General features: G+C 61.8%; 144 protein-coding genes, 2 pseudogenes and 1 riboswitch. Of the genes and pseudogenes, 80 read left to right on the top strand and 66 right to left on the bottom strand.

What is annotated here, in order from left to right:
* Positions 1–346 precede the first annotated feature (346 nt).
* Positions 347–1237: a DMT family transporter gene (locus tag B9Z51_RS17765; RefSeq protein WP_108376495.1), complete on the top strand. Its 891-nt coding sequence runs from the start codon at positions 347–349 to the stop codon at positions 1235–1237.
* A gap of 695 nt (positions 1238–1932) precedes the next feature.
* Here the strand turns inward: B9Z51_RS17765 and B9Z51_RS17760 are convergent.
* A complete protein-coding gene (locus B9Z51_RS17760; RefSeq protein WP_233255036.1) occupies positions 1933–2733 on the bottom strand; it encodes an IclR family transcriptional regulator in 801 nt (266 codons plus the stop codon).
* Between the two features lie 610 nt (positions 2734–3343).
* Here B9Z51_RS17760 and ltrA point away from each other — a divergent pair.
* The 10 genes from ltrA (at position 3344) to B9Z51_RS19095 (ending at position 16300) form a co-directional block, all read left to right on the top strand.
* Positions 3344–4672, top strand: a complete 1329-nt coding sequence (gene ltrA / locus B9Z51_RS17755) for a group II intron reverse transcriptase/maturase (protein WP_199227584.1) — start codon at positions 3344–3346, stop codon at positions 4670–4672.
* Positions 4673–4886: 214 nt separating this feature from the next.
* Entirely contained in the window at positions 4887–6509 is a 1623-nt protein-coding gene (locus B9Z51_RS17750; protein WP_108376509.1) for an acyl-CoA carboxylase subunit beta, read from the top strand.
* Between the two features lie 23 nt (positions 6510–6532).
* The gene (locus tag B9Z51_RS17745) at positions 6533–7699 is read left to right on the top strand and encodes an acyl-CoA dehydrogenase family protein (protein ID WP_108376493.1); all 1167 of its coding nucleotides are present in this window, start codon (positions 6533–6535) and stop codon (positions 7697–7699) included.
* 11 nt (positions 7700–7710) lie between these two features.
* A complete protein-coding gene (locus tag B9Z51_RS17740; protein WP_233255035.1) occupies positions 7711–8592 on the top strand; it encodes an enoyl-CoA hydratase/isomerase family protein in 882 nt (293 codons plus the stop codon).
* A gap of 7 nt (positions 8593–8599) precedes the next feature.
* Positions 8600–10708 (top strand): biotin carboxylase N-terminal domain-containing protein, encoded by a 2109-nt coding sequence (locus B9Z51_RS17735; RefSeq protein WP_108376491.1) that lies wholly within the window; start codon positions 8600–8602, stop codon positions 10706–10708.
* 249 nt (positions 10709–10957) lie between these two features.
* Positions 10958–12715: an acyclic terpene utilization AtuA family protein gene (locus B9Z51_RS17730; protein ID WP_108376508.1), complete on the top strand. Its 1758-nt coding sequence runs from the start codon at positions 10958–10960 to the stop codon at positions 12713–12715.
* Entirely contained in the window at positions 12712–13932 is a 1221-nt protein-coding gene (locus tag B9Z51_RS17725; protein WP_108376490.1) for a CaiB/BaiF CoA-transferase family protein, read from the top strand. The genes B9Z51_RS17730 and B9Z51_RS17725 overlap by 4 nt, the downstream gene beginning before the upstream one ends.
* A 345-nt stretch (positions 13933–14277) precedes the next feature.
* The gene (locus B9Z51_RS17720; protein ID WP_108376489.1) at positions 14278–14604 is read left to right on the top strand and encodes a helix-turn-helix domain-containing protein; all 327 of its coding nucleotides are present in this window, start codon (positions 14278–14280) and stop codon (positions 14602–14604) included.
* A complete protein-coding gene (locus B9Z51_RS17715; RefSeq protein ID WP_108376488.1) occupies positions 14601–15932 on the top strand; it encodes a type II toxin-antitoxin system HipA family toxin in 1332 nt (443 codons plus the stop codon). Before B9Z51_RS17720 ends, B9Z51_RS17715 begins: the two co-directional genes overlap by 4 nt.
* An 80-nt stretch (positions 15933–16012) precedes the next feature.
* Positions 16013–16300, top strand: coding sequence for a CoA transferase (locus B9Z51_RS19095; protein WP_146187809.1), 288 nt, complete (start codon positions 16013–16015; stop codon positions 16298–16300).
* Positions 16301–16478: 178 nt separating this feature from the next.
* On the opposite strand, the gene B9Z51_RS17705 is transcribed toward B9Z51_RS19095, so the two are convergent.
* Positions 16479–17591, bottom strand: a complete 1113-nt coding sequence (locus tag B9Z51_RS17705; RefSeq protein ID WP_108376486.1) for a type I restriction enzyme HsdR N-terminal domain-containing protein — start codon at positions 17589–17591, stop codon at positions 16479–16481.
* A 163-nt stretch (positions 17592–17754) separates the two neighbouring features.
* Between B9Z51_RS17705 and B9Z51_RS17700 the strand changes: the two genes are divergently transcribed.
* The 4 genes from B9Z51_RS17700 (at position 17755) to B9Z51_RS17685 (ending at position 20622) form a co-directional block, all read left to right on the top strand.
* A complete protein-coding gene (locus tag B9Z51_RS17700; protein WP_233255040.1) occupies positions 17755–18261 on the top strand; it encodes a DUF924 family protein in 507 nt (168 codons plus the stop codon).
* A gap of 119 nt (positions 18262–18380) precedes the next feature.
* Positions 18381–19145, top strand: coding sequence for a GIY-YIG nuclease family protein (locus B9Z51_RS17695; RefSeq protein ID WP_108376485.1), 765 nt, complete (start codon positions 18381–18383; stop codon positions 19143–19145).
* Positions 19146–19160: 15 nt separating this feature from the next.
* Complete coding sequence (locus B9Z51_RS17690; RefSeq protein WP_108376484.1) at positions 19161–19373, top strand: DUF924 family protein; 213 nt, start codon at positions 19161–19163, stop codon at positions 19371–19373.
* Positions 19374–19776: 403 nt separating this feature from the next.
* A complete protein-coding gene (locus tag B9Z51_RS17685) occupies positions 19777–20622 on the top strand; it encodes a phosphotransferase (RefSeq protein ID WP_108376483.1) in 846 nt (281 codons plus the stop codon).
* A gap of 193 nt (positions 20623–20815) precedes the next feature.
* Here B9Z51_RS17685 and B9Z51_RS17680 read toward each other — a convergent pair whose 3' ends face one another.
* Both B9Z51_RS17680 and B9Z51_RS17675 read right to left on the bottom strand, forming a co-directional pair.
* Positions 20816–21457 (bottom strand): RloB family protein, encoded by a 642-nt coding sequence (locus B9Z51_RS17680; RefSeq protein ID WP_233255033.1) that lies wholly within the window; start codon positions 21455–21457, stop codon positions 20816–20818.
* 32 nt (positions 21458–21489) lie between these two features.
* Positions 21490–22761, bottom strand: coding sequence for an ATP/GTP-binding protein (locus B9Z51_RS17675; RefSeq protein WP_108376481.1), 1272 nt, complete (start codon positions 22759–22761; stop codon positions 21490–21492).
* A 643-nt stretch (positions 22762–23404) separates the two neighbouring features.
* On the opposite strand from B9Z51_RS17675, the gene B9Z51_RS17670 reads away from it, so the two are divergent.
* Both B9Z51_RS17670 and B9Z51_RS17665 read left to right on the top strand, forming a co-directional pair.
* Positions 23405–24328 carry a 3-keto-5-aminohexanoate cleavage protein gene (locus B9Z51_RS17670; RefSeq protein WP_108376480.1) on the top strand — a complete coding sequence of 308 codons (924 nt, stop codon included), beginning with the start codon at positions 23405–23407 and terminating at the stop codon, positions 24326–24328.
* A 51-nt stretch (positions 24329–24379) separates the two neighbouring features.
* Positions 24380–25546, top strand: a complete 1167-nt coding sequence (locus tag B9Z51_RS17665; RefSeq protein ID WP_108376479.1) for an SRPBCC domain-containing protein — start codon at positions 24380–24382, stop codon at positions 25544–25546.
* 51 nt (positions 25547–25597) lie between these two features.
* Here B9Z51_RS17665 and B9Z51_RS17660 read toward each other — a convergent pair whose 3' ends face one another.
* On the bottom strand, positions 25598–26158 hold the full coding sequence (locus tag B9Z51_RS17660) for a substrate-binding domain-containing protein (protein WP_233255032.1): 561 nt from the start codon (positions 26156–26158) through the stop codon (positions 25598–25600).
* 170 nt (positions 26159–26328) lie between these two features.
* On the opposite strand from B9Z51_RS17660, the gene B9Z51_RS17655 reads away from it, so the two are divergent.
* The 3 genes from B9Z51_RS17655 (at position 26329) to B9Z51_RS18320 (ending at position 27698) form a co-directional block, all read left to right on the top strand.
* Positions 26329–26610, top strand: coding sequence for a hypothetical protein (locus B9Z51_RS17655; RefSeq protein WP_108376477.1), 282 nt, complete (start codon positions 26329–26331; stop codon positions 26608–26610).
* A gap of 19 nt (positions 26611–26629) precedes the next feature.
* Positions 26630–27328 carry a succinate dehydrogenase iron-sulfur subunit gene (locus B9Z51_RS17650; protein WP_108376476.1) on the top strand — a complete coding sequence of 233 codons (699 nt, stop codon included), beginning with the start codon at positions 26630–26632 and terminating at the stop codon, positions 27326–27328.
* Between the two features lie 145 nt (positions 27329–27473).
* Positions 27474–27698, top strand: a complete 225-nt coding sequence (locus B9Z51_RS18320; protein ID WP_146187808.1) for a hypothetical protein — start codon at positions 27474–27476, stop codon at positions 27696–27698.
* A 308-nt stretch (positions 27699–28006) separates the two neighbouring features.
* Here B9Z51_RS18320 and B9Z51_RS17645 read toward each other — a convergent pair whose 3' ends face one another.
* The 19 genes and pseudogenes from B9Z51_RS17645 to B9Z51_RS17560 all read right to left on the bottom strand — a co-directional run bounded on the left by B9Z51_RS17645 (position 28007) and on the right by B9Z51_RS17560 (position 48992).
* On the bottom strand, positions 28007–28915 hold the full coding sequence (locus tag B9Z51_RS17645; protein ID WP_108376475.1) for a LysR substrate-binding domain-containing protein: 909 nt from the start codon (positions 28913–28915) through the stop codon (positions 28007–28009).
* Between the two features lie 240 nt (positions 28916–29155).
* On the bottom strand, positions 29156–30022 hold the full coding sequence (locus B9Z51_RS17640) for a CoA ester lyase (protein ID WP_199227583.1): 867 nt from the start codon (positions 30020–30022) through the stop codon (positions 29156–29158).
* A gap of 8 nt (positions 30023–30030) precedes the next feature.
* Positions 30031–31383, bottom strand: coding sequence for an MmgE/PrpD family protein (locus tag B9Z51_RS17635; RefSeq protein WP_108376474.1), 1353 nt, complete (start codon positions 31381–31383; stop codon positions 30031–30033).
* A gap of 114 nt (positions 31384–31497) precedes the next feature.
* Positions 31498–32679: a CaiB/BaiF CoA-transferase family protein gene (locus tag B9Z51_RS17630; RefSeq protein ID WP_108376473.1), complete on the bottom strand. Its 1182-nt coding sequence runs from the start codon at positions 32677–32679 to the stop codon at positions 31498–31500.
* Positions 32680–32830: 151 nt separating this feature from the next.
* Positions 32831–33988, bottom strand: coding sequence for an acyl-CoA dehydrogenase family protein (locus B9Z51_RS17625; protein WP_199227582.1), 1158 nt, complete (start codon positions 33986–33988; stop codon positions 32831–32833).
* 45 nt (positions 33989–34033) lie between these two features.
* Positions 34034–34915, bottom strand: a complete 882-nt coding sequence (locus B9Z51_RS17620) for a MaoC family dehydratase N-terminal domain-containing protein (RefSeq protein ID WP_108376471.1) — start codon at positions 34913–34915, stop codon at positions 34034–34036.
* Between the two features lie 408 nt (positions 34916–35323).
* Complete coding sequence (locus tag B9Z51_RS17615; protein ID WP_108376470.1) at positions 35324–36841, bottom strand: class I adenylate-forming enzyme family protein; 1518 nt, start codon at positions 36839–36841, stop codon at positions 35324–35326.
* A 3-nt stretch (positions 36842–36844) separates the two neighbouring features.
* Positions 36845–37834, bottom strand: coding sequence for a tripartite tricarboxylate transporter substrate binding protein (locus B9Z51_RS17610; RefSeq protein ID WP_108376469.1), 990 nt, complete (start codon positions 37832–37834; stop codon positions 36845–36847).
* A 34-nt stretch (positions 37835–37868) separates the two neighbouring features.
* Positions 37869–38270, bottom strand: a complete 402-nt coding sequence (locus B9Z51_RS17605) for a PaaI family thioesterase (protein ID WP_108376468.1) — start codon at positions 38268–38270, stop codon at positions 37869–37871.
* A gap of 13 nt (positions 38271–38283) precedes the next feature.
* A complete protein-coding gene (locus tag B9Z51_RS17600) occupies positions 38284–39258 on the bottom strand; it encodes a nitronate monooxygenase family protein (RefSeq protein ID WP_108376467.1) in 975 nt (324 codons plus the stop codon).
* 7 nt (positions 39259–39265) lie between these two features.
* Positions 39266–40243: a tripartite tricarboxylate transporter substrate binding protein gene (locus B9Z51_RS17595; RefSeq protein ID WP_108376466.1), complete on the bottom strand. Its 978-nt coding sequence runs from the start codon at positions 40241–40243 to the stop codon at positions 39266–39268.
* A gap of 40 nt (positions 40244–40283) precedes the next feature.
* A complete protein-coding gene (locus B9Z51_RS17590) occupies positions 40284–41438 on the bottom strand; it encodes an acyl-CoA dehydrogenase family protein (RefSeq protein ID WP_108376465.1) in 1155 nt (384 codons plus the stop codon).
* Between the two features lie 24 nt (positions 41439–41462).
* A complete protein-coding gene (locus B9Z51_RS17585; protein WP_108376464.1) occupies positions 41463–42974 on the bottom strand; it encodes a class I adenylate-forming enzyme family protein in 1512 nt (503 codons plus the stop codon).
* Positions 42975–42979: 5 nt separating this feature from the next.
* Positions 42980–44164, bottom strand: coding sequence for a thiolase (locus B9Z51_RS17580; protein WP_369959557.1), 1185 nt, complete (start codon positions 44162–44164; stop codon positions 42980–42982).
* Between the two features lie 111 nt (positions 44165–44275).
* Positions 44276–44599 (bottom strand): annotated as a pseudogene (locus B9Z51_RS18950) (Zn-ribbon domain-containing OB-fold protein); the annotation flags it as partial.
* 10 nt (positions 44600–44609) lie between these two features.
* Positions 44610–45530, bottom strand: a complete 921-nt coding sequence (locus B9Z51_RS17575; protein ID WP_108376463.1) for an SDR family NAD(P)-dependent oxidoreductase — start codon at positions 45528–45530, stop codon at positions 44610–44612.
* Between the two features lie 586 nt (positions 45531–46116).
* Positions 46117–47151 (bottom strand): DctP family TRAP transporter solute-binding subunit, encoded by a 1035-nt coding sequence (locus B9Z51_RS17570; RefSeq protein ID WP_108376462.1) that lies wholly within the window; start codon positions 47149–47151, stop codon positions 46117–46119.
* 27 nt (positions 47152–47178) lie between these two features.
* Positions 47179–48477, bottom strand: a complete 1299-nt coding sequence (locus B9Z51_RS17565) for a TRAP transporter large permease (protein WP_108376461.1) — start codon at positions 48475–48477, stop codon at positions 47179–47181.
* A complete protein-coding gene (locus B9Z51_RS17560; RefSeq protein WP_108376460.1) occupies positions 48474–48992 on the bottom strand; it encodes a TRAP transporter small permease in 519 nt (172 codons plus the stop codon). The genes B9Z51_RS17565 and B9Z51_RS17560 overlap by 4 nt, the downstream gene beginning before the upstream one ends.
* Before the next feature lie 316 nt (positions 48993–49308).
* Here B9Z51_RS17560 and B9Z51_RS17555 point away from each other — a divergent pair, with 316 nt between their 5' ends.
* Both B9Z51_RS17555 and B9Z51_RS17550 read left to right on the top strand, forming a co-directional pair.
* Positions 49309–49707, top strand: a complete 399-nt coding sequence (locus B9Z51_RS17555; RefSeq protein ID WP_108376459.1) for a hypothetical protein — start codon at positions 49309–49311, stop codon at positions 49705–49707.
* Positions 49708–49809: 102 nt separating this feature from the next.
* A complete protein-coding gene (locus B9Z51_RS17550; protein ID WP_108376458.1) occupies positions 49810–50295 on the top strand; it encodes a hypothetical protein in 486 nt (161 codons plus the stop codon).
* A gap of 257 nt (positions 50296–50552) precedes the next feature.
* On the opposite strand, the gene B9Z51_RS17545 is transcribed toward B9Z51_RS17550, so the two are convergent.
* The 3 genes from B9Z51_RS17545 to B9Z51_RS17535 are packed head-to-tail and all read right to left on the bottom strand — an operon-like array spanning position 50553 to position 53255.
* Positions 50553–52091, bottom strand: a complete 1539-nt coding sequence (locus B9Z51_RS17545; RefSeq protein WP_108376457.1) for an ammonium transporter — start codon at positions 52089–52091, stop codon at positions 50553–50555.
* 23 nt (positions 52092–52114) lie between these two features.
* Positions 52115–52453, bottom strand: coding sequence for a P-II family nitrogen regulator (locus B9Z51_RS17540; RefSeq protein WP_108376456.1), 339 nt, complete (start codon positions 52451–52453; stop codon positions 52115–52117).
* 28 nt (positions 52454–52481) lie between these two features.
* Positions 52482–53255, bottom strand: coding sequence for a TorF family putative porin (locus B9Z51_RS17535; RefSeq protein ID WP_108376455.1), 774 nt, complete (start codon positions 53253–53255; stop codon positions 52482–52484).
* Between the two features lie 195 nt (positions 53256–53450).
* On the opposite strand from B9Z51_RS17535, the gene B9Z51_RS17530 reads away from it, so the two are divergent.
* Together B9Z51_RS17530 and B9Z51_RS17525 are read left to right on the top strand one after the other, a co-directional pair.
* Complete coding sequence (locus B9Z51_RS17530; RefSeq protein WP_108376505.1) at positions 53451–54983, top strand: YifB family Mg chelatase-like AAA ATPase; 1533 nt, start codon at positions 53451–53453, stop codon at positions 54981–54983.
* A 258-nt stretch (positions 54984–55241) separates the two neighbouring features.
* Entirely contained in the window at positions 55242–55592 is a 351-nt protein-coding gene (locus B9Z51_RS17525) for a hypothetical protein (protein ID WP_146187807.1), read from the top strand.
* Between the two features lie 156 nt (positions 55593–55748).
* Here the strand turns inward: B9Z51_RS17525 and B9Z51_RS17520 are convergent, their stop codons facing one another.
* Both B9Z51_RS17520 and B9Z51_RS17515 read right to left on the bottom strand, forming a co-directional pair.
* Entirely contained in the window at positions 55749–56744 is a 996-nt protein-coding gene (locus B9Z51_RS17520; protein ID WP_233255031.1) for an alpha-ketoacid dehydrogenase subunit beta, read from the bottom strand.
* Complete coding sequence (locus B9Z51_RS17515) at positions 56735–57706, bottom strand: thiamine pyrophosphate-dependent dehydrogenase E1 component subunit alpha (RefSeq protein ID WP_108376504.1); 972 nt, start codon at positions 57704–57706, stop codon at positions 56735–56737. The genes B9Z51_RS17520 and B9Z51_RS17515 overlap by 10 nt, the downstream gene beginning before the upstream one ends.
* 332 nt (positions 57707–58038) lie before the next feature.
* On the opposite strand from B9Z51_RS17515, the gene B9Z51_RS17510 reads away from it, so the two are divergent.
* The 6 genes from B9Z51_RS17510 to soxA all read left to right on the top strand — a co-directional run bounded on the left by B9Z51_RS17510 (position 58039) and on the right by soxA (position 63544).
* Complete coding sequence (locus B9Z51_RS17510; RefSeq protein WP_199227581.1) at positions 58039–58497, top strand: (2Fe-2S)-binding protein; 459 nt, start codon at positions 58039–58041, stop codon at positions 58495–58497.
* The gene (locus tag B9Z51_RS17505) at positions 58494–60656 is read left to right on the top strand and encodes a xanthine dehydrogenase family protein molybdopterin-binding subunit (RefSeq protein ID WP_108376452.1); all 2163 of its coding nucleotides are present in this window, start codon (positions 58494–58496) and stop codon (positions 60654–60656) included. The genes B9Z51_RS17510 and B9Z51_RS17505 overlap by 4 nt, the downstream gene beginning before the upstream one ends.
* Positions 60653–61069 (top strand): sulfur oxidation c-type cytochrome SoxX, encoded by a 417-nt coding sequence (gene soxX / locus B9Z51_RS17500; protein WP_108376451.1) that lies wholly within the window; start codon positions 60653–60655, stop codon positions 61067–61069. The genes B9Z51_RS17505 and soxX overlap by 4 nt, the downstream gene beginning before the upstream one ends.
* Positions 61066–61563: a thiosulfate oxidation carrier protein SoxY gene (locus tag B9Z51_RS17495; RefSeq protein WP_108376450.1), complete on the top strand. Its 498-nt coding sequence runs from the start codon at positions 61066–61068 to the stop codon at positions 61561–61563. The genes soxX and B9Z51_RS17495 overlap by 4 nt, the downstream gene beginning before the upstream one ends.
* Positions 61560–61889: a thiosulfate oxidation carrier complex protein SoxZ gene (soxZ, locus tag B9Z51_RS17490; protein WP_108376449.1), complete on the top strand. Its 330-nt coding sequence runs from the start codon at positions 61560–61562 to the stop codon at positions 61887–61889. Before B9Z51_RS17495 ends, soxZ begins: the two co-directional genes overlap by 4 nt.
* A gap of 665 nt (positions 61890–62554) precedes the next feature.
* Positions 62555–63544 carry a sulfur oxidation c-type cytochrome SoxA gene (soxA, locus tag B9Z51_RS17485; protein ID WP_233255030.1) on the top strand — a complete coding sequence of 330 codons (990 nt, stop codon included), beginning with the start codon at positions 62555–62557 and terminating at the stop codon, positions 63542–63544.
* Positions 63545–63992: 448 nt separating this feature from the next.
* Here the strand turns inward: soxA and B9Z51_RS17480 are convergent, their stop codons facing one another.
* Complete coding sequence (locus B9Z51_RS17480) at positions 63993–64535, bottom strand: hemerythrin domain-containing protein (protein ID WP_108376448.1); 543 nt, start codon at positions 64533–64535, stop codon at positions 63993–63995.
* Positions 64536–64632: 97 nt separating this feature from the next.
* Positions 64633–66492: a DNA helicase RecQ gene (gene recQ / locus B9Z51_RS17475; protein ID WP_108376447.1), complete on the bottom strand. Its 1860-nt coding sequence runs from the start codon at positions 66490–66492 to the stop codon at positions 64633–64635.
* A 267-nt stretch (positions 66493–66759) separates the two neighbouring features.
* Between recQ and queC the strand changes: the two genes are divergently transcribed.
* From queC to B9Z51_RS17440, 6 genes are all read left to right on the top strand, one after another.
* The gene (gene queC / locus B9Z51_RS17470) at positions 66760–67479 is read left to right on the top strand and encodes a 7-cyano-7-deazaguanine synthase QueC (RefSeq protein WP_108376446.1); all 720 of its coding nucleotides are present in this window, start codon (positions 66760–66762) and stop codon (positions 67477–67479) included.
* Positions 67480–67745: 266 nt separating this feature from the next.
* Positions 67746–69956, top strand: a complete 2211-nt coding sequence (katG, locus tag B9Z51_RS17465; RefSeq protein WP_108376445.1) for a catalase/peroxidase HPI — start codon at positions 67746–67748, stop codon at positions 69954–69956.
* Positions 69957–70409: 453 nt separating this feature from the next.
* Positions 70410–71456 carry a homocysteine S-methyltransferase family protein gene (locus B9Z51_RS17460; RefSeq protein ID WP_108376444.1) on the top strand — a complete coding sequence of 349 codons (1047 nt, stop codon included), beginning with the start codon at positions 70410–70412 and terminating at the stop codon, positions 71454–71456.
* Between the two features lie 198 nt (positions 71457–71654).
* On the top strand, positions 71655–72740 hold the full coding sequence (locus B9Z51_RS17455) for a CaiB/BaiF CoA-transferase family protein (protein WP_108376443.1): 1086 nt from the start codon (positions 71655–71657) through the stop codon (positions 72738–72740).
* An 11-nt stretch (positions 72741–72751) separates the two neighbouring features.
* On the top strand, positions 72752–73540 hold the full coding sequence (locus B9Z51_RS17450) for an enoyl-CoA hydratase/isomerase family protein (protein ID WP_108376442.1): 789 nt from the start codon (positions 72752–72754) through the stop codon (positions 73538–73540).
* 368 nt (positions 73541–73908) lie between these two features.
* Positions 73909–74799 (top strand): SDR family oxidoreductase, encoded by an 891-nt coding sequence (locus B9Z51_RS17440; RefSeq protein ID WP_108376440.1) that lies wholly within the window; start codon positions 73909–73911, stop codon positions 74797–74799.
* A 1023-nt stretch (positions 74800–75822) separates the two neighbouring features.
* Here B9Z51_RS17440 and B9Z51_RS17435 read toward each other — a convergent pair.
* Entirely contained in the window at positions 75823–78510 is a 2688-nt protein-coding gene (locus tag B9Z51_RS17435) for a LuxR C-terminal-related transcriptional regulator (RefSeq protein WP_108376439.1), read from the bottom strand.
* Positions 78511–78717: 207 nt separating this feature from the next.
* On the opposite strand from B9Z51_RS17435, the gene fadB reads away from it, so the two are divergent.
* The 10 genes from fadB (at position 78718) to B9Z51_RS17385 (ending at position 90350) form a co-directional block, all read left to right on the top strand.
* Positions 78718–80871 (top strand): fatty acid oxidation complex subunit alpha FadB, encoded by a 2154-nt coding sequence (gene fadB / locus B9Z51_RS17430; RefSeq protein ID WP_108376438.1) that lies wholly within the window; start codon positions 78718–78720, stop codon positions 80869–80871.
* An 18-nt stretch (positions 80872–80889) separates the two neighbouring features.
* Positions 80890–81672: an SDR family NAD(P)-dependent oxidoreductase gene (locus B9Z51_RS17425; RefSeq protein ID WP_108376437.1), complete on the top strand. Its 783-nt coding sequence runs from the start codon at positions 80890–80892 to the stop codon at positions 81670–81672.
* Positions 81673–81790: 118 nt separating this feature from the next.
* Positions 81791–82969 (top strand): acetyl-CoA C-acetyltransferase, encoded by a 1179-nt coding sequence (locus B9Z51_RS17420; protein ID WP_108376436.1) that lies wholly within the window; start codon positions 81791–81793, stop codon positions 82967–82969.
* Positions 82969–83769 carry an ABC transporter ATP-binding protein gene (locus B9Z51_RS17415; protein ID WP_108285651.1) on the top strand — a complete coding sequence of 267 codons (801 nt, stop codon included), beginning with the start codon at positions 82969–82971 and terminating at the stop codon, positions 83767–83769. The genes B9Z51_RS17420 and B9Z51_RS17415 overlap by 1 nt, the downstream gene beginning before the upstream one ends.
* Positions 83770–83851: 82 nt before the next feature.
* A complete protein-coding gene (locus tag B9Z51_RS17410; protein WP_108285652.1) occupies positions 83852–84568 on the top strand; it encodes an ABC transporter ATP-binding protein in 717 nt (238 codons plus the stop codon).
* Between the two features lie 11 nt (positions 84569–84579).
* Positions 84580–85452, top strand: a complete 873-nt coding sequence (locus B9Z51_RS17405) for a branched-chain amino acid ABC transporter permease (RefSeq protein WP_108285653.1) — start codon at positions 84580–84582, stop codon at positions 85450–85452.
* A 3-nt stretch (positions 85453–85455) separates the two neighbouring features.
* Positions 85456–86463, top strand: a complete 1008-nt coding sequence (locus B9Z51_RS17400; RefSeq protein WP_108376435.1) for a branched-chain amino acid ABC transporter permease — start codon at positions 85456–85458, stop codon at positions 86461–86463.
* A gap of 15 nt (positions 86464–86478) precedes the next feature.
* Entirely contained in the window at positions 86479–87279 is an 801-nt protein-coding gene (locus B9Z51_RS17395) for an enoyl-CoA hydratase-related protein (RefSeq protein ID WP_108376434.1), read from the top strand.
* Positions 87280–87419: 140 nt separating this feature from the next.
* A complete protein-coding gene (locus B9Z51_RS17390) occupies positions 87420–88646 on the top strand; it encodes an ABC transporter substrate-binding protein (protein WP_108376433.1) in 1227 nt (408 codons plus the stop codon).
* Positions 88647–88709: 63 nt separating this feature from the next.
* Positions 88710–90350 (top strand): 3-(methylthio)propionyl-CoA ligase, encoded by a 1641-nt coding sequence (locus tag B9Z51_RS17385; RefSeq protein ID WP_108376432.1) that lies wholly within the window; start codon positions 88710–88712, stop codon positions 90348–90350.
* Between the two features lie 143 nt (positions 90351–90493).
* On the opposite strand, the gene B9Z51_RS17380 is transcribed toward B9Z51_RS17385, so the two are convergent.
* Positions 90494–91237: a tyrosine-protein phosphatase gene (locus tag B9Z51_RS17380; RefSeq protein WP_108285658.1), complete on the bottom strand. Its 744-nt coding sequence runs from the start codon at positions 91235–91237 to the stop codon at positions 90494–90496.
* Between the two features lie 112 nt (positions 91238–91349).
* A riboswitch (S-adenosyl-L-homocysteine riboswitch) is annotated at positions 91350–91437 on the top strand.
* A gap of 55 nt (positions 91438–91492) precedes the next feature.
* On the opposite strand from B9Z51_RS17380, the gene metH reads away from it, so the two are divergent.
* The 8 genes from metH (at position 91493) to B9Z51_RS17340 (ending at position 103120) form a co-directional block, all read left to right on the top strand.
* Positions 91493–94204, top strand: coding sequence for a methionine synthase (gene metH, locus B9Z51_RS17375; protein WP_108376431.1), 2712 nt, complete (start codon positions 91493–91495; stop codon positions 94202–94204).
* Positions 94205–94368: 164 nt separating this feature from the next.
* Positions 94369–95649: an ABC transporter substrate-binding protein gene (locus tag B9Z51_RS17370; protein ID WP_108376430.1), complete on the top strand. Its 1281-nt coding sequence runs from the start codon at positions 94369–94371 to the stop codon at positions 95647–95649.
* An 80-nt stretch (positions 95650–95729) separates the two neighbouring features.
* Positions 95730–96449, top strand: a complete 720-nt coding sequence (locus tag B9Z51_RS17365) for an ABC transporter ATP-binding protein (protein WP_108376429.1) — start codon at positions 95730–95732, stop codon at positions 96447–96449.
* Positions 96446–97138, top strand: a complete 693-nt coding sequence (locus B9Z51_RS17360; protein ID WP_108376428.1) for an ABC transporter ATP-binding protein — start codon at positions 96446–96448, stop codon at positions 97136–97138. The genes B9Z51_RS17365 and B9Z51_RS17360 overlap by 4 nt, the downstream gene beginning before the upstream one ends.
* The gene (locus B9Z51_RS17355) at positions 97138–98025 is read left to right on the top strand and encodes a branched-chain amino acid ABC transporter permease (protein WP_199227580.1); all 888 of its coding nucleotides are present in this window, start codon (positions 97138–97140) and stop codon (positions 98023–98025) included. Before B9Z51_RS17360 ends, B9Z51_RS17355 begins: the two co-directional genes overlap by 1 nt.
* A gap of 34 nt (positions 98026–98059) precedes the next feature.
* Positions 98060–99601, top strand: a complete 1542-nt coding sequence (locus tag B9Z51_RS17350; protein ID WP_233255029.1) for a branched-chain amino acid ABC transporter permease — start codon at positions 98060–98062, stop codon at positions 99599–99601.
* Positions 99602–99631: 30 nt separating this feature from the next.
* Positions 99632–101965, top strand: a complete 2334-nt coding sequence (locus B9Z51_RS17345; protein WP_108376427.1) for a N,N-dimethylformamidase beta subunit family domain-containing protein — start codon at positions 99632–99634, stop codon at positions 101963–101965.
* Positions 101966–102070: 105 nt separating this feature from the next.
* On the top strand, positions 102071–103120 hold the full coding sequence (locus B9Z51_RS17340) for a LuxR C-terminal-related transcriptional regulator (protein ID WP_158272922.1): 1050 nt from the start codon (positions 102071–102073) through the stop codon (positions 103118–103120).
* 16 nt (positions 103121–103136) lie between these two features.
* Here the strand turns inward: B9Z51_RS17340 and B9Z51_RS17335 are convergent, their stop codons facing one another.
* The 7 genes from B9Z51_RS17335 to B9Z51_RS17305 are packed head-to-tail and all read right to left on the bottom strand — an operon-like array spanning position 103137 to position 108008.
* Positions 103137–104102 carry a helix-turn-helix domain-containing protein gene (locus B9Z51_RS17335; RefSeq protein ID WP_108376425.1) on the bottom strand — a complete coding sequence of 322 codons (966 nt, stop codon included), beginning with the start codon at positions 104100–104102 and terminating at the stop codon, positions 103137–103139.
* 30 nt (positions 104103–104132) lie between these two features.
* Positions 104133–104618 carry a cytochrome C gene (locus tag B9Z51_RS17330; RefSeq protein WP_108376424.1) on the bottom strand — a complete coding sequence of 162 codons (486 nt, stop codon included), beginning with the start codon at positions 104616–104618 and terminating at the stop codon, positions 104133–104135.
* 49 nt (positions 104619–104667) lie between these two features.
* Positions 104668–105105, bottom strand: a complete 438-nt coding sequence (locus B9Z51_RS17325) for a cytochrome c (protein ID WP_108376423.1) — start codon at positions 105103–105105, stop codon at positions 104668–104670.
* Positions 105105–105644, bottom strand: a complete 540-nt coding sequence (locus B9Z51_RS17320; protein ID WP_108376422.1) for a methylamine dehydrogenase light chain — start codon at positions 105642–105644, stop codon at positions 105105–105107. The genes B9Z51_RS17325 and B9Z51_RS17320 overlap by 1 nt, the downstream gene beginning before the upstream one ends.
* Before the next feature lie 27 nt (positions 105645–105671).
* Positions 105672–106250, bottom strand: a complete 579-nt coding sequence (gene mauD / locus B9Z51_RS17315) for a methylamine dehydrogenase accessory protein MauD (protein ID WP_369959530.1) — start codon at positions 106248–106250, stop codon at positions 105672–105674.
* A 23-nt stretch (positions 106251–106273) separates the two neighbouring features.
* A complete protein-coding gene (locus B9Z51_RS17310; RefSeq protein ID WP_108376420.1) occupies positions 106274–106798 on the bottom strand; it encodes a MauE/DoxX family redox-associated membrane protein in 525 nt (174 codons plus the stop codon).
* Between the two features lie 10 nt (positions 106799–106808).
* Positions 106809–108008: an amine dehydrogenase large subunit gene (locus tag B9Z51_RS17305; RefSeq protein WP_158272921.1), complete on the bottom strand. Its 1200-nt coding sequence runs from the start codon at positions 108006–108008 to the stop codon at positions 106809–106811.
* 359 nt (positions 108009–108367) lie between these two features.
* Here B9Z51_RS17305 and B9Z51_RS17300 point away from each other — a divergent pair, with 359 nt between their 5' ends.
* The 4 genes from B9Z51_RS17300 to B9Z51_RS17285 are packed head-to-tail and all read left to right on the top strand — an operon-like array spanning position 108368 to position 111021.
* Positions 108368–109438: a DUF6352 family protein gene (locus B9Z51_RS17300; RefSeq protein ID WP_108376418.1), complete on the top strand. Its 1071-nt coding sequence runs from the start codon at positions 108368–108370 to the stop codon at positions 109436–109438.
* A 22-nt stretch (positions 109439–109460) separates the two neighbouring features.
* Complete coding sequence (locus B9Z51_RS17295) at positions 109461–109685, top strand: hypothetical protein (RefSeq protein WP_146187805.1); 225 nt, start codon at positions 109461–109463, stop codon at positions 109683–109685.
* Positions 109682–110383: an aspartate/glutamate racemase family protein gene (locus B9Z51_RS17290; protein WP_108376416.1), complete on the top strand. Its 702-nt coding sequence runs from the start codon at positions 109682–109684 to the stop codon at positions 110381–110383. Before B9Z51_RS17295 ends, B9Z51_RS17290 begins: the two co-directional genes overlap by 4 nt.
* Before the next feature lie 23 nt (positions 110384–110406).
* On the top strand, positions 110407–111021 hold the full coding sequence (locus B9Z51_RS17285; protein WP_108376415.1) for a CDP-alcohol phosphatidyltransferase family protein: 615 nt from the start codon (positions 110407–110409) through the stop codon (positions 111019–111021).
* On the opposite strand, the gene B9Z51_RS17280 is transcribed toward B9Z51_RS17285, so the two are convergent.
* Entirely contained in the window at positions 111011–112240 is a 1230-nt protein-coding gene (locus B9Z51_RS17280) for a Fic family protein (RefSeq protein ID WP_108376414.1), read from the bottom strand. The two genes, B9Z51_RS17285 and B9Z51_RS17280, sit on opposite strands and share 11 nt — an antisense overlap.
* Before the next feature lie 218 nt (positions 112241–112458).
* Between B9Z51_RS17280 and B9Z51_RS17275 the strand changes: the two genes are divergently transcribed.
* Positions 112459–114729, top strand: coding sequence for an FAD-dependent oxidoreductase (locus tag B9Z51_RS17275; RefSeq protein WP_108376413.1), 2271 nt, complete (start codon positions 112459–112461; stop codon positions 114727–114729).
* 242 nt (positions 114730–114971) lie between these two features.
* Here B9Z51_RS17275 and B9Z51_RS17270 read toward each other — a convergent pair whose 3' ends face one another.
* From B9Z51_RS17270 to B9Z51_RS17255, 3 genes are all read right to left on the bottom strand, one after another.
* A complete protein-coding gene (locus B9Z51_RS17270) occupies positions 114972–115331 on the bottom strand; it encodes a thioredoxin family protein (protein WP_108376412.1) in 360 nt (119 codons plus the stop codon).
* Between the two features lie 14 nt (positions 115332–115345).
* Positions 115346–117700: a selenide, water dikinase SelD gene (gene selD, locus B9Z51_RS17265; RefSeq protein ID WP_108376411.1), complete on the bottom strand. Its 2355-nt coding sequence runs from the start codon at positions 117698–117700 to the stop codon at positions 115346–115348.
* 148 nt (positions 117701–117848) lie between these two features.
* Positions 117849–118568 carry a LysR family transcriptional regulator gene (locus B9Z51_RS17255; RefSeq protein WP_369959525.1) on the bottom strand — a complete coding sequence of 240 codons (720 nt, stop codon included), beginning with the start codon at positions 118566–118568 and terminating at the stop codon, positions 117849–117851.
* A gap of 108 nt (positions 118569–118676) precedes the next feature.
* Between B9Z51_RS17255 and B9Z51_RS17250 the strand changes: the two genes are divergently transcribed.
* Positions 118677–119567 (top strand): pirin family protein, encoded by an 891-nt coding sequence (locus B9Z51_RS17250; RefSeq protein ID WP_108376410.1) that lies wholly within the window; start codon positions 118677–118679, stop codon positions 119565–119567.
* A 90-nt stretch (positions 119568–119657) separates the two neighbouring features.
* On the opposite strand, the gene B9Z51_RS17245 is transcribed toward B9Z51_RS17250, so the two are convergent.
* The 5 genes from B9Z51_RS17245 to B9Z51_RS17225 form a co-directional block, all read right to left on the bottom strand.
* A complete protein-coding gene (locus B9Z51_RS17245) occupies positions 119658–120869 on the bottom strand; it encodes an MFS transporter (RefSeq protein WP_108376409.1) in 1212 nt (403 codons plus the stop codon).
* Positions 120870–121314: 445 nt separating this feature from the next.
* Positions 121315–122403, bottom strand: a complete 1089-nt coding sequence (gene hppD, locus B9Z51_RS17240) for a 4-hydroxyphenylpyruvate dioxygenase (RefSeq protein WP_108376499.1) — start codon at positions 122401–122403, stop codon at positions 121315–121317.
* A gap of 296 nt (positions 122404–122699) precedes the next feature.
* Complete coding sequence (locus B9Z51_RS17235) at positions 122700–123899, bottom strand: CaiB/BaiF CoA-transferase family protein (RefSeq protein WP_108376408.1); 1200 nt, start codon at positions 123897–123899, stop codon at positions 122700–122702.
* Positions 123896–124042 carry a hypothetical protein gene (locus tag B9Z51_RS17230; RefSeq protein WP_369959522.1) on the bottom strand — a complete coding sequence of 49 codons (147 nt, stop codon included), beginning with the start codon at positions 124040–124042 and terminating at the stop codon, positions 123896–123898. Before B9Z51_RS17230 ends, B9Z51_RS17235 begins: the two co-directional genes overlap by 4 nt.
* Positions 124043–124207: 165 nt before the next feature.
* On the bottom strand, positions 124208–124540 hold the full coding sequence (locus tag B9Z51_RS17225; protein WP_108376407.1) for a hypothetical protein: 333 nt from the start codon (positions 124538–124540) through the stop codon (positions 124208–124210).
* A 110-nt stretch (positions 124541–124650) separates the two neighbouring features.
* Here B9Z51_RS17225 and B9Z51_RS17220 point away from each other — a divergent pair, with 110 nt between their 5' ends.
* The 4 genes from B9Z51_RS17220 (at position 124651) to B9Z51_RS17205 (ending at position 129077) form a co-directional block, all read left to right on the top strand.
* Positions 124651–125841, top strand: a complete 1191-nt coding sequence (locus tag B9Z51_RS17220; protein WP_146187804.1) for a hypothetical protein — start codon at positions 124651–124653, stop codon at positions 125839–125841.
* On the top strand, positions 125842–126963 hold the full coding sequence (locus B9Z51_RS17215; RefSeq protein WP_108376405.1) for a hypothetical protein: 1122 nt from the start codon (positions 125842–125844) through the stop codon (positions 126961–126963).
* 99 nt (positions 126964–127062) lie between these two features.
* Positions 127063–127608, top strand: a complete 546-nt coding sequence (locus B9Z51_RS17210; RefSeq protein WP_146187803.1) for a hypothetical protein — start codon at positions 127063–127065, stop codon at positions 127606–127608.
* A 38-nt stretch (positions 127609–127646) separates the two neighbouring features.
* A complete protein-coding gene (locus B9Z51_RS17205; protein ID WP_108376403.1) occupies positions 127647–129077 on the top strand; it encodes a CsgG/HfaB family protein in 1431 nt (476 codons plus the stop codon).
* A 78-nt stretch (positions 129078–129155) separates the two neighbouring features.
* On the opposite strand, the gene B9Z51_RS17200 is transcribed toward B9Z51_RS17205, so the two are convergent.
* Positions 129156–129404 carry a DUF3297 family protein gene (locus B9Z51_RS17200; RefSeq protein ID WP_108376402.1) on the bottom strand — a complete coding sequence of 83 codons (249 nt, stop codon included), beginning with the start codon at positions 129402–129404 and terminating at the stop codon, positions 129156–129158.
* A gap of 199 nt (positions 129405–129603) precedes the next feature.
* Between B9Z51_RS17200 and B9Z51_RS17195 the strand changes: the two genes are divergently transcribed.
* The 3 genes from B9Z51_RS17195 to gap all read left to right on the top strand — a co-directional run bounded on the left by B9Z51_RS17195 (position 129604) and on the right by gap (position 135289).
* Positions 129604–130857: an Hsp70 family protein gene (locus B9Z51_RS17195; protein ID WP_108376401.1), complete on the top strand. Its 1254-nt coding sequence runs from the start codon at positions 129604–129606 to the stop codon at positions 130855–130857.
* A 1250-nt stretch (positions 130858–132107) separates the two neighbouring features.
* Complete coding sequence (tkt, locus tag B9Z51_RS17190) at positions 132108–134138, top strand: transketolase (protein ID WP_108376400.1); 2031 nt, start codon at positions 132108–132110, stop codon at positions 134136–134138.
* Between the two features lie 143 nt (positions 134139–134281).
* On the top strand, positions 134282–135289 hold the full coding sequence (gene gap, locus B9Z51_RS17185) for a type I glyceraldehyde-3-phosphate dehydrogenase (RefSeq protein ID WP_108376399.1): 1008 nt from the start codon (positions 134282–134284) through the stop codon (positions 135287–135289).
* An 87-nt stretch (positions 135290–135376) separates the two neighbouring features.
* Here the strand turns inward: gap and B9Z51_RS17180 are convergent, their stop codons facing one another.
* From B9Z51_RS17180 to B9Z51_RS17165, 3 genes are all read right to left on the bottom strand, one after another.
* Positions 135377–135622 carry a hypothetical protein gene (locus tag B9Z51_RS17180; RefSeq protein ID WP_108376398.1) on the bottom strand — a complete coding sequence of 82 codons (246 nt, stop codon included), beginning with the start codon at positions 135620–135622 and terminating at the stop codon, positions 135377–135379.
* Positions 135615–135881 carry a BrnT family toxin gene (locus B9Z51_RS17175; protein WP_255419318.1) on the bottom strand — a complete coding sequence of 89 codons (267 nt, stop codon included), beginning with the start codon at positions 135879–135881 and terminating at the stop codon, positions 135615–135617. Before B9Z51_RS17175 ends, B9Z51_RS17180 begins: the two co-directional genes overlap by 8 nt.
* A gap of 476 nt (positions 135882–136357) precedes the next feature.
* Complete coding sequence (locus tag B9Z51_RS17165; RefSeq protein ID WP_108376396.1) at positions 136358–140704, bottom strand: DEAD/DEAH box helicase; 4347 nt, start codon at positions 140702–140704, stop codon at positions 136358–136360.
* Between B9Z51_RS17165 and B9Z51_RS18730 the strand changes: the two genes are divergently transcribed.
* Complete coding sequence (locus B9Z51_RS18730) at positions 140703–140876, top strand: hypothetical protein (protein ID WP_199227579.1); 174 nt, start codon at positions 140703–140705, stop codon at positions 140874–140876. The genes B9Z51_RS17165 and B9Z51_RS18730 overlap by 2 nt on opposite strands.
* A 239-nt stretch (positions 140877–141115) precedes the next feature.
* Here B9Z51_RS18730 and brnA read toward each other — a convergent pair whose 3' ends face one another.
* Together brnA and B9Z51_RS17150 are read right to left on the bottom strand one after the other, a co-directional pair.
* A complete protein-coding gene (gene brnA, locus B9Z51_RS17155; RefSeq protein ID WP_108376395.1) occupies positions 141116–141385 on the bottom strand; it encodes a type II toxin-antitoxin system BrnA family antitoxin in 270 nt (89 codons plus the stop codon).
* Complete coding sequence (locus B9Z51_RS17150) at positions 141375–141635, bottom strand: BrnT family toxin (RefSeq protein ID WP_233255027.1); 261 nt, start codon at positions 141633–141635, stop codon at positions 141375–141377. The genes brnA and B9Z51_RS17150 overlap by 11 nt, the downstream gene beginning before the upstream one ends.
* Positions 141636–141701: 66 nt before the next feature.
* Here B9Z51_RS17150 and B9Z51_RS18995 point away from each other — a divergent pair.
* The 3 genes and pseudogenes from B9Z51_RS18995 to B9Z51_RS17135 all read left to right on the top strand — a co-directional run.
* Positions 141702–142193, top strand: a pseudogene (locus B9Z51_RS18995) (ATP-binding cassette domain-containing protein); the annotation flags it as partial.
* Positions 142194–142205: 12 nt separating this feature from the next.
* Entirely contained in the window at positions 142206–142394 is a 189-nt protein-coding gene (locus tag B9Z51_RS18940) for a hypothetical protein (protein WP_108376393.1), read from the top strand.
* Positions 142387–142995 (top strand): CDP-alcohol phosphatidyltransferase family protein, encoded by a 609-nt coding sequence (locus B9Z51_RS17135; protein ID WP_108376392.1) that lies wholly within the window; start codon positions 142387–142389, stop codon positions 142993–142995. Before B9Z51_RS18940 ends, B9Z51_RS17135 begins: the two co-directional genes overlap by 8 nt.
* 131 nt (positions 142996–143126) lie before the next feature.
* On the opposite strand, the gene B9Z51_RS17130 is transcribed toward B9Z51_RS17135, so the two are convergent.
* Together B9Z51_RS17130 and B9Z51_RS17125 are read right to left on the bottom strand one after the other, a co-directional pair.
* Positions 143127–144296, bottom strand: a complete 1170-nt coding sequence (locus tag B9Z51_RS17130; protein WP_146187802.1) for a hypothetical protein — start codon at positions 144294–144296, stop codon at positions 143127–143129.
* 146 nt (positions 144297–144442) lie between these two features.
* The gene (locus B9Z51_RS17125) at positions 144443–145045 is read right to left on the bottom strand and encodes a hypothetical protein (protein ID WP_146187801.1); all 603 of its coding nucleotides are present in this window, start codon (positions 145043–145045) and stop codon (positions 144443–144445) included.
* 358 nt (positions 145046–145403) lie between these two features.
* Between B9Z51_RS17125 and B9Z51_RS17120 the strand changes: the two genes are divergently transcribed.
* The 3 genes from B9Z51_RS17120 (at position 145404) to B9Z51_RS17105 (ending at position 147861) form a co-directional block, all read left to right on the top strand.
* On the top strand, positions 145404–146165 hold the full coding sequence (locus tag B9Z51_RS17120; RefSeq protein ID WP_199227578.1) for an N-6 DNA methylase: 762 nt from the start codon (positions 145404–145406) through the stop codon (positions 146163–146165).
* Between the two features lie 133 nt (positions 146166–146298).
* On the top strand, positions 146299–147393 hold the full coding sequence (locus B9Z51_RS17115; protein ID WP_108376389.1) for a virulence RhuM family protein: 1095 nt from the start codon (positions 146299–146301) through the stop codon (positions 147391–147393).
* Between the two features lie 270 nt (positions 147394–147663).
* The gene (locus B9Z51_RS17105) at positions 147664–147861 is read left to right on the top strand and encodes a DUF2283 domain-containing protein (RefSeq protein WP_108376388.1); all 198 of its coding nucleotides are present in this window, start codon (positions 147664–147666) and stop codon (positions 147859–147861) included.
* Here B9Z51_RS17105 and B9Z51_RS17100 read toward each other — a convergent pair.
* Positions 147849–148040 (bottom strand): hypothetical protein, encoded by a 192-nt coding sequence (locus B9Z51_RS17100; protein WP_108376387.1) that lies wholly within the window; start codon positions 148038–148040, stop codon positions 147849–147851. The two genes, B9Z51_RS17105 and B9Z51_RS17100, sit on opposite strands and share 13 nt — an antisense overlap.
* 254 nt (positions 148041–148294) lie before the next feature.
* Between B9Z51_RS17100 and B9Z51_RS17095 the strand changes: the two genes are divergently transcribed.
* Positions 148295–149140, top strand: a complete 846-nt coding sequence (locus B9Z51_RS17095) for a type I restriction enzyme endonuclease domain-containing protein (protein WP_199227577.1) — start codon at positions 148295–148297, stop codon at positions 149138–149140.
* 526 nt (positions 149141–149666) lie between these two features.
* Here the strand turns inward: B9Z51_RS17095 and B9Z51_RS17090 are convergent.
* From B9Z51_RS17090 to B9Z51_RS17080, 3 genes are all read right to left on the bottom strand, one after another.
* Complete coding sequence (locus B9Z51_RS17090) at positions 149667–150452, bottom strand: class II aldolase/adducin family protein (protein WP_108376385.1); 786 nt, start codon at positions 150450–150452, stop codon at positions 149667–149669.
* A gap of 1450 nt (positions 150453–151902) precedes the next feature.
* Complete coding sequence (locus B9Z51_RS17085) at positions 151903–152172, bottom strand: YkgJ family cysteine cluster protein (protein WP_108376384.1); 270 nt, start codon at positions 152170–152172, stop codon at positions 151903–151905.
* Entirely contained in the window at positions 152169–153380 is a 1212-nt protein-coding gene (locus B9Z51_RS17080) for a murein transglycosylase A (protein WP_108376383.1), read from the bottom strand. The genes B9Z51_RS17085 and B9Z51_RS17080 overlap by 4 nt, the downstream gene beginning before the upstream one ends.
* Here B9Z51_RS17080 and B9Z51_RS18715 point away from each other — a divergent pair.
* Both B9Z51_RS18715 and B9Z51_RS17075 read left to right on the top strand, forming a co-directional pair.
* Positions 153313–153456 carry a hypothetical protein gene (locus tag B9Z51_RS18715; protein ID WP_199227576.1) on the top strand — a complete coding sequence of 48 codons (144 nt, stop codon included), beginning with the start codon at positions 153313–153315 and terminating at the stop codon, positions 153454–153456. The genes B9Z51_RS17080 and B9Z51_RS18715 overlap by 68 nt on opposite strands.
* 411 nt (positions 153457–153867) lie before the next feature.
* Positions 153868–154215, top strand: a complete 348-nt coding sequence (locus B9Z51_RS17075) for a C40 family peptidase (RefSeq protein ID WP_233255026.1) — start codon at positions 153868–153870, stop codon at positions 154213–154215.
* A gap of 370 nt (positions 154216–154585) precedes the next feature.
* On the opposite strand, the gene B9Z51_RS17070 is transcribed toward B9Z51_RS17075, so the two are convergent.
* From B9Z51_RS17070 to B9Z51_RS17050, 5 genes are all read right to left on the bottom strand, one after another.
* Positions 154586–155221 carry a response regulator transcription factor gene (locus B9Z51_RS17070; protein ID WP_108376381.1) on the bottom strand — a complete coding sequence of 212 codons (636 nt, stop codon included), beginning with the start codon at positions 155219–155221 and terminating at the stop codon, positions 154586–154588.
* Positions 155222–155863: 642 nt separating this feature from the next.
* Complete coding sequence (locus B9Z51_RS17065) at positions 155864–170809, bottom strand: Ig-like domain-containing protein (RefSeq protein ID WP_108376380.1); 14946 nt, start codon at positions 170807–170809, stop codon at positions 155864–155866.
* Positions 170810–170837: 28 nt separating this feature from the next.
* A complete protein-coding gene (locus B9Z51_RS18490; protein WP_158272920.1) occupies positions 170838–171005 on the bottom strand; it encodes a hypothetical protein in 168 nt (55 codons plus the stop codon).
* 2085 nt (positions 171006–173090) lie between these two features.
* On the bottom strand, positions 173091–175151 hold the full coding sequence (locus B9Z51_RS17055; protein ID WP_108376496.1) for a sensor histidine kinase: 2061 nt from the start codon (positions 175149–175151) through the stop codon (positions 173091–173093).
* Between the two features lie 228 nt (positions 175152–175379).
* On the bottom strand, positions 175380–179534 hold the full coding sequence (locus tag B9Z51_RS17050; protein ID WP_233255025.1) for a YhdP family protein: 4155 nt from the start codon (positions 179532–179534) through the stop codon (positions 175380–175382).
* Between the two features lie 32 nt (positions 179535–179566).
* Between B9Z51_RS17050 and glnE the strand changes: the two genes are divergently transcribed.
* From glnE to B9Z51_RS17035, 3 genes are all read left to right on the top strand, one after another.
* Positions 179567–182305, top strand: a complete 2739-nt coding sequence (gene glnE, locus B9Z51_RS17045; RefSeq protein ID WP_108376377.1) for a bifunctional [glutamate--ammonia ligase]-adenylyl-L-tyrosine phosphorylase/[glutamate--ammonia-ligase] adenylyltransferase — start codon at positions 179567–179569, stop codon at positions 182303–182305.
* 1426 nt (positions 182306–183731) lie between these two features.
* Positions 183732–186329, top strand: coding sequence for a TonB-dependent siderophore receptor (locus tag B9Z51_RS17040; protein WP_108376376.1), 2598 nt, complete (start codon positions 183732–183734; stop codon positions 186327–186329).
* A 1533-nt stretch (positions 186330–187862) separates the two neighbouring features.
* Positions 187863–198842, top strand: a 10980-nt coding sequence (locus B9Z51_RS17035; RefSeq protein ID WP_199227575.1) for an Ig-like domain-containing protein, incomplete at its 3' end; no start/stop codon positions are given.

The raw sequence follows: 198842 nt of genomic DNA, 5'->3' as shown, positions 1-198842 counted from the left end.
GGCCTCAAAAACAGTTTTTGAGGCCTCAAAGGCAGCGGTATTTCAAAATGCGAAAAGAAAATCTAGGAAATGCTTCCTAGGGCAAGATGCTTCGCCTGAAACGATGAGTATTTCAGCAGCCTGCTAGGCAGTGTTGGAGTCAGCGACCAACGTATCTACAGCACGGCCATCTTGTCGGTCGGCACGCGCAAAGTCCGACATGGCGCACCCGAGCACCGCCGCACGAAACGCAGACCATAAGCACCACCCACAAATGTCGGGGTCTGCGACCGCCGATCTACAAAGACAGCGGTACGCATGGCTGCAGGCGACAGGGCCATACCGGCCGCCACGGCACAATGCCGGGATGAATTCACGCAAAGACCATTTGGATGGCCTGGCCATCAGTTTGCTGCTGGCCTGCTGCATGTTTTGGGGGCTGCAACAGGTGCTGGTCAAGTCCATCATGAACGAGGTAGCGCCCCTGTTTCAGGCCAGCTTGCGCTGCATGGGCGCCTGCGTGCTGCTGCTGATTTGGTGCCGCTTGCGCCGTGTGCGCCTGTTCGAGCGTGATGGCAGCCTGTGGGCCGGCCTCTTGGCAGGGAGCCTGTTTGCGGCGGAATTTGCCTGCATTTACTTGGGTCTGCGCCAAACCTCGGCTTCACGCCTGACGGTCTTTCTCTACACATCGCCGTTTTGGGTGGCGGCGCTGGTGCCCTTGTTCGTGCGCTCCGAACGCCTGCGCCCCATGCAATGGGTGGGCATGGCCTGCGCCTTTGTGGCGGTCGCCTTTGCCATGCGTGAAGGCCTGAGCACGGCAGGCCACAGCGCCACGGGAGACCTGCTGGGCCTGGCCGCAGGCGCCCTGTGGGGCCTGACCACAGTGACCATCCGCGCCAAAAATCTCACCCGCATCGCGCCCGAAAAGCTGCTTTTTTACCAAATTGCCACCACCGCCGTGGCGGTTCCCTGGATCTCACTGGCCTTGGGAGAAAGCTGGTCATTCCACTGGAGCAGCCTGGCCTGGGGCTCCATGCTGGCGCAAACCATCATCGGCGCCTTTGCCAGCTACCTGGCCTGGATGTGGATGCTGGGCCGGTACCCCGCCACCAAAATTTCGGTGTTTGTGTTCCTGACGCCCTTGTTTGCCCTGCTGTTTGGCACCTGGCTGCTGGGCGAATCGGCCACCCCCACCTTGTTGGCCGCATTGGGCCTGGTGGCGCTGGGCATTGTGCTGGTCAACCGCAAACCAGCTTGAAACGCAGACTTGAAGATATCCCTTGGGGCTGTACTTTCAGGTCCGAAGTTTGTGGGCTCGGCGCAGGTCCATGCCGGGGTCTTCGACCGCCGACCTACAAGTTCGCGCCGAAGCGTTGGGGCGTCAACATTCCCGTAGGTCGGTACTCGCAGAGTCCGACATCGTCTGGTTCGCCGATGGTGCCTGGAACGGGAATGAGCGATGGGCGTGCAAGGGTCGGGGTCTTCGACCGCCGACCTACAAGTTTGCGCCGAAGCGTCGGGGCGTCAACATTCCCGTAGGTCGGTACTCGCAGAGTCCGACATCGCTTGATTCGTCGATGGTGCCTGGAACGGGCATGAGCGATGGGCGTGCAATGGTCGGGGTCTTCGACCGCCGACCTACAAGTTCGCGCCGAAGCGTCGGGGCGTCAACATTCCCGTAGGTCGGTACTCGCAGAGTCCGACATCGCCTGGTTCGCCGATGGTGCCTGGCAAGGGCATGAGCGATGGGCGTGCAATGGTTGGAGTCTTCGACCGCCGACCTACAAGTCCGCGCCGAAGTGTTGGGGCGTCAACATTCCCGTAGGTCGGTACTCGCAGAGTCCGACATCGCCTGGTTCGCCGATGGTGACTGGCAAGGGCATGAGCGATGGGCGTGCAATGGTCGGGGTCTTCGACCGCCGACCTACAAGTCCGCGCCGAAGCGTTGGGGCGTCAACATTCGCGTAGGTCGGTACTCGCAGAGTCCGACGTTGACGGTGTGACGAGCACGGGCCAGTGCGCTTGCATCAGTGCGGCCAGCTGGGGTGCCCGGCTGAGCGGCAGCCGCACGCGCGAAGCGCCAATCGACAAGGCCGCGATCGCTGCCTGGCCCAACTGCCAGTGCAAACCGACCGCAGCGATGCCGGCCGTATTGCGGTAGGCAAAGCCGCGCTGGCGGGTGCTTTGCACCCAGCGCATGAGCTGGGCACGCGTGACGCCTTCAAGTTCATACGCGTCGCGGTGCTGCGCATGGTGCAGCTGAACCGTCGGATCGTTCAATGCCGCCAGCATGGCGATGCTGGCCACGCCCAGGCCCAGCAAGCGCGTCTCGCCCACCGTCTGCCGAAAAGCAGGCACCGCATGCTCACCCTGCTCCAGGTGCAGGCAGTGGCTGTAGTCACCCAGCCGCAGCACCAAAAATACGTTGTCACCACTCAGGCGCGCCAGGGTCTTCATGGCCGGTTGGCATTGGCGGATCAAGGCCGCCTGCCCCAGACTCGCGGCGCCCCAGGCTGTGGCTTGCACACCCAGGGTGTAGAGGCCGCGTTGTGCATCGCGCTCAACGAGCCCCGCGTGTTGCAGGCTGCCCAGCATGCGCCAGGCGGTGGTCCGGTCCAGGCCGCTGGCCTGCACCAATGCTTGCAAGGCGATGCCCTGATCGTGGTGGCGGGCCACCAAGTTCACCAAGCCCATGGCGCGTTCGATGCTTTGGGCGCCAGGGCGGGGGGACGTTGAAGTTTGAGTTTTTTGCACATTCACCTCGCAGGTCGGTCGCTTCAGGGCCGACATTAGCGGCTTCGGCCCAGGCACTTGTCGGGGCTAAAGCCGCCGACCTAGTGCGCCCGTGAAGGCGCGTACACAGCACGGTGAGAGTCCGTGTCGGGGTAAGCCAAGGCCCCGTAGCCGAAGGTAACTGCGTCGCTGCGAGGCGGGGTGGGGAGCAACCGGAGGCGAACTGGCGGTGCGCAGTAAAGCGAACTCGATTCGGCAGGGAGTGGCGGCGAGCTGGCTAGGTCTCTTGGCGAAGCCTGAAACACATCGCATGCGTTGTTTTGGTGGATAAAACGACATGCGGGCTACCCATGTGGTTGGAGGCGCAACGCTAGGAAGTGTGCGTGAGATAAGCGGGGAGAGCTGCGGCCCGAGGTGACGGGCTGCAGCAGTCAGAGCCATCGTAGTAGCGATGGGCTGCCAGAGCAGATAGGGCCAAACCACACTGGAAACGGTGTGTGCAAGCGAGAGTTTGCGATAACCGGGGTACGCCCCTTGAGCCTAAACCGAGCAGACGGCAGCCTGAGAAGTGCGGAATAGGAAAGCCGCATGAGCCAAGGGTGGCAGGAAAGTGGATACGAAAAGGACAGAGATGAACGAGAGCGAAAGTGAAACGGCGGCAGTGCCCCTTGTGGCTAAGCAAGCCGAGTCAGGCCCTGCCCAATGGGCGTGGGTGGACCGTGAAGTCTGGACGGATCGTATGTTGGCGGCGCTGGGCAACGGCGTCAAAGGAAACAAGTGGTTCAGTTTGATCGACAAGGTTTACCGCCTAAGCACCTTGCAAGCGGCTTGGCAACAAGTCAAGGCGAACAAAGGGGCATGGGGCGTAGACCGACAAAGCGTTGAAGCATTTGCGGCGCACGAAGAGCGGTACCTGAGCGAGCTGTCCAGACAACTGGAACAAGGAGAGTACAGGCCCCAGGCGGTGCGGCGGGTAGAGATACCCAAAGCGGGCGGTAAAACGCGGCCCTTGGGCATCCCGACGGTCAAGGACAGGATCGTCCAGACGGCGGTCAAGCGGGTGATTGAGCCGATCTTTGAGAACGAGTTTGAGGACACGAGCTACGGGTTTCGACCCGGCAGGGGCTGCAAAGACGCGCTGCGGCAAGTCGATGCACTTTTGAAGGAAGGCTACACCCATGTGGTGGATGCTGACCTGCAGGGGTACTTTGACAGCATCCCGCATGAGGCACTGATGGACAGGATCGGAGCGCACATCAGCGATGGAAGGCTGCTGGCTTTGATCAAAGGCTGGCTAAAGCAAGACATCGTGCAAGAAATGAGCAGATGGACGCCGACGGCGGGCACCCCGCAAGGGGCGGTCATCAGCCCGTTACTGGCCAATTTGTACCTGCATCCGCTGGACGTGAAGATGAAGGCGCAGGGCTACCGAATGGTGCGCTACGCGGATGACTTCGTGATTCTGTGCACGACGGCGCAACAAGCGCACGAGGCACTGGAGCAGGTCAAGCAGTGGGTAGGGCAAAACGAGCTGAGCTTGCACCCGGACAAGACCCATGTGGGGGACTGCACGCAAAGGGGACAGGGCTTTGAGTTCCTGGGCTACCGATTTGAGGCGGGCAGGCGCTGGGTGCGGGACAAGAGCCTCAAGAGCTTGAAAGACAAGGTGCGAGAAAAGACCAAGCGCACGAGAGGCGATAGTCTGCGCACGGTCATACAAGAGCTCGGGCCCATGCTCAAGGGGTGGTTTGGCTACTTCAAGCACGCCTACAAAAGCACGTTTCCAAAGATAGACGGATTCATACGCAGGAGACTGCGTGCAATGCTGCGCAAGCAGGAAAAGCGTCCGGGGATGGGAAGGTGCCATGACGATCACAAACGCTGGCCAAATGTGTACTTCGCTGAGTTGGGGCTGTTCACCATGACGCAGGCCCGATTGCAAGCGAGCCAATCCCGATGAGGAAACCACTGACTGGAGAGCCGTGTGCGGGAAAACTGCACGCACGGTTCGGAGGGAGGGGAGGCCTAGGCCTTCTCTACCCCTATCAAGCTGAAAGACTTTGCCCATTGACCACTTCACAGCGCGGCTCGCTAGGGAAAGCACCATGTGCACATTATGCACATCGGGTTTGCCGGGCATGGTCACGGTGCGTGGGCTGCGCTGCAATCTGTGCATGAGCACTTTTCAGACCCAGATCCATCCGGCCTCCGAAGCCTTTGTGGCGCAGCGCCAGGGCATGCTGGCCTTGATCGACGCCTGGCATGCGCTGGAGCAGCGCGCCAGCGACGCCTCGGCGAAATCAGCAGAGCGCTTTGCCAAACGCGGCGCCTTGCTGCCCCGTGAGCGGCTGGCGCAGTTGCTGGACCCCGGCGCGCCGTTCTTGCCGCTGGCCACGCTGGCCGGTTACGGCATGGACGACCCTGACCTGTCGCGCTGCGTGCCCGGCGGTTCGCAGCTGGCGGGCATTGGCCAGGTCAGCGGCGTGCGCTGCATGGTGGTGGTGACCGACTCGGGCATCGACGCCGGAGCGCTGACCGAAGCGGGCAACCAAAAGCTCATGCGCTGCCAGGAGATCGCGCTGCAAAACAAGCTGCCCTTTGTGCACTTGGTCGAGTCTGCGGGCTCCAACTTGCGCAAGTACCGGGTCGAAAAATTCATCCGTGGCGGCGGCATGTTCTACAACTTGGCGCGCCTGTCGGCGGCGGGCCTGCCCGTGCTCACCGTGGTGCACGGCTCGTCCACCGCAGGCGGGGCCTACATGCCCGGCCTGTCGGATTACGTGATCATGGTGCGCGGTCAGGCCAAAGCCTTTTTAGCAGGCCCGCCCCTGCTCAAAGCAGCCACCGGCGAGATCGCCACCGACGAGGCCCTGGGCGGCACCGACATGCACGCCACAGTGAGTGGCCTGGCCGAATACGTGGCCCAAAACGATGCGCACGCGATTGCCCTGGCCCGCGATGTGCTCGCCGCCATCGACTGGCCGCGTGCTGCCGTGGCCGCGCCCACGCAAGCCCCGCGCCCACCCCGTCTGTCGCCCGACGAACTGGCTGGCGTGATGGTGCTGGAACACCGCCAGCCGATCGACATGCGCGAAGTCATTGCCCGGCTGGTGGACGACTCGGCCTGGCTCGACTTCAAGCCCGATTACGGCAGCGCCACCGTGTGTGGCCACGCCCGCATCGACGGCTATGCGGTGGCCTTCATCACCAACAACGGCCCCATCGACCCGGCGGGCGCAACCAAGGCGGCGCAGTTCATCCACCTGTGCAACCAGTCGGGCACGCCGATTGTGTTTTTGCAAAACACCACCGGCTTCATCGTGGGCCGCGCCTCGGAAGAGGCCGGCATGATCAAACACGGGGCCAAGATGATCCAGGCGCTGAGCAACTCGCAGGTGCCGCACATCACGATCCACTGCGGCGCGTCGTTTGGCGCAGGCAACTACGGCATGTGCGGGCGAGCTTTCCACCCGCGCTTTTGTTTTTCGTGGCCCAACGCCCGCTCGGCCGTGATGGGGGGCGAGCAGGCGGCCACCACGCTCGACATCGTGGCGCGCCAGCAAGCCGAGCGCAGCCAAAAGCCGGTGGACGAGTCACGCCTTCAGTCACAAAAGACCGAGATCGTGGGCCTGTTTGAAAGCCAGGCCAGCGCCTTCTACACCAGCGGGCATATGCTGGACGACGGCATCATCGACCCGCGCCAGACCCGGGATGTGCTGTCCCTGGTGCTGGCCACACTGCGTGAAGCCGCCGCCCGCAGCCCGCACGCGATGCAGTTCGCTGTGCCCCGCTTCTGAATCTCTGAGGAAAGTCCCTGACCATGATCTACACCGCCGAACACCACGAACTGATGGCCAGCATCCGCCGCTTCATCAGCGCCGAAATCGACCCCTTTGTGGACGAATGGGAAGCTGCCGAAATCTTTCCGGCCCACGACGTTTTTCGCAAGATGGGGCAGCTGGGTTTTCTGGGCATCACCAAACCCGAGGCCTATGGCGGCATGGGGCTGGACTTCAGCTACGCACTGGCTGCCGCCGAAGCCATTGGTCACGTCAAGGCGCAAGGCGTGGGCATGGGCATTGGCGTGCAGGCCAACATGGCCACCCCGGCGCTGGCCAGTTTTGGCTCGGACGAACTCAAGCGCGAGTTCCTGGCCCCAGCGATTGCGGGCGAGGTGGTTTGCAGTATCGGCGTGAGCGAGCAAGGCGCGGGCTCGGACGTGTCGTCGCTCAAAACCCGCGCCCGGCGCGACGGCGACGACTACGTCATCAGCGGCTCCAAAATGTGGATCACCAACGGCACCCAGGCCGACTGGATCTGCCTGCTGTGCAACACCTCGGACGGCCCCTCGCACAAAAACAAGTCGCTCATCATCGTGCCGCTCAAGGACGCTGCAGGCCGCCGCGCCAAAGGCATCGAGGTGCAAAAGATCAAGAAGTTCGGCATGTGGAGCTCTGACACTGCACAGATCTTTTTTGACGAAGTGCGCGTGCCCGTGCGCCACCGCATTGGCGAAGAAGGCATGGGCTTCATCTACCAGATGAAGCAGTTCCAGGAAGAACGCCTGGACGGCGCAGCACGCCGCCTGGCCAGCATTGAGCTGATCGAGGAAACCGCCACCTACCTGCGCCAGCGCGTGGCCTTTGGCAAACCGTTGCTCGACAACCAGTTCATCCAGTACAAACTGGCCGAACTCAAGACCGAAATCGAAGCCCTGCGCGGCCTGATTTACATGGCCACGCACGCTTATGTGCAGGGGCAAGACGTGACCGAGTTGGCGTCCATGGCCAAGCTCAAGGCCGGACGCCTGGGCCGCGATGTGGCCGACTGGTGCATGCAGTTCCAAGGCGGCATGGGCTACACCTGGGACAACCGCGTCTCTCGCGCTTACCGCGACTACCGGCTCGGCTCGATTGGCGGCGGCGCCGACGAGGTGATGCTGATGGTGATTGCCCGCAAGATGGGGCTGATGGACCCGGCCGCCTGATGGAGACCGACATGAACTACGAACACTTGCGGGTACAGCACGCGCACGACATTGACTGGGTCACGTTGCACCGGCCCGAAACACGCAACGCCCTGTCGCCCGAGATGGTGGCCGAGCTGGCCCATGTGTTCATCCGGGCTGCTTTGGACAGTGCCCTGCGCGCTGTGGTGCTGCGCGGCAGCGCGGGGTTTTTCTGTGCGGGGGGCAATGTGGGCAACTTCCAGTCTCGCCTGGAGGCCACCGAGCACAGCGAAGGCGATCCGGTGGTCAACCGCAACCGGGCTTTTGGCCATGTGCTGCAGGCCCTGACGGCCTTGCCCATGCCGGTGCTGGCGGTGGTCGAAGGTGCGGCCATGGGCGGCGGCATGGGGCTGGCCTGCTGCGCCGACATCGTGCTGGCCACCCAAGACGCCCGCTTTGCCCTGAGCGAAACCGGCCTGGGCCTGATCCCGGCGCAGATCGCGCCCTTTGTGCAGGCCCGCGTGGGCCGACGTGTGGCGCTGCGCCTGGGGCTGAGCGGTGAGCGCGTGAGCGGCACGCTGGCGCAATCGCTGGGCCTGGTGGACGCGCTGGCCGCTGACAGCGACGCGCTCGACGCGCTGCAGGCGCAGTGGCTCAGCCGCATTTTGGCTTGCGGCCCGCAAGCCAACCGCTCGCTCAAGGCTTTGCTGTCGCGTGACGTGGCCGGTGACCCATCCGTTGACCATGGCCTTGGTGCCTGGCTCGACGACGCCGCGCAGCGCTTTGCCCAATGCATGCGCAGCGAAGGTGCCGAAGGCATTGCCGCTTTCCGCGAACGCCGCCCCCCAAGCTGGTCCGCCACGCTGCAAGCGGCCGATGTGGCGCGCCTGCATGGCCGCGACAGCGCCCTCACCCCCCCAAAATTGCATTGAATCCGCCATGCCTGTGAGCAAAAACATCCGCCCTTTTCACACCGTGCTGGTGGCCAACCGGGGCGAGATCGCGCTGCGCGTGCTGCGCACCGTGCGCCGCCTGGGCTACGGCTCGGTGGCCGTGTATTCCGAAGCCGACCGAAGCAGCCCCCATGTGCAGGCCGCCGACCGCGCCGTGTGCATCGGCCCAGCCGCACCCGCGCAGTCTTACCTGAACATCGAAGCCATCCTGGCCGCCGCACGACTGGCCGAGGCCGATGCGGTGCACCCGGGTTACGGCTTTTTGTCTGAGAACGACGCCTTTGCCGACGCGGTCGATGCCGCAGGCCTGGTCTTCATCGGTCCCTCGGGCGAGAACATCCGCGCCATGGGCAACAAGGCCGGGGCCAAGCGCCTGATGCAAGCCGCAGGCATGCCCTGCATCCCAGGTTACGAAGGTGAAGATCAAAACGACGAAACGTTTGTGCGCGAGGCCGAACGCATCGGCTACCCCATCATGTGCAAGGCCGCTGCAGGCGGCGGTGGGCGCGGCATGCGGCTGGTTCTGCAAGCCTGCGACTTGCCCGCCGCGCTGGCCTCGGCACGCTCGGAAGCGCGCACCGCCTTTGGCAGCGCAGAACTGATCCTGGAGCGTGCCGTGGTGGCACCGCGCCATGTCGAGATCCAGCTGCTGGCCGACAGCCATGGCCATGTGGTGCACCTGGGTGAGCGCGATTGTTCAGTGCAACGCCGCCACCAAAAGGTGATCGAAGAAGCCCCATCTCCGGCCGTGAACGCCGTGCTGCGCCAACGCATGGGCGAGGCGGCGGTGCACAGTGCGCGCACGCTGGGCTACATCGGTGCGGGCACCATGGAGTTTTTGCTGGACGCCGATGGTCAGTTTTATTTCATGGAAATGAACACCCGTTTGCAGGTCGAACACGCGGTGACCGAAGCCATCACCGGGCTGGACCTGGTGGAGTGGCAACTGCGCGTGGCCGCGGGCGAGGCGCTGCCTTTTGCGCAGGAGGACATCCAACTGGATGGCCATGCCATCGAAGTGCGGCTGACGGCCGAAGACGTGCCTGCGGGCTTTTTGCCGCAGACCGGCCCGGTGCTGCGCTGGCGGCCCCCCGTGGCGCACGACGTGCGCATTGACAGCGCGCTGGTCGAAGGCGGCGAGGTCAGCCCGCATTACGACTCGATGGTGGCCAAGCTGGTGGCGCATGGCCGCGACCGCGAAGAGGCCCGCCGCAAACTGCTGTCGGCCGTGCGCCACTGCGTGCTGCTGGGCTTGCCGAGCAACCAGGGCTTTTTGGCCGATTGCCTGAGCGATGCCGTGTTTGTTGAAGGGGTGGGCGTGCACACCGGCTTTGTGGCCGAGCGCATGGGCTTGCCCCCGTCCGCGCCGTTGCCCAGCATGCGCACCGTGGCGCTGGCCGCTCTGGCCGCGCAAGTGCACCACTTGCCTTGTGACGCGCAAGGCCATCTGCAAGCCCCCGCGCTGGCACAAGGCCAGGCCATGGGCCTGCTGCAATGGGGCGAGCAGCGCTGGCATTACCGCATACGAGCGACGAGCGTGCCCCATGGGCCTGATCAGGGCGCGGATCACAGCACGGCTTGGGAAGTGCAGTGCACAGCGCTGGGGTCGGTTGCACCGGCCTCAACTTCGGCCTCTACTTCATCTGAGACTTTTGCTGCCACTTCCCTGACACCCAACACCCACACCACGACGCTGACGCATGTGCAGTGGCTTGACGGCGTGCGCTCCGAACTGGCACTGGAGTGCCAAGGCCTGCGCGAGCAAATTTGCACGGCCCGCACCGACAGCGGCGTGCACCTTTTTCATGCAGGCCGTGCCTGGATTTTCGAATGCCCGCCCACACACCGTGCGGAAGGCCCGGAGGCCGGCAGCGGTGCCGTGCTGGCCCCGCTCACCGCCCGTGTGCTGCAGGTGATGGTCACACCCGGCCAGCGCGTGCAGGCGGGCGAGCGCCTGCTGGTGCTTGAAGCCATGAAAATGGAACACACACTGACCGCGCCTTTCACCGGCGTGGTGCGCGAGCTGCTGGCACAAGCGGGTGGGCAGGCGCTCAAGGGCGCTCTGCTGCTGCAGATCGAAGCGGAGGCGGCATGAAGGCAAACCTGTGCCGTGCGTCTTGGCGTAGGAGCCCACCCCTGTGGGCGATGGTTTTGTGGGCGTGTCCCACGCCCTATCGCCCACGGGGTGGGCTCCCACAAGGGCAGTGTGCCGACCTCCATCGCCCACGGGGTGGTCTCCTACAAGGGAAGTGCCGTGGCTGAAACTCATACGAACAGGGGGATTGGATCAACAGAGCTGCGCGTGCGCATCGGCGGGGCTTGCGGTTTTTGGGGCGACTCGGCCATGGCCACGCCGCAGCTGCTGCAGGTGCCGGGTTTGCAATATCTGGTCTACGACTACCTGGCCGAAACCACCATGGCCATTTTGGCGCGTGCGCGGGCCAAAGACCCGGCGCTTGGTTACGCCACCGACTTTGTGCAGGCCGTCATGACGCCGCATCTGCAGGCCATTCACGCGCGGGGCATCAAGGTCATTGCCAATGCGGGCGGCCTGAACCCTGAAGGCTGCCGCGATGCGCTGCTGCAGGTCGCTGAAAAGCAAGGCATCGCGCTGCGCGTGGCCGTGGTCACCGGCGACGACCTCATGCCGCAGATGGGCACGCTGCAAGCCCAAGGCCTGCGCACCACCGCCGACGCACAACTGCCCGAGCGCCCCCTGTCGGCCAACGCCTATGTGGGCGCACGCGGCATTGCCCAATCCCTGGGCGCTGGGGCCGATGTGGTCATCACCGGCCGCTGCGTGGACAGCGCCGTGGTGTTGGGCGCGCTGGTGCATGAATTTGGCTGGTCCTGGGAGGACTGGGACCGCCTGTCGGCGGGCACGCTGGCGGGGCATTTGATCGAGTGCGGTGCGCAGGCCACGGGCGGGCTGTTCACCGACTGGCAAGACGTGCCCGATTGGGCCAACATCGGCTACCCGGTGATCGACGTGGCCCCAGATGGCAGCCTGGAATTGAGCAAGCCCGAAGGCACAGGCGGTCTGATTCACCCCGGCGCGGTGGCCGAGCAAATCCTCTACGAAGTGGGCGACCCCGCGCAGTACCTGATGCCCGACGTGTGCTGCGACTGGCGGCATGTGCAGGTAGAGCGCACCGGCATAGGCACCGTAAAAGTCAGCGGCGCACGCGGCCTGCACGCCCCCACCCACTACAAAGCCAACGCCACCTGGCAAGACGGCTGGCAGCTGCAGCTGATGATGGCCATTCGCGGCATCGACGCTCCGCTGAAGGCCGAGCGCACGGCGCAGGCTTTGCTGGCGCGCTCACGCCTGTTGATGACGCAGCAGGGCTTTAGCGACTACAGCGAGACCTGCATTGAACTGCTGGGCGGCGAATCCCACTACGGCCCCCACGCACAAGCGCACACCGCCCGCGAAGTGGTGCTGCGCATCGCGGTGCGCCACGCACAGGCCAAGGCGCTGGGGGTGTTGCAACGCGAATGCGCGAGCAGCGGCACCTCGATGGGGCCGGGCACCCGCTCTTCGTTTTCGGGGCGTGCCGATATTCAGCCGGTCATCAAGCTGTGTTCCTTTCTGGTGCCCAAAAGCCAGGTGCGCTTGCAGATGCAGTTGGGTGACGGTGTGCAGGACGCGAGCGACTTGGCCGTGCCGCCGACTGCCAACGCGCATCCCGTTTACAGCCATGCGCCAGCGATTCCCGAGACGACCACTGCCAGCGATGAACCCCTGCAAGACTCCCGCCTGATCGACCTGGCCTGGGCGCGCAGTGGCGACAAGGGCGACGATGAAAACATCGGCGTGATCGCACGCCACGCCCGCGCCTGGGTCTGGCTGCGCAGCCAGTTGCAAGCCGATCAGGTGCAGGCCTATTTCAGCCACCTCGTGCAAGGGCCGGTGCTGCGTTACGAAGTGCCTGGCTTGCAGGCGCTCAACTTTGTCTTGCACCAGGCGCTGGGCGGTGGCGGCGTGTGCAGCCTGCGCTCAGACCCGCTGGGCAAGTCGTTTGCGCAGATGCTGCTGGACATGCCGCTGCGTGTGCCCGCCTCGGTGCTGACCAACCCCGCCACTGGAGACACCCCATGAGCGCCATCCTCGAAGGCATCAAGATCCTCGACCTGACACGCGTCATTGCCGGGCCCATGTGCACGCAAATCCTGGCCGACATGGGTGCCACGGTTTACAAGATCGAAAAACCTGGCGAAGGCGATGACACGCGGCGCATGGGGCCCTTTTTGCAAGACCCCGCCACCGGCCAGCCCAGCAACGACTCGGCGCTGTACCTGGCCTACAACCGGGGCAAGCACTCGGTCACGGTGGACATCGCCACCCCCGAAGGTGCGCAACTGGTACGCGATTTGGCGCTGCGCTGCGACGTGGTGGTGGAGAACTACAAAGTCGGCTCGCTGGCCAAATATGGCCTCGACGAAGCCAGCCTGCGAGCCCTGAAGCCCGCGCTGATTTACTGCTCGGTCACCGGCTTTGGGCAAACCGGCCCGTATGCGCCCAAGCCCGCTTACGACTTCATCTTGCAAGGCCTGGCTGGGCCCATGAGCACCTGCGGCCTGCCCGACGACCAGCCCGGCGGCGGCCCCATGCGCACATCCATTCCGATGACCGACATGGTGACGGGCCTGTACGCCACCATCGGCATTCTGGGCGCGCTCATGCACCGCCAAAAAACCGGCGAAGGCCAGGCCATCGACGCGGCCATGCTGGACGCGACTGTCGCCTTCAACGGCCACTTGGCCGTGGGCTACCTGATGAGCGGCAAGGCCCCACAGCGTGTGGGCAACACCAACCCGATCGCATCGCCCTCTGAAGTGTTTGACTGCGCTGACGGGCGAATCATCATCGCGGCAGGCAACAACGGCCAGTTCCAGCAACTTTGCGCCGTGCTGGGTGCACCCGACATGCCCGCAGACCCGCGCTTTGCCACCAACATGCAACGCATCGCCCACCGCAGCGAACTGCGTGACGCCTTGCAAGCCCTGGTGCGCGGCCGATCCCGGGCGCAGTTGCTGCAACAACTGAGCGACGCCACCGTCCCGGCCGGCCCGATCAATGACATGGCGCAAGTCTTTGCCGACCCGCAAACGCAGCACCGCCAAATGGTGGTGGAACTGCCCCACAGCTCAGGCCAGACCGTGCACGTGGTGCGCAGCCCACTGAACTGGTCGGCATCGCCCGTGACACACCGCGCGCCACCCAGGCTGGGCGAGCACAGTTTGCAGACGCTGCGGGACGAGTTGGGTTTGACCGATGCGCAGGTGGCGGGGCTGGTGGCGCGGGGGGTGGTTTGAGGGGGGTTGAAGGAGGGAATGGAATGTTCAACGGGTTAAGCCTGTTATTGATGTAATATTTATCATCAAAAAAGTGATGAGTTCAATTGAACAAGTAATGTTGTATTTATCATCAACTGTTCAGATGAGGCCATCCAAAATTCTGTAGCTCGTGTTGAAAATGCCTTTAACAGGTCATTTCAAGAGCTCTTCAAAGCTTTCGGTATCAACAGTGATTGACGATTCGATGCTATATTTGCTATCAAAATAGCAGAGCCGAAGGGCTATTGCTTTCGGTTTACCACTTCATTTGATGACAAATAAAGCACAATTTGCCGTCTGCTGATCCGCTCTGGAGGAGCACCCATGTCTATGCACCTGTCGAACTTGCCCGAGCTGGGATTGGAGGTAGCTCGCCTGCGACGTGATCAGGGCCTCTCCCAACGCGAGCTGGGCAAGCTCAGTGGCCTGGCCCAGTCCACGCTGGCTCGGCTGGAGACGGGCCAACTCAGCGAATTTGGCTCCCGAAAACTCCTTCGCCTGCTGGAGGTGCTGGGGATGGGCCTGAGCGTAACCCCGTTGCTTGGGCACGGGGCCAGCTTTACCCTGGACGATGCGCTGGCCGAGCGCCGTGCGCAGGTTGAATATGCAGCCCAACATCCACTGACCCAACGAGCCAGAGGTGAAAAATGAAACTGACCGTCTTTGTCCATGACACCCCCGTGGCCACGCTGGACTCGCCCGATGGCTTTCAGCACGTACTCTCCTACTACCCCACGGCCAAGCCCGAGCAATTCACCTCCTTGCTCATGCCCGTGCGCACCCAGTCCTACAACTACCCGGAGCTGCACCCGCTCTTTCGGATGAACCTGCCCGAGGGCTTCCTGCTCTCGGTGCTGCAGGAGCGCCTGGGTCCCCATGTAGGCGCTTCACCCCTGAACCTGCTGAGCGTGGTCGGACGCAATGCCATCGGGCGCGTGAAAGTCGCTCCTGAAGGCGCGGACCCCAAGTCGCCACCGGTGGCCTTCGAGGTCCGGCACATCTTGCGCGGTGACAACTCGGAGCAAGCCTTCATGAGCTTGGTGCGGGAATTCGCCGTCAGCGGGGTCAGCGGCGTGGTGCCCAAGTTCCTTGCGCCAGCGGCTGCGTGCCAGGATGCCAACAAGCTGCCAGGCAAGACCACACTGGCCACCGAAAAATTCATCGTCAAAGGCACGCCCGCTTCCCTGCCCGGGGTGGCCCTGAACGAGCATTTCTGCATGCAAGTGGCGCAGCGCGCCTTTGGCAACGCCGCAAAGACCGATGTCTCCGACGACGCACAGGCTCTGGTCGTACACCGCTTTGATTACGAGGAAGACGGCCAGACACGTTTGGGCATGGAAGATCTTTGCAGTCTGCTTTCATTGCGCCCAGAACAAAAATACGACGCCACCTGGGAGCGAGTGGCCAAGCGCATCAAGGACGTGACCCCTGTGGCGTGCCAGGCCGCTGCACTCTCGGACTTGAGCAACCTTTTGCTTCTGACCTATGCGCTGCGCAACGCGGACTGCCACACCAAGAACATTGCCTTGCTCTATTCGAACAGGCAGGATGTGCGACTGGCACCCGTCTACGACATGCTCAGCATCACCGTCTACGACGACTATTGCAACAATCCACCGGGCATGTCCATCCAGGGCCGCCAGACCTGGAACCCGGGTAAGGCACTGCCGCTGTTCTTGCAGCACCACTGTGGTATCGGCTTGTCTGCAGTCCATGCCAATGTGGAGCGCGTGTGTGAGGCCATCGTGGAAGTATCACCAGAGGTGCTGCGCGCCACACATGAGCACAAGCACTTCACCGAGGTGGGTGTGCGCATGCTGCGGGCTTGGAACGAGGGCATGAACAGCCTTCGTCTGCAAAAAGCCTGGAACCTGCCGAACCTGGACCACCTGTTAGGCGATGAGGCACTGGCCAAGGTGGCCGACCCGAAAGCACCCAGAAAGGTCATAGGCCGCAGCCCCTTGAAACTGATGAGTTGAGGTATTGGTCGACTCAAGAAGCACGGGGCAACCAGACCGCATGCGTCTGCTTCAGGGACGATGCAGGAGCGTTCATCAACATGGCGCAGGTCTTTGCCGACCCTCAAACCCATCACCGCCAAATGGTGGTGGAACTGCCTCACAGCTCAGACCAGACAGTTCGCGTGGTGCGCAGTCCTTTGAACTTTTCTGCATCGCCCGTGACGCACTGTGCGCCAACACGGTTGGGTGAACACAGTTTGCAGAAGCTGCGCGAAAAGTTGAACTTGACGGATGCGCAGGTGGCGGGGCTGGTGCGACGGGGATGGTTTGAGCGGCTAATGAGATGTGCAATGTTATCGGCTGCTACGGACGCACTGCTGACCTAGCCTTATTTGCACGTGTGGTTGCTTTGCAGCGAGAGTATTCATCAACCGGGCCGCTTCGTACTGCAGCTATCGGTCGGAATGCAGCCTGTTTAAGTCATCAGACGCGTCAACGCCCGGGTCAACCGGTATCAATGGAAGCATTGAAATCCGTGTGGAACCTACAGTTGGATTTCGCTGGTTATTCTCCGATACTTACATTAAGTTGTGAGCCAAAACGTAAACGCGCAACTTCGCATGCAATTTCAGTAATACGCTCGATTTGCGCCTTGCTGACGTTTGTGCCGATGAACCAGCCCGAAGATAATTTTGCAAAATGCGAGGCAGCAAGATCCGGTCGTCCTGGATATAGTTCATTCGGAGATTTGGCTAGATACCTTCTTTTTCGACCATGTTTGGGACGTGCTGCAAAGCGCTCCGGAAAACTCGCGTCGCGAGAAGTAAGTGCTTCAAAGACTCCTACTAGAACTTCAAGGCCGTTACGACACTGGTGGAACTTGCCATCAAGAGTGAAGCCAACTTGATGTACGTTACGAACTGCTTTGCGTTCAGACTTTTGTGGAATAGATATTTGAGTGAGGGCAGGTCGTAAAATTTGACTGGATGGCGTTCGTTCTTGCACGTCACCTCTTAGTGAAACCTGCTCGCGTAGGAATTTTGCAACTGCATCGAGGTCAGGCTTAAATCCGCACAGACTTTCAACCTTATCGGCCAAAATTTCAAGCAGAAGATCATCTTCTTCTGACACGAGCTTGGACCAAGCCTCAGGTAGACTTGCAAACATTTGCCTGTTTCTGGAGATATTTTTATAGTCCTCTCGTGCTGCGGCAATCGCTTGGCCGGAAGAGACTTGCTCATAGCTAAGATAACGTTCCAATCGCGCCACGCTCTCAGAGATTTCTCGTTCAACAATATCTAGTTTGTAGACTCGCCTCTCTGTGTAATCGCCTCGTTCCGCTGGAAGGAAAAAATTCCATTCCTGCCCGTCAGTAAGTATTGCTAGTGGCACGCCGATATGAAATGCATATTCAAAAAGCTGACGTTCGGCACCTGAGCTTTGCCCAATCTGCTTTACTTCAATAAAGGCGATCGGCTTACTGGCTGGGTGACATAAAGCAAAGTCAACTCTGCGGCCTTCTAATGAGTATTCAGGGCAAACGACATGAGTTTCATACGTGGGCCAACCAAGGGCCTGAAGCAGTCGAAGAATAATCCCTTGCGAAACGGATGCTTCGTTACCGTATCGGCCGGCCTTGATGCCTGACTGAATATCTTCTATGTGTTTTTGCAGCATTGAGAATAGTAAAAATGTTTGTTAAGAGATCTAACGTAATATATCCGGCAAAACCTCCTGCCTAAACTGGCTGATGCATATTTATTTCTCTGATTTTAATTAATTTAATTTTATATTTACTTCAGTCTAAATGATTCCCCATTCGGTCCTCCACTTCTGATTCATAGAGCTCACCCCCAAGCACCATTTCGCCAAAAACGCCGCCTTGGACGAAGCCATCCGCACCCGCTTCGGGGCCACGCTGGCGGCGGCGCCGCGGTGTGAGTTGTTTGCCTGGCACACCACGCCCGAGGGGCGATTGGCCGAGGTCTTGGTGCTCGACCAGTTCTCGCGCAACGTCTACCGCGACACCCCCCAAGCCTTTGCGCAAGACGCGCTGGCCTTGGCGCTGGCGCAAGAGCTGGTGGCCAGTGGGCAAGACCGCAGCCTGCCCTTGGCGCTGCGAAGCTTTGCTTACATGCCCTACATGCACAGCGAGTCCGCCCTGGTGCACACCCAAGCCGCCCTCCTGTTTGCGCAGCCGGGCCTAGAAGTCACCCTGCGATTCGAGCAGCGCCACCAAGCCATCATCGAGCGCTTTGGCCGCTACCCCCATCGCAACGCCATCCTCGGCCGCCAGTCCACGCCTGAGGAGCTGGCTTTTTTGAGTGAGCAGGGGTCGGTGTTTTAGCCTTGCGAAACGATGTTTGTCGAAACATCGATAGCCATTGGAGTCGTTGCGAATACGGCTTGTGTCAGGTTTAAACTAGGCAGCTGTAAAAAAATACCACTTTAAGGCTCACTCGCGTAATGCCATGCGTTTATATCCTGACCAATCCAGCAATTCCCGGACTGATAAAAATTGGCTTTACATCCGACCAAGCTCACGAAAGAGCCAAAACCCTCAGTGGAACCAGTGCGCCTGTACCCTTTGATGTTGCTTGGTCGATCGAAACTTTGACAACTGACCTTGCCAGAGAGGTCGAGCAAGAGGTTCACGCCTTTCTTTCGGCTACACGGTACAACCCTGCGCGCGAATTTTTCCAGCTTTCTGTCGCAGAAGCCATCGACCACATTGAGCGGATTGCCTACGAAAAAAGCGCCGTCTCATCCAATCTTGAATGCGTAGCTCGGTTTATTGAGGCTGAGCGAATTCAAAAAGAGGAAGAGCTTGCCAGACAAAAAGCAGAAGCGGCAAGAAAGGCGCTCCAAGAAAAAGAGGAGCAACGACGCGCAGCTGAAGCAGCTCGTTTAGCTCAAGTCCAAAAGGAGCGCGATGCACACGAGGAGGGGAAAAAGATCACTGCTGAAATGCTGGACTTGGCTAAAAAGATTGTGGATTTCATCGATATCAAAATGATCGATTACGACCGGAAATCTTTTTTTGGCAAAGAACCAAGATCGAGCTTTGAGCGAAATGTCTTTTTTTCCATAGCCGAGCTGATCAAAGCGAGTCACTACAAAATTACCGCCGAACAGCTAGCCGCAAAACCAGACGAGCCGTTGGCACTCTACCGAACGAAGCTCTCACATCACATTGCAAACCCATACAAGTTTCATGAATTACTGCGCTAAAGCAGCTTTGGCTACATGCCCAGCTTGCACAGCGAGTCCGCCCTGGTGCACAAACAAGCTGCCCTCCTGTTTGCGCAGCCGGGCCTAGAAGACACCCTGCGCTTCGAGCAGCGCCACCAAGCCATCATCAAGCGCTTTGGCCACTACCCGCACCGAAACGCCATCTTGGGCCGCGAGCCCACGCCCGAGGAGCTGGTGTTTTTGAGTGCGCCGGGGTCGGGGTTTTGAGCCTTTTCAACATATTCTGGACACTTCGTTGGGTAATTCGGCTAGCACCTTGGGTTGAAGGTCAGCGACAGGCATTTGCCGAGTCAAGACGATGAGCCTTTTTTGACCCCATCGAACAACTTCAAGTTACTTACGAGGCACATGCCTGTGCCTGTGTACTGGTTTAGAAGTCCTCAAGCAAGCCTGAAATGGCTTTTCGTGTCCTTGCTGTCTGTGCAAAAATCACGCCCTTTTTTGCGGGACACACATGCATCTGGACATCGCGCAATCGACGCCAACGGCCAACAGCATCGCCGCCTTTGTGCAGACCCGTTATGGACTTGGTGAGGTCGTTGAGAGTGAGTTTCTAAGGCGAAGCTTCAACCAGGTCTATCGACTGTAATTTGCCAACGGACGCCGCGTTGTGGCCCGTCTGTGTGCTGACCGACCGAGGGGTGGTCCCAATGCCTTGTTTGAGGCTGCGGCGCTGGAGCACTGGGCACAGCTTGGCTGCCCAGTCTCTCGCTGCGTCACAACGGTGTCCGGCGATATAGCCATACAAGTGCCGCTGCCTGAAGGCGCCCGAACACTGATGCTGTTCGAATATCTGGACGGGGAGATGACCGGCCCAGAAACCGCTGACATTCAGGCCTTTGCACAGGGATTGGCCGCCTTGCACACAAGCGGCGAAAGCTACCAAGGGCCAAAGAGCGCCTATGTACTTGACCTCAACTACCTTCTCCTTAAACCGCTGGAGGGATTGCTTCGCGCGCCTTCCATGACCGGCGAATTGCGCCCGAAATTCGAGAAACTGGGCTTGCGGCTAAACGATGAGATTCTTGCCATGGGAGAACTCAGCCATGTGCTGTGTCATGGCGACGCGCATGGTCAGAACAACTTCATAACCACCAACAGCGAAGGGGAACGCCAGGCCCTATTCTTCGATTTTGACGAAGCAGGGCCGGGCTATCTGTCGTATGAGCTTGCGGTCTACCCATGGAACCTTTACCCGCGCATGCCCGACGAGGAGGCGAGCAACAGGGTGCAAATGCGGTGGAAAAATTTCATCGCTGCTTACCGGGACAGGCGGCCGGTCGCAGATGCCGACCTTGCTGCCATCGCACGCTTCATGGCCGTGCGGCAATTCTGGTTAATGGGGGAGTACGCTGGACGTGTGCCGGTTTGGGGTTCCCAAACCATGACGACAGGCCAACTCCACCGGCAGGTCGAATTGCTGCGTCAATGGGAGCTGTTGCAATTGCCAACTTAGTGGCCCGCCCAGGTCTTTGGTGTCGACCAGCATGTCGGGTTGAACCTTGGGCTCAGCCGCGCAGCAAGGCCATCAGGTCTTGCGTTTTCCAGGGCACGTAGGCCTTGCCACGAGTAAGCCACTGTTTTACTTTTGCCTAGTCCATCCCAGGTCACTCAATGCACTCGGTCTTCCCAACTGAACTTGACCTTCATCAGGCACGCAGCGTGGTCAGTAGTTCGACCAGTTCGTGCAGGGCGGTGAAGGGTTCGGGGTCGGTGTACGCATTGAACTTCGCGGCCAGTGCCTGCGCACGTTGCATCGCCGTTTCCAGCCGCACGCGGGTTGTTGCAAACGCCCCGCCTGCGCCTTTGTCATAGGCGGGGATGTGCTGCTTCAAACGAGCCATCACCTCATCGCGGTCAATCGGCGCTTGAATATCCTCATAGTGCAGCAAAAGCCACAGCTCAAAACTGGGGACGGAGGCAATGGCTTGGAAGCGGACCGCTTGCCTGTCGTCGTTGCGCAGCTTGCCGTCCAGTGATTGCGCCAAACTCAGTGCATTGAAATAGCTGTCGTGGTCGTCACGGTCAAACACGGCATAGACCTGTTCAAAGCTCTTGGGGCGAATGCCTTTGTACAAATCGCCTTGTTCAAACAATTGCTGGGCATAACGCACCACCTGGATGGGCGCGGTGCCCAATTCCCCTGGCTGCACTTCAACGTTGGCGGAGTGCAGCTGATGTGCGACGCGGATTTCTTCCAGATACAGGGGTTCGGTCTTGCTGCCTTCAGTGACGATCAGGATGCGTGCGTAACTGGCGCGCTGTGCCTCCTTGGCCACTTTGCGGCGCAACTGCCGGTCTTTGGCTTGGTTGTCGCGCCCGATCAGTGCGGCACTCCCAGAGCCTGACTGCGCAAAATGGGCAGCGCACCATAGCGCCCTTGCAGGTAACCACGCTCCAGAGCTTCATTCTTGCGCGGGCTGAAGTCGAGCAAGGGATACAGCGATGAACTTTGATCCGGACGCTTTTCGACAAACCAGACTTGATCTCGCCTGAACAGACCATAGGCATCCAGCAGAGAAGTGTCGTGTGTGGTGAAGACCAGCTGAGCACCGCCCGTGTTGACTTCAGGCCGGTGGAACAAGCGCACCAGCGCCTGCACCAACAGTGTGTGCAAGCTGGTGTCGAGTTCATCGACCACCAACGTCAGCCCCTTGTTCAGAATGTCCAAGATGGGTCCGGTCAGGAACAACAGGTTGCGCGTACCGCTCGATTCGTCCATCAAGTCGAAAACGGCCTTGCCGTTTTCGGTGATGTGGTGGAACTTCACTTCGTCCACAGCTTGCTCTGCCGATTCTTCCTCGCGCTTGCCGGTGGCCAGATCAAAGCGGAGGCTTTGCACCATGGCCTGCTGGGTACTGACTTTGATGTCGGCAATGCTGATATCGGCGGCTTGTAGAAACTCGCAAATCGCCTTGCGCTGCGCTTCTTGCTTGAGCATTTGCAAAGAAAACTCCGCAGACAGTGGTGACTGTTCATTGATGATCACAAGCCGGTTTGCGAACCAGTCAAACACCGGGCGCAATGCCTCGCTGTTGAGTTGCACTGCCACGGAAAGGAACAAGGCATTGGATCGCGTCGCCCCCTCCCACAGGTGCTTGGCCCCCTTCATGCCGGGGCCGAACTCGTAGACATCCTTACCGCTTTGGGCGTCGAAGTGTCGCTCGAACCAGCGTTGCGGTTTGAACGCCTTGTAAACCAGCAGTTGCTCACTGACGATACGTTGGGCGTTCATGGCAAAACCATACTGGTAGCGTACGCCGTCGAGGATGAAGGTGACTTCGAACGCTGTTTGCAAACTGCCCGATGTGGTGTCGAGCTTGAAGGGCTGAAGACGGTCAAAGGTCTGGCCCGGTTGAAGAGCTGCCGACTCCAGCACCACCCCGCGCATGTACTGCAGGGCCTTGATGAGATTGGACTTACCGCTGGCGTTTGCGCCGTAAACCACCGCGCTCTTGAGCAAATGCGGGGCCGCCTTCAGCCCGGTGTCCAGGGCGTGGGTGTCCAACAAGGACTTGTCCGTGGACGCCACCAGGCTGAGCACCTGCTCGTCGCGCAGGCTCCGGAAGTTCTTGATGCGGAACTCGACCAGCATTGAATTCACCTATTGAATATTAAAATATATTCGCATTATGCACATTCATTCCAAATTACTGGTTTATTTGAATTCACATTGGGGTTTATTAGCGAATTGGCCGCTGAACGTTTCCGCCTGCAACCTGGCTTACACGTCCAACAACACATTCAGGGATGACAGCGTTTATGTTGTGCCGCAGACTTTGGGCACCCATGGATCTAGCGGAACACTGCAGCGGTGGGAAGTGGCAAGCAAGTCCTTGCACAACGTAGGCACACTCCCCTCAGCTAGCGATTGGGGTGGTACTGCTGGCAATCGTGTTTTCACAGGGCAGCTGTCCCCCAGCGCATTGATCGGTGGAACTTTTGTGGCACGGATTTCTTCAGACGGTCAAATTCAAGCAACGGGCAGCAGGCAGGCGTCTCGAACTGCACTTGCTGGACTTTTGAAGTCTGCCCTTCAGAGTCCTCATCTGATGGTTGCTCAGTCAGCTCACTGACATCGCCAGCCGCGCGATGTTGTGCAGTTCATTCAGGCGAATGACCATGCTGCACACGCGGCTTGCTGTAACCCATGCGTCTGCCCTTAGGGGTTAACGTGATGTAACGCACTGTGACTCGTCCTTACGATGGCCCGACTTCCAACCCCAGCAGTCCATCCGATGAACAAAGTCATCATCACTTGTGCAGTCACAGGCGCCATCCACACGCCGTCCATGTCGCCCTATCTGCCGGTGACGCCTGAAGAGATCATCGAAGCCTCGGTGGAAGCGGCCGAGGCGGGCGCGGCCATCATCCACCTGCATGCGCGGGACCCGGTCACGGGCAAGCCCGACCAAAGCCCCGAAGCCTTCGGCAAGTTTTTGCCACAGATCAAAAGCCGCACCAACGCGGTGCTCAACCTGACCAGCGGCGGCTCGCCGTTCATGACGATAGATGAACGGATTCATCCCTCGATGCGGTTTGCGCCGGAGGTGGCGTCGCTCAATCTGGGGTCGTTCAATTTCGCGCTGTTCCCGATGCTGGACCGCTTCACCGAGTTCAAACATGAATGGGAACGCGAGCACCTGGAAAAAAGCCGCGACCTGATCTTTCGCAACACCTTCAAGGACATCGAATACGCCTTGCGGGCCTGCGCGGAAAACGACACCCGGTTTGAACTCGAGTGCTACGACATCGGCCACCTTTACAACCTGGCGCACTTTGCCGACAAAGGGCTCATCAAGGGGCCGTTTTTCATCCAGTCGGTCTTCGGCATTTTGGGCGGCATTGGCAACCACCCCGAAGACGTGATGCACATGCGCCGCACCGCCGACCGTTTGTTCGGCGACCAATACCAGTGGTCTGTTTTCGGCGCAGGGCGTCACCAGATGCGCATCGCTGCCATGGGCGCCAGCATGGGCAGCCATGTGCGCGTGGGTCTGGAAGACAGCCTCTGGCTGGGCAAGGGCACGCTGGCCAAAAGCAATGCCGAGCAAGTGCACCAAGCGCGACAGATCGTCGAAGGCCTGGGCCTGCAAATCGCCACGCCCGACGAGGCCCGGAAAATTCTGGCGCTCAAGGGCGCGCAGCGCGTGGGTTTCTAAGCGATCAATATCCAGTCAACTAACCTTCAGATTTTCCTCAGGAGTGGTTCCATGCACGTTGGCATGATCGTCGGCATTGGCCCCGCCGCCACGGACTATTACTATCGGCAACTGATCTCGACCATGGCCCAAGCGGGTGTGGACCTGCAACTCACGATGGCCCATGCCGATACGTCCACGCTGCTGCGACATCAGGCCGAAAACAATCAAGATGCCCAAGTCGCCATCTACATGGAACTGGCCAATCGCTTGAAGCAGTGCGGTGTAGAAATGATCGCCGTGTCCTCCATCGCCGGGCATTTCTGCATTGAGGCCTTCAAGAAAATCTCTCCCATCCCGGTGATCGATTTGCTGGAAACCGTCAAGGCCGAAGTGCATCGCCAGGGCTTGAAAAAAGTAGGCTTGCTGGGCACACGCGTCGTCATGGCGTCGCAGTTTTACGGCGTGCTCGATGGCGTGCAAGTGGTACCACCCACCGCCATGCTGCAAGAAGTTCACGACGCCTATGTGTCCATGGCCAGCCAAGGCGTGGCGACTGAACAGCATCGAACGATCTTTCTGGACGCGGCCAACACCTTGATCCGCGAAGAGGGCTGTGAATCCATCCTGTTGGCGGGCACCGATTTGGCCTTGGTGTTCAACAAAAATTCCGACCCGGGTTTTCCGTTTCTGGACTGCGCCGAAGTGCATGCTGCGGCCATTGCGAAATACGCCATGATCACCCTCACCCCATTCGTCATCTCCCGCGTCTTTCGCGCACGTCGCCCGATCGTGTTTGAGGTCTACACGCAGCCGCATCACCTCGCGCAGTGGCTCAGCCCCGAGGGCTTTCACAACATCCACACCGACATGGACTTTCGCGTCGGGGGGCGTTACCACTACGGCATTCAGGGACCCGCTGGCATGGAGATGTGGGGCAAGCAGGAGTTCCTGCAGATCGATCCGAACGAGCGACTGGTGCATCTGCAAAGCTTTTCCACCCGCGAGGGCGGCCTGGGCGCGCACCCCATGGCACCCACTTGGCCCAAGTACATGCACGTCACCACCACATTTGAGGACGTCCCCGGCGAAGGCACGCGTGTCACGATCACCTGGGTGCCGCATGAGAGTGACGACATCGGTCACCAAACCTTTGACGCAGCGCGGCCAGGCATGGAGGTGGGCTTTGGCGGCACCTTTGTGAAACTGGACGCTTATCTGCAAAAGCTGCAGGCCTGAAAATCGGCAATCGACACCAAGCAGCCCGTCAGGATTTGGTGAATCTGAAAATCACGGACTGCCAAATCCATAGCGCGCAAAGACCGCCTGTGCACTTGGTGTCAGCAAGGCGTCGGCAAAGGCTTGTGCCGCAGGGGGCGCACCCCGGCGCACCGTGATGCCGTAATCCGCAAACACCTGCAAGTTGGGTGGCACAGCCACCCTCTTCAAACGCTGAACTTCGCCTTGCGCAGCCACCGCATTGGTGTAATAGGTTAGAAAGACGTCGGCTTGCCCCTGGTCCATGACCCAGGCATATGCACCACGGCCTGGGGGCGGTTTGGGTGAGGCAGGGCCGCCCGTGAGCTGCAAGGCCTTGCGATCCAACGTGGCATAGGCGCCAGCTTGCAGCGCTTCGGCCCGGCGAAACAGCGCCCAAGCATAGTCACCGGCGGGGTCTGCTTTGGGCGTGCTGGTGCCCACACGGACGTCCGGGTCGAGCAAAGCGCCCAGCAAGCGCTCGGGCGCGAGGTCGATGTTGGCTTGGGTGAACGCGCAAGGCAATAGCCCTTCTGTCTGACGCGCCACGTCGTATAAATCCCAAGTCTTGGCACTGAAAAGTGCAGCGGACAACAACGTACCTCAGATCAGATCTGCACGCTGGCGCACAGACTTGCCCGGATATCCCACGCATGCTGCTACGCAACGTTCCGCACACGGCAGTCATCACGATCATCGGATAGAACCCAAGGCTTTATCACCCTCAATGGACGTCTGGGCGGAAGAACGAAGGAGGTTTTAACGTGCAAAACCAACTGGCCAACGCACCCGCCGGCGTGACCCCTTTCGAAGATCTGGACGCGAACCAGGCCGAATCGGAGCAATTGCGCGTTCGTGTCATTGCCTTGGAAAATCTGGTCATTTCCATGCTGGCCCAATCCCCGGAGTCGCAACTGGTACGGGTCCGCGAGATGGCAACATTCATCGCCCCGCGGCCGGGCTATACGCAACACCCTTTGACTCTGCGTGCTGCGGATGAGATGCGCAGTCTCGTAGACCGTGCTGGCCAATTCAGACCTAAATAACCGAACGAAGGGGCGCTGCATGCATAGCTTTCACATCTACCGCTACGACCCAGACCAGCACGACGCGCCACGCATGCAAGTGTTCGAATTGGACGTTGACCCCGGCGACCGCATGTTGCTGGATGTGCTGATTCGACTGAAGGCCATCGATCCGAGCCTGAGTTTCCGGCGCTCCTGTCGTGAAGGCATCTGCGGCTCCGACGCGATGAACATCAATGGCAAAAACGGGCTGGCCTGTATCACCAACATGCGCGAACTGCCGACCAAGATCGTGCTCAAGCCCCTTCCCGGCCTGCCCGTCATCCGTGACCTGGTCGTCGATATGACCCAATTCTTCAAACAGTACCACGCCATCAAGCCCTATCTGATCAACGACGAGCCACCGCCGGAGCGTGAGCGACTGCAGTCGCCACAAGAGCGAGAGTCGCTCAACGGCCTGTACGAGTGCATCCTGTGTGCCTGCTGTTCGTCAGCTTGTCCAAGCTACTGGTGGAACCCTGACAAGTACGTCGGCCCTGCAGGCCTGCTGCAGGCTTACCGCTTCCTGGTGGACAGCCGCGACACCGCAACGGCTCAACGGCTAGACGACCTGCAAGACCCTTATCGCCTGTTTCGCTGCCGAGACATCTTGAACTGCGTGGATGTCTGCCCCAAGAACCTGCTGCCGGCAGCAGCCATCAGCAAGATCAAGGAAATGATGGTCCGGCGGGCGGTCTGACGTCTGCTTTGCTTTCGCCGTGCTGGTCACTCCGAACATGATGAAGACCACGTCAACGTGGCATGTCCAGCGATGCTGTCCGGCAATACGGCGAACAAGGTGCCTGCAATTGACGGAAGCTGACATTTGAACCTAGAAAACGCAGTTGACCGCTTTGAACCCGCTGAAAACCCTTGTGTATCCTGAACGCTGTGAGCACGAAGACGCTCACCTTGTGGGTGATACCGCTACGCACCCGATGGCACAGCCCTGGGGGGCACTGGCGGCGTTGCTCGTCGTTGCAGGGGGGCAGCCTGCGGCCTCCTCGCGCCTGGCCATTGCCCCCCATGGCTGCACCCTCGGGCGCGTTCAACTGCGTTTTCTAGGTTGAAGACCCAAGAATTACGGCTGCAGCCAGACGGTTGATTCGGTCGTGTGAAGTCTTCAATTGGCAAAGGTGTCGATAGGTCGTACCGTCAGGTCCGACATGGGCTTGTGCTCAGCGCTGTCATGTCGGGGCTGAAGCCACCGAACTACAGGGTGACTGCGGGCAAACATTTCAGACTTCAGTGTGTCGGAACTATTGAAGCGGGCTGCTGCTGCACATCTATAAATGGCGGCGCTTGATCGTTTGATGACGTTGCCTTTTCCAAACTTGCTCAAAAAACCGCAAGCCTCCCTATCCGCACAAGCAAGCCCTCAAGCCATCGCCTGCCGCGCATCCTCTGCCAGCAAATCAATCAAGTCCCTTGCAAACGCAGGCAGCTCGTCCAGAATGCGCACGCAAATTTGCATGGAACGGATCGCCCACGCGTCGGACAGCGGCACCAGGCGGATGGCCATGCTGCGGGCGTGGCGGCGGGCGGCCGATTCGGGCAGCACGCCCACGCCCACACCGGCTTCGATCATGCGGCAGGCCGACTCAAAGCTGCTGACCTGGATACGCACCTTGAGCGGCATGTTGAGTTGCTCGCATTCGCGGTTAAGGAAGGCGTGCAAGGCGCTCGCTTCGTGCAGGCCCACATGGTCAAACTCCAGCGCGTCAATGAGCTGCATGCTGGGCAGGTCGGCCACGGGGTGGTGCTCAGGCACCACCAGCACCAGGCTGTCAGAACGGTAGGGCAAGGTCTGCAGGCTTTCGGTGCGCACCGAGCCGGCCACGATGCCGATGTCGGTCTTACCGTCGATGACAGCGCGCACGATTTCGTTCGACAGTTTTTCTTGCAGGTCGATGTTCACATCGGGGTGCGTGGCCAGGTAGCGCTTGAGCACTTCGGGCAAGAACTCGCCCAAGGCCGTGGTGTTGGCGTACACGCGCAGGTGGCCTTTGATGCCGCTGGCGTATTCCTGCAAGTCGCCGCGCAGGTGTTCGATCTGGCCCAGCACCAGCCGCGCCCGGTGCACAAAGGCCTGGCCCGGCGGCGTGAGGGTGACGCCCTGGCTGTGCCGGTTGAGCAGCTTGGCACCGATGCTTTCTTCGAGGTTTTTGATGCGCGTGCTGGCCGCAGGCAGCGAGATGTGCGAGGCCTCGGCCCCTTTGGTGAGGCTGTTGGCTTCGGCCACCCGCACCATGAGGCGCAAATCCACCAGATCGAAATGAACAGACATGGGGGGATTGTGACAGCGGGCCGGGGGGCCAACTCCAAATGGGTGCGCGCCATGTCGGCTCAGGTTCGTGTCGGGGCTGAAGCTGCGACCTACACGGATTCCAAGGCAGCGTGGGGCGACCGCCAGACTTGGAAACTACCCCTTCGCTGCATCACCAAGACGTCGGACTCTGCGAGTACCGACCTACGAGGCAAGCTGCGTTTTGGAGCTCGGCGGGCAAAGATTCCGCTCCCCCTTTCATCAGGAACGAATCTGGAGAATCTTGCGCGCCAGCAGCAACACAGGCGGGTCGACCATCTTGCCGTCCACACTGAACGCGCCGCCATGGGCCTGCGCTTCAGCGGCCAGCACACGTTTGGCCCAGGCGCATTCGGCCTCGGTCGGGGCCAGGGCCTGGTGCACGCCTGCCACCTGCGCGGGGTGGATGCACAGCTTGGCACCAAAGCCAAAGCGGCGGCTGCGCTGCGCGTCGCGGGCCAACACATCGGCGTCGGTGGTGGCGGTGGTCACGCCGTCCACCGGGGCGGGCAAATGGGCGCGGCGCGAGGCCACCACCAGCGCCACTCGAATGGGAGCCAGTTCGGCTTCATCGGGTCCGCAGCTGAGCCCCAAATCGGCCTGCAAATCAATGTGCCCAAGCCCCAGGCGCAAGACGCCTTGTGCGAGTGCTATGGCGTCCATCTGCCCCACGCCTTCGGCGCTTTCAATCAAGGGCAAGACAGGCACACCGCTGGTGCTGAAGGCGTGCTCGACTTGCTGTGAGTTTTCGGCTTTGGGCAGCATGAGCGCGCCCAGGCCAGGCAAGCCGCCCAGCGCCGCCAAGTCGGATTCATGCCAGGGCGTGCCTGCCGGGTTGACGCGCACCAAGAGGCGTGCACGCTCAGCCGCATCAAAGGCCGACCAAGCGCTGAGCAGAGCGGTGCGGGCCGCGTCTTTGGCGTCGAGCGGCACCGCGTCTTCCAGGTCAATGATGACCGCGTCGGCACCGCTGGCCAGGGCCTTGGCAAAGCGCTCGGGGCGGTTGCCAGGCACAAACAAAAAGCTGCGCGCCTGCGCCAGCTTGGATGGCGGCAAAGGCTGGGCTGGCGATGCAGACTGCGAGTGCATCAACCCGCTCATGACAGCAGTGCGCCGACCTTGGGCCAAGTGGCCACTTGCCAGAGTGCGTCCACGCTTTGGCGCATGGCCTCGGGCGTGGCACCGCCGCTGAAGGCGGCCAGGCGCAGGGCCTTGTCGGTGATCTCTTGGCGCGAGAGCGTGTTGCCCGGATCGCCCTTGGGCTTGTCCACGCGGCCGTGCAGCACGCGGCCGTCGGTGGTGGTGACGGTGACTTTGCCGATCCAGCGCTTGGGGTAGGCGCTGTCCACTTCGGCGTCGAGCGCCATCGTGACCTTGTCGCGCAGCGCCTGCGTTTGTTGGCTCAAAAAGTCACGGTCAAATTCGGTCAGGCCCGCGTGGCCGTGTTGCGCCACCAGGGCCAGCACCGTGCCCATCGAGAACTTGCTCTGGTGCACCGTGGTGGGTTGCACCACCGGGCCCAGCACGTCGATCGCGCCTTGGTGCACATGGGTCACCACTTGGGCCAGGTCATCGAGCTTCAAGCCATTCGTCTGCATGACGTGCAGCAGCGCATCGGCCGCTGGGTGGGTGTGGCGGCAGCTGGCGTGGTACTTGAACGAGGTCTCGGCCGTGGCCCAGCGCGTGCCCAAGCCGTCCACCAGGCGGCTCGGGTCGGCGTCGCTCGACATGCCCACGGCCATGCCCTGCGGGCCTTCCAAAATTTCTGCCGCGCCGGTAAAGCCGTCTTTGGCCAAGTAGGCCGACATGAGGCCAGCAGCCGCCGCGTGCGCGGTGTGCAGCTGCTTGCTGTCGGCGGCGGTGCGCAAGAACTCCCACAGGCCTGCCGACTGCGTGCCGGCCGAGCCCAGCGCGTGCTGCATTTGCTGCGCGTTCAGGCCAAGCAGGTGGCCCACGGCCGCTGCTGCGGCCAGCGTGCCTGCGGTGCCGGTGGTGTGGAACACGCGGTAGTGCGAGCGCCCCAAAAATTCACCCACACGGATGCCGACTTCGTAGCCGACCACCGATGCGGCCAGCAGTTGTTTGCCGCTCGCGCCCAGGGCTTGGGCCACCGCCACAGCGGGTGGAAACACCACCGTGGCCGGGTGGAACACCGAGCCGTTGTGCACATCGTCTTGCTCGGCCACATGCGAGGCAGCGGCGTTGGCCATGGCCGCCAAATACGGCGTGGTGCGTGCGCCGTTGATGATGACTTCAGAAGGGCCTTGGGCCGGACCCATGGCCAGCGCAAAACGGGTGATGGTCTCCACAGGTCGCGTGCCGTGACCGGCCACGGCCGAGCCGAACCAGTCGACCAGCAGGTCTTCGATCTTGCTCACCACGGGCGCAGGGATGTCCTCGAAGCGCAGGCCGGCTGCAAAGGCCGCGAGTTGGGCGGTGTTGGATGTCATGTTGTCTCCTGGTTGGGGTTCAATTCTTATGTGGGAGCGGCGCCCTCGCCGCGATGGGCCTTTGGCAGACCACGGCCCATCGCCCCGAGGGCGGGGCTCCTACAAACTCACAATTCAAATGGCCTTCGCATTGCGCAAAGCCTGCACCGCCGCCTCGTCCAGCCCCAGCTCGCGCAAGATGGCTTCGGTGTGCTCGCCCACGGCGGGCACGGGGTCCATGCGGTAGTCGTATCGGTTGTTGCGCCCGGGCGGCAGCAGGGCCGGGATCTCGCCTGCGGGCGAGCCCACCGGTTGCCAGCGCTGGCGGGCCTGCAGCTGCGGGTGCGCCCAAACGCCAGCCATGTCGTTCATGCGGGCGTTGGCGATTTGCGCTTGGTCCAGGCGCGCTTCGACCTCGGCCGTGCTCATGGTGGCGAACATGCCCAAGATCAGTTGTTGCAGCTCGGCGCGGTTGGCGTTGCGCAGGGCGTTGGTGCAAAAGCGCGCATCGCTAGCCAAAGCCGCATCGCCAAGCACCACTTCGCAAAACACTTTCCACTCGCGCTCGTTTTGCAGACCCAGCATCACAGTGCCGCCATCACCCGCCACAAACGGGCCATAGGGGTAGATGCTGGCGTGCGACGCGGCCGTGCGCGGCGGCGGCGCTGCGCCTTCAAAGGCGTAATACAGCGGGTAACCCATCCACTCGCCCAGTGCTTCGAGCATGGACACGTCGATGTGGCTGCCTTGGCCGGTCTTGCCGCGCAGCAGCAGGGCCGAGAGGATGTTGGTGTAGGCGTACATGCCCGCCGCGATGTCGGCCATCGAGTTGCCCGCCTTGGACGGGGCCTCGGGCGTGCCGGTGATCGACAACAAACCTGCCTCGCTCTGGATCAAGAGGTCGTAGGCTTTTTTGTCTCGGTAGGGACCGTCTTCGCCATAGCCCGAGATGTCGCAGACGATCAGCGTCGGGTGCGTCGCATTGAGCGCTTCAAACGACAGGCCCATGCGGGCGGCCGCGCCGGGCGCGAGGTTTTGCACCAGCACGTCGGCATCTTTGAGCAGCTCGCGCAGCACGGCCATGGCCTCGGGGTTTTTGAGGTCGAGCGTGATGCTCTCTTTAGAGCGGTTGGTCCACACAAAGTGCGAAGCCTGGCCGCGCACCCGCGTGTCATAAGCCCGCGCAAAGTCGCCTGCGCCGGGGCGCTCGACCTTGATGACGCGTGCGCCCAAGTCCGCCAATTGCCGCGTGCAAAAAGGCGCGGCGATCGCGTGTTCGAGTGAGACGACGGTGATGCCGTCCAGAGGTCTGGTCATCGTGTGCACCTTAAGAAGACGGAGCGATGGGTGGTGGTGTGCAAGTCGCTCATCGCGGCGGGGGCGCCGCTCCCACAGGGGGGCTGCACGCTCTTTGTAGGAGCCCCGCCCTCGGAGCGATGGGTGGTGGTGTGCGAAAGCACGATGAACATCAAAACGAACGGGGCAGCCCGAGGATGTGCTCGGCCACGTAGCTGAAGATCATGTTGGTCGAGACTGGCGCGACTTGGTACAAGCGCGTCTCGCGGAACTTGCGCTCAATGTCGTACTCGCAGGCAAAACCAAAACCGCCGTGCGTTTGCAGGCAAACGTTGGCCGCTTCCCAGCTGGCCTTGGCCGCGAGGTATTTGGCCATGTTGGCTTCGGCCCCGGCGTTTTGCATGGCGTCGATTTTTTCGCAGGCCTTCCAACGCATCAGGTTGGCGGCTTCCAGCTCGATGAAGGCGTCGGCAATCGGGAACTGCACGCCCTGGTTTTGGCCAATGGGGCGGCCAAACACCACGCGCTCGTTGGCGTATTTGCTGGCGCGGTCGATGAACCAATAGCCGTCGCCAATGCACTCGGCGGCGATCAAGGTACGCTCGGCGTTCAGGCCGTCGAGCAAAGTCTTGAAGCCCTTGCCCTCTTCACCCAGCAGCGCGTCTTCGGGGATTTCGAGGTTGTCAAAAAACAGCTCGTTGGTCTCGTGGTTGACCATGTTCAGGATGGGGCGCACGGTGAGGCCGTTGCCGATCGCCTGCTTCAAATCAATGAGGAAACACGACAGACCTTCGGAGCGTTTTTTCACTTGGTCGGCGGGCGTGGTGCGGGCCAACAAAATCATCAGGTCGCTGTGCTGGATGCGCGAGATCCAGACCTTTTGGCCGTTGATGACCCAGCGGCCGTCTTTCTTGACGGCGGTGGTCTTCAGCTTGGTGGTGTCGCTGCCGGTGGTGGGCTCGGTCACGCCCATGGACTGGATGCGCAACTCGCCCGTGGCGATCTTGGGCAAGAGCGTGTTTTTTTGCGCTTCGGAGCCGCTGCGCACGATGGAATTCATCACGTACATCTGGCCGTGACAAGCACCCGAGTTGCCGCCCGAACGGTTGATCTCTTCCATGATCACCGAGGCCTCGGACATGCTCAAACCCGAGCCGCCGTATTGCTGCGGGATCAGGGCGGCCATCCAGCCGGCTTTGGTCAGCGCGTCAACGAACTCTTCGGGGTAGCCGCGTTTTTCGTCGACCTTGCGGTGGTACTCGTCAGGGAACTGGGCGCAGAGATCGCGCACGGCGTCGCGGATGTCCTGGTATTGGTCGGGTGCGTGCATGGTGGTGATGGAAATGGGTTGTCAAAAATGGATGCTCGTGCAGCCTCAGGCCAGTGTGGCCTGCGCCTGCATGGTGAGCCAGCCTTCGTGGTCGCAGGCCCAAAGGTCTATGGTTTTACCGTCGGCTGACGACCGGCCGTTCAGCCGGAAAGGGTGCAGGTCAAACGTGGGGCGCACGGCGCGAAACTGAAACGAAGCGACACGCGCCCCAGGCACTTGCCTGCGCACCAGGTCCACCAGCAAGGTGGCGATCAGCGGGCCGTGCACGATCAGGCCGGGGTAGCCTTCTTCTTGCGTGACGTAGCTGCGGTCGTAATGGATGCGGTGGCCGTTGAAGGTGAGCGCCGAATAACGGAACAGCGACACCGGATCGGGCACGAACTCGCGCTGCCATGGCGCGCCGGTTTCGGCGGCAGTGGGTGGCACTTCGGGTGCGCCGGGCACAGCGGCTGCGCGGTACACGATGTCGTGCGTTTCGGTCAGGCTCAGGCCCTGCGCGTTGCTGAAAGCGTGTTCGACTTCGACAAACAGCAGGTCGCCTGTGCGGCCCGACTTGTGCTTGACGGACGCGATGCGCGAGCGCTTTTGCGCGGCGTCGCCCACGCGCAGCGGGTTGTCGGTTTGCCACTGCAAGCGGCCACCGGCCCACATGCGACGCGGCAGGGGCACGGGCGGCAAAAAGCCACCGCGCAAGGGGTGGCCATCAGGCCCGATCTGGCTTTGCCGCGCCTGCGGCAAGAAGTACAGCCAGTGCCACAAAGGCGGCACTTCGCTGCCAACGGTTTGGTGGGCGTCGTCGCGGTCGAGCAGCGCGCTTTGGCCGCGCAAGGGAGCGGCACTGATGTCGTCATCCAGCGTTTCGCTGCGGCCTTCCCAGCTGCGCAAGTGCGCGACCTGGGCGGCATCAAGGGTGGTGGGGGTGTTCATGGTTGTATCTTCTCCCAGATCAAGACCCTGGCTTGTCTGTCTTTGCGAAAGACCATCTTTGGCGAGCACGAAGGGGGCAGGGTTGTGCAGGCGCCCCGCCCTCGGGGCGATGGGTCGTGGTCTGCGCAAGCCCATCGCGGCGGGGGCGCCGCTCCTACAGAGGAATACCATGACTTGCAAGGCTGCATCTCTTTGTGGGAGCCCCGCCCTCGGGGCGATGGGTCTGGGTCTGCGTAAGCCCTTCGCGGCGGGGGCGCCGCTCCTACAGAGGAATACCATGACTTGCAAGGCTGCATCTCTTTGTGGGAGCCCCGCCCTCGGGGCGATGGGTCTGGGTCTGCGCAGGTCCATCGCGGCGGGGGCGCCGCTCCTACAGGGGGATAAAGGGACGCGGCCACGGTCAGGGTTTCACGCTTGGCTGTACTGCTCGACCAGTTCACGCTTGAGCACCTTGCCGCTCAGGGTCATGGGCATCTCGGCCACCAGCGTCACCATTGAAGGCCGTTTGTAGGGCGACAGGTGTTCATGGGCGTGGGCCTTGAGAGCGTCCAGGTCGATCTGCACACCGGGCTTGGCTTCGATGAAGGCCAGGATGTCTTCGTTGCCGTCAGCGGTTTTGCGCCCGGCCACGGCCGCACGCTGCACACCAGGCCAGGCCAAAAAGACCGCTTCGACTTCGCCGGGATACACATTGAAGCCGGAGCGGATGATCATCTCTTTCAGCCGCCCGACCACCTGCAAAGCGCCATCGGCGTCCTGTCGGCCCAGGTCGCCGCTGGCGTACCAGCCGCCGGGCTTCATGACCTGGTCGGTGATCTCGGGGTCGCGGAAATAGCCGGGCATCAGGCCCACACCGCGCATCCAGATTTCGCCCGTCTCGCCTGCAGGCAGGTCTTGTCCTTGAGGACCGAGGATGCGCAGCTCGGCCCCTTCAACCAGGTAACCGGCGCTGGTGTCGTCGCGCCATTCGCCCCGGCGGCACAGCGTGAGCGCGCCTGCGTATTCCGACAGGCCATAGCCGTGGTGCAGGGGCTGACCAAAGCGCGCCTCGATGGCTTTTTTGACGCTCAGGTCCAGCGGCGCTGCACCGGTGTAAACGTAACGCAAGTCAGGCGCTGCGGGGTGATCGATGCCCTGGCCGTCGAGCCAGGCCAGCAAGCGGGTGAACATGGCAGGCGGGCCTTGCAACTGCGTCAGCCCCTGGTGGGCCAGCGCGTCAAACACGTCGGCTGGATCGAACTGGCTGCGCATGAGCAGGCCAGCACCTGCGTGCAGCGAGGCCATGAGCACGGTGCCAAGACCAAAGATGTGCGTCATCGGCAGGTAGGCATATGAGCGGTCTGTGGGCACCAGTTGGCGCGACTGCGCAGACACCTTGCCGAACTGCAGCAGGCCCGCGTGCGTGAGCATCACGCCTTTGGGTTGGCCGGTCGTGCCCGAGGTGAAGATGATGGCGGCCACACGCTCGGCCAGGTCGCCCGTTTGCGCCGTGGCTTGCGCATCGGCCAGAGTGCGGCGCAGCGCAGGCAAAACGCTCTCGCGTGTGTCGTACTGCTGCGCATGCTGGCGCGCCGCTGGCGACACCCCCACGGTGAAATACAACACGCGGGCGTCGGCCTTGGCAGCAAAGCCCGCCAGCTCAGACGCCGTCATGCGCGCATTGACCCCGCAGGCCCAAGCGCCCACGCGGCTGCAGGCCAGCACCAAGGCCACATGCTCGGGGCAGTTTTCTGCGGCGACCAGCACGCGGTCACCCAAGCGCACACCGGCTTCGCGCAGCTCAGCTTCGAGCGCATTCACTTGGTGGGCCAACTCGGCCAGTGTCATCACCCGGTCGGGCATGAAGAGGAAGGGGTGGTCGGGGGCCTGCGCAGCGCGCTCGTCGAACAGCTGGTGGATTCGGGTGTGTGGGGATGTGTGGAACATGTTTTATTCGAACGCCATGCCTTTGGTCACTTCGGCCCACAGCGCGTGCTCGCGGCGCATGCGCTCGGCCAGGTCTGACGCCTTGGCGTTCCAGATGACGTAGCCTTGGTCGATCCAGCGCTTGCGCAGCTCGGCGTCCTGCAAGGCACGGCCCGTGGCGGCAGCGACGCGCTGGCTGACGTCAGCGTTCATGCCCAGCGGGCCGTACAGGCCATACCAGCCACCGATGTCGTAGTCGCGGATGCCCAACTCGGACATGCTGGGCAGCTGCGGGAAAGCCGGGTTGCGCTCTTTGGAAGTGACGGCCAGCGCACGCACCTTGCCGCCGTCGATGTAGGACTTGGCGCCACCCACGATGTCGAACATCATCTGGATCTGGCCGCCCATCACATCGGTCATGGCCGGGGCATTGCCCTTGTAGGGCACATGGGTCATGCTGATGCCGGCACGGCGTGCAAACAGCTCGCCGCTCAGGTGATTGGACGCGCCCATGCCGGCCGAGCCGTAGGCCAGCTGCCCTGGATTGGCCTTGGCATGCGCGACCAGCTCGGGCAAGGTCTTGAAGGGCTGGTTCTGGTTGATCACCAGCACATTGGCGTAACTCAAGATGGGCGCCAGCGGCGTCAGGTCCTTGAGCGGGTCAAAGGTCATGGCTTTCAGCACATGCGGGCTGATGGTCATGGTGGGGCTGGCCGCGAAGTAAATCTCCTGGCCATTGGGCGCAGCTTTGACCACGCTGTTGCCCGCCACCGCACCGCCTGCGCCCAAGCGGTTTTCCACAATCACCGGCTGGCCCAGCTCACGGCTGAAGACCGGGGCAAACACGCGCGCGGCCGAGTCCACCGGGCCGCCTGCGGCGTAACCCACGATGAGCTTGACCGTGGGGCCGGTGCTCTGGGTTTGTGCCCAGCTGCTGCCTGCCAGGCAGGCCAAGGCAGCGCCTGCGGCCAGTATGCAGCAGCGGCGACTGAAAGAACGATGTGTCTGTGTCATGGCTTGTCTCCTTGTGTTGTTATGAACGCTGTGTTCAGCGCGGGTCCACGTACTTGAACGCGCCCATGGCGCTGGCCACCCGTTGGCCTGCGGCGTCTTCGATGTGGGCTTCGCAAAAGCAGATGCTCTTGCCGCCACCCACGGCGCGGCCATGGGCCACCAAGCGGCCTTTGCCCGGGTGCAAAAAGTGGGTGGACATGTCGACCGTGATGACGGCCTTCTTGAAGTCGGCTTTGGACAACGCGGCACTCGACATGGCCATGTCGAGCATGGTCATGATGACGCCGCCGTGCACGTTCTCAAAGTTGTTGGTCAGCTCGGGGCGGGCGTCGAGCACCATGCGCGAGACACCGCCTTCGGCGAATTCGCGGCGCAAGTCCAGCAGCTTGGCAAACGCCACTTTGTCGTAGAGGGTAGAGGTGTCGATCTCGCTCATTCACACATCCTGTTCAGGCTGCAGCCCAACGGCTGGCCTGCTGCAATTGCTGGCGGCATTCGGCCACCATGCGTTCCAACAATTGGGCGCAGCTGGGCACATCGTCGATCAAGCCAATCACCTGACCGGCCGCCACCACGCCCCCATCCACATCACCCGATTGCAGGGCCTGGTTGCCGCGCTGACCTGCGACCAGGTGGCGGATGTCTTCAAAGCTGCAACCGCCTTCGCGGTTTTCGGTGGCGACCACCTCTTGCGAGACGGCGTTGCTCCAGGCGCGGGTGGTGTTGCGCATCGTGCGGAACATCAACTTCGTGTCGCGCTCACTCGCGCCCACCAGGGCCTGTTTGATGTTGTCGTGCACCGGCGCTTCCTGCGTGACCAGAAAGCGGGTGCCCATGTTGACGCCTTCGGCTCCCAAGGCCAAGGCAGCGGCCATGCCGCGCCCGTCGGCAATGCCGCCCGAAGCGATCACAGGCACCTTGAGCGCGCGCACCGCCAGCGGGATCAGCACCAAGCCGGGCACATCGTCTTCACCGGGATGGCCCGCGCATTCAAAGCCGTCGATGCTGACCATGTCCACACCATTGCGCTCGGCCGACAAGGCGTGGCGCACCGAGGTGCATTTGTGCACGATGGTGATGCCCGCGTCCTTCATGCGTCCGATGAAGTCCTTGGGGCTGTTGCCTGCGGTCTCGACGATCTTGACGCCGCTGTCGATGATGGCCTGCAGGTACTCGGCATAGGGTGGCGGTTTGATCGAGGGGAGGATGGTGAGGTTCACGCCGAAGGGCCGATCGGTCATGCCGCGCGTGCGTGCGATCTCGGCCGCCAGTGCTTCGGGTGTGGGCTGGGTCAATGCCGTCAGCACGCCCAGGCCCCCGGCGTTGGACACGGCCGAGACCAGCTCGGCCTTGCCCACCCATTGCATGCCGCCTTGGATGATGGGATAGCGAATGCCCAGCGCTTCGGTGACGCGGGTTTTCATGCCAGGTTCAATTCAAAGTGATCTTGGCGTCACGCACGATGCGTGCATAAACCTCGGCATCGGACTTCATCACCTTGGCAAAGCTCTCGGTGGTCTCGCCACCGGGGATCAGGCCCATGGCTTCGATTTTCTCGCGCACCTCGGGCAGCTTGAGGATGCGCTGGGTCTCTGCCGAGAACTTGTCCACCACGGCCTTGGGTGTGGCCGCTGGCAAGAACAGGCCGAACCAGCCCATGGGCTCATAAGAGTTGAGGCCCTGCTCCTTGAGCGTGGGCACATTGGGCAACCAGGACAGGCGCTCGGTGCCGGTCACGCCCAACAGCTTGAACTTGGGCAGGTGCTGTTTGGACGAGCCCGCATCCAGAAAGGCCGAGGACAGCTGACCGCCCATCATGGCGGTCACCAAGGGTGCGCCGCCCTGGTAGGGCACATGCATCAGGTCAAGACCGGTTTGCGTGTTGAGCAGCGCGCCTTGCAGGTGGGCCGAGGTGCCCGGACCATAAGAACCGATGCTGTGCTTGCCGGGTTCGGCCTTCACCATCTTGATGAACTCGGGCAAGGTGTTGATCGGCAGGTTGGGCGCAGCCGCCAGCACGCTGGGGCTGATGGCCACGCGACTGATGGGCGCGAAGTCCTTGAGGGGGTCATAGGGCAGCTTCATCAGGGGAATCTGCTGCACCAAGGCCACGATGCTGAACAGCACGGTGTAACCATCGGCAGGACCTTTGGCCACTTGGTTGGCACCGATGGTGCCGCCCGCGCCGGACTTGTTCTCCACCACCACGCTTTGCTGCCAGTTGTCCTGCATCTTCTGGGCCACCATGCGGGCCAGCGCGTCGGTGGCGCCACCGGCCGGATAAGGCACGATGAACTTGATGGGCTGGTTGGGGTAAGTGTTGGGGGTCTGCGCCAGCGCATGGCCTGCGCCCAGCAAAGCCAGGCTGCTGAGGGTGGTCAAAGCCAGTCGGCGTGTGAACTTCTGCATGGTGTGTCTCCTGTTTGTTTTTGAAATAGATGAGCGGAATTCAGGCGCGTGCTTCGCGCACCATGTTGCGACCAATGATGATCTGCTGGATCTGCGTGGTGCCCTCGTACAAGCGGAACAAGCGCACGTCGCGGTAGAAGCGCTCGATGCCGTACTCGGACAAGTAACCCGCGCCACCCAGAATTTGCACCGCACGGTCGGCCACGCGGCCGCACATCTCGGACGCGAACATCTTGCAGCACGAGGCTTCGGTCGAGACGCTGCGGCCTTCGTCGCGCTTGCGTGCGGCGTCGATCACCATGCACTCGGCGGCGTACACCTCGGCCTTGCTGTCGGCCAGCATGGCCTGCACCAGCTGGAACTCGGCGATCGACTGGCCGAACTGCTTGCGGTCGATGGCGTAGCGCAGCGCGTCGTCCAAGATGCGCTGGGCCACGCCCACGCACACGGCCGCCAAGTGGATGCGGCCTTTTTCGAGCACCTTCATCGCGGTCTTGAAGCCTTGGCCCTCTTTGTCTCCGATCAGGTTGGCGGCCGGGACACGCACGTTGTCAAACATCACGTCGCAGGTGTGGGCACCCTTTTGGCCCATCTTCTTGTCGTTCTTGCCCAGGCTGATGCCGGGCGATTGGGCGTCGACGATGAAGGCCGACACGCCGCCCGCGCCTTTGTCGGCCGGGTTGGTGCGGGCCATCAGCGTGAAGATCTTGGAATGCGGTGCGTTGGTGATGTAACGCTTGGTGCCGTTGACGATGTAGTGGTCACCGTCATTGATGGCCGTGGTGCGCAGCGAAGCCGCGTCCGAGCCCACATCGGGCTCGGTCAGCGCGAACGAAGCCGACAACTCGCCGGTGGCCAGCTTGGGCAGGTAATAGGCTTTTTGCTCTTCGGTGCCGTCCATCAGGATGCCCTGCGAACCAATGCCCACCGTGGTGCCGATCACCGAGCGGAAAGCAGGCGAGGTCTTGCACAGCTCGAACAGCAGGCGCGACTCCTCTTCCATGGTCAGCTCCAGACCACCATAGGCTTCAGGAATCGTCAGACCAAACAGGCCCATCTCGCGCATCTCCTGCACGATGTCTGCCGGGATCTCGTCGGTTTCAGCCACTTCGTTCTCGGCGGGCACCAGACGCTCGCGCACAAAACGGCGCACGGAATCGAGCAAGGCTTCAAAGGTTTCGGGATCTCGGATCATGGTGGTTCAACAGTTGAGGAAATTTCAGGGAACGGCACGTTGCAGCTGTTCGCGCAACTGGCGTTTGAGCACCTTGCCCACTTCGCTGCGCGGCAGGGCGTCGATGAACTGCACGCAGGCCAGCCGCTGGGCTTTGCCCAGACGTTCATTGGCCCAAGCGCACAGGCGGTCTTCGGTGTCGGTGTGGCCGGGTGCGGGCACCACAAAGGCCACCGGGGTTTCTCCCCAGCGCTCGGAGGGCACACCCACCACCGCCACATCGCGCACTTGCGGATGCTGACGCAGGACCTCTTCGAGGTCACTGGGGTAAACATTGAGCCCGCCGGAAATCAGCATGTCCTTGCGCCGGTCCATCAGGATCAAAAAGCCATCGGCATCAAAACGGCCCACATCGCCCGTGCGGATGAAGCGTTTGCCGCTGGCGTCGAACCATTCGGCGGCGTGGGTGGCTTCGGGCAGACCGTGGTAGCCGCTCATCATGGTGGCCGAGTGGCCGACGATCTCGCCCATTTCGGTCAGGGACAGTTCGCGTCCGTCTTCGTCGATCAGGCGGATGTCGTTGCCTGCGCTCACGCGGCCCACGGTGTGCAGCTTGTCGGGGTGCAGGTGCGCATGCAGTTCGGTGCGGCCACCGCCTTCGGTCATGCCATAAAAATCGATCACCTCGCCGGGCCAGCGGCGCAACACCTCGGCCTTGAGTTCGGCCACAAAGGGCGCACCGGCCGAGAAGCGGCGGCGCAGCAAGGACAGGTCGGTGCGTTCGAAATCCGGGTGATCCATGATGCGGCGAAACTGCACCGGCACCAGCACCGAATTCGTGGCGCGGTGCTGCACAGCCAGCGCCAGATAGCGCCCGGCGTCGAACTTGTCCATCAGCACCACGGTGCCGCCCTGGCCCATGGCCCCGAACAGGTAGGTGAGCGTGAAATTCGAATACATCGGCAGGGGCAGCAGCGTGACTGCGTCTGGCGTCGCGGTGGAGCGCTGCAGCTGGACCCAGCGCATGCCGCAGGGCTGCACGATGCCCTTGGGCAGACCGGTGGTGCCCGAGGAGTAAATGATGTTGAAAGGCTCGTGTGGCTGACGCGGCACGGGCAGTGGCTGCGGCGCGCCTTGCAACCACTGCGACCAGGCGGGCTCATCCAGCAACACACATGGCAGCGCCGTGCCATCCCAGCACGCCTGGGTCTGTGCATCGAGAAAGACCCGCACCGCACCCGCATTGGCCGAGAGCATTTGCAGCTGCTCGGGCGTGGCCGTGGGGGGCAGGGGCGCAACCGTCACACCGGCTTGCACCGCACCCAGAAAGGTGCACACATAAGCCAGCGAGGTGGCCGCGCAGATCGCCACCGCCTGGCCCGCTTGCACGCCATCGCGCTGCAAAGCACCGGCCACCTGCTGCACACGCGCATGCAGCTGGGCAAAGCTCAGCACCTGCTCGCCCAGCACCAGGGCCGGGTGCGCTGGCCGCGTTTGCGCGTAGCTGGCCAACAGCTCGGGCAAAGTGCCAAAGGGGCGGGACAAGAGCGTGTGCATGGTGTTCAAAGCACCTCTTCGAGACCGAGGATGGCGGTGGACTGGCTCGACAGCGTGCCGCCATTGCCGTGGGCCAGCGCGGTTTGCGCACCCGCCACTTGGCGATCGCCGCCTTCACCGCGCAACTGGCGCACGGCTTCGATCAGGGTGAAGATGCCGTACATGCCCGGGTGCGTGCACGACAAGCCGCCGCCGTTGGTGTTGACCGCCAAACGGCCACCGGGTGCGATCGCGCCACCTTCGACAAATGCGCCGCCTTCGCCTTTTTTGCAAAAGCCCAGGTCTTCCAGAAAGAGCAAGGTGTTGATGGTGAAGGCGTCGTACAGCTGCACCACGTTCATGTCGGCGGGCGTGAGGCCCGCCATGGCAAAAGCTTCGCGCCCCGACTGGCTGGCCGAGGTGACGGTGAGGTCGTGCATGGACGAGACCTGGCGGTTCCAGTTGGCGGTGGCATTGCCCAACACGTAAACAGGTTTCTTCGGCAGGTCACGCGCACGGTCGGCACGCACCAGCACAAAGGCGCCGCCACCGTCGGTGACCAGGCAGCAGTCACGCACCGACAAGGGGTCGGACACCATGCGGGCCTTGAGCACCTCGTCGATCGACAGCGGATCGCGCATGAAGGCTTCGGGATTGCGCTGCGCCCAGGCGCGGGCAGCCACGGCCACTTCGGCCAGCTGGCGGCGGGTGGTGCCGTATTGGTGCATGTGCCGGCGCGTGGCCAGCGCGTAGGCGCTGAGCGGCTGCATCGGGGCGTAGGGGGTTTCGTAAGGCTGCGGGTCCATCACACGGCGGGCCTGGGCGATCTCGGCGCGGCCAAAGGTGGACGTGCGCTGCGTGCTGCCGTAGCACACCAGCACCGCGTTGCACTGGCCCGACTGCAAAGCCATCATGGCGGGCAAGAGGTGCGCCACAAAGCTGGAGCCACCCAGCATGGTGCCGTTGATGTAACGCGGGTTGATGCCCAAATACTCGGTCACGGGCATGGGCCACATGGTGGACAGCACACTGGCGGTGCACAGGCCGTCGATGTCGCTCATCTTGAGTCCAGCATCGGCCACAGCCGCACGCGCAGCGCGGGCCAGCACTTCCATCTCGGTGAAGCCCGTGGCTTCACCACAACCAAAGGTGGCCACACCTGCGATGGCGGCGCTGCCGCGCAAGGCCTTGAGGCCGGTGGACGAATGCACCGCTGCCGATGCGGCCGGGCCACGGGGCACGGGCTTGGCCGACGTAGCCTCTGTGCTGACCGGGTCAAACACCACCACGCCTTGGCCTTTGTCGACCTCCACACGGGCCTGCACCCGCTGGCCCACCTGCACGGCGTCGACAGGGTCCATGTCCACGCGGGCCATCAAGCGCACGCCTTCGTCCAGGTCGATCAGGCAGACGTTGTAGTCGCCACCCGCGTCGGGCTTGCGGCGCACCGTGGTGACCGAATACACCGTGCCCAGGCCCGATGGGGGCACCAGCGCGAGTTCGTTGCTGACGCAGTGCGGGCAGACCTCACGCGGAAAGTAAATGTGCTGGCTGCAATCACCGCATTGCTGGATCAGGAAACGGCCTTCGGCCAAGGCGGCTTGGTGCTGCGCGAACACGCCTGAATTTTTGTTTTCGTTAGCCATGCTCATCGCCTCAGATCGGGTCCCAACTGAACACGTCGCCCGAACGCTCCAGGTCAAAGAAGCTCGACTTGAGCGCGGGCATGGCCTGGTCCAGCACCGACTGCGGCGTCCAGCCCTCGCTGCGGTGCACCGAGCGGATGGGGCGCGGCTGGCTCATCAAGAAAATTTCGTTGTTGCGCACGGCAAAGACCTGGCCGTTCACATGGGCCGAGGCGTCGCTGGCCAGGGCCACGGCCATGGGCGCGATCTTGGCGGGCGTCATTTGCTTGATGCGCTCGACGCGGGCCTGCTCTTCGGGCGTCTCGGTCGGGATCGAGCCGATCATGCGGCTCCAGGCAAAGGGCGAAATGCAGTTCGAGCGCACATTGAACTTTTCCATGTCCAGCGCAATCGATTTGGACAGCGCCGTCACACCCAGCTTGGCCGCTGAATAGTTGGCCTGACCAAAGTTGCCCACCAAGCCCGAGGTGGACGTCATGTGGATGTAGTTGCCGCTTGCTTGCTCCTTGAAGTGCGGGGCGGCTGCGCGGCTGACGTAAAAGGCGCCGTACAGGTGCACCTTGAGCACCGCGTCCCACTCGTCCATGCTCATCTTGTGGAAGAAGCGGTCGCGCAAAATGCCGGCGTTGTTGACCACCACGTCGATGCGGCCAAAGCTGTCGATGGCCGTTTGGATGATGCGGGCTGCGCCTGCGGCGTCGGACACGCTGTCGGTGTTGGCCGCGGCCTGACCACCCATCGCTTTGATTTCGTCCACCACTTTTTGTGCGGGGCCTGCGTCTTGGCCTTCGCCCGAGACGGACGCGCCGATGTCGTTGACCACCACTTTGGCGCCCTCACGCGCCATGGCCAGCGCGATGTCGCGGCCAATGCCGCCACCTGCGCCGGTGACCACGACGACTTTGTCTTCTACCAATCGGGCTTTGCTCATTTTTTTCTCCTTCAGGTCGTGGAGCGAACGTCTGACGGGCCAGCGTCACCCCACTGGGGGTTGATGTATCTTGATGTGCTGAATGATTTTGAACAATCTTCGTTTACCTAAGCGGGGCTTTCGCATTCCAGAAGTCAGGGATTGCCCTTGGTTCATCTGAAAACGTCGGACTCTTCGAGTGCCGACCTACGCCGTCGCTGGTTTTTGTAGGTCGGCGGTCGAAGACCCCGACGTTGCGGGTTGCATCGTTCGCGCCGATTGAGGGCGATGTGGGTGTGCGAAAACATGTGGGACTCTTCGAGTGCCGACCTACGCCGTCGCTGGTTTTTGTAGGTCGGCGGTCGAAGACCCCGACGTTGCGGGTTGCATCGTTCGCGCCGATTGGGGGCGCTGTGGGCGTGCGAATACATGTCGGACTCTTCGAGTGCCGACCTACGAAGGCGTTGGTTTTTGCAGGTCGGCGGTCGAAGACGCCGACATTGCAGGTTCACCTGCTGAGCCCGCAGCCCCCGGCATGTCGGGGGGCTGCGATACAGAGACAAGCGGCTGACTCACCAAAGCCGGGCTGGCTTGTCCGGTGTGGAGGTCACTTCTTGCGTGCGACCACTGCGGCTTCGGCTTCCTTCACCAGCGCTGCGCCCACGGTGTTTTTCCACTTGTCGTAGACGGGGCGGGTGGCTTTGACGAAGGCCTCGCGCTCGTCGGCGGTGAGCGAGGTCACCGTCACGCCCATGGCGGCGATGTCTTTGAGGACGGGCTTGTCGGCCTCAATCAAGCCTTTGCGGGCAATGGCGATTTCGGCTTTGCCGGCATCCACAGCGGCCTGGCGCACGATGGCCTGGTCAGCCGGTGTCCACGATGCCCAGATGTCCTTGTTGACCACAAAGATCAGCGGATCGGCCACATAGCCCCAGGTGGTCACGAACTTTTGGCCCACGGTGTGCATTTTCAGCACGGTGAACAAGAACAGCGGGTTTTCCTGGCCGTCCACCGCGCCGCTGGACAGGGCCGGTTGCGCATCGGCCCAGCTCATTTGGGTGGGGTTGGCACCCATGGCGCTGAACATGTCCGAGTAAATGGGCGAGCCCACGACGCGGATTTTCATGCCCTTCAAGTCAGCAGGCGACTTGATGGGGCGCTTGGAGTTGGTGAGTTCACGAAAGCCGTTTTCACCCCAGGCCAAAGGCACCACGCCCGATTTGTCGAGGGTCTGGAAAATTTTCTGGCCCACACTGCCTTGCGTCAGCGCGTCAATGGCGGCGTAGTCGGGCATCAAAAAGGGCAGCGAGAACAGGTTCAGTTCCTTGACCTGGGGTGACCAGTTGATGGTCGAGCCCACGGCCATGTCGATCACGCCTTGGCGCAGTGCGCTGAATTCGCGGGTCTGATCGCCCTGAATCAAGGACACGCCGGGGTACAGCTTGATGTTGATGCGGCCTTGGGTGCGCTCTTTGACCATGTCGGCCCACATCTTGCCCGCTTGGCCCCAGGGTGTGGGAGGGCCCAACACCAACGACATGCGGTACTCGGCCTTGTAATCGGCGGCCAAGGCCGGGGCAGTGAAGGCACCGAGGCCAGCAGCAACGGCCAGCAAGCTGAGCAAATGACGACGAAGTTTCATGGTTGTCTCCTTGTTGAAAAATGAAAATCAGTAACCCAGGTAACGTGGCAGCCACAAAGCCAGTTCGGGCCAGGCAATCACGGCCAGCATGACCAGGAACATCGAAAACAGCATCCAGCCGACCCAGCGCACGGTCTCTTCCATGCGTACCCCGGCAATGCGGCAAGACACCATCAGGTTCACGGCCAAAGGCGGCGTGAATTGGCCCAGCGCCACTTTGAGCGTGAGGATCACGCCAAACCAGACCGGGTCCCATTTGTAGAACTGCACAATGGGCCACAAGAGCGGAACAAAAATCAGGAAAATCGACACGCCGTCGAGGAACATGCCCACGGTGATCAGCATGAGGATGAGCAGACCCAGCACGCCGTACTCGCCCAAGCCCGAGTTAACGATGGCATTTGTGATCGGGTCAATCACCCCCAGCGTGGACAGCGAGAAGGCAAAAATACCCGCCAGCGACACCACCAGCAAGATCACAGCCGACAGCTCGCCCGACTCCCGCAGGATGACAAACAGGTCACGCATCTTGATGGTGCGGTAAATGACCATGCCCACGAACAGGCCGTAAAACACCGCCACCACCGCCGCCTCGGTCGGCGTGAACCAGCCTGCACGCATGCCACCCAAAATCAAGATCGGCGCAGCCAAGCCCCAAGTGGCCTCGACAAAGCTTTTCCACAACTCAGGGCGCGGCAAACTCGCTTCGTAAGCGCCCATCTTGTGTTTGCGCGCCATCCAGACGGTGGGCACGATCAGGGCAATGCCCGCCAGCACGCCGGGGATCATGCCCGCAGCAAACAGCGCAGGCACCGAGGCACCGGGCACCAGCACCGAATACACGATGAAGGCCACCGAAGGCGGAATCAAAATGTCGGTGGCCGCAGCCGCCCCGACCACGCTGGCCGAAAACGCCGCCGGGTAACCGGCACGCGACATGGCGGCGATCATCACCGCGCCCACCGCTGCCGCGTTGGCCGGGCCTGAGCCGGAAATACCGCCCAAGAACATGGCCACCACAATCGCCACCAAAGGCAGCATGCCCGGGCCACGGCCGACGATGGCCACCGCAAAGTTGACCAAGCGCAGCGCCACGCCCGAACGGTCAAAAATGGAGCCCACCAGCACAAACATGGGAATGGCCAGCAGCGGGTACTTGCCCAGACCGGCGTAAAAATTTTGCGGCACGGCCAGCAGGCCAAACCACTGCGCGTCCGAGTTCGCCAAGGCAATACAAGCCGCACCGGCCAAACCCAAAGCGGCGCCAATGGGCACGCCCATCAGCATCATGACCACGAAAGCCACAAACAGGAGGGTTGGAATCATGGCTGACGCCCCCGACGGATGAACAAGCCCAGAGCACGCCCCGCAATGGCCACCGACAAAACCGGCAGCCAGATGGTGTACCACCACTGCGGCACGCCAATGCCTGGCGAGGTTTCACCGAAACGGAAGTCGTCCCAGACCACGCGCACACTCAGCACCGCAATCAGGGCAAACAGCACAAACACCATCAAGGCGCCAAAACGGGCCAAAGCGAGCTGGCGTTTTTCAGAGCCACTGTCGGCAAAGTATTCGATGCGGATTTGCCGGTTGCGGGCCACCGAGGCCGAACCCGCCACCAAGGCCAAAACAATCATCAAAAACACAGAAAACTCTTCGGTCCAGGCAAAGGACTGGTCGGTGAAATAGCGAACGAGCACATTGGCAAAGGTGATGAGCGACAGCAACCCCATCACGATGACCGTGAGCCAGTCTTCAATTTTCAAAGGCACACGGGTGGCCTCATCAGGTTCATCAGCAGCCACCTCGGCGGGCGCTTGCTCGGGCAAATGGGTCATAGGAATACAGCTAAATTTGACAATTCACTTTACCATGGCGCCCCCGCCCACAAGCCCCCAAACAGGGTGAAAAGCGCCCCCGGGGACACAGGGATTACCCTTCAAAGAGGTCTGCGCGACTGGCCGATCAGGCTCTGAAGTTTGCAGAGTGGTCAACCCTGCACCCTGTAGGAGCCAGCCCTGCTGGCGATCAGACGCTGGTGGACCACAGGCTTTTCGCTTGCAGGGCAAGCTCCCACAAAATCCCCCCAACTTGCAACACACTGCCCAGACTTCATCGAGCCGGATCTATAAGCTGTACTCAAGGAAATTTGCCATGACTGTCACAATAAAAACTGATCGCGTCTCTTCCGAAATGCTGGAGATGGCCCTCTTGCTCAGCAAGCACAAGGGGCTGTCTACACAAGACCTGGGCCAGATCAAGGCCTTGTGTTCACCGCCGATCTATCCTCCCGAACTGGTCGCGCAGAACCGCATTCAGAAGGCCAAGATGAGCCAGAGGGTTTTTTGCTGGTTTTCTGAATGTTCGTCCATCCACCGTTTAAAAATGGGAGTTCCCGGCTTCGAGCAAGCATCCCGTTGGCGCAGCCGCCAAATTGCTGCAACTCATACTCTTTCATTCACAGCATTCGTTGACCGAGAAAAAGCGCGAAAAAAATGTCTTCTTGAAAAGGCTCCCCATCCGCGGGCTTATGTTTTTCTGCAGCCTATATAGGGCCTTCACTGGCCCCAAACGCGCACCGCAGGTTTTGTAGGGAACATGACCCCAGAATGATTGAGTCAAGTTTGGTAAATCAATTTTTGCGAGAATTTTATAATGCTTTCTAATAAATACATATCTGCAGCCAGTAAATATATATTTCTAATAACTACTTTTTTGGTCATTAAAAATGCCTGGCCTCAAGACTTAACCCATGAACTGAAAACTCTTGGAATCATGATTCCCAAAGGATTTGACTCATCGGTGCAAATTCAATATCAATGCAATAGTCATAATAAGTATATAGCTAAGAAATGTTTAATTGATTTATATGAATTTAAAGACAATGGAAAATACAAGCATGACAGTCTAAATATCAACCTCCAGAGTGGATATGAAATCTTGGATACCAACGATACAAACTGCGTTTCAACAATACAAAAAGATACCGAAATTATTGCCATTGGAAAATTAAAACAAAACAAATTTAAATTCATTGCTCATGACATTATAAAAGCCTGGGTAATCAATCCTAAATTAATGATATTCAAATCAATCGAAAGAGGCACCGTTTCGTGTGCAATTATTGATGACAGAAATTAATATTTACACAGAGAATTTAAATGGAACAATCATAAAATATTCCAGAGCTATTGCTGTAAACACTTACGATCCCGCGGTCAATATTGAGGCGTAAAGGGTCAAAAACCCAGCACCAGCAGGTCTGACTCTACAGCCCACATGAGCCTGTGCAAATGATCGAAGATATCAGGGGTTAAATACATAAAAAAGCCCGCAGGGCGCAAGCGCTGCGGGCTTTTTTGAAGACGGGTGACAGGCGTCACCCGAAACTCAAGGCATCAACCGTGGTAGGCCGACTCGCCGTGTGAGGAGATGTCCAGACCTTCGCGCTCTTCTTCTTCCGAGACGCGCAGACCGATGGTCAGGTCAACGATCTTGTAGGCAACGACCGACACCACTCCCGACCAGACGATGGTCAGCAGCACGGCTTTGGCCTGGATCCACACTTGTGCAGCGATGGAGTAAGCGTCAGCGGTCACCATGCTCACCGTGACCCAGTCGCCCACCGCGCTGGGGCCGCCCAGGCTGGGGGAGTTGAACACGCCGGTCAGCAAGGCGCCGACGATACCGCCCACACCGTGCACACCGAAGACGTCCAGAGAGTCGTCAGCGCCCAGCAGTTTCTTCAGGCCATTCACACCCCACAGGCAGGCGAAGCCGCCGATGAAGCCGATGATCACAGCGCCGCCGATGCCGACGTTGCCAGCCGCTGGCGTGACTGCCACCAGACCTGCCACCGCACCAGAAGCCGCACCCAACATCGAAGCTTTGCCACGCATCAGGGCTTCACCCATGCACCAGGCCAACACAGCCGCAGCGGTGGCCAACATGGTGTTGATGAAGGCGAGCGCCGCGAAACCGTTGGCTTCCAGAGCGGAACCTGCGTTGAAGCCGAACCAGCCCACCCACAGCAAGGCGGCACCGACCATGGTCAATGTCAGGCTGTGAGGCGCCATGGATTCCTTGCCGTAACCGACGCGTTTGCCGATCATGAAGGCACCGACCAAGCCAGCCACAGCAGCGTTGATGTGCACCACAGTACCGCCAGCGAAGTCCAGCGCGCCCCACTGCCACAGCAAACCGGCCTTGGAAGTCATTTCGTCCACGACTTCTTTGGAAGCGTAAGCGTCAGGACCCATCCAGAACCAGACCATGTGCGCGATCGGCAGGTAGCTGAAGGTGAACCACAGCACCATGAAAGCCAGCACGGCAGAGAACTTCACGCGCTCGGCAAAGGCACCGACGATCAGGGCGCAGGTGATGCCCGCAAAGGTGGCCTGGAAGGCGGCGAACACGATTTCAGGAATGTAGACGCCCTTGGAGAAGGTGGCCGCATTGGCGAAAGTGCCTGCTGCGTTGTCCCAGATGCCTTTCATGAACAGGCGGTCCATGCCACCGATGTAGGCATTGCCTTCGGTGAACGCGAAGCTGTAGCCATAGATGAACCAGAGCACCAGGATCAGCGAGAAGGTGACCATGACTTGCATGAGCACCGACAGCATGTTCTTGCTGCGCACCAGGCCGCCGTAGAACAAGGCCAGACCGGGCACGGCCATCATCAGCACGAGCAAGGTGGACAGCAGCATCCAGCCGGTGTCGCCCTTGTTGGGGACGGGCACGGGTGCGGCTTCTGCGGGTGCTGCAGCCACCACAGCAGCGGGAGCGGCAGCCACAGCTGGGGCCGTTGCGGGGGCTTTGGCTTCAGCTGGCGCCGTCACGGCAGCTGGCGCCGTCTGGGCCGAGGCCACCGAGCTGGCGCCAAACAGGCCCAAACTCAAACTCAGGCCCAAGGCCAGGGAAGCGAGTAGCTTTTTCATTTGTCGACTCTCTTTCTTGTCAATCAGAGGGCTTCGGCGCCGGTTTCACCGGTGCGGATGCGAACCACTTGTTCGAGGTCGTACACGAAGATCTTGCCGTCGCCAATCTTGCCGGTGCGGGCACCGGACTCGATGGCTTCGATCACGCGCTCGACCAGCTCGTTGGATACGGCGGCTTCGATCTTCACCTTGGGCAAAAAGTCGACCACGTATTCCGCACCACGGTACAGCTCGGTGTGGCCTTTTTGACGACCAAAGCCTTTGACTTCGGTCACGGTGATGCCCTGCACGCCGATGCCCGAAAGTGCTTCACGCACTTCGTCCAGCTTGAAGGGTTTGATGATGGCGGTCACCAGTTTCATGATGGCTCCTTGTGTGGTGTGTGGGGAATCAGAAGGTGTACTTTAGGCCAACAACCAAGCCGGTGTCGCCTGTGGCTTTGCCTGCTGGGGTGTAGTAGAAGGATTTTTTGGCATTGGAGCCAATGACTGCGCCAGTTGCGCTCAAACCATTGCCCAGATCCTTGCCCAAGGTCAGGGCGTAGTCGGTGTACGTGCCATCCGGCGTATTGGCCACTTTCTGGTAACCCACATGTGGCACCAAAGAATAGCCTTCGCCCAAGTCATAGGTTGCGCTCAGGTCGAGGTAATAGCTGCCCTTGCTGTTCAGGTTGCCGAACAAGTTGGACAGTGCATACGAGTATTTGGCGGTGTAGGCACCCAAAGTCACCGCCCCATAAATTTCGTCGGTGTTGGCGTTGCCGTACAGAGGAATGCCATCTTTGGCAACATTGGCCAGCTTGTTGCCTGTGTATTCATACCGCAGGTAACCCACGTCATAGGCCACGTCACCCACAGCGCCTTTGTAGCCACCGTAGAGGTCGATTTCCACAGAGCCATCTGTGGCCGTGGCATCCTTGATCCACTTGATCGAAGAGCCCCAGGCGCCGACATAAAAGCCGCTCTTGTCAGCGTAATCCACGCCGCCTTGCAATGCAGGCTCCAGGCGCGACTGGGAAATGCCGCGATAGCGGTATTCAGACACCACACCGGCGTTGAAAGACAAGCTGCTGGCGGGTTCTGCAGGCGCCGTTTGGGCGTGAGCCACAGGAGCCAGTGCGCTGACGGCCAAAGCGATCAGGGAAGGAACGAGGATCTTTTTCATGTGGAACTCCTGGAAAAGTTGTTGAGGACAGTCTCATTAAGCAGGGACCGTGCCAACTCTTCTTGGCCATGACTGCGGGCATTCACCCGTGCAATGGGGCGCTGTGCATGTTTGAATGGCATTCAAAACAAGTCGGTGCGGCGAGAGGGCATGCCCATGCACACGCCATGCACCAACATGGGGCAGGGAGGAAATATGAGTCTTTCTTTGGTGCACAGCCGTGCACTGGTGGGGTTGCAAGCGCCCGCCGTCACCGTGGAGGTGCATCTGGCCAACGGCCTGCCCAGCTTCACGCTGGTGGGCCTGGCCGATGTCGAGGTCAAGGAAGCCCGCGAGCGGGTGCGCTCGGCCTTGCAAAACAGCGGCCTGGAGTTTCCGCACAACAAACGCATCACCGTCAACCTGGCCCCGGCCGATCTGCCCAAAGACTCCGGACGCCTGGACTTGCCCATCGCGCTGGGCATTCTGGCGGCCAGCGGTCAAATCGACGCGGCCCGCCTGGCAGGCCATGAATTTGCGGGCGAATTGTCCTTGTCGGGCGAACTGCGCCCGGTGCGCGGCGCGCTGGCCATGAGCCTGGTGCTGCGTCAACAGAATGTGCGCACACGCTTGGTGCTGCCGCCGGGCAGCGCCGAAGAGGCCGCTTTGGTGCCCGACGCCGAAGTGTTTCGGGCCAGTCATCTGCTGGATGTGGTGCAGCAATTCCTGCCGCCTTCGAATGAAGCGCCGCCCGAGCCCGGCGAGGGCTGGGCACGCATGGCCGCCACCACGCCCAGCGCACCGCCACAGTACGCCGACTTGGCCGATGTGAAAGGACAGGCGGGCGTCAAGCGTGTGCTGGAAATCGCCGCAGCCGGAGGGCATTCACTGCTCATGGTCGGACCGCCAGGCTCGGGCAAGTCCATGCTGGCGCAACGCTTTGCGGGATTGCTGCCGCCGATGTCGGTCGAAGAAGCCCTGGAAGCAGCGGCAGTGGCCAGTCTGGGCGGGCGCTTTGAGCTGAACCGTTGGGCGCAGCGCCCCACAGGCCAGCCGCACCACTCAGCCAGCGCAGTGGCGCTGGTGGGCGGTGGATCGCCGCCCCGGCCTGGTGAAATCTCACTGGCCCACAACGGCGTTTTGTTTCTGGACGAATTGCCCGAATTCCCCCGCGCCGCCCTCGAAGCCCTGCGTGAGCCGCTGGAAACCGGCACCATCACCATCGCCCGTGCGGCCCGGCGAGCCGAGTTTCCGGCACGCTTTCAATTGATCGCCGCGATGAACCCCTGCCCTTGCGGCTACCTGGGCAGTGCTTCACGCAGTTGCCGCTGCTCACCGGATCAGATCAGCCGTTACCAGGGCAAGCTCAGCGGCCCCTTGTTGGACCGCATTGACCTGCACATCGAAGTGCCCAGCCTGCCCGCGCAAGACCTGCTGAACGCGCCGCCGGGCGAAAGTACTGAGGCCATTGCCGCCCGAAGTCTGGCCGCACGCCAGCGCGCGCTGACGCGGCAAGGCTGCGCCAACGCCGCGCTGCAAGGCCAGGCCATCGATGCGCAGGCCAAGTTGTCAGACACCGCTGCGGCACTGCTGCAAAAAGCGGCCACCAAGCTCGGCTGGAGCGGCCGCAGCACCCACCGCAGCCTGAAAGTCGCCCGCACGATCGCCGATTTGGCGGGCAGCGACACGATAGAAGCCGCCCATGTGGCCGAAGCCGTGCAGTACCGCCGGGTGCTCAAGGAGCAGTGAATCGGCTCAGTTCACCCTACGCCGTCACCACAAGCCACAAAGTCGCAGCTGAAGCCTCCGACCAACGAGAAATTTTGTAGGTCGGTGGCTTCAGCCCCGACAAGGGCCTGCGCCAAAGGCAACAAGCTTTGCATTCCAGCATCTTGCAAGGCAGTGACAACAGCTGCTTACAACTGATTCATGAAACCGACACGGACGGGTCAACTCAGCCGCATGCGGGCCGTTGAAGGTGAACACATCACTCCCGAGAGCCCGTCCATGAAAAAAATTCTCCAAGCCGCTGTCGTGACACTTTGCCTGGTGGCTGCCAGCGGCCACGCTCTGGCCGATGGCCCACGGGGCCATGGTCACCATGGTGGCGGATACCGCCATGGCTCTTCCGATTGGTTGGGACCTTTGATTGTTCTGGGCCTGGCGGGTGCGGCCATTGGTGCGGCCAGCAGCCAGCCCAGCTATGTGCAGCCTCAAGTGACTTATGTGTCGCCCCCTGTCAGCTACGTGCCTCCGTCCGCGTCCGCCAATGCCAGTTATTACTGCGGGTCGGTCGGCCAGTATTACCCCAACACCGCGCACTGCCCTGAAGGCTGGCAATTGGTTTACCCACGGTGAAACCTCGTCGAGGGCCATCTGCAGATTGATGGCCTTGTGGGCTACGGCACAGGCTCATGTCGGGGCTGAAGCCGCCGACCTGCAAATACCGCCCTCCGTAGGTCGGTACCTTCAGGTCCGACATGGTGGGTTTTGGCGCAAGGCTTTTTCGAGCGTTCAGTGGGTGGAACGCTTCATCGGCATCAGGCATTCCTGCGCCGCTGTCACGATCTGCTCGGCCGACACGCGGGCCACGGCTTCCAGAACTGGGGCGTAACCCACCGGGATGCGCGGTGCGCCCAGGCGCTTGACGCGCACGCCCAGGGTTTCGGCCACGGTGGCGGCGATTTCGGCGCCAAAGCCTGCGGCCTGAATCGCCTCGTGCACCACCAGCAGATGGCCTGTTTTGGCAGCAGACTTGAGCACCGTGTCGCGGTCCCAAGGCCACAGGGTGCGCAAATCAATCAGCTCAACCTGAACGCCCAAAGCTGCCAGTTGATCACACGCCGTTTGGCACACCTGCACCTGACGGCTCCAGCTGACCATCGTCAGGTGGTCACCCGGACGCAGCACAGCAGCTTTGCCCAAGGGCACTTGCACGCTCTCGTCTACCGCGCCTTCCAGGCCCCACAGGGTCTTGTGTTCCATATAGACCACCGGGTCACCACACTGCATGGCCGCGCGCAGCAACGAGTAGTTGTCTTGTACCGAGCCCGGACACACCACCACCAAGCCGGGCATGTGGGCAAACCAGGCTTCGAGGGACTGAGAATGTTGCGCGGCCGAGGCATCCCAGATGCCAATGGGCATGCGGGCCACCAGGGGCACGCGGCCCTGGCCGCCAAACATGTAACGGTTCTTGGCGGCCTGGTTGATGATTTCGTCCATGCCGCACAGGGCAAAGTCGACAACGCGCATCTCCACCACCGGTCGCATGCCCGCCAGCGCCATGCCCACGCCACCGCCCATGATGGCCGCTTCGCTGATCGGGGTGTCGATGATGCGGTGCGTGCCAAAGGTCTGTTGCAGGCCTTTGTATTGGCCAAAGATGCCGCCGCGGCCCACATCCTCGCCCAAGACCACCACGCGCTCGTCGGCTTCCATTTCTCGCTGCACGGCCAGCACGGCGGTCTGGCTGTATGTCATCGTGTTTGTCATCGTGTTCAAAACCATTGACCTTCTCCTGTGGTCTGGATGTCGGTGTAAGCGGCAGACACATCGGGCCAGGGCGCCTCGTCCGCTGCTTTCATGGCGGACTGAACTTCTGCCTGGGCTTGCTGGTCCATCTGGTCGCACGCCAGATCGCTGCTGCCTGCGGCCAGCAGGGCGCGGCGGGCGTTCTGGATGGGGTCGTTCTTCAGGGCTTCTTCAACTTCTCGGGGGTCGCGGTAAGCCGCCAGGTCCACCGACACATGGCCTTTGACCCGGTAGGTGAGCGCATGCAACAGTCGCGGCCCTTGGCCAGAGCGAATGGTCTGCACCAGCTCGGCGGCTTTCTCGTAAACGGCCCACACATCGTTGCCATCGACCTGGTGCGCTGCAATGCCCAGGCTTTCGCTGCGCGCCGAGGCACCCGGCCCGGCAATCATGGGGCCGCTGGCGGTGGTGGCGCTCCAGCGGTTGTCTTCACACACAAAGAGCACTGGCAAATGGTGCACCTGCGCCCAATTGAGGGCTTCGAGAAACGGCCCCCGGTTGGTGGCGCCATCGCCAAAAAAACACACGGTGATGTCGCTTCGCTTTTGCAATTTTTGGGCGTGCGCGGCGCCCACGGCAATGGGCAGGCCCGCTGCCACCACGCCGTTGGCCCCCAGCATGCCCACCGAAAAATCGGCAATGTGCATGGAGCCGCCTTTGCCCCCGTTAAACCCAGTGGCCTTGCCGTACAGCTCGCACATCATGCGGCTCAGGTCAGCCCCCTTGGCCAGGGTGTGGCCATGGCCTCGGTGGGTGGAGGTCAGGTAGTCACGCGGGGTGAGGTGGGCGCACACGCCTGCAGCCACACCCTCTTGCCCGGTGGACAGGTGCAAGGGGCCGCGCACTTTGGCGCTGCCGTCGGCGGTTTTGTTGTAGGCGCTGACGCCGCCTTGGCTCAAGACTTCGGCGGCGTTTTCAAAGGCACGGATGCGTGCCATGCACAGGTACAAATCGGCCAATGCGTCTTTTTTGGACAAAGTGGGCAATGGAGGTCTCCTGAAATGGAAATGCCCGGCAATTCAAGATACACAGGCTGCGCCCACTCTAAAGGGATTCAAGTTTTGGGCTTGCACGCAGGCGACAGCGCTTGTCGTGGGGGGTTGGTGGGGGCTACGCGCAGCGTTCGACCGTTTCAGCCGAACTGCCTCATCAGTCTCGGACGTGACTGTTCCGCAGGGCTTGGCCTTTGTCCTCGGTTGTTTCCCAGTTGCGCAATGGCGCGCATGGCGACACAGTCGCAGGCTGGGTGGATCAACTGGAGATTTCGCACATGAAACTGACCGTCAATGGGAAAAACCACACGCTCGATGCCGAGCCCGAAATGCCCTTGCTGTGGGCATTGCGCGACGAACTCGACATCAAGGGCCCCAAATTCGGTTGCGGCATCGCGCAATGCGGCGCCTGCACCGTGCTGCTCAATGGCGAGCCGGTGCGCTCATGCTCTTACCCCGTGTCGGCGGCGGTGGGGCAAAAAGTCATCACCATCGAAGGCCTGGACGACAAAGGCCGCCTGCACGCTGTGCAGCAAGCCTGGATTGACCACCAGGTGCCCCAATGCGGTTACTGCCAGGGCGGTCAGATGCTGGCCGCTGTGGCCCTGCTCAAGAAAAAGCCCAAGCCCACCGATGAAGACATCGACGCGGCCATGAGCAACATTTGCCGCTGTGGCACCTATGCCCGCATCCGCACCGCCATCCACGCCGCTGCCAAGAAAGGGACCCGCGCATGAGCACCCCGAACATGAACGCAGACCGCCGCCATTTCCTCAAAGTGTCCAGCAGCGCCTCAGCGGGCTTGTCGCTGGGCTTTTTTGTGCCCGAGCGGGCCAGCGCCGCCGATGTGCCGCAGCTGAACGTCTGGGTCGAGATCGAGCCGAACGACACCATCGTCATCCGCTACGCCCGCGCCGAAATGGGCCAAGGCAGCATGACCTCGGCGCCCATGATCATTGCTGATGAGCTGGATGCCGACTGGAAAAAAGTCCGTGTCGAGTACGCCACCGCCCACGACAACCTGCGCAGCAAACGCGCCTTTGGCGACATGGCCTCGGTGGGCAGCCGCACCATCCGCAACTCGCAAGCCTATTTGCGCCAGGCCGGTGCCACCGCACGGCACTTGCTGATCGCCGCCGCGGCCCAGCAATGGGGCGTGCCTGCCAGCGAATGCAAGGCTTCGCTGAGCAAAGTCACCCACGCCGCCAGCAAACGCAGCCTGAGCTATGGCCAACTGGCTGCAGCGGCTGCCAAGTTGGAGGCGCCTAAAGAAGTCGCGCTCAAAGACCCGAAAGACTGGACGCTGATCGGCAAGCCCATCGCCCGGGTGGACATTCCCGACATCGTGGTGGGCAAGATCAAATACGGCATTGACACCCAATTGCCCGGCATGCTGCATGCGGCGGTGGCCGCGTGCCCCGTGTTCAACGGCAAGGTCAAGAGCATGGACGCGTCCAAGGTGGAAAACCGCCGGGGCATCGTCAAGGTGCTGAACCTGGGTGAGTTCGTGGCCGTGGTGGCCGACAACTGGTGGCGCGCCAAAGAGGCCCTGCGCGAAGTGGCGGTCGAGTGGGACGTGGGTGAGCATGGCACGCTCAGCAGCGCGGCCATCATGGCCCACTTCAAGGCGGGCATGGAACAAGCCGAGCTGGCCGTGGCCCGCAACGATGGCAATGCGCCTGAGGCCTTGGGCAAGGCGGCCAAAGTGGTCGAGGCCGATTACTTCACGCCCTACCTGGCGCACGCCACCATGGAGCCCATGGTCTGCACCGCCTGGCTGCAAGGCGACAAGCTCGAAGTTTGGTCGTCCAGCCAAAACCCCGAGGCCACCCTGGCCGTGAGCGCGGCCACCGCAGGCGTGCCGCAGCCCAATGTGAAGGTCTACCCGGTGCAGCTGGGCGGCGGTCTGGGCCGCAAGAGCCCGCAAGACTTCACGCGCCAGGCGGTCATGATCGCCAAGGCCATGGCGGGCAAACCGGTCAAGATGCTCTGGACCCGCGAAGAAGAAATCCAGCACGGCCTGTACCGCCCGGCTAGCCTGATGCGTTTCAAGGGCGGTCTGGACGCCAGCGGCAAGGTCGATGCGCTGCACATCCGCGTGAGTGCCCCGTCCATTCTGGCCACCCTGCTCAAGTTGCCTTTGCCCAAGGGCATCGACGGCCAGGCGGTCGCCAGCTTCAATGACCACCCTTACGACATCCCCCACACCTTGGTCGATTACGCGCAGCGCAACACCAACGTGCCGGTGGGCTTTTGGCGCTCGGTGGGCCACTCGCAAAACCCGTACGGGCGCGAGTGCTTCATCGACGAGCTGGCGCAGGCCGCAGGCAAAGACCCGGTGGCCTTCCGCCTGGACATGCTGCCCAACAACGAAAAGTCCAAACGCGACCGCAGCATTCTGGAAGCCGTGACCAAGGCCGCAGGCTGGGGCAGCAAGCTGCCCGCAGGCGTGTTCCGGGGCGTGGCCGAAACCGAAGGCTATGGCAGCTGGACGGCCTGCGTGTGCGAGGTCTCGGTCAACGCCAAGAACGAGGTCAAGATCCACCGCGTGGTGATCGGCATCGACCCCGGCTATGCCGTCAACCCCGACAACATCGTGGCCCAGTTCCAGGGCAGCGTGGTGCACGGTCTTTCGGCCATTTTCTGGGGCGAAAACACCATCAAGGAAGGCCGTGTCGAGCAATCGAACTTCCACGACTACCGCATGATGCGTCTGAACGAAATGCCCAAGGTCGAGGTGGTGATCGCGCCCACGGGCGGCTTCTGGGGCGGTGTGGGCGAACCTGCCCAGGCCCCGCTGGCACCCGCCTTGGTCAACGCCATTTCTGCCGCTTTGGGCAAACGCATCCGCTCTTTGCCCCTGAAGAACCACGGGCTGAGCTTGGCCCGCGCATGAAAAACCTCGCAGCTGGACTGGCCCTGGGCCTGGCTGGCTGCGCGGCTTGGGCGCAGGATCAGCCATCGCAAGGCCCGGCCTCGCCCGAGCGGGGCCGGGCCTTGCTGCTGCAAAGGCAAGACACGGGCTGTGTGCTGTGCCACCAAATCCAGGGTTTGCCCGCAGGCGGTGCGCTGGGGCCGTCCTTGCACGGACTGGCTGAGCGCAGCTCGCCTGCGCAAGCCCGCGAGCGCATTGCCGATGCGCGGCGCTTCAACCCGCAAACCATCATGCCTGCCTACCTGAGCACTGAGGACCTGCACAATGTGGCAGCCCCTTACCGGGGGCAAACCGTTTTGACCCCGCAGGCGGTGGACGACATCGTCAGCTATTTGTTCGCCAAGCCCGGCGGCGCTTTGGGGGCCACGCCATGAAGCGGGTGCAAACCCCACCTCACCTCACACGCCGTCTTTGGCTGCAGCACGGTGCACGCCTGGGGCTGGCCTGGGCGGCCTTGCAGGCTTGGCCCGCACGCGCCCAAAAGATGGAGTCCGGTCGGCTGTTGAGCCTGTCAGAAATGCTCGATCCGATCACCCAAGGCGCTTCGGTACGCGAGCTGGGCGTGACCCTTACCGCCCCCATCCTGGCCGACAACGGCTCTTTGGTGCCCATGACGGTGCAGGTGCAAAGCCCCATGACCGCAGCTGACCATGTGACGCATCTGTACCTGCTGTCGCAGCGCAACCCGGTCACGCGCATGGCGTTGTTCAAGCTGGGCCCGTGGAATGGCCGCGCCGAAGTCAGCACACGCGTGCGCCTGGCGGGCAGTCAGGTGGTGGTGGCTCTGGCGCGCTTGTCCAGCGGCGAATTCCGCTACGGCCAGATGGACATCATCGTCACCGAGTCGTCTTGTGTGGACGCCTCATGAACCTCGCCCGCATGCAATGGCCCGAACGCATCACGGCCGGTGAGGTGGTCAAGGTGCGCCTCTTGGTGCAGCACCCGATGGACACCGGTTACCTGCAAGACCTGCTGGGCAAACTGGTGCCGCGCAACGTGATCCGGCAGCTGACGTGCACGCTGGGGCCGCAAGAGGTGTTCCGGGTCGAGCCTTCGTCGGGCATCGCGGCCAATCCGCTGTTTGAGTTTTTTGTGCGTGCCACCGAAACCGCCGAGATGCACGTCGAATGGCTGGACGATCGCGGCAACCGGGGCGAATTCCGGCAAACCATGACGGTGCTTGCCGCCAGGTGAGCCCGATGAAAGCGAAACAGTGGCTCGCAAGTCTGTCGTGGCATCGCCTTTCTTGTAGGTCGGCACGCGAAGAGTCCGACATCTGCCCCATGAGCATCGACGGTGAAAAAAAGCCTCACCACTCGATCCCCCCAATGTCGGGGTCTGCGACCACCGACCTACAAGGGCGCAGCGAGGCATTGGATCATCGGCATTCTCGTAGGTCGGTACTCGAAGAGTCCGACATCTGCCCCATGAGCATCGACGGTGAAAAAAAGCCTCACCACTCGATCCCCCCAATGTCGGGGTCTGCGACCACCGACCTACAAGGGCTCAGCGAGGCGTTGGATCATCGGCATTCTCGCAGGTCGGTACTCGAAGAGTCCGACATCTGCCCCATGAGCATCGACGGTGAAAAAAAGCCTCACCACTCGATCCCCCCAATGTCGGGGTCTGCGACCACCGACCTACAAGGGCGCAGCGAGGCATTGGATCATCGGCATTCCCGCAGGTCGGTACTCGAAGAGTCCGACATCTGCCCCATGAGCATCGACGGTGAAAAAAAGCCTCACCACTCGATCCCCCCAATGTCGGGGTCTGCGACCACCGACCTACAAGGGCTCAGCGAGGCATTGGATCATCGGCATTCTCGTAGGTCGGTACTCGAAGAGTCCGACATTGGCCCGATGAGCATCCAAGGCCAAAAACAGCGTTACGGCTCGATCCCCCCAATGTCGGGGTCTGCGACCACCGACCTACAAGGGCGCAGCGATGATTTGGATCACACGTATTCCCGCAGGTCGGTACTCGAAGAGTCCGACATTGGCCCGCAGCCCACAAGTGCCTCATCGGGAGCAAGGTTGAAGGTCTTGGCGTTTTCGGCTGCCGGGTGGGCCTTGGCGCTGGCGGGCATTTGGGGCTTGGTGGGCAGTTCTGTCGCGGTGGCCCAGCCGCAGCCTGTGCGCTTTTTGCCCATGGCACAACTCAAATCGGGTCTGTATTTTTCAGGCAAGGATGTGCAGGCCTTGCAAGCCGATGAGTTTGCCAACCCGGCGCAGCTGTGGCTGAGCCAAGGCGCGGCGATGTGGCGCCGTGCCAGCGTGGCTAACGGCCAATCGTGTTTCAGCTGCCATGGTGATGTGGCCCGCCTGCAAGGGGTGGCCACGCGCTACCCTGCCATCGAAACCGCCAGCGGGCGCCTCTTCAATCTGGAGGATCGCATCAACCACTGCACCACACGGCACCAGCAGACCCCGCCGTTGGCCCCGGAGTCGGATGCCTTGCTGGGCTTGACGCTGCTGGTGACACAAGCCTCCAAAGGTTTGCCGCTGCGCGTGGACATCGGCGGTGCTACCTTGCCCCATTGGCAAGCGGGTGCCGCCTTGTTCGCCCGTCGCCAGGGCCAGCTGAACCTGTCTTGCGCCCAATGCCACGACCAGAATTTTGGCCAGCGCCTGTACACCGACCCCTTGAGCCAGGGCCAGCCCAACGGCTACCCTGTGTACCGGCTGGAATGGCAAAAAACCGGCTCGCTGGAGCGGCGCTTGCGCAGCTGCTTTGCGGGCATTCGCGCAGAAATTCCGCCCTGGGGCGCCCTCGAGATGCGTCAGCTGGCGCTTTACCTCATGTGGCGCGGCGAGGGCTTGCCTATCGAAGTGCCCGCGGTGCGCAAGTGAGCACCATTTCATGCCATCCCCTCGCAGCACCTAATACCCGCTTCCGAGGGGGTTGCGTGTAGTTTGTTGGACGGTGGTCGAAGAGCCTGACGTCGGGAGGTTGACCGATCGTGTTCTTGCTGTCGTTGGCGGGGAATCGGGCAAATGTCGGGATCTGCGAGTGCCGACCAGCGAGGACCCGGTAATTTGTAGGTCGGTGGTCGAAGACCCCGACATCTGGTTGATTGCCCTGTCACGCCATTTTTTGAGCGACATGGGTTCCTCGGGCACAGCGTCGGACTCTGAGAGTGCCGACCTGCAAAACCCATGCACCGTGTACCAATCCGCCAAGTCCATTGCCCCATGCCTTGGCCCACCACGTTCATGACATGGCCAAGTTTGTAGGTCGGAGGTTTCAATCCCGTGATGGGCCTGCACCGAAGCCAAACAGCATCGGCGCTGGCGGAAATCAGTTGGGGTATTTGGCGCGCAGTTTTTTCAGTTCGGCATGCATTGCGTCGTGCTGCCCTGGCCCCATGACCTTGTCTTCGTACACATCAAATGCCTGTGCCAGTTCGGTTTGTTGCTTGACTGTCAAAAGGCGATCGGCCATCGGGAACAGGATGGTGTTTTCCTTGTCGATGTGGGCCAGCAGTAATGTTGTGTAGGCACGTGCCGCCTCGTGAAACTCCACGAGTTTGAGCTCGGGGTGCAATGCGGCTTGCATGTTGGCCAAGTGCTGGCGGCCTTGGGCATGTTCGTCCAGCATGCGCTGGATAGGGGCCTGTGTTTGCGCCGGGTCTTCGGCCTGCATGGCCGGGAACAAGACACGTTCTTCCTTGCCGTGGTGGCAGGTGTCTCCAAATGCTTTCAGAAAATCGGTCACGGTGGACAGATCCTGGATGTCCGTGATCTGCTCTGCGGTAATGCGTTCATCCATCCGGGACAGGATTTTCAGCGCCAGTGCGATGGTGTCGTGTTCCTGCCTGAGGGTGTCGATGGCGTTGTGCATGGCATTTTCCTCTGGGGCTCATCGTGCTTGGGTTCAAGCCATCCAGTCTAGGGACGTACCATGCACAAGTCTGTGCGCCAGCCAGCATAAACCGGCGCTACAACCCGGTTTCAAGTTGGCCCTTGCAAACTTTCAGGACCTGCGCACCATAGGCTTCGAGCTTCTTCACCCCCAGCCCGCTGATGCCTTGGAGGTCTGACAGGCTTTGCGGGGCGTGTTCGGCAATGGCGGCCAGCGTGGCGTCGTGGAAGATCACATACGCAGGCAGGTTGTGCTCTTTGGCCACCTCGGCGCGCCAGGCCTTGAGGTTGATGTAACGCACCATCGCGTCTTGCCCCAAATTGGCCGCTGCGGGTGGGGGGGCGCTGCGCGTTCGGCTGCGTTTGTCGCCACGCTGGCTGGTGCTTTGGCGCAACTGCACGGGCACATCGCCTTTGAGCACGCCACGCGAGGCTTCGGTCAGGTGCAAGGTGCTGAAACCCTCTTCGGTGTGCACATGCAGCGCACCAATGGCGATCAGCTGGCGCATCACGGCGCGCAGTTGCTGTTCGCTGTAATCGGCGCCCAGGCCAAAGGTGCTGATGCTTTCGTGGCCGCGCTGCGCCACCTTGTCGGTCTTTTTGCCGCGCACGATGTCCATGGTATGGCCCGCGCCAAAGCTGTGGCCGCTGCTTTGGTGTGTGCGGTAGACGGTGGACAGCAGCTTGCGGGCCGCGTCGGTGCCGTCCCACACCTGGGGTGGGTGCAGGCAGTTGTCGCAGTTGCCGCAGGGCGTGCTGGGCTCGCCAAAGTAGCCCAAAAGCCGCACGCGGCGGCAGTCGGTCGCTTCAGCCAGGGCAAGCAGCGCGTCGAGCTTGCCGCGCATGACCTGCTTGAACTCTTCACCCGCCGGACTCTCGTCGATCATGCGGCGCTGGTTCACCACGTCTTGCAGGCCATAGGCCATCCACGCGTCCGACGCCAGGCCATCGCGCCCGGCGCGGCCCGTCTCCTGGTAATAGCCTTCGATGTTTTTGGGCATGTCCAGGTGCGCCACAAAGCGCACATCGGGCTTGTCGATGCCCATGCCAAAAGCCACCGTGGCGACCATCACCACGCCTTCTTCGCGCAGGAACTCGTTCTGGTGCCGTTGGCGCACCGCGGCGTCCAGCCCCGCGTGGTAAGGCAGCGCATGGATGCCCGACTCGCACAACATGGCCGCCACCTCTTCCACCCGCTTGCGCGACTGGCAATACACCACGCCCGCTTCTTCGGGGTGCTCGCGCTCGATGAATCGCAGCAGCTGTGTGCTGGCGTCTTTTTTCTCGACGATGGTGTAGCGGATGTTGGGGCGGTCAAAGCTGCTGATGAACAGCTCGGCGCTTTCCAGCTGCAGCCGCTCGACGATGTCGGCGCGGGTCAGCGCATCGGCCGTGGCCGTGAGCGCCACACGCGGCACGCTGGGGTAGCGCTCGTGCAGCACCGAGAGCCCTCGGTACTCGGGCCGGAAATCGTGGCCCCACTGGCTCACGCAATGCGCTTCGTCAATCGCAAACAGGCTCAGCAGCCCGCGCTCGAGCAGCGAATCCATCTGGGCCAGAAAGCGGGCGTTGGTCACGCGCTCAGGGGCCGCGTACAGCAAAGTGATCTCGCCGCGCAGCAAACGGCGTTCGATGTCGCTGGCTTCTTCGCTGGTCAGGGTGGAGTTCAGAAATGCGGCACTCACGCCTGCCTCGTGCAGCGCGCCCACCTGGTCGTGCATCAGCGCGATCAGCGGCGACACCACCACCGTGATGCCGTGCCCCGCCCGCTGGCGCGCAATGGCTGGCACCTGATAGCACAGCGACTTGCCTCCGCCCGTGGGCATGAGCACCAGCGCATCGCCCCCGGCAGCCACATGGTCAATGATGGCTTGCTGCGGACCGCGAAAGGCGTCGTAGCCAAAAACTTCGCGCAGGATGGGCAGGTGGGGGGACAAAAACGGACTCTGTGACAGCAAAACAGCCGATATTGTGCGCGAAGCCACGCCAAGTCTCTTGCACGTCGGCACGCGCTGAGTCCGACAAAAGCCTGAGCAAGCAACCTAGCCGACATGGGGCATGAGCGCCCATCCCACCCAACGTCGGGGTCTGCGACCGCCGACCTACGCATGGCCTCATCGTGCGGCACGGGTCAATCACGCACATGTCGGGGTCTGCGACCGCCGACCTACGCATGGACATACCCATGCACTACCATTGCCGCCATGCACACCTGCGCCCTTGTTCTTTTCTCCGGTGGTCAAGATTCGACCACCTGCCTGGCCCATGCTTTGTCGCGTTACGAGCGCGTCGAAACCCTGGCGTTTGACTACGGTCAGCGACACAAGGTAGAGCTGGACGCCCGCCTCAACGTGCTGGCGGCGATCAAGGCTCGGTTCCCGCACTGGGCGCCCAAAATGGGCGAAGACCATTTGCTGGACGCGGGCATCCTGGGTCAGATCAGCGAGACATCATTGACCCGCGACACCGCCATCGAAATGGAAAGCTCGGGTCTGCCCAACACCTTTGTGCCGGGGCGCAACCTGCTGTTTCTCACTTTGGCGGCGGCGCTCGCTTATCGCCGGGGTTTGCAGGTCATCGTCACGGGTGTGTGCGAGACCGACTTTTCAGGCTACCCCGACTGCCGCGACGACACCATGAAAGCCATGCAGGTCGCTTTGTCGCTGGGCATGGACCGCAAGCTGCTGATCGAAACCCCGCTCATGTGGATCGACAAGGCCCAAACCTGGCAGCTGGCGCATGACTTGGGCGAAAAGGCCGATGCTTCAGGCGGTGGTCAGGCGCTGGTCGATTTGATCGTGGAGCACACCCACACCTGCTACCTGGGCGACCGCACCCACCGCCATGACTGGGGTTATGGCTGTGGCCACTGCCCTGCTTGCCAGCTGCGGGCGTCGGGCTTTGGACGCTGGAACGCTGGCTGAGCCTTGAAGAGGCAAGTGCCCCTTCAAGGCCATGCGGCTCTGAAAGATCAAATTCTGCACCCCATAGTTTTTGTAAATATAAGTAATAAAATTAATTTAATCGTAAAAGCTAATTAATATTTTTATACTGAGCACTCCTCGTTTTATCGGAGTTCCTCATGACCATCACTGCCTACCCTGATACCACCCAGCCTCTGTGGGTGGAAGTGCTTGCCGCGATGGCCCAAGCTTTCTGATCAGACTTTATTGACATACCGGATAGAAATATGACTACCCCTTCCACTGCCAAATGCCCTTTCCACGCAGCGACTGGCGCGCGTTCCACACATGGCGCGCGATCCAATGCCGATTGGTGGCCCAACCAGTTGAACCTGGCCATCTTGCACCAGCACCAGCCGGTCTCCAACCCCATGGACCCGGATTTCAATTACGCCGAGGCCTTCAAAAAGCTCGACTTTGCCGCGCTCAAACAAGACATGGTCGCGGTCATGACCGATTCGCAAGACTGGTGGCCGGCTGATTGGGGCCACTACGGCGGCTTGTTCATCCGTTTGGCCTGGCACAGCGCAGGCACCTACCGCACGGCCGATGGTCGCGGCGGCGCCAGCACCGGCAACCAGCGCTTTGCGCCGCTCAACAGCTGGCCCGACAACGGCAACCTCGACAAGGCACGTCGTTTGCTGTGGCCGCTCAAGCAAAAGTATGGCAACGCCATCTCTTGGGCTGACTTGTATGTGTTGGCGGGCAATGTGGCCATGGAAACCATGGGCTTCAAGACCTTTGGTTTCGGCGGTGGTCGCCAAGACATCTGGGCACCCGAAGAAGACGTCTCCTGGGGTGCCGAAAAACAATGGCTGGCCACCAGCGACAAGCCGGACAGCCGTTACAGCGGTGACCGCGAACTGGCCAACCCCCTGGCCGCAGTGCAGATGGGCTTGATCTATGTGAACCCGGAAGGCCCGGACGGCAAACCCGATCCGGTGGCCAGTGGCCGCGACGTGCGCGAAACCTTCGCCCGCATGGCCATGGACGACTACGAAACCGTGGCGCTGATCGCTGGCGGACACACGTTTGGCAAGGCCCACGGCGCAGGTGACCCCCAGCTGGTCGGCCCCGAACCCGAAGCCGCCCCCATGGAAGCCATGGGTTTTGGCTGGATCAACCAGCACGGCAGCGGCAAAGGCGCTGACACCACCACCAGCGGCATCGAAGGCGCCTGGAAACCCAACCCCACCACCTGGGACATGGGTTATTTCAAAGTGCTGTTCAAGTACGAGTGGGAACTGGTCAAGAGCCCCTCGGGCGCGCACCAGTGGCTGGCCAAGGACGTGGCCGATGAAGACCTGGTGGCCGATGCCCACATCCCCGGCAAGAAACACCGCCCGATGATGACCACGGCCGACCTTTCGCTGCGCATGGACCCCGCTTACGAAAAAATCTCGCGCCACTTCCAGGCTCATCCCGACGAGTTTGCTGACGCCTACGCCCGTGCGTGGTTCAAGCTGACGCACCGCGACATGGGACCCAAGTCTTTGTACCTCGGCCCTGAAGTGCCCGCAGAAGACCTGATCTGGCAAGACCCGGTGCCCGCCGTTCAGCACCCCTTGATCGACGCCCAAGACGCCGCCGCACTCCAAGCGCAGGTCTTGGCCTCGGGCTTGACGGTCAGCGAGTTGGTGTCCACCGCCTGGGCCTCGGCCAGCACCTTCCGCAGCTCGGACAAGCGCGGCGGTGCCAACGGCGCCCGCATTCGCCTGGCCCCTCAGCGCAACTGGGAAGTCAACCAGCCTGAGCAACTGGGCAAGGTCTTGGCCGTGCTGGAAGGCATTCAGCAAGCCTTCAACGCGGCGCAAACGGGCGGTAAGCAAGTTTCGATGGCCGACTTGGTCGTGCTGGCGGGCAATGCCGCTGTCGAAGCCGCAGCGCGTGCAGCCGGTCATGCCGTGAATGTGCCGTTCCACCCTGGCCGCACCGATGCCACGCCCGAGCAAACCGATGCCGAGTCATTTGCCGTGCTCGAAGCAGAGGCCGATGGCTTTCGCAACTACCGCAAACAGGCCTACAGCGTCTCGCCCGAAGCCATGTTGCTGGACAAAGCCCAGCTGCTCACCCTCAGCGCCCCTGAAATGGCGGTGCTGGTGGCCGGTCTTCGCGTGCTGGGTGCCAACCACGGCGGCAGCGCACAAGGCGTGTTCACACAGCGGCCTGGCCAGCTGACCCCTGACTTTTTCGTCAACCTGGTCGACATGTCCACCGCTTGGACACCCGTGGGCGACAACCGCTATGAAGGCCGCGACCGCCAGAGTGGCGCGGTCAAGTGGACAGCAACCCGCGTGGACTTGGTCTTTGGCTCCAACTCACAGCTGCGCGCCCTGGCCGAGGTCTATGCGCAAAACGACAACCAGACCAAGTTCGTGCGTGATTTCGTCAGCGCGTGGACCAAAGTCATGGAACTGGACCGCTTCGATCTGAAGTGAGTCTTTGTGGTGGGCGCCGCTTGTGCGCCTGCTGATGGATCCGGAACCCCGCAAATGTCGGGGTCTTCGACCACCGACCTACGAAACACCGCCATCTCGTAGGTCGGCACTCGCAGAGTCCGACATTTGCCCGAACACGCACATGCCCATGTCAGGGCGGTACGGGCAAATCACGCAAATGTCGGGGTCTTTGACCACCGACCTACAAATCACCGCCATCTCGTAGGTCGGCACTCGCAGAGTCCGACATTTGCCCGAACACGCACATGCCCATGTCAGGGCGGTACGGGCAAATCACGCAAATGTCAGGGTCTTCGACCGCCTACCTACCAATCACCGCCATCTCGTAGGTCGGCACTCGCAGAGTCCGACATGATGGGTTTTGGCGCTGGCCCGGATCAATAGAAATCCAGTCCCTGCGGGCAGCCGCAGGGACTTTTTTACAATGTGGCGATGAAACACCTGACCTACACCCGCGCCCAAGCGCTGCCCGAGATTCTGAAAACCCGCATCGCCATCCTCGACGGGGCCATGGGCACCATGATCCAGCGCTTCAAATTGTCCGAGGCCGACTACCGGGGTGAGCGTTTCAAGGACTTTCCCAAAGACGTCAAGGGCAACAACGAGCTGCTGAGCCTGACCCGCCCCGAAGTGATCCGCGACATCCACGAAGGCTACTTGGCCGCCGGGGCCGACCTGATCGAGACCAACACCTTTGGCGCGACCACGGTGGCCCAGGCCGACTACGACATGCAGCACCTGGCCCGCGAGATGAACCTGCAATCCGCCAAAATAGCCCGCGCTGCTTGCGACAAGTTCTCCACCCCCGACAAGCCCCGCTTTGTGGTCGGCGCTTTGGGCCCCACGCCCAAAACCGCCAGCATCAGCCCCGACGTGAACGACGCTGGTGCCCGCAACGTGACCTTTGAAGAGCTGCGCGCAGCCTATTACGAACAAGTCGAAGCCTTGGTCGAAGGCGGCTCCGACGTGCTGCTGGTCGAAACGATTTTTGACACGCTCAACGCCAAGGCCGCGTTGTTTGCCATTGAAGAATTCTTTGAAGCCAGCGACCAGCGCCTGCCCCTGATCATCAGCGGCACCGTGACCGATGCTTCGGGCCGCATCCTGAGTGGCCAGACTGTGACGGCGTTTTGGCACAGCGTGCGCCACGCCCAGCCCCTGGCCATTGGCCTGAACTGCGCTTTAGGTGCCACGCTGATGCGCCCCTACATTCAAGAGTTGAACAAGGTCGCGGGCGACACGTTTATCAGCTGCTACCCCAACGCCGGTTTGCCCAACCCCATGAGCGACACCGGTTTTGACGAAACGCCCGAGGTGACCAGCCGCCTGCTGCATGAATTTGCCGCCGAAGGCCTGGTCAACATCGTGGGCGGCTGCTGCGGCACCACGCCCGAGCACATCGGCGCGATCAGCCAAGCGGTTGGCCCGCTGGCACCGCGCAACGTGCACGGTGGGTTCTTCTACAAAGAAGCGGCTTGAACTGACCCTGTGGGAGCGGCGCCCTCGCCGCGAAAGACCACTGCTGGACCCAAGCCATCGCCCTGGGGCGGGCTCCCACGGCACACCATTGGCCGACCTGCTCGTGTACGACATCGTCTGAAAAGACGATGTGCAGCCGCAAGCTCTGCGGCACCATGACCCTCAGAACGCGCCCTCTGGCGCACATGAGGTGGATGCATGGCTGGACCCTTGACAGGCATGAAAGTGATCGAGATGGCCGGGCTTGGCCCTGGACCGTTTTGCGCCATGGTGCTGGCCGATCTGGGCGCCGATGTGGTGCGCGTGGCCCGACCGGGCGTAGCCCCCGACCCTATGGATGTGCTGGCCCGCAGCCGCACAGTGCTCAACCTGGACCTGCGCGACCCGCAAGCCGTGCAGGAGGTGCTGGCACTGGTGGCCCAAGCCGATGTGCTGATCGAAGGCTTTCGCCCGGGTGTGATGGAACGCCTGGGTCTGGGTCCGGACGTGTGCCTGGCCCGCCAGCCCCGGCTGGTGTACGGGCGCATGACCGGCTGGGGTCAACACGGGCCGCTTTCGCATGCCGCCGGACACGACATCAACTACATCGCCATCAGCGGCGCGCTGCACGCGATTGGCCGCGATGGCGAGGCCCCAGTGCCCCCGCTCAACTATGTGGGTGACTTTGGCGGTGGGGCCATGCTGTTGGCTGTGGGCATTTTGGCCGCGCTCCATGAAACCCAGCGCTCGGGCCAGGGGCAGGTGATCGACGCGGCCATGACCGATGGCGCAGCCTTGCTGTCGTCCATGATGTACGGCTTCAAGGCGGCAGGTCAGTGGAGCAACCACCGGGGCGACAACATGCTCGACGGTGGCGCTTTCTTCTACGACACCTATGCCTGCGCCGATGGCCGCCATGTGGCCGTGGGCGCCATCGAGCCGCAGTTTTATGCCCTGCTGCGCGAGAAGTGCGGCATCGCCAACGACCCGGTGTTCGACGCGCAGATGGACCGCCAGGCCTGGCCCGTGCTGAAGCTGCGGTTGGCCGAGGTGTTTCGCACCCGCACCCGCGACGAGTGGTGCGCTTTGCTGGAAGGCACCGACGCCTGCTTTGCCCCTGTGCTCGATTGGGACGAAGCGCCAGAACACCCCCACAACCGTGCGCGCCAAACCTTCACCCACCTGCAAGGCGTGTTGCAGCCCGCGCCCGCACCGCGCTTTGACCGCACACCGGCCGATGCGCCGCACGCCAGCGCAGTGTCCACCCCGGATGCCGTGCGTGCACGTTGGCAAGCCGCTGTTTGAAAGACCACCCCATGCAAGACATCTTGGAGAGCGAAGAAAGCGGCGGCGTGCTGCGCCTGACCATGAACCGCCCCGAGCGGCTCAACGCTTTGAACCCCGCGCTGGCCACGGCACTGCGCGAGTGCTTTCAGGGCCTGTACCGGCGCACCGACATCCGCGTGGTCATCCTGCAAGGCGCCGGACCCAGCTTTTGCGCGGGCCTGGACCTCAAAGAGCAACCCGGCAAGGACGTTGGCACCAGCGACATGCTGGCCGTGCAGTACAGCATCCGCGACATCATGCTGGCCATGCGGCGCTGCCCGCAACCCATCATCAGCATCGTGCAGGGCGCGGCCAGTGGTGGTGGTTTTGCGTTGGCGCTGGCCTCTGACATCCGGCTGGCCACGCCCGAGGCCCGCATGAACGCGTCGTTTTTGCGCATCGGCCTGACGGGCTGCGACATGGGCGTGAGCTATTTTCTGCCGCGCATGGTGGGCAGCTCGGTAGCGGCCCAGTACCTGTTGACCGGGCGTTTCATGGACGCGCAGCGTGCCCACGGGCTGGGCTTGGTGAGCATGGTGGCCCCCTTGCCCGACTTGCAGCAAGAGGCGCAGGCCCTGGCCGACGACATGCTGCGCACCACACCGCTGGGCTTGCGCTTCACCAAAGAGGCGCTGGGCCTGAGCCTGGACATGGGCAGCCTGGAAGCCGTGATGGCCATGGAAGACCGACAACAAATCCTGTGCACCCAAACCGACGATTTTCAGGAAGGCATGCAAGCCTTCTTGCAAAAACGCCCGCCGCACTACACCGGCCAATGACCCATGCCCAACATGTCGGCGCATGCCCCCCGTAGGTCGGCGGCTTCAGCCCCGACAGGTGCCCACGCCCAACCCCATGTCCCCCGTAGGTCGGCGGCTTCAGCCCCGACAGGTGCCCACGCCCAACCCCATGCCCCCCGTAGGTCGGCGGCTTCAGCCCCGACAAGAGCCCACGCCCAACCCCATGCCCCCCGTAGGTCGGCGGCTTCAGCCCCGACAAGTGCCCGCGCCCAACCCCATGTCCCCCGTAGGTCGGCGGCTTTAGCCCCGACAGGTGCCTTCGCCAAACCAGTAACGTCGGGGCTGAAGCCACCGACCTACGAATACCCAACGCCCCACCATTTCCAACGTCTTCACAAGGACCCTTCATGACACTCGATGACCTGATTTACAAACCCGGTTTGTTGGCCGGCCAGCGCGTGCTGGTCACGGGCGGCGGCACGGGCCTGGGCCGCGTGATGAGCGAGGCTTTGCTGCTGCTGGGCGCCGAGATCCACATCTGCGGGCGGCGCGGCGCGGTGGTCGAACAAACCGCCAGCGAGTTGATGGCCCAGCACGGCGGGCGCGTGGTGCCCTGGGTCTGTGATATCCGCAGCGACGAAGCCATCCAGGCCATGCTCGACGCCATCTGGCAAACGCACGGCGCGCTCGACGGGCTCATCAACAACGCGGCGGGCAATTTTGTGAGCCGCACCGAAGACCTGTCGTCCCGCGCCTTCGATGCGATTGCCAACATCGTGTTTCGCGGCAGCTTTTACATGACGCTCGAATGCGGCAAGCGCTGGCTGGCCGAGGGGCGCCGGGCATCGGTGATCTCCATCCTCACCACCTGGGTGTGGAACGGCTCGGCCTTCACCGTGCCCTCGGCCATGGCCAAGGCGGGGCTCAACGCCATGACGCAGTCGCTGGCGGTGGAGTGGGGCGGGCGCGGTATCCGCCTGAACGCCATCGCGCCGGGCCTGTTCCCGACAGAGGGCATGAGCGCCCGCCTGAACCCGGGCGGCGGCGAGCACAAAGCCGTGGGCAACCCCATGGGCCGCACGGGCCGCATGCCCGAGCTGGCCAATCTGGCGGTGTTTTTGATGGGGCCAGGCTCGGATTTCCTGAACGGCCAGACGATTGCCATCGACGGCGCGCAGTACCAGGCCACGGGCGGCAACTTTGCGCATTTGTCCAGCTGGACCGACACCGACTGGCAAAACGCCCGCGACAACATCGCGCAAAAAAACGCCTCCGACCGGAGGCAGCGCCAAGCCTAAAAGCTGTCCACGCCATAGCCCATGTCCTCCGTAGGTCGGCGGCTTCAGCCCCGACAGGTGCCCACGCCGAAGCCCATGTCCCCGTAGGTCGGCGGCTTCAGCCCCGACAGGTGCCCACGCCGAAGCCCATGTCCCCGTAGGTCGGCGGCTTCAGCCCCGACAGGTGCCCACGCCGAAGCCCATGTCCCCGTAGGTCGGCGGCTTCAGCCCCGACAGGTGCCCACGCCGAAGCCCATGTCCCCGTAGGTCGGCGGCTTCAGCCCCGACAGGTGCCCACGCCGAAGCCCATGTCCCCGTAGGTCGGCGGCTTCAGCCCCGACAGGTGCCCACGCCGAAGCCCATGTCCCCGTAGGTCGGCGGCTTCAGCCCCGACAGGTGCCCACGCCGAAGCCCATGTCCCCGTAGGTCGGCGGCTTCAGCCCCGACAGGTGCCCACGCCGAAGCCCATGTCCCCGTAGGTCGGCGGCTTCAGCCCCGACAGGTGCCCACGCCGAAGCCCATGTCCCCGTAGGTCGGCGGCTTCAGCCCCGACAGGTGCCTTCGCCGAAGCCCATGTCCCCGTAGGTCGGCGGCTTCAGCCCCGACAAGTGCCCACGCCGGAGCCCATGTCCCCGTAGGTCGGCGGCTTCAGCCCCGACAGGTGCCCACGCCGAAGCCCATGTCCCCGTAGGTCGGCGGCTTCAGCCCCGACAGGTGCCTTCGCCGAAGCCACATGTCCCCGTAGGTCGGCGGCTTCAGCCCCGACAAGTGCCCACGCCGGAGCCCATGTCCCCGTAGGTCGGCGGCTTCAGCCCCGACAGGTGCCCACGCCGAAGCCCATGTCCCCGTAGGTCGGCGGCTTCAGCCCCGACATGTGCCTGCGCCAAACCAGTAACGTCGGGGCTGAAGCCGCCGACCTACGAATACCACAAGAGCCCACGCCAAACCAGTAACGTCGGGGCTAAAGCCACCGACCTACGAACACCACAAAGGCCCACGCTCAACCCACAACGTCGGGGCTGAAGCCGCCGACCTGCGAACACCTCAAGCAATCAGCCCCAAACGCCTTGCTATCGCCACAGCCTGTGTGCGGCTGTGGGCGTCGAGTTTCATGTTGATGTTGCGCAAATGCGTGCGCACCGTGCTGTCCGAGACGAAGAGTTTTTCGGCCATGGCGCTGTTGGAGTAACCCTCGACCAACAACTGCAGCACGCGGATTTCTTTGCGCGTGAGCGGCTCGAGCGGCCCTTGTGTTGGCGCGGGCATTTTGTCCACATCGACCGGTAAGGGGCCAAAGGCTTGCACCAGGCGCTGCAAATGGTCGCCCATCAGCGGGTCACGCACTGCGCTGCTGTTGTGCTGTGCCTGGTAGCGCAGCACCAAGGCCCCCAGGGCCGGGCCTTCGTCCAGGATCTGCCGCATGAAGCCTTCCTGGCTGGACCATTGCAGCGCGCTGCCCAGAGTCGACAAGGCGGCGGGTGTATCGCCCACGCGGTGCAGCGCCAAGGCGCGCAGCAAGCGCAAGCTGAGCATCCGTCGCTGGCGTGCGGCGACCACCGCTGCGTCCAGTTCGGCATCGACCAGTCGCAGCGCGTTTTCGGCATCACCAAACGTGATGTCCCAGCGGATGCGGGCCAGCGCCATGTATTCGATGTCGTTGGCCAGCAGGCGCTGGCCTTGTTCACGTTGCCACACGGCGGGGTCGTTGGCCCTGTCCAGCTCGTCGTGCGCCGCAGTGCCGTGGCCTTGCAGCAGCAGCAGGCGGGCGCGCTCGAGCTTGGCGCTCACCACCACGCGGGGCAGCTTGCGCTGGTGCCCCAGGTATTCGAGTTCGGTGATGGCTTGCCAGGCGGCATCCACATCTCCCTGAATGAAGGCGATGCGCGAGCGCATGGCGTGGCTCAAAATCATGTGGTCGGGCAGACCCACATCGCGGGCCACAGGCAAGTACACGTTGAGCAGGTGGTCGGCTTCGTCGAGCGCGTTGGCTTCGTAGACGATGCTGGCGTACAGCACGCCCGCCCAGGCGTTGCCGTGGGTGTGCAGCAGGTTCACCGCATGCGTGGCGTCCACCGCCAGCCGAAAGCGCGCACTGGCCTGGCGCAGGCGCCCCTGTTGCAAATCGAGCAAGCCCTCGGTCGATTCGCTGTACATGCGGTTGAAGGTGCTGTTGTCGCTGTGCTGCTTTTTGGCGGCGTCCAGCAGCTGTTGCGCTTGCCGGGGTTGCCCTGCCATGGCCGTGGTGTGCGCCATGGCGTTGAGCAAGGTGGTGTCTGCAAAGTGGTTGCCGGTGGGCAGCCGCTCCAGCGCCTGGCGTCCAGCGGCCAGGGCTTCTTCGTTGCGGTCCTGCATGGCCAGCAGCAGCGGGCGCACGCACATCGCGTCGCTTTGAAAGCGCGTGTCCAGCAGGCCAGTGGCTTCTTGCTGTTCAAGCATGTCCATGGCGCTCCAGGGGCCACGCGTGAAACCGGTCGCCCACACCGCGGCCATCACCAGTCGCGGGCGCTGCCGCAGCTCGGCGGCAGGCAGGCTGCTGCACCAGCGGTACAGCATGCGCATGCGGCCTTGTTCCAGAAAGTCTTCGGCGTGCTGCTCCAGCAATTGCATGGCCAGCGGAAAGTCACCGCCCTCGATGGCGTGCTCGATCGCGGGCACCGGTCGGCCTTGTGACTCGTACCAGCCGGAGGCCGCCAAGTGCAGCCGGGCCACATCATCCGGATGTTCATGCTGCAGTTGCTGGCGCAGGTGGTCGGCAAACAGGCTGTGGTAGCGCCAGGTGGGCAGTTCGCTGGCCACCGGGGTCAAAAACAGGTGGTCGGCGTCCAGCTGCTGCAAGAGGGCCGCGCAGTCGACATGCGGGTTGAGGGCGGCGCACACCGAGGCGTCGAGCTGCCTCAAGATGCTGGTGCGCAGCAAAAATCGCCGCGTGGTGGCCGGTTGCCTGGCCAGCACGTCTTCGGCCAGGTAGTCGGCCACGGCCCGGTTCGAGCCCGAAAACCGGGTCACAAAATCTTCCGGGTTCACCGCGCCATCCAGCGCCATCGCGGCCAGCCACAAGGCGGCCACCCAGCCTTCGGTTTTTTCGTGCAAGCGAAACAGCTGGTCACTGCTGAGCTTGTGGGGGTGTGGGCGCTGCTCAAAAAAACGGGCGGTGTCTTGCAGGCTGAAGCGCAGACGCTCGGCGTCGATCTCGATCAGCTGGCCGCGCACCCGCAGGCGCGCCAGGCCAATTTGCGGCAGACTGCGCGAGCCGATCACCAGCAAGCCCTGGCGCGGCAGGTGGTGCGCAATCTCACGCACGATGCTCAGCAGCGACGCTTCGTGGATGGCCTCGAACTCGTCCAGAAACAACGCAAACGGCGTGTCGATGCGCGACAAGGCCTGCACCGTGTCGTTGCCCGGCAGGCCCAGCTGCCGCACGGCGGTGTCCAGGCAGTTCAGAAAACGCGAAACGTCGTTGTCGGCCCGGTCCAGGGTCAGCCAGGCGGTGGCCACGCCAGCATCTTCCAGACGCACGCGCGCCTGCATCATGGCGGTGGTCTTGCCAAAACCGGCCGGGGCCCGCACCAGCACCAGTTGCCCGGCGCCCCGGCAGATCGTCTCGCACAGGCCAGCGCGCGCCACCTGCGAGGCGTCATGGGCGGGGGGGTTGAACTTGCTTTCAAGACCCAACGTGATGGCGCTGGATGCTGTCAGGCTGGTCAGGGCGGCGGGTTCGCTGGGGGACGGCATGTGGCGGTGAAGTAGATGGTTTTCATTATCACCTTGGGCTTGTGGCTGACAGGTCACCGGTTTGTCATGTGGCAAGTGCCTGCGCCGGAGGCTGCAAGGTCATAACCAAGACCAGCCCTGATTTCGTCGCTTCAGACGATGCGACGCAAGGGGCAGCTTTTTAGACTGAATCGAAGGCGGTACCGTGCCGCCATCAGGAGAGTTTCAGTGTTTCAAGGCCAAAGTATCCGAGTTGTTCCGCTGGCCGAGGCCGGGGTGTTTGAGCTGCTGTTTGACCGCCAAGGCGAGTCGATCAACAAGCTCGACGACCGCACCGTGAACGAGTTGCGCCAGGCGACCCAGGCGCTGGCGGCCCAGCCGGGCCTCAAGGGCGTGCTGGTCACCAGCACCAAAGACGTGTTCATCGTGGGCGCTGACATCACCGAGTTCGGTGCCAAGTTCAGCCAGTCAGCGGCGCAGATCACCGCCGGTGTGGCCCACAGCAACGAGGTGTTTGTCGCGTTTGAAGACCTGCCCGTGCCCACCGTGGTGGCGATCAATGGCTTTGCGCTGGGCGGCGGGTTGGAGATGGCGGTGTCGGGGAGCCTGCGCGTCATGTCCACCACGGCGCAGGTGGGTGTGCCCGAGGTCAAGCTGGGCTTGTTCCCGGGCTTTGGCGGCACGGTGCGTTTGTCGCGCCTGGCGGGCGTGGCTTCGGCCATGGACTGGGTGGCCAGCGGCAAACCCCAAAAGGCCCCCGCTGCGCTGGCCGCCGGGGTGGTGGACGACACGGCCCCACCCGAACAACTGCGCGAACGCGCCCTGGACTGGCTGCGCCGCGCCATGCAAGGCGAGGTGGACTGGTCAGCGCGCCAGCAGCGCAAGCGAGAGCCCGTGGCCATGGCTGCGAGCGAGGTGCAGGCGGTGAGCGCCGCCCAGTTGGACAGCTTGGCACGCACCGGCGCGCCGCACCAACCTGCGGCCCGCATGGCGGTGGAGATGATGGCCGAGGCTGCTTTGCGTGACCGCGCAGGGGCGCTGGCGCTGGAGGCTAAAGCCTTTGGCGAGGTGGCACGCACTCAGGCGGCGGTGGCCATGGTGCAGACCTTTTTGAACGACCAGGCGGTCAAGAAAATCGCCAAGCGCCACGCCAAAGCAGGCCGTCCCGTGCAGCGTGCGGCCGTATTGGGCGCGGGCATCATGGGTGGGGGTATTGCCTACACCAGCGCGCTCAAGGGCGTGCCGGTGCGCATGAAAGACATCCAGCAAAGCGGGCTCGATCAAGGCATGAATGAAGCGGGCAAGCTGCTGCAGCGCCAGGTCAAGGCAGGCCGCATGGACGCGGCCAAGGCCGACAAGGTGCTGGCCTCGATCACCCCGCAGCTGGGCTTGGAAGGGTTTGACCAAGTTGACTGCGTCGTCGAAGCCATTGTCGAGAACCTGGCCGTCAAGAAAACCGTGCTGGCCGATCTGGAAGGGCACCTGGCCGTAGACACCGTGATCGCGTCCAACACCTCCAGCCTGCGCATCGACGACATGGCCGCGGCCCTGAAGCACCCCGGGCGATTTGTGGGCATGCACTTTTTCAACCCGGTGCATGTGATGCCGCTGGTCGAAGTGGTGCAGGGCAGCCACACGCAGCCCGAGGCCTTGTCTACCGCCGTGGGCTACGCGGCCGCCATGGGCAAGGTGCCCATCGTGGTCAAGGACTGCCCGGGCTTTTTGGTCAACCGCATCCTGACGGCCTACATGCGCGGCTTTTTGGAACTGGTGCGTGACGGCGCGGACTTTGTGAAGGTCGATCAGGTGATGGAAGCCTTTGGCTGGCCCATGGGTCCGGCCTACCTCGAAGACGTGGTGGGCATGGACACGGGCAGCCATGTGAGCGATGTGATCTCGGCCGGTTACCCCGAGCGCATGCCGCGCCTGGAACACGACGCCTTGCGCCTGATGGCCAGCCAGGGTCGCTTTGGCCAGAAAAACGGCATCGGCTTTTACCGCTACGAAGTCGACCCCACCGGCAAACCCCGCCGCAGCCCCGCACCCGACAGCCACGCGCTGCTGGCGTCCATCCAGCCGCAGGGCGTCAAAGACTTCAGCGCGCAAGACATCCAGGACCGCATGATGCTGCCGCTGCTCGTCGAAGCCGCGCACGCGCTCGAAGACGGCGTGGTCGGCAGCGCCGCCGAGCTGGACATGGCCATGCTGCTGGGCATCGGCTTTCCGGCCTACGCGGGCGGCCCACTCAAATACGCCGACTGGCTGGGCCTTCCAGAAGTGGTGGCCCGCTGCGAACGCTGGCAACACCTGGGCGCGGCTTACGCCCCCACCGCCCGCATGCGCGAGATGGCCGCCACAGGCCAGCGTTATTACCCCGTTTGAACATCAGGAGACACATCCATGAAACTCGATTCACAAGTGACAGCCGTCATCACCGGCGGAGCCTCGGGCCTGGGCGCCGCCACAGCCCGGCAACTGGCCAGCCATGGCGTCAAGGTGGCCTTGTTTGACCTGAACGAGGTGCAGGGCGAAGCCCTGGCACAAGAGTTGGGGGGTGTCTTCTGCAAAGTCGATGTGACCTCCGAAGAGCAGGTCGATGCCGGGTTTGCCAAAGCGCGTGCGGCGCTGGGCCAGGAGCGCATCCTGGTCAACTGCGCAGGCACGGGCAACGCCATCAAGACCGCCAGCCGCGACAAGGCCACGGGCGAAATCCGGTCCTTCCCCACCGCGAACTTTGACCGCATCATCCAGGTCAACCTGGTGGGCACTTTCCGCTGCATCGCCAAGTCGGCCGCAGGCATGCTGACCCTCACGCCCCAAGACGATGGCGAGCGTGGCGTGATCATCAACACCGCCTCGGTCGCGGCCCAAGACGGCCAGATGGGCCAGGCCAGCTACTCGGCCAGCAAGGCGGGCATTGTGGGCATGACGCTGCCCATTGCCCGCGACCTGATGGGCGACGGCATCCGCGTCAACACCATCTTGCCCGGCATCTTCAACACCCCGTTGCTGCAAGCCGCGCCCGACAACGTCAAGGCCGCGCTCGCCGCGACGGTGCCTTTCCCCAAACGCCTGGGCGAGCCCCACGAATACGCCCACCTTGCAGAAACCCTGATCACCAACCGCTACCTCAACGGCGAATGCATCCGCATCGACGGGGCCATCCGCATGGCACCGCGCTGAGCTGCGCACCGCGCTTTCTGTTAGCCCGTTTCGCCCAAAATCGTCTGTTCTGACGATGTGGGTGGGCGGGGGTGGACACCAGAATGACCTTCATTGGCTAACTTTCGGGGAACACAACATGTCTGAAGCATTCATCGTCGCCGCCACCCGCACCGCAGGCGGGCGTCGGGGCGGGCGCCTGTCCGGCTGGCACCCGGTGGATCTGGCGGCGCAGGTTCTGAACGACCTGGTGGACCGCACCGAGGCCGATCCGGCGCTGATCGAGGACGTGTTCATGGGTTGCGTGAGCCAGGTGGGCGAGCAATCCACCAACGTGGCGCGCAATGCGGTGCTGGCCTCGCGCCTGCCCGAGTCGGTGCCCGGCACCTCGATTGACCGGCAGTGCGGCTCGTCGCAACAGGCGGTGCACTTTGCGGCGCAGGCCGTCATGTCGGGTGCGATGGACATCGTGATCGCAGCGGGCGTCGAGTCCATGACGCGGGTGCCCATGTTCAGTCCCTCGTCGCTGGCCTCCAAGGCGGGCATGGGTTCTTACCAAAGTGATTTGGTCAACCAGCGTTACAACAACGTGGCCTTCAGCCAGTTTGTGGGCGCCGAGATGATGGCCCGCAAATACGGTCTGAGCAAAGACGAGCTGGACCGTTACGCCTTACTGAGCCACCAGCGCGCCTTGGCCGCGACCCAGGCGGGCGCATTCAAGAACGAAATTTTGCCCGTGGCGGTGCGCACCGCAGACGGCGGCGCAACGGGTGAGATGCACAGCGCTGACGAGGGCATCCGCGCCGAAGCGTCGCTGGAGAGCATCCAGAGTGTCAAGCTGCTGCAAGAAGGCGGTGTCATTACTGCCGCCAATGCCAGCCAGATTTGCGACGGCGCTACAGGCGTGATGATCGTCAACGAGCGCGGCCTGAAAGCCCTGGGCGTGCAGCCCCTGGCCCGCATCCACCACATGACCATGATCGGCCACGACCCGGTCATCATGCTCGAAGCCCCCATCCCCGCCACCGAACGGGCCCTGAAAAAAGCGGGCATGAAGATCGACGACATCGACCTCTACGAAGTCAACGAAGCCTTTGCCTCGGTGCCGCTGGCTTGGCTCAAGGCGCTGGGGGCCGACCCGGCGCGCCTGAACGTCAACGGCGGCGCGATCGCGCTGGGCCACCCGCTGGGTGCTTCGGGCACCAAGCTCATGACCACCCTCGTGCACGCGCTGGCTCAGCGGGGCAAGCGCTACGGCCTGCAAACCATGTGCGAAGGCGGCGGCATGGCCAATGTGACCATCATCGAGCGTCTGTGATGCACAGCAGCGCGCCTGAATCCGGCCAGCCCCTGCTCAGCATCTCAGGTGTCACAGTCCGCTTTGGCGGCATCGTGGCCCTGGACGGGGTGTCGTTCGACGTGAATCGGGGTGAGATTTGTGCCCTGATCGGCCCCAACGGCGCGGGCAAAAGCACCTTGTTCAATTGCCTTTCGCGCCTGTATGTGTGCGACAGCGGCACCATCGCCTGGAACGGTCAAGCGCTCAACCAGTTGCCGCGTCACCGCATGGCCGGTCTGGGCATCGGACGCACCTTCCAGAACTTGGCGCTGTTCAAAACCATGACGGTGCGTGAAAACGTGCTCGTTGGCAGCCACAGCCAGCACCATGCGGGCTTTTTGCGCAATGCGTTTCGCCTGCCCGGTGTGGCGCAAGTGGAAGCGCAAGCGGCGGCCAAGGCCGATGAGCTGATCGAATTTTTGGGCCTGCAGGCCGAGGCCCACCGTGTGGTGGGCGACTTGCCTTTTGGCACGCAAAAGCGGGTGGAGTTGGCACGTGCCCTGGCCTCGCAGCCGCAGTTGTTGCTGCTCGACGAGCCCGCTTGCGGCTTGAACCACGAAGAACTGCACAGCCTGGGCGAGATGATCCGCGACATCCGTGACCGCCTGAAGGTCACGGTGCTGCTGGTGGAGCACCACATGGGCCTGGTCATGGGCATTTCGGACCGGGTGGTGGCGCTCAACTTTGGCAAGAAGATCGCCGAGGGCACGCCTGCGCAGGTGCGCCAGCACCCCGAGGTGATCCGTGCCTACTTGGGCGAATCAGAGGAAGAACAATGAACCCCCACGTTCGTCACTGCGTGTACGCACTGCCCCCCGAGGGGGCCCTGTCCACCTTGGGACGGCCCGGCGGAGGACAGCCATGAGCACGCTGCTGGAAGTGCGCGACCTGCATGCGCGTTATGGCAACACCCAAGTGCTGCACGGGCTGAACCTGGACGTGGCCGAGGGCCAGGTCACGGCCTTGCTGGGTGCCAACGGCGCGGGCAAGACCACCACCTTGCGGGCGCTGTGCCAGTTGATGGTGCAGACCACCGGCAGCATCACCCTCGACGGCGTGGCCTTGAACAGCCGCAACACCGAACAGATTGCCCGCCTGGGTGTGGGCCATGTGCCCGATGGGCGCGGCACCTTCATGGCGCTGACCACCGAAGAAAACCTGCGCCTGGGCGCGTTCAGCCGCGCCAGCCGAGAGGGGCAAGCCGAAGACATGGACAAGGTCTACGGCTACTTTCCTCGCCTGCGTGAACGGGCCAGCCAGCAGGCGGGCACCTTGTCGGGCGGCGAGCAACAGATGCTGGCGATTGGCCGCGCTCTGATGGGTCGGCCTCGCTTGCTGTTGCTCGACGAACCCTCGTTTGGTTTGGCACCGCTCGTGGTCAAGGACATCTTTGCCATCATGCGGCGCATCAACCAAGAGCAAAAGGTGTCCATCTTGTTGGTGGAACAAAACGCCAAGCTGGCGCTGGACATTGCAGACACCGCCTACCTGTTGGAGACCGGCCGCGTGGTGCTGCACGGCCCGTCGAGTGACATGCGCAGCAACGATGCGGTGCGCCGCGCCTATCTGGGCGAATAAGGGATTGACCGATGAATGAATTGCTGCACCAAACACTCTCCGGTCTGGCCACGGGCGGTATTTATGCCAGTGTGGCGCTGGCCCTGGTGATGATTTACCAGGCGACGCACCACATCAACTTCGCGCAAGGCGAGATGGCCATGTTCTCCACCTTTCTGGCCTGGATGCTGCTGGACGCGGGGCTGCCGTATTGGGGGGCTTTTGCGCTGACGGTGGTGCTGTCTTTTGTGCTGGCCGCGGCCATCGAGTTTGCCGTGATCCGGCCCATGCACAGCGCGCCCGAGTTGTCGGTGGTGGTGGTCTTCATCGGTTTGCTGGTGATCTTCCACAGCCTGGCGGGCTGGCTGTTTGGCTACACCATCAAGACCTTCCCCAGTCCTTTTCCGGCGGGGGCTTGGTATGGCTCGCAGCTCATGTCGGCACACGAGGTGGGGGCCATTTTTGTGGCGCTGGTCATGGTGGCTCTGTTGTTCTCATTTTTCCGCTTCACGCCCCTGGGCTTGGCCATGCGGGCGGCAGCGCAAAACGCCAACTCGTCGCGCCTGGTGGGCATCTCGGTCGGGCGCATGCTGATGCTGGGCTGGGGCCTGGCCGGCGCCATTGGTGCCGTGGCCGGGATGATGGTGGCCCCGGTGGTGTTTCTGGACCCCAACATGATGACCGGCGTCTTGCTCTACGCGTTTGCGGGCGCCTTGATCGGCGGCATCGACAACCCGGTGGGCGCGGTGCTGGGCGGCTTCATTGTGGGCGTGCTGGAAAACCTGATGGGCAGCTATGTGGTGGGCACCGAGCTCAAACTGACGGTGGCGCTGGTGCTGATCGTGGGGGTGCTGATCGTGCGGCCCTCGGGCCTGCTGGGCAAAAAAATTGTGACGAGGGTCTGAACCATGAAACCGAGTGCGACCCTGAACGCCTCTTTGCCGACGGCCGTTGCCGGTTTGTCGGAGCGCACCGTCAAAGCCGGTTTGCTGGTGCTGCTGATTCTGGCCGTGGGCCTGGCCTTTGTGGCCAAGGGCTACCAGCTGTTTCAGGCCACCATGGTGGTGGCCTATGCGATCGCGCTGGTGGGCCTGAACATGCTGACCGGCTACAACGGTCAGATTTCGCTGGGTCACGGGGCCTTCTTTGCGCTGGGGGCCTATGTCACCGGCATCCTGATGGAACATGCCGATGTGCCCTACTGGGCCACGGTGCCTGCCGCAGCGGTGGTGTGCCTGTTGATCGGTTATCTGTTTGGCCGACCTGCGCTCAAGCTCGAAGGCTTGTACCTTGCGCTGGCCACTTTTGCGCTCGGTGTGGCCATGCCGCAGCTGCTCAAATACAAACACCTCGAAGCCTGGACCGGTGGCGTGCAAGGCATTGTGTTGATGAAGCCTGATGCGCCTTGGGGCCTGCCACTCACGCAAGACCAATGGCTGTACCTGTTTGCCCTGGCGGTGGCGGTGGTGATGTTCTGGATCGCGCACAACCTGCTGCAAAGCGGCACGGGCCGGGCCATGCGGGCCATCCGCGACCACGCCATGGCGGCCGAAGCCATGGGCGTTGACAACCGGCACTACAAGTCCATGACCTTTGGCGTGTCGGCTGCTTACACCGGCGTAGGCGGCGCCCTGTCGGCGATTGCGGTGCAGTTTGTCTCGCCCGACTCGTTCACGCTGTTCCTGTCGATCTCTTTGCTGGTGGGCATTGTGGTGGGCGGTGTGGGCACGCTCTGGGGTGCTTTGTATGGGGCCATCTTCATCATGTTTGTGCCCAACCTGGCCGAAAAAGTGTCCAAGGCCGCGCCTTGGGCGGTGTATGGCGTGGTGCTGATCTTGCTGATGTTTGTCATGCCCGGCGGCGTGGTGGGTCTGCTGCGCAAGCTGCAGGCCTGGCGGGCTGCCCGAAGCCACTGATTTGTTGGAGACACCATGGCCGATGACCACCCTATCCTGCTGGAGCGCCAAGGCGATGTGGCTTGGCTCAAGCTGAACATTCCGCAACGCTTGAACCCTTTGGCGCAGCCGCTGCAAGTGGCGATGCGTGAGCAATTGGCAGTCCTGCGTGAAGACCGCTCGGTGCGGGCATTGGTCATCACCGGCATGGGCAAGGCCTTTTGCGTGGGGGCCGATTTGGGCAGCATGCGCCCACCTTCTGACCAAAGCCTGGGCGAGCAAACGGCCGACGCCATGGAGGCGCTGTCCAACCGCCTGATCGAAGACATCCGCAGCCTGCCGTTTCCGGTGGTGAGCGCGGTCAACGGCCCCTGCGCAGGCGCAGGTGTGGGCGTGGCGCTGGCGGCAGACATTGTGGTCGCGGCGCAGTCGGCTTACTTTTATTTGCCCTTCATGCCGCGCTTGGGCATCGTGCCGGACCTGGGCAGCACCTGGTTTTTGCAGCGCTCGGCAGGGCGTGCCCGTGCCGTGGGCCTGAGCTTGCTGGGCGAGCGCCTGCCGGCCAAACAGGCGCTGGACTGGGGCTTGATCTGGGCTTGCGTGGAAGACGCCGAACTGGCGGAGCAGGCCCAGGCCTTGGCGCAGCGTCTGGCGCAACTGCCCGCCCATGCAGCGCATGAAATCCGGCGCACCTACGACCACGCCGAGAGTGCCAGCTTGCAAGAGCAGTTGCACTATGAGGCCTCGCGCCAGCGCGAGCTGATCGACCGGCCTGAATTTGCCGAAGGCGTGAGCGCCTTCCTCGAAAAACGCGAGCCCAAGTTCCCGCCACGCTGAAGCCTTTGCAATATCGTCAGTTCCGACGATGCCCCCAAGTGGTCAGGTTTCTACGATGCAAGTGACGCACAAAGCACGAGGCCTTCGGCGGCGGTGTTTCAGCGCCTGATTCAGTTCAATCACAACGACCAGGAGACAACATGTCCAAATCTTTTGATGCCGGTCTGCGCCGGTCCCTCAAACTCGGTGCCGGCATGTTGCTGGCCAGCGCTTTCCCTTTGGTGTCGCATGCCCAGAAAAAATACGACCCGGGTGCCAGCGACACCGAAATCAAGCTGGGCAACCTGAACCCGTATTCCGGCCCCGCTTCGGCCTACGGCACTGTTGGCAAAGCCATGCAGGCTTACTTTGACAAGGTCAATGCCACAGGGGGCATCAATGGCCGCAAGATCAACTTCATGACGCTCGACGATGCCTACAACCCGGCCAAGTCTGTGGAGCAGACCCGCAAGCTGGTCGAGCAAGACGAAGTGCTGCTCATGTTTGGTTCGCTGGGCACGGCGCAAAACATCGCGGTGCAGCGTTACCTCAACGCCAAAAAAATCCCCCAGTTGTTCATCAACACCGGGGCCACCCGTTTTGGCGACCCCAAGGCCAACCCCTGGACCATGGGCTGGCAGCCCACTTACCAGGCCGAAGGCCGCTTGTATGCCAAGCACATTTTGCAGACCAAGCCCAACGCCAAAATCGGCGTGCTCATGCAAAACGACGACTTCGGTAAGGACTACATGAAAGGCCTGCTCGATGGTCTGGGCGACAAGGCCAAGACCATGGTCACCCAGCACCTGACCTACGAGGTGAGCGATCCCACCATCGACAGCCAGATGGTGACGCTCAAGTCGGCCGGTGTGGATGTGTTTGTCAGCATCACCACCCCCAAATTTGCAGCGCAGGCCATCCGCAAATCGGCCGAAATCGGTTTCAAGCCCACCCAGTACTTGGTGAGCGTGTCGCAGTCGGCCAGTTCTGTGCTCAAGCCTGCCGGGCTTGAAAACGCCGTAGGCATCATCTCTTCAACCTACTTGCTGACCCCCTTGGATCCAGCAGCTGCTGGCAACAAAGATGTCGCTGAATACGCGGCCACGATGAAACAGTACTACCCCTCGGGCGATCCTGAAGACACACTCAATGCCAATGGCTATTCGACCGCCGCGACCATGGTGCAGGTGCTGCGCATGGCGGGCGACAACCTCACCCGTGAAAACATCATGAAGCAGGCGGCCAACCTGAACTTCACGCCACCCATGCTGTACCCCGGCATTGACATCAAGACTGCACCCGACGATTTCTTCCCCATCCAGAAGAAGGCGTTGCAGCGCTTCAACGGCAAGGTTTACGAAACCATCTTGCCGGCAACGGCCGGTTAAGGCCTCCTTGGACGGGAAGCCCTTGTGGTCTTCCCGCCTTGATCAAAACTCCAGGAGACCTTTATGTTGCAAGGCCTGATGCAAGACCGCCCGCTGCTCATTTCTTCACTGATCGAGCACGCAGCCACGTTTCACCCGGACACCGAAATCGTGTCGCGCTTGCCCGAAGGGAGTGTGCACCGCACCACCTGGAAGGGCGTCTGCACCTTGTCCCGGCAAGTGGCTCAGGCCATGCAGGTGCTGGGGGTCAAGCAGGGGGACCGTGTCGGGACCTTGGCCTGGAACTCCTACCGACACCTGGCGCTGTACTACGGCGTGTCGGGCTGCGGCGCGGTGTTGCACACGGTCAACCCGCGCTTGTTTCCTGAGCAGGTGGACTACATCGTCAACCATGCCGAAGATCAGGTGCTGTTTTTTGACCTGACCTTTGCGCCACTGGTGGCGCAGCTGGCACCCTCGCTCAAGACCGTCAAGACTTTTGTGGCCATGACCGACAAGGCGCACATGCCCGACATCGGCGTACCCAATGTGCTGTGCTTTGACGACCTGATGGCTTCGCAAAGCAGCGAGTACACCTGGCCCGAATTCGACGAACGCAGTGCGTCTTCGCTGTGCTACACCTCGGGCACCACGGGCAACCCCAAAGGCGTTTTGTATTCGCACCGCTCCACACTGCTGCACACGCTGATGGAGTTGGCCCCCGACACCTTTGGCGTCAGCTCGACGGAAACCTTGCTCTTGATCGTGCCGATGTTCCATGCCAATGCCTGGGGCATGCCGTATGCCGCGGCCATGGTAGGAGCCAAGTTGGTGCTGCCTGGCCCGCACTTGGACGGTGAGAGCGTTTACAACTTGATGAAGCAGGAGCGGGTGACGTTCTCGCAAGGCGTGCCCACGGTGTGGATGATGCTGTTCCAGTACCTGGACGCGAACCCGCACCTGGACCCCAAATCGCTGGGTGTCAAGCGCATCGGCATTGGCGGCGCAGCAGTGGCGCGTGGCATGCTCGAGCGCTTCGAAAACCAGTTCGGTGCCGAAGTGGTGCAAGGCTGGGGCATGACCGAGACCAGCCCGATTGGTGTGATCAGCAAGCTGCTGCTCAAGCACGCGAATGTCCCTGCCGAAGACCTGATCAAGACCAAGCTCAAGCAAGGCCGTGGCGTCTGGGGCGTGGACTTGAAGATCGTCGATGAAAATGGCCAAGCCCTGCCCTGGGACGGCGTGGCTTTTGGGCACCTGCATGTGCGCGGCCCGTGGATTGCCAGTGGGTATTACCGACGCGAGGGGGGTGAGGTGCTCGACGACGAGGGTTACTTCCCCACGGGTGACGTGGCCACCATCGACCCCGACGGTTACCTGCAACTGGTGGACCGCGCCAAGGACGTGATCAAGTCTGGCGGCGAATGGATTTCATCGATCGATGTGGAAAACACCACCAACTCGCACCCCGGAGTGGCCGAATCGGCGGTGATCGGGGTGGCGCATCCCAAGTGGCAAGAGCGCCCGCTCTTGCTGGTGGTGCGCCGTGCAGGTGCGCAGGTTGAGGCCAAAGAGCTGCTCGATTACCTGTCGACGCGCATTGCCAAATGGTGGCTGCCCGACGACGTCGTGTTTGTTGACGCCTTGCCGCACACGGCTACGGGCAAACTGCTCAAGACCAAGCTGCGTGAACAGTTCCGGGATCACCGCTTGCCTACGGCTTGATCTTTAGAACTGGCGATAAAGACGGGGTCTGCAAGCAAGAGGGCAAGAAGCCCTGTCTTTTTTACAGGAGGCCGCCGCTGCGGCCGAATGCGTGCGGTGGCAAGGCGACCTTTCGCGAGCAGGGGCTCGCTCCCACCAAAGAATCAATCTTCCAGCAGCATGCGCTGCAATTCGTCCACTTCCTGTGGTGACAGCCCAATCGCCCCGTGCAAATAGTCCGTCATGCCCCCGTGCTGCGCGTCCACCGCTTCAAACGCCGCCTGCAAAAACTCGGGCTGCACCTGCCAGAGCACCTTCATCACATGCGGATGGCCCTTGCCTTCCAGGCTCGGGTCGCGGCGGTAGAGTTGGTTGGTCAACAGATAGTCATGCTCAATGGTGGCACGGTCCACACCCAGCGCTGACAGCACCAGCGCCGCCGCAAAACCCGTGCGGTCTTTGCCCGCTGTGCAGTGAAACACCTGCGGTGTGGGCTGCTCCAGCAAGTGCTTCATGAACCGCCCATACGTGCCCGCGTTGTGGTTCACAAAATCCCGGTAGGTTTCGCGCATCAGCTCCACCGTTTCTTCGGTGGTGGGCACAATACCTTGCGCCACCAGCGCTTGCATGCGGGCGATCACCGTGGGCTCGATCGTCAGGGCCACGCGCTCAACGCCCGGAATGTCATAAGGCGTGACCGTGTATTCCGCCACCCCCCGAAAGTCCAGACTGTGGCTCACCCCCAAGGCCTGCAAACGCGCCACATCGGCATCGCTCAGCCCCGCCAGATGGTCCGAGCGAAACACCTGCCCACGCCGCACGCGCCGACCGTCTGCGGTCAGGTAACCGCCCAGATCGCGGAAGTTGGAAGCGCCTTGGAGGGCGAATGGGTTGGATGCGAGGGTCATGGTGTCTTCAATGTCGATGCCTCATTGTGCGGTTTTCAAACCTTCAAACCTGTCATCTTGGTGCAAATAGGGTTTCGGGGCTCCCTTTCAGGCGTCCGGTTAAAATCCACCCTTCCCCAAGGAGCGTTGCAGCCCGCCGCCTTACAGGCGCAGCAGGTCAGGCTTGGGGCTTGTCCATTGCACAACGACGCTCACCTGTAAGCCCAAGGTGAGCCTGTGTCTGTTGTCGCGCCCGAAATCGTGTCTGTTCCCCCTATGAAGTTGTCCGGTCTGGAGCCTGTCTCCATCGGCACCGGCTCCCTGTTCGTCAACGTGGGCGAGCGCACCAACGTGACCGGCTCCAAAGCCTTTGCCCGCATGATCCTGAACGGCGAGTACGAGCAGGCTTTGGCTGTGGCGCGTCAGCAGGTCGAAAACGGTGCGCAGGTGATTGACGTGAACATGGACGAAGCCATGCTCGACAGCCAGGCGGCCATGGTGCGGTTTTTGAACCTGATGGCCGGTGAGCCCGACATCGCCCGCGTGCCGGTGATGGTGGACTCGTCCAAATGGACGGTGATCGAAGCCGGTCTGCGCTGCATCCAGGGCAAGGGCATCGTCAACTCGATCAGCATGAAAGAGGGCTTGGACGAATTCAAGCGCCAAGCCAAGCTGGTCAAGCGCTATGGTGCGGCCGCCGTGGTGATGGCGTTTGACGAGAAAGGCCAGGCCGACACTTACGAACGCAAGATCGAGATTTGCGAGCGCGCTTACCGCGTGCTGGTGGACGAGGTGGACTTCCCTCCCGAAGACATCATTTTTGACCCCAACATTTTTGCGATTGCCACCGGCATCGAAGAGCACAACAACTACGCGGTGGACTTCATCAACGCCACGCGCTGGATCAAGCAGAACCTGCCGGGTGCCAAGGTCTCGGGCGGCGTGTCCAACGTCAGTTTTTCATTCCGGGGCAACGACCCGGTGCGCGAGGCCATCCACACCGTGTTCCTGTACCACGCGATCCAAGCGGGCATGGACATGGGCATCGTCAACGCGGGCATGGTCGGTGTGTACGACGATCTGGAGCCCATGCTGCGCGAGCGGGTGGAAGACGTGGTGCTCAATCGCCGCGCTGATGCGGGCGAGCGTTTGGTCGAAGTGGCCGACAGCGCCAAGGGCGCAGCCAAAGACGAAAGCACCAAGCTGGCCTGGCGCGGAACGCCTGATGCACCTGTGGGCGTGGCGCAGCGCTTGAGTCATTCACTGGTGCACGGCATCACCGACTTCATCAGCGACGACACCGAAGAGGCCTACCAAGAGATTCTGGCCAAGGGCGGTCGCCCGCTGCATGTGATCGAAGGCCCGTTGATGGACGGCATGAACGTGGTCGGTGACCTGTTTGGCCAGGGCAAGATGTTCTTGCCGCAGGTGGTGAAGAGCGCCCGCGTGATGAAGCAGGCCGTGGCGCATTTGCTGCCCTACATCGAGGCCGAAAAAGCCGAGCAACAAGCGGCTGGTGAAGATGTGAAAGCCAAAGGCAAGATGGTGATTGCCACCGTCAAGGGCGATGTGCATGACATCGGCAAAAACATCGTCACGGTGGTCTTGCAGTGCAACAACTACGAAGTGGTGAACATGGGCGTCATGGTGCCCTGCCATGAAATCCTGGCCAAAGCCAAAGAAGAAAACGCCGACATCATTGGCCTGTCGGGCCTGATCACGCCCAGCTTGGAAGAGATGCAGTACGTGGCGGCGGAGATGGAAAAAGACCCCTACTTCCGCGAGCGCCAGATGCCGTTGCTGATCGGCGGCGCCACCTGCAGCCGCGTGCACACCGCCGTCAAGATCGCGCCCAACTACAGCGGTCCGGTGGTCTATGTGCCTGACGCCTCGCGCAGCGTGGGCGTGGCGCAGGGCTTGTTGTCCGAGCAAGCGGCCAAGTTCATCGCCGACTTGAACACCGACTACGACAAGGTGCGTGAGCAGCACGCCAACAAAAAGCAAACCCCCATGTGGACGCTGGCGCAGGCCCGCGCCAACAAGACGCCCATCGATTGGTCGCAGGGCGTGCCCGCTGCGCCCAAATTCATTGGTCGGCGCGTGTTCAAAAACTACGACCTGGCCGAGATCGCGCAGTACATCGACTGGGGACCGTTCTTCCAGACCTGGGATTTGGCGGGGCCTTTCCCTGCCATCCTGGATGACGAAATCGTGGGCGAGCAGGCACGCAAGGTGTATGCCGACGGCCAGGCCATGCTGCAAAAAATCATCGACGGCCGCTGGGTCACGGCCAACGCTGTGATGGGCCTGTACCCCGCCAACAGCGTGGATGACGACGACATCGCCCTCTACACGGACGAGACTCGCCAGCAGGTCGCCATGACCTGGCGCGGCCTGCGTCAGCAGACCGAAAAACACATGATCGATGGGGTCATGCGCCCCAGCCGGTGTCTCGCCGACTTCGTCGCGCCGCAAGGCACAGCGCCAGACCATGTGGGCGTGTTCGCCGTCACCGCAGGCATTGGGGCCGACAAACGCGCAGAGGCCTTTGAAGCCGCGCACGACGACTACAGCGCCATCATGCTCAAGTCACTGGCCGACCGCCTGGCCGAAGCCTTGGCCGAGTGCCTGCACCGCAAAGTGCGCACCGACTTGTGGGGCTACGCCGCAGGCGAAGCGCTGACAAGCGAAGAACTGATCGCCGAAAAATACCAAGGCATCCGCCCCGCACCCGGCTACCCCGCCTGCCCCGACCACAGCGCCAAACAAGCCATGTTTGACCTGCTGCAATGCCAAGACATTGGCATGGGCCTGACCGAAAGTCTGGCCATGACGCCAGCGGCCAGCGTGAGCGGTTTTTACATCGCCCACCCCGAGGCGCAGTATTTCAACGTCGGCAAAGTGGGCGATGACCAGGTGCAAGACCTCGCGCAGCGCAGCGGCGTGCAAGTCAAAGACCTGCAGCGATTGCTGGCCCCCAATCTGTAAAAGCACACCCGTGCCATAGTCACTAGGGTTAGCCCTTGGTTCATTTGAACCACTGGGGCAGACCCGGGGTGGTGCATGTGTTGGATAGGCAAGTCATGTCGGCATGCCTAAAGTCCCTCTCAGTCACGCAATGTTGCGTGGCTTGTCACATTTTGAGGGACACCATGAAACCACAACGCCATCCATTGACCCGCCGCGCGCTGGGTCTGACGTGTATCGCTGCTGCAGCGTGGCTCAGCACCACCGGTGCATGGGCTCAAGCCAAACCCATTGTGATCGGCCTGCCGATTGCCCAAAGCGGACCGGCCGGTGTTGCCGATCACGCCGATTACCTGAACGGTGCCAAACTGGCCACCAAGGAAATCAACGCGGCAGGGGGTGTCAATGGTCGTCCGATTGAGCTCAAAGTGTTTGACATCGACATCATGACGCCCGAGGGTACGCAAGCGACTTTCCGCAAAATGGCCGATGCCAAGGTCCAGGCGATTGCTTCGCCCTTTGTGCTGATTCCTACCCCTGCGATGGAAGCGGTTTCGCGTTACAAGGCACCTTACCTGCATGGCAATACGCAGCAAGCTTCGCTGGACCTCGTGAAGGCCAATCCAGCCAAGTACGGTCATATTTTCCAGATCGACCCTTCCGAAACTTTCTATGGTGCTGGTCTGCCCGCTTTCCTGGAGCAGTTGCAAACCAGCGGCAGCTGGAAACCCACCAACAACAAGGTTCACATCATCCGTGAGCAGATCGCCTACACCCAGACGATCTCCAAAGCCGCAGAAGAGGCCCTCAAGTCCAGCAAGTTTGAACTCGCCAAAATCACCGATATCCAGTTCCCCGTCCAAGACTGGGGCCCTGTGTTGCAAGACATCCGCAAGACTGGCGCCGGGGTGGTCATGGTCAACCATTGGGTCGCTGCGGAGTTGGCCGCATTTGCCAAGCAGTTTGCCGCCAACCCTTTGCCGGGTGCCCTGGTGTATTTGCAATACGGTCCGTCTCAACCCGAATTTTTGAACCTCGCAGGCAAAGCCGCAGAGGGCTTCATTTGGGGCACGGTGTATGGCGCCTATGCAGACAAACAGGGGCAGGCTTTCCGCGATGCCTATCGCAAAGAGTACTTGTCCAAAGGCGGTGTGATGGGTTTGGTCTATACCGGTGGCGGCTACGACACGGTCAAGCTCCTGGCGCAAAACTGGAAGAGTGCTGACCCCGACAACTTTGAAGCGGTGAACGCGGGCTTGCGCAAATTGACCTACCGGGGTGTGAACGGTTTTTACCGATTTGACAATCCACAGCAAGCGCCCAAGCACTACCCCATGGAAGTCAAAGATCAGGAGCAAGGCATCGCGCATTTGTTCTTCCAGGTGCAAAACGGCGAACACAAGATCATTGCCCCGGGCACCTTGAAACAAGCCAGCTTCAAACCCGCCCCCTGGATGAGCAAATAAACGCCTGGCCCCGTGGAAGACACAGGGCTGGAGTGCACCATCGGTGCCCATTTTCACTGTGCTCTTCTTCGGGACACGCCATGATATTTTTTTGTGACAACATCCACATGCGCTTTGGTGCCCGCACCGTCTTGCAAGGCATCTCGCTGGGCGTGCGGCCCGGTGAGGTGCTGGGCGTTGTGGGCCCCAACGGTGCGGGCAAGACCACCTTGTTTGAAATCCTTTCCGGGCGCACCCTGCCCACACAAGGCAAGGTCACGTTTGAGGGGCGGGACGTCACCGCCTTGCCATTGCACCAGCGCGCGCGGCTGGGCTTGGCGCGCACTTACCAGTCTCCGGTGGTGCCAGAGCAGCTCAGTGTGGAGCAGGTGCTCAAAGCGGCGCGGCAGGCCTATGCGCCCTACCTGACGTCGCACCATGCGCAATGGGCCTGCGAGCAAGTGGGCCTGTCGGTGCCAATGGCGCAAAGCGCAGGCGCCCTGGAAACCCTGAACCGCCGAAAACTCTTGCTCGCTTGTCTGTTGATGCGCAGGCCCAAGGTGTTGTTGATGGACGAACCTGCTGCGGGTCTTTTGGGGGCTGAAGTGGACGAGATCGACAACATCCTGCGTTACCTGGCGCAACAGTTGGGGGTGGCCATCATGCTGGTGGAGCATCGGCTGGAGCTGCTGGCGGCGATTGCCGAACGTGTGGTGGTGCTCGATGGGGGTGAATTGATTGCTGAAGACAAACCGCATCGCGTGTTCTCGCACCCGCGTGTACGCGCCGCATATTTTGAAACCCATGCGGAGGCTTCATGAATACAACCCCGGCTGAAGTGTTGCAGGTGAGTCAGTTGTCGGCCGGATATGGCCCTTTGACGGTGCTGCACGATTTGGACTTGACGGTTTACGCGGGTGAGCGCATTGGCCTGGTGGGTCTTAACGGTCACGGCAAGTCCACCTTGTTTCGGGCCATCTCGGGCTTGACCGACTGGCAGCGTGGCTCCATCAAGTTGCGCGGCCAGGAAGTGGGCGGTATACGCACCCAAGGTCCGGGGCGCCACACACACCGCATCGTGCGATTGGGGCTGGCCCACATGCCGCAAGGAGATGCCATCTTTCCAGGGCTGACCGTGGCGCAGCATCTCGATTGCGGCGCCTATACCCGTCAGGCTTGGCGCGAGCGCGTGCAACGACGCGACGCATTGCTCGACATCTTTCCACCACTCAAGCCATTGCTGCAATCTCCGGTGGGCACGCTCTCTGGTGGCGAGCGTCGCATGGTTTCCCTGGCCCGGGGTTTGATGGCGGATGCGGTGTTGTTTCTGGTGGATGAGCCCTCTTTGGGGCTGGCGCCCAAAATCAGCCGCTCCGTGATGGACGCGCTGATGCGCATCGATCTGCGTCAAGGCGCCATGGTGATCGCAGAACAAAACATGTCACTGCTCGAAGGCCGTTGCACCCGCATTCTGGGCATGCATGCGGGTAATTTGAAGGGGAGCGCGTGATGCCTGATGTGGACTTGTCTTTTGTGTTGCTGTCGGCACTCACCTTGGCCTCGATCTATGGCTTGCTGGCGCTGGGGGTGTCGATCATCTGGTCAAGTTTGGGCATGCTCAACATGGCCCATGGTCTGACCTTTACCGTGGCAGGTTACGGCGCTGCACTGGCCGCTACCCTGATCAGCGACAGTGGACCGGTGGTTTTGGCTGCGGGCATGGTGGCGGGCATGCTCAGTGGCATGTTCATTGGTGCTGTGGCCTTCATTCCTTTGCATGACAAGCCCCATTTTGTGGTGCGCAGTTTGATCGCCACATTGGCGCTGAGCTTGTTGGGCAGTCAGGTGCTTTTGTGGGTGTTTGGACCCAACGCACGAAGCTTGCCACCCCTGTTTGGTACTGATGCGGTGGAGCTGTTTGGCATGACGTTGTTGCCCGACAAACTCGGTGCGATTGGGGTGGCATCGGGCTTGATGTTGGCCACCCTGTGGTGGATGAAACGCAGTCGCACGGGCCTTGAAATTCGCGCCATGATGCAAAACCCAGAAGGTGCGGCCTTGGTGGGCATTGGCCTGCGCAGCACGGCCATGGCGGTGATGGCCGTCACAGGTGCATTGGCGGGCTTGGCCGCAGTGCTGCTGTCGCAAACCTATTTTGTCAGCCCCTTTTCGGGGACCACGCCCCTTGTCAAAGGCTTGATCGTGGCGTTGTGCGGTGGACTGGGCAGCATCCCTGGTGCGTTGCTGGCGGCCACATTGATCGGCACGCTGGAAGCCTTTACCGGGGCCTTGCTCGGTGGCCAGTATGTGCTCATGACGCAATTCATTTTTGTGATCGCTGTCTTGATCGTGCGTCCGCGTGGCATTGCAGGACTGCTGGACCACACACGCGAATAAGCGCAACACGCGTCAAGGATCAGGAAATTTCCGTATGAACAACAGCAAATCCTCTCCGGTCATGTACCTGGTGGGCCGTCGTCGGTGGTGGCCCGTTCTAGGGGGGCATGGCGAGAAACTTTGGCATCGCGTGCGTTACCCGTTCACACGCCGCACGGTGTTGCAGGTGCAAGGGGTCTACAACCCCAAGACACTGGCGCGTGAGAAAAAAATCATCAACAAAAAGCCGATTTGGTGGGCTTTGGGTCTGGCCGCCTTGGCTGTGCTGCCACCACTGGCCAGTGTGGGCTTGGAGAGCAACAGCTTGCTGTCTGCGGCAGCCATTTTTGCGCTTTATGCGGCGATCAATCTGGTCTGGATGCTGATCATCGGGACGGCCGGCATTTTTTCATTGGCCACTTTGGCGGTGGTGGGCTCGGCTGCTTACAGTGGTGCCTGGTTATCGATCACTTATGGCTTGCCATGGTGGGGGATGATCGGTGTGGGTGGGGTTGTGGGCTTGTTGGCGGGGGTGGTCATTGCCATACCGGCCACACGGCTGGAAGGTTTTTATTACGCCTTGCTCACCCTGGGCTTGGTGGAGTTGTGCCGCGTGTCGGTGGTGCAATCCAAAGCCCTGGGTTCGGCAACCGGGGGCTTGTATGGTGCCGACAGTTATGTGCCCGACAGCTTCAGTGAAATGGGCGAACTCATGCTGGGTTACTACGCCTGCTTGGGGGTGATGTTGCTGGCGTTGGCACTGTACCGCGCTGTCAATGGTCAGCGACTGGGGCGCTTGCTGCGTGCCGCACCCGAAAAACAAGAAGCTTTTGCGCAAGCGGTGGGTATTGACTTTCGGCGCGCCCGCATCGAGGTTTTTTTGATCTCGTCTACCGCTTTGGGCCTGATCGGCGGGTTCTATGCCAGCCATTTCAAAGGCGCATCGCCTTCGCTTTTTGGCATGGACAACTTGCTGCTCTTGCTGGCCATGATCGTGATCGGTGGCCTGGGCACCGCCGAAGGGGCAGTGGTCGGCACTTTGCTGGTGGTGGGCATTGACAAACTCCTGGTCGACCTGGGGCCGATGCGACTGGTGTTGATTGGCATGCTGATGTTGGCCACGGTTTTGTTGACCCGCAATGGCTTATTTGGCATGAAAGCCCAATTTGAAGCTTGGCGAGATCGCATTCGTAGCCAGGCACGCGCCAGCCGTTCTGAACATGGAGGAGAAGTCATGCCTGAAGAAGCCGTCGATATTCATGACAAAAGCATCATTGCCCATCGCCGCTTTGACAAGCGCACGCGAGATGCCCTCAAGCAGCGGGTCACCCCGGAGGTGATCGAGGAGCACCGCGTTTGTCCGCGTGGTCAGCACAGCGACGATTTGATGCGTTTGCTCAACTATTTCAGGGTCGCTTCACTGGTTGATAAATACGCCCTGATGGCCGAGGAGCCATTCAAGTGTTATCGCGTGATTGCGCTGTCTGGTGTGCGCGGTGTGCCACCACGCAGGGTGGACGACAAAGCCTACAGCGACCTGGATTCGGCCTATCACGCAGTCTTTCTCAAGCGCTGCCAGGACTTGCTCGAATCCTGAACCTTATTCTTCATCTGGAAAGCACATTACATGGCGCAAATTCGCATTCATGGCTACACCGACAACCTGTCTGTCAAAGCAGGTCACAGCGTCACCGCGCACATCAGTGCCGAGGGCATCACACAAGTGCAAGCGCAACTTGTGCGCCTGATTCATGGCGATGAAAATCCACAAGGCCCCGGCTTCATCGAACAGGAAATGGAGGCCGATATCAACCGGACTTGGCCTGTGCAGCGTCAATATGTGCAAGCGGGCAATTTTTTGAGGGTGGATGATCCGCAAGGCCGCTTGAATGCCCCCGGTGCCATCACCTTGCATGCGTTCATTTACCCCACGGCGCCCGCACCCGGTCGCCAGGTGATTCTGGGCAACTGGGACATTGAGCGCCGATGTGGTTATGCACTGGGCCTCAATGGACAAGGGCAGCTGGAATTTTGGTTGGGCGACGGTCAGCAAGTGGATTCAGTCACGGCTGAAGTACCTGTTTTGGCGAAAATCTGGTACTTCGTTTCAGCCACCTACGACCCGGTCAGTGGCGTGGCCACTGTGCACCAGGAGGCGGTGCTCAACCGCTACAACTCTTTGTTGTCCAAGATCGTGCCCATGGACTACCACTCGCATGTGCAAACGCGTTTGCGCGTCGGTGCGGGGGTGGGCACCGGGTTCTTGATCGCGGGCGCGCATGACCGCAATCCGGCGCGAGGAAACTTTGTCGCGCAATGCTTCAACGGCAAGATTGACCGCCCGGGCGTGGTGGGGGCAGTTGCCTCAGATGACATGCTGTCCCAATTGCGCACAGGCCACCCCACGCACCACACGGCGACCTTGGCGTGGTGGGACACCAGTGTGGGTTACACCGATCATGGCATTGGCGAGACGGTTCACGACAGCGGCCCCTACCAATTGCATGCCCAGGGCATCAACTGCCCGGTGCGTGGCCAGACCGGATGGAACTGGAATGGACGCAACGACTGTTATCGACTCTCGCACCAAGAGTATGGCGGCATCGAATTCCATGAAGACGCCATGACCGATTGCCAATGGGCGCCGACATTCAGCTTCCTGGTGCCCGCGAGTTTGCGCAGCGGGGTCTATGCGATTCGATTGCGCCCGACCGACGAAGACAATCACCCCGACGCAGGCGCCATGGCCGAGGAGTATTTGCCCTTGTTTGTCCGCGCAGCCCAACCCAAAGCTGCGCTGGCCATGCTGATTCCTACTGCCAGCTATATGGCCTATGCCAATGCCCAGCTGACTTTTGAAATCCCCGTGGCACAGTCCATCACGGCTTGTGTTCCGGTGTTCCAGCCTCAGGATATTGACTACTACAAAAACGGATTGGAATTCGGTCTGTCCACCTACGACAGTCACCGCAGCGGCCATGGGGTTTGTTACACCTCGCGGCGCAGACCCATCATCAACATGCGGCCCAAGTGCCGCATGCCTGGCGTGGCTTGGCCTTGGCAGTTTCCAGCCGATTTGTCCATCATCGCCTGGCTCGAAAAAATGGGTTACGACTACGAAGTGTTGACCGATGATGATTTGCATCACGAGGGCGTTGCAGCACTCAAACCCTACAAAGCCGTGATCAACGGCACCCATGCCGAGTACTACTCGGAACCCATGCTGGATGCCACCGAGGATTACCTGGCCGAAGGGGGGCGCATTCTCTACCTCTCGGGCAATGGCTATTACTGGGTGGTGGGTTACAAACCGGACATGCCCTGGATCATGGAGGTGCGCAAACTCGAAGCGGGCTCGCGTGCATGGCAGGCGCGACCAGGTGAGCATTACCTGGCCACCACGGGTGAGCGCAGCGGCCTGTGGCGTCACCGCAACCGTGCACCGCAAAAGCTCGTGGGCACGGGCTTTGCGTCAGAAGGCATGGACGAGTCGGTGCCCTTTCGCCGCATGCCCGACAGTTATCACAAAAGCGTGTCCTGGATTTTTGAGGGGGTCACCGAGGAATTGTTTGGCGACTTCGGACTGGGTGGCCATGGCGCTGCGGGCATCGAAATCGATCGTTATGACCTGACGCTGGGCACCCCACCCCACGCGCGCATTCTGGCCACCAGCGAGGGATTTTCCGACAACTACCCCTTGGTGCAGGAAGAGATCATGTACAACCACCCCGGCATGGGGGGGACGCAAAATCCCGGCGTGCGCTGTGACATCGTGTATTTCACCACTCCCCAAAATGGCGCGGTTTTTTCTCCCAGCTCCATCGCCTGGGGCCAGGCCTTGCCGTGCCGGGACTTTGACAACCCGGTGTCGACCATCATGAAAAATGTGGTGGATGCTTTTATCCAAGAAGGCGAGCTGCCCGGGATGGCTTACAGTGCCGAAGAAAAGCTCTGGCGCTGAACACCGCTGCCGCGTTGCGCGCCTGATACGCCCGGATCAACCCTGATGGACGCCCCGAAGCAAAAGGTGTTCAATTCAATGCCGATTCAACCGAGTCGTCTTGTGATGAATACAGAAACTTTTGGCAAAACCCTGTTGGAGTTGTACCGCATTTCGCGTTTGGCCCCGATTCAGAACTTCCAGCGTCTGGCCATGGACGCGATCAGTGCGCGCTTTGATTTCGATTCTGCCTGGTGGGGCATGGCATCGCAGCCTCTGGACGGTCAGCTAGAGGTTCATGCTTCATTGCCTTATCGCTTGCCCGCTTTTTACCCGGGCTTGTGGGACGACATCAAAGAACAAGACACGATTGCCGATGCGGCCATGCTGGAGCCTGGCACCTGCGTGAATTTCGGCCGCAAGCAGCTGTACGCTTCACCCGGACTGGCTTCACTGATGGCGCGTTTTGGCATCACCAGTTGTTTGTGCACGGTGACTTTGTTGCCTGAACTCAAACTCATGGCTTTTTTGTCCTTGTACCGCATGGAAGGCAAGCCCGCTTTTACCGAACATGAGCGACGCACCATGCAAATGCTCATGCCTCACCTGACGGCAGCGCTGTCGGCCAACTGGATGCTGCACCTGGAGCGTGTGCGTGCCAGCAATGCATCAGGGCGCGCCTCGTTGGGTGTGGTTGACAAACGAGGCATGCTGTATGTGGCCGATCAGGCCCTCACCGCCGCCTTGCGTCTGGAGTGGCCACAGTGGCGGGGGCCGCTCTTGCCCGAGCCTTTGGTGAGACATTTGCTGGCAGGTACACCCTACAGAGGCCAGCGCTTGAGCGTGCGTTTGCATTCGGTGGGTGACTTGTGGCTGATTGATTTGCGCCCAGTCAGCCATGTGGGCCGATTGTCGCCACGCGAGTCAGAAATTGCGCAGCAATTTTCGGCGGGGTCCAATTACAAGGAAATTGCCCGCGATTTGGGCATTGCACCGACCACGGCGCGTCACCACCTGCGCGAAATTTACCGGAAACTCGAAGTCTCTGACAAAGCTGAGCTGGCTCACAAACTCATGGACATGGGTCACGATGTGGACATCAATGTCGAAGGCTTGAGCATGTTTGAAGAACTACCCGGAGCGCCCATGGGCTTTGGCTGCCTGCCGGTGGAATGAGCGCACGCAGCGCGGCTCAAACCCAAATGGGCGGTGCGCCCGCAGGACTGGCCTTGAGGGTTTGAGAGGGCAACTCGCCAAACATGATTTTGTAGTGTCGGGTGAAATGGCTGGCACTGGAAAAGCCCAGATCGCAGGCAATGTCAAGGATGGCGGGGGCAACATCTTGTTTGAGCACACGGCGCGCTTCATTCAGGCGCAATGCGCGCAAATAGGCTTGTGGTGTGGTGTGCAAAACCTCTTCAAAACAGTATTGCAGGCTGCGCCGACTCGCATAGGCTGCTGCACAAATGTCGGGCACGCCGATGGCATCGTGCACATGGGCCTGCATGAAGTCGATGGCGCGCTGCACCACTTTGAGCCTGGAGTCAGCCCGGCGCGGAATGCTGGACGCCTGTTGTGCGCTGTGCATGGCCAACATCACGGTCTGGCTCAGGGTGGCGTTGAGTAACTCGGACTCCTGGGCATGGCTGTCCAGGATTTCCATGCCGCTTGCAGCATTCGCTGTGACCGCCAGCAGCATGTGCCGAATGGCACTGGCTGCATCCGCAGACAGATCGAGGTTGCGCACGCGCTCTGCCTGATGCAGCCATTCGAGTTTTTGGCTGGGCAATTGCTTCAAGTTGTCGCGGTGAACCGACAGGCCGATCAGGTCCAACGCACCGGCTGACACCAGATGGTGCTCATTATCGGCACCAAACACCAAGAGCGATTCGCGTGCCAGTGGGCGACCGGCAAAGCGCGAGCCCGGCTGCACCGCCAATGGAATGGCCAACACCAGATGATCGGGCGGTGGGGTGATTTGTTGGCGCAGGTGCAGGTTGCTCGATTCGCGCAGCAAGGCCCCTTGGTCCATGACCATTTGCCAGGCTCGGCCCTCAAAACGGCCACAACTGAGCTGCTCGTAGCGCTGCTGCCAGCCGGTCAAGGCGGCGGCCTGGTCCTGGGCATCGCAGGCGTGGTGTTCGTAGATTTTTGCCATGCGGGTTGTTTGGTGTCCTGCAGGCGCGGATCAAGGCGCCAGGGCCAATGTCAAACCAAGCTGCTGTGCACGGTGCACCAGCAAGCCACGGGCGGCTGACACATCCACCAAGGGGTTCAGGCGCGCTTGATGCACCTCGGCAGCATCATAGGCGCGGTGATTGGGTGGCATGGACGCATGAGCCAAGGTGTTCAGCACCCAGTTGGTGACCTCGGCCACTTGCGCATCGTTGAGGCCTGAGCCCATGACGCCGGGCACCTGGATCAGGAATTCGCGCCCGCCGGGCACCCGCAAAAACAGCCCCAACTGCCGCATGTCGGGCACGCGTGCGCTGATCGACCCACTGCCGTCCAGACTGTGGCAGCCCGCGCAGTGCAACACATACAGCGCACGCGCACTGTGGGTGGGCGAGATGGACGGTGCATTGGCGTGCAGCACCACCTGCCGCCCCAAGGTGGTGGCGATGTTGCCATGCACCTCGTGGGCGTGGGGGACTGAACTGGCGAAAAATCCCACGCCAAGACATGCCAGGCTTGTCAGTGACCAGCCCTTTGCTCGCATGGTCTTACTTGAGCAGCTGGGTGCGCAGGGCACGCGACTGAGGCGGGCTGCCTGCACTGGCGCGGACGCTGGCGAAGTCCTGTGCGCTGTAGGCTGGGCCAGGCCGCTCTTGCAGACCTTGCAAGTGCGTGGCAATGGCGGACAGTTGCTCATCGCTCAACTGCCCGGCAAAGGCGGGCATGCTGCCCACAAAACGCTGACCATTGACCACGATCGGGCCTGACAACCCATGCATGATCACCTGCGCCAGGTAATTGCGGTCTGTGCCCAGGCGCTGCCAGTGTTCCCCTTTGAGGGCAGGCGCCAGACCCACAGTGCCGCTGCCGTCGGCCTGGTGACAAGCGGCGCAGTGTTGTGAAAACAAGGCTGCACCATCTTCTGCGTGTGCCTGAGGTATGCACAGGCTCAGCCAGCTGGCCAGCCCCCACCAGAGTGCACGCATCAGGCCACTCCCACAATGATGGAGGTGGTGCAGTGGAACATGGAGCTGGTGTTGGCCATGCACCAGTTGATGTCGTTGTGCACCCCCAGGCGATAGCCGGGGCGCTCGCGCTCGTTGTTGTTGCACAGGCATTCCCCGCACGAGCCTTTGCCGCAGCAGTCGTTATAAGACACCAGGTAGTGGCGACCGTCTTGCGGGTTCAGGCAGGTGCCGACCCATGACACTTTGGACGCTTCCGTGCCCGGCGGGCATTGCGTGAGCGAGCCGCCACAGCAGGTGCACAGGTAGCCGTCAAAGGCGCAGTACCGCCAGTATTCGCATTGCGTGGGGTCCAGCGTCTTGTCGATCTTCTTGCCAGGCTCGGCCGCTTGCGCGCCCATGAACTGGCCGCTGCGGTCAAAGGGCAGCATTGGCAAGATGGCGCCACCGACCAGTGCCGTGCCCAGACGGGTGACAAAGCTGCGTCTGCCGTGCTGGCTGGCCACGGCGCGCACGCGCCGCTCAGTCAAACGGTCCAAGGTATTCAATAACCATTGCATGGGGAGTCTCCGGAATAAGGCCTGGCCTCAGGCTGCGTGGCCTTCAAGGTATTTCTGAATCGTGGGGGTGTCCATGTCATGCGCATTGAGCAAGCTGTCGAGCTGTTCACGCGAATTGACCAGCCCCTTGGCGCGCACAACGCCCTGGCGGTCCATCAGCACCGCATAAGGCAGTCGCGAAACGCGGTAGCTCATGCCCAATTCGGTGGACAAGAGGTAGGGCATGGATTCGAGACCTTGTGCACGCATGAACTGCAGGTGCTCGCCCTCCCCATCGCTGGCCAGCACCACGCGCAAGGCACTGGCTTCGTCACGCGCCAGATTTTTCAGAATGGGGATCAGTTTCTTGCACACCGGGCAAGTGGGCGCCAAAAAAAACAGCAGAGTGGGTTTCGCTTGGGGGCCACCGATCACCACCTGTTCGGACTGCAGGCCGGTGAGGTCAAAAATCGGCGAAGGCTGGCCCACGGCGGGACCCGCGTCGGTGACCAGGGCCCCCATGGGGGCCACCCGCTCAAACAGCACCCCCACCTGGCGCGACAGCGCCCACACCAGCAGTCCCAAGGCGAGTACGGCGATCCAAAGCAGCGCGACGGAGAGGGTCATGGCATCCATGAGAGTTAGTCCTTTTAAACGAGGTTGGGGCGGCGAGTTTGCCGCAGCACTTGGTGAAACGCGGCCCAGAGCAAGGCGCCCAGCAACACCGCCCCCAGGGTCACGCCATAGTCGGCGATGTGCATTGGGCGCGGAGCGAGAACCGCGCTGGCGGGCCAGCACAACAGCGCCAATGACAGGTTGCGCAGCACCAAGGTCCATGACAGGGGCAAGGGCTCGCCGCCGCAGCCGCAGTTCAGCTGGCGGCCTGCCTTGCGGTGCCAGGCCATGGCGGCGGCGTACAGCAGCAGCAGCGCGCAACTGCCGACTGCACCCCAATCTCGCCAGGGCGAGAGCAGCAGCAAGCCCAAGCCCATTTCGGCTGTAGGCAGAGTCCAGCCCAGCACCGCAAGCCAGGCGTCGGGCACCCGATAGGCGCTCAGGTGCTGCTCAAACAAAGCACGGTCCAGGTGTTTGACCAAACCTGCATGCACCATCAGGGTGGCCAGCCAGGCCGTTGGAATCCAGACGGCCAAAGGGTCGAGCGACATCATGTTCATGCCATGGGCCTCAGTCGTGCGACTCGATGTGCAGCGCCGCTTCGCCCGCTTTGGCCACCGTGGTCAGGTGCGTGAGCTTGCCCTTGCCTTGCCAGCGCCAGACGTTCATGGCGCCCGTCATGCCGTCCAGTGCCTGCAGACGTTCGCCATTGCGAGAAAAGGTCAAAGAAGCGGTGGCCTTGCCAGGGTATTTGGCCACCCGTTGACCGCTTTGAAGATCAAACACCCACAGCTGTGCCGCAGGGCTTTTGTGCGAACCTTCGGCCCCCTTGGGGTGCATGCCTGCCACCAACCAACGGCCACCGGGGTCCACGGCAAAGTTCTGATACCCGCCGGGCCGCCAGCCCGCCTTGCGGTCTGCGGCGTTGACCAGGGCTTGCTGGCGCACCACGCGTGCCACCGGGCCACTCAGGTCGAGTTCGGTCAACTGCCCCAGGAACGAGACAAACCAGTAACGGTCGCCCACCTGTTCGGCGTGGTGAAACCAGGCGTCGGTATCGGCATCAAAAAGTTTCTCGCTGACCTGGCGATCGGTCACCTGGCCTTGCTCGCTCAAGGTGACGGTAGCGACCTTGCCGTCGCCGCAGAGCATGGCAAAACGGTTGCCGTTGGCGGCGGGCAGGGTGCCCCAGCAACCCGGGGTCTGGATTTCATTGACCACTTGGCGTGCAACCAGATCAACCACGGTGATCGAGGTGGCCGGTGTGGCGTTTTGCACCAGCACGAAGCGGCCGCTGCCCGTGGCGCGCACCAGACCACGGTAGTTCAGGGCCTGGGCACGGCGCGGCGGCAGCTGCACTTCAAATTTGGGGGCCAAGTGGCGTGTGTCGTGCACTTCCAGCACATCGGTGCGTTCACCTCGCGTGCCCCGGCTGTAATAAGTGGTGGCCACATAAAGTTCGTCGGCCTTGGCGCTGAGCGTGAAATTGCCTGCAAAGCCGGTAGAAATCATGCCCAAAAAGCGGCCTTGCGTGGCATCAAAGACACGGATGCGCCCGTCCACAATGTGACTGATGGCCACATCGGCCACATACACCCGAGTGCTGGGGGCATCGGCCAGACTGGTGACTGTCAAGGTTTCGGCGGGCAATTCGGGCGGCACTGACTGGGCAGTTGCCGCGTGTGCGCTGGCCGCAAAGATCAGACTGCCTGCAAGAGCGCTCAGCACCCCCATCGACGGGCGTGCGCGGCTGGCTCCAAAAATGGTCATCATGTGTTCTACCTCCTGAATCCCGGGGGGAAAGGCCAGTCTAAAGCGTCCGCCCAGCAGTCACTATCATGAATCGGCAAAGAAGCCGCAAGCTGCCACAGGAGGCACCGATGGTTATGGGCGCTAGGCCCGCCAGCGATGGCTCATCCGAAGGAGGCGTTCCCACTGTGCTGCAAGCCGTACAAGTGCATTTGCCGGAGTGGATGGGACCTATTGATACCCGAGTGTTTCGTGGCGCTGGCGCTCGAAAAGTTCAAAGTCCTGCGCGCCGCCCATGGGGTCTGATTCGATCTGCGCCTGATCGAGTGGGCGAAATGGCATGATCAATGGCAAAACCATCTTCAGAAAAAAGGTAAACCATGCAGCACATCTGGACGGCTTGCGGCCACCCACACCTGACCCCCAACGAGCGGGGTTGGCTGGTGCCCAGTCCGGATTACTGGCGGCTGTGGCTGCAACGCCCCGAAATGGCGCTGGTGCCCGAGTCGTGCAAGGAAGAGGTGCGACTGCACAAGGCGTTGCTGGAGACGCCCTTGATGCAGGTTGCCACCACGAGCCTGAAAGCCTTCAAGGACGAAGACGCTCGCGAGAACTATGAACTGTTCCTGCGCTTTCGCGACGATGTGCAAAGCGCGGGCTCGCTGGAGTCGGCCTACATGGGCTGGATCCAGAGCGGCAACATCCAGCTGCCCCCGCTCTTCATCGACCTGGTGGTGCAGGCCATCGTGTGCCAAGTGCTGAGCAGCGTTGACGATGCCTGGGTCTGGCGATCGGCCGAGCTGTTGTTCAGACGCCAACGCATCACCGTGCGCGATGGCCGCGTGCTGTCGGGCGACAGCGACACGCTCGACCAATTGCAAGCTACCGGTGGCCTGGGCGAGATGGGCCGCTTGCTGATGGAGGGCGGTGCACCGCTCAAGGCCGTCGATGTGAAGGTGCTGCACCAGGACAACGAAGACCGTTACCTCGCTCAGCGCGAAGGCCTGGGCCGTTATGCCTTCTTGCTCGACATGACGCACGAGATTCAGAACGAGTTGCCGCACGGGCTGATCTTGAAAATGGTCAACGCCCGTTCGGGCCTCAAAGCGCTGGCCACGGTGCTCAGCCGTTGGGTGCAGCATTTCCTGGGCGTGTCGGTCAAGATCGAGCCTGTGCAAAAAGTCGACGACCCGGCCTGGCGCTGGCATGTTGGCCTGGACGTCACGGCCACGGCCTTGCTCAATGATTTGTACCAAGGCCATGAGCTGGACGCTCAACGCCAGCAGCAACTCATCAGCCTGTTCACGCTGCGCTTTGACCACCCGCAAGACATGCGGGCCGATGTGCAGGGCAAGCCGGTTTATCTGGGCTTGGCCATGAACGATCAGGGCTTGCTCAAACTCAAGCCGCAAAACCTCTTGCTCAATTTGCCCTTGGCCCGTGAGGTCTGAACCATGAACCTAGAAAACGCAGTTGACCGCTTTGAACCCGCTGGAAACCCTGATGTATCCTGAACTTTGTAAGCACGAAGACGCTCACCTGGTGGGTGGTACCGCTACGCACCCGATGGCACAGCCCTGGGGGGCACTGGCGGCGTTGCTCGTCGTTGCAGGGGTGCAGCCTGCGGCCTCCTCGCGCCTGGCCATTGCCCCCCATGGCAGTACCCTCGGGCGCGTTCAACTGCGTTTTCTAGGATGAAAACCATTGGACTGATCGGCGGCATGAGCTGGGAATCCACCGTGCCGTATTACCGGCAGATCAACGAAACCGTGAAGGCGCAACGGGGCGGATTGCACTCGGCCAAGTTGGTGTTGGTGAGTGTGGATTTTCACGAGATTGAGGCCCTGCAACGTGCGGGTGACTGGGAAGCCGCAGGCGCCGCGATGGCCCAAGCCGCACGCGCATTGGCCGCAGCGGGGGCCGACATGGTGGTGCTGTGCACCAACACCATGCACAAGGTGGCCCAGCACATCGAAGCGGCCGTGCGCATTCCGCTGCTGCACATTGCCGACCCGACAGCTGCCGCATTGCAGCAGGCCGGGGTGCAGCGCGTGGGCTTGCTGGGCACGCGCTTCACCATGGAGCAGGACTTTTACCGTGACCGCCTGGTGCAGCAGCATGGCCTGCAAGTGATCACGCCCGATGCCCCGCAACGCGACACGGTGCACCGCATCATTTACGAAGAGCTGTGCCTGGGCGTTGTGCGCCCCGAGTCACGCGAGGCTTACCGGCAAGTGATGGCCGCGCTGGTGGTGCAGGGCGCGCAAGCCATCATCCTGGGTTGCACCGAAATTTCTTTGCTCGTGGGTGAACAAGACAGTTCGGTGCCACTGTTTGACACCACCGCCCTCCATGCGCGTGCGGCAGCGATGCAGGCGCTGGCCACTCACATCTGAGACTTTGTTTACAAAGGCCACCCATGCTTGATCGCCACGCCCAAGCGCTGATGCGCCCATCCTTGATGGTGATGGGGCGCTGGCTGGTGCGCATTGGCGTGCGCCCCGATGCACTGACTTGGCTGGGTTTTGCCGTGGGCATGGCCGCAGCCGTGGCCATTGCGCTGCAAGCGTGGTGGTGGGGTTTGGCCCTGCTGCTGGCCTCGCGCCTGCTCGACGGACTGGACGGCACCGTGGCCCGATTGACCCAGCCCAGCGACGCAGGCGGATTTCTGGACATCACGCTCGACTTCGTGTTCTACGCCGCCATTCCCCTGGCCTTTGCCGTGGCCGATCCCCGTGCCAACGCGCTGCCTGCCGCCGTGCTGCTGGCCAGCTTCATCGGCACCGGCAGCAGCTTTTTGGCCTTCGCCGTGCTGGCCGAAAAGCGCGGCCTGCCAGACACCGCCATGCCCGGCAAAAGTTTTTACTTTTTAGGGGGCCTGACCGAAGCCACCGAGACCATCGCTGTCTTTGCCGCCATGTGCGTGTGGCCTGAGCACTTTGCGCTGTTGGCTTATGGCTTTGCTGCGCTGTGTGCGTTGACAACTGCGATGCGGATTGGGTGGGGGTATGGGCGGTTGAAGTCTAGAGTTTGAGGGTCGGCTGCTCCCAGCCCGGCACGTTGACTGCGTAGCGTGTGGCCTTGCCCCGGCCCTCAACCCGCAAAAGACCAAGGGCCAGCAGGTCGGCCAGGTCGCGTGTGGCGGTGGCTTTGGAGGCGCCGGTGATCTTGGCGTATTTCTCATTGCTCATGCCCCCCAAAAATCCGCCGCCTGAGCCCACATGCCCGGCTGCCAGCAGGCGCTCAAGTATCTTGCTTTGGCGAGGGTTGATGTGGCACTGGGCTGCCTGCTGCCGGAACTGAGCCTTGACCGTCGCGTCCCGCACCACGGCTTGGCTGGCTCTGCACGCGTGGGTAAAGGCCTGCACAAACCATTGCACCCACGGCGTAGCATCCAGGGTGCTGGCCTCGGGCGCAATGCCGCGCAAGCGCTGCGCGTGGTTGAGGGCATCGTAATAGGCGGCGCGGGTTTTGAGCATTTGGTGTGCCAAGCCGTACACCCGCACCAGTGCGGGGCTGGCTTGCGGGTCTTGTGCGTGCATGTCCTGCGCCAATGCCATGTCTGCCAGGGCGCGGCCCAAGCGGCCGTTGCCATCTTCAAAGGGGTGGATGGACTCAAACCAAAGATGCACCAGCGCCGCCCGTGCAATGCCGTTGATGGCGGCGTTTGTGGGAGCCGTGTCGGCAAACCATGTCAAAAAAGTGTTCAACTCAGCAGCCACCTGCGCCGAGGGTGGCGCCTCGTAATGCACCACCTCTCGCCCCAGTGCACCGCTGACGATTTGCATGGCATCGGCTTGATCGCGCAGTCGCCCCACGGCAATGCGTCTGATGCCCGAAGTCCCCCCCGGAAACAAAGCCGATTGCCAGCGACACAGCCTGTCCACATCGAGTGCCGCGCTGTGCCTGGCCAGTGCGTCTTGCATGACCTCCACCAATCCTTCCACCGAACGGTCCGCGCCGGGCGCATCGGCCAAGGCAAGCCGGTGCGCCACCGACGACCGCAAGGACGCCAGGTTGAGTTGTTCCCCCTCAATGGCGGCGGTGGCCAGTGCCTCTTGCACCCACAACTCGCGCTGCACCGCATTCGCCTGTTCCAGCCCAATGGCCCCCAACAGGCCCAACAAGCGGCCCTGCTCCAACCGGGCTTGATCCAGTGCGCGGGCGAGCGCTGTTGCATCGAAGGTGAGCTGCGGCCAAGCACGGTGTTGCCAGATGTAGCGCGGGTGTGTGGGGGGTTTGCGGGTGTCCATGCGCCGTATTTTGAACTATGCGGCTCAAAAATTGAGGCGTATGCGTGAAAATACGGCGCAAAGGCAGGCCAAGCAGCGCCCAACACCCGCCCGCAGGCAGTAAGTTCTTGCCCCGCACCCACCGACAGCGCCATAAGCGTTTATCGTTCACTGCCTGGGGTCACTCCCTTCCCACATCATGGGCCACTTCATCGGCCATTCAGGAGTTTTTCCACTTCATGCGCGCTCGTCAAATCCTGTTGGTGCTGTTGCTGGCCTTGGCCCTGGGTGCATTTTTGGCGCTCGATGGGGGGCGCTACCTGAGTTTTGAACAGCTCAAGGCCAGTCAGACCAGCATGGCGCAACTGCACGCGCAGCAGCCATTCATGGTGCTGGCGCTGTTCTTCTTGGTGTACGTCGTGGCCACGGCCTTGTCGTTTCCGGTGGCAACCCTCGGCACCTTGGCCGGGGGAGCAGTGTTTGGTTTTTGGCCGGGTTTGTTGATCGTGTCGTTCGCGTCCACGCTGGGCGCCACCTTGGCGTTTTTGGCATCGCGCTATGTGTGGCGCGACTGGGTCCAGGCGCGCTTTGGCCAGCGCCTGACCGAACTGTACGCGGGGGTGGAAAAAAGCGGGGCCTTGTACCTGTTCAGCTTGCGCATCGTGCCGGTGCTGCCGTTTTTTCTGATCAACCTGCTGATGGGCCTGACCCGCATGAAGACCTGGACGTATTACTGGGTGAGCCAGATCGGCATGCTGGCCGGCACGGCCGTCTATGTGAATGCGGGCACGCAGTTGGGCCAGCTCGATTCGGTGCAGGGCATTGTGAGCCCGGCGCTTTGGGGCAGCTTGGCCTTGTTGGGCATCTTTCCGCTGCTGGCGCGGCGTGTGTGGCTCGCCGTTCAAAAGCGCCAGGTCTACGCCCGCTGGGCCAGCGTGCGCCCCAAGACCTTTAACCGCAACCTGATCGTCATCGGCGGCGGTGCGGCGGGGCTGGTAACGGCCTACATCGCCGCCGCCGTCAAAGCCAAGGTCACGCTGATTGAGGCGCACAAAATGGGCGGCGATTGCCTGAACTACGGCTGTGTGCCCAGCAAGGCGCTGATCAAAAGCGCCAAGGTGGCCCACCAGATGCGCCACGCTGCCCGATACGGTCTGAACGATGTCGAGCCCAAATTCAGCTTCAAGGCCGTCATGCAGCGGGTGCGCGATGTCATCCAGGCGATCGAGCCGCACGACAGCATTGAGCGCTACACCGGCCTGGGTGTGGAGGTCTTGCAAGGCTACGGCAAGTTGATCAACCCGTGGACGGTGGAGGTGACGATGAGCGATGGCACCACCGGGCCGGATGGCACGCCCAAGCTCGTGCGCTTGACCGCCCGCAGCATCGTGATCGCTGCCGGTGCGCGCCCCGTGGTGCCGGACTTGCCGGGCCTGGCCGATGCGGGCTGTTTGACCAGCGACACGCTGTGGGACGCCTTCGCGCAGCTGGACGAGATACCCCGGCGCATCGTGGTGCTGGGCGGTGGTCCGATGGGTTGCGAGTTGTCGCAAAGCCTGGCGCGTTTGGGCGCGCAAGTCACGCAGGTCGAAATGGGCGAACGCCTCATGCCGCGCGAAGACGAGGAGGTGTCGCAATGCGTGCGCGAGGCCCTGACGGCAGACGGCGTGCAAGTGCTCACCGGGCACAAGGCCCTGCGGTGTGAAATCACCCCAACCGAAACTGCAATGAGCGCAGCAATGCGGCAGTCCACAGAACGCCCCGACCTGCCCGCGATGGAGGATGGCGTCGAGAAAACCCTGGTGCTCGACCATCAGGGCCAGCAGCGCAGCATCCCCTTCGATGCCCTGATCTGCGCCGTGGGCCGCCAGGCCCGACTGCAAGGCTACGGCCTCGAAGACATCGGTGTGCCCACCCACGGCACCGTGGACACCAATGACTATTTGCAAACCCTCTACCCCAACATCTACGCCGCAGGCGATGTGGCCGGGCCCTGGCAGTTCACCCACACCGCCGCGCACCAAGCCTGGTATGCGGCCGTCAACGCGCTGTTTGGCGACTTCAAATCCTTCAAGGTCGACCACCGCGTGATCCCGAGCGCCACCTTTGTGGACCCCGAGGTGGCGCGTGTCGGCCTGAACGAGCAAGAGGCCCAAGCGCAAGGCATCGCGTATGAAGTGACGCGTTACGACATCGACGATCTGGACCGGGCCATCTGTGACGAGGGGCCATACAGCGAAGCGCGGGGCTGGGTCAAGGTGCTCACGGTGCCCGGCAAAGACCGCATTCTGGGCGTGACCATCGTGGGCAAGCATGCGGCAGACCTGCTGGCCGAATACGTGCTGGCCATGAAGCACGGCCTGGGCCTCAACAAAATTCTGGGCACCCTCCACACTTACCCCACATGGTCCGAGGCCAACAAATACGCTGCTGGTGAATGGAAGCGGGTGCATGCACCAAAGCAGTTGCTGGTTTGGGTGAAACGCTTCCATGATGGGCGACGCGGGTGAGTAGTCAAAATGGATTTTTTCTTGACATTTGAAGTGACCGAAAAATCAAGTCATCCACCGACAAAGGCGATGTGCCGCTGACCCCGTAGGTCGGCACTCGAAGAGTCCGAAGGGTGCGCGTTTGACCGATAAAGCTTGTTCATGTGCGAGGGGCTGATCACCTCGTGTCGGGGTCTTCGACCACCGACTTGCAACACTTCATGGTCATATGGCGTGCGTGGCGTTGCGCAAGATGAGCAGCTTCAGCGCAAGCCCAGCAGCGTTTTGACCGGCATCCAGGGCGCCGCATCGGCGGGTGACAGCTGCAAGTGCCCCGTCTGTGCAGATTGGACGAGGCGTTTGAGCATGTCCGGACGGGGTTCCACCGTGCCCGCAAAACAGAACAGGCCTTGGTGGTCGAGGATCACGATGGTTGGGAAGGTTTCGATGTCAATGCCAGGCAGCGCGTCTTCGTGGTCTTCGATGTCGATCCAGTGCCAGGCATGATCGGGGGTCTCTGCGGCCATTTGCTGGAACAAGGGCGCGTAGCTCCGGCAAATCACGCACCACTCGGCACACAGACACGCGATGTGCAAAGGGCCATGGGTCAAATGGTCGGTCATCCGGGGCCATCCACTCAGAGTTTCAGCGCCACCGGCTCCAGGGCCTCGCCTTGTGCCGTGATGCGGCCAATGATGGCGGTGTGCACATAGCCTGCCGCTTGCAGGGCCTGCACGCAGGCCGCAGCCCGCGCAGCAGGCACGCTGGCCAGCAGACCACCTGCGGTTTGCGGGTCAAACAGCAAGGGGTAGCGCGGGTCGTTCACCCACTCGTCGGCGTTGCGCAGCGCGCGGCGCAATCGCACATTGGCCGGTTGCAAAGAGCTGACGATGCCCGCCTTGACGCAATCGACCGCGCCGTCCAGCAGGGGCAAGGTGCTCAGTTGCAGCTCGGCGTCCACACCCGAGGGGCGTGTCATCTCGATCAGGTGGCCGAGCAATCCAAAACCGGTCAGGTCGGTGCAGGCGGTGGCGCCGTGGGCTTGCAAAATTTGCGCGCCCGTCTGGTTGGATAGCAGCATCGATTGCAGCGCTGCATCAATCCAGCGCCCCTTGGCCGCATGCCGGGCATGCGCAGCAAACAGGGTGCCGGTGCCGATGGGTTTGGTCAGCAGCAGCACGTCGCCCGCTTGCATGCCCCCCTTGCGCATCACGCCCGCCATCTTCTCGTCGATCAGGCCGTTGATGGCAAATCCCAAGGCCAGTTCCGCACCTTCGCCGGTGTGACCGCCCACCAGGGCGCAGCCTGCGGCATTGAGCACTTCGATGGCGCCGCCCATCATTTGGGTCAGCAGGTCTTCAACTTTTTTCTCCAGTCCCGGCGGAACGGTGACGACAGCCGTGGCGGTTTGGGCCTCGGCGCCCATGGCAAAAATATCGCCCAGTGCATGGTTGGCGGCCACTTTGCCAAAGACATAAGGGTCGTCGATGAACGCCCTGAAAAAGTCCACGGTCTGAACCACGGCCATGCCCGGGGGCACGCGCACCACGGCGGCATCGTCTGGCGAGTGCAAGCCGATCAGCACATCGGGGCGATCAACCGGTTGCAGATGGCCCAAGGCACGCGACAAGATGTTGGCCCCCACCTTGGCGCCGCAGCCACCGCAGCGCATGGCGATGGCCGAGATGGCTTGCAGCGATTCTTCCGCGCTCAGGGACAGGCGCGTGGTCGGGGCTTGGTTTTGGGTTTGGATGTCTTTCCACCATTGGCCCAGAGATCGGCGGGCGGTTCTGACGGGGGCGCCCGGGTGGCTGTTGGCCATCTCCGGCAAATCGCTGAAGCGGCGCATGAATTCGCGGTCAATGCGGTCTTTCCAGAGCCAGACCCAATCGCCTGCAAAACCCAAGGCGCCACGCGACGCCACGGCGTGGCGGTTGCCGGTTGAAATCAAAGCCAACCAACGGCGCTGTGGTTTGTAAGTCACCAAGGATTGCCCGCGCAAGCTGCGGCGCAAATTCTCAGCCAGAGGTTTGCCCATGCGAACGGCAAATACGCCGGCTTTTTCCAGCGGACGGTCTACAAAAGAGGCGATGTCCCCTGCCGCAAATACCCGTGGGTCGGTCAATGTTTGCAGTTGTGCATTGACCTGGAGGAACCCTTGCGCATCGACCGCCAGGCCGGTACTTTGCAGCCACGCGGGGCCACCGGCTTGGGTGACCCACATGGTTTCGTCGGCGTCGTGTGTTCGGCCGTTTTTGGTGTGCAGGCAGCCGGGCGAAACTTGCACCACCTCGGCCTGGGTGTGCACTTCGATGTTGCGATCACTCAGCACCTTGGCAAAGCATGCGCGCACCCCCGGGTTGTGCGTCGGCAAAATCGTGTCAGCGGCCGTGAGCAGCACAAACTTCAGGTCTTCAGGGTTGCGCCCCAGCGCCTTGAGTTCATTGCGCAAGCGGTATTGCATGGACAGCAGCAATTCCACCCCACCGGCACCGCCGCCCACCACCGCAATCGTCATGCGGCCTCTGTGCGATGGCCATTGCCGCGTTTTGTCGAGCAGGGCCAGCCAGCGCTGGTTGAACTGTGCGATCGGCTTGACGGGCACAGCCAGATTTTGCGCGCCTTCGACTTGCTGCATTTGTGGGGTGGAGCCGATGTTGATCGACAGCACGTCGTAGGCCACTGGCGGGCGGTTGCGGCAAATGACCTGTCGGGTTTGGCGGTCGATGCCAACCACCGCATCGTGGTACAGCCGGGCACCCGCAAAGGCGCACAAGCGGCCCAGGTCGATGTGCACTTCATCAAAGCTGTAATGGCCCGAGATGTAGCCGGGCAGCATGCCCGAGTAAGGCGTGTCGATGTCGGTGCAGATGACGGTGATGCGCACACCGGGTTCGGGTTTCATGGCGAACATGCGCAGCACGCCCACATGGCTGTGGCCGCCGCCGACCAGCACCAGGTCGCGCAGCACGGGTTGATTGGAGGATTGCATCAAGGTGTCCAGAGGTCTTGCACCCATGGGTACAAGGCAGCGCATTCGGCCTGCAGGTCAAACAAGGGTGCGCACAGTGCGCAGGCATGCTGCAAGTGTGCCACCAGCGAGAGGCCAATTTGTCGGGCGGGGCATGCCTGTGCAAAGTTCAGGCTGTGGCCTGCGCCATGTCTGCACGGGCAGCGCTCTGGGCGGCAGCTTTGGCCTCATCACGCCAGTGCTCTTCTTGTTTTGACAGCGTCCAGGTGCCCACATCGCCATGGGCCCGCAGCATGCGGATGGCCGCATGCCGGGCCAGATTCTGGGGGTGATCTGGCGCGCCATGCTCGGCCAAGTAGCTGGGGGCGGCGTACAGGCCAAACGAGAAATCAGCCAGACCCCGCGCTGCCAGCGAGGCATCGTCGGGCAAAGTGCCCATGCGCAGCACCATATCAAAGCCTTCGCCCAACAGGTCCAACCGGCGGGGTGACAAGTCCAATTCCAGATCAATGGCCGGGTACAGCGCCACAAATGCGGCCAGCGTGTCGGCCAGCAGCAGGTTGGCAAAGTCGCTGGGCATGGACACCCGCAAGCGCCCGCTGGGCGTGGCCTGGCGATGCTCACTGAGTGCCGAGACGGCCTCGGCCTCGGCGACGAACTGGCGGGCGTGCTCCAGCAGTTGCAGGGCAAACTTGGTCAGTGACTGGCGCCGGGTGGTGCGCAGCAGCAAGCGCTCACCCAAGCGCTGCTCCAGCCCAGCGAGTCGGCGCGATACCGTGGATTTGGGCAAGGCCATGCGTTCGGCCGCCCGGCTGAAGCGGCCCAACTCGGCCACACTGGCAAAGATCAGCAGGTCGTTGGGGTCAATGGGTGCGTGTGATTGTTCCATTGCAGGATTCAACTTATCCATTCAAGAAGATTCTCGAAGTGATTGTTCAGAAATACACTCTATCCATCCCCACGAACCGCGTTCCCCACCTCATTTGAAGGAGCCATCATGTCCAACACCCTTTCAGTCTCCGCCGCCACTTACGCGGTGACGATTTCGCGTACCGTGGAGCACTTGGTCACGGGCCAGGCCACCTCCGACGGCGCAGGCGTCAAGCTCAACCGGGTGCTCACGCAAAACTTGCAGCAACGGCTCGACCCGTTTTTGATGCTCGATGCCTTTGGCAGCGACAAACCCGATGACTACATTGCCGGTTTTCCCGACCACCCCCACCGGGGCTTTGAAACCGTGACCTACATGATTGCCGGGCGCATGCTGCACCGCGACAGTGCCGGACACGAAGGCTTGCTGCAAAACGGCGGCGTTCAGTGGATGACCGCTGGCAAGGGCGTGATCCACTCTGAAATCCCGCAGCAAGTAGAAGGCGTGATGGAAGGCTTTCAGCTTTGGTTGAACTTGCACAGCACGGAAAAGATGAATGCGCCCTGGTACCGCGACTTTCAGAACGAGCAACTGCCCAAGCTGCAAACACCTGCGGGTGTGGAGGTCACCGTCATCGCCGGTGCCAGCCATGGCGTGCAAGGTGCGGTGACCCGTGAGCTCACCCAACCGCTGTATCTGGATGTGCACATGCCAAAGGGCGCCCGCTTTGAGCAGACGCTGCCTGCGGACCACAACGCATTTCTGTATGTGTACCGTGGCGAAGTGCGGATCGGTGGGCAGGCTGTGCCCGTGCAGCGCATGGCCATCCTGGCGAATGCGGCGCAGGCTGATGGCGTGGTGATCGAGGCCAGCGCCGATGCCAAACTGATCCTCGTGTCAGGCAAACCGCTCAAGGAGCCGATTGTTCAGTACGGTCCGTTTGTGATGAATTCGCAGCAAGAAATTTACCAGGCCGTGAGAGATTTCCGCGAGGGGCGGCTGGGCGAGTCGGCATGAGCATCGCCCTGTGCAAAGCAGCCAAGCCTGTTGGCGGTCAGGGTGACCGCCGCCGCCCTGGGGCCGGATGCGCAAAACTCATACCACCGCTTACCGCTGGGTCCGCAAGGATCGGGCTTGCGCCAGCCACAGAGCTGCTGTGCCCAACAGGCTGGCGCTCAGCAACCACCATAAGGCGACGCCATAGCCGTTCTCCGGTGACCACAGCAAGCCCACCATCAACGGCGCAGCTGCGCGGGCCAGCGCAATGGGCAGGCCCAGCAAACCATTGAGTTGACCGACATGGGCGCGGCTGACATATTGCGCCATCGCCGTGCCTTTGACGATGGTGTTCATGCCGTTACCCAAGCCAAACAACACGACAAACACACCGGCTGCTGCGGGGTGCAGCTGCCCCAAAAGCAAGGCCAGCAAGCCCAGCGGGATCAGCATCGGAATCCAGCGGTTGGCGGCGTGCACGTCCCAATAACGCTCAAACACAAACAGCACCAGCCGCCCCACCACCTGAACCGCGCCAATGGCTGCCGGAATGGCGATGACCCATGTCGAAGTCAAGCCTGACTCCTGCAACAAGGCGATCATGTGCGCGGGCAAAGCCGAGGTGACCGCCATCATCAAGACCATGAACAAGGCCAGCAACCAAAACGGCGCCTGCCGCAAGTGCACACGCACCGACACGGCACGCGTTTGGCCGGTGGCATGCAAGTGCTGCGCTGGTGGCGCGCCTTGCAGCAGCCAGGCATGCAGCGGTGCGCAAACCAGCCATTGCAAAGCGGCCAACGCCCACAGCGCCTGCCGCCATCCCCACAGGTCCATCCACCACGAAAACAGCGGGATGAACACCGTGCTGGCCAGGCCACCTAAAAACGTGAGCGTGATGATGGCGCGCCGAAAGTCGTGTGCAAAGCGCCGGGTGACCACGGCAAAGGCGGGGGTGTAGAAGGTCGCTGCTGTGCCCAATCCCAGCCAGATCCATACGGCATAAAACTCGGCTTTGGACTGGACAAAACTGTGCGCCAGCAAGCCTGCGCCAATCCACACCGAGCCCAGCGTCATGACGCGCCGTTCATGCCCCGCATCGATCCAGCGCCCCACAAGATAAGCCATCAAGCCTTCGGCCAGCAGCGCCAGACTGAAGGCCAGCGAAGACTCGGCCCGACTCATGCCCAGCTCGGCCTCCAGCGGGGTCATCAGCAAAGAAAAGGTGTAGAACACGCTGCCCCAACTGATGAGCTGGGGCAAGGACAGCCAAAAGCTGAAGGGCCCCAAGGCCAGCGCAGTGGATCGGCGAAAAAAATGCATCAGGGCATTATCGTGAAATGACAGGACCCAAAGCGCGCTTAATGCAGCCCAATGCATGGTGTTGTCACGGGCTTCGTCGGGGTCCTGGACCGCCGACCTGTGAGGGGATGTTGGCGCTCTTGCAGGGCGGTACTCGAAGAGTCCGACGTGGCTTCATGTACCACTACTGATCCGGCCCGATGATGTTTGCATGAGCGCCTTTTTTGTAGGAGCGGCGCCCTCGCCGCGATGGAGCTTCGCAGACCATCACCCATCGCCCCGAGGGCGGGGCTCCCACACTGATTGCATATCTGATCGCTATGCCCAAGAAAAGCTTCACTTCAAACTTCACAGGGCCGCATCAATAGCGTCCAGCGCAAGCCTGCGCGGCATGCCAACCCATGTTGGGGCTAAAGCCTCTGACCTGCGATAACCCGAAGCGACCAACTTGCGCACACACCCATATTTACGGTGCAGGCTTGTCCACCTGAATCGCCCCACGCCGAATCTGGTCGCGCTCCAGGCTTTCAAACAAGGCCTTGAAGTTGCCTTCGCCAAAGCCCTCGTCGGCCTTGCGCTGGATGAACTCGAAGAACACCGGGCCGAGCATCGTCTGGCTGAAGATTTGCAGCAGCAAGCGCTTCTCGCCATTGGCCGTGGAGCCGTCCATCAAAATGCCGCGCGCCTGCAACTCGGGCACGGGTTCGCCATGGCCCTTGAGGCGCTCTTCGAGCATCTCGTAATAGATGTCGTTGGGCGCGGTCATCAGCGGGATGCCAGCCATCTGCAAGGCATCTACGCTCTTCAAAAGGTCGTCAGTCAACAGCGCGATGTGCTGGATGCCCTCGCCGTTGAACTGCATCAGGAACTCTTCGATCTGGCCGCCGGTCTTGCCCGACTCCTCATTGAGCGGGATGCGGATCAGGCCATCGGGTGCGGTCATGGCGCGGCTGGTCAGGCCGGTGTGCGTGCCCTGGATGTCGAAGTAACGGATTTCACGGAAGTTGAAAATCTTCTCGTAAAAGCCACCCCAAAAGGCCATGCGGCCTTTGTAAACGTTGTGCGTCAAGTGGTCGATGATCTTGAAGCCGTGGCCGGGTGGGTGGCGGTCGACACCGTCGATGAATTCAAAGTCGATGTCGTAGATGCTCTTGCCGTCTTCGAAGCGGTCGATCAGATACAAGGGCGCACCGCCGATGCCTTTGATGGCAGGCAGGCGCAACTCCATCGGGCCCGTGGGGATCTCCACCGGCTGCGCACCCATTTCCAGTGCGCGTTCATACGCCTTGTGTGAGTCTTTCACGCGGAACGCCAATGCGCAGGCGCAAGGGCCGTGCTCTGAGGCAAAGTAGCCAGCCAGGCTTTTGGGCTCGCGGTTGACGATGAAGTTGATGTCGCCCTGGCGGTAGAGCACCACGTCTTTGGAGCGGTGCTTGGCCACCAGCGTAAAGCCCATTTTTTCGAACAAAGGCTCCAGCACGCCCGCCACGGGCGAGGCGAACTCCACAAACTCAAAACCACACAAACCCATCGGGTTGTCAAACAAATCGGTCATGAAAATCTCCAGCAATGATCGGGACCGCACTGCTGACTGAGTGCGGCCCGAATTGAAATCGGTCAAACGAAAAAGGCTTCTTGTAGGTCGGTGGCTTCAGCCCCGACATGTTTTCGGTTAACAACCACCATGTCGGGGCTGAAGCCGCCGACCTACAAGGAAAGGTTCAGCCCCGCTGGGGCGGTGCGCAAGGCTTGCCCCGCGTGCTGCGCGCGAGGTGGATACCGAAAATCAAAACCTGGATGGACATGCGGCGATTGTGAGGCGCGTCAAGGGGTTTAGCAAGAAAACAAGTTTCAAGCTACTGCTTTCAGAGTACGCAGATCATCAATCTCTGCAAAGCTCAGGCCCAGGCCCTGCAGCAGTTCGTCGGTGTTTTCACCTTGTTGGGGCGGTTGGTGGCGCACGCCCAATCGCTGGCCACCCATGGTGAAGGGCAGCAAGGCGGCCGGTGCGTTTTGCCCGGCCTTGGCGCCATCGGTCAGGCGCACATCGGCCAGGCCCCCTGTGGCTTGCAGGTGCGGGTCGTCAAACAGCTCTTCGGGTTTGATGATGGGCGCAAAGGGCAGGCCCGCTTTTTCGAAAATCGAGGTCAGCTCGGCTGCGGTGAAGGCCTCCAAGCGGCTGCGCAGCTCGGGCATCATCACGTCGCGCTGCGAGACGCGGGCGTTGTTGCTGCCATAACGCGGATCGGCCTTGAGATCTGCAAAACCGAGCACATCGCAAAAGGTGGCCCACTGCGCGTCGCTGACTGCCGCCAAGAAAATCTGTTCACCGTTCTTGACTGTGAACACGTCGTACACCGCCCAGGCCGAAATGCGGTTGGGCATGGGCTCTGCGGCCTTGCCTGTGATGGCGTATTGCAGCATGTGCTGGCCCACCAAAAAGACGTTGTTCTCAAACAAGGCCGACTGAATCTCTTGCCCGCGCCCGGTGATGCCGCGCTGGATGAGCGCCCCCAGCACACCGATGGCGCCGAACATGCCGCCCATGATGTCATTCACGCTGGTGCCTGCACGCAGCGGGTCGCCGGGGCGCCCTGTCATGTAGGCCAGGCCCCCCATCATCTGCACCACCTCGTCGAGCGCAGTGCGGTGGTCATACGGCCCGGGCAAGAAGCCTTTGAGGCTGGCATAGATCAGCTTGGGGTTGTTGGCCGACAGACTGGCGTAGTCCAGACCGTACTTGGCCATGGAGCCGGGCTTGAAGTTCTCGGCCACCACGTCGGCCGTGGCGCACAGGCGGCGCGCCACCTCCGCGCCTTCAGGGCTTTGCAGGTTGAGCTGGATGCTCTTCTTGTTGCGGTTGAACATTGGGAAAAAGCCTGCGCCCGAGCCCAACAAATGCCGCGTGCGATCGCCCTCGATCGGCTCGACCTTGATGACCTCGGCCCCCATGTCGGCCAGCACCAAGCCACAGGTCGGGCCCATGACCATGTGGGTGAACTCGACAACGCGCAGGCCTTCGAGCGGGAGTTTCTTGTCGGAATTGTTCATGCAGTCATTTCAGGCGTTTGCAGTGTCTTGGGCAAGCCCGCCGGCGCGATCGACCCATGCAGGCATTCACCTGCGGGCCACTGCGCCACCTTGGCGCGCAAAGCCAGGAGCTTATCGAAATCGATGCGGGTTGAGGTGCCCATTTATTGATCCGGCCCGATGATGTCTGCATGAACGCTTTTTTGGGGGAGCGGCGCCCTCGCCCCGATGGAGCCTCGCAGACCACCACCCATCGCCCCGAGGGCGGGGCTCCCACACTGATGGCATCGCTGACTGCTGAGCCCAAGACAGGCCTTTCACTTCAAACTTCACTGGGCCGTGCAAGTCGCGCCGATGCGAAGTTCTTCTGCATCGAATTTTCCTGATGGGCTGGAGACATAGCCTTTGCCCGCCAGGCACCGAATGACCGAGCTGCAGCTCGGGATCACGGGTGCGTTGTTGTATTGATTCATGCGGGAAGTTTCGCGCTGGCAGGCATTGCTGGCGTTGACGAAGTCATGCACTGCTGTTCCCCCAGGGCCATCAAACCGGTCCTGTATGGAGGTGATGGGCACCGCAGCGGGAAGGGGCGGCGGGGTTTGGCAGCCGCTCAACGCAAAGACAAAGAGTGTGGACAGGATCAGGGCTTTGAAGTGAAGCATGTGAGTCTTTCTTGATGTGCTAATTTGAATACAAATTTACTCTTAAATTTTAATTTGTAATTATTGAGTGATACACTATTGTAGTTATTTGTGCATCTTATTTACATAAAATGAAGTTTTTTTCCACCATTAAAAATGCTGTCATCGGGCTGTCGCTGATGACTTGTCTAGCGGGCGCGAAGGCTCAGGAGCCAGGCCAGGAAATGCTGATCGCAGGATTTGCATTTGCTGGCGAACATGTCAATAAGGAAGCTCGTTTTCCATATATACATTATCTGGATGAGGAATTAAAAAAATCCAACAACTCCATTTCCATGGAGATTACAAAAAGACTTCAAACCGTTGAAGGAAAAAACTTCAAGATCGTGACAGGAAGAACGTTCTCAACCAAGAATTCTGATTCGCCGTTGAACGGAGTCATGGTACTGACAGGAGAAACTGTACTTGTAGAAAATTATGGCTCGTATTGGAAGGTATTCGTCAATCTGCGCGGTGATGCTTTGTTGTTTGATTACAAAGGCAAAAAAATCATCAAAACATACCCATTGAATTTGGCCATATTTGATGCGGTGGAAGGACAGCAAGAGCCGTCACAATACAAGATTTTGAATTTGATCCGGGAAAATATTTTCACGACCAAGAAAGAAGGTCTGATCTCGCAATTTGTAGACAAAATTACAAATGCAAATCCAGGTCAAAAAACAGACAAAATATTCCAGATTGGAAACATCACGGTCAAACCTGAGGCCTTGGATAAATTCCCGGCAGAAATCAGCAGCAATACTGCTGCCGTCAAAGACATTGTGGCCGATGCACTGTCCAGTGAATTGTCTGGGCAAACCAGCATTTCCTTGATGCCTGCCAAATTCAACAGCGTCGTTGGGGTGATGACCATGCAGTTGGAAGATACAGGCGAACAAATCGAATTGAAAATTGGCGATGGCGACTATATTTTCAACGTCGAAGTCAATAAATTGGCCAAGGCCAAGCAACAGCAAACCAATTCTGAAGTTTCCTATATTTATGGAGTCAATGCTTCCATTCAAGTGATTGAGCCATTCAGCAAGACTGTTTTCCTGGAATCCATTTTCAGAAACGGCGCAGTATCCATCAGCCCCATCAATAAAATAACCCAGGATGATTACCCAGCTTATTACGATGTGATTAATGGGTTGTTCAAAAAATTCTCCATGGCACTGAAAACACGAGATTACAAATGGGTCAATGTGGCCACTGGCTCAGAAAAAACAGCTGAGCAAATGAAACAAGTCAGCAACCTGTTGGATGGAAAAGGAAATTAAATGAAAAAATTCATACTTTTGATGGCAGCATTCTTGTTGTCATTCACTGTGAATGCGCAATATGTGAATTTGAAAGGTGGTGCGACCATCAAATTTCAAACCACACTCACGGGCGATGATAAAGAGCGCGCCATCACGGCGGCATCCATGAATGCGATTGAACGCTATTTTTCAGAAAAAGGCGAAGCGCAAGACCAGGTCTTTGAAAACAGTCGCGAAAAAATCGAAAAAGGCTTGGAGAAACTGGTTCAAAACACAGCCGTTTTGTCTGAACAAGTGATGCAGGATACAAAACGTTATCAAGTGACGGTTCGTGTGGAACTGAATGAAGCCAGATTGAAAAATCTGGTCAAACAAGGCACTGCGGCGACCCTGGCTGGAGACGGCGAGAAATCCAATATTGTTTATTTGTTCACGGCCCGTCAAGCCAACAGCGTCAAGCAATTTGATGACCGTGTTGTCAAGATCAATCAAGTGAGTGTTCAACGTGAAGTGAATGCAAACTCGAAAGTCAGTGGCACAGAAGGCGAAAAAATCTCGGGAAATCAAGTATCCACCAACGCAGGCAAAACAGTGAATGCCCGCATGGATGCGAGTGCCACTGTAAAAAGAGAAAGTGGCGGCAGTGTGACCAGTAAATCAGATGAAATCGGTTACCAGGTTTTGCCTATGGGGGGTTATAAACCTGCGGTAACGTCCATCTTCACACAATCTGGTTTTGCCGCTTTGGATTCTGATTTTGTATTGACAGAAGCCGATATCAAAAGCATCAATGCAGATTATGCAAGTGGTAATGATGTTTCTCCTGCGACGCTGAAAAACGTGTTTAAAACACTGAAAGCATCCAAAGAAAAAATCAAATATCTTGTGATTGCAACCATTGATGTGGGTTTGGGATCGGTGGATGGAAGCTCTGGCATGAGACGTATTGGTGTCGAGGTCTCTGGCCGCGTATTAGGTGTTGAGGGAAACATTCCACGCGAGATTGCGTCGGTGCCGCCCGTTCAACAAGCAAGTTTGGGTGTTGATGATGGCGCAGCCAGAACGGCAGCACTCAAAAAAGGTGCTGAGGTAGCTAGTCGAGAGATTATTGCCCAGCTGAACAACAATGGAATCAAGTGATTAATAAGGGAAAAAATGTTTAAAAAATTGATGGTCTTGGCATTTGCTGCCACCTTCTCTCTGGTCTCCAATGCGCAATTTGGAGGTTTGGGTGGCATGTTGGGTGGCGGTGGTGGTGGTTCTGGTCCTGCCCCTGAGAAATTGCTGGCTGAATATTTTGTCGGCACCGCAGCAGTTTTGAATGCCAATTCAAAAATCTTGACTGCATTGGGCATGAAAGAAGCTGCCGATCTGGCCGCCTCGAATGCCGCCAACATGAAAGAAGGCGCCACCACGGACGCCATCAAGCAGGCCGAAAAAGTTCAAACAGAAAGCTCCAAACTCATTCAGGAGAAATTGGCCGACAAGAACTTGAAATTGGACGATGCTGCCAAAAAACAAATGGGTGAAGGGTATGTGAGTTTGGCTGCAGGTTCTTTGGCTTACGTGGTGTTCATCAAGGATGCCAAAGACTTCAAGCCCAGCGTGACTTCACTGGGCGCGTCGGCTTTGGCCCTGGCGGCCATCGTTCCGCGTATTCCTGAAGACACCAAGAATTTGGTGGCTACTTATAAAGCTGTTGCAGCATATGCCAAGGACAACAAAATCCCGGCACCTAAAGATGATGCGACCTCACAACTGAAAGCTAGTGGTCTGGACATTTAATTAACAGGAGAGAGTGCCAGAGATGGCACTCTTTTTTTATGAAAAATTGGATTACGTGGGTCATCCTGTCTGCGGCATTGGTCGCATGTGGTGACAAAAAAGAAGAGTCCGTCAAAGTTGACAGCGATAAACCGAATCTGACCGGCACCCCGGATGTGGGGAAGGTCGAACAAGTGGAAGTCAAAACCACGGGTACGGGTCTGACGCCTTCTGCGGCCGTGAGTGAAGCGTTGAAGTCGGCCGTCATGCAAGTGAATGGCACTGCGGTGGATGCCTCGTCGGCCAGCGTGAACATTTCTGCCAAAGCCACCGCACAACTGGACGTGCAGAGCAAAAATGGCTCGGATTCTGTCAAGGCAACTGAGGTGGTGAACAGCCAGGCCTTTGCTGAATCGGTGGTGACGCAATCGAATGGCGTGGTCTCGACATTCAAGGTCGACAAATTGACGCCTCCCAAGAGCAATGGCGGCGTGTATGTGGTGGATATCACCGCAAAAATTGCCAAGTTCAAAGCACCTGCTGATGCGGGAAAAATCAAGATCGTTGTGGCGCCGATCAAATCAACGCAGCAAAGTTTCAACATTGGTGGACGCAATGTGCCAGCTCATGAAGTGCTGGAGCCGATCCGCCAGCAAATCATCGAGTCACTGACCAAAACGGGTCGGTTCACGGTGCTTGATCGTGACTTTGACAGTGACATCGAGAGCGAATTGATGATGATCGGCAGCGGTCAAACCAGTCAGAATGATTTGGCCAAATTGAACCAGGCACTGAGTGCAGACGTGATCTGGGTGGGTGCGGTCAACTCTTTGTCATATGACCGAATGGCGCGGCAGCTCAAAACCTCTGACAGGGAATTGGTTAGTTACTCAGGCAAATGGTCGATCACGCAACGGCTGGTGAACTTGACAACCCGTCAGGTGATGCTATCAGACACTTTCAAAGGTGATTTCCCGACCGTGTCGCCCACGACTTTGGGGGCTTCCATCAACGAAAAAACCTCGGTGGCCAATGTGCAGGTCGAGGTGGTCAAGAAGGCCACAGAGTCGATCATGCAAAAAACCTTTCCGATTTCGGTGGTGAGCTTGGACGGTGAAGCTGTGGTCCTGAGCCAAGGCGAGGGCGCCGTGGTGGAAGGCGGCCAGTACAAATTGGTCAAGCTGGGCAAGGAAATGAAAGACCCGCAAACCGGTCAATCACTCGGCAATATCGAGACAGAGTGCTGCGAAGTGATCGTCAACCGGGTCACTGAAAAAATGTCTTACGGACAGCTGATCAATGTGAAGGTGAAGCTCGAAGGCATTGAGCCAGGCGTCTTGCAGCTCAGGGGTAAAGTTCAGGCCAAGCCTGCAGAACCTAGTCCGCAAGCCGCCGCAACAGGTGACAAACCCAAGGCCAAGTCCAGTGCGCCCGCTGAAAAAACCAGTGCACCCGTGGCTGCTGAAAAACCAAAAGACAAAGACTGGTGATGCCACGCTGGGGCAGGGTCTTTGAGTCCTGCTCCAGCTGGATTTGAAAGTGTTCAGGCCATGCAGGGCCTGAACCCCTCAGCGGTAAAACGCCTCCACCTGCCCCTTGAGCTTGATCAGGAGCGGCTGGCCTTTGCGGTCCAGCGTCTTGCCTGCGGGCACCTTGACCCAGCCTTCGCTGATGCAGTATTCCTCCACGTCGTTGCGGTCTTTGCCGTTGAAGCGGATGCCGATGTCGTGCTCGAACACGGCGCGGTTGTGAAAAGGGCTGCGCGCGTCGATGGACAGGTGATCGGGCAGTTCGGGGCGCTGGTTGGCTTCGGTCATGGAGCGTTTTGTAGGTGGAAGACGAACGGGGTCTGATTTTCCACGATTTGACGGGCCTGCCGGCGGCCAAGCGGACTCCAAGCGTCAGAAGGGGTGGCACAATCGCCGGTCCTCAAAACGCATCGACGGCCTCAGGCTGTCGCTGCCACGCACTTCCCGGCACTTCCCGGCACATGACTGTGTTCAGCTCTTCTTGCTCATGACCCCATCGCACCCCGGCACCCTCGGCATTGACTTCGGCACCTCCAACTCGGCCATGGCCTGGGCCACGCCCCAAGGCACGGCACGCCTGATCCCGCTGGAAGGCGATGCCCTGGCCATGCCCACCGCCGTGTTCTACAACGCCGAAGACGGCAGCACCCACTTCGGACGTGACGCCATCGGCCACTACCTGGAAGGCACCGAGGGCCGCTTGATGCGCTCGCTCAAAAGCCTGTTGGGCAGCCCCTTGTTGATGGAGACCACGCTGGTCAACCACCAGCAAATTAGCTTTCAGGACATCATCGGCACATTTCTGACCACGCTGCGTGAACGCGCCACCCAATCGTTGGGCTTTGCGCCCCAGCGTGTGGTCATGGGCAGGCCCGTGCACTTTGTGGACGATGACGCCGAGCGAGACGCCCAGGCCGAAACCTCGCTGCGGCAAGCGGCACAAGCTGTGGGTTTTGAAGACGTGTCGTTTCAGCTGGAGCCGATTGCCGCCGCGCTCGACTACGAACGCCGCTTGACGCAAGACAGCACGGTGCTGGTGGTGGACTTGGGCGGCGGCACGTCCGATTTCACCGTGGTGCGCCTGGGCCCTGAGCGCATGCACCAGGCCGACCGCAGCGCCGACATCCTGGCCACCACGGGCGTGCACATCGGCGGCACTGATTACGACCAAAAACTCAGCCTGGAGCAGGTCATGCCGCTGCTGGGTTACCGGCACATCGGCCCCGAACAGCGCGAAGTGCCCAACCGGGTGTTTTTTGACCTGTCAACCTGGCACCTGATCCACTGGCAATACCAACCCAAGGCCATCGCCCATGCCAAAACCCTGCGCAGCAATTACAGCGACTTGCGCCTGCATGAACGCCTGATGCAAGTGCTGACCGAGCGCCACGGCCACCACATCGCCCACGAAGTCGAGCAAGCCAAAATCCGTTGCTCCGTGTCAGACGCGGACACAGGCATTGACCTGTCGTGCCTGCAGCGCGCCTTGCAAACCCCACTGGGCGTTGACGACATGCAAAGCCATCTGAGCCAATTGCTGGCTCGCACCGTGGCGAGTGCACGAGAGTGCGTGACGCGTGCGGGTTTGCAAGCACAGCAGATCGACGCCATCTATCTGACCGGCGGGTCTTCGGCACTGCGCACATTTCAGCGCGCACTTCAAACCGAGTTCCCGGACGTGCCCCTGGTGGAAGGCGATTTGTTCGGCGGCGTCGCCTCCGGCCTGACATACAGCCGCTGAAATCAGCATCTCCGCAGGTCCGAACTCGAAGAGTCCGACATGTGCCCGATAACCGATAACGCCAAATGCATGCACCAGCGGTCGATCACAAAAAATGTCGCAGCCTACAACCACCGACCCACAAAAACCAGCGCCCTCGTAGCTCGGCACTCGAAGAGTCCGACAGGTGCCCGATGACCGATAGCGCCAAATGCATGCACCAGCGGTCGATCACAAAAATGTCGGAGTCTGCGACCACCGACCTACAAAAAACCAGCACCCTCGTAGGTCGGCACTCGAAGAGTCCGACAGGTGCCCGATGACCGATAGCGCCAAATGCATGCACCAGCGGTCGATCACAAAAATGTCGGAGTCTGCGACCACCGACCTACAAAAAACCAGCACCCTCGTAGGTCGGCACTCAAAGAGTCCGACATGTGCCCGATAACCGATAGCGCCAAATGCATGTACCAGCGGTCGATCACAAAAATGTCGGAGTCTGCGACCACCGACCTACAAAAAACCAGCACCCTCGTAGGTCGGCATTCGAAGAGTCCGACAGGTGCCCGATGACCGACAGCGCCAAATGCATGCACCAGCGGTCGATCACAAAAATGTCGCAGTCTCCGACCACCGACCTACAAAAAACCAGCACCCTCGTAGGTCGGCACTCAAAGAGTCCGACATGTGCCCGATAACCGATAACGCCAAATGCATGCACCAGCGGTCGATCGCAAAAATGACGCAGTCTCCAATCACCGACCCACAAAAACCAGCGCCCTCGTAGCTCGGCACTCGAAGAGTCCGACAGGTGCCCGATGACCGATAGCGCCAAATGCATGCACCAGCGGTCGATCACAAAAATGTCGGAGTCTCCGACCACCGACCTACAAAAAACCAGCACCCTCGTAGGTCGGCACTCGAAGAGTCCGACATGTGCCCGATAACCGATAGCGCCAAATGCATGTACCAGCGGTCGATCACAAAAATGTCGGAGTCTCCGACCACCGACCTACAAAAAACCAGCACCCTCGTAGGTCGGCATTCGAAGAGTCCGACAGGTGCCCGATGACCGACAGCGCCAAATACATGCACCAGCGGTCGATCACAAAAATGTCGCAGTCTGCGACCACCGACCTACAAAATCCAGCGCCCTCGTAGCTCGGCACTCGAAGAGTCCGACATGTGCCCTGACAAGCTTGGTACAGGCGCCAAACGCACACCCGTTAAAATCCGGGTTTTCCAGAATAATCCCCCCGGAGCTGCCCCACATGGCCAACACACAGCAAATGGCGAACGCCATCCGCGCCCTCGCAATGGACGCCGTTCAACAAGCCAACTCCGGTCACCCCGGCGCCCCCATGGGCATGGCCGACATGGCCGTGGCGCTGTGGGGCGATCACCTGCAACACAACCCCAAAAACCCGCACTGGGCTAACCGCGACCGCTTTGTGCTGTCCAACGGCCACGGCTCCATGCTGATTTATTCGGTGCTGCACCTGACCGGCTACAACTTGCCGATCGAAGAGATCAAGAACTTCCGCACACTGCACAGCAAAACCGCTGGCCACCCTGAAGTGGGCGTGACGCCCGGCGTGGAAACCACCACCGGCCCGCTGGGCCAAGGCATCACCAACGCCGTGGGCATGGCCCTGGCCGAGAAGATGCTGGCTGCCGAGTTCAACAAAGACGGCCACAAAATCGTCAACCACCACACCTACGTCTTCCTGGGTGACGGCTGCCTGATGGAAGGCATCAGCCACGAAGCCTGCGCCTTGGCTGGCGCCTGGAAGTTGAACAAACTGATCGCCCTGTACGACGACAACGGCATCTCGATCGACGGCAAAGTCGCCCCCTGGTTCATCGACAACACGCCCCAGCGCTTTGCCGCCTGCGGCTGGAACGTGATCGACGCCGTGGACGGCCACGACGCTGCGGCTGTGTCCAAAGCCATCGCCGCTGCCCGCCACAGCGCCGACAAACCCACCCTGATCGTCTGCAAGACCGCCATCGGCAAGGGCTCGCCCAACCGTGCGGGCACCTCCAAAGCCCACGGCGAGCCGCTCGGCGCCGAAGAAATCAAACTCACCCGCGAAGCCATCGGCTGGACGGCCGAGCCCTTCAAGATCCCCAAAGAGGTGTATGCCGACTGGGACGCCAAGGCCGCAGGCAAAGCCCGCGAAGCCGAGTGGAACACCGCCTTTGCCGCTTACAAAGCCGCTTTCCCCGCCGAGGCCAAAGAGTTTGTGCGCCGCATGAAGGGCGACTTGCCCAAGAACTTCAACCAAGTGGCGTTTGACGCCGTGGTCGCCGCCCACACCAAGGGCGAGACCGTGGCCAGCCGCAAGGCCAGCCAGCTGGCACTCGAAGCCTTCACCGCGGCCCTGCCCGAAATGCTGGGCGGCTCGGCCGACCTGACCGGCTCCAACCTGACCAACACCAAGAGCACCCCCGCCTTCCGCGTGGACCTCGCCGGTGACGTGGTCAAAACCGAAGACGGCAAAATCGGCCGCCACATCAACTACGGCGTGCGCGAATTCGGCATGGCCGCCATCATGAACGGCGTCGCGTTACATGGCGGTTACATCCCCTACGGCGGCACCTTCCTCACCTTCTCTGACTACTCGCGCAACGCCATCCGCATGGCCGCGCTGATGAAGCAGCGCGTGATCCATGTGTTCACCCACGACTCCATCGGTCTGGGCGAAGACGGCCCAACCCACCAGTCGATCGAGCACGCCGCCAGCCTGCGACTGATCCCCGGCCTGGACGTGTGGCGTCCGGCAGACACGGCCGAAACCACCGTGGCCTGGGCCGTGGCCCTGCAAAACGCCAACCGCCCATCGGCCCTGCTGCTGTCGCGCCAAAACCTGGCTTACTCGCCCAAGAGCGATCTGGGCGACATCAGCCGTGGCGCGTATGTGCTGTCCGAGCCCGAACACGTCGGCATCAAGAAGACCCACGGCGTGATCATCGCCACCGGCTCTGAAGTGCAACTGGCCCTGGCCGCGCAAAAGCTGCTGGCCGAGCGCAAGATCGGTGTGCGCGTGGTCTCCATGCCCAGCACCAATGTGTTTGACCGCCAAGACAGCGAATACAAACAAAGCGTGCTGCCCGCAGGCTTGCCCCGCGTGGCGGTGGAAATGGGCTCGACCGACGGCTGGTGGAAATACGGCTGCGCGGCCGTGGTCGGCATCGACACCTACGGCGAGTCGGCCCCAGCGCCTGTGCTGTTCAAACACTTCGGCTTCACTGCCGAAAACGTGGCCGACACCGTCCACGCTGCCCTGCTCAAGGCCTGATTCAGGCCCCTACACACTGACCGGTTCAACCTCTTCAGCGCCTGTGGGCGCTGAAGTCACGTTCAGGGATCAGGCTCATGCAAGGGTCTTGTTCTCAAATCCGGTTACGTAACGGTTTCGTAACTTTCTCCTGAGGCATTCACATGACCATCAAAGTAGGCATCAACGGATTTGGCCGCATCGGCCGTCTGGCTCTTCGCGCCGCCCTCAAGCACGGCTACGACGACATCCAGATCGTCGGCATCAACGACCCCAAGCCCGCCGACTACCTGGCTTACATGCTGAAGTACGACAGCGTGCACGGCCGCTTTGATGGCACGGTGGACTTCACCGACGACGCCCTGATCGTCAACGGCAAAAAGATCAAGCTCTCGCACGAACGCGACGCGCACAACCTGCGCTGGGGCGCGATGGGCGTGCACACCGTGCTCGAATGCACCGGCCACTACTTGACCGAGCCCACCAGCCAAATGCACTTGGCAGCGGGCGCCAAAAAAGTCGTGATCTCGGCCCCCTCCAAAGACAGCATCCCCATGTTCGTCTATGGCGTGAACCACAAAAAATACGCCGGCGAAGCCATCGTGTCGAATGCCAGCTGCACCACCAACTGCCTGGCCCCCGTGGTGAAAGTGCTCCACGACAAGTGGGGCATCAAACGCGGTCTGATGACCACCGTGCACGCCGCCACCGCCAGCCAAATGACCGTAGACAGCTCCTCGCGCAAAGACTGGCGCGGCGGCCGAGGCATCCTCGAAAACATCATCCCCAGCAGCACCGGCGCGGCCAAGGCTGTGGGCGTGGTGATCCCCGAGATCAAGGGCAAGATCACCGGCATGGCCTTCCGCGTGCCCACGTCAGACGTGTCGGTCATTGACCTGACCGTGGAGCTGAACAACGATGCCAGCTACGCCGAAATTTGCGCCGAAATGAAAGCGCAAAGTGAAGGCGCCCTCAAAGGCGTGCTGGGCTACACCGACGAAAAAGTCGTCTCCACCGACTTCCGTGGTGAACCCTGCGCCAGCGTGTTCGACGCGACCGCTGGCATTGCGCTGGACAAGAGCTTCGTCAAGATCGTCGCCTGGTACGACAACGAATGGGGCTACGCCAAGCAGTGCCTGGAAATGATCCGGGTGGTGGCTAAGAAGAAGTGAGCGTTGGTTGAGTCGGTCGCAGGTGCCTGCGGCAGACTCAGCTGCCGATCCCACGCCAGGGCTCAGAGGCGCTTCGTGCAATTTAGGTCAGGAAGCCGCCAAGCGTTTGCGCGTGGTGGTCTTTGTACGAACAGACAGGACTTGCGTTTCGTGAGCGAAAGCCAGCATGCTGGCCAAAGCCTTATTGACGGCTTCAGAAGTCGGAAATGCCTTCAGAATTTCGGGCTGCAACACCACGACATTGCTGCCCTGCACGAAATGTTTGAGGTACTTGCCGCGAACCCCCTTGCCCAGTTGGTCGCGCTTCAATTCAGGAATATCCAGATCAGCCATTTTTGTAGATGTCTTTTTCATATCGGGTTGCCTTTCTTGCGCTGATGATTCGAATGGTGTTGCGACGCTCCGTGTGAACGACCACTAAAAGTCGCTCCTTATTTAAGATTCCATAAGTTCGGCTCCGGTCTTCATCCATTGAGTGATCAGAGTCCGAAAAAGTCAAGGCCAAAGCATCTCCAAAAACGCTGACAGCCTCGTCAAAAGACACGCCATGCTTGAGCAAGTTGCTTTGTGCTTTTTGATTATCCCAAGCGATTGAGCCACGACAGCGCGATGACGGGTATGACGGGTATGACGGGTATGACGGGTATGACGGGTATGACGGGTATGACGGCGGCATATTTAACATTTCCTCGGAAGTAGACAGCGACAGCCAGTGCGCAACCGACGGAGAACAAAAGGAGCAGTGAAGAGCGCTGCACTGACATCCTGGGACCGAGCTTGGCAATAAAGCCACTGGGGGTGAAGAGCGTGGCGCAGCTGACGTTTTTTGCGCATCGCCAGCGCCTGCCGCAACTGCCGCAAAGCATGGCCGAGCAGCTGGCCCGGAGCGCCCCCGCGCTGCCCGGGCCCCACGCCTCGCAGGTCGATGCCATCGAAAAAAATGGACCCGCCGCTACGAGGTGTGACAAGAAGCTTTCGTCTTTCAGGTCGGCTTCAGCCCCGACAACGGTCCCTGATGTGTAGATGTCGGCGCTGAAGCCCCGACCTGCAAAAATGGCTTGCGCCTGATCAATCCCTGAGCAATTCCGCCAATGCGGAGGCATCCAGCACGGCCGAGCCGTCCTGGTCGTTGAGCATGCTGTCGGCCAGGCTGCGTTTGTCGTGGTGCATTTGCAAGATGCGCTCCTCCACCGAACCCTGGGTGACCAGGCGGTAGACGGTGACGGGGCGTTGCTGGCCCATGCGGTGGGCACGGCCGCTGGCCTGGTCTTCGGCGGCCGGATTCCACCAGGGGTCGACGATGATGACGTAGTCGGCCACCGTCAAGTTCAGGCCAAAGCCGCCCGCCTTCAGGCTGATTAGAAACACCTCGCCCTGCCCTTGCTGAAAGGCGGCCACCCGCTTGCCTCGCTCGGCAGCCGGGGTGCTGCCGTCCAGGTATTGGTAGGCCACACCGAGGGCCTCCAGGCGCTCGGCCAAGAGCTTGAGGTAGTCGGTGAACTGGCTGAACACCAGGGCTTTGTGTTGGCCCGCCACCAGCTCTTGTACCAAGCGTTCAAATTCCTCGATCTTGGCCCCGGAGAGCCCCATCTCGGGCACCACCAGGCGCGGGTCGCAAGCGGCGCGGCGCAGCTTCATCAGTTCGGCCAACATGCGAATTTGCGGGCCTTTCTTGTCTTGGGCGGCTTTTTCAACCTCCTCGCGGGCTTGGCGGCGCATGGCTTCTTGCAAGGCGCGCTCGGCCTCGCTGGGTTGCACCAGGTGAACGATCTCGGTGCGCGGCGGCAGGTCTTGCAAGACCTGGGCCTTGGTGCGGCGCAGCAAGAAGGGCGCAATGATGCGTCGCAGGCGCTGGCGCACCGCCGGGTCTTGCTGGCGCTCAATGGGGCCGGCAAAGCGTTCTTGAAACTGGTTGGCCGAGCCCAGCAAGCCGGGGTTCAAGATGTTCATCAACGACCACAACTCGGACAGCCGGTTTTCCACCGGTGTGCCCGACAGGGCCAGGCGAAAGCCCGCCTGCAGCTGGCTGACCACTTGCGCGCGTTTGGTGGCGGCGTTCTTCAAGGCCTGGGCTTCGTCCAGCACCAGCGTCGCCCAGGCGGCCTGCGTGAAGGCTTCGCTGTCTTGCTGCACCAGGCCGTAGCTGGCCACCAGGACATGGCCGGGGCCGAGCTCAGCAAAGACCTGGCGGCGGTCTGCAGCCTCATGATAAATGTGCACCTCCAGGCTGGGTGCAAAGCGGTGGATCTCGTCGCGCCAATTGCTGCACACCGAGGTGGGTGCCAGCACCAGAGCGGCCCCTGCCTTGCTGCGTTGCAGCAGCAGGGCCAGGGTCTGCACGGTTTTGCCCAGGCCCATGTCGTCGGCCAGGCAGGCACCCAGCCCCGAGCGCGACAGGCGCGCCAGCCATTGGTAGCCCTGGCGTTGGTAGTCTCTCAACTCTGCCTGCAGGGTGCGCGGCACGGGGGCCTCCCATTGACTGGCTTTGGCCAGCTCGTCCACGCGCTCGCGCCAGGCTTTGTCGCCCTTCAGTTCCACGCCACCGAGCTGTTCGCTCAGCCAGGCCGCTGCGGCGTGCGGCAGTTGCAGGCCCGCCTTCTTGCTGTTTTGCGCCAGGCCGTCCAGGTCTTTGAGCTGCTGACGCAGGCGGTCGCTGAGCGCCAGGACCTGACCCTCGGCCAGCGTCACAAAACGGCTGCTGCTGCCGCGCATCAGGGCCAAAAGCTGCTGCAGACCCATGACCCGGCCTTCGTCCAGCTGCACCTCGCCGTCCAGCGCCAGCCAATCGCGGCCGCTGCCCACAGTGATCGACATCTGCTGGCTGTGAACTTGCTGAATGTTGACGGCGCGCCCTTTGGGCCAGTCGATGGCGGCAACGCCGGGCTGGCCCGGCAGTTGGTCCAGCGCACTCAAGGCTTCGTCGGGCGTGTCAAGCAACACCGTTTGGTCGGCGCTGTGCTCGGGGTCCAGCATGGGCAGGCTTTCGAGCACGCTGGTCAGCCAACGCCGCTCTTCGCTCAGGCTGCGCTCACACCACAGGCTCTCGCCCTCGTGTACGCACACCATGCGGGCACGCCCCATGCCGGGCACCACCAGGGGGCCATAGTCGCCAAAGGGTTGCACCACCAGGCGCAAGGTCAGGCCCTCGCCTGCAGGGGCCAGTTGTGCGCGCAAACGGCTTTCGGCGGGCACTTGGCGGCCCGTTTGGGCGTCGCCCTGCAACTCAAAGTGCGAGGCCAAGGCTTGCAGTGCGGCGTTCAACTCGGTTTGTGCCTGGGCGGGCACCCGCCAGCCGTTGGTGATGAGGTCGGCCACCTGCTGCTGCGCCGGGCTGATGTGGATGAGCTTGGCCACGCCAGGGCTCACGCGCACGATGCGCCACTGGGCCCGGTCCTCTTCAGCGGCACGGAGGTCGTCACCCCACAGCTTGAAATGATCGGGCACCTGGGGCGATGTCTTCAGGTTGATGGGCGGGTCAATCTCGAACAGATAGCTGGCGTTTGCGCCGTCGCCTTCTCGTTTGACCAGCAAGCGCGGCTGGGCAGGCACCATCTCCAGCCACTGCTGAGGCGCGTCTTCCAGCATCAGGTGGGGGTGGCCCTTCAGGGCTTGCAGTGCGCCGGTGATATTCAGCACGGGCTGGGTGCTGTTGCGTGGGCGCTGCAGGTGGCGCAGCACCGCACTGTCGCGGGCGGGTAAGCCTTGGCGCTTTTGGGCTGCCAGCCAGCCCAGGGGTTTGAGCTTGACGGCCCCACGCGCCCCAGTGCTCATCTCCAACATGTTCAGGTCGATCGGGCGACCCTGTTCATCGATGCTCAGGCTCCACGCCCATTGCAGCGCAGGCTTGTCGGCCACTGCGGCAGGGTCGCTGGAGGCGCTGAGGTTCAGAATGGCTTGCAGTGCGTCGCGCCAAGGCTCAGGCGGGGCCCCAAAAATGCGTGCGGGCCTTGCCGCCACGGGGTGAACCCATTCAGCGCTGGGCCAGCCCAGGCGCTCGCAGGCCTCTAGCGTGGGGGCCAGCAGGCTGCCTAGGCACTGGTTCTTGAGGAACGCCAGCGTGGCGGCGACCTGGTCGTCCTTGGGCGGCTCACCGGCAGGCTTGCCCAGCCAGGCCAATTGCAGCAGGTGTTCAGCCTTGATGTCTCGCTTCAAAAAGTCGGTGTAGTACGGGGGCCAAGGCGACTTGCCCAGGCGCGCATCAATCGCTTGAACCCACGCGCCAAAAATACCGTCGTTGATGTCCGGCTGGCGGCGGCCAGACGCTGCCACGCACAACTTGCGAGCCACCTCCCAATCTTTGTGGTCGTCGCTGCTCAGCCAGGCCAGCACTTCGAGCTGCTGCAGCCAAGGTGGCAGCAGCTCGGCCCATTTGACCTTGGCCGCACGCAGCGCTTTGCCATTGGCCGCAAAGGCCTGACGCGCGCCACCGTGGTCGCCCGCTTGCAGCAGTTGCAGGCCATCAATGGCACCCGCCAGCTCGGGCACATAGCACCAATCCGGGCCCAGCAGGGCGGTGACCTGCGCGCCGCGCGCGTCACCCGCCATAGAGATGCCCAAGGCCAGACGCGTGATGGGTTGCGGCACCAAGCGGCCCGATGGGATCTCGGTCTCCAGCCAAGCGATAGCCAAGGGGTAATTCGGCTCGTCCATGCGGCTCAGGGCCGTGAGCAACAGCTTTTGCAGCCACAAGGGGTCGGCCTGGCCCATCAACTCGGGCAACCAGGCATCTTTAAATATCTGGTCTGCCCATTGCGGCAGGTAGTTCGCCAGTGCGTGGGTTGCAAGCATGGCCACGGCCTCGGCCTCGCTGCGCCCTGACCAGAGGTGGGCCCGTACCACGCAATAGCCCAAAGCCACGCGCTCTGGCTGAAGCGCCCAAGTGTTGAGCCGAGTCGTGTTGAGGCGCTGCACCAAGTGGGGACACAGCGCCGTGGGCTGCAGGGTGGTGTAGATCCGCACCGCGTTCTCGCGGTAAGCCGGTGCTGCAAAGTTCAACTCTTGGCGGCCACTGTGGCCAGGGTTGACCAAGCCGCGCTCGCGCAAAACCACCAGTTGGGCACGCACGCTGGTTTCAGTCACCGAGCCCGTCCACCCCACCAAGTCGCCATGCAGTCGCAACAGCTGGGTCATCTCGGCGGCCGTGGTGCTTTGCGACAGCAGCACCATCATGTCCAACACCTGTTGCACCCGCGCCTCGTCCACAGGGCGCTTGTCCAGCGGGTTGGCATCCACCTTGGCATGCGTGTCAATGGGCGGCCATGGCTGGCCTGAGGGCGTGGTGTAACCCTGAGGGGCGGGTTTGAACTTGGCCACAGAGGGCTCCTTCATGAAGGGGTCGGCAAGCGGGTTGAGGACATACACAGAGAAATTGGCGGGTGGCCCGACCACCCACGCGGCATTTTCCCAGAGGTTCATGAACCTCTGTGCTCATCAGCCTGACCAAGCCTTATGCGGTGTGACCGCTGGTATCGTGCTTTTGTTCTACGCGGCCATCCCCCTGGCCTTTGCGGTGGCCAACCCCGCCACCAACGCACTGCCCGCCGCAGCCTTGCTGGCCAGCTTCATCGGCACCGGCAGCAGCTTTTAGGCCTTCGTCGAACTCGCCTGAAAACGCGGCCTGCTAGACACCGCCTTGCCGGGCAAAAGCTTTTACTTTTTAGGGGGCCTTGCCGAAGCCACCGAAACCATCACCGTCTTCGCCGCCATGTGCATCTGGCCTGAACACTTTGCGGTGTTGGCTTATGGGTTTGCTGGGTTGTGTGCGGTGACTACGGGGATGCGGGTGGGGTGGGGGTATCGGCGGTTGGGGTGAAGCTGACGCGAAGTTCAGCGGTGCGTTGCAACTTTGGGCGTCCGTTGAAAGGGAACATGAGACGTCGTCGCCTCAAGGCGCTCGGCCAGCCAGACCTTGATCACGGACTGCCTGGTCACCCCCAGTTTGCTGGCTTCGCGGTCCAGCGAGTCAATCATCCATGTTGGAAAATCAACATTCACCCGCTTCTGCTCCTGCAGCACGCGCCTGGATTTGGACAAGTCCAAAGAAGCCGTGATGTCGGCGCCATCATCAAACTGCTGATCAAACTTTTTAGCTTTCATAAAGTGCCACCTCTTCTGTGCGTGCGCGACGCACGGATATCAATCGGATATGGGCTCCCCGGTAGGTGATGACTGCCGACCAATGCTTCCCATCCATGACGCCAATCACCAGATAACGTGGTTCGTCATCTGTTTTTGCCGGAATTTCCAACAGCATCGGGTCATTCCACAGCACCTGAGCTTGGACGAAATCAATGCCATGCTTTGTGCGATTGGAATCACTCTTTGCGGCGTCAAACTCAAAAGACATCATGGTATAGAAAATATACCTTAATTGTCATCCAACAACAAGCCGCCTGAGCACTATGCGCTGTGCGTCTATGGCGTGAACCACAAAAAGTATGCGGGTGAGGCCATCGTGTCAAACGCCAGCTGCACCACCAACTGCCTGGCCCCCGTGGTGAAAGTGCTCAACGACAAATGGGGCATCAAGCGCGGCCTGATGACCACCGTGCACGCCGCCACCGCCAGCCAGATGACCGTGGACAGCTCCTCGCGCAAAGACTGGCGCGGTGGCCGTGGCATCCTCGAAAACATCATCCCCTGCAGCACGGGTGCGGCCAAGGCCGTGGGCTTGGTGTTTCAAGATGCCTTACTCTTCCCGCACATGACGGTGGCCGAGAACCTGCTGTTTGCCGTCCCCGTCAGTGACACCAGCGGCACTCGTAACACCACCGCGCAGCGTCAAGCCCGCGTGCAACAAGCGCTACAAGAAGCTGAGCTGACTGGCATGGGCGAGTGCGACCCGTCCACGCTCTCGGGCGGGCAACGTGCGCGTGTGGCGCTCATGCGCGCCTTGCTGGCCTAGCCGCAAGCGCTCTTGCTCGACGAGCCGTTTTCCAAACTCGACGCCGCCTTGCGCGCCCAGCTGCGCCCGTGGGTGTTTGCGCATGTGCGCGAGCGGCGCATCCCGGTGGTGCTGGTCACGCACGACGAACAAGACGTGGCCGACCCGCAGCGCGTGGTGCACTTGCGCGCCGCCACCGAAGAAAGCCCAAGCCATGTTTGACCGCCACGCCCAAACCCTCTTGCGCCCCGCGCTGAACGCTGCCGCACGCGGCTTGGTGCGCGCAGGCATCGGCGCTGACGCGCTCACCTGGCTGGGCTTTGCCATCGGCATGGCCGCCGCCGTGGCCATTGCAGTGCAAGCGTGGTGGTGGGGCTTGGCGCTGCTGCTGGCTTCGCGCTTGCTCGACGGCCTGGACGGCAGCGTGGCCCGCCTGACCCAACCCACCGACGCGGGCGGCTTCCTGGACATCGCACTCGACTTCGTGTTCTACGCCGCCATCCCCCTGGCCTTTGCGGTGGCCAACCCCGCCACCAACGCCCTGCCCGCCGCAGCCCTGCTGGCCAGCTTCATCGGCACCGGCAGCAGCTTTTTGGCGTTTGCGGTACTGGCCGAAAAACGCGGCTTGACGGACACCGCCTTGCCGGGCAAAAGCTTTTACTTCTTGGGCGGTTTGACTGAAGCCACCGAGACCATCACCGTGTTTGCCGCCATGTGCGTGTGGCCTGAACACTTTGGGGTGTTGGCTTATGGGTTTGCTGCACTGTGTGCCGTGACGACAGGGATGCGGGTTTGGTGGGGGTATCGGCAGTTACGTTGTTGACGCCGACCAAAAATAGCCATGCACCGCCCAAAAAGTTCAGCAATCGAACCCGACGCACCGCCGTCATATCGCGTGAGCTCCGTGAATGCTCAATCGACAGTTAGGCATCAGTACGCGATTTAAGAACAGCATTAGAACTCATAATCCACTACCCAATTCCAAGGTGTCCCAAAGCGCTTCTTTTGCTCTAGGAGGGCCAAGTAGAAGGGATCTTCACTGAGAGGAAATAGGTGATTGGGCTCAGGCAGTCCATCTGTGTCGAAGTTCGCGTCCAAGAGAATCACCGCGTCAAGGTCGCGTGCGGCGGCAGCAATCTCGTTCGCACGGAACGCAGGTAGCCCGCATCGTTGCCGTATAGGTCGTTCAACCGGCAAATGTTCGAAAACTCCAAGCTTATTGACTAGGTAGTCGGTTTGCCTAACGGCGGGATCGCGAAAGCGGAAAAAGTAGATAACACCCTCATGCTCGCCCTCGTTGATGTGCCGATATGTCGCCTTAAGCGAGTTGGAGAGTTCGGACCAACGATGCGACGCAAAAAATGCGGCCGTCGCTAGATCGAAAGTAATGTCAAGTCCGATAGTCTTTTTACCGTAGTGCTGCTCAATCAAAGGGTACTCGTAGCAGTCATGAAACCTGTGACGCTTCCATCGCTTGAAGTACTCTTGACTTTCTGGGTCATGGAAGTCCTCTAGGTCCGAAATAGAGAAATGGGGCCCGTAGCGTTCATGGTTTCGTTTGTGCAGCGTTCGCCAGTCCGCTATCCCATGGTAGACAAGCTCGTCGGCTTGAAATGTCTCAAAGATTGATTGGGACGGTCCCAAGTTACGCGCTGAGAGCGGTTGATCTAGGAACTGCCGCCAATAACTTGGAGTAATTATTCGCTCCATCCTCTGGGCATCGCAGATCCTAGGATTTGGTACCGACCTAGACATCCAATAATCGCGGGGCTGCCCACGAAAACTGGTGAAGCCCTGTTCTATTGCTTCGCGATGCCGCGGACTTTCTGCTATTTCGCGCAGATCTTTCAAGTCGCGAACGTTCTTATATGTGGGTGTGTCGATTGGGGGTTGGGCAGGCGTTTGCGCTCCATTCAAGAACGCAGCAAACTCGTCAAGTTCGAAGAGCCCTGACATTTTCAAGCCATAGTGGCAGTCCATAACCATTGACCGTGGCGTGTTTCCCCATCCATTCTCAATTGGCCAAACCACATAGCCAGCTTCTGCCGCTTTCGATGCGATGGTGTGTGGCACCCCACGGGCCTCCATATCGCGAACAAACTCTGCCGCCTGCTCTTCAAACATTGACGTTTCCTCATTGATAGTCGATTTGATGGGCACCAAATTGTGTAGTTCTAATGCCAAACGCACAGGTTAACTGGCAAAAATGCGGTGCATTGTTGTCAGCGTTGACCTACGGTTGCACTGAGGTGAATAAGGACGCGCCTTGGTTAAGGGTGGAACTCACCAGGTTCCAAAATGTCGTACTTCGAGTTGAGTTCCATCGCGAGTGTCATTGCGCCGTTGAGAATATTGGTGAAGTGTTGCGAGCAATGGTCTATCTCCTTCACTCGATAGAAGTAGCTGGCGCCGAAACCCCACATGACATCTGGTCGAGGAGTTTCGCGACGCCTAGATGAATATGAAGCGGGGCACAGAAAGTAGCCATGCATGTGAGGCTGTATTGCCATTCCATGCGCAATCTGGTTGCGGTATGTGCTCGCCTCGTTGTAGACCTTGATCAGATCCAGAACAATTTTCAGTTCCACCTTGTCCCGGTTCAGAAAGAATTCCTCGGCTGCGTACTTCAGTGCGAGGTGCCTACCGAACACAGACTCAATGGTTCCATACGCGCGGCATGGAGCAAACGAGACCGATTCACATAGAAGTTGGTACAACTTTATCAATGCTGACTCGGCGTGCTCCCATGCGCTTAAGGCACGACCTACAGCCTCATGAATTGGAGCTGTGGAAGCTTCGCCGTGGAAGTCGGCGGAGGGCATCACACGGGCCGGCGGCGCCCAGCGAGGAACTGGTATGAATTTGATGGGCATGTGGAGAGTTCAGTCTTGTGCGGCCTAACGTGATGTAAACAGCAAAACCCGGTTTATAGACCCGGTCCGTGCCGATACATCTTTTATTGAAATCGTTGCAAGCGGCATGCAAACTTAGCCTGCCACCTCTAGCAACCTCCGCACCATGCCAGCGCAGCAGGCCCGAAGCGCCCAACTATAACCAAATAACTAACATAAATTACCTACAAAACGCCTTTACGTGTAAACCCCCATAAGCCCCCCAAGCCCACCCAAAACACAACACAAAGCTGGGCATAATCATTCACGCCCCCGCTGGCCACCCCGCCCAAACGCCACTCCGGCAAACCCCCAAAAACAACAGTCAGCCCCCGCACAGATGACCGCCAACGCCTTCCACAACATCGCGCAAATTGAAACCAGCCTGTGGGAAGCCGCCGATCAGCTCCGTGCCAACTCCAACCTCACGGCCACCGAATATTCCATGCCGGTGTTGGGCGTGATTTTTTTGCGGCACGCCACCAACCGTTACCAAACCGCATTGCAAGCCATTGAGGCCGCGCAGGCGGCGGGCACTAGCCCCAAGCGCCCGCTGGTCAAGGGCGACTTCATCAAGCGCCGTGCTTTGATGCTGCCCGAGGCCGCTCGCTACGACACCTTGCTCAACCTGCCTTCTGGGGCCAGCTTGGGCGGCGCACTGGTGGCGGCCATGAACGCGATCGAGGCCGACTTTGCGCCGCTGCAAGGCAGCTTGCCCAAAGACTACGACCGCTTTGACAACAAGTTGCTCGAAAACCTGCTGCGCTGCTTTGACAGCCAAGCCCTGCGCCAAGCCACGGGCGATGTGTTTGGCCGCATCTACGAATATTTCTTGATGAAGTTCGCCATGCAAGGCGCGCAAGACAAGGGCGAATTTTTCACGCCGCCTTCGCTGGTGCAAACGCTGCTCAACATCATCGAGCCCAACCACGGTGTCGTGGCCGACTTGGCTTGCGGCTCAGGTTCGAAGGCGAAATTCCGGCAGCCAACACTTTCTGCGATGCCAAGCACCGGCTGCAAGACGCCCAACTGGGGGCTGATCAGAGGTTTACGGATTTGCGCGCGTTCACCACGGGGTGTGAGTGGGGTGGTTTGGCGCTAGGATAGTGAAGCAAATTACGAAGCGCACAGGTCTCTGGCCGTTGCAATGCTTGAGCCTACGCTGCTCGCCGCCTGGCGTACTGAGTTCGGATTAGCACCATCATTTTGAGCGAAGCGATTAGAGGGCCTGCGTCATGACCAAGGAAGATAAACCCATCGAGAAGCAAGCCATCACTGTCAGTGCCGGTGCGGAATCGCCCTTTTTGCTTTACGCCGGTGATGACGAGAAAGTGCATGTCCGCGTTCTCATTCACGCCGAGACGCTGTGGCTGCCGCAACGCTTGATGGCCGAACTGTTCCAGACCACCCCCGATAACGTCGGGTTGCACCTCAAGAACATCTACGCCGAAGGCGAACTGGCGGAATCGGCAACTGCCGAGGATTTCTCGGTAGTTCAAAACGAAGGTGGCCGGGCCGTCCGGCGCACGCTCAAGCACTACAGCCTGGACGCCATCATCGCAGTCGGCTACCGGGTCAGCTCCAAGCGCGCCACCCAGTTCCGCATCTGGGCCACACAGATCCTCAATGAGTACATCCGCAAGGGTTTTGTCCTGGACGACGAGCGCTTGAAGCAGGGCAAACAAGTCTTCGGCGAAGACTACTTTTTGGAGTTACTGGAGCGGGTCCGTTCCATCCGTGCCAGCGAGCGCCGCATCTACCAGCAAATCACCGACATCTTCGCTGAGTGCAGCGTGGACTACGATCCCAAGTCGGACATCACGCAGAACTTTTATGCCATGGTGCAGAACAAGTTCCATTTCGCCATTACCGGCCAGACGGCCGCCGAGATCATTCACAGCAAGGTTGACCACAATGCCCCGCACGCGGGCCTGCTGACTTGGAAAATCGCCCCGCATGGGCGAGTCCTCGCCTCTGATGTGACCATCGCCAAAAACTACCTGACTGAACCCGAGATCAAGCGCCTGGAGCGCACCATCTCCAGCTTCTTCGACTACATCGAAAACATCATCGAGAACCGGGTGCAAATGGGCATGGCCGATATGGCCACCAGCGTGGATAAGTTTCTGAGTTTCAACGAGTACAAGCTGCTGACGCATAAAGGCCGGATCAGCAAGACTCAGGCAGACCAGAAAGCTTTGGCCGAATACGCGCAATTCAATCGAACGCAAAAAATTGAATCGGACTTTGACCGGGTCTTGAAGGTCACAAAAGCACTTGGAGTTGACGTTTCTCAGGTCAAACGCAAGGGCGATAAGAGCAAAAAATAGATCGGGCTACCGGATGTGTGCACTGGCAGGTGTTTGCACCAAGTGACAGGCCAGTTGTTGTGGCGAAAACCTACTTTATTTACCGCACTGACTGCGCTGGATGCGCCACTGATTCACACCGGTGAAACACGGTTCAAAGACCCAACCCATCTGTGGGCGTACAAAAATCTCCCTGGTCGAACTGATCATTTGGTCTGCGCGGTGTTGGTCCTCGAAGACGCCGTGGTCGTTAAAACTGTCATGCACGAATTTGTATTGGAGGCTTAACCCATGAAAACCACCTACTACGACCAAGATGACATCTTGGTGATTCATCTCTCGGATAAACCCATTGCACGCGAGGTGTCGCAGGACTGGAACACGCATGTCAGCTACGCTGCTGATGGCACTGCCGTAGAAGTCGTCGTGCTGGACGCCAGAGCCAACGGCGCACTCCCGGTAGAAATCCTCCACGGTCAAGCCGTCTGATCGACCGCACCCCACTCCAACACCGCCTCGCGATCACTGCTGCGCCCCAGCGTGCCGGTGGGGCCAAAGCTCTCTTGGTTGAAGGCATAGACGTTGTCCCAGCCCAACGCCCGCTCCAGGTGCTCGGCAAACGTGGCCTGCACCAGGCGGTCTTCACTGTGGATGTCGGTGTAGGCCATGGTTTCTACTGGCTTTTTATAAAGGACAAATCTCTTGATTCGAATTTAAGAAAATCCATACAAATCAATGACTTACAAACTTCTATCAACCCGAAAGGTCTTTGCCTCATCATGATTACCCCTGTTCTGTCCTTTAGAAACCCAGCCTATCCATCCGATTATTGATCCGGCACCCCGGTCGGTGGCTTTGGCCCCGATGTTTTGCCGTCTGCGCAGGCCCCATGTCGTGTGAGGAGCCGCCGACGGGGGAAAGGTTGCGCGACTTGCGCGAGGCGCTGACCAAGCGCCGCTATGAAATTTTGTCCCGTGTGGTGTTCAGCCGCTTCAAGGCTTTGTTGGTGGAGCCTTCAGCGCTGGTCTATGCCGAGCGGCACGACAACATCGAAGCGATTTACAAAAAGCTCAGCGAGCGGCGCGACACCGCCGATGTGAGCGAGTTGCTCAAAGAGCTGCGCCGCATCGTCAACGAAGCGATTGCCACCCATGCCTCCGGGGTGGATCAGGCCAATGGACTGACGGTGGACTTGTCGCAGATCAACATGGAAAAGCTGCGCGACGAATTTGCCAGCAAGGTGCAGCGCAAGGCCACGGCCATTGAAGACATTCGCCAGATCGTGGAAGACAAGCTGGCGCAGATGCTGGCGCAAAACCCGCTGCGCATGAACTACGAGAAAAAGTACCAAGAGATCATCGCCGCCTACAACCAGGACAAAGACCGCGCCACCATCGAAGACACCTTTGCCAAACTGCTGGATGTGATGGCCGCGCTGGACGTGGAGCAGCAACGCGCTGTGCAAGAAGGCTTGAGCGAAGATCAGCTGGCGCTGTTTGATTTGGTGCAACGCGGTGACTTGAACAAGACAGAGCGCGAACGCATCAAACAAGCCAGCCGCGATTTGCTGGCGGGCGTGATGGCGGTCATTGCGCCCTTGGACCGCTGGACCGAAAAAGAGCAGACCCAAGCCGAGGTGGAAACCTTCATCCTCGACCAGGTCTACCTGTCACTGCCCGAGCCGCCTTACTCGCCACAAGACAAAGCGGGCGTAGCGCAATTGGTTTACCGGCACATTTGGCAGCAGAGCTTGCGCGAGCATTTGTAAACATTGAGTCATGGCCAATGCAGCTGAGCGAACAGCTGCTTGGGTGCAGCTGTCACTATTGATCCGGCCCTGTGAAGTATTCAATGGGCAACGATGTTGTAGGTCGGTGGCTTTAGCCCCGACACGCAGCCTGTGCCGAAGCCTCCAATGTGGGGGCTATAGCCACCGATCAACGGGGAGACCCGACCACCGACCTACAAAACAGCCTGCGCAGCCCCCGTAGGTCGGCACTCGAAGAGTCCGACAAATGGCCTAACCGGCACCACCGCTTGCCCCAGGCGACATCGGTCATCAAGCCCCCACGTCGGGGTCTTCGACCGCCGACCTACAAAATACTGCGACCTCGTAGGTCGGCACTCGAAGAGTCCGACAAATGGCCTAACCGGCACCACCGCTTGCCCCAGGCGACATCGGTCATCAAGCCCCCACGTCGGGGTCTTCGACCGCCGACCTACAAAATACTGCGACCTCGTAGGTCGGCACTCGAAGAGTCCGACGTCTGCCCGCACAGCCAACACTGACTGCCTCAAGCCGCATACCCCGGGCTTTCGCGCTCCAGTTTGCGCAGCAGCGAAGGCCACACAAATTGACCGCCCAGGCCGCCGGTCTGCACGCGTGAGGCATGCGCCACACCGTCCAAAATCTTCGGGTTAACGGCGGTCAGGTCTTGTGCACCGCTTTGTCCGGCCAGTGCATCCACCTGGATGCGGCAGGTGTTCTCGAAGGTGTACATCGACAAGAATGCATCGGCAATCGTCTTGCCCACGGTGAGCAAACCGTGGTTACGCAGCATCAGGTAATTGGCATCGCCCAGATCGGCTTGCAGCCGGGTCTTTTCATCGTCGCGAATCGCCACGCCCTCGTAGCCGTGATAGGCCAGAGAAGCCAGCACAAAAGTGCTTTGCTGGCTGATGGGCAGCACGCCGTGTTGTTGGGCGCTGACGGCCACGCCAGCGCGCGTGTGGGTGTGCAGCACGCAACCGGCGTCATGCCGCACCTCATGCACCGCGCTGTGAATGACGAAACCAGCAGGGTTCACCGGGAAGGGGCTGTCGTGCAGCTTGTTGCACTGCATGTCGACCTTGACCAGACTCGACGCCGTGATTTCGTCAAACATCAGGCCATAGGGGTTGATCAAGAACTGGTCTTGCCCGCCCGTGACCGACTCGGGCAACTTGGCGCTGATGTGGGTAAACACCAGATCACTCCAGCCATACAGCGCCACCAGCCGGTAACAAGCCGCCAAGTCCAGGCGCAATTGCCACTCATCGGGGTGAACCTGGTCTTTCAGGGAGGGAATGTCAAACGCCATGGCTGGTACTCCAGAGAAAAAATTCCAGCTTAACCAGAAGCTGTCGCCAGAAATGACGTGTTGGTGACTGTTCGGTCGTTATCGCTCATCAAGCCCCATGTCGGGGTCTTCGACCGCCGACCTACAAAAACCAGCGACCTCGTAGGTCGGCACTCGAAGAGTCCGACAAATGGCCGATCAGCCACTACCGCCAGCCCCAGGCGTCATCGGTCATCAAGCCCCCATGTCGGGGTCTTCGACCGCCGACCTACGAAATACTGCGACCTCGTAGGTCGGCACTCGAAGAGTCCGACAAATGGTCGAATCGGCACTGTCGCTTGCATCAGTCGCTATTGGTCATCAAGCCCCAACGTCGGGGTCTTCGACCGCCGACCTACGAAAACCAGCAGCCTCGTAGGTCGGCACTCGAAGAGTCCGACAAATGGCCGATCAGCCACTACCGCCTGCCCAAGGCGTCATCGCTCATCAAGCCCCCATGTCGGGGTCTTCGACCGCCGACCTACGAAAACCAGCAACCTCGTAGGTCGGCACTCGAAGAGTCCGACAAATGGCCGATCAGCCACTACCGCCTGCCCAAGGCGTCATCGCTCATCAAGCCCCATGTCGGGGTCTTCGACCACCGACCTACAAAAACCAGCAACCTCGTAGGTCGGCACTCGAAGAGTCCGACAAATGGCCGATCAGCCACTGCCGCTTGCCCCAGGCGTCATCGGTCATCAAGCCCCCATGTCGGGGTCTTCGACCGCCGACCTACGAAAACCAGCAGCCTCGTAGGTCGGCACTCGAAGAGTCCGACAAATGGCCGATCAGCCACTACCGCCTGCCCAAGGCGTCATCGCTCATCAAGCCCCCATGTCGGGGTCTTCGACCGCCGACCTACGAAAACCAGCAACCTCGTAGGTCGGCACTCGAAGAGTCCGACAAATGGCCGAACCGGCACTGCCGCCTGCCCCAGGCGTCATCGGTCATCAAGCCCCAACGTCGGGGTCTTCGACCGCCGACCTACGAAAACCAGCGACCTCGTAGGTCGGCACTCGAAGAGTCCGACAAATGGTCGAATCGGCACTGTCGCTTGCATCAGTCGCTATTGGTCATCAAGCCCCAACGTCGGGGTCTTCGACCACCGACCTACAAAAACCAGCAACCTCGTAGGTCGGCACTCGAAGAGTCCGACAAATGGCCGAACCGGCACTGCCGCTTGCATCAGTCGCTATTGGTCATCAAGCCCCAACGTCGGGGTCTTCGACCGCCGACCTACGAAATACTGCGACCTCGTAGGTCGGCACTCGAAGAGTCCGACAAATGGCCGATCAGCCACTGCCGCCTGCCCCAGGCGACATCGGTCATCAAGCCCCAACGTCGGGGTCTTCGACCGCCGACCTACGAAAACCAGCAACCTCGTAGGTCGGCACTCGAAGAGTCCGACATCAGTTTTCCAAGCGACAAGCTTTCAAGGCCGCGTCAGTTCTTCCAGCTGTGTGAGGTAGACGCGTGCGAACTGCCCGGCGTCGTCTTGCGGGCCGCACATTTCGAGCGAGGCAGCCAGTTGGCCGCAGACGGCGGGGCGGCTTGGGTGGCCGAAGATTTTGCAGCGCAGGTGTTCGTTCAGCTGCACGCATGGCACACCCGCAGGTTTGCCCTGGGGCATTCCGGGGATGGGCGAGGAGATGGACGGGGCGATGCAGCAGGCCGCGCAGCCGGGGCGACAGGACACACTCATCGCGGCCACAAGACCCACAATTGCAAAGGCTGCTTCAGGCGCCCGGCCAAGTCGCCAGCGGCCGCGCCCGACCCGGCGTAGTAGTCGGCCCGCACCGCGCCTACGATGGCCGTGCCGGTGTCTTGTGCGAGTACCAGGCGGTCCAGCGTCGTTTGCGGCCCGGGCGAGCGCAGCCACACCGGTGTGCCGTACGGGATGCTGCTGCGGTCCACGGCAATCGAGCGGCCCGCCGTCAGTGGCACACCTTGTGCGCCTTTGGGGCCGGGGGGCACGATGCTGGCGGGCAAGGCTTCTTCCTTGAAAAACACCACGCGTGGGTTTTGCCAGAGCAACTCATTGAGCCGCGATGGATTGCGCGCAATCCAGTCCTTGATGCCCGGCCAGGACGCGTCGCGGATCAGGCCCTGGTCAAGCAGCCATTTGCCAATGCTTTTGTAGGGCTGGTCGTTGGTGCCGCCAAAGGCCAAACGCACCATGCGCTGGCGGCCGTCGGGCTCGGTCACGTTCACCAGGCCCGAGCCCTGAATGTGCAGCACCATCGCATCCACCGGATCGGCCAGGTAGACCAACTCCTTGCCGCGCAAGGCGGCGCGGGCAGCGGACACGGTTTCGATCTCCTGACGCGTATACCAGGGCTTGCGGCGCGCCAGATCGGCGGGGGCGGTGTACAGCGGCACATTGAACCCGGCACGCGGCAGGCGCGAGGCATTGAGCACGGGTTCGTAATAAGCGGTCAGCAAGCCGTCGGCTCGCTGGTCATGCGACTCGACGCGGTAGGGCTGCAGTTTTTGCCGCATCCAGTTGCGCTGGGCTTGCACCGATTCACGCGCCAATTGCTGCACCTCGGGGCACAGCGCGGCCCAGGGTTTGGCCGGACGCTGGCAGCTTTGCAGCCAGGCGGGCCAGGCTTCGTGCACGGCGTCTGCCTCCAGCCCGGGCAGCTCGGACCAGCGAACGGGAATCCAGCGGCTTTGGGCTTGCGTGATCACCGGCGGCAGAGCACTGCTGTCCTGCGGCATTGGGGGGGGGGCAGGGGAATGCGGTACGGGCGCGGTGGAGCATCCAGCCAAGCTGCCTACAATCGCGGCCACCACCGCAGAGGCCCAAAAGGGGTTGAAACGGAAAAACAGGAGTTGGCGCATGGGACTGATTTTGCTGGAAGCGTTGGCGGCAGGCGTGATTTTCGTGTTGATTGTCTGGTGGACCATGTTCTCGGGTCGGCCAAAGGGCGAAATACCCCAGCCACCTGGCTCGCAAGAGGGCGAAGATCCACCCGCAAAATGAGGTGGCGCTCAGTATTTGGGCCAGCTTTTGGCAGGTCGGCACTGGCAGATTCCGACGTTTGTAAGTGAACCGATACCGACGATACAGGTGTTGGCCGTTCATCAGGCCGGTGTCGGGGTCTTCGACAGCCGACCTACGGGTTTCTCTTTGCAGGGCGGCTGTTTCAGCGCTGCTGTGCACAGCTTGATATCGTCAAAGCCCTAAAATCCGGCCATGTTTTGCCCACCTCCGAGTCAACCAGAAAGACTGACGCGGCTCATGAGCGCATGGGTCTTGTGTGCAATTTTCGGGATCACGGGCTGTTCGTCGACACGGCACAAGCCCGTGCCGACCCCAAGCGCTGCCAGCAATCCATCCCCCGTCGACTTCAGCCGTTATCAAAGCAAACGCAACGATTTGGCGATGTATGCGATGTCATTGTTGGACACGCCCTATGCCTGGGGAGGTCGCGGGCCCGCCACTGGCTTTGACTGCTCGGGCTTGGTCTCGCATGTGTACCGCGAGGCAGCGGGCATGCCCGTCAAAGGCTCCTCAGCTGATCTGGGACGCCAATCCCGACCGATTGATCGGGCGAAACTGCAGCCTGGCGATCTGGTTTTTTTCAACACCCTGGGGGCACACCATTCGCATGTCGGTGTTTACGTGGGCAACAACAAGTTTGTGCACGCCAGCAATCCACGCACCGGGGTGCGCATGGATTTGCTGAGCAACCGCTATTACGCACAGCGGTTTGAAGGCGCGCAGTCACTGCTGGACTGAGCGCACATTCGTCACTCCAATGCACTGTGCAGGACGGAGGTCGAAGACCCCGACATTTGGCTGAATCACGTTCAACGCTTGCATCGACGGTAGGGGTTCATTGCCCCATGCCGGACTCTGCGAGTGCCGACCTACAAGATGCTGCCAATCGGACACCGCCCCGTAGGTCGGTGGTCGAAGACTCCGACATTTGGCTGAATCACGTTCAACGCTTGCATCGACGGTAGGGGTTCATTGCCCCATGCCGGACTCTGCGAGTGCCGACCTACAAGATGCTGCCAAACGATCGATTTTTCCCCGTAGGTCGGTGGCTTCAGCCCCGACATGGAGGCGTGGGCAGGCGCAACGCAGGCCATGCCCCAGATGTGTTTTAGTCCAAAGCGCGCAACAGATTGGCCAGTTCCACGGCCGATTTGACTTCCATCTTGTCGAACACACGTGAACGGTGCACCTCGACGGTGCGCACGCTGATGTCGAGTTGGTCCGCGATCAGTTTGTTGGGCAGGCCTTCGACCACCAGACGCATCACATCGCGCTCGCGGTCGGTGAGTTCGCTCAGGCGAGATTGAAGCAGTCGTTGTTGCTTGCGTGCCATCAGCCGCTCTTGTGACAAAGACAGCGCCTGCTCGATGCGGTCCACCAGTGCGTTGTCAGAAAAAGGCTTTTCACAAAAATCAAACGCGCCGCGCTTGACGCTGTCCACCGCCGTGGGCACATCGGCGTGGCCCGTCAAGAAGATCACCGGCCAGGCTTGCGCGATGCCGTTGGACAGCAGGTGTTCAAACAAAGCCAGTCCGCTCATGCCGGGCATGCGCACATCGAGCAAGATGCAGCCCACTTGTTGGGGCAAGGCGGTGCCGTCACGCGCCAGCATGTCCAGAAAGGCTTCTGCGCTGTCAAAAGATTCGCTCAGCAAACGCCGCGTGCGCAGCAACCAGGCCATGCCTTCGCGCACGCTGATGTCGTCGTCAACGATATAAACCACGCTGTCTTGGGGGGAGTGCATCGGGGCATTTTAGGGGTGGCGCCTGGGCTGGTATTTGTCGGGGTCTTCGACCACCGACCTACGGGGTCGCGGGGAGCTTGTAGGTCGGCACTCGCAGAGTCCGACGTTGCTGGATGAGGCAGCGGTGCCAGAAGCAGGGCGTTGCGGTCAGCCAAGCGATGTCGGGGTCTTCGACCGCCGACCTACGGGGTTGCAGGGAGCTTGTAGGTCGGCACTCGCAGAGTCCGACGTTGCTGGATGAGGCAGCGGTGCCAGAAACAGGGCGTTGCGGTCAGCCAAGCGATGTCGTGGTCTTCGACCACCGACCTACGGGGTCGCGGGGAGCTTGTAGGTCGGCACTCGCAGAGTCCGACGTTGTTTGATGAGGCAGCGGTGCCAGAAGCAGGGCGTTGCGGTCAGCCAAGCGATGTCGTGGTCTTCGACCACCGACCTACGGGGGCGCAGGGAGCTTGTAGGTCGGTACTCGAAGAGTCCGACGTTGTTTGATGAGGCAGCGGTGCCAGAAGCAGGGCGTTGCGGTCAGCCAAGCGATGTCGGGGTCTTCGACCACCGACCTAAGGGGTAGTGGGGAGCTTGTAGGTCGGCACTCGCAGAGTCCGACGTTGCTGGATGACCGACACCGCTCTTTGTGGGCGATGGTGGTCAATGCGTCATGAGTTGCGCCTGGTCGATCAGGAGTTGGTGGCTGGTGTCCAGGTTGGGGGTGGGCAGCAGGTTGCCTGTGTACAGGGCCTCTGGGCGGTCCGCTGGGGCCAGCACATCGTGCCACTGCAAAGCGCTGCCGCTGTTGTAGGCAAATGCCGCATCGGCCACCAGCAGCTGGCTGCCGTCGAGCAGGGTGGCGCTGGTGCGGCCTGCTTCTTGCACACCTGGGGCCGGTGCCCGCAACACGCCATCGCTGTGCAACTGCAGGGACACAATGCCCACATCGAGCAGGTGGCGCACTTCGCCGCTGTCGCTCACGCCATTGTGGTTGGCGTCTTGCCAGACGGCCATCTCGGCAAAGTGGGCGTCTTGCAGGTTCAGCTGGCCATCGCCGTTGCTGTCAAACGCTGCGGCCAGGCCTTGCAAGTCGGTCGCACCTGTGCCCAGCAAGCCCGCATATTGCGAGAAAGCAAACTGGCTGTGGTCGTGCACCATGGCATCGGCGTACTTGTCCCACACCAGCACGCCGTCTTGCGGGGCGGCCCAGGCGGTTTGGTCTAGCAGGCCGTCGCCGTTGACATCCATTTGCACCTGGCTGTAGCTCAAGATGCCGTCGCGGTTCATGTCCAGCACCACGGGTGCCACGCTGTCCAGGTTGTTGACGGTAAGCCCAGTGCGCACGATCACCTGGCTGCGCATGCCTTCGTTTTGGTAGACCGTGTAGTCATGGGTGCCATCGTTGACGGTGCCCGTGTTCGTCCACAAGCCGGTGCCCAGCTGCAAGTTCAGCACGTCGGCGGCATCGCCTTCCACCACCAACTGGTGGTATCTGGTGCTGTCAGCCAAAGCGGTGCCGCTCACATTCGTCCAGGTCTTGCCGTCGGCGCTCAGGGTGCCGGTGTGGATGCTGTTGAAACCGGCCATGTCCACCACGTCCTGGGCGCTCAGGCCCAGGGTGTTGGCGGCGGTGTCGCTTGCCAGGTCAATGCGTTCGATGCTTTCGATGCGGCTCATGCCGTCGGGCGATGCGCCGTCTGCGTTGCTCACGCTTTGCAGGTTCAGCGAAGCGCCCGCGCTCAGCGCCAGCGTGTCGTAACCCGTGCCGCCGATCACGCGTGCCAGTTGGCCCACGTTGCCGCCTGCGCCCAGGGGGCTTTGCAAAGCGCTCACGTTGCTGGCATTGAGGACAAAGGTGTCGTCGCCCTTGCCGCCATACATCACGTCGGCGCCGCCGTTGCCGATCAGTCTGTCGTGGCCATCGCCTGCGACGAAGGTTTCGGACAAGGCGTTGCCCGTCAAGGTATTGGCCGCCGCATCACCCAGCAAGTCCACCTGGCTGTCCCATTGGCTGCCGCCAAAAATCACATAGGTCTTGCCCGCATCGGCGCCTGCGGCCGGGTCGGCCGTGCGTGCGCCCACCAGCAAATCATCAAAGCCATCGCCGTTGATGTCGCCCGCCATGCTCACAATGCCGGCGTTGTCACCGGCCGACTGGCCATTGATGACAAAGCCGCCGATGCCGTTGACCACATCGCTCAGCTCAATCGGCGTGTTGGTGGTTCGGCCATACACCAGATAACTGCAGCCCGCATCAACGCCCGTGGCGGGATCGGCCAGTTGCGAGCCGATGATCAGGTCGGCCAAGCCGTCGCCGTTGATGTCGCCCGCATAGCTCACGCGGGTGCGCTGGGGCACTTGGGTTTCGGTGGTCAGATAGACCCCGTCACCGGCCGACTGGCCGTTGATCACATAGCCGCCCACGCCTGCCGCAATGGCGCTGAGCTGGATGACCTGGCCGTCGGTTTTGCCATACACCACATAGGTGCTGCCCGCATTGGCCCTGGCGCCCGGGTCGGCTTGCGGGGCAAACACCACCACATCGCCCAGGCCGTCGCCGTTGACGTCGCCCGCCTGGCTCACGCTGAAACCACTGAGGTCGCTGGCGCACTGCCCCTGAATGACAAAGCCGCCCGAGCCCGCCTGCAAGGCTGAAAGGTTGACGCCGCTGGTGCTGGTTTTGCCAAACACCACATAGCTGCGCCCCGCGTCCGTTCCGGCGGCAGGATCACTGTTGTAAGTGCCCAAGACCACATCGGCCAGGCCGTCGCCGTTCACGTCGCCTGCATTGCTCACGCTGTAGCCGGTGTAATCGCCACTGCTTTGTGCGTTGATGGCAAAGCCACCCGATCCGGCCTGAACAGCCGTCAATTGCACCTTGGCCATGTCTGTACTGCCAAATACCACATAGGTCTTGCCTGAAGGAACAGATTGGCCTTTGGCTGCCCCGATCAGGAAGTCGGTCAAACCGTCGCCGTTGACATCGCCTGCGGCACTGAGTGCGCCTGCGCTGAAGAGTTGACCTGAACTGGTGAAGCCGATGATGGTGTAGCCACCACTGCCCGCATTCACGGCCGAGGCCAGTACGGTGCTGCTGGAGGTTTTGCCGTAAACGATGTACGTGCGCCCGTGGGTGCCATCTTCGTTGTGTGCACCGGCGATCAGGTCGGCCAGGCCGTCGCCGTTGACATCCCCGGCGGCAGCGACAGAAGCTGCGCTGAAGGTGGTGCCAAAGCCTTCCAGCACAAAGCCCGCAGAGGCAGCAGCCAGGCCGCTCAAGTTGATTGCGCTGGTGCCCGATTTGCCAAACACCACGAAAGCGCGGCCACTGTTGGTCACCGAGGTGTCGGCATACGGCGCGCCCACAATCAGGTCGTCATAGCCATCGCCGTTGACGTCGCCCGCATTGGCCACGCTGAAGCCACTGACGTCGCCTGCGCACTGGCCATTGATGACAAACCCGCCGAAACCCTGGGCCACGGCGGCGAGGTTGACCTTGGGCACGAAGTTTTGCGCAATCTGTTCGGTGCTGCTGGAAAAGGCGCTCGTGGGGGTCAAGCCCGCACCGGCCAGCACATCCACATACACCCCCTCGGTGCCCAGGGTCTGGTCCCAAGCGCGGAAGCTCACGGCCGAGTTGATGTTGTCCGTCACGCCCGCGTTGGGCTTGAAATAAATCCGGTTGTTGCTGCCTGCGCCCAGCAGCAAAGCCATGTGGTCGCTCACCGCGCTGACCTGTGCCCAGCTGAGGCCACCGTTGGTGCTGTAGTACAGGCTGCCCCGGCTGGTGTCCACGCCGGTGATGGCCATGCCTTGCAAGGCCGACGCCCCGTTGGCGTCACTCACCCCGCCCATGAATTGACTGACCAAATTGCCCACCTCGCCCGCAGGGTCGAGGGGCACATCACCCAGCGTGTCCAGGTTGAGGATTCGGTCGGTCAGGACCGGTGCCGCATTGGCCGGGTTGCCTACCGTGTCGGCGCCATACACCGCCATGCCTTGGCGCACGATGACCTGCGCATGCAGGGCCTCGTTTTGATAGACCAGATGGTCATGCAGGCCGTCATTGACCGTGCCCACCTTCGCCCAGCTGCCCTGCCCGGCTTGCAGGTTGAGCGCGTCTTGGGCATCGCCCTCGACCACCAGCTGGTGATAGGGCGTGACGCTGCCCAGGGCCGTGCCGCTCACGTTCGTCCAGGTCTTGCCGTCCGCACTGGCGCTGCCGGTGTGCACGCTGTTGAAGCTGGCCAGCTCGGCCAGATCGCTGGCGCTCAGGCCCAGGGTGTTGCTGGCGGCATCGCTGGCCAGATCGAAGCGTTCAATGCCTTCGATGCGGCTGGCCACATCGGGCGATGCGGCGTCGGCGTGGCTCACGGCGCCCAGGTTCAGGGCGGCGCCCTCACTGAGCTGCAGCGTGTCATAGCCCGTGCCGCCATCGACACGCGCCAGTTGCAGCACATTGCCGCCCTGGCCCATGGGGCTGTGCAAGGCCTGCACGTTGCTCGCGTTCAGCACAAAAGTATCGTTGCCTTTGCCGCCATACATCACGTCGGCGCCGCCGTTGCCGGTCAGCACATCGGCGCCGTCCCCGGCCACAAAGGTGTCTGACAGGGCGCTGCCGCTCAGGGTGTCAGCGGCCTGCTGGCCCGACACATCCAGGGTGTCCATGAAGCGGCTGCCGCCCCAGACCACATACGACTTGCCCGCCAGCGTGCCGCCTGCCGTGGTGGCGCTGGCTGCGCCCACCAGCACATCGGCAAAACCGTCACCGTTGATGTCGCCGCCCAGGCTGACGTTGCCTGCCATGTCACCGGCCGATTGGCCGTTGATGAAAAAGCCGCCCTCGCCCAGCGCCAGGCTGCTGAGCTGAACGGCGCTGGTGCTCGTCTTGCCATAGACCACATAGGCACGGCCTGCATCGGTGCCCGCTGCCGGGTCGGCGGCGCTGGCGCCCACCATCAGGTCGGCCAGGCCATCGCCGTTGACATCGCCTGCATAGCCCACAGCACCGGCTGCATCGCCCGCGCACTGGCCATTGATCACAAAGCCGCCTGAGCCCGCCGCGATGGCGCTGAGTTGCACATCCGTGACCGCGCCGGTGCGCCCAAACACCACATAGCTGCGGCCCGCGTTGGCGCCATTGCTCAAATCGGAGCCGCTGGCGCCCACGATCAGATCGGCCAGGCCGTCACCGTTGACATCGCCCGCACTGCTGACGCGCCCCGCCTGGTCGCCCGCACATTCGCCAAAGATCACAAAGCCTTGCGCGCCCAGGGCGCTGACAGACACCGCCCCCCCGCCTGTTTGGCCCAGCACCACATACGCAGCGCCTGTGCCATTGGCCAGGGTCGCACCCACAATCAGATCGGCCAGCCCGTCGCCATTGACATCGCCTGCATTGCTGACGGACGTGCCCAGCACGTCCGAGGCACTTTGGCCCTGCACAACGAAGCCGCCGCAGCCTGCAGCGACTGCGCTCAGCTCAATGTCGGTGCTGTTGTTGCTGCGGCCAAACACCACATAAGCCTTGCCTGCGTCGCTCATGCCCGCCACATCGGCGGTGAAGGTGCCCACCACAAAATCTTCCAGGCCGTCGCCGTTCACATCGCCTGCAGCGCTCACGGTTTGCAAGCCCACCGACGAGGCATCGGTCACGCCATTGATCGAAAACCCGCTGCTGGCCGCCAAAGCGTTCACATGGACCGTGGTGCCGCTGGTGCTGCCAAAAATCACATGCGCCCGACCCTGGTTGTTGCCCGACGGTGTGGCGTTGCCGTTGCTGGAGATCACCACCAGATCGGCCAGGCCATCGTGGTTCACATCGCCTGCGGCGCTGACCGAGTTGCCCACGGCATCGTTGACCGCAAAGCCCTCTATGGCAAAGCCACCCACGCCCGCGGCCACGGCGCTCAGGTCAATCTGCATGCTGCCGGCCTTGCCGTACACCACATAGGCGCGGCCCGCATCGGCTGCGCCGTTGACATCGGCGCCCACAGCCCCCACCAAGATGTCGTCAAGACCGTCGCCGTTGACGTCGCCCGCGTTGCTCAGGGCATAGCCGCTGCGGTCACTGGCGCTGTCGCCGTTGATGACAAAACCACCGCTGCCCTGGGCCACATCGCTGAGGTTGACCACCACCGGCAATTTTTGCAGCAGCACATCGGTGGCTGAAGAATAGGAACTCGTCCCTCCATTGACCGAAACATCCACATACGCGCCCTCTGTGCCCACACGCTGATCCCAGGCGCGGAAGGTGACGGCGCTGGCGATGCTGTTGGAGACCCCAGCGGCGGGCTGGAAATACAAACGGTTGTCCGCATCCGATTTCAGCAGCAAGGCATTGGCATCGCTGACGCTGCTCACGGCCGTCCAGGTGGTGCCGCCGTTGGTGCTGAAGAACAAAGTACCTTGGCTGGTGTCCACCCCGGTGATGGCCATGCCCTTGAGGGTGGTGGTGCCATCGGGCAGGCTCACGCCGCCCATCAAGCTGCTCACCAGTGTGCCCACCGCGCCCGTGGGCACAGGGGCATCGGCCGCAACCATGGCCAGGCTCAGCGAGGTGTCGGTCAACACCGGCGCGTCCTTGACGGGCGTCACCCCAATCAGCGAAGTGGCTACGGCCGAATCCAGTGTGCCGTCGTTCAGGGTGTACTGCACGGTACGGGTGGCGGTGCTGGGTTTGTCAGAGGTGTTGCTGTATTGCACCGCACGCAAGGCCGATTGCCATTGCGCCAGCGTGGCGGTGCCGCCCGCCGAACTCAGGCGCACCACGCCGGGGCTCAGGCTGGCGGTGATGTTGCCCATGGTCTGCCCATCGTTGACAAAGCCCAGCACATCTTCGGCCGCTGCAAAGCCGCCAGTGATGGCCACCTTGGCGCTGACGGCGCTGGTGTTGTCCACATCAGCCACGGTCACGGCCGTGTTGATGGCGGCCATGCCTTGGCCTTCGGTGTAGCTCAAATGCACGGGGTTGACGATGACTTCGCCTGCTGCGTTGATGACCTTGGCTTCCGGGAAATTCAGACGCACCGGCGCCACCGAGGTGCCCACGATCAGCATCGTGTAGGTGCCCGTTTGATCGGCCGTGAAATTGCCGATCGTGCTGCCCAGGTTGTAGCCCGCGCTGTCCCAGCCGCCAGCGCCGCCTTGTCGGGTGGACGACGCCGTGACCACACCCGAGATGATGGTGCCATCAGGCTTTTTGATGTCCACGCGCAAGGTGGCGGCGCCCAGACCGTCGGCCTTGATCTTGCGCAAGCCCAAGGCCACGCCATACACCACGCCGTTGTAGCCCTGAAAGTCGGCCGCCAGGATGTCGCCCTGGTCCAGACGCGTGTTGGTGGTACCGGCCATGTTGTTGTCATCACGCACCACCATGGGGGTGGTGCCGCCATAGGCGTAGTAAGGCGTGTGGTAACTGCCCAGGCCATCCGGGGTGCCATACATGTCCACAATCGGGTCCCACAGCCCCGCCACAACGGTGTTGTTGGCCACCACAACGGTGTTGTTGACCGGCGATTTGGCCGTGCCCGGTGGGCCTGCGGAAGGGATGCTCAGCACCGGCGCATCGTCCGTGCCCGTGATGAGCACGCTGATGTCCTGGCTGACCGAACCATCCTTGCTGGTCACGGTGAGTTTTTCAGTCACCGTGGCCTGCCCCGCCAGGGCCTGCGTGGCGGCCCGGCTGTTGTCCAGGGTGTAAGTCCAGGCGCCTGTGGTGGTGTCGAGCGTGAAGGTGCCATACACCCCCGCCAGCGAAGCAGGCGTTTGCAGCATGTTTTCACCCGTGTCCGGATCGGTCACGGTCAAGCTGCCACTGACGATGGCCGTGCTGGCGTCTTCGGTCACCGCCCCTGTGGCTGTGCCGGTGATGCTGGCATTGCCCAGCACCGGGCTGGTGATCGTCACCGTCAAAGGCGTGGCGGCGCTGGTGTTGCCTGCGGCATCGGTGGTGGTGACGCTGAAAGTGTTGGCGCCTGTGGGCAGTGCTGTGGCGGGCGTGATGCTCCAAGTGCCATCGGGGGCCACGGTGGCGGTGCCGATCACGGCGTTGGCTGCGTCCTTGAGGGTGATGACTTCGCCAGCGGTACCGGTGCCGCTGAGGGTGGGTGTGGTGTCCTCGGTGCTCTTGTCGCCCTGCACGCCACTGTCGCTGCTGGGGTCCAGCGTGGCGGTGGGTGCGGCTGAGGCGGTGTTGTCGATGGTGACGACAAGCGGTGTGGCCGGGCTGGTCTGAGCGCTGGCGTTGGTTGCTGTCACGCTGAGGGTGTTCGCGCCAGAGGGCAGCGCGGTGGTGGGCGTGATGCTCCAAGAGCCGTCAGTGGCCACGGTGGCGGTGCCGACCACGGCGTTGGCGGCGTCCTTGATGGTGATCACGTCCCCGGCGGTGCCGGTGCCGCTGATCGTTGGTGTGGTGTCGTTGGTGAGCTTGTCACCGAGCGTGCCGCTGTCGCTGCTGGTGTCCAGCGTGGCGGTGGGTGCGGCTGCAGCCGTGTTGTCAATCGTGATGACCAGCGGCGTGGCTGGGCTGGTCTGCGCGCTGGCATTGGTCGCTGTCACGCTGAGGGTGTTCGCGCCAGAGGGCAGCGCGGTGGTCGGCGTGATGCTCCAGGTGCCATTGGCCGCGACGGTGGCGGTGCCGATCACGGCGTTGGCTGCGTCTTTGATGGTGATCACATCGCCCGCAGTACCGGTGCCGCTGATTGTGGGTGTGGTGTCGTTGGTGAGCTTGTCACCCAACACGCCGCTGTCGCTGCTGACGTCCAGATTGGCCGGTGGTGCTGATGGTGTTGAAGGTGCGGCGGGTGTTGAGGTGTCAATGGTGATGACGAGCGGCGTTGCGGCGCTGGTGTTGCCTGCTGCGTCGGTGGTGGTGACGTTGAAGGTGTTGGCGCCGGATGGCAGCGCAGTGGTGGGCGTGATGCTCCAAGAGCCATCGACGGCCACGGTGGTTGTGCCGATGACGGCGTTGGTGGCATCTTTGATGCTGATGACTTCACCTGCAGTGCCGGTGCCGCTGATCGTGGGCGTGGTGTCGCTGGTCAGCTTGTCGCCGGGCACACCGCTGTCGCTGCTGGGGTCCAGCGTGGCTGTAGGCGCGGCAGAAGCGCTGGTGTCAATCGTGATGGCCAGCGGCGTCGCAGTGCTGTTGTTGCCCGCTGCGTCCGTTGATGTGACGCTCAATGTATTCGCGCCGGAAGGCAGTGCCGTTGCGGGCGTGATGCTCCAGCTGCCGTCGGGGGCTACGGTGGCGGTGCCGATCACGGCGTTGGCGGCGTCCTTGATCGTGATGACTTCGCCAGCGGTGCCGGTGCCGCTGATCGTTGGTGTCGTGTCGTTGGTCAGTTTGTCGCCGAGCACACCGCTGTCGCTCGATGCATCAAGGTTAGCGACAGGTGCGGCCGAAGCGGTGTTGTCGATGGTGATGACCAGCGGTGTGGCCGGGCTGGTCTGAGCGCTGGCATTGGTCGCTGTCACGCTGAGGGTGTTCGCGCCAGAGGGCAGCGCGGTGGTCGGCGTGATGCTCCAGGTGCCATTGGCCGCGACGGTGGCGGTGCCGATCACGGCGTTGGCTGCGTCTTTGATGGTGATCACATCGCCCGCAGTACCGGTGCCGCTGATTGTGGGTGTGGTGTCGTTGGTGAGCTTGTCACCCAACACGCCGCTGTCGCTGCTGACGTCCAGATTGGCCGGTGGTGCTGATGGTGTTGAAGGTGCGGCGGGTGTTGAGGTGTCAATGGTGATGACGAGCGGCGTTGCGGCGCTGGTGTTGCCTGCTGCGTCGGTGGTGGTGACGTTGAAGGTGTTGGCGCCGGATGGCAGCGCAGTGGTGGGCGTGATGCTCCAAGAGCCATCGACGGCCACGGTGGTTGTGCCGATGACGGCGTTGGTGGCATCTTTGATGCTGATGACTTCACCTGCAGTGCCGGTGCCGCTGATCGTGGGCGTGGTGTCGCTGGTCAGCTTGTCGCCGGGCACACCGCTGTCGCTGCTGGGGTCCAGCGTGGCTGTAGGCGCGGCAGAAGCGCTGGTGTCAATCGTGATGGCCAGCGGCGTCGCAGTGCTGTTGTTGCCCGCTGCGTCCGTTGATGTGACGCTCAATGTATTCGCGCCGGAAGGCAGTGCCGTTGCGGGCGTGATGCTCCAGCTGCCGTCGGGGGCTACGGTGGCGGTGCCGATCACGGCGTTGGCGGCGTCCTTGATCGTGATGACTTCGCCAGCGGTGCCGGTGCCGCTGATCGTCGGTGTGGTGTCGTTGGTGAGCTTGTCACCGAGAACGCCGCTGTCGCTGCTGGCAGCCAAATTGGCTGTGGGCGCTGATGGCGTTGAGGGCGGGATGGGAGTGCTTGTGTCGACGGTGACGACCAGCGGCGTGGCAGCGCTGGTGTTGCCTGCTGCGTCCGTCGATGTGACGCTCAAGGTGTTGGCGCCAGAAGGCAGCGCTGTGGCAGGCGTGATGCTCCACGATCCGTTGGCCGCCACGGTGGCTGTGCCGATCACGGCGCCAGAGGCGTCTTTGACGGTGATGACTTCACCCGCATTGCCCGTGCCGCTGATGGTCGGTGTCGTGTCGTTGGTCAGTTTGTCGCCGAGCACACCGCTGTCGCTCGACGCATCAAGGTTCGCGACAGGTGCGGCAGAAGCGCTGGTGTCAATCGTGATGGCCAGCGGCGTCGCAGTGCTGTTGTTGCCCGCTGCGTCCGTTGACGTGATGCTCAAAGTATTGGCGCCGGAAGGCAATGCTGTGGTGGGCGTGATGCTCCAGGTGCCGTTGGCTGCCACGGTGGCGGTGCCGATGGTGGCGCCGGAGGCGTCTTTGACGGTGATCACTTCGCCAGCGGTACCGGTGCCGCTGATCGTCGGTGTGGTGTCGTTGGTGACCTTGTCGCCTTGCACGCCACTGTCGCTGCTGGGGTCCAGCGTAGCGGTGGGTGCTGCAGAGGCCGTGTTGTCAATGGTGATGACAAGCGGTGTGGCTGGGCTGGTCTGAGCACTGGCATTGGTCGCGGTCACGCTCAGGGTGTTCGCGCCAGAGGGCAGCGCGGTGGTGGGCGTGATGCTCCAAGTGCCATCGGGCGCCACGGTGGCGGTGCCGATCACGGCGTTGGCTGCGTCTTTGATGGTGATCACATCGCCCGCAGAGCCGGTGCCACTGATCGTCGGTGTGGTGTCGTTGGTGAGCTTGTCACCGAGAACGCCGCTGTCGCTGCTGGCAGCCAAATTGGCTGTGGGCGCTGATGGCGTTGTTGGCGCTGCGGGTGTGGAGGTGTCGATGGTGATGACCAGCGGCGTGGCGGCACTGGTGTTGCCTGCTGCGTCCGTCGATGTGACGCTCAAAGTATTGGCCCCGGAAGGCAGTGCAGTTGTCGGCGTGATGCTCCAGGTGCCGTTGGCCGCCACGGTCGCTGTGCCGATCACGGCGCCGGAGGCGTCTTTGACGGTGATGACTTCGCCCGCAGTGCCCGTGCCGCTGATGGTCGGTGTCGTGTCGTTGGTCAGTTTGTCGCCGAGCACACCGCTGTCACTCGACGCATCAAGGTTCGCGACAGGTGCCCCAGAAGCGGTGTTGTCGATGGTGACGACTAAAGGCGTGGCCGGGCTGGTGTTGCCCGCTGCGTCCGTTGACGTGATGCTCAAAGTATTGGCGCCGGAAGGCAGCGCCGTAACAGGCGTGATGCTCCAGGTGCTATTAGCCGTGACGGTTGCGGTGCCGATCACGGCGCCGGAGGCATCCTTGACGGTGATGACTTCACCCGGAGTACCGGTGCCGCTGATCGTGGGTGTCGTGTCGTTGGTCAGCTTGTCGCCGAGCACGCCGCTGTCGCTCGATGCATCAAGGTTAGCGACAGGAGCCGCCGAAGCGGTGTTGTCGATGGTGACGACCAGTGGCGTGGCAGCGCTGGTGTTGCCTGCTGCGTCCGTCGATGTGACGCTCAATGTATTCGCGCCGGAAGGCAGCGCCGTAACAGGCGTGATGCTCCACGTTCCGTTGGCCGCCACGGTCGCTGTGCCGATCACGGCGCCCGAAGCGTCTTTGAGGGTGATGACTTCACCCGCAGTGCCCGTGCCGCTGAGGGTCGGTGTGGTGTCGTTGGTCAGTTTGTCGCCGAGCACACCGCTGTCGCTCGATGCATCAAGGTTCGCGACAGGTGCCGCCGAAGCGGTGGTGTCGATGGTGATGATGATCGGCGTTGTGGCGCTGGTGTTGCCTGCTGCGTCGGTGATGGTGACGCTGAAGGTGTTGACGCCTGTGGGCAGCGCTGTTGCGGGCGTGATGCTCCAGGTGCCATTGGCCGAGATGGTCGCTGTGCCGATCACGGCGCCAGCGGCGTCTTTGACGGTGATGACTTCACCCGCAGTGCCGGTGCCGCTGATCGTCGGTGTGGTGTCGTTGGTCAGCCTGTCGCCGAGTGTGCCGCTGTCACTCGAGGCATCAAGGTTCGCGACAGGCGCGGCAGAAGCCGTGTTGTCGACGGTGATGACCAGCGGCGTGGCAGCGCTGATGTTGCCTGCTGCATCGGTGGTGGTGACGTTGAAGGTGTTGGCGCCAGAAGGCAGCGGTGAGGCGGGCGTGATGCTCCAAGTGCCGTTGGCCGCCACGGTGGCGGTGCCGATCACTGCGCCCGAAGCGTCTTTGACGGTGATGACTTCACCCGCAGTGCCCGTGCCGCTGATCGTCGGCGTGGTGTCGTTGGTCAGCTTGTCGCCGAGCACACCGCTGTCGCTTGAAACATCAAGGTTAGCGACAGGCGCGGCAGAAGCCGTGTTGTCAATGGTGACGACCAGTGGCGTGGCAGCGCTGGTGTTGCCTGCTGCGTCCGTCGATGTGACGCTCAATGTATTCGCGCCGGAAGGCAGCGCCGTAACAGGCGTGATGCTCCACGTTCCGTTGGCCGCCACGGTCGCTGTGCCGATCACGGCGCCCGAAGCGTCTTTGACGGTGATGACTTCGCCCGCTGTGCCCGTGCCGCTGATCGTCGGCGTGGTGTCGTTGGTCAGCTTGTCGCCGAGCACACCGCTGTCGCTCGATGCATCAAGGTTAGCGACAGGTGCGGCAGAAGCGGTGTTGTCGATGGTGATGACCAGCGGTGTGGCAGCGCTGGTGTTGCCCGCTGCGTCCGTCGATGTGACGCTCAAGGTGTTGGCGCCCGAAGGCAGTGCTGTAACAGGCGTGATGCTCCACGTTCCGTTGGCCGCCACGGTCGCTGTACCGATCATGGCGCCGGAGCCGTCTTTGACGGTGATGACTTCGCCCGCTGTGCCCGTGCCACTGATCGTGGGTGTGGTGTCCTTGGTCAGCTTGTCGCCCAGCACGCCGCTGTCGCTCGACGCATCAAGGTTCGCGGCAGGCACTGCAGATGCGGTGTTGTCAATGGTGATGGCCAAAGTCGTGGCGGCGCTGGTCAATCCGGCGGCGTTGGTCGCCGTGACGCTCAGTGCGTTCAGTCCGGAGGGCAGGGCGTTTGCGGGCGTGATGCTCCAACTGCCGTTGGCGGCCACAGTGGCGGTGCCGATCACCAAGCCTGCTGCGTCCTTGACGGTGATCACATACCCCGCTGTGCCGGTGCCGCTGATCGTGGGGGTGCTGTCGTTGGTGAGCTTGTCGCCCAGCAGGCCGCTGTCGCTGCTGGCCGCCAGTGCGGCCAGGGGCGCGGATGGCGCCACAGCCGGAGGCTGGATGCTGAAAGACGCCACGTTGTTGCTGTCGGCGCCGTCCTTGTTGAAGTTGCCTGCGGCGTCGCTGAAGCGGTCGCTGTCCACAAACAGCATGGCGCTGCGTGCACCGGCGGTGGGTGTGAAGGTGGCGGTGTAGACCTTGCCGCTGCCGACCAGATTGCTCAGGCTGCCGCCCAGGACGGTGACATCGGTCAGCGAGAAATCGCTGCTGTTGTCCGACAGCGTGAAGCTGACGGTGACCGCCTCGCCTGCGGCCAAGACGGTTTTGGGCGTGCTGATGACGACCGTGGGGGGCAAGCTGTCAATGGTGATGGGCAAGCTGACCGGCGTGCTGGTTTGGCCGGAGGCGTTGCTGGCCGTGACGCTCAGGGTGTTCAGGCCCTCGGGCAGTGCCGCAGCGGGGGTGATGCGCCAGCTGCCGTTGGCGGCCACGGTGGCGGTGCCGATGACGGCGCCTGCGGCGTTTTTGACGGTGACCACATCGCCCGCCGTGCCGGTGCCACTCAGGGTGGGGGTGCTGTCGTTGGTGAGTTGGTCACCGACCGAACCGCTGTCGCTGCTGGTGTCCAGCTTGACCACGGGCGCCACCGGTGCGGCTGGCGCAGGCGGCTGTGGTGGTGGCGGCGGCGGGGTTACGGGCGCTGCGTTGATGCTGAACGACGCCACATTGTTGCCGTCGGCGCCGTCCTTGTTGAAGTTGCCAGCGGCATCGCTGAAGCGGGCACTGTCCACAAACACCATGGCGCTGCGTGCACCGGTGGTGGGTGTGAAGGTGGCGGTGTAGACCTTGCCGCTGCCAACCCAGTTGCTCAGGCTGCCGCCCAGGGCGGTGACATCGGCCAGCGAGAAATCGCTGCTGTTGTCCGACAGGGTGAAGCTGACGGTGACCGTCTCGCCTGCGGTCAAGACGGTTTTGGGCGTGCTGATGGCCACCGTGGGCGCTGCGCTGTCAATGGTGAGGGGCAGGCTGACCGGCGTGCTGGTTTGGCCGGAGGCATTGCTGGCCGTGACGCTCAGGGTGTTCAGGCCCTCGGGCAGTGCGGCAGCGGGTGTGATGCGCCAACTGCCGTTGGCGGCCACGGTGGCGGTGCCGATGACGGCACCTGCGGGGTTTTTGATGGTGACCACATCGCCCGCCGTGCCGGTGCCACTCAGGGTGGGGGTGCTGTCGTTGGTAAGTTGGTCGCCCAGCAGGCCGCTGTCGCTGCTGGTGTCCAGCTTGACCACGGGCGCCACCGGTGCGGCTGGCGCAGGAGGCTGTGGTGGTGGCGGTGGCGGTGTCACGGGCGCGGCGTTGATGCTGAAAGACGCCGCATTGTTGCCGTCGGCCCCGTCGAGGTTCAGCTGGCCCGAGGCGTTGGTGAAGCGGTTGCTGTCCACAAACAGCATGGCACTGCGCGCACCGGCCGTGGGCGTGAAGGTGGCGGTGTAGACCTTGCCGCTGCCGGTCAGGTTGCTCAGGCTGCCGCCCAGCGTGGTGACATCCGCTGCCGTGAAATCGTTGCTGTTTTCACTGAGCGTGAACGTGACCGTGACCGCTTCGCCCGGCGTCAACGTGTTCTTGGGGGTGCTGATCGCAATGGTGGGCGGTGTGGCGACCCCAAGCGGCGCGATGGCCATGGACACCACGTTGTCGCTCTCGCTGCCATCCTCGTTGAGCACGCCCGCTGCGTTGCTGAAGCTTTGGCTGGCCACAAACACCGCCGCGCTCAGCGCCTGGGGAGCAGGGGTGAAGGTCGCGGTGTAAACCCGAGGATCGGCGGCACTTTGCACAAACTGACTCATGCTGCCGCCCAGCACGGTGACATCTTCAGCCCCGAAATTGCTGATGGGCTCGCTCAGCGTGAAGGTCAGCAGGGCCGTTTCACTGGCGCTCAGGCGCGACTTATCAGAACTGATGGAGATGAAAGGTGAGGTCAAGCCAGGCATAAAAAATTCTCGGTCTCAGTGAGGCGGTTCAAAAAGCGGCGAAGCGCAGCTTGACGGCGTGGTTTTGGCAGATCGGCAGCTGCAAAGTCCGGCTTGCGCAATCCGCCATGACGGGGGTCCAGACGCGACAAAGCCCTCGCTGAGGGGTGAACTTTTCAGCAAGGAGCGATGTGCGGACAAGCAGGGTGAATGTCATGGATACGCCAACGATCAACCCAACCCCGTCAATTTGGAAAAATGTTTGAAATCAATCAGCAGACTTCATTTGTCGGTTGTGACGGTTATTTGTGAGGTTATTGTCAAAATTGACATTTAAAAATACCCAAAGAGGTAACTCCTCGCTGTTATTTGAAGGTTTTTGGGGAAGAAGTGAACCCGCCGCGCCCGACATGGCGGAGCGACGATGCAGCGCCCGAAATGGGGGGGTGAGCCGACAGTGCCCGACTAGGGCCTGTTCGGCATGCCAGCAGATGTCGGGGTCTTCGACCGCCGACCTACGGTGCAGGGCTGTGGTGTTCTTGTAGGTCGGCACTCGAAGAGTCCGACATGGGCGGGTGCACCGGCAGTGCCCGACATGGAGGATGAGCCGACAATGCCCGAAATGGGGGGTGAGCCGACAATGCCCGACTAGGGCATGTTCGGCATGCCAGCAGATGTCGGGGTCTTCGACCGCCGACCTACGGCGCAGGGCTGTGGTCTTTTTGTAGGTCGGCACTCGAAGAGTCCGACATGGGCGGGTGGACTGGCAGTGCCCGGCATGGAGGATGAGCCGACAGTGCCCGACATGGAGGATGAGCCAGCAATGCCCGAAATGGGCCTGTTAGGCATGCCAGCAGATGTCGGGGTCTTCGACCGCCGACCTACGGCGCAGGGCTGTGGTGTTCTTGTCCGTTGTAGGTCGGCACTCGAAGAGTCCGACATGGGTGGGTGGACCGGCAGTGCCCGACATGGAGGATGAGCCGACAGTGCCCGAAATGGGCCTGTTAGGCATGCCAGCAGATGTCGGGGTCTTCGACCGCCGACCTACGGCGCAGGGCTGTGGTGTTCTTGTAGGTCGGCACTCGAAGAGTCCGACATGGGCGGGTGGACTGGCAGTGCCCGACATGGAGGATGAGCCGACAGTGCCCGAAATGGGCCTGATCGGCATGCCAGCAGATGTCGGGGTCTTCGACCGCCGACCTACGGCGCAGGGCTGTGGTGTTCTTGTAGGTCGGCACTCGAAGAGTCCGACATGGGCGGGTGGACTGGCAGTGCCCGACATGGAGGATGAGCCGACAGTGCCCGACATGGGCCTGTTCGGCATGCCAGCAGATGTCGGGGTCTTCGACCGCCGACCTACGGCGCAGGGCTGTGGTCTTCTTGTAGGTCGGCACTCGAAGAGTCCGACATGGGTGGGTGGACCGGCAGTGCCCGACATGGAGGATGAGCCGACAGTGCCCGACATGGAGGATGAGCCAGCAATGCCCGACATGGGCCTGATCGGCATGCCAGCAGATGTCGGGGTCTTCGACCGCCGACCTACGGCGCAGGGCTGTGGTGTTCTTGTAGGTCGGCACTCGAAGAGTCCGACATGGGCGGGTGGACTGGCAGTGCCCGACATGGAGGATGAGCCGACAGTGCCCGACATGGGCCTGTTCGGCATGCCAGCAGATGTCGGGGTCTTCGACCGCCGACCTACGGCGCAGGGCTGTGGTCTTTTTGTAGGTCGGCACTCGAAGAGTCCGACATGGGTGGGTGGACCGGCAGTGCCCGACATGGAGGATGAGCCGACAGTGCCCGAAATGGGCCTGTTAGGCATGCCAGCAGATGTCGGGGTCTTCGACCGCCGACCTACGGCGCAGGGCTGTGGTGTTCTTGTAGGTCGGCACTCGAAGAGTCCGACATGGGCGGGTGGACCGGCAGTGCCCGACATGGAGGATGAGCCAGCAGTGCCCGAAATGGGCCTGATCGGCATGCCAGCAGATGTCGGGGTCTTCGACCGCCGACCTACGGCGCAGGGCTGTGGTCTTCTTGTAGGTCGGCACTCGAAGAGTCCGACATGGGTGGGTGCACCGGCAATGCCCGGCATGGAGGGTGAGCCGACAGTGCCCGACTAGGGCCTGTTAGGAATGCAAGCAAATGTCGGGGTCTTCGACCGCCGACCTACGGCGCAGGGCTGTGGTGTTCTTGTAGGTCGGCACCTTCAGGTCTGACGTTGTGGGCTCGGCACAGGCTCATGTCGGGGCTGAAGCCGACGTCCTACGAATACCCGTCCCACAAATACCCGTCCTACGCAGATCTCTCACGCTTCTGGTCCGACACGCGTAGCGGGCAGGGTGAATCTGAAGACGGTGCCTTTGGGGTCTTGGGCTTCGTAGTCGAGGTGGCCGCCGTGTTGCTCGACCACGGTGCGGCACAGGCTCAGGCCCAGGCCCATGCCTTCGGCTTTGGTGGTGAAAAACGGGGTGAACAGTTGCTCGGCCACGTCCGCTTCAATGCCGGTGCCCACGTCGGTCACGGCAAATTCGACCCAGCTGTGTTCGGCGTTCGAGGCGGCGCGTTTGGCTTGCAGCACCAGCACGCGGTCGCGGCATTCGGGGCGGTCCATGGCCTGCATGCCGTTGCGTGCCAGGTTCAAAAGCACCTGCTCGACCATGGTGCGGTCGCACCACACGCTGGGCAGCTTGGGCTCCACGCGGGTCAGCACCCGCACTTGCAGCTTGCGCGCCTGCAGGTTGACCAGCGGGGCAATGGCGTCCAGCAAGGCTTGCGGGGCCACGGCTTCGCGTGCCTGGTCGCGGCGGCGCACGAAGTCGTGCACGCTGTTGATTACCCGCCCGGCTCGGCCCGCCTGCTCGGCAATGCGGCGCAGCGCCATGTGCACGTCTTCCAGGGTTTGCGGCTGTGCACCCGGGTCGCGCAGCAGGTTGAGCGAGCCGTTGGCATAGCTGGCAATGGCCGCCAGCGGCTGGTTCAGCTCGTGGCTCAGCAGCGAAGCCATCTCGCCCACGGTGGCCAGACGGGCGGTGGCTTGCAGGCGTTCCTGGCTGGCGCGTGAAAGCTCTTCCACCCGGCGCTGCTCGCTGATGTCGATGACCGCGCCCATCCAGCCGGTCTGCTCGCCGCGCACGCTGATCAGCGGTGCCTCGATGATGAGCACCGGAAAGCGCGTGCCGTCCTGGCGCATGAACACCGACTCGAACCCCTCACGCGGTGGCGCATTGCCCGCCAGCCGGATGGCCTGGCGCTGCTGGTACTCGTCCACCATCTCGGGCGGCCAATAGGGCATGGGCGCGTTGCGGCCCAGCAAGTCTTCGGCCTCCCAGCCGACCATCTGGCAAAACGCCGGGTTCACATAGGTGATGCGCCCTTGCTGGTCACGCGCGCGCAAGCCGGTGACCAGCGAGTCCTCCATGGCCTTGCGAAAAGCCAGCGCCTCGGCCAGATCGCGCTCGGCCTTCAGGCGCCGACGCGAGTCCTTGACCAGCAAGACCATCACCGTGATCAGCGCAATCGACATGCCGGTCACCAGCGCCGTGAGCACGTTGGGAAACAGGTCGGGCTCGCCACGCCGCCCGTCCATGCGCAGCACCAGGGTGGTCCCCGGCAAGTCCACCAGCTGCTGCGTGGTGAACACGCGCAGGCCCCGGCGGTGCGCCCCCGAGATGGCCAGCCGCGTGCCATCGGGCTCGATGAACGAGAGTTCGTTGCGTCGCCCAAAGCTCGGCCCCAGCCGCTCGGCCAGCAGCTCTTGCAGGCTGTAAGTCACCACCGTGAAGCCCACCAGCTGACCGAGCTGGACTTGCGGCAGGCACAGCTCCATCACCTCCATGCCCAAGCCGTCTGACTGGGGCAGGTAATAGGTGCTCGAATACGCCGGGCCATTGAAGCGCTGCGCCCGTTGGCAAGCCTGCAGGGCATCGTTGATGACATCCTGTCGGGCGGTGCGCTCAAACGGCGGTGCGCGCAAGGGCGAGTCGGCGTGGGCCAGCAACTGCCAGCGCGGGTCACGCCACTCCACGCGCAGCCAGTCGCGGTTTTGCCGCAACAGCGCCAGTGCCTCGGGCAGCCAGGTGCTCAGCCCATAGGGCTCCGATTGCAGCGCCTGCACCGCCTGCACATGGCGCGACAGGCTGCTGCGCAAATCGCTCACGGCGTCGGCCGTGTCGCGTTCCAGCTCGGCCTGCACCTGGCTGGCCTCGTAACGCCCGGCCAGCCACACCAGCGTGACCAGCACGGCAATCACCAGGGCAATCAGCGCCGCCCACAAAGAACGGCGCCGCAAACTCCAGGGTGATGCGCTGTCCACCGCAGTCCAGGACGCCAAAGCGCTGCGAAAACGTGTGCCCAGTCCATCACGCATGGCAGCGCTCCGGTGAGGTTTGATGGGCGTGTCCAGCGACAAGGGTTGGCATGCAGGTGTGTGATCTGTAAGAGGCTGTTTTGTAGCGGGCTGTTCTGTAGGAGCTTGCCTTGCAAGCGAAACGCCTGCGGACCGCAGGCGCGCTATCGCCAGCAGGGCTGGCTCCTACAAAGATGCGCGCCCTATCGCCAGCAGGGCTGGCTCCTGCAAAGAGGTGCGCCCTGTGTTTCATGGTGCGCGCGGTGCGGGGTTCGGCACGGGCGTCACGATTCGGGTGACGCGGGGCTCGGTCCAGCTGCCGTCGATGAGGAATTCCTGCGAGTTGGCGCGGGCCAGCGGGTTTTGCAAAAACAACTGCGCCAAAAACGAGGTCAGGCCCACCACCGGGTTGACCGCAATGCCGGCCAGCAAAGACGCGGTGCCCGCATCCACCTCGGGCAGGATGAGCACATGCAGCTTCTGCGTTTCGTGGGCGATGTCCGCCAGGCCTTCGAGCTGCACCAGCGCATTGATGCCCTTGATCTGCAAATTTTGGGTGTGTGCCATGCCTTGCAGGATGCTCACATCGCCTTGCACCGAATCGAAGGCAAAACCTTCAGAAAACACGTCCCGAAAATCCAGCAGCAAGCGCCGGGGCAAGGCCTGCAAACTCAGCACGCCCAGCAGCTTGGCCGCGCCCGCATCGGCCTTGAGGAACTGGCCGCGCCCCATCTTGATGGCGAATTGCCCGCTCAGGCTGGGGTAATGCAGCGCCATCGGCGAGCCTTGCCAGCTGATCTGCCCTTCGAGCTGACCGGTGCCGCCGCGCAAAGCCTCGGGGGTGCCCAGCCGCGTGAGCAAGGCGCCCGCGTTGTTCACGTCGAGCCGGAAATTCATCTCGGTTTTGCGTGTGTTGTTGCCGTCACTGGCGGTCATCCATTTGCCGGTGCTGCGCAGCGTGGCCTCGGGCACGCTCAGGTTGAATTTGTTGAGCTGCCACTCGCGCCCCGACTTGCCCCGTGTGCGCTGGGGTTCGCTGTTCACGGCCTCAATTTCCACGCGGCCCAGTTTCTTGCCGCGCAACTCCAGTTGTTCGATCACGATGTCCAGCGCGGGCAGGTTGATGGGGGGCGCCTCCAGCAGGGTCTCGACTGCGGCCACACTCGACGGCGGCAGGTTCAGCCGGGCCAGCCGCGCATACAACTGGCCGGGTTGCTCTTCGGTGGCCTGTCGAAATGCCAGATGGCCATCGAGTTCGCGGGCATCCACGTTGGCCCGCCAGGTCAGGCCGTCGCGTGTTCCACCGGCCACCACCTGGTGCAAGGTGCGGCCATCGGCCGTGAGCGTGCCCACCTGCAGGGCCATGCGGGTGGGCACATAGCCCAGCAGCTCGGCCGGGATGCCACTTTGGGCTGTCGCTGCCCCCGGTGAAGGGGCTGCAGACGCAGGCCACAGCGCCTCCCATTCGTCCACCAACAGCTGATCCAGCGCCACCGTGGCCGACACGCCCGAATCGGGCAGCGCCGCCGCTTGGGGGTTGGTGGCTCCGAGGGTCAGGCTGCCGCGCAAGACCACGGGCGCCGCGCCGCTCAGGTCACGCAAGTAGTTGACCGAAGCGATGCGCCCCAGCTCCAGTTGAATCTGGTCGCGCAACTGCCCACCTTGGCCCAGCACCCGTGTGCGCAGCGACAGCGGCAAGCTGCTGGCCGCGCTCTTGCCCAAAGGCGCAGGCAGCTTCAGCGCCAGGCCCTCAAGCTGGCTTTGCACCGTCAGCTCGGGCTGGCCGGATCGCCACCCCAGTGTGGCGGTGTAGCTGGTGCTGCCACTGGCGTGCCGGGCCAGCAGGTTGGCCAGTGCCACGTCTTTGGCCTCGCGCAGGCCATCGGCGCTGATCTGACCTTGCATGCGCAGCAGCGCGGGCGGATCGTTGTCGCCGGGGGCAAGGCGCAGGGCGCCGTCAATGCGCACGGGTCCGCCCAACCAACGCGCCTGCACGCCCTGCAGGCCCAAGCCGTTTTCGGTGAATTGAAGCGTGCCTTGCGCCTTGCTCAGCGTGGGCATGGCAGGCGTGATGCGCAGGTCATTGCCAGTCAGCACCACACTGCCTTGCACCTTGGTGTTGTGCAGCGCTTGCAAGGGCAGGCTCAGCTTCAGTCGGGTTTGCAGCGTGCCGGTGGCCTGGGTATCGTGCAGCACGCCACCCAGCAAACGGTCCACCGGCGACTGTTGCACCGCAGCCAGCAGCTGGGTGGCCGGGCCTTTGTGCTCCAGTGACACATTCACCGTGGCGTTGTGCGACATGTCGGCGATCTCGGCTTGGGCACTGGTCAAAGCAGGCGCTGTGCGGCCTTCACCAAAGCGCGCCGACGCATCCGACAGCTTCATGCTCAGGCGGTCAAACACCAGCAAACCATTCACCCCCGTCAGCCGTGGCCAGGGCAAACTCTTGGCGGGCGGCACCGGGGCAGGCAACAAGGCCGCCGGGATGTAGTCGAAATCGACATCGCGCAGCCGCCCGGCAAATCGGAACTCGCCTTCTTTGGCGTTGGCAAATGGCAGGCGCGACAAATCACCTTTGATCTTCACCTGCACATTGTTGTAGCTGCCCTTGACCCATGCATCGCGCACATAGTGGCGCACTTGCGCCGACAGATGGACCGGCAAATAGCGGTGCGCGCGTGCGACATCGGCCTGGGTGATCTGGCCCTGCAAGTCCAGCACGCCCGGCCCGTGGCCCCCGGGCGCACTGTGCCACTGGCCGTGCCACTCGCCTTGCAGGTCGGCGTTGGCCAGTTGGAGCCGCCACTGCGGCACATCCCAACGCCCCTTTTGGCGCTTCCAGCTGGCGTCGGCCTGCAGGCTGCGCACGGGCACTTCGGACTCTTCCAGAATGCCCGGCAGGAACACGGCGGCGCCCTCGTCCATGCTCAGCTGCACGCGCCCGTTGGTCTCGGTCATGTCCAGCTTGAGCTGTGCGTCTCGCACGCCGGGCCAAGCGGGTGGGGCGGATGCTGACGTCGAGGACGGGTTCACCGGGGCCCATGCCGCAGGCGGCAAGCTCAGCCGGTTCAGGCTGGCTTGCACGCTGTAAGTGGGCGGGGCTTGCCAATCGCCTTGCCAGCGCCATTGCAAAGACGCCAGCTCGCCGCTGATTTCGCGCTGTTCCAGCAGCTTGGCGAGCTGGGTTGGCAAAGGCAGGTGCAACGCCACCTCGCGCAAGGCCTGCAAGTCCAGGTGATCGGCCTGCAAGCGCCCCTTGGCCGGGCTGCTGCCTTGCGCGTGGGTGACCTCAAGCGCCATGTTGCCGCCAGGCCAGGCCAGGTCGTGCGCGCTGATCTGCGAGCTGGCAAAGGCCAGATCGCGGGTGGACAGCTCAAAACCCGTGGCGCTCAGCCGCCCGGCCACGCGCCCCGACAGGCGCTCAAACACCAGCGGGCTGGGGGGCTCGTCCTGCTTTGTCCCGACTTCTACCTGCAAGTCCGTCAGGTCCACATCGGCCGTGCCCCCCGTCCATTGGCCCAGCGCCACATCGCTCCACACACGCAAAGCGCCGTGCCCAGAGCGAATGCCCAGGTCCTTGGGCAACATCTGTTGCAACTGTGGCCCGATCTGCTGCTGCCATTGCGGCAGATCGACCTGAGGAAAGTAGGCATACACCGGGCCCGACCAATCGGCCAGCCGCCCCGGGTGGGTGGACAAAATCCCCCGCCCCATGCGGGCCATGACCACAAAGCGTGCTCCCCAGCCTTCGGGGGGCGTGGCGTCAAGCCGCACCTCGTGGTGCCGGATGGAATTGCGCAGCACCACATCCAGCTCGCGCAATGCCAGCGTCTGCGGGGCGGTCTGGGGGTGCGTGCTCAGTGGGGTGGTGGCCTGCTCGTCCGTCCAGCGCACGGTGCCCCCGCGCACGATCACCTCGCGCTGCGCAAACAGCCAGTCGGCGCTGTCGCTGTCGCCTTGCGGGCTGCGCTGCATGTCCAGACCGGCTACCTGCCAATGGCCTTGGGCCGTGCGCCGCACATCCAGCTCGGGGGAGTCCAGCACCAGCTGCTCCAGGCCCAGGCCCAACAGCGAACGCACGCTGATGGCCACCATCACCCGGGGCAGGCGCAGCGCCGTGCGCCCCTGCACGTCCAGCAATTCAATGTCGCGCAGCTCAAAAGACGGGGCCCAGCCGGTCGATTCGGCCGTCAGCTGACCGATGCGCACCGGTACCCCGATGCTGCGTCCGGCCAAGCGTTCCAGGTCAGGGCGGTAGTCACCGATTCGCGGCACAATCCAAAAATGCAGCACCCCCCAGGCCATGCCCAGCACCAACCCCAAGGCCAGCAAACCCCAGGCGAGCACCCGCCAAGCACGGGAAAACGCAGCGTTCAAACGGGGAAATCGGGGCAAAGACAGCACAAAAGTTTTGATTCAGAAAGTCAGCAGGAATTATGACCGGCAGTCCCACCCCAGGCATTGACCCAACGCGCCTTGGTGCTTCCCCCGTCCAGGGGGCCTCGTATTCCCGTTTCGTGCAGCGCCTGCAACGCCGCTATGCCGACTGGTTGCCCCTGCTGCCCCCCGGCCAGCCCACCCGCGACAGCCTGCACACCACCTGCGCCGCCCTGAGCGCCAAAGGGCTGGACACCGGCGCGGCCCTGCGCGTGCTGCGCCAACTCACGCTGGAACGCCTCATCCAGCTCGACTGCAACCACCGCCAGCCTCTGGAGGGGGTCACCCACAGCATGACGTGGCTGGCCGAAGTCACCCTCGACATCGCCTGGCAACACGTCATGACCGACCTCGATGCCCTGCACGGCGCGCCCACCAAGCCCAATGGTCAGCGCGCCGAAATGTGGATCATCGGCATGGGCAAGCTGGGCGCCCGCGAACTCAACGTCTCCAGCGACATCGACCTGATTTACGTCTACGACGAAGACGGCGAAACCCTGGGCAACAGCGAAGGCCGCCACAAAGTCTCGTGCCAGGAATACTTCAGTCGCGCCGTCAAACGCATGTACGCCCTGATCGGCGAGACCACCGAGCACGGCTTTGTGTTTCGCGTCGATCTGGCCCTGCGCCCCAACGGCAACTCCGGCCCCAGCGTCGTCTCGCTCGATGCGCTCGAAGAATATTTGCTGGTCCAAGGCCGCGAATGGGAACGCTTTGCCTGGATGAAAAGCCGCGTCATCGCCCCGCGCAGCGCGGTGGTCAACGGCTCGGCCCAGGCCCTGCGCGCCGTGGTGCTGCCCTTTGTGTTTCGCCGCTACCTCGACTACAACGTCTTTGAATCGCTGCGCACGCTTCACCAGCAAATTCGCGAGCACGCGGCCAAACGCAGCGCCGGCCACCCCGAACGCGCCAACGACGTCAAGCTCTCACGCGGCGGCATCCGCGAAATCGAATTCACCGTGCAACTGCTGCAAGTCGTGCGCGGCGGGCAGTTTCCTGAGCTGCGCACCCGCCCCACACTCGACGCCCTGCAACGCGTGGCCAAAGCCGGGCTCATGCCCCAGGCCACGGCCCAGGCGCTCGGTGCCGCCTATGTCTTTTTGCGCCAGGTCGAGCACCGCATCCAATACCTGGACGACCAGCAAACCCATGTGTTGCCCACGGGCGACGACGACTTGGCCTGGATCGCCCACACCCTGGATTACGCCAGCACCGGCGAATTCCTCAGTGCCCTGGACGCGCACCGCGAAATCGTGGCGCAAGAATTTGACACCTTGCTGGGCGGCGACCGCGAATGCAAAGCCTGCAACGGCAAAAACGGCCAACGAGAACCCGCCGAGCTGGGCGGCATCGCCAGCTTGTTCACCGGCCGCATTGGCGAGCGATTGGCCCAGTGGCCAGGCAACCCCCGCGTGCAAGCCCTGCGCGACGACGCCCGGGGCCGCCTCATGCGATTGCTGCAACGCACCGCCCAGTGGCTCGAAGCGGGCCGCGTCAGCGAAGAAGCCGTGCTGCGCATGGTCGACTGGATCGAACCCCTGCTGCGCCGCGAAAGCTACCTGGCCCTCATGCTCGAACGCCCCTCGGTGCACGAACGCCTGCTGCGCCTGCTGGGCGCGGCCAAATGGCCCGCCCGCTACCTGCTGCAACACCCCGGCGTGATTGACGAGCTGGCCGGTGGCAATCTGTTTGACACCCGCTTTGACGCCGCCGAATTTGAAGCCGAACTGCAATCACGCCTGGTGGCCCTGCAACGCACCGGCGAAGACGACGAAGAAAGCCTGTTGAATTTGCTGCGCCGCGCCCACCACGCCGAGCAATTTCGCACCCTGGCGCGTGACGTCGAAGGCGTGCTCACCGTCGAACAAGTGGCCGACGACCTCAGCGCCCTGGCCGACGCCGTGCTGCGCGTGACCGCCCGCTGGTGCTGGAGCCGCCTCAAAAACCGCCACCGCGAAGAACCCGCGATTGCCATCATCGGCTACGGCAAATTGGGCGGCAAAGAGCTGGGCTACGGCAGCGACCTGGACATCGTGTTTGTGTACGACGATGAAGATGAACGTGCCCAGGAAATCTACGCCAGCTACGTGCGCAAAATGATCAACTGGATGACCGTCAAAACCGCCGACGGTGACCTCTACGAAATCGACACCGCCCTGCGCCCCAACGGCAACTCCGGCCTGCTCGTCACCCGCTTTGAAGCCTACGCCGACTACCAGCAACAACGCGGCAGCAACACCGCCTGGACCTGGGAACACCAGGCCATGACCCGCGCCCGCTTCGTCATGGGCCTGCCAAGCCTGGCGCCCCGCTTTGACGCCGTGCGCCACGCCGTCATCAGCGCCCCGCGTGACGCGGCCAGCCTCAAAGCCGAAATCGTCGCCATGCGCGAACGCGTGCGCCAGGGCCACCCCGTCAAAGCCGAGCGCTTTGACGTCAAACACAGCCCCGGCGGCATGGTCGACGCCGAATTCGCCGTGCAATACCTCGTGCTGCTGCACACCGCCGCCCACCCGGCACTCGCCGACAACATCGGCAACATCGCCCTGCTCATCCGCGCAGAAGCCGTCGGCCTGCTGCCCATGGGCCTGGGCCAGGCCGCCGCCAACGCCTATCGCGAAATGCGCCGCCTGCAACACCGTGCGCGTCTCAACGAAGAACCCACCCAAGTGGTCCCCAGCACCCTTACCAGAGAACAAGCCGCCATCCTGGCCCTGTGGCGCGAAGTCATGGGTTGAGTAGGCTCCAAATACCCCGCGTGCCGACGGGGAACAACGGCATCGTGTCTACGCAGGTCGGCGCTCGAAGACCCCGACGTTTGTACGTGATCCACCACCACCGCCCAAACAAACGCGCTCGTCACGCAAACCCATGTCGGGTTCTTCGACCACCGACCTACAAAACCCCAATTACCGGAATGTCCGCACTGCCTTCGTAGGTCGGCACTCGAAGAGTCCGACATGTGCGTGAAGTACCACCACCCCTCAAACAAACGCGCTCGTCACGCAAACCCATGTCGGGTTCTTCGACCACCGACCTACGAAACCCCCATTGCCCGAAATGTCCGCACTGCCTTCGTAGGTCGGCACTCGAAGAGTCCGACATGTGCGTGAAGTACCACCACCCCTCAAACAAACAGCGCGAGCACACAAACCCATGTCGGGGTCTCCGACCACCGATCTACGAAAACCTCATTGCCCGAAATGTCCGCACTGCCTTCGTAGGTCGGCACTCGAAGAGTCCGACATGTGCGTGAAGTACCACCACCCCTCAAACAAACGCGCTCGTCACACAAACCCATGTCGGGGTCTCCGACCACCGACCTACAAAAACCCCATTGCCCGAAATGTCCGCACTGCCTTCGTAGGTCGGCACTCGAAGAGTCCGACATGTGCGTGAAGTACCACCACCCCTCAAACAAACGCGCTCGTCACACAAACCCATGTCGGGGTCTCCGACCACCGACCTACAAAAACCCCATTGCCCGAAATGTCCGCACTGCCTTCGTAGGTCGGCACTCGAAGAGTCCGACATGTGCGTGAAGTACCACCACCCCTCAAACAAACGCGCTCGTCACACAAACCCATGTCGGGGTCTCCGACCACCGACCTACAAAAACCCCATTGCCCGAAATGTCCGCACTGCCATCGTAGGTCGGCACTCGAAGAGTCCGACATGTGCGTGAAGTACCACCACCCCTCAAACAAACGCGCTCGTCACACAAACCCATGTCGGGGTCTCCGACCACCGACCTACAAAAACCCCATTGCCCGAAATGTCCGCACTTCCTTCGTAGGTCGGCACTCGAAGAGTCCGACATGTGCGTGATGTACCACCACCCCTCAAACAAACAGCGCGAGCACACAAACCCATGTCGGGGTCTCCGACCACCGATCTACGAAAACCTCATTGCCCGAAATGTCGTCACTGCCCTCGTCGGTCGGCTGTCGAAGACCCCGACGTCTGTACGCCGAGCACCAAGCCACAACTTCGTTTTGTGAAATTTCAGTCGCTTAAACGTTAATTGTTGAAATACTGGATGGCAGACATGTGAATTGACATGAAGCAATTAATTTTCAAAGATACATTTAAATAATTTAAGTAGTACTTAATGACAAAATAAACCTATATAGCGGTCAAGTCGACCACAAAAGGAAATTTGACATGAGCCAACGCAAGCAACGATCACATCGCAACGCTCGATGGCCCCTCTTTTTGTGTTGCTTTTCACCTTGGATGGGGACCCTAGCCCAAACCCACGAACAGCCTACCAACTACCAACCTTTGGTCGTCACAGATACGGTTCTCGAATACAGGCAATTCGAAAAAGTGGAAATCACGGGATCTGCAATTTTGTCCAAAGAAGCCAAACAGGCTTTGCCTATTCAAGTGATCGGGCGTCGAGACATTGAACGCAGTGGGGCTTCTGATTTGAGCCAACTCATTCAGCGCTTACCCATCATGCGTAATTTTCAGGAACAGGGAATGGTCACAGGCACCACCTCTGGCGGACCGCAAGCAGCTGCCATACACGGCAACCAAAGTGGGACGCTTATCTTGCTCAATGGGCGCCGATTGCCCTATTACGGGAGCCAAAACATTGTAGGTGAGCGTGCAACGGTTGATTTGAACTTCATACCACTTGCAGCCATAGAAAGAATTGACATCCTGACCGATGGTGCTTCGAGTCGATATGGCTCAGATGCTGTGGCAGGCGTGATCAACATCATCACCAAAACGCAGGTGCAAGGCATCACGGTGAGTGTTGAAACCTTGATGCCACAAGGTGGGGCAGGGCGGGGAAATTCAGCCAGTTTGTCCTGGGGGCAAGGCAGACTTGAACGAGACGGATACAGCCTCAGTGCGCATTACACAGCACAAAAACGAAACATGCTGCAAGGCAAGGACGACACATCGACACGCGAAGGAATGCGGCAATTCAACATCAATGGACAACTTTGGAACAGCGGCGATTATTACTTCGACCACAGCGCACCTGCACAAAACTACAAGGATGCCTCTGGGAAACTCCACAACACCTACTTTGATACGCATGGCGTGTGTGACAAAGGCTGGTATGAAACGCAAAGGGGGCAATGCTCACAAAATGCTCAACTGGCGACAAGCATCTACCCCCGGACAGAGAGCCAATTGCTGTATTTGCAAGGTGAAAGACTGCTGGCCAACCAGTGGGTCGCTTTTGCTGAGGCACAAATGGGATGGCAGTCGCAAACCTTTGTTCCTGTTGGACATCCCAATTTCACGATTGATCAAATCGACGTGGACCCTTCTCGCACCTACATGATTGCAACGCAACCTTGGGGTTTGCTCCAGCAGCGGTATGACAACAACATGCACCATGCAGTAGTGGGACTTAAAGGCCAAGCTGCAGGCTGGGATTTCACCAGCCATTTGACGAGCGGACTGCACAGAGTGCATCGCGTGTATGAAAGCGGCTTGGTGACGCCTGGATATGGCGTTGTCAAGCTCAAGCCCGGAGAAGTTGGACTTGATCCATCGCAATACTCTGCAGAAACACTTGCGAAATTTGATGCATACCGTCGAACAACTGACAGGGTCCTAGACGATGGACAGACCCAATTGCAGACCTTGGGAATCCTGGCCAGCCGGGAATTGATCGATACAGAGCATGGCCCCCTGATGTGGGGTCTGGGTTTTGATGGGCGTCAGGAAAGCGTTCGCTATCTGCCAGGTATTGGCGTGAATGACCGGCCGCAATTCGATGCGCAACGCAAAAATTGGGCGCTGCATTCTGAAATTTTGTGGCCTCTTGCTGAACAATTGGAAGCGACAGGGGCATTGCGCCACGATCAGTATTCGGATTTTGGAGGGGTGCAGACTGGCAAATTGGGATGGAAGTGGACGCCTGAAAAAGCCTGGATGTTCAGGGGATCATGGGGGACAGGTTTTAGAGCGCCCACACTTGGGCAAATGGTGCTCAAAAGCACCAAAATTTCGGAGGTGGAAGATTCTTTATCGGGTCAAACTTTGCCCATCTATTCACGCGGTAATCCTGACTTGAAACCAGAGCGCTCACAGCAATGGCTGCTGGGGTTTCGCTGGGAGCCTTCTGTCCAATGGACCCTGGGCGCAGATCTCTGGAATCTGGATATTCAGGACACCTTTGGCAATTTGCCGGGCACTTTGATCGTCAGCGATCCTGTGCTCAGGGCTCAATATTTAGTCAATGGCGTCGTCACCAGCCCGAATTTCAATTTAGGACAAAGTCGTAGCCAAGGTGTGGATTACGACATTCAGTGGCGCAAGCCAACCGATTGGGGGCGTTTGCGTGTCGGCCTGCGTGGTTTGCATGTCTTGAAGTCTCAGCGGCAAGCCTATGCTGACAGTGCCATGGAGTCCAACCTGGGGCGCTATGCCATGGGAAGCAGTTCCGTGATGGCTCGTAATCAATGGACATTGTCGACATCGCTTGAGCAATCTCAGCTCATCTTGGGCGCCAGTTTGAACTATCGTTCGGGCAATACTGAGCAGGTGACCTTGACAGACGTGGATGGCAACACCATGAATTATGAGCATCGTGTGTCAGACGATTGGACGGTGGACATCTCGGGGCGCTGGCAAATACAAGCCGCCATGACGCTCAGTGCTGCTGTGATCAACATCACCAACCGCATGCCCTCATTCCGCATGAAAACTCAAAACGTACTCAACGGTGTCGATACCCGATACGGTGACTATTACGGACGCACCTTGCAATTGAAAATCGAATACAAGTTCTGACCTTTTTCTCAAATCATTTGCCTAGAAAATGATGCGTGTTAAGAAAAAAAGCAATGAGCTTGAAAAGATGGTTCAAGTGATCTGACAAAGATAGATCGATTTGTTAGAGCAGCAGCAAGTCGTCCGGCCGGGCCGCCGACCTGCGAATTCCCGTGGCCCTTCTTGTAGGTCGGTACTCGAAGAGTCCGACATGGGCGTGATTGGCCACCAAAGCTCGATTCAGGCGTGGTGGGTATGCACACCTGTCGGGGTCTCCGACCGCCGACCTACGAAAGCGCAGCTAGCGGACCGCCGACCTGCGACGGCACAGATAGCGGACCGCCGACCTGCGAATTCCCGTGGACCTTCTTGTAGGTCGGTACTCGAAGAGTCCGACATGGGCGTGATTGGCCACCAAAGCTCGATTCAGGCGTGGTGGGTATGCACACCTGTCGGGGTCTCCGACCGCCGACCTACGAATGCGCAGATAGCGGACCGGCGACCTGCGACGGCACAGATAGCTGACCGCCGACCTGCGAATTCCCGTGGACCTTCTTGTAGGTCGGTACTCGAAGAGTCCGACATGGGCTTGATTGGCCACCAAAGCTCGATTCAGGCGTGGTGGGTATGCACACCTGTCGGGGTCTCCGACCGCCGACCTACGAATGCACAGATAGCGGGCCGCCGACCTGCGACGGCGCAGCTAGCGGACCGGCTACCTGCGAATTCCCGTGGCCTTTCTTGTAGGTCGGTACTCGAAGAGTCCGACATGGGCGTGATTGGCCACCAAAGCCCAATTCAGGCGCGCCAGGTGAGCAGATGTCGGGGTCTTCGACCGCCGACCTACGAAGGCGCAGATAGCGGACCGCTGACCTACGAATGCGCAGATAGCTGACCGGCGACCTGCGAATTCCCGTGGCCTTTCTTGTAGGTCGGTACTCGAAGAGTCCGACATGGGCGTGATTGGCCACCAAAGCTCGATTCAGGCGCGCCAGGTGAGCAGATGTCGGGGTCTTCGACCGCCGACCTACGAAGACGCAGATAGGGGACCACCGACCTACGACGGCGCAGATAGCGGGCCGCCGCCCCCCCGGACGGCCGACCACAACCCCCCCGAGAGACCCCAATCCACCTGGAATTCCGGTTTCTGTTGGCATCTTTGAATTTGTCACTAACGACAAATTAAGTCAAAAAGATCAGCAAAAACATCGCTAGGCATACCCCAATTGGGGGTTTTTGAATGACATTTTTGACGATATCTTGGAGGCTTAATTAATAAATACATCAAAAAAATCACAGATTGGACATTGGGAAATATGTCGTTTTTTGAGTTTTGAAACGCTGAATTCATGAGGAAAAAATGAATTTCAGACGTCAACACCAGCGGGGCACCGCACGGCCTTCTACAGAGGGGTGTGGGGTGCTTTGGCGCGTCAGTTTGCAGGCCATTTCGGGCCATGCAGCAGGGCAGGGCGCAGTGCTGGATCTGCAGGCTGATATGGCCATGGCAGTCACTCCAAAAAACCAACCAATGACCACCACACAGGGACGGCCATGACGATCAATAACAACAACTTCACGCTCAATTTAGGGGTTTTTGCAACACAGCCCCTCACGCTTGTGGGGGCGGACCTCACGGCGGCCACCACCTTGCTCCAGACCGGGCAAAGCCTCATGGTGGACGAAGCCATCCGCAAATCGCTCACAGCGCACATCGTCATGCTCGGTGCGCAGGCAAACACCGACCCGCAAAAAGCCGTGCAGGAACTGCTGGACGTCGCCGCCAACGAACTGGCTGCAGCCGTGCCCGAACTTTTGCTGGCCAAGCCCGCCACCGCGCAGGCCCTGGTGCAACTGGGGGCGGACAAAACCAGCGCCCTCATGGTGCAGTGGCTGGGCTTTGCCGACCACGTCAGCGCCGCCATGCAAGCCCAGCACAGCGCCCCCACGCTGATCAGCGCCTTCCAGAATGCCGCGCCCGACACCGCGCTGCTCAAAACCTTCAGCGCCGACGCCCTCTGGCCCGTGCTGCCCAACACCCCCGTCGCATTTGACCCCTCCATGCTGCGCGACACCCTGCTCGCCAACATGCCCCACCTGATCCCGATGACCCCCACAGACACCACCGGCAGCACCCCCATGACCGACCCCACCCTGACCCTGACCGACCCGGGCCTCGTCACCGGCCTGAGCACCCAAGTCGCCCTCGACCTCAGCGCCCTCGTGCAAAGCGCCTCGGTGCAAGCGGCCTTGCAAACCGCTGTGGACAGCGCCATCACCGGCAACAAACTGCCCCTCATCGCGCCCACCCTGGTCGACCCCGTGCTCTACGCCGAAGTCACCACCGCCGCCGTCCTCACCGACCCGGCCCTGCTCAAAGTCATTGACACCGTCATCCAGAACCCCGCCTTTGCCTCGGGTGTGGGCAGCGTGGGCCTGCCGCAAATGCGCAACCTGCTCGTCAAACAGCTGGGCATCGGCACCACCATCACCGAAACCCTGGTCAGCCAAGGCGCCAACGCCCAGCTCGTGCAGCAAATCGGCACCCAAATGAATTCCACCGCCGTCAACCAAATCATGGTCGACAGCATCCCCGTGGCCATGGCCGACGGCACCACCACAGTCCCCAACCCCATCGCCATGCCCACCAACACCCCCAGCGTCACCAACACCGTCACCAACACAACAACAGCAGGAAACACAGCCATGAACGACAGCACCACCCCTTTCATCGCCATCGCTTCCAGCAAAAACAACCTGGCCGTCGGTGAAACCACTACCCTGTCGTTCACCCTGTCTGAAGTCAGCACCAATTTCACAGCGTCTGATGTCACGGCCATCGGCGGCACGCTCTCCAACTTCACAGGCTCGGGTACCAGCTACTCCGCCACCTTCACCCCCAGCGCCAATGTCTCGAGCGCCTTTGTCATGGTCGGCAGCGACACCTTCAGCAACGCCACCGGCACCTACAACAAAGACGGCGCCGACGCCAACAACGCCGCATCGCTGAGCGTCGGCTTGCTGTGCAACACCAACGCCCCCGCCGACACCACAGCCCCCACGGTGATGATCAGCAACACCAAAACCCGTGTGCGCCCCGGTGACACTGACCTCATCACCTTCACGCTGTCTGAAGCCAGCAGCAACTTCACGCAAAGCGACGTCACCGTCATCGGTGGCACCCTGAGCGGCTGGACCCAAAGCGCCACCAACCCGCTGGTCTACACCGCCACCTTCACGCCCAATGCCAACGCCCTGAGCGCGGCCCTGTACATCGCCAGCGAAAGCTTCACCGACGCCGCAGGCAACTTCAACCAGGACGGCATGGAGTTGAACAACATGGCCTCGATCGCCATCCAGTGCAAGATCGACACCACCCCACCCACGATTGCTGTCAGCGCCGACAGAGCCGCTCTGGCCGCAGGCCAGACGGCTGTCGTCACCTTCACCCTGAGCGAACTCGCCACCGACTTCACCGCCTCTGACGTGACCGTCATGGGCGGCACCCTGAGCGGCTTCACGCAAAGCGCCACCAACCCCCTCGTCTACACCGCCACCTTCACGCCCGCAGTCGGGTCGATCAGCGGCGCCGTGTACGTGGCCAGCAACAAATTCACCGACGCCTCGGGCAACGCCAACGCAGACGGCAACGACACCAACAACGCCGTCAGCTTCACCCTCGACACCGCTGCCCCCACCATCGCCATCACCAGCGACAAAACCGGCCTCAAAGCCGGCGACACAGCCACCATCACCTTCACGCTGAGCGAAATCAGCACCAACTTCGCCCTCTCCGATGTCGCCGTCACCGGCGGCACCCTGAGCGGCTTTGCCCAAAGCGCCACCGACCCGCACGTCTACACCGCCACCTTCACGCCCGCAGCGGGCTCAACAGCCGCCACCGTGTCGGTGGCCAGCAACAAATTCAGCGATGCCTCAGGCAACCAAAACACCGACGGCGCCGATGCCAACAACACCGTCAGCCTGAGTGTTGACACCACGCCCCCCACCGTCATCGTCAGCAGCCTCAAGTCCAGCCTCGGGGCAGGCGAGACCGCCACCGTCACCTTCACCCTGTCTGAAGCCAGCGTCAACTTCACCGCAGCCGACGTCACCGTGGTCGGTGGCACGCTGAGCAACTTTGCAGGCTCGGGCACCAGCTACACCGCCACCTTCACCCCCACCGCCGGTGCCAGCACCGCCAGCGTCAAGGTCGACAGCAACCGCTTCACCGACGCCGCAGGCAACAACAACCAAGACGGCGCAGACGCCAACAACACCGTCAGCTTCAACCTCGACAGCACACCGCCCACCATCATCGTCAGCACCGACAAAGTCGACCTGCTGCAAGGCCAAACCGCCACCATCACCTTCACCCTGTCTGAAGCCAGCAGCAACTTCACGCTGGGCGACATCAGCGTCTCGGGCGGCACGCTGAGTAACTTCCAGGGCTCGGGCACCAGCTACACCGCCACCTTCACGCCCAGTGCCACGGCCAGCAGCGCCATGATCCTGGTGTCCAGCAACACCTTCAGCGACGCCGCAGGCAACAACAACAAAGACGGCGCCGACCTCAACAACGCCGTCAGCCTCAAAACCAACTGCCCGCCCGACACCACCCCCGTCACGCCCCCCGCAGCCGACACCACCGCCCCCACGGTGGCCATCAGCAGCGACAAAACCATGCTCGCAGCAGGCGAAGCGGCCACCGTCAGCTTCACCTTCTCCGAAGCCACCAGCGACTTCGCCCTCACTGACATCACCGTCATCGGCGGCACCATGAGCAACTTGGTGCGCAACCCCGCCAACCCGCTCGTCTACACCGCCACCTTCACGCCCTTTGCCACCACCCAAGGCGCCATGGTCCTGGTCAGCAGCGGCCAATTCAGCGACGCCGCAGGCAACTTCAACACCGACGGTGCAGACCTCAACAACGCCGTCTCGCTGGGCTTCAACTGCGGTTGCGCCGACACCACCGCCCCCACCATCGCCATCAGCGCCCCCAAAACCGTGCTCGCTGCTGGTGAAGTCACCACCGTCACCTTCGTGCTGAGCGAAGACAGCACCGACTTCAGCCTGGCCGACATCACCTTGCTGGGCGGCACGCTCAGCAACTTCGTGGGCAGTGGCAAGGTCTACACCGCCACCTTCACCCCCGCACCCACCGCCAAGAGCGCCATGATGTTCGTGGCCAGCGACAAATTCACCGACGCCGCAGGCAACTTCAACAAAGACGGCGCCGACGTCAACAACGCCTGGTCCTTCGGCTTCCAATGCACCCCAACCGCCGTGGCCCCCGCAGCCCCCGGCGCGATCTTGAACGCCATCAGCGACAGCGGTACCCAAGGTGACAACACCACCACCGACAACACGCCCACCCTGAGCGGCACCGGCACCCCCGGCGACACCATCAGCATCAAAGACGCCGCTGGCAACGTCATCGCCACCGCTGTGGTGGCTGCCAACGGCACCTGGATGGCCACGCCCGTCAACCCGCTGCCCCTGGGCCTGAACAACCTGAGCGTCATCGAAACCAACCCCGCTGGCATGGCCAGCGCCCCCACCGCACTGCCGCTCACCATCCAAAGCGCCGTGGTTCCCGTGGCGCCCACAGCGCCTGCCGCCATCCTCAACGCCATCAGCGACAGCGGCGCCCAAGGTGACAACACCACCAACGACACCACGCCCACCCTGAGCGGCACCGGCACCCCCGGCGACACCATCAGCATCAAAGACGCCGCTGGCAACGTCATCGCCACCGCCGTGGTTGCGGCCAACGGCACCTGGATGGCCACACCGGCCACCGCCTTGCCCCAAGGCTTGAACAACCTCAGCGTCATCGAAACCGGCCCCACGGGCCTGGCCAGCGCCCCCACACCGCTGCCCATCACCATCGACAGCGCAGCCCCCACCATCGCCGTCAGCGCCCCCAAAGGCGTGCTGGCAGCCGGTGAAGCCACCACCATCACCTTCACCCTGAGTGACGCTGCCAGCGACTTCAGCGTTTCTGACATCACCGTCATCGGCGGCACCCTGAGCGGCTTCACCAAGAGCCCCACCAACCCGCTCGTCTACACCGCCACCTTCACCCCCACAGCCGGTGCGCACAGCGCCATGGTTTTCGTGGGCAACGACAAATTCACCGACGCCTCTGGCAACCTCAACCAAGACGGCGCCGAACTCAACAACCTCGCCAGCTTCAGCATCAACGCAGCGGCTGTCACCCCGGTCGCCCCCGCAGCGCCCGCTGCCATCCTCGACCCCATCAGCGACAGCGGCGCCAAAGGTGACCAACTCACCAACGACACCACCCCCACCATCAGCGGCACTGGCACGCCTGGCGACACCATCGCCATCAAAGACCCCGCTGGCAACACCATCGCCACCGCCATCGTCCAGCCCAACGGCACCTGGGCGGCCACCCCGGTCAACCCACTGCCCCAAGGCCTCAACAACTTGAGCGTGGTCGAAACCAACCCCGCCGGTCTGTCCAGCCCCGCCACACCGCTGCCCATCACCATCGACAGCGTGGCCCCATCGCCCCTGGGCGCCATCCTCAACCCCATCAGCAACAGCGGGTTGACCACCGACAACATCACCAACGACACCACCCCCACCATCAGCGGCTCGGGCACGCCCGGTGACACCATCGCCATCAAAGACGCTGCGGGCAACACCATCGCCACTGCCGTGGTTGCTGCCAACGGCACCTGGACCGCCACCCCGGCCAACCCACTGCCCCAAGGCCTCAACAACCTGAGCGTGGTCGAAACCAGCCCCACCGGCGCCACCAGCACCGCCCAGCTGCCCATCGTCATCGACAGCGCAGCGCCCACCATCGCGCTCAGCACCAACGCCAGCGCCCTCACCACAGGCCAGGCCGCCACCGTCACCTTCACCTTGAGTGAAGCCAGTGCAGACTTCACCGCTGCCGACATCACCGTCATCGGCGGCACCATCACCGGCCTGACCCAAAGCCCCACCAACCCGCTGGTCTACACCGCCACCTTCACCCCCGCAGCCGGTGCCAGCAGCGCCGCCGTGCTGGTGACCAGCAACAAATTCAGCGACGCCGCAGGCAACATCAACCTCGACGGCGCCGACACCAACAACGCCCTGTCCTACAGCATCACCGCTGGCCCCGCGCTCACTCCCCTGACAGCCGCGATCGACCCCACCAGCGACAGCGGCACAAAGGGTGACGGCAAAACCAACGACACCACGCCCACCCTCAGCGGCACCGGCACGCCCGGCGACACCATCGCCATCAAAGACGCCGCAGGCACCGTCATTGCCACCGCCACCGTCGGCCCCAACGGCACCTGGACAGCCACCCCGGCCAACCCACTGCCCCAGGGTCTCAACAACCTGAGCGTCGTCGAAACCAGCCCCAGCGGGTCCACCAGCACCCAGCCGCTGCCTTTGACCATTGACAGCGGCGCCCCCACGGTGGCCATCAGCACCAGTGCCAGCACCCTGGCCGCAGGCCAAACTGCCACCGTCACCTTCACCTTGAGCGAAGCGGCCAGCGACTTCACCGCCTCAGACATCACCGTCATGGGCGGCTCCCTGACCGGCTTGGTCCAAAGCCCCACCAACCCGCTGGTCTACACCGCCACCTTCACGCCCACAGCCGGTGCCCAAAGCGCCATGCTGTTCATCACCAGCGACAAATTCGCTGACGCCGCAGGCAACCTCAACAAAGACGGCGCCGACACCAACAACATCGCCAGCTTCAGCATCAGCGCCCCCGTGCCCAACGCACCGGCAGCGCCTGCCGCCATCCTCGACCCCATCAGCGACAGCGGCACCCAAGGCGACAAAGCCACCACCGACACCACGCCTACGCTCAGCGGCACAGGCGTGCCCGGTGACACCATCACCGTCAAAGACCCCCAAGGCAACGTCATCGCCACCGCCACCGTGCAACCCAACGGCACCTGGGCGGCCACACCGGTCAACCCGCTGCCCCTGGGCCTGAACAACCTCAGCGTCACCGAGACCAACCCCCAAGGCGCCACCAGCGCCCCCACCGCGCTGCCCATCACCATCCAGGCCGAAACCATCGCCGCCCCGGGCGCCAAGCTCGATCTGAGCAGCGACACCGGCACCGTGGGCGACAGCACCACCACCGACACCACGCCCACCTTGTCTGGCACCGGCGTGCCCGGCGACACCATCGCCGTCAAAGATCCCCAAGGCAACGTCATCGCCACAGCCACTGTCGCCCCAGACGGCACCTGGTCGGCCACGCCCACCAGCGCGCTGCCTTTGGGCCTGCAAAACCTCAGTGTGGTGCAAACCAGCCCCACCGGCATCGCCAGCGCCCCCACACCGCTGCCCATCACCATCGTGGCCCCGGCCGCAGGCGTGCTGACTGCAGCCCTGTCTGGCCCCAGCGACAGCGGCGTGGTCGGTGACAACACCACCAACGACACCACCCCCACCCTGACCGGCACCGGCACCCCTGGCGACACCGTCAGCATCACCAACGCCGCAGGCCAAGTCATTGCCACCGCCACCGTTCAACCTGACGGCACCTGGGCGGCCACGCCCACCACCGCGCTGCCCGCAGGCACCAACCCGCTCACCGTGGTCGCCACCAACCCGGCTGGCCAAATCACGGCCAGCAACGTGCTGCCGATTGCCATCGTCATTGACCCCATCGCGCCCGCAGCGCCTGGCGCCATCCTCGACCCCATCAGCGACAGCGGCACCGTGGGTGACAAAGCCACCACCGACAACACGCCAACGCTCAGCGGCACCGGCACGCCGGGCGACACCATCGCCGTCAAAGATCCGGCTGGCAACGTCATCGCGACCGCCACCGTGCAGCCTGACGGCACCTGGGCGGCCACGCCCACCACGCCGCTGCCCCTGGGCACCAACAACCTCAGCGTGGTCGAAACCGACCCCGCAGGCAACGCCAGCCTGCCCACACCACTGCCCCTGACCATCCAGGCCCCCGTCGGCGTGCTCGTCATCCAGGGCGGCGTCTACGCCGGTTTGGTCACCACAGACCCCACGCTCACCACACCCGTGGTCACCACCCCACCGACCGACAGCACCGGCACCGGCACCGGCACACCCACCGGCACCACCAACGACCCCGGCCTGGTCAACCCCGGCACCGTCGCCCCCACACTGCTGACCCCCGGCCTGCCCAGCAACCCCATCACCACCAACACCAACGGTGGCGCCACCGTGTTTGTCTACGACAACACCGGCGCCCTCATGGGCCAGACCACCTTGGCCTCTGACGGCACCTGGCGCATCGACATCGCCAACAAACAAGACTACCGAGGCGCCGTCCTCGTCAAAGTCGTCGACGTCAACGGCACCGCCGTCAACTACATCGACGAAGTCAGCGCCGCAGGCAAATCGTTTGACACCACCTTGCGCGCCCAAGGCGTGGCCGAAGTGGGCCTGCCCAACTTCCAGGTGCCCGACAGCCTCAACTCGGTGTTGACCGTCTACATCACCCCCGTGACCGAGCTGGCCGTGCGCACCGCAGGCGTCACCGACACCGCCACAGCGCCCGCCAGCGTCATGGCCATCGTCACCGCCAACACCAACGTCGCCTCTGCCCTGGGCATGGCCGGTGTGGACATCACCGCACCACCCACCACCACCAACAGCGCCGACTTCACCGCCACCGACCGCTACGACGCCAACGGCGTCGTCATCCTCACCGACGCAGAAAAATACGGCCTCGTGCTGGCCAAACTCTCGGGTCTGGACAGCGTCAAAGGCAACATCGACGCCAGCCTGGACGCCCTGCAAGGCCAGATCCTGCCCGGCGGCACCCTGAGCGCTGCTGGCGCCGCCCTGGTCGACGCAGGCCGCATCGTCGCCCTCGAAGCCCTCAAAGGCACCACCGACGGCACCGCCCCAGAAAACACCTTCACCATCGACACCCCGCTCAACCGCTGGCTGCTCGGTGACATCACCATCGTTGAACAAACGGTCACCCCCACCGGTGCTGTGCTCACCGGCCAGGCCCTGCCCGGCAGCACCGTCACCGTCAAACTGCCTGGCGGCGGCACCACCACCGCCGTGGCCGACGCCACTGGCACCTTCACCGTGCCGCTCACCACGGCGCAATTGCCCGCCGCAGGCCAGGCCATCACCTTCACCGGCACCGACGGCCTGACCCAGCCCGCCGCCACCATCCACGCGCTGCCCGCAGCACCCACCGCCGCCATTGCGCTCATCAGCGACAGCGGCGCCGTGGGCGACGGCAAAACCACCGACAACACCCCCACGCTCACCGGCAACGGCACGCCCGGTGACACCATCACCATCACCGACCCACAAGGCAACGTCATTGCCACCGCCGTGGTCGCCCCCAACGGCACCTGGGCCGCCACCCCTACAGACCCGCTGCCCCTGGGCCTGAACAACCTGTCCGTCACGCAAACCGACCCCGAAGGCTTCGTCAGCGCCCCCACCGCGCTGCCCGTCACCATCGAAGCCGGTGCAGGCCCCGCCGCGCCCGCTGCCGTGCTCGACCCCACCAGCGACAGCGGCAAACTGCTCGACAGCACCACCAACGACACCACGCCCACCTTGAGCGGCACTGGCACCGCCGGTGACACCATCACCATCAAAGATCCACAAGGCAACGTCATCGGCACCGCCGTGGTCGCCGCCAACGGCACCTGGGCCATCACGCCCACCACACCGCTGCCACTGGGTCTCAACAACCTCAGCGTCACCGAGACCAACCCCGCAGGCATTTCCAGCCCCGCCACACCGCTGCCCGTCACCATCGACACCACGGCCCCCGCAGCCCCCGGCGCGGTCCTTGACCCCACCAGCGACACCGGCGTGCAGGGTGACAAAACCACCACCGACACCACGCCCACCCTGTCTGGCACCGGCACCCCCGGCGACACCATCACCGTCAAAGACCCACAAGGCAACGTCATCGGCACCGCCGTGGTGGCTGCCAACGGCACCTGGGCCATCACGCCCACCACACCACTGCCCCTGGGCCTGAACGCCCTCACGGCCACCGCCACCGACCCCGCAGGCAACACCAGCGCCCCTGCGCCGCTGCCTGTGACCATCGTCCCCGGCACCCTGGCCGCGCCTGTGGCCAAGCTCGACTTGAGCAGCGACACCGGCACCGTGGGCGACAGCACCACCACCGACACCACGCCCACCCTGTCTGGCACCGGCACACCCGGCGACACCATCGCCATCAAAGACCCACAAGGCAACGTCATCGCCACGGCCACCGTCGCCGCTGACGGCACCTGGGCCGCCACACCCACCACGGCGCTGCCGCTGGGTCTGAACAACCTCACGGTCACCGAAACCAACCCCGCAGGCGTCAGCAGCCCCGCAGCACCGCTGCCCGTCACCATCCAGGCCCTGCCTGCGGGCACGCTCACGGCCACATTGGCTGCCACCAGCGACAGCGGCGTGGTCGGTGACAGCATCACCAACGACACCACTCCCACCCTGACCGGCACCGGCATCCCTGGCGACACCATCGCCATCAAGAACGCCGCAGGCCAAGTCATCGCCACCACCGTGGTCGCGGCCAATGGCACCTGGACCGCCACACCCACCACCGCGCTGCCCCAAGGCATCAACACCTTGTTGGTGTCGCAAACCAGCCCGAGCGGCAGCGTCATCGACGCCGTCCTGCCCGTCACCATCGTGGTCGATGCGGTCGTGCCCGTCTCGCCAGCGGCCGTGCTCGCCCCCATCAGCGACAGCGGCAAACTGCTCGACAGCACCACCAACGACAACACCCCCACTTTGAGCGGCAACGGCACGCCTGGTGACACCATCACCATCAAAGACCCACAAGGCAACGTCATCGCCACCACCGTGGTCGCCGCCAACGGCACTTGGGCCGCCACGCCCACCACCGCGCTGCCAGACGGCCTGATCAACCTGGCGGTCACCGCCACCGACCCTGCTGGCAACACCAGCGCCCCCACACCGCTGCCCATCACCATCGACACCACGCCACCCGCAGCCCCTGCGGCCGTGCTCGACCCGACCAGCGACAGCGGCAAGCTGCTCGACAGCACCACCAGCGACAACACGCCCACCTTGAGCGGTGGCGGCGCCACGCCCGGTGACACCATCACCATCAAAGACCCACAAGGCAACGTCATCGGCACTGCCGTCGTCGCGGCCAACGGCACCTGGGCTGTTACGCCCACGACTGCACTGCCAGACGGCCTGATCAACTTGGCCGTCACCGCCACCGACCCTGCTGGCAACACCAGCGCCCCCACACCGCTGCCCATCACCATCGACACCACGCCACCCGCAGCCCCTGCGGCCGTGCTCGACCCGACCAGCGACAGCGGCAAGCTGCTTGACAGCACCACCAGCGACAACACGCCAACCCTGTCAGGCGCTGGCGCCACGCCGGGTGACACCATCACCATCAAAGACCCACAAGGCAACGTCATCGGCACCGCCGTGGTCGCGGCCAACGGCACCTGGGCGGTCACGCCCACCACAGCCTTGCCTGATGGCTTGATCCCATTGAGCGTCACCGCCACA

The organism is Limnohabitans sp. T6-5, assembly GCF_003063315.1.
Taxonomy (GTDB): Bacteria; Pseudomonadota; Gammaproteobacteria; order Burkholderiales; family Burkholderiaceae_C; genus Limnohabitans_A.
The sequence above is the reverse complement of the archived record's forward strand: the minus strand, read 5'-3'. Positions and strand labels throughout refer to the sequence as shown.

What these genes read in the sequence shown, in the direction of transcription:
- B9Z51_RS17765 (WP_108376495.1), top strand. Translation starts at nt 347, where the DNA reads ATGAATTCACGCAAAGACCATTTGGATGGCCTGGCCATCAGTTTGCTG.
- ltrA (WP_199227584.1), top strand. Translation starts at nt 3,344, where the DNA reads ATGAACGAGAGCGAAAGTGAAACGGCGGCAGTGCCCCTTGTGGCTAAG.
- B9Z51_RS17750 (WP_108376509.1), top strand. Translation starts at nt 4,887, where the DNA reads ATGAGCACTTTTCAGACCCAGATCCATCCGGCCTCCGAAGCCTTTGTG.
- B9Z51_RS17745 (WP_108376493.1), top strand. Translation starts at nt 6,533, where the DNA reads ATGATCTACACCGCCGAACACCACGAACTGATGGCCAGCATCCGCCGC.
- B9Z51_RS17740 (WP_233255035.1), top strand. Translation starts at nt 7,711, where the DNA reads ATGAACTACGAACACTTGCGGGTACAGCACGCGCACGACATTGACTGG.
- B9Z51_RS17735 (WP_108376491.1), top strand. Translation starts at nt 8,600, where the DNA reads ATGCCTGTGAGCAAAAACATCCGCCCTTTTCACACCGTGCTGGTGGCC.
- B9Z51_RS17730 (WP_108376508.1), top strand. Translation starts at nt 10,958, where the DNA reads ATGGCCACGCCGCAGCTGCTGCAGGTGCCGGGTTTGCAATATCTGGTC.
- B9Z51_RS17725 (WP_108376490.1), top strand. Translation starts at nt 12,712, where the DNA reads ATGAGCGCCATCCTCGAAGGCATCAAGATCCTCGACCTGACACGCGTC.
- B9Z51_RS17720 (WP_108376489.1), top strand. Translation starts at nt 14,278, where the DNA reads ATGTCTATGCACCTGTCGAACTTGCCCGAGCTGGGATTGGAGGTAGCT.
- B9Z51_RS17715 (WP_108376488.1), top strand. Translation starts at nt 14,601, where the DNA reads ATGAAACTGACCGTCTTTGTCCATGACACCCCCGTGGCCACGCTGGAC.
- B9Z51_RS19095 (WP_146187809.1), top strand. Translation starts at nt 16,013, where the DNA reads ATGGCGCAGGTCTTTGCCGACCCTCAAACCCATCACCGCCAAATGGTG.
- B9Z51_RS17705 (WP_108376486.1), bottom strand. Translation starts at nt 17,591, where the DNA reads ATGCTGCAAAAACACATAGAAGATATTCAGTCAGGCATCAAGGCCGGC.
- B9Z51_RS17695 (WP_108376485.1), top strand. Translation starts at nt 18,381, where the DNA reads ATGCCATGCGTTTATATCCTGACCAATCCAGCAATTCCCGGACTGATA.
- B9Z51_RS17690 (WP_108376484.1), top strand. Translation starts at nt 19,161, where the DNA reads ATGCCCAGCTTGCACAGCGAGTCCGCCCTGGTGCACAAACAAGCTGCC.
- B9Z51_RS17675 (WP_108376481.1), bottom strand. Translation starts at nt 22,761, where the DNA reads ATGCTGGTCGAGTTCCGCATCAAGAACTTCCGGAGCCTGCGCGACGAG.
- B9Z51_RS17670 (WP_108376480.1), top strand. Translation starts at nt 23,405, where the DNA reads ATGAACAAAGTCATCATCACTTGTGCAGTCACAGGCGCCATCCACACG.
- B9Z51_RS17665 (WP_108376479.1), top strand. Translation starts at nt 24,380, where the DNA reads ATGCACGTTGGCATGATCGTCGGCATTGGCCCCGCCGCCACGGACTAT.
- B9Z51_RS17650 (WP_108376476.1), top strand. Translation starts at nt 26,630, where the DNA reads ATGCATAGCTTTCACATCTACCGCTACGACCCAGACCAGCACGACGCG.
- B9Z51_RS17645 (WP_108376475.1), bottom strand. Translation starts at nt 28,915, where the DNA reads ATGTCTGTTCATTTCGATCTGGTGGATTTGCGCCTCATGGTGCGGGTG.
- B9Z51_RS17640 (WP_199227583.1), bottom strand. Translation starts at nt 30,022, where the DNA reads ATGCACTCGCAGTCTGCATCGCCAGCCCAGCCTTTGCCGCCATCCAAG.
- B9Z51_RS17635 (WP_108376474.1), bottom strand. Translation starts at nt 31,383, where the DNA reads ATGACATCCAACACCGCCCAACTCGCGGCCTTTGCAGCCGGCCTGCGC.
- B9Z51_RS17630 (WP_108376473.1), bottom strand. Translation starts at nt 32,679, where the DNA reads ATGACCAGACCTCTGGACGGCATCACCGTCGTCTCACTCGAACACGCG.
- B9Z51_RS17625 (WP_199227582.1), bottom strand. Translation starts at nt 33,988, where the DNA reads ATGCACGCACCCGACCAATACCAGGACATCCGCGACGCCGTGCGCGAT.
- B9Z51_RS17620 (WP_108376471.1), bottom strand. Translation starts at nt 34,915, where the DNA reads ATGAACACCCCCACCACCCTTGATGCCGCCCAGGTCGCGCACTTGCGC.
- B9Z51_RS17615 (WP_108376470.1), bottom strand. Translation starts at nt 36,841, where the DNA reads ATGTTCCACACATCCCCACACACCCGAATCCACCAGCTGTTCGACGAG.
- B9Z51_RS17610 (WP_108376469.1), bottom strand. Translation starts at nt 37,834, where the DNA reads ATGACACAGACACATCGTTCTTTCAGTCGCCGCTGCTGCATACTGGCC.
- B9Z51_RS17605 (WP_108376468.1), bottom strand. Translation starts at nt 38,270, where the DNA reads ATGAGCGAGATCGACACCTCTACCCTCTACGACAAAGTGGCGTTTGCC.
- B9Z51_RS17600 (WP_108376467.1), bottom strand. Translation starts at nt 39,258, where the DNA reads ATGAAAACCCGCGTCACCGAAGCGCTGGGCATTCGCTATCCCATCATC.
- B9Z51_RS17595 (WP_108376466.1), bottom strand. Translation starts at nt 40,243, where the DNA reads ATGCAGAAGTTCACACGCCGACTGGCTTTGACCACCCTCAGCAGCCTG.
- B9Z51_RS17590 (WP_108376465.1), bottom strand. Translation starts at nt 41,438, where the DNA reads ATGATCCGAGATCCCGAAACCTTTGAAGCCTTGCTCGATTCCGTGCGC.
- B9Z51_RS17585 (WP_108376464.1), bottom strand. Translation starts at nt 42,974, where the DNA reads ATGCACACGCTCTTGTCCCGCCCCTTTGGCACTTTGCCCGAGCTGTTG.
- B9Z51_RS17575 (WP_108376463.1), bottom strand. Translation starts at nt 45,530, where the DNA reads ATGAGCAAAGCCCGATTGGTAGAAGACAAAGTCGTCGTGGTCACCGGC.
- B9Z51_RS17570 (WP_108376462.1), bottom strand. Translation starts at nt 47,151, where the DNA reads ATGAAACTTCGTCGTCATTTGCTCAGCTTGCTGGCCGTTGCTGCTGGC.
- B9Z51_RS17565 (WP_108376461.1), bottom strand. Translation starts at nt 48,477, where the DNA reads ATGATTCCAACCCTCCTGTTTGTGGCTTTCGTGGTCATGATGCTGATG.
- B9Z51_RS17560 (WP_108376460.1), bottom strand. Translation starts at nt 48,992, where the DNA reads ATGACCCATTTGCCCGAGCAAGCGCCCGCCGAGGTGGCTGCTGATGAA.
- B9Z51_RS17555 (WP_108376459.1), top strand. Translation starts at nt 49,309, where the DNA reads ATGACTGTCACAATAAAAACTGATCGCGTCTCTTCCGAAATGCTGGAG.
- B9Z51_RS17550 (WP_108376458.1), top strand. Translation starts at nt 49,810, where the DNA reads ATGCTTTCTAATAAATACATATCTGCAGCCAGTAAATATATATTTCTA.
- B9Z51_RS17545 (WP_108376457.1), bottom strand. Translation starts at nt 52,091, where the DNA reads ATGAAAAAGCTACTCGCTTCCCTGGCCTTGGGCCTGAGTTTGAGTTTG.
- B9Z51_RS17540 (WP_108376456.1), bottom strand. Translation starts at nt 52,453, where the DNA reads ATGAAACTGGTGACCGCCATCATCAAACCCTTCAAGCTGGACGAAGTG.
- B9Z51_RS17535 (WP_108376455.1), bottom strand. Translation starts at nt 53,255, where the DNA reads ATGAAAAAGATCCTCGTTCCTTCCCTGATCGCTTTGGCCGTCAGCGCA.
- B9Z51_RS17530 (WP_108376505.1), top strand. Translation starts at nt 53,451, where the DNA reads ATGAGTCTTTCTTTGGTGCACAGCCGTGCACTGGTGGGGTTGCAAGCG.
- B9Z51_RS17525 (WP_146187807.1), top strand. Translation starts at nt 55,242, where the DNA reads ATGAAAAAAATTCTCCAAGCCGCTGTCGTGACACTTTGCCTGGTGGCT.
- B9Z51_RS17520 (WP_233255031.1), bottom strand. Translation starts at nt 56,744, where the DNA reads ATGGTTTTGAACACGATGACAAACACGATGACATACAGCCAGACCGCC.
- B9Z51_RS17515 (WP_108376504.1), bottom strand. Translation starts at nt 57,706, where the DNA reads ATGGCACGCATCCGTGCCTTTGAAAACGCCGCCGAAGTCTTGAGCCAA.
- B9Z51_RS17510 (WP_199227581.1), top strand. Translation starts at nt 58,039, where the DNA reads ATGAAACTGACCGTCAATGGGAAAAACCACACGCTCGATGCCGAGCCC.
- B9Z51_RS17505 (WP_108376452.1), top strand. Translation starts at nt 58,494, where the DNA reads ATGAGCACCCCGAACATGAACGCAGACCGCCGCCATTTCCTCAAAGTG.
- soxX (WP_108376451.1), top strand. Translation starts at nt 60,653, where the DNA reads ATGAAAAACCTCGCAGCTGGACTGGCCCTGGGCCTGGCTGGCTGCGCG.
- B9Z51_RS17495 (WP_108376450.1), top strand. Translation starts at nt 61,066, where the DNA reads ATGAAGCGGGTGCAAACCCCACCTCACCTCACACGCCGTCTTTGGCTG.
- soxZ (WP_108376449.1), top strand. Translation starts at nt 61,560, where the DNA reads ATGAACCTCGCCCGCATGCAATGGCCCGAACGCATCACGGCCGGTGAG.
- soxA (WP_233255030.1), top strand. Translation starts at nt 62,555, where the DNA reads ATGAGCATCCAAGGCCAAAAACAGCGTTACGGCTCGATCCCCCCAATG.
- B9Z51_RS17480 (WP_108376448.1), bottom strand. Translation starts at nt 64,535, where the DNA reads ATGCACAACGCCATCGACACCCTCAGGCAGGAACACGACACCATCGCA.
- queC (WP_108376446.1), top strand. Translation starts at nt 66,760, where the DNA reads ATGCACACCTGCGCCCTTGTTCTTTTCTCCGGTGGTCAAGATTCGACC.
- katG (WP_108376445.1), top strand. Translation starts at nt 67,746, where the DNA reads ATGACTACCCCTTCCACTGCCAAATGCCCTTTCCACGCAGCGACTGGC.
- B9Z51_RS17460 (WP_108376444.1), top strand. Translation starts at nt 70,410, where the DNA reads ATGAAACACCTGACCTACACCCGCGCCCAAGCGCTGCCCGAGATTCTG.
- B9Z51_RS17455 (WP_108376443.1), top strand. Translation starts at nt 71,655, where the DNA reads ATGGCTGGACCCTTGACAGGCATGAAAGTGATCGAGATGGCCGGGCTT.
- B9Z51_RS17450 (WP_108376442.1), top strand. Translation starts at nt 72,752, where the DNA reads ATGCAAGACATCTTGGAGAGCGAAGAAAGCGGCGGCGTGCTGCGCCTG.
- B9Z51_RS17440 (WP_108376440.1), top strand. Translation starts at nt 73,909, where the DNA reads ATGACACTCGATGACCTGATTTACAAACCCGGTTTGTTGGCCGGCCAG.
- B9Z51_RS17435 (WP_108376439.1), bottom strand. Translation starts at nt 78,510, where the DNA reads ATGCCGTCCCCCAGCGAACCCGCCGCCCTGACCAGCCTGACAGCATCC.
- B9Z51_RS17425 (WP_108376437.1), top strand. Translation starts at nt 80,890, where the DNA reads ATGAAACTCGATTCACAAGTGACAGCCGTCATCACCGGCGGAGCCTCG.
- B9Z51_RS17420 (WP_108376436.1), top strand. Translation starts at nt 81,791, where the DNA reads ATGTCTGAAGCATTCATCGTCGCCGCCACCCGCACCGCAGGCGGGCGT.
- B9Z51_RS17415 (WP_108285651.1), top strand. Translation starts at nt 82,969, where the DNA reads ATGCACAGCAGCGCGCCTGAATCCGGCCAGCCCCTGCTCAGCATCTCA.
- B9Z51_RS17410 (WP_108285652.1), top strand. Translation starts at nt 83,852, where the DNA reads ATGAGCACGCTGCTGGAAGTGCGCGACCTGCATGCGCGTTATGGCAAC.
- B9Z51_RS17405 (WP_108285653.1), top strand. Translation starts at nt 84,580, where the DNA reads ATGAATGAATTGCTGCACCAAACACTCTCCGGTCTGGCCACGGGCGGT.
- B9Z51_RS17400 (WP_108376435.1), top strand. Translation starts at nt 85,456, where the DNA reads ATGAAACCGAGTGCGACCCTGAACGCCTCTTTGCCGACGGCCGTTGCC.
- B9Z51_RS17395 (WP_108376434.1), top strand. Translation starts at nt 86,479, where the DNA reads ATGGCCGATGACCACCCTATCCTGCTGGAGCGCCAAGGCGATGTGGCT.
- B9Z51_RS17390 (WP_108376433.1), top strand. Translation starts at nt 87,420, where the DNA reads ATGTCCAAATCTTTTGATGCCGGTCTGCGCCGGTCCCTCAAACTCGGT.
- B9Z51_RS17385 (WP_108376432.1), top strand. Translation starts at nt 88,710, where the DNA reads ATGTTGCAAGGCCTGATGCAAGACCGCCCGCTGCTCATTTCTTCACTG.
- B9Z51_RS17380 (WP_108285658.1), bottom strand. Translation starts at nt 91,237, where the DNA reads ATGACCCTCGCATCCAACCCATTCGCCCTCCAAGGCGCTTCCAACTTC.
- metH (WP_108376431.1), top strand. Translation starts at nt 91,493, where the DNA reads ATGAAGTTGTCCGGTCTGGAGCCTGTCTCCATCGGCACCGGCTCCCTG.
- B9Z51_RS17370 (WP_108376430.1), top strand. Translation starts at nt 94,369, where the DNA reads ATGAAACCACAACGCCATCCATTGACCCGCCGCGCGCTGGGTCTGACG.
- B9Z51_RS17365 (WP_108376429.1), top strand. Translation starts at nt 95,730, where the DNA reads ATGATATTTTTTTGTGACAACATCCACATGCGCTTTGGTGCCCGCACC.
- B9Z51_RS17360 (WP_108376428.1), top strand. Translation starts at nt 96,446, where the DNA reads ATGAATACAACCCCGGCTGAAGTGTTGCAGGTGAGTCAGTTGTCGGCC.
- B9Z51_RS17355 (WP_199227580.1), top strand. Translation starts at nt 97,138, where the DNA reads ATGCCTGATGTGGACTTGTCTTTTGTGTTGCTGTCGGCACTCACCTTG.
- B9Z51_RS17350 (WP_233255029.1), top strand. Translation starts at nt 98,060, where the DNA reads ATGAACAACAGCAAATCCTCTCCGGTCATGTACCTGGTGGGCCGTCGT.
- B9Z51_RS17345 (WP_108376427.1), top strand. Translation starts at nt 99,632, where the DNA reads ATGGCGCAAATTCGCATTCATGGCTACACCGACAACCTGTCTGTCAAA.
- B9Z51_RS17340 (WP_158272922.1), top strand. Translation starts at nt 102,071, where the DNA reads ATGAATACAGAAACTTTTGGCAAAACCCTGTTGGAGTTGTACCGCATT.
- B9Z51_RS17335 (WP_108376425.1), bottom strand. Translation starts at nt 104,102, where the DNA reads ATGGCAAAAATCTACGAACACCACGCCTGCGATGCCCAGGACCAGGCC.
- B9Z51_RS17325 (WP_108376423.1), bottom strand. Translation starts at nt 105,105, where the DNA reads ATGCGTGCACTCTGGTGGGGGCTGGCCAGCTGGCTGAGCCTGTGCATA.
- B9Z51_RS17320 (WP_108376422.1), bottom strand. Translation starts at nt 105,644, where the DNA reads ATGCAATGGTTATTGAATACCTTGGACCGTTTGACTGAGCGGCGCGTG.
- mauD (WP_369959530.1), bottom strand. Translation starts at nt 106,250, where the DNA reads ATGACCCTCTCCGTCGCGCTGCTTTGGATCGCCGTACTCGCCTTGGGA.
- B9Z51_RS17310 (WP_108376420.1), bottom strand. Translation starts at nt 106,798, where the DNA reads ATGAACATGATGTCGCTCGACCCTTTGGCCGTCTGGATTCCAACGGCC.
- B9Z51_RS17305 (WP_158272921.1), bottom strand. Translation starts at nt 108,008, where the DNA reads ATGACCATTTTTGGAGCCAGCCGCGCACGCCCGTCGATGGGGGTGCTG.
- B9Z51_RS17300 (WP_108376418.1), top strand. Translation starts at nt 108,368, where the DNA reads ATGCAGCACATCTGGACGGCTTGCGGCCACCCACACCTGACCCCCAAC.
- B9Z51_RS17290 (WP_108376416.1), top strand. Translation starts at nt 109,682, where the DNA reads ATGAAAACCATTGGACTGATCGGCGGCATGAGCTGGGAATCCACCGTG.
- B9Z51_RS17285 (WP_108376415.1), top strand. Translation starts at nt 110,407, where the DNA reads ATGCTTGATCGCCACGCCCAAGCGCTGATGCGCCCATCCTTGATGGTG.
- B9Z51_RS17280 (WP_108376414.1), bottom strand. Translation starts at nt 112,240, where the DNA reads ATGGACACCCGCAAACCCCCCACACACCCGCGCTACATCTGGCAACAC.
- B9Z51_RS17275 (WP_108376413.1), top strand. Translation starts at nt 112,459, where the DNA reads ATGCGCGCTCGTCAAATCCTGTTGGTGCTGTTGCTGGCCTTGGCCCTG.
- B9Z51_RS17270 (WP_108376412.1), bottom strand. Translation starts at nt 115,331, where the DNA reads ATGACCGACCATTTGACCCATGGCCCTTTGCACATCGCGTGTCTGTGT.
- selD (WP_108376411.1), bottom strand. Translation starts at nt 117,700, where the DNA reads ATGCAATCCTCCAATCAACCCGTGCTGCGCGACCTGGTGCTGGTCGGC.
- B9Z51_RS17255 (WP_369959525.1), bottom strand. Translation starts at nt 118,568, where the DNA reads ATGGAACAATCACACGCACCCATTGACCCCAACGACCTGCTGATCTTT.
- B9Z51_RS17250 (WP_108376410.1), top strand. Translation starts at nt 118,677, where the DNA reads ATGTCCAACACCCTTTCAGTCTCCGCCGCCACTTACGCGGTGACGATT.
- B9Z51_RS17245 (WP_108376409.1), bottom strand. Translation starts at nt 120,869, where the DNA reads ATGCATTTTTTTCGCCGATCCACTGCGCTGGCCTTGGGGCCCTTCAGC.
- hppD (WP_108376499.1), bottom strand. Translation starts at nt 122,403, where the DNA reads ATGACCGATTTGTTTGACAACCCGATGGGTTTGTGTGGTTTTGAGTTT.
- B9Z51_RS17235 (WP_108376408.1), bottom strand. Translation starts at nt 123,899, where the DNA reads ATGAACAATTCCGACAAGAAACTCCCGCTCGAAGGCCTGCGCGTTGTC.
- B9Z51_RS17230 (WP_369959522.1), bottom strand. Translation starts at nt 124,042, where the DNA reads ATGGGCACCTCAACCCGCATCGATTTCGATAAGCTCCTGGCTTTGCGC.
- B9Z51_RS17225 (WP_108376407.1), bottom strand. Translation starts at nt 124,540, where the DNA reads ATGCTTCACTTCAAAGCCCTGATCCTGTCCACACTCTTTGTCTTTGCG.
- B9Z51_RS17220 (WP_146187804.1), top strand. Translation starts at nt 124,651, where the DNA reads ATGAAGTTTTTTTCCACCATTAAAAATGCTGTCATCGGGCTGTCGCTG.
- B9Z51_RS17215 (WP_108376405.1), top strand. Translation starts at nt 125,842, where the DNA reads ATGAAAAAATTCATACTTTTGATGGCAGCATTCTTGTTGTCATTCACT.
- B9Z51_RS17205 (WP_108376403.1), top strand. Translation starts at nt 127,647, where the DNA reads ATGAAAAATTGGATTACGTGGGTCATCCTGTCTGCGGCATTGGTCGCA.
- B9Z51_RS17200 (WP_108376402.1), bottom strand. Translation starts at nt 129,404, where the DNA reads ATGACCGAAGCCAACCAGCGCCCCGAACTGCCCGATCACCTGTCCATC.
- B9Z51_RS17195 (WP_108376401.1), top strand. Translation starts at nt 129,604, where the DNA reads ATGACCCCATCGCACCCCGGCACCCTCGGCATTGACTTCGGCACCTCC.
- tkt (WP_108376400.1), top strand. Translation starts at nt 132,108, where the DNA reads ATGGCCAACACACAGCAAATGGCGAACGCCATCCGCGCCCTCGCAATG.
- gap (WP_108376399.1), top strand. Translation starts at nt 134,282, where the DNA reads ATGACCATCAAAGTAGGCATCAACGGATTTGGCCGCATCGGCCGTCTG.
- B9Z51_RS17180 (WP_108376398.1), bottom strand. Translation starts at nt 135,622, where the DNA reads ATGGCTGATCTGGATATTCCTGAATTGAAGCGCGACCAACTGGGCAAG.
- B9Z51_RS18730 (WP_199227579.1), top strand. Translation starts at nt 140,703, where the DNA reads ATGAACCTCTGTGCTCATCAGCCTGACCAAGCCTTATGCGGTGTGACC.
- B9Z51_RS17165 (WP_108376396.1), bottom strand. Translation starts at nt 140,704, where the DNA reads ATGAACCTCTGGGAAAATGCCGCGTGGGTGGTCGGGCCACCCGCCAAT.
- brnA (WP_108376395.1), bottom strand. Translation starts at nt 141,385, where the DNA reads ATGAAAGCTAAAAAGTTTGATCAGCAGTTTGATGATGGCGCCGACATC.
- B9Z51_RS17150 (WP_233255027.1), bottom strand. Translation starts at nt 141,635, where the DNA reads ATGTCTTTTGAGTTTGACGCCGCAAAGAGTGATTCCAATCGCACAAAG.
- B9Z51_RS17135 (WP_108376392.1), top strand. Translation starts at nt 142,387, where the DNA reads ATGTTTGACCGCCACGCCCAAACCCTCTTGCGCCCCGCGCTGAACGCT.
- B9Z51_RS17130 (WP_146187802.1), bottom strand. Translation starts at nt 144,296, where the DNA reads ATGTTTGAAGAGCAGGCGGCAGAGTTTGTTCGCGATATGGAGGCCCGT.
- B9Z51_RS17125 (WP_146187801.1), bottom strand. Translation starts at nt 145,045, where the DNA reads ATGCCCATCAAATTCATACCAGTTCCTCGCTGGGCGCCGCCGGCCCGT.
- B9Z51_RS17120 (WP_199227578.1), top strand. Translation starts at nt 145,404, where the DNA reads ATGACCGCCAACGCCTTCCACAACATCGCGCAAATTGAAACCAGCCTG.
- B9Z51_RS17115 (WP_108376389.1), top strand. Translation starts at nt 146,299, where the DNA reads ATGACCAAGGAAGATAAACCCATCGAGAAGCAAGCCATCACTGTCAGT.
- B9Z51_RS17105 (WP_108376388.1), top strand. Translation starts at nt 147,664, where the DNA reads ATGAAAACCACCTACTACGACCAAGATGACATCTTGGTGATTCATCTC.
- B9Z51_RS17100 (WP_108376387.1), bottom strand. Translation starts at nt 148,040, where the DNA reads ATGGCCTACACCGACATCCACAGTGAAGACCGCCTGGTGCAGGCCACG.
- B9Z51_RS17090 (WP_108376385.1), bottom strand. Translation starts at nt 150,452, where the DNA reads ATGGCGTTTGACATTCCCTCCCTGAAAGACCAGGTTCACCCCGATGAG.
- B9Z51_RS17085 (WP_108376384.1), bottom strand. Translation starts at nt 152,172, where the DNA reads ATGAGTGTGTCCTGTCGCCCCGGCTGCGCGGCCTGCTGCATCGCCCCG.
- B9Z51_RS18715 (WP_199227576.1), top strand. Translation starts at nt 153,313, where the DNA reads ATGGGACTGATTTTGCTGGAAGCGTTGGCGGCAGGCGTGATTTTCGTG.
- B9Z51_RS17080 (WP_108376383.1), bottom strand. Translation starts at nt 153,380, where the DNA reads ATGGTCCACCAGACAATCAACACGAAAATCACGCCTGCCGCCAACGCT.
- B9Z51_RS17075 (WP_233255026.1), top strand. Translation starts at nt 153,868, where the DNA reads ATGTCATTGTTGGACACGCCCTATGCCTGGGGAGGTCGCGGGCCCGCC.
- B9Z51_RS17070 (WP_108376381.1), bottom strand. Translation starts at nt 155,221, where the DNA reads ATGCACTCCCCCCAAGACAGCGTGGTTTATATCGTTGACGACGACATC.
- B9Z51_RS17065 (WP_108376380.1), bottom strand. Translation starts at nt 170,809, where the DNA reads ATGCCTGGCTTGACCTCACCTTTCATCTCCATCAGTTCTGATAAGTCG.
- B9Z51_RS18490 (WP_158272920.1), bottom strand. Translation starts at nt 171,005, where the DNA reads ATGACATTCACCCTGCTTGTCCGCACATCGCTCCTTGCTGAAAAGTTC.
- B9Z51_RS17055 (WP_108376496.1), bottom strand. Translation starts at nt 175,151, where the DNA reads ATGCGTGATGGACTGGGCACACGTTTTCGCAGCGCTTTGGCGTCCTGG.
- glnE (WP_108376377.1), top strand. Translation starts at nt 179,567, where the DNA reads ATGACCGGCAGTCCCACCCCAGGCATTGACCCAACGCGCCTTGGTGCT.
- B9Z51_RS17040 (WP_108376376.1), top strand. Translation starts at nt 183,732, where the DNA reads ATGAGCCAACGCAAGCAACGATCACATCGCAACGCTCGATGGCCCCTC.